138 protein-coding genes, 1 tRNA gene, 1 other RNA gene and 1 pseudogene are annotated in these 172,824 nt (G+C 33.8%); 69 read left to right on the top strand and 72 right to left on the bottom strand.

Annotated features, from left to right (window positions below):
- The first annotated feature begins 223 nt into the window (after positions 1–223).
- The 8 genes from NU08_RS13760 to NU08_RS13725 all read left to right on the top strand — a co-directional run bounded on the left by NU08_RS13760 (position 224) and on the right by NU08_RS13725 (position 8,560).
- Positions 224–538, top strand: a complete 315-nt coding sequence (locus NU08_RS13760) for a hypothetical protein (RefSeq protein ID WP_129747760.1) — start codon at positions 224–226, stop codon at positions 536–538.
- Between the two features lie 222 nt (positions 539–760).
- Positions 761–1,450 carry a hydrolase gene (locus NU08_RS13755; protein ID WP_008467690.1) on the top strand — a complete coding sequence of 230 codons (690 nt, stop codon included), beginning with the start codon at positions 761–763 and terminating at the stop codon, positions 1,448–1,450.
- 173 nt (positions 1,451–1,623) lie between these two features.
- Complete coding sequence (locus tag NU08_RS13750) at positions 1,624–3,411, top strand: amidohydrolase (RefSeq protein ID WP_129747759.1); 1,788 nt, start codon at positions 1,624–1,626, stop codon at positions 3,409–3,411.
- A 5-nt stretch (positions 3,412–3,416) separates the two neighbouring features.
- Complete coding sequence (locus NU08_RS13745) at positions 3,417–4,784, top strand: alginate export family protein (protein ID WP_129747758.1); 1,368 nt, start codon at positions 3,417–3,419, stop codon at positions 4,782–4,784.
- 25 nt (positions 4,785–4,809) lie between these two features.
- On the top strand, positions 4,810–5,370 hold the full coding sequence (locus NU08_RS13740; protein WP_129747757.1) for a 2'-5' RNA ligase family protein: 561 nt from the start codon (positions 4,810–4,812) through the stop codon (positions 5,368–5,370).
- Between the two features lie 191 nt (positions 5,371–5,561).
- On the top strand, positions 5,562–6,485 hold the full coding sequence (locus tag NU08_RS13735) for a helix-turn-helix domain-containing protein (protein WP_129747756.1): 924 nt from the start codon (positions 5,562–5,564) through the stop codon (positions 6,483–6,485).
- A 298-nt stretch (positions 6,486–6,783) separates the two neighbouring features.
- Positions 6,784–7,506 (top strand): SDR family oxidoreductase, encoded by a 723-nt coding sequence (locus NU08_RS13730; RefSeq protein WP_129747755.1) that lies wholly within the window; start codon positions 6,784–6,786, stop codon positions 7,504–7,506.
- Positions 7,507–7,795: 289 nt separating this feature from the next.
- Positions 7,796–8,560 (top strand): SDR family oxidoreductase, encoded by a 765-nt coding sequence (locus NU08_RS13725; protein WP_129747754.1) that lies wholly within the window; start codon positions 7,796–7,798, stop codon positions 8,558–8,560.
- A 116-nt stretch (positions 8,561–8,676) separates the two neighbouring features.
- On the opposite strand, the gene NU08_RS13720 is transcribed toward NU08_RS13725, so the two are convergent.
- The 3 genes from NU08_RS13720 to NU08_RS13710 all read right to left on the bottom strand — a co-directional run bounded on the left by NU08_RS13720 (position 8,677) and on the right by NU08_RS13710 (position 11,012).
- Positions 8,677–9,081 (bottom strand): hypothetical protein, encoded by a 405-nt coding sequence (locus NU08_RS13720; protein ID WP_242502559.1) that lies wholly within the window; start codon positions 9,079–9,081, stop codon positions 8,677–8,679.
- 192 nt (positions 9,082–9,273) lie between these two features.
- Positions 9,274–9,978 (bottom strand): LytR/AlgR family response regulator transcription factor, encoded by a 705-nt coding sequence (locus NU08_RS13715; protein WP_129747752.1) that lies wholly within the window; start codon positions 9,976–9,978, stop codon positions 9,274–9,276.
- A complete protein-coding gene (locus NU08_RS13710) occupies positions 9,975–11,012 on the bottom strand; it encodes a sensor histidine kinase (RefSeq protein WP_091493292.1) in 1,038 nt (345 codons plus the stop codon). The genes NU08_RS13715 and NU08_RS13710 overlap by 4 nt, the downstream gene beginning before the upstream one ends.
- A gap of 173 nt (positions 11,013–11,185) precedes the next feature.
- On the opposite strand from NU08_RS13710, the gene NU08_RS13705 reads away from it, so the two are divergent.
- The 4 genes from NU08_RS13705 (at position 11,186) to NU08_RS13690 (ending at position 19,271) form a co-directional block, all read left to right on the top strand.
- Positions 11,186–12,571: a TolC family protein gene (locus NU08_RS13705; RefSeq protein ID WP_008467700.1), complete on the top strand. Its 1,386-nt coding sequence runs from the start codon at positions 11,186–11,188 to the stop codon at positions 12,569–12,571.
- Between the two features lie 12 nt (positions 12,572–12,583).
- Positions 12,584–15,868, top strand: a complete 3,285-nt coding sequence (locus NU08_RS13700; protein WP_129747751.1) for an efflux RND transporter permease subunit — start codon at positions 12,584–12,586, stop codon at positions 15,866–15,868.
- Complete coding sequence (locus NU08_RS13695; RefSeq protein ID WP_129747750.1) at positions 15,858–16,946, top strand: efflux RND transporter periplasmic adaptor subunit; 1,089 nt, start codon at positions 15,858–15,860, stop codon at positions 16,944–16,946. The genes NU08_RS13700 and NU08_RS13695 overlap by 11 nt, the downstream gene beginning before the upstream one ends.
- Positions 16,947–17,333: 387 nt before the next feature.
- Positions 17,334–19,271: a hypothetical protein gene (locus tag NU08_RS13690; RefSeq protein WP_129747749.1), complete on the top strand. Its 1,938-nt coding sequence runs from the start codon at positions 17,334–17,336 to the stop codon at positions 19,269–19,271.
- A gap of 105 nt (positions 19,272–19,376) precedes the next feature.
- Here the strand turns inward: NU08_RS13690 and NU08_RS13685 are convergent, their stop codons facing one another.
- Complete coding sequence (locus NU08_RS13685; protein ID WP_129747748.1) at positions 19,377–19,610, bottom strand: hypothetical protein; 234 nt, start codon at positions 19,608–19,610, stop codon at positions 19,377–19,379.
- A 678-nt stretch (positions 19,611–20,288) separates the two neighbouring features.
- Positions 20,289–20,837, bottom strand: a complete 549-nt coding sequence (locus NU08_RS13680) for a type 1 glutamine amidotransferase domain-containing protein (RefSeq protein ID WP_129747747.1) — start codon at positions 20,835–20,837, stop codon at positions 20,289–20,291.
- A gap of 366 nt (positions 20,838–21,203) precedes the next feature.
- Here NU08_RS13680 and NU08_RS13675 point away from each other — a divergent pair, with 366 nt between their 5' ends.
- A complete protein-coding gene (locus NU08_RS13675; protein ID WP_091136181.1) occupies positions 21,204–21,539 on the top strand; it encodes a hypothetical protein in 336 nt (111 codons plus the stop codon).
- Positions 21,540–21,606: 67 nt separating this feature from the next.
- On the opposite strand, the gene NU08_RS13670 is transcribed toward NU08_RS13675, so the two are convergent.
- Positions 21,607–22,035, bottom strand: coding sequence for a cupin domain-containing protein (locus NU08_RS13670; RefSeq protein WP_129747746.1), 429 nt, complete (start codon positions 22,033–22,035; stop codon positions 21,607–21,609).
- A 130-nt stretch (positions 22,036–22,165) separates the two neighbouring features.
- Between NU08_RS13670 and NU08_RS13665 the strand changes: the two genes are divergently transcribed.
- The 6 genes from NU08_RS13665 (at position 22,166) to NU08_RS13640 (ending at position 30,098) form a co-directional block, all read left to right on the top strand.
- On the top strand, positions 22,166–22,393 hold the full coding sequence (locus tag NU08_RS13665) for a DUF2683 family protein (protein WP_129747745.1): 228 nt from the start codon (positions 22,166–22,168) through the stop codon (positions 22,391–22,393).
- A complete protein-coding gene (locus tag NU08_RS13660) occupies positions 22,383–22,682 on the top strand; it encodes a type II toxin-antitoxin system RelE/ParE family toxin (RefSeq protein ID WP_129747744.1) in 300 nt (99 codons plus the stop codon). The genes NU08_RS13665 and NU08_RS13660 overlap by 11 nt, the downstream gene beginning before the upstream one ends.
- Before the next feature lie 438 nt (positions 22,683–23,120).
- Positions 23,121–23,714, top strand: a complete 594-nt coding sequence (locus tag NU08_RS13655; RefSeq protein WP_008467721.1) for a TetR/AcrR family transcriptional regulator — start codon at positions 23,121–23,123, stop codon at positions 23,712–23,714.
- Between the two features lie 248 nt (positions 23,715–23,962).
- Entirely contained in the window at positions 23,963–25,180 is a 1,218-nt protein-coding gene (locus NU08_RS13650) for an efflux RND transporter periplasmic adaptor subunit (protein ID WP_129747743.1), read from the top strand.
- Positions 25,181–25,192: 12 nt separating this feature from the next.
- Entirely contained in the window at positions 25,193–28,357 is a 3,165-nt protein-coding gene (locus NU08_RS13645) for an efflux RND transporter permease subunit (protein WP_008467725.1), read from the top strand.
- Between the two features lie 322 nt (positions 28,358–28,679).
- Positions 28,680–30,098: a TolC family protein gene (locus NU08_RS13640; RefSeq protein ID WP_129747742.1), complete on the top strand. Its 1,419-nt coding sequence runs from the start codon at positions 28,680–28,682 to the stop codon at positions 30,096–30,098.
- A 186-nt stretch (positions 30,099–30,284) separates the two neighbouring features.
- On the opposite strand, the gene NU08_RS13635 is transcribed toward NU08_RS13640, so the two are convergent.
- Positions 30,285–32,795 carry a hypothetical protein gene (locus NU08_RS13635; RefSeq protein ID WP_129747741.1) on the bottom strand — a complete coding sequence of 837 codons (2,511 nt, stop codon included), beginning with the start codon at positions 32,793–32,795 and terminating at the stop codon, positions 30,285–30,287.
- 207 nt (positions 32,796–33,002) lie between these two features.
- Here NU08_RS13635 and NU08_RS13630 point away from each other — a divergent pair, with 207 nt between their 5' ends.
- The 6 genes from NU08_RS13630 to NU08_RS13605 all read left to right on the top strand — a co-directional run bounded on the left by NU08_RS13630 (position 33,003) and on the right by NU08_RS13605 (position 36,725).
- Complete coding sequence (locus tag NU08_RS13630) at positions 33,003–33,602, top strand: Crp/Fnr family transcriptional regulator (RefSeq protein WP_129747740.1); 600 nt, start codon at positions 33,003–33,005, stop codon at positions 33,600–33,602.
- A gap of 73 nt (positions 33,603–33,675) precedes the next feature.
- Positions 33,676–34,407: a GNAT family N-acetyltransferase gene (locus NU08_RS13625; RefSeq protein ID WP_129747739.1), complete on the top strand. Its 732-nt coding sequence runs from the start codon at positions 33,676–33,678 to the stop codon at positions 34,405–34,407.
- A gap of 529 nt (positions 34,408–34,936) precedes the next feature.
- A complete protein-coding gene (locus NU08_RS13620) occupies positions 34,937–35,317 on the top strand; it encodes a DoxX family protein (protein WP_129747738.1) in 381 nt (126 codons plus the stop codon).
- Positions 35,318–35,330: 13 nt separating this feature from the next.
- Positions 35,331–35,543, top strand: coding sequence for a hypothetical protein (locus tag NU08_RS13615; RefSeq protein WP_317126361.1), 213 nt, complete (start codon positions 35,331–35,333; stop codon positions 35,541–35,543).
- Positions 35,544–35,720: 177 nt separating this feature from the next.
- A complete protein-coding gene (locus tag NU08_RS13610) occupies positions 35,721–36,230 on the top strand; it encodes a DinB family protein (RefSeq protein ID WP_129747737.1) in 510 nt (169 codons plus the stop codon).
- A gap of 27 nt (positions 36,231–36,257) precedes the next feature.
- On the top strand, positions 36,258–36,725 hold the full coding sequence (locus tag NU08_RS13605) for a DUF1440 domain-containing protein (protein ID WP_129747736.1): 468 nt from the start codon (positions 36,258–36,260) through the stop codon (positions 36,723–36,725).
- Positions 36,726–36,816: 91 nt separating this feature from the next.
- On the opposite strand, the gene NU08_RS13600 is transcribed toward NU08_RS13605, so the two are convergent.
- Positions 36,817–36,978 carry a DUF1328 family protein gene (locus tag NU08_RS13600; protein WP_129747735.1) on the bottom strand — a complete coding sequence of 54 codons (162 nt, stop codon included), beginning with the start codon at positions 36,976–36,978 and terminating at the stop codon, positions 36,817–36,819.
- Positions 36,979–37,248: 270 nt separating this feature from the next.
- On the opposite strand from NU08_RS13600, the gene NU08_RS13595 reads away from it, so the two are divergent.
- From NU08_RS13595 to NU08_RS13550, 10 genes are all read left to right on the top strand, one after another.
- Positions 37,249–38,307, top strand: a complete 1,059-nt coding sequence (locus NU08_RS13595; protein WP_129747734.1) for a pesticidal protein Cry7Aa — start codon at positions 37,249–37,251, stop codon at positions 38,305–38,307.
- Positions 38,288–40,558, top strand: coding sequence for a glycosyltransferase (locus NU08_RS13590; RefSeq protein ID WP_129747733.1), 2,271 nt, complete (start codon positions 38,288–38,290; stop codon positions 40,556–40,558). Before NU08_RS13595 ends, NU08_RS13590 begins: the two co-directional genes overlap by 20 nt.
- A gap of 60 nt (positions 40,559–40,618) precedes the next feature.
- Positions 40,619–41,266, top strand: a complete 648-nt coding sequence (locus tag NU08_RS13585) for a TetR/AcrR family transcriptional regulator (protein ID WP_242502557.1) — start codon at positions 40,619–40,621, stop codon at positions 41,264–41,266.
- A complete protein-coding gene (gene fabF / locus NU08_RS13580; RefSeq protein ID WP_129747732.1) occupies positions 41,266–42,510 on the top strand; it encodes a beta-ketoacyl-ACP synthase II in 1,245 nt (414 codons plus the stop codon). The genes NU08_RS13585 and fabF overlap by 1 nt, the downstream gene beginning before the upstream one ends.
- Positions 42,511–42,752: 242 nt before the next feature.
- Entirely contained in the window at positions 42,753–43,511 is a 759-nt protein-coding gene (locus NU08_RS13575; RefSeq protein ID WP_129747731.1) for an MlaE family ABC transporter permease, read from the top strand.
- A gap of 4 nt (positions 43,512–43,515) precedes the next feature.
- A complete protein-coding gene (locus NU08_RS13570) occupies positions 43,516–44,292 on the top strand; it encodes an ABC transporter ATP-binding protein (RefSeq protein WP_410501066.1) in 777 nt (258 codons plus the stop codon).
- Positions 44,293–44,314: 22 nt separating this feature from the next.
- Entirely contained in the window at positions 44,315–45,145 is an 831-nt protein-coding gene (locus NU08_RS13565) for an MlaD family protein (protein WP_129747729.1), read from the top strand.
- 185 nt (positions 45,146–45,330) lie between these two features.
- Complete coding sequence (locus tag NU08_RS13560; protein WP_129747728.1) at positions 45,331–48,150, top strand: AsmA-like C-terminal region-containing protein; 2,820 nt, start codon at positions 45,331–45,333, stop codon at positions 48,148–48,150.
- Between the two features lie 2 nt (positions 48,151–48,152).
- Positions 48,153–48,668, top strand: a complete 516-nt coding sequence (locus NU08_RS13555) for a low affinity iron permease family protein (RefSeq protein WP_129747727.1) — start codon at positions 48,153–48,155, stop codon at positions 48,666–48,668.
- Complete coding sequence (locus NU08_RS13550) at positions 48,665–49,864, top strand: NAD(P)/FAD-dependent oxidoreductase (RefSeq protein ID WP_129747726.1); 1,200 nt, start codon at positions 48,665–48,667, stop codon at positions 49,862–49,864. Before NU08_RS13555 ends, NU08_RS13550 begins: the two co-directional genes overlap by 4 nt.
- A 77-nt stretch (positions 49,865–49,941) precedes the next feature.
- Here the strand turns inward: NU08_RS13550 and NU08_RS13545 are convergent, their stop codons facing one another.
- Positions 49,942–50,895, bottom strand: coding sequence for a bifunctional helix-turn-helix transcriptional regulator/GNAT family N-acetyltransferase (locus tag NU08_RS13545; RefSeq protein ID WP_129747725.1), 954 nt, complete (start codon positions 50,893–50,895; stop codon positions 49,942–49,944).
- A gap of 229 nt (positions 50,896–51,124) precedes the next feature.
- A complete protein-coding gene (locus NU08_RS13540; protein WP_129747724.1) occupies positions 51,125–52,150 on the bottom strand; it encodes a helix-turn-helix domain-containing protein in 1,026 nt (341 codons plus the stop codon).
- A gap of 171 nt (positions 52,151–52,321) precedes the next feature.
- Here NU08_RS13540 and NU08_RS13535 point away from each other — a divergent pair, with 171 nt between their 5' ends.
- Both NU08_RS13535 and NU08_RS13530 read left to right on the top strand, forming a co-directional pair.
- Positions 52,322–52,807: a DNA-deoxyinosine glycosylase gene (locus NU08_RS13535; RefSeq protein WP_129747723.1), complete on the top strand. Its 486-nt coding sequence runs from the start codon at positions 52,322–52,324 to the stop codon at positions 52,805–52,807.
- Between the two features lie 301 nt (positions 52,808–53,108).
- Complete coding sequence (locus tag NU08_RS13530; RefSeq protein ID WP_129747722.1) at positions 53,109–53,543, top strand: DUF6526 family protein; 435 nt, start codon at positions 53,109–53,111, stop codon at positions 53,541–53,543.
- A 100-nt stretch (positions 53,544–53,643) separates the two neighbouring features.
- Here the strand turns inward: NU08_RS13530 and NU08_RS13525 are convergent, their stop codons facing one another.
- The 3 genes from NU08_RS13525 to NU08_RS13515 all read right to left on the bottom strand — a co-directional run bounded on the left by NU08_RS13525 (position 53,644) and on the right by NU08_RS13515 (position 56,985).
- Positions 53,644–54,807 (bottom strand): hypothetical protein, encoded by a 1,164-nt coding sequence (locus NU08_RS13525; protein ID WP_129747721.1) that lies wholly within the window; start codon positions 54,805–54,807, stop codon positions 53,644–53,646.
- 220 nt (positions 54,808–55,027) lie between these two features.
- Entirely contained in the window at positions 55,028–56,449 is a 1,422-nt protein-coding gene (locus tag NU08_RS13520) for an MATE family efflux transporter (protein WP_129747720.1), read from the bottom strand.
- Between the two features lie 59 nt (positions 56,450–56,508).
- Positions 56,509–56,985, bottom strand: coding sequence for a MarR family winged helix-turn-helix transcriptional regulator (locus NU08_RS13515; RefSeq protein WP_129747719.1), 477 nt, complete (start codon positions 56,983–56,985; stop codon positions 56,509–56,511).
- A 174-nt stretch (positions 56,986–57,159) separates the two neighbouring features.
- On the opposite strand from NU08_RS13515, the gene NU08_RS13510 reads away from it, so the two are divergent.
- Entirely contained in the window at positions 57,160–58,071 is a 912-nt protein-coding gene (locus NU08_RS13510) for a hypothetical protein (protein WP_129747718.1), read from the top strand.
- Positions 58,072–58,328: 257 nt separating this feature from the next.
- On the opposite strand, the gene NU08_RS13505 is transcribed toward NU08_RS13510, so the two are convergent.
- From NU08_RS13505 to NU08_RS13480, 6 genes are all read right to left on the bottom strand, one after another.
- Positions 58,329–60,347 carry a glycoside hydrolase family 97 protein gene (locus NU08_RS13505; protein ID WP_129747717.1) on the bottom strand — a complete coding sequence of 673 codons (2,019 nt, stop codon included), beginning with the start codon at positions 60,345–60,347 and terminating at the stop codon, positions 58,329–58,331.
- Between the two features lie 25 nt (positions 60,348–60,372).
- A complete protein-coding gene (locus NU08_RS13500) occupies positions 60,373–61,617 on the bottom strand; it encodes a glycoside hydrolase family 71/99-like protein (RefSeq protein WP_129747716.1) in 1,245 nt (414 codons plus the stop codon).
- A 265-nt stretch (positions 61,618–61,882) separates the two neighbouring features.
- The gene (locus NU08_RS13495) at positions 61,883–63,394 is read right to left on the bottom strand and encodes a RagB/SusD family nutrient uptake outer membrane protein (RefSeq protein WP_129747715.1); all 1,512 of its coding nucleotides are present in this window, start codon (positions 63,392–63,394) and stop codon (positions 61,883–61,885) included.
- 28 nt (positions 63,395–63,422) lie between these two features.
- Positions 63,423–66,422 carry a SusC/RagA family TonB-linked outer membrane protein gene (locus NU08_RS13490; protein WP_242502556.1) on the bottom strand — a complete coding sequence of 1,000 codons (3,000 nt, stop codon included), beginning with the start codon at positions 66,420–66,422 and terminating at the stop codon, positions 63,423–63,425.
- 28 nt (positions 66,423–66,450) lie between these two features.
- The gene (locus tag NU08_RS13485) at positions 66,451–67,533 is read right to left on the bottom strand and encodes a hypothetical protein (protein ID WP_129747714.1); all 1,083 of its coding nucleotides are present in this window, start codon (positions 67,531–67,533) and stop codon (positions 66,451–66,453) included.
- Between the two features lie 8 nt (positions 67,534–67,541).
- Positions 67,542–68,063: a DUF5004 domain-containing protein gene (locus tag NU08_RS13480; RefSeq protein WP_129747713.1), complete on the bottom strand. Its 522-nt coding sequence runs from the start codon at positions 68,061–68,063 to the stop codon at positions 67,542–67,544.
- 482 nt (positions 68,064–68,545) lie between these two features.
- On the opposite strand from NU08_RS13480, the gene NU08_RS13475 reads away from it, so the two are divergent.
- Complete coding sequence (locus NU08_RS13475; RefSeq protein ID WP_129747712.1) at positions 68,546–70,144, top strand: DUF6377 domain-containing protein; 1,599 nt, start codon at positions 68,546–68,548, stop codon at positions 70,142–70,144.
- A gap of 153 nt (positions 70,145–70,297) precedes the next feature.
- Here NU08_RS13475 and NU08_RS13470 read toward each other — a convergent pair whose 3' ends face one another.
- From NU08_RS13470 to NU08_RS13460, 3 genes are all read right to left on the bottom strand, one after another.
- Positions 70,298–71,521 carry a sterol desaturase family protein gene (locus NU08_RS13470; protein WP_129747711.1) on the bottom strand — a complete coding sequence of 408 codons (1,224 nt, stop codon included), beginning with the start codon at positions 71,519–71,521 and terminating at the stop codon, positions 70,298–70,300.
- A gap of 130 nt (positions 71,522–71,651) precedes the next feature.
- Positions 71,652–72,938, bottom strand: coding sequence for a Glu/Leu/Phe/Val family dehydrogenase (locus NU08_RS13465; RefSeq protein ID WP_207214075.1), 1,287 nt, complete (start codon positions 72,936–72,938; stop codon positions 71,652–71,654).
- Positions 72,939–73,387: 449 nt separating this feature from the next.
- Positions 73,388–74,242, bottom strand: coding sequence for a DMT family transporter (locus NU08_RS13460; protein WP_129747710.1), 855 nt, complete (start codon positions 74,240–74,242; stop codon positions 73,388–73,390).
- 37 nt (positions 74,243–74,279) lie between these two features.
- On the opposite strand from NU08_RS13460, the gene NU08_RS13455 reads away from it, so the two are divergent.
- Positions 74,280–74,486 (top strand): hypothetical protein, encoded by a 207-nt coding sequence (locus tag NU08_RS13455; RefSeq protein WP_129747709.1) that lies wholly within the window; start codon positions 74,280–74,282, stop codon positions 74,484–74,486.
- A gap of 62 nt (positions 74,487–74,548) precedes the next feature.
- Here the strand turns inward: NU08_RS13455 and NU08_RS13450 are convergent, their stop codons facing one another.
- The 6 genes from NU08_RS13450 to NU08_RS13430 form a co-directional block, all read right to left on the bottom strand.
- Positions 74,549–76,012, bottom strand: coding sequence for a magnesium chelatase (locus NU08_RS13450; RefSeq protein WP_129747708.1), 1,464 nt, complete (start codon positions 76,010–76,012; stop codon positions 74,549–74,551).
- A gap of 167 nt (positions 76,013–76,179) precedes the next feature.
- On the bottom strand, positions 76,180–77,298 hold the full coding sequence (locus NU08_RS13445) for a vWA domain-containing protein (protein ID WP_111366997.1): 1,119 nt from the start codon (positions 77,296–77,298) through the stop codon (positions 76,180–76,182).
- 106 nt (positions 77,299–77,404) lie between these two features.
- Positions 77,405–77,803: a YchJ family protein gene (locus NU08_RS13440; protein ID WP_242502555.1), complete on the bottom strand. Its 399-nt coding sequence runs from the start codon at positions 77,801–77,803 to the stop codon at positions 77,405–77,407.
- Positions 77,775–78,008: a hypothetical protein gene (locus NU08_RS13435; RefSeq protein WP_008467808.1), complete on the bottom strand. Its 234-nt coding sequence runs from the start codon at positions 78,006–78,008 to the stop codon at positions 77,775–77,777. The genes NU08_RS13440 and NU08_RS13435 overlap by 29 nt, the downstream gene beginning before the upstream one ends.
- 114 nt (positions 78,009–78,122) lie before the next feature.
- The gene (locus NU08_RS22350) at positions 78,123–78,263 is read right to left on the bottom strand and encodes a hypothetical protein (RefSeq protein WP_165352456.1); all 141 of its coding nucleotides are present in this window, start codon (positions 78,261–78,263) and stop codon (positions 78,123–78,125) included.
- Positions 78,264–78,806: a hypothetical protein gene (locus NU08_RS13430; RefSeq protein WP_129747707.1), complete on the bottom strand. Its 543-nt coding sequence runs from the start codon at positions 78,804–78,806 to the stop codon at positions 78,264–78,266.
- 87 nt (positions 78,807–78,893) lie between these two features.
- Here NU08_RS13430 and NU08_RS13425 point away from each other — a divergent pair, with 87 nt between their 5' ends.
- From NU08_RS13425 to NU08_RS13410, 4 genes and pseudogenes are all read left to right on the top strand, one after another.
- Positions 78,894–79,139, top strand: coding sequence for a hypothetical protein (locus NU08_RS13425; protein WP_129747706.1), 246 nt, complete (start codon positions 78,894–78,896; stop codon positions 79,137–79,139).
- Between the two features lie 321 nt (positions 79,140–79,460).
- Positions 79,461–79,901: a KTSC domain-containing protein gene (locus NU08_RS13420; protein WP_129747705.1), complete on the top strand. Its 441-nt coding sequence runs from the start codon at positions 79,461–79,463 to the stop codon at positions 79,899–79,901.
- A gap of 262 nt (positions 79,902–80,163) precedes the next feature.
- Complete coding sequence (locus NU08_RS13415; RefSeq protein WP_129747704.1) at positions 80,164–80,925, top strand: DUF4369 domain-containing protein; 762 nt, start codon at positions 80,164–80,166, stop codon at positions 80,923–80,925.
- An 18-nt stretch (positions 80,926–80,943) separates the two neighbouring features.
- A pseudogene (locus tag NU08_RS13410) lies at positions 80,944–81,330 on the top strand (TlpA family protein disulfide reductase); the annotation flags it as partial.
- A 220-nt stretch (positions 81,331–81,550) separates the two neighbouring features.
- On the opposite strand, the gene NU08_RS13405 reads toward NU08_RS13410, so the two are convergent.
- From NU08_RS13405 to NU08_RS13390, 4 genes are all read right to left on the bottom strand, one after another.
- Positions 81,551–81,631: transfer RNA gene (locus NU08_RS13405), tRNA-Tyr, on the bottom strand.
- Positions 81,632–82,047: 416 nt separating this feature from the next.
- The gene (locus NU08_RS13400) at positions 82,048–83,052 is read right to left on the bottom strand and encodes a VOC family protein (protein ID WP_129747702.1); all 1,005 of its coding nucleotides are present in this window, start codon (positions 83,050–83,052) and stop codon (positions 82,048–82,050) included.
- Positions 83,053–83,098: 46 nt separating this feature from the next.
- Positions 83,099–83,956 (bottom strand): SDR family oxidoreductase, encoded by an 858-nt coding sequence (locus tag NU08_RS13395; RefSeq protein WP_129747701.1) that lies wholly within the window; start codon positions 83,954–83,956, stop codon positions 83,099–83,101.
- Positions 83,957–84,119: 163 nt separating this feature from the next.
- Positions 84,120–84,698: a Crp/Fnr family transcriptional regulator gene (locus NU08_RS13390; protein WP_129747700.1), complete on the bottom strand. Its 579-nt coding sequence runs from the start codon at positions 84,696–84,698 to the stop codon at positions 84,120–84,122.
- 176 nt (positions 84,699–84,874) lie between these two features.
- Between NU08_RS13390 and NU08_RS13385 the strand changes: the two genes are divergently transcribed.
- A complete protein-coding gene (locus tag NU08_RS13385; protein WP_129747699.1) occupies positions 84,875–85,264 on the top strand; it encodes an alpha/beta hydrolase in 390 nt (129 codons plus the stop codon).
- Positions 85,265–85,712: 448 nt separating this feature from the next.
- Here NU08_RS13385 and NU08_RS13380 read toward each other — a convergent pair whose 3' ends face one another.
- The 17 genes from NU08_RS13380 to NU08_RS13300 all read right to left on the bottom strand — a co-directional run bounded on the left by NU08_RS13380 (position 85,713) and on the right by NU08_RS13300 (position 118,016).
- Positions 85,713–90,407, bottom strand: coding sequence for a hypothetical protein (locus NU08_RS13380; protein ID WP_129747698.1), 4,695 nt, complete (start codon positions 90,405–90,407; stop codon positions 85,713–85,715).
- A gap of 89 nt (positions 90,408–90,496) precedes the next feature.
- Positions 90,497–92,953: a hypothetical protein gene (locus tag NU08_RS13375; protein WP_207214074.1), complete on the bottom strand. Its 2,457-nt coding sequence runs from the start codon at positions 92,951–92,953 to the stop codon at positions 90,497–90,499.
- Between the two features lie 7 nt (positions 92,954–92,960).
- Entirely contained in the window at positions 92,961–94,304 is a 1,344-nt protein-coding gene (locus tag NU08_RS13370; protein ID WP_129747697.1) for a PKD domain-containing protein, read from the bottom strand.
- Positions 94,305–94,364: 60 nt separating this feature from the next.
- On the bottom strand, positions 94,365–95,408 hold the full coding sequence (locus tag NU08_RS13365) for a hypothetical protein (RefSeq protein ID WP_129747696.1): 1,044 nt from the start codon (positions 95,406–95,408) through the stop codon (positions 94,365–94,367).
- A 30-nt stretch (positions 95,409–95,438) separates the two neighbouring features.
- Positions 95,439–96,281 carry a hypothetical protein gene (locus tag NU08_RS13360; RefSeq protein ID WP_129747695.1) on the bottom strand — a complete coding sequence of 281 codons (843 nt, stop codon included), beginning with the start codon at positions 96,279–96,281 and terminating at the stop codon, positions 95,439–95,441.
- Between the two features lie 131 nt (positions 96,282–96,412).
- Positions 96,413–97,453: a hypothetical protein gene (locus NU08_RS13355; RefSeq protein ID WP_129747694.1), complete on the bottom strand. Its 1,041-nt coding sequence runs from the start codon at positions 97,451–97,453 to the stop codon at positions 96,413–96,415.
- A 140-nt stretch (positions 97,454–97,593) separates the two neighbouring features.
- Positions 97,594–98,283, bottom strand: a complete 690-nt coding sequence (locus NU08_RS13350) for a hypothetical protein (RefSeq protein WP_129747693.1) — start codon at positions 98,281–98,283, stop codon at positions 97,594–97,596.
- A 4-nt stretch (positions 98,284–98,287) separates the two neighbouring features.
- The gene (locus NU08_RS13345) at positions 98,288–103,471 is read right to left on the bottom strand and encodes an AHH domain-containing protein (protein WP_129747692.1); all 5,184 of its coding nucleotides are present in this window, start codon (positions 103,469–103,471) and stop codon (positions 98,288–98,290) included.
- 3 nt (positions 103,472–103,474) lie between these two features.
- Positions 103,475–108,577 (bottom strand): T9SS type A sorting domain-containing protein, encoded by a 5,103-nt coding sequence (locus NU08_RS13340; protein WP_129747691.1) that lies wholly within the window; start codon positions 108,575–108,577, stop codon positions 103,475–103,477.
- A gap of 4 nt (positions 108,578–108,581) precedes the next feature.
- On the bottom strand, positions 108,582–110,648 hold the full coding sequence (locus NU08_RS13335; protein ID WP_129747690.1) for a fibronectin type III domain-containing protein: 2,067 nt from the start codon (positions 110,646–110,648) through the stop codon (positions 108,582–108,584).
- Between the two features lie 631 nt (positions 110,649–111,279).
- Positions 111,280–112,404: an ABC transporter permease gene (locus NU08_RS13330; protein ID WP_129747689.1), complete on the bottom strand. Its 1,125-nt coding sequence runs from the start codon at positions 112,402–112,404 to the stop codon at positions 111,280–111,282.
- Positions 112,401–113,507 carry an ABC transporter permease gene (locus NU08_RS13325; RefSeq protein WP_129747761.1) on the bottom strand — a complete coding sequence of 369 codons (1,107 nt, stop codon included), beginning with the start codon at positions 113,505–113,507 and terminating at the stop codon, positions 112,401–112,403. The genes NU08_RS13330 and NU08_RS13325 overlap by 4 nt, the downstream gene beginning before the upstream one ends.
- A 1-nt stretch (position 113,508) precedes the next feature.
- Positions 113,509–114,252, bottom strand: coding sequence for an ABC transporter ATP-binding protein (locus tag NU08_RS13320; protein WP_129747688.1), 744 nt, complete (start codon positions 114,250–114,252; stop codon positions 113,509–113,511).
- Positions 114,242–115,192 (bottom strand): ABC transporter ATP-binding protein, encoded by a 951-nt coding sequence (locus NU08_RS13315; RefSeq protein WP_129747687.1) that lies wholly within the window; start codon positions 115,190–115,192, stop codon positions 114,242–114,244. Before NU08_RS13315 ends, NU08_RS13320 begins: the two co-directional genes overlap by 11 nt.
- 11 nt (positions 115,193–115,203) lie before the next feature.
- The gene (locus NU08_RS13310) at positions 115,204–116,106 is read right to left on the bottom strand and encodes an HlyD family secretion protein (RefSeq protein ID WP_129747686.1); all 903 of its coding nucleotides are present in this window, start codon (positions 116,104–116,106) and stop codon (positions 115,204–115,206) included.
- An 11-nt stretch (positions 116,107–116,117) separates the two neighbouring features.
- A complete protein-coding gene (locus NU08_RS13305; RefSeq protein WP_129747685.1) occupies positions 116,118–117,359 on the bottom strand; it encodes a TolC family protein in 1,242 nt (413 codons plus the stop codon).
- A 30-nt stretch (positions 117,360–117,389) separates the two neighbouring features.
- Positions 117,390–118,016 carry a TetR/AcrR family transcriptional regulator gene (locus tag NU08_RS13300; RefSeq protein WP_129747684.1) on the bottom strand — a complete coding sequence of 209 codons (627 nt, stop codon included), beginning with the start codon at positions 118,014–118,016 and terminating at the stop codon, positions 117,390–117,392.
- A gap of 258 nt (positions 118,017–118,274) precedes the next feature.
- Between NU08_RS13300 and NU08_RS13295 the strand changes: the two genes are divergently transcribed.
- Positions 118,275–119,042, top strand: a complete 768-nt coding sequence (locus NU08_RS13295; protein ID WP_129747683.1) for a DUF2490 domain-containing protein — start codon at positions 118,275–118,277, stop codon at positions 119,040–119,042.
- 9 nt (positions 119,043–119,051) lie between these two features.
- Here NU08_RS13295 and NU08_RS13290 read toward each other — a convergent pair whose 3' ends face one another.
- On the bottom strand, positions 119,052–120,029 hold the full coding sequence (locus NU08_RS13290) for a YheT family hydrolase (protein ID WP_129747682.1): 978 nt from the start codon (positions 120,027–120,029) through the stop codon (positions 119,052–119,054).
- 250 nt (positions 120,030–120,279) lie between these two features.
- Between NU08_RS13290 and NU08_RS13285 the strand changes: the two genes are divergently transcribed.
- Positions 120,280–121,650 carry a sensor histidine kinase gene (locus tag NU08_RS13285; RefSeq protein ID WP_129747681.1) on the top strand — a complete coding sequence of 457 codons (1,371 nt, stop codon included), beginning with the start codon at positions 120,280–120,282 and terminating at the stop codon, positions 121,648–121,650.
- 228 nt (positions 121,651–121,878) lie between these two features.
- Here NU08_RS13285 and NU08_RS13280 read toward each other — a convergent pair whose 3' ends face one another.
- Both NU08_RS13280 and NU08_RS13275 read right to left on the bottom strand, forming a co-directional pair.
- Entirely contained in the window at positions 121,879–122,571 is a 693-nt protein-coding gene (locus tag NU08_RS13280) for an SIMPL domain-containing protein (protein WP_129747680.1), read from the bottom strand.
- A 51-nt stretch (positions 122,572–122,622) separates the two neighbouring features.
- Positions 122,623–123,261 carry a rhomboid family intramembrane serine protease gene (locus tag NU08_RS13275; protein ID WP_066034135.1) on the bottom strand — a complete coding sequence of 213 codons (639 nt, stop codon included), beginning with the start codon at positions 123,259–123,261 and terminating at the stop codon, positions 122,623–122,625.
- Between the two features lie 112 nt (positions 123,262–123,373).
- Here NU08_RS13275 and NU08_RS13270 point away from each other — a divergent pair, with 112 nt between their 5' ends.
- Positions 123,374–124,246 (top strand): lysophospholipid acyltransferase family protein, encoded by an 873-nt coding sequence (locus NU08_RS13270; RefSeq protein WP_129747679.1) that lies wholly within the window; start codon positions 123,374–123,376, stop codon positions 124,244–124,246.
- A gap of 210 nt (positions 124,247–124,456) precedes the next feature.
- On the top strand, positions 124,457–125,941 hold the full coding sequence (locus tag NU08_RS13265) for a glycosyl hydrolase (protein WP_129747678.1): 1,485 nt from the start codon (positions 124,457–124,459) through the stop codon (positions 125,939–125,941).
- 312 nt (positions 125,942–126,253) lie between these two features.
- Here the strand turns inward: NU08_RS13265 and glmM are convergent, their stop codons facing one another.
- Entirely contained in the window at positions 126,254–127,642 is a 1,389-nt protein-coding gene (gene glmM, locus NU08_RS13260; RefSeq protein WP_129747677.1) for a phosphoglucosamine mutase, read from the bottom strand.
- Between the two features lie 208 nt (positions 127,643–127,850).
- On the opposite strand from glmM, the gene NU08_RS13255 reads away from it, so the two are divergent.
- The 9 genes from NU08_RS13255 to NU08_RS13220 all read left to right on the top strand — a co-directional run bounded on the left by NU08_RS13255 (position 127,851) and on the right by NU08_RS13220 (position 142,765).
- Positions 127,851–128,435, top strand: a complete 585-nt coding sequence (locus NU08_RS13255; protein ID WP_129747676.1) for an ACP phosphodiesterase — start codon at positions 127,851–127,853, stop codon at positions 128,433–128,435.
- Positions 128,436–128,456: 21 nt separating this feature from the next.
- A complete protein-coding gene (gene ggt / locus NU08_RS13250; RefSeq protein ID WP_129747675.1) occupies positions 128,457–130,145 on the top strand; it encodes a gamma-glutamyltransferase in 1,689 nt (562 codons plus the stop codon).
- 72 nt (positions 130,146–130,217) lie between these two features.
- The gene (locus tag NU08_RS13245; protein ID WP_119791915.1) at positions 130,218–132,002 is read left to right on the top strand and encodes a chloride channel protein; all 1,785 of its coding nucleotides are present in this window, start codon (positions 130,218–130,220) and stop codon (positions 132,000–132,002) included.
- A gap of 64 nt (positions 132,003–132,066) precedes the next feature.
- Positions 132,067–133,020, top strand: coding sequence for a Fic family protein (locus NU08_RS13240; RefSeq protein WP_129747674.1), 954 nt, complete (start codon positions 132,067–132,069; stop codon positions 133,018–133,020).
- 101 nt (positions 133,021–133,121) lie between these two features.
- A complete protein-coding gene (gene uvrA, locus NU08_RS13235) occupies positions 133,122–135,953 on the top strand; it encodes an excinuclease ABC subunit UvrA (RefSeq protein WP_129747673.1) in 2,832 nt (943 codons plus the stop codon).
- A 251-nt stretch (positions 135,954–136,204) separates the two neighbouring features.
- Entirely contained in the window at positions 136,205–136,375 is a 171-nt protein-coding gene (locus NU08_RS22345; RefSeq protein WP_165352455.1) for a hypothetical protein, read from the top strand.
- Between the two features lie 10 nt (positions 136,376–136,385).
- Positions 136,386–137,114 (top strand): TIGR00730 family Rossman fold protein, encoded by a 729-nt coding sequence (locus NU08_RS13230; RefSeq protein ID WP_129747672.1) that lies wholly within the window; start codon positions 136,386–136,388, stop codon positions 137,112–137,114.
- Positions 137,115–137,412: 298 nt separating this feature from the next.
- A complete protein-coding gene (locus tag NU08_RS13225; RefSeq protein ID WP_129747671.1) occupies positions 137,413–140,160 on the top strand; it encodes an aminopeptidase in 2,748 nt (915 codons plus the stop codon).
- Positions 140,161–140,350: 190 nt separating this feature from the next.
- The gene (locus NU08_RS13220; protein WP_129747670.1) at positions 140,351–142,765 is read left to right on the top strand and encodes a thiamine pyrophosphate-dependent enzyme; all 2,415 of its coding nucleotides are present in this window, start codon (positions 140,351–140,353) and stop codon (positions 142,763–142,765) included.
- A 204-nt stretch (positions 142,766–142,969) separates the two neighbouring features.
- Here NU08_RS13220 and kdsB read toward each other — a convergent pair whose 3' ends face one another.
- Complete coding sequence (gene kdsB, locus NU08_RS13215; protein ID WP_129747669.1) at positions 142,970–143,704, bottom strand: 3-deoxy-manno-octulosonate cytidylyltransferase; 735 nt, start codon at positions 143,702–143,704, stop codon at positions 142,970–142,972.
- Positions 143,705–143,857: 153 nt separating this feature from the next.
- Positions 143,858–144,670, bottom strand: a complete 813-nt coding sequence (locus NU08_RS13210; RefSeq protein ID WP_129747668.1) for a class I SAM-dependent methyltransferase — start codon at positions 144,668–144,670, stop codon at positions 143,858–143,860.
- A 424-nt stretch (positions 144,671–145,094) separates the two neighbouring features.
- Between NU08_RS13210 and NU08_RS13205 the strand changes: the two genes are divergently transcribed.
- Positions 145,095–146,429: a PQQ-binding-like beta-propeller repeat protein gene (locus NU08_RS13205; RefSeq protein ID WP_129747667.1), complete on the top strand. Its 1,335-nt coding sequence runs from the start codon at positions 145,095–145,097 to the stop codon at positions 146,427–146,429.
- Position 146,430: 1 nt separating this feature from the next.
- On the opposite strand, the gene ygiD is transcribed toward NU08_RS13205, so the two are convergent.
- Together ygiD and NU08_RS13195 are read right to left on the bottom strand one after the other, a co-directional pair.
- Positions 146,431–147,261, bottom strand: coding sequence for a 4,5-DOPA dioxygenase extradiol (ygiD, locus tag NU08_RS13200; RefSeq protein ID WP_129747666.1), 831 nt, complete (start codon positions 147,259–147,261; stop codon positions 146,431–146,433).
- A gap of 99 nt (positions 147,262–147,360) precedes the next feature.
- Positions 147,361–148,770 (bottom strand): ATP-dependent RecD-like DNA helicase, encoded by a 1,410-nt coding sequence (locus NU08_RS13195; protein WP_129747665.1) that lies wholly within the window; start codon positions 148,768–148,770, stop codon positions 147,361–147,363.
- Positions 148,771–149,131: 361 nt separating this feature from the next.
- On the opposite strand from NU08_RS13195, the gene NU08_RS13190 reads away from it, so the two are divergent.
- From NU08_RS13190 to NU08_RS13180, 3 genes are all read left to right on the top strand, one after another.
- Positions 149,132–149,953, top strand: a complete 822-nt coding sequence (locus NU08_RS13190) for a DUF3822 family protein (protein ID WP_129747664.1) — start codon at positions 149,132–149,134, stop codon at positions 149,951–149,953.
- The gene (locus NU08_RS13185; protein WP_129747663.1) at positions 149,950–150,555 is read left to right on the top strand and encodes an RsmD family RNA methyltransferase; all 606 of its coding nucleotides are present in this window, start codon (positions 149,950–149,952) and stop codon (positions 150,553–150,555) included. Before NU08_RS13190 ends, NU08_RS13185 begins: the two co-directional genes overlap by 4 nt.
- 160 nt (positions 150,556–150,715) lie before the next feature.
- Positions 150,716–151,138 carry a hypothetical protein gene (locus NU08_RS13180; protein ID WP_129747662.1) on the top strand — a complete coding sequence of 141 codons (423 nt, stop codon included), beginning with the start codon at positions 150,716–150,718 and terminating at the stop codon, positions 151,136–151,138.
- A 45-nt stretch (positions 151,139–151,183) separates the two neighbouring features.
- Here the strand turns inward: NU08_RS13180 and NU08_RS13175 are convergent, their stop codons facing one another.
- From NU08_RS13175 to NU08_RS13165, 3 genes are all read right to left on the bottom strand, one after another.
- Positions 151,184–151,867, bottom strand: a complete 684-nt coding sequence (locus NU08_RS13175; RefSeq protein ID WP_129747661.1) for a hypothetical protein — start codon at positions 151,865–151,867, stop codon at positions 151,184–151,186.
- Positions 151,868–151,929: 62 nt separating this feature from the next.
- Complete coding sequence (locus NU08_RS13170; RefSeq protein ID WP_129747660.1) at positions 151,930–152,598, bottom strand: hypothetical protein; 669 nt, start codon at positions 152,596–152,598, stop codon at positions 151,930–151,932.
- A 72-nt stretch (positions 152,599–152,670) separates the two neighbouring features.
- Complete coding sequence (locus tag NU08_RS13165) at positions 152,671–154,785, bottom strand: outer membrane beta-barrel family protein (RefSeq protein ID WP_129747659.1); 2,115 nt, start codon at positions 154,783–154,785, stop codon at positions 152,671–152,673.
- A gap of 139 nt (positions 154,786–154,924) precedes the next feature.
- Here NU08_RS13165 and NU08_RS13160 point away from each other — a divergent pair, with 139 nt between their 5' ends.
- From NU08_RS13160 to NU08_RS13150, 3 genes are all read left to right on the top strand, one after another.
- Positions 154,925–156,283 (top strand): sensor histidine kinase, encoded by a 1,359-nt coding sequence (locus tag NU08_RS13160; RefSeq protein WP_129747658.1) that lies wholly within the window; start codon positions 154,925–154,927, stop codon positions 156,281–156,283.
- Positions 156,284–156,293: 10 nt separating this feature from the next.
- The gene (locus NU08_RS13155) at positions 156,294–156,980 is read left to right on the top strand and encodes a response regulator transcription factor (protein WP_129747657.1); all 687 of its coding nucleotides are present in this window, start codon (positions 156,294–156,296) and stop codon (positions 156,978–156,980) included.
- Between the two features lie 123 nt (positions 156,981–157,103).
- Complete coding sequence (locus NU08_RS13150; protein WP_242502554.1) at positions 157,104–157,271, top strand: hypothetical protein; 168 nt, start codon at positions 157,104–157,106, stop codon at positions 157,269–157,271.
- Between the two features lie 303 nt (positions 157,272–157,574).
- Here NU08_RS13150 and NU08_RS13145 read toward each other — a convergent pair whose 3' ends face one another.
- Both NU08_RS13145 and rnpB read right to left on the bottom strand, forming a co-directional pair.
- Positions 157,575–158,822, bottom strand: coding sequence for a cation:dicarboxylate symporter family transporter (locus NU08_RS13145; protein ID WP_129747655.1), 1,248 nt, complete (start codon positions 158,820–158,822; stop codon positions 157,575–157,577).
- Positions 158,823–158,852: 30 nt separating this feature from the next.
- Positions 158,853–159,207, bottom strand: an RNA gene (gene rnpB, locus NU08_RS13140) — RNase P RNA component class A.
- 125 nt (positions 159,208–159,332) lie between these two features.
- Here rnpB and NU08_RS13135 point away from each other — a divergent pair.
- Entirely contained in the window at positions 159,333–159,626 is a 294-nt protein-coding gene (locus tag NU08_RS13135) for a hypothetical protein (RefSeq protein ID WP_129747654.1), read from the top strand.
- 101 nt (positions 159,627–159,727) lie between these two features.
- On the opposite strand, the gene NU08_RS13130 is transcribed toward NU08_RS13135, so the two are convergent.
- The 4 genes from NU08_RS13130 to NU08_RS13115 form a co-directional block, all read right to left on the bottom strand.
- Positions 159,728–160,099, bottom strand: a complete 372-nt coding sequence (locus NU08_RS13130; RefSeq protein ID WP_129747653.1) for a LysM peptidoglycan-binding domain-containing protein — start codon at positions 160,097–160,099, stop codon at positions 159,728–159,730.
- Positions 160,100–160,106: 7 nt separating this feature from the next.
- Positions 160,107–160,583 (bottom strand): BON domain-containing protein, encoded by a 477-nt coding sequence (locus tag NU08_RS13125; protein ID WP_129747652.1) that lies wholly within the window; start codon positions 160,581–160,583, stop codon positions 160,107–160,109.
- A gap of 186 nt (positions 160,584–160,769) precedes the next feature.
- Positions 160,770–161,165: an NIPSNAP family protein gene (locus NU08_RS13120; RefSeq protein WP_129747651.1), complete on the bottom strand. Its 396-nt coding sequence runs from the start codon at positions 161,163–161,165 to the stop codon at positions 160,770–160,772.
- 14 nt (positions 161,166–161,179) lie between these two features.
- Positions 161,180–161,974 carry a peptidase gene (locus tag NU08_RS13115; RefSeq protein WP_129747650.1) on the bottom strand — a complete coding sequence of 265 codons (795 nt, stop codon included), beginning with the start codon at positions 161,972–161,974 and terminating at the stop codon, positions 161,180–161,182.
- A gap of 180 nt (positions 161,975–162,154) precedes the next feature.
- Here NU08_RS13115 and dnaX point away from each other — a divergent pair, with 180 nt between their 5' ends.
- Together dnaX and NU08_RS13105 are read left to right on the top strand one after the other, a co-directional pair.
- Complete coding sequence (dnaX, locus tag NU08_RS13110; protein ID WP_066034110.1) at positions 162,155–163,240, top strand: DNA polymerase III subunit gamma/tau; 1,086 nt, start codon at positions 162,155–162,157, stop codon at positions 163,238–163,240.
- Positions 163,241–163,497: 257 nt separating this feature from the next.
- The gene (locus NU08_RS13105; protein ID WP_129747649.1) at positions 163,498–163,914 is read left to right on the top strand and encodes a DNA polymerase III subunit gamma/tau; all 417 of its coding nucleotides are present in this window, start codon (positions 163,498–163,500) and stop codon (positions 163,912–163,914) included.
- Positions 163,915–163,993: 79 nt separating this feature from the next.
- Here the strand turns inward: NU08_RS13105 and NU08_RS13100 are convergent, their stop codons facing one another.
- The 6 genes from NU08_RS13100 to NU08_RS13075 all read right to left on the bottom strand — a co-directional run bounded on the left by NU08_RS13100 (position 163,994) and on the right by NU08_RS13075 (position 169,573).
- Positions 163,994–164,572, bottom strand: a complete 579-nt coding sequence (locus tag NU08_RS13100; protein WP_129747648.1) for an NAD(P)H-dependent oxidoreductase — start codon at positions 164,570–164,572, stop codon at positions 163,994–163,996.
- Positions 164,573–164,917: 345 nt separating this feature from the next.
- Complete coding sequence (locus NU08_RS13095) at positions 164,918–165,478, bottom strand: Crp/Fnr family transcriptional regulator (protein ID WP_129747647.1); 561 nt, start codon at positions 165,476–165,478, stop codon at positions 164,918–164,920.
- A 3-nt stretch (positions 165,479–165,481) separates the two neighbouring features.
- On the bottom strand, positions 165,482–166,063 hold the full coding sequence (locus tag NU08_RS13090; protein ID WP_129747646.1) for a TMEM175 family protein: 582 nt from the start codon (positions 166,061–166,063) through the stop codon (positions 165,482–165,484).
- A 14-nt stretch (positions 166,064–166,077) separates the two neighbouring features.
- Positions 166,078–166,968 (bottom strand): Ppx/GppA phosphatase family protein, encoded by an 891-nt coding sequence (locus NU08_RS13085; RefSeq protein WP_008467933.1) that lies wholly within the window; start codon positions 166,966–166,968, stop codon positions 166,078–166,080.
- Positions 166,969–167,003: 35 nt separating this feature from the next.
- The gene (ppk1, locus tag NU08_RS13080) at positions 167,004–169,082 is read right to left on the bottom strand and encodes a polyphosphate kinase 1 (RefSeq protein WP_165352454.1); all 2,079 of its coding nucleotides are present in this window, start codon (positions 169,080–169,082) and stop codon (positions 167,004–167,006) included.
- 5 nt (positions 169,083–169,087) lie between these two features.
- Entirely contained in the window at positions 169,088–169,573 is a 486-nt protein-coding gene (locus tag NU08_RS13075) for a SixA phosphatase family protein (RefSeq protein ID WP_129747644.1), read from the bottom strand.
- An 822-nt stretch (positions 169,574–170,395) separates the two neighbouring features.
- On the opposite strand from NU08_RS13075, the gene NU08_RS13070 reads away from it, so the two are divergent.
- A partial coding sequence (locus NU08_RS13070; protein ID WP_317126359.1) for an Ig-like domain-containing protein occupies positions 170,396–172,824 on the top strand: 2,429 nt, incomplete at its 3' end.

The raw sequence follows: 172,824 nt of genomic DNA, 5'->3' as shown, positions 1-172,824 counted from the left end.
AGTTCTGTCAAAAACTGAAATCAAAAACAAGAAGAAAACTTAGTATCTGAACATCTTAGCATCTTGGAAACTTAAAAAAATCTTTTCTTGTTCTAGATTAAGTTGAAGCAATAATGAAAGCAATAAATTTGTAAAGTAAAATCACAAGGTCTGTGAAACTGAAATTCTAAAATAAAAAAACTTAGAATCTTAGCACCTCAGAACCTCAGAAACTAAAAAGAAAATGAAAACACTTGAATTCTTATTACTCGGAAAAAACGAAGCGATTCTGGCCATTTTACTTCGCCTTGTAAATGCTTATGAAGACTGGAATGCAGTCGCATTTAGCAACGAAACAGAAGCTCAGGACTATTTTCAGAATCACAAAATCGACGTTGTGCTATTGAGCTCCGGAATCGAAGACCATGTCGAAAAAGAATTTACTTTATTTTGCTTACAACAACAGCCAGACGTAGAAGTAATTGAACATTTTGGCGGAGGAAGCGGATTATTAAAGTCCGAAATCCTTCACCGATTACATCTAAAAGGAAAAATTTAGGTACCGCATTTTTCTCTTTTCAAAATTCATTAAAAGCTTAACGAATCATTTAACGAATATCCAATTTTTAATAACGATATATCGCTAGGATCACTATTGCCTTTTCTGAAAAACCTTTTAAAATCAATACATTACAAACAAGGCATTTATTTTGAATGCAAGACACTGAAAATCAAATACAAAATATTTAAAACCTTTATTTAACAACAAAATCAAATTATCATGAAAAAATTAATCCTTACAGCAGTTTTATCTTTAGTAACTTTTATTGGATTCGCTCAAAAACCAAGTCCGTCACTTTTAGACCCTACAAATCACAGTCTAGTTTTAATAGATTACGAAAGCCAGATGGCATTTGCAGTAAGCAACATTCCAATCGACCAATTGCGCAACAACACGGCTCTAGTAGCTGGGGCTTCAAAAATATTCAAAGTACCGACTATCGTTACAACTGTTGCCGAAAAATCTTTTAGCGGACCTGTTTTTAGAGAAATTGAAGAATTCTACCCACAAAAAACTTCAAACTATATTGACCGTACCACAATGAATACTTGGGAAGACGCTCCTGCACGCAAAGCAATCATTGCAACTGGTAAAAAGAAAATCGTATTTGGCGGTTTATGGACAAGTGTTTGTATTGTTGGACCAGTTTTATCAGCTATCAACGAAGGATATGATGTTTATGTAATTACAGATGCAAGTGGTGACGTTTCTAAAGAAGCTCATGAAATGGCTGTAACTCGTATGGTTCAGGCTGGTGCACATCCTATAACCTCATTGCAATATTTATTAGAATTACAGCGTGACTGGGCTCGTCAGGAAACTTATGTACCTGTAACCGATTTAGTTAAAAAATACGGCGGAGCTTATGGTGTAGGTGTTCAATATGCGCACGAAATGTTGAAACACTAATAATTTTAGGAATTAAAAAATTGAGAATTAAAAATTAAAAAAATCTTATAGATCCGCTAAACCTGCGTGAAAAACTAAAAGTTTGAATCTCTTTTTTAAAGATATTTTACTTAACCTTTAATTTTTAATTCTCAATTTTTAATTAAATCTACCAAACCAAAAATACCACAATCATGAAACTCTCTTTCAAACTAATAGCTTTTCTTTTAATCATTTCCCTCCCTGTTTTTGGGCAAAATAAAAAAGCTACTCTCATTGTTCATAATGCCATAATTCATACTCTGGACAATAAAAATACAGTTGTTGAAGCCATGGCCGTGGCAGATGGAAAAATCCTAAAAACGGGCAAAAGCAGAGAAATCTTAAAATTAAAAGACAAAAAAACAACAATAATCGATGCCAAAGGAAGAACGATTATTCCTGGCATATTCGATTCTCATATGCATATTATCCGAGGCGGAAGGTTCTACAATACAGAATTGCGTTGGGATGGTGTTCGCTCTCTAAAAAGAGCTTTAGCTATGTTGAAAGAACAGGCACAAAGAACGCCAAAAGGGCAATGGGTGCGTGTTGTCGGCGGGTGGAATGCTTATCAATTTGAAGAAAAAAGACTTCCAACTTTAGCAGAAATCAATGATGCAACGGGCGAGGTTCCAACATTTATTCTTCATTTATATGGACATGCTTATTTGAACAAAGCAGGTTTAGAAGCTTTGAAAATTGATTCCAACACGCCAAATCCGAATGCAGGATTGATTGAAAAAGATCCAAACGGAAATCCAACAGGATTATTGGTGGCAGAACCAAATGCTTTCATTCTATATTCGACTCTTGCCAAACTTCCCGAATTGACGCAAGAAGAAAAATTCAATTCGACTAAACAATTTATGACCGAAATGAATCGTCTTGGCGTAACTGCAATTATGGATGCTGGAGGCGGATTTCAAAATTTTCCTGATGATTATGGTGTAACCAATGGTTTATGCAAAGACAGCGATTTAACTGTTAGAATGCCTTATTATTTGTTTGCGCAAAAAGCAGGTACAGAATTAAACGATTACACCAAATGGATGCAAACCGTTGAAATTGGCGAAGGCTGTGATGACGATCATCATTCGGATAAAGTAGAATATCACGTTCAGGGTGCTGGAGAAAATTTGGTAATGAGCGCAGGAGATTTTGAAAACTTCGACAAACCAAGACCAGAACTAAGTCCAGCGATGGAAGGACAATTAAAAGAAGTATTATCTTTATTAGTGAAAAATAGATGGCCGTTCAGAATTCACGCTACTTACAATGAAAGCATCACTAGATTTTTAAACGTAATAGAAGACATCAACAAAGAAACACCTTTAAACGGACTTTTATGGTTCTTTGATCATGCTGAAACGGTATCTACAGAAAATTTAAAACGAATTAAAGCTTTAAATGGCGGAATCGCAATCCAGCATAGGATGGCGTATCAAGGAGAAAGTTTCATTAAAAGATATGGAAAAACAGCTGCTTCAAACACAGTTCCATTAAAGAAAATGTTCGAGCTAGGAATTAAAGTCGGAATGGGAACTGACGGAACACGCGTAGCAAGCTACAATCCTTGGGTTGGTTTATATTGGCTCACAACAGGAAAAACTTTGGGCGGCTTAAAATATATGAATGATGAAAATATTGTTGACAGAAACACTGCTTTAAAACTATTCACGTACGGAAGCGCCCAATTAATCAATATTGAAAAAGATCGAGGAATGCTGGCATCTGGAAAATTGGCCGATTTCGCTATTCTTTCTGACGATTACTTCTCGACTTCTGAAGAAAAAATCTTAAATATCGAATCAAAACTTACAGTAGTAAACGGAAAAGTAGTTTACGCTGATAATGACTTTAGAACCTTTGCCAACGAAAAACCCAAAGCAATTCCAGACTGGAGTCCGGTAAATTACTTTGGAGGTTATCAAAAAAACTAATTCAAATGAAAAACACATTCTTCTTATTGTTGCTTTTGGGAATCATTTTTTCTGCAAATGCACAACAAAAACCAGTTTTCCAAAGGCTGCGATATGAGGATGATTTCACTTATCTAAAAGCAGATTCGACCAAAACTTTATACGAGAGAATCAAATATATTCCGTTAGGAAAAAACGATAGATATTATGCCTCAGTTGGCGGTGAAGTAAGGTTGCAATATACATATACAGTAAATAATAAATGGGGAGACGAAGCTGATGACGATGGGTACTTACTTTCCAGATATCTGTTTCATGCAAATGTTCAATTGGGAGCTTTCAGAACCTTTTTTGAATTGCAAAGCAGTTTAGCAAATGGCAAAACAGATCCCAGTCCAGTTGACGAAAATCAGCTAGACATTCATCAGGCATTTCTCGATATTGATTTTATTAAAGAAGAAAATGAGCAATTGACATTGCGTTCTGGAAGACAAGAAATGATGTACGGTTCACAGCGTTTAATTGCAGTGCGTGAAGGTCCAAACAGTCGACTTGCATTTGATGCAGTAAAACTATTTTATAAAAAAAATAACTGGCAGTCAGATGCATTTTTCACACATCCTATTGCCAATAAACAAGGAACTTTTAATGATAGTTTTAATGAAAACGCAAAATTTTGGGGAAGTTATACTGTAATTCACAAAGTGCCATTCATTCAAAAAATCGATCTGTATTATTTAGGCTTATGGAAAAGCCGATCTGTTTTTGATGATGCCATTGGGGAAGAAAACAGACAATCTGTTGGAACCCGAATCTGGAAAAATAAAGGAACTTGGAAATACGATTTTGAAGGCGTTTACCAATTTGGAAACATCAATCAAAAGACAATCTCAGGCTGGACACTTTCATCTTTTGCCTGTTATACTTTCGAAAACATAAAATATACGCCTGAAATCGGATTGAAAACAGAAATCATTTCTGGCGATAAAAGCTCGGGAGATACTCACTTACAAACTTTTAATCCGTTATATCCAAGAGGCGCTTATTTTGGATTAGTTGCCTTAATTGGCCCTTCTAATTTAATAGATGTTCATCCTTCAATTAATTTTAGTTTATCGGAAAAATGGACACTTGGAATTGATTACGATATTTTCTGGAGACAAACCTTGAGTGACGGTATATACGCCCCTAACATGCAGCTTTTATATTCTGGAAAAGACACAACGGAACGTTTTATTGGTTCGCAATTAATTTCGAATGTAAACTACGACATGAATAATCATTTAGGATTTACACTAGAAACGGGTTGGTTTAATGCGGGCAGTTTTTTAAAAGAAGTGGGGTCTGGAAAAGATTATTTTTACACCGCATTGACAGCACAATTTAAATTTTAAATTTGTGTAATTCAAAATCCTAAAAATGGAAAAAACATATTCGGTTGTATTTTATTCAAAAGATTTAGTTGAACCCGTTAAAAAGCTGAAAGATTTTTTAAGAAGTAAAATCGATTGGTACAACAGCTGCAATTCTGAAGCACATATCACGATTTGTGAATTTACAATCGACGAATCTGAGTTCGATTCAATTAAACAAAAGCTTTCTAAAATTTCAGATACTTTTTTCCCTTTCCCCGTATCATTAAATCATTTTGATGCTTTCCAAAATAGCGGCGCTTTTTTTATAGGTGTAACCGAAGATTCAAAAAATAATCTAGTGCCTATCATGAAAAAGATTCATGAAGCCTTTAAGTTTTTAAAACTCAAAAAAAGTGATAATCCGCACTTGTCAATCGGAAGAAGATTAACACCCGAAAACCTTAAAATAGCTTCTGAGCTTTTTACCGCAATTGATCTTGAATTTGAATGCAATGAAATTGTTTTAAGGGAATTCGATCCCAAAGTAAAACAGTTTTTTGTAATTGATGCTTTTCCTTTCGGAAGCAATCCTGAACCTGAATTTGTACAGGGAAGTCTGTTTTAATTTTTTTTAACTACAAAGACGCTAAGGCGCAAAGATTTTTTAAGTAATTTCTTAAAATGCGAAAAAACTTAGTAAAAGTTTGAAACGAAATACAAATAAAATTGCACAACAATATAAAAAACTTCGTGCCTTAGCGCCTTCGTGGCAAAAAACATTTTTTCGTATATTTGAATTTCGCAATTCATCACGATATGAAATCCCTAGATTCATTTTACAAAGAGATTACCGAAGGCTCAACTGTTGACCCAACTTCATTATTGCCAAACGACATTCAAAAAGAAATCGGACATTTTAATGTTTTTGATATCAAAGAACTTCTAGAGCGTATGAAAGGAAAACCTGGAATGCCTTATGACAGAAGAGCGTATTACAAAATAAGTTTAATAAGAGGCCACAACAAAGCGGAATATGCCGATAAAGTAATCGAAATCGAAAAACAGGGATTGTTATTTGCAACACCAAAAATCCCATACAATTATCTGCCACAAGACACCAATCAAGGGGGACAGTTTTGTGTTTTTACCAGTGAATTTTTATCGAAAAGCAAAAGCGGAATCGATCTGGATGAACTTCCAATTTTTGCTTCAGACGGTTATCCAATTTTTCAGCTTTCGGACGAAGAAGTAGAAGAAGTCTCTTTGATTTTCAATAAAATACAAAAAGAAATCAACTCCGATTATATTTATAAGTATGATTTAATTCGAAATTATGTCGCTGAGCTAATTCACTTTGGACAAAAATTACAGCCTATAACAGCTTTGTATTCTAAACACAATTCGGCAGCGAGAGTTTCTTCTTTATTTGCTGAATTGTTAGAAAGACAATTCCCAATAGAATCGCCAAATCAAAGATTAGAATTAAGAACAGCAAAAGATTTTGCCGCAAGATTATCAGTCCATGTCAATCATTTAAATAAAGTTTTAAAGGAAAATACCGGAAAAACCACAACAGAATTAATCAGTAACCGATTAACAAACGAAGCCAAAATCCTTTTAAAACAAACCGATTGGAATATTTCTGAAATCGCCTATTCGCTTGGTTTCGAAGAATTAGCGCATTTTTCTAATTTCTTTAAAAAACAAACTTCCTATACACCAATTGCTTTTAGGAGTTAAATATTTTAGATTGTAGATTTTAGATTTTAGATTTTAGATTGTTGCCAATAGTTATCTCAAAGCTTGTCCTCCTGAGCGGAGTCGAAGGATCGCATGCTAAATCCATACAGTATGTTTTACGGAGCGTGTCCTTCGACTCCGCTCAGGAAGACATAAACTGAGATTTTGGAATTTGGAATTTTAAAAATTGGAATTTCACTATCCTGATTTGAATTTCGCAAACATCGGTTTGATATTTACAACTCCCCAAGTCTACTTCGCTCCTACCTTTGTCTTATCAAATTAAAAGAACGAAAAGATGAATTTATCAGACAACAAAATTTTAATAACTGGCGGTGCAAGCGGTATCGGACTTGGACTTGCCGAACGATTTATTCAGGAAAACAATACCGTAATTATCTGCGGAAGAAGAGCTTCTCTTCTAGAAGAAGTAAAAGCTAAGTTTCCATCGATTATTACTAAAGTATGCGATTTGTCTATAGAAGAGGAACGCATTGCGCTTTATCAATGGATTGCAGCAAATCATCCTGATTTAAATGTTTTAGTCAATAATGCTGGAATTCAAAACTGGATGAACATAACAGATGCTGACTTTTACAATAACATGAAAAATGAGCTTGCCACAAACATCGAAGCTCCTTTGCATTTAACTTCGCTATTTATTCAGTTGTCCTCGCTAAAAACAGTGATGAATGTAACTTCTGGACTGGCATTTTCTCCTTTTGCAAAAGTCCCGGTTTATTCGGCTACAAAAGCATTTTTCAGATCATTTACACTTTCGCTTCGTCATTTATTAAGAGAAAAAAATATTGAAGTGGTAGAAATTATTCCACCCGCATTAAACACAGATTTGGGCGGAATCGGACTTCACGACGCACATCCAAGTGTAAGCAGTTTTATCGAATCTATTTTCGAACAATTGAAAGAAGGCAGACAAGAACTTACTTTCGGCACCAGCGAAACGAGATTAAACGCAAGCGCAGAAGAATTGAGAAATCATTTTAATGCAATGCATTCTTAATTTTAAATTAAACACATAGAAACATAGATTTTAGTAGTGAATAAAAGGCGTTTCACTTTTAATAAAACACACAGGCTATGTGTTAGAAACTAGTTTCTTTATATAATCTTCTAAAGAAAAACAAAATCTATGTTTCTATGTGTTAAAAAAATAAACACAACTATTTGTCTTCATGAGCGTAGCCAAAGGACATTCTAACTATAAAGGTCTTCGACTCCGCTCAGACTGACAACAAACAACAAACAACAAACAACAAACAACAAACAATAAACAATTAACACTATATAAGATGGCAGTAAATACAAAAATAGCTCTAGTTACAGGCGGTAGCAGAGGTTTAGGAAAAAACATGGCAATTGCGATTGCAAAAAAAGGATTGGATGTAATTATTACCTACAACAGCAAAAAAGACGAAGCTGATTTGGTCGTAAAAGAAATTGAAAATTTAGGTCAAAAAGCGGCTGCATTACAATTGAACGTTGCAGAATCAGGAACTTTTGATTCTTTTTTCGAAAATGTAAAAACAGTTTTGAAAGACACTTTTAAAACAGACAAATTTGACTTTTTAGTTAATAATGCTGGAATCGGAATTCACAATTCGTTCATTGGAACCACTGAAGCAGAATTTGATCAATTGACTAACATTCAGTTTAAAGGTCCGTTTTTCTTAACTCAAAAAGGACTTAATGTAATGAATGACGGTGGCGGAATTATAAATATTTCAACTGGTTTGGCAAGATTCTCTTTCCCAGGTTATGCAGCTTATGCTTCTATGAAAGGCGCAATGGAAACTTTGACAAAATATCAGGCAAAAGAGTTGGGTGCCAGAAAAATTAGAGCCAATATAGTGGCGCCAGGCGCTATTGAAACTGATTTCGGCGGCGGAGTTGTTCGCGACAATGAACAAATGAACCAACAAATTGCTTCTGTAACAGCTTTGGGAAGAGTTGGCCTTCCTGATGATATTGGCGGTGTAGTTGCCTTTTTATGTACTGAAGACGCCCGCTGGATAAATGCACAAAGAATTGAAGCTTCTGGCGGAATGATGCTATAATAGTAAACCTAACAGGTTTTAAAAACCTGTTAGGTTTGTTATAAAACAAAACCCGATAAGCATTAAAAACTCATCGGGTTTGTCATTTCAAATAATATTTGAATTAGTAAAGCGTTTTAATTTTTTTCTACAGAGACATCAAAACCTCCCTCTGCATCAAAAACAATATCATAAAATTTAGTGTCTTTTGTTACGCCTACTTCGTAGGTTGTTTTTTTCTTATCGTCTACCACCATTGCAATTTCTTGAATCGCTTTTGCTTTGTAATTCTTTTTTAGATAAGACTGTGCTTTTATTGGAAGCTGTTTAAACGGAATCTGCAACTCATACGCTTTCATGTTTCCCAGATTATCGTAAATCGCTACTGCTTTGGTTCTATCATCTACATTATATCGCGCCTCAAATCTAATTTCATCTGCATCGTCTCCAACATATTCTTCAGACCAGACTGGCACTTTTCCCGGATATTCTCTTTCAAAAGCAAATCGAACCTTTTCTGGAGGTGTAATTACCTTTTTCATATTCGTTCCCTCTTGGGCTATTAAAAAACTACTGCATAAAAAAATAAAAGATAAAAACACGTTTTTCATAGTTCCATTTTTTAAAATTAAACTTTAGCAACGTATTAAAATTAATAATTTTTCTCTTACGATAAGATGAAGAAATTAACATTTTTTATCCACTGAAAAAACTCTTTAAAATCAAGTATTCAATTATAATTCTAGTTTTTTTAATCGGTCGGTTAGCTCTCTTTTATACGTAATTCCAATTGGGATTCTTTCGTTTTTGATGACTACAAAATCTTTTTCTGTTGCATCAATTTTATCCAGAGCTACGATATATGATTTATGAATGCGCATAAAACTCTTTTCTGGAAGGCATTTTTCAAATTCTGTTGTAGTAATAGAAGCCAGATAAGTTCTTTTTGTGGTGTGAAGTTTTACATAATTGCCAAAACTCTGTGCGTATAAAAGCTGATCTAATTCGATATCCATCAAATAACCATCTACTTTTACGCTTACCGAATTTACGGTTTCTTCCGCTTTTTGTTTCACACTTTCTGTCGCAAAAAAACGGTCAATTGCTTTTAGAAATCTTGGAAAATAAATAGGTTTTAGCAAATAATCAATTACACCGTAATCGTAGCTTTCAAGAGCAAATTCAGAATACGCTGTAGTCAAAATGGTTTTAGGATGCGTTGGAAGAATTTTGAGCAGTTCCATTCCAGAAATCTCTGGCATATTAATATCTAGAAACATTAAATCGACTGGATTCTCTCTGAGATAATTCATCGCTTCAATACCATTATATCCCTGAAAAACCAGTTCTAACTGCGGATTCTGCTTTATATAATTAGCCAGAACATAATGCGCAGCGGGTTCATCATCTACAATAATGCATTTTTTTGTTTCTCTCATCCTACAAACTTTTTAAGCTGTATTTCCAAATCTACAATATAAGTCTGTCTATCGTCTTTTATATCTAATTTATAGTCTTTTCCATAGATTAAATTAAGACGTTCAATAGTATTTTTTAAACCAATTTTAGTAGAAACCACATCATTTTTCTTCGGAATTGAATTGGTTACATGAAGATGCAGCAATCCATTTTCTACTGAAATTGTAATTTTCACAAAACACTTTTCAATAGCACAGGTTCCGTGTTTAAATGCATTTTCAATAAATGCAATTAACAGCATTGGAGAAATTTTATACGTGTATTCGTTATCAACTTTATTTTCAAAAGTAATATCGCATCTATAGCCTACGCGCTCTTTTTCTAGCTGTACATAACTGTTTATAAACTCCAGTTCATCTTCTAAAGATACGCATTGTTTGCTGTTACTTTCCAATTGATAGCGCATTAATTGCGAAACCTTCATAATTAAATCGGGCGTTCTATCTGGAAACTGAAGGCTGATTCCGTAAAGGGTATTGAAAGTATTAAACAAAAAATGCGGATTTAATTGTCCTTTCAATGAATTTAATTGCATTTGATTGAACAATAAAGCCGCATCGGTTTGTTTTCTGTGAATACGATAAAACTTAAAAACAATAATCGGACTTAGAATGCAGACCAAAGTTCCTAAAACACTCGCCAATTGGTACAAATAGCTTCTCTGGTGTGAGTTTTGGTACAAATTCCAGTTGGCAAACATATCCAGCATTGTAATTTCATACAAAATGACCGAAAAAAGAAAAACACCAAAAAGCGTCAGGATAATATAAGTGAAAGGTTTATTAGCTTTGAATAAAATTGGAAGTAAAAAAAAGCGGTTAAACTGCGCATGCATGTATAAAATGCAATAAAAAAATATCCCCATCAAAATAGAAACGAAGGAGCTAAAAAGCATCCAGTCATTCTTAAGGGTATAAATTGTAAATGAAAAAAGGACAACAGCAACCTCCTGCCACCATTTGTTATCCAATATGTTATCAATTTTTTTGTTCATTCTTAATTGTGAAATAGTTTACAAAGTACGCACAAATATTTAATTATTTTTTTCAAAAAATGACCAATTCAATTCGTCATTTACTAGTGCAGTACATCACTTAACCTGACTTTTATCAGTGTAAGAGAAATAAATTTGTTGCATCAAAAATATTCTATATCACACTTGAGTTTATGTATTTCAAAAAAATTACCTTATTATTTTTATTGATTTTTGCCTCAGCCGGCTACGCTCAAACCCTGTCTTTAAAAGAAGCCATAAAGATAGGACTTGAAAACTACGGTTCTATCCGAGCAAAAAACAATTACACCAATGCATCAAAAGAGACTCTCAAACAATCTCGCCGTGATTATCTGCCAAACCTGAACTTATCGGCACAGCAGGATTACGGAACCGTAAACGGACAAAACGGACCGCTTTATGGTTTTGGAGGTTTAGGAGTTGCTTCATCAGGACTTCCGTTGCCAGAGCAAAACTGGAACTCGGCATTTGGTGCACTTTATTTAGTCAACATGAACTGGGATTTTTTCACTTTCGGAAAAACACAGGAAAAAATCAATTTATCTAAAATTGATGTTCAGGCTAAAGAAAAAGATTTAGAGCAGGAAAAATTCCAGCAGGAAATCAAAATCTCGGCGGCTTATTTAAATTTATTGGCGAGCCAAAGATTACTGATTTCGCAGCAAAAGAATTTAGACCGCGCAGAAATTTTCAAAAAGACCGCCGTTGCAAGAGTTAAAAACGGATTATTGGCTGGAGTTGACTCCACTTTGGCTACAGCCGAAGTTTCTAAAGCAAAAATGGCTTTAAACCTCGCTAAAAATTTCGTTAAGGAACAAAACAACAAATTAGTCGATTTAATGGGCGTTGCACCGCAGGATTTTGTTGCCGATACTCTTTTTGTAACTCAGATTCCGAAAGAATTGGTAACCAAAGAAACGGCTACAGATAGCCTTCACCCATTGTTACAATTCTATAAAACGAAAATCGATTACAGCAATCAGCAAGTTAAATTGTATAAGAGATTCTATTATCCAACCATGAGTGCTTTTGGCGTTTTACAGACCAGAGCCTCGGGATTTGATTCTTCTTATGCCACCAATCAAAACGCATTTACGAGAAATTATTGGGACGGCGTAAATCCAGATCGCACGAACTATTTAGTTGGTGTTGGAATTACGTGGAATTTAACCACACCTTTCCGTTCAAGCAAACAAGTAAGCGCTCAGAAATTTGTATCTCAAGCTCTGCAGGAAGAATACAATCAGGCTGATAGAGAGTTGAAATCTCAGCTGGCTTTCGCCGAAGATAAAATCAAAATCACTTTGGAAAATTATGCCGAAGCGCCGATTCAGGTTGATGCCGCACAAAGAGCTTACATTCAGAAATCGGCATTATATAAAAATGGTTTAACCGATCTAACCGATTTAACGCAAACCATTTACACGCTGAACCGTGCTGAAATCGATCGAGATATTGTCAATAATAATGTGTGGCAGTCGTACTTATTGAAAGTCGCTGCAACAGGAAATTTTGACTTATTTATAAATGAATTTTAATTATAAATCCTAATGAATTTAATACGTTTTGCACTCCGCAAACCCATTTCCATTTTAGTACTGGTTGCGGGTCTATTTTTCTTCGGAATTGGTGCCATCAAAGACATTAAGGTAGATATTTTACCAAAAATGAATTTGCCGGTTATCTACATTGCGCACCCGTTTGGAGGTTATACGCCAGACCAGATGGAAGCTTATTTTGCCAAAAACTACGTAAACGTTTTACCTTTCTCAAATGGTATCAAATCGGTAGAAACTAAAAATATTCAGGGGTTAATGATTATGAAATTAACCTATTATGAAGGAACCAATATGGCGCAGGCAGCTGCCGAGTTAAGTGCGCTTTCAAACAGAATCCAAGCGGTTTTCCCTCCAGGAACACAACCTCCGTTTATCATTCGTTTTGATGCTTCTTCACTGCCAATCGGACAATTGGTTTTGAGCAGTAAAATCAGATCAAATAATGAATTGCAGGATTTGGCCAACGTTTATGTTCGTGCTTCTTTTACTTCGATTCCCGGTTTGTTATCTCCAGCACCATTTGGAGGAAGCCCAAGAACTATCGAGATCAACGTAGATCCAGATTTATTGCGTTCGCACAATATGACGCCAGATCAAATCGTAGAAGCGATTCGTTTAAACAACCAAACGGCTCCATCAGGAAACGTTCGTATGGGCGACAAAAACTATATTACGCCAACCAATAATACGATTAAAGAAATTAAAGATTTTGAACAGATTCTGTTATTCAAAGGCGGTGTTCAAAACTTAAAACTAGGCGATGTTGCGTCTGTAAAAGACGGTGCCGACATTACAGCGGGTTATGCATTGGTAAACGGAAAACGTTCGGTTTACATTAGTATCGCAAAAGCGGGAGACGCTTCTACTTGGGATGTGGTTCAGAAATTAAAATCAGAATTGCCTAAAATTCAGAGCACACTTCCTGAAGATGTAAAATTATCATATGAATTTGACCAGTCGGTTTATGTAATCAACTCGGTAAAAAGTTTGATTACTGAGGGAATCATTGGTGCGGTTCTAACAGGATTAATGGTTTTATTATTCTTAGGTGACCGCCGTGCGGCTTTGATCGTAATTATGACGATTCCGATTTCGGTTATTTCGGGAGTTTTATTCCTAAAATTATTCGGACAGACGATTAACTTAATGTCTCTTTCAGGATTGGCTTTGGCAATTGGTATTTTGGTTGACGAAAGTACCGTTACGATCGAAAACATTCACCAGCATCTCGATATGGGGAAACCCAAAGCACTCGCCATTTGGGATGCCTGTAAAGAAATCGCTTTACCAAAATTATTGATCCTTCTTTGTATCCTTGCCGTATTTGCTCCAGCATTTACCATGGTGGGTATTCCAGGAGCGTTGTTCTTGCCTTTGGCTTTAGCAATTGGTTTCTCAATGGTTATTTCGTTCTTATTATCTCAAACTTTTGTGCCTGTAATGGCTAACTGGATGATGAAAGGGCATGAAAAACACGATCACGGACCAGAAATTACAGACGATGAAGCGGAGTTTAATGACTGCGGTTTAACACCAGAATCTGAACAAAATCTGATTACACAGAAAAAAGTATATGTAGAAAGAGAAGATACCAATAACAACGGAAAAATCAGCGCTTTCGAACGCTTCAAGATTCGTTTCATGCGAACATTAGACCGTTTGTTTGTTCACAAAAAAATAACCAGTATCACATATCTGATTTCTGCAACTGCGCTAGCTATTGTATTTATTACCTTTATCGGAAAAGACGTTTTCCCAAGAACCAATTCGAGCCAATTCCAATTAAGAATGCGCGCTGTTGACGGAACGCGTTTGGAAAGAACAGAAGAACAAGCCAGAATTGTTTTAAAAGAATTGGAGAAAATGGTCGGAAAAGAGCATATCGGAATTTCGTCTGTATATGTGGGTCAGCACCCTTCTCTATTCTCGATTAACCCAATTTATCTGTTCATGGCAGGTTCTCACGAAGCGGTTTTCCAAGTGAGTTTAAAAGATTATGAGGCAGATATGGATGACTTTAAAGATGAATTTAGAGCAAGACTTAAAAAATTGCTTCCAGATACTAAACTTTCTTTTGAGCCGATCGAATTGACGGATAAAGTTTTAAGTCAAGGTTCTCCTACTCCAATCGAGATACGAGTGGCTGGAAAAGACAAAAAGAAAAACGAATTGTACGCGACTCAAATCGTAGATAAACTAAAAGCGATTTCGTATTTCAGAGACGTTCAAATTGGTCAGCCAATTCATTATCCAGCAATGAATATTGATATTGACAGAACCCGTGCTGCCGAATTGGGAGTTGATATGAATGATATTTCGCGTTCGCTTGTGGCTTCAACCTCATCTTCTCGTTATACAGAAAAAAATAACTGGGTAGACGAAAAAGCAGGATTATCATATTCTGTTCAGGTTCAAGTGCCATTGAATAAAATGAAAAGCAAAACCGATATTGGAGAAATTCCGGTATTAAAAAATTCGCTTCGTCCGGTATTGAGTGACGTTGCCAAAATTACACCGGGATTTGTGAGCGGAGAAAATGACAATTTAGGGGCCATGCCATACATTACCGTTACGGCAAACATCTATAAAACCGATTTGGGGACGGCATCAAAAGATGTGAGCAAAACAATTAGTTCATTGGGCGAATTACCTCGTGGTTTGTTTATCACGCCAATCGGATTAAGTACTGTATTGACAGAGACATTAAGCAGTTTACAAACAGGATTATTGGTCGCTGTGTTTGTAATCTTCTTAATGCTGGCCGCTAATTTCCAATCGTTCAAAGTTTCGTTGGTAATCTTAACAACAGTTCCTGCCGTAGTTTTAGGATCTTTATTAATGCTGACTTTAACTGGTTCAACATTGAATTTACAATCGTATATGGGAATCATCATGTCGGTTGGGGTTTCTATTGCCAACGCCGTACTTTTGGTTACCAATGCCGAACAGCTTCGAAAAATAAACGGAAATGCCTTAGAATCGGCTCGTGAAGCTGCTGCGTTGCGTCTTCGTCCGATTATCATGACTTCTGTTGCGATGATTATGGGAATGCTGCCAATGGCAATTGGACACGGCGAAGGAGGCGATCAAGTTTCTCCGTTAGGAAGAGCGGTTATCGGTGGATTATTATTTTCTACTTTTGCCGTATTATTGATCCTTCCGCAGATATTTGCGTGGGCACAAGAAAAAACATCGACACAATCTGTTTCTTTAGATCCTGAAGACGAAGAAAGCATCCATTATATCTCATCTTTAAAACCAAAAAATGAACACTAAAATTACAAAATATAGCCCGCTGTTTCTAGCAGCAGTATTTTTCCTTAACAGCTGTAATTCTAAAAAAGAAGAACCTGTTAAAGCAGAAATTGAACCTAAAGTAGAAACTTTCCTTTTAGCGAAAGAAAAACTAACAACAGAATTGCGTTTGCCAGCCGAATTAACCGGTTTCCAACAAGTTGATTTGTATGCAAAAGTGAGCAGTTTCGTAAAAACCTTAAAAGTTGATATAGGTTCTAAAGTAAAAAAAGGACAGCTTTTAATTGTATTGGAAGCACCAGAAATCAGTTCACAATTGGCTGCTGCCGAATCGAGACTGAAATCTATGGAAGCGATTTATGCAACCAGCAAAAGCACTTACAACCGTTTGTACGAAACGAGCAAAGTAGAAGGAACGATTTCTAAAAACGATTTAGAAATGGCAAGCGGTAAAAAGAATTCTGATTATGCACAATATCAAGCAGCAATTGCAGCGCACAAAGAAATTTCTATTATGAGAGGTTATCTTGAAATTCGTGCTCCTTTTGATGGTGTTGTAGCAGCTAGAAATGTCAATTTAGGAACATTTGTTGGTCCAGCAGGAAAAGGTTCAGATTTACCTTTATTAACGATTCAGGAGCAAAGTAAATTACGTTTGGCAGTTTCTGTTCCAGAATTGTACACAGGATATTTACACCCAGGCGACGAAATGAGTTTTAATGTAAAATCGCTGCCAGAAACTTTTACAGCAAAAATTACCAGAATGTCTGGCGCTTTAGATTTAAAATTACGTTCTGAAAGAGTAGAAATGGACGTTCATAACACCAAAGGAAATTTATTACCTGGAATGGTTGCCGAAGTTTTGTTACCGCTTAACGCGAAAGACAGCACATTTGTAGTGCCAAAATCGGCAGTAGTAAATTCTGCGGAAGGTTTATATGTGGTAAAAGTAGTAAACCACAAAGCGACAAGAGTTGACATTAAAAAAGGAAGAGAAATCGAAGATAAAATCGAAATTTTCGGCGATTTGACTCCAAACGATAAACTGGTGAAAATTGCCAGCGAAGAAACTAAAGAAGGTGATGTCATAAACGAATAACCTGCGTTTTAGTCTTCTTTTTAGTAGATTACCCAAAAACTGTACGCATTCTTAGGAATGCAAATTTTTAAATTTGCCTTAACAGCCCTCCATTTATTTGGAGGGCTGTTTTTTTTATTTTCAAAAAGTAATGCGTTTCTTTTTAAACTTTAATCTATTTTCAAAATAAATATTTCAAAAAGCAAACGGGTATATATACCTATTAATTTTTAATTATTTATTACTACTCTTGTTTTCGAAGAATTTAATTAAAATTATGGTTTTCCATAAATGTATAATAAATCAAACATATAAATTTCGCACATTATTAAGTATAATACTTAATGACAAGTTTTTTAAACAAGAAATATAAAACTAAACTTAGCTTTTTTATAAACATTTAGAATTATGAGTAAAAACTTTACTTTGTTTAGATTGAATTGTATGATGGATGATAATAAATCTAAAAACTATAATTCAATTCTAGTATCAGTAATATCAGAAATATTATTTGAAAATGACAACGTGGAAATGGATCGAGAAAAATGCTATTCATATCTAGTCAACGATTTAAAAATTAAAGTACAAAAAGATATTTTCATCAGAATTATAGAAAAGAGCTCTTATTTCATTCATATACCAAATTCAACTTATGTTGGAATTAAGTTAACGGATCAAAAGTATGCGGAAATTAATGACAACGTAACCAAACATTCTATTAATAAACACATTAATGATTTTATTGATAAGAAAAGATTGCCTATAGTTTTAAGAACATCTATAGAATCTCTATTGTTTCATGCTATATATGAAAACATTAATTCATTCGCAATTCAAAGTATAGACTCAATAATTCCACTAAATGCTAAAGAAAAATTCAGAGTAGATGAAATTAATGCTTTCAACGATTTTTTAAACGATTCTAGCTTAGAAAAGAATATAGTATTATTCAATACCTTTCTTAAGGCTGTTGAATTCGCAATTTTAACTTCTGGAAAAGGAGTAAGCGAATTTACACAAAGTATATTTGCTGGAAAAGAATATTTCCTAGACACAAATATCATTTTCAGACTATTAGGAATAGGAGGAATTGAAAGACAAGCTACATTAACCAATTTAATAAAACAATGCAATCACCAAGGCATCAAGTTTTTTTATACTGGTGAAACATACCAAGAGTTCAAGAGAAAAGTAGATGCAAGTACATTGGAAATAAAAAGAGCTACAGAAAGTAGATCCATAGTTTTGTTAGAAGAAATGATTAAAGATAAAATAGAATTTAATCACGATTTTATTACTCATTACACACAGTACAAAATTGACAAAAAAGTTCGCACACCTGATCAGTACACAACAACCATAATGGCTGATTTCAGAACATTATGCGCAGAACAAAATATTACTCTTAAGTCATTTGAAAAAGAATTAAAGAAAAAAAATATTGAAAATTTACAAGAGGAATTATTTAGCAATAAAAAAACATTAAATCATTATTCAAAATATACTAAAACTGCTGCTAAAGTTGATGCTATAAATATTTTATCCGTAAATTTCATCCGAGGCCAAAATAACTACAATTATTCAGATATTAAATCTTTCTATTTATCGACAGATCGAACTTTAAACAAAATTTTAGCAAAAAAAGCTGAGGATAAAATAGCAGAAACAATTTTGCCATCACAATTATTTATCTTACATAATTCACTTTCAGAAACCGAAGATGAAAAAGATTATGAAGCATTTACCAAATTCTTAAAGAGAAGAACTACTGAATTTAAATATACGGGAAGACAAGTACTAACTTATATAGAAGATATAAGAACACATACAACTGAACCCCAAAATATTAAAGAGATATTAAAAGCTTACTCAGACCGAAAATACGAAACATCGCTTGATATTGATACTGAGCCCGAGTATATACCAATAAAAGAGTTTGCTGAAACTTATGCAGATAATAAATTTAGAGAAGCGGAAATAGGCGATGTAAAATATAAAAAAGCTTTAGAAAAAGCTCAGGCAGATTTTCCAATATTCCTTAAGTCTACAAAAAGAATCATGAAAATAATCGATGTAACTATTACAATTCTATTAATTCCAGCTTCTGTTATATTTCTTAAACAATTAGTTGACAACATTATAGTTATTTTTGCTGGAACCTTGTTTATTGAAGGTATAAAATTTCTTCTAACCTCAAGATTTGATTTGTATGCTGGGTTGTCAAATGGAATATTTATGATCAAAGTAAAAAAAGCAAACTTCCACAAAACATTCAAAGAAATAGATTCAACATATATTAATGATGCGACTGAATATATAAGTAAAGGAATAAAAATATGGTCCTAATGCTTCTTAATTAATTCATGACTGTTTAAAAAATTTATTTTAATCATAAGGTTTATAATAAAACCTCGACCTTAAAAAAATCGAGGTTTTTCCATTTTATAAACTCTACTCTTCACTCAAATAAGGATTCAAAATCTCCGCCAATTCATTGAGCCAATAATAATTGTCTTCAAAATTGGTTAGTCCAATTTGGAAGGTTTCGTGTTGTCGCATAACGCCGAGCGCTAAAATGCAATTTACTTGTCTTAAGATTTTAGCCATATCTTCGGGAGCTATAATATGGTCAAAAAAATCAATCAGCCTTGTTTCGGCTTCTTTGGAAAGGGTGTTTGAATTCATAATGTCGTAGTATTAGGAATATAAAAACCCTTGCATCTTAGTGTTCCTAACGCCTACGACAGCGTTTACGGTCGTTTCCGATACCGTACACATAATACAAGGGCAAGTCTTGTTCAAATCTAAAGTCGTAATTATAGGAACTTCAAATGTAAGAAAACTTTTTTAAAAAGAAAGATTTTTCTTTCAATATTGTTTCTATATTTATCAACTATATAATATACCAAATGTATAAAATCATTAGTAGAAATAATCATTTTTAAAATTATATGAATTGTCTTGAGAAAGTCCCAGCGGGACGAAATATTTATAGAAAATAATTTTTCCCATTTCAAAAGAGCCCCAGCGGGGTGAAATCTTGTCTACAATATGCCGCTCCGCTGGAGCTTTTGGTCGGTGCGTTTTTTGAATCTATAAATATTTCATTCCTCTGGAATTTTATTTTGCAGATTTAAAAACCACATTTTAATTAAAAGAATCAATTGCCTCCAGCTTTAGCTGGGGGGTTTAAATAAAAAACACAATAAGGCTTTATCCAAAATGTGTGTTTTGGCTAAAGCCTTATTACTATTCAATCTTTTATTCCCCTAGTTAAAACTAGGGGCTATCAATAAAAAAATGCAAGACCAAATTGATCTTGCATTTTCTATAATTTTTATAAATCTAAAAGAAAACAACTTTTTACGCTCTCTGACGTTCATGTATTCCCTCTTTAATTTCTTCCACCATTTTTTTATTAAAAGCGGGTAAATCATTCGGGTTTCGGCTGGTTACTAATCCATGGTCTACGACAACTTCTGAATCTTCCCATTGCGCTCCGGCATTTTTCAAATCGTTTTTAACAGAGAAAAATGATGTTACTTTTCGACCTTCTAAAACATCAGCATCAACCAGAATTTGAGGTCCATGACAAATAGCAGCTACTGGTTTTTTACTTTCAAAAAAAGAACGTACAAAATCTACTGCAGCTTCTTCTCTTCTTAATAAATCAGGATTTATTACTCCTCCTGGCAGAACCAAAGCATCGTAATCGGCTTCATTCGCCTGATCTAATACAACATCAACATTATATTCTTTGCTCCAATTTCCGTCTTTCCAAGATTTGATAGTTCCAGATTTCAAACTGACGATATCTGCATTCCAACCTTGCTCTTCCAGATAGGCTTTAGGCGATGCTAATTCTGATTCTTCGAAACCGTTTGTGGCTAATATGGCGATATTCTTTTTCATAATTTCAAATATTTAAAACGTTATTAATTTTGATTTACCTAAAATTAGTTATTTGAGAAAGCCAGAGAAAATAGACCGTGTTAAAGCTTTCTTTAATAAAAGTTAATTAATTGGCAATCAAATTTTTATTAAAAAATAAAATGAAATTATGTAAAATTTAGGTCAATTTGGTTTACTATTTTATAAGCATTTATGAATCAATCAAGATTTCATTTCTACGGATTTTTTTTCAGACTTAAAAACTCTAACGACGTAAAAAACTAAAAAAAACCTTATTTTAATACAAAAAAAACTTTTAGGGGTAATATCAATAAAATATGCCGTTTTAAATTTACTGACCTCGAGACAAACCAAATACCACTTCTTATGCCACTTACAAAAAAAATTGCGGAATTAATGTCCAAAAAATACAATACCAATATTACTATTTTGGGCGATTACGAGGGCAGCAATCATACTTCGATTCTTGATAATGACAACGGAACAATCTTAGTTGTTTCAGACCGGAATCAGTTTTATTTTAAAGATCGGCATCGCAATCTTTGGCTGTCGGTTCTAGATCCGTTTCAAATAGATGGAAAACAGCATTATCCCGAACTGGGAGATTCTTATACCCTCAATCACGGAGTGCAATACAGTTTTACAACACAAGAGGCAATCGTGGAAATGGCTTCTCTCTATTTTGCAAAACATGCAGATTGATGTTGCCCTCAATGCTAATTTATTTCGGATTGAAAATGACCAAAAATTCAAAAGACAAGAAAGCAACCTATCTCAAATCCTTTTTAATAACTAAATATTTCAAGTCTGTTTTTCCTGCATTACTGATTCCATGTTCGGCATTTGGCGGACAATAGAAACTGGTATTTGGACCCGCGGTAACGGTTTTTCCATCAAGGAAGAATTCAGCGGTTCCTTCTAAGATATAGAAAAATTCTTCTTCGGGATGATGATGTGGCGCGTGTGTCGATTTTCCAGGTTCTACAATACTCATTTTTAAAGTGTTTTCTTGAGTAAAATCTTTGTTGGCAAACCAATATTGATAACCAACTTTTGTTTTTGCGGCTTTGTTTATATCAAAATGATTGACACAGTTTTCGATGGTGTATTGCGGAGTCTCTTTTTTGGTTTCCTGAGAAAAAGTCTGTTGGAAAAATAAGACCGTAATTGTGGTTTTTAGGATAGTTAGGGTTTTCATTTTCTTTTTGTTGTAATGTTACGAAAAAATGCAATTCGCACTAACGAAGCAAACAAATAAATCATAGAGATTAACATGAAAATTAGACTTTTGTCTTAACTTTGTAAATCAACTTTAGTAAATTAATATCATGCAAGCAATTAACATCACGGCATATACAGAAGACGCTTCTCAAATAGAAGCTGTAAAAGCCTTTATGAAAGCACTAAAGATTAAATTTGAGATAGCAAATGTAAAACCATATGAGTTATCTGAAGAACAACAGCATATATTGAACGATCAAATTATTTCAGATAAAAGCCTATATACTGACGCAGACTCTGTTTATACCGATTTAAAAAAGAAGTATGAATTATAAGGTTATTGTTTCTCCAGTTGCATTAAAAAATATTGAAGAAGCTTTAGAATATTATATCTTAAAAGTCAGCAAAAAAGTAGCTTTAGACTTCCTTAATGATTATAAAAAAGTTTATAAAGCATTACAATTAAATCCTTTCTATCAAATTCACGATACTAATTATCGCTATCTTCCATTTAAAAAATTTCCATACGTAGCATTTTTCATAGTCGATGAATTATCAAAAACTGTATTTCTAAATGCTATTTTTCATACTTCTCAAAATCCAGAAAAATATCCTGTAAGATAAGAATCATCGATTATTATTATTGAGAACTTCGACTTCGTTTAGCCTGATAAGGATTTTGCAATTTCTTTTTATGCATTGTTTAGTTGCGAGATCTAATCTTTGTCGATTTGCGAGTGTAATCCTTCGTTCCTTAGGATGACAAACTTTGAGGTGAAATCTAATGAAAAAATATGCGTTCTCTCCTAGCCCCGATCGAAATGGCATCTTTTTGTGGTGGGGTTCACCACAAAAAATATAATGTAGAGCGGGACAAAACGTTCTTAAAAACGAAAAATCTTCTGCTCCTGAAAAAATTTAAAAACAAAAACATCAGTAAAATCAAGCCTTTTCAAACCATCTATAGTACGATAAGAAAATATTATGATAAAAATATTTTGAAATCCGAAAATCCGCCATACATTTGCCTAACAGTGTTAAACGATTTAATACTTGAATACAATGGCTAGCAAAGATCGAATTTTAAGACAAAAAGAAGAGACAAGAAATAATATTCTTGGCGCTGCTTATGATATCGTAAAAGATGAAGGCTGGAATGGTTTGAGTATGCGTAAAATTGCCGACAGAATCGAATATACTGCTCCTATTATTTATGAATATTTCTCGAATAAAGAAGCAATATTAGAAGAACTGACAGGCAAAGGTTTTATTAAACTGGCTAAAGAGTTGCAGACTGCAAAAGACAAGTTTGAAAAACCAGAAGATCAGTTAGAAGCCATGTGGATGACTTATTGGGATTTTGCTTTTACTAATACTGAAATGTATCAACTTATGTTTGGTGTTCAAATGACTTGCTGCGCACAGCGATGTTCGGCTCAGGAAGCACCTTACAAATTATTTACTGGTGTCATTGCTGAAATTATGAAGGACAGCAATCCTAGTGAAGATATCATAAAACAAAAATATTTTACTTTCTTTTCTGTTATTCATGGTTTAATCGCCATCAACATCATTAATAAAAGTGATATTTTAGAAACCATAAATGCTCAGATTTTGAAAGATGCTATTACTGGTATCATCAAATCTATACAATAAAAAAAATTTTCAATTTTACTTAACAGTGTAAAATAATTTAAACGGGATAACATAGAATCCTTTTTTTTATAACTTTCGCTTAACACTGTTAGAAAATTTAATAAAGGTAATAAAAGCTCTTTTTTTAGACTTTTACTTAACAACGTTAGATAATTTAATACTGATTTAAAATAGAATTGGAAAGGCTTACTGTATGGAAATTTGCGCACTTTTACTTAACAACGTTAGATAATTTAATTCAATTAAATATGAATCCCGAGAATGCCAGAATACCAAAGAATTTTATCCGAGAAAATGTTCAACCAATTAAAACCACTATGAAAATGAAAAATGTAATTATAACCAGTTTTATTCTGGCCTTAGTTTTAAGCAGCTGTGCCGACAAAAATCAGGCGCCTACTGCTCCACCCCCACCAGTTTTACCAGTATTAGCTATTACAAGTGCAAATACAACAACTGACTCTGAATATCCTGCTTCAATACAAGGAACTGTTGATGTTGAAATTCGCCCACAAGTGAGCGGAAACCTTGACAGAATTTATGTAGACGAAGGCGCATATGTAAACAAAGGACAAACTTTATTTAAAATCAATGAACGTCCGTATCGTGAGCAGTTAAACAATGCTTTGGCAAGTCTCCACGCAGCAGAAGCGGCTTTAATAAACGCTAATTTAGAAGTTGACAAATTGACTCCGTTAGTTCAGAACAAAGTAGTTTCTGATTATCAATTAAAAACAGCTAAAGCTTCTCAAAAAATTGCTGCTGCCAATATCGAACAAGCAAAAGCAATGGTAGGTTCTGCTAAAATTAATTTAGGATATACAAACGTAACTGCTCCAGTTAGCGGATACATTGGTAGACTGCCTAAAAAACAAGGAAGTCTAGTTTCTGCTACAGATATTGAACCGTTAACTACTTTATCAGACGTTCATGAAGTATTTGCTTATTTCTCTTTAGGTGAAACTGATTTCATCAACTTTAAAGAGCAATATGCAGGAAGTTCATTAGGCGATAAAATCAAAAAATTACCTCCAGTTACTTTGATTTTAGCTGATAACAATGCTTATCCTCAAACTGGAAAAATCGATATGGTTGACGGTCAGTTTGATAAAACTACTGGTGCAATCACTATTAGAGCAACTTTCCCTAACAAAGGCGGCGTGTTACGTTCTGGAAACACAGGGAGAATCCGTTTAGGATTACAGCACGCTGATGCAATTTTGGTTCCACAGTCAGCGACAGTAGAAATGCAGGACAAAGTATTTGTTTTCACTGTAGGGAAAGATAACAAAGTAACTAAAATGCCTATAACAGTTGTAGGTAAAAGCGGAACTAATTATTTAATTAAAGAAGGTGTAAAATCGGGTGACCAAATCGTGCTGAGCGGTATTGACAAACTTCAGGACGGACAGGCAATTCAGCCAGAGAAATCTACAAAAGTTGCCCAAGTAACTAATCAAAAATAATTCTAAAACACAATGTTCAAAATATTTATACAAAGACCTGTACTGGCAACCGTAATTTCCATTTTATTGGTAATTCTGGGGGTACTGGGTTTAACTAAACTGCCTTTACAACAGTTTCCTGATATTGCGCCTCCATCGGTTTTGGTAACGGCGGTTTATCCAGGAGCTAACGCAGAAACGGTTTTACGTTCTGTGGCTCCTTCTCTAGAAGAGTCTATAAATGGTGTAGAAAACATGACTTATATGAGTTCTACTGCCAGTAACGACGGTACTTTGGCTATTACGGTTTTCTTTAAACTGGGTACAGATGCTGATCAAGCTGCGGTAAACGTGCAAAACCGTGTGGCACAAGCAACAAGCCAATTACCAGCCGAGGTTGTTCAGCAAGGTATTATTACCGCTAAACAGCAAAACAGTTTCATCATGGCGATTGGTATGTACACTGATGATGAAGCAAAATACGATCAAACCTTTGTTGCCAACTATGCACAGATTAATATTATTCCGGAATTAAAACGTATTCCAGGTGTAGGTTCTGCCAGTATTTTTGGTGGTGTAAAAGATTACTCTATGCGTGTCTGGCTGAATCCAACACAGATGTCAGCTTATAAAGTAACGCCAAGCGAAGTTATGGGCGCTATTCAGGACAAAAGTTTGGAAGCGGCTCCAGGTAAATTTGGAGAGCGAAGCAAGGAGGTTTTTGAATACGTTATTAAATACAAAGGAAAATTAACTAAACCCGAAGATTATGAAAATATTGCTATACGTTCTAATGCAGATGGCTCAGTACTTCGCTTAAAAGATGTAGCGAGAGTTGAACTTGGAGCTTACTCTTACAACAGTTTAACTCGTTTAAATGGTAAAAAAGGAATTGTAATTGGAGTTATCCAGTTAGCTGGATCTAACTCAAATGATATTCAGATTGCCATTAACAAAATGATGGAAAAAGCTTCTAAAGATTTTCCAAAAGGCATTAAACACAATATTTTCTATAGTACAAAAGTATCTTTAGACCAATCTATCGAACAGGTTGAACATACCTTAATTGAAGCTTTCATTTTAGTATTCATTGTGGTATTTATCTTCTTGCAAGATTTTAGATCAACATTAATCCCGGCTATTGCTGTACCTGTAGCAATTTTAGGAACGTTCTTCTTCATGCAGTTATTCGGATTTTCGATCAACCTTTTAACACTTTTCGCATTAATTCTGGCGATTGGTATTGTGGTCGATGATGCCATTGTGGTAGTCGAAGCGGTGCATGCGAAAATGGAGCACAAACGTTTGTCTCCAAAAATCGCAACCCATGAAGCAATGCACGAAATAACGGGTGCTATTATCTCGATTACGCTGGTAATGGCTGCTGTATTCCTGCCGGTTGGTTTTATGGAAGGCTCAACAGGAGTTTTCTATCGTCAGTTTGCCTTTACAATGGCAATTGCAATTGTAATTTCGGCTGTAAATGCCTTAACATTGAGTCCAGCGCTTGCTGCATTATTCTTAAAAGATAATCACGGAGCACACGATCACAATGAACCTTATCAGAAAAAAGGATTTAAAGAAAAATTCTTCAGTGCTTTCAACAGCAGTTTTGAATCGCTTACCAATCGTTACGTTGGCGGAATTAAATTCTTAATCAGAAGAAAATGGTTGAGTTTAGGCGGATTAGCTTTAATCACTTTAGCAACAGTGGTGATGGTAAAAACAACTCCTTCTGGGTTTATTCCAACAGAAGATCAAGGATTTATTGCGATTGCAGTAAATACGCCATCTGGAACATCATTAGACGGAACTCAAAAGGTAATGACAGAAGCTGAGAATACTTTAAAAGCACTAGACGCTTCTCGATTTGTAACCGCAATTTCAGGTTTCAACTTGCTGACTAACTCTACGAGCCCATCTTCTGCAGTAGTTTTCGTATTGCTTAAACCAAACGAAGAACGTGGAGAAATAAAAAATATTGACGAAATCATGAATCAGGTTCGTGGTAAACTGGGATCTATTTCTGGAGGAAGTTTCTTCGTATTCAGTTTCCCAACCGTTCCAGGATTTAGCAACGTTGAAGCGTTGGATTTAGTGCTGCAAGATAAAACAGGAGGAAAACTGGATAAATTCAGTGGAGTTTCTCAGAATTTTATCGGAGAATTAATGAAACGTCCTGAGATTGCCGTTGCCTTTACCTCTTTCAAAGCCGATTATCCACAATTGCAATTGGAAGTTAACGACGAAAAAGCAAATCAATTGGGTGTTAATGTAAAAGACATTTTACAAACGATGCAAGCGTACTTTGGTAGCGCACAAGCATCTGACTTTAACCGATTTGGTAAATATTACCGTGTAGTGGTTCAGGCAGATATTGAAGACAGAGCCGATCCGACTTCGATTGACAGAGTTTTTGTAAAAAACAAAACAGGCGAAATGGTGCCGATAAATACTTTAGTAAAACTGACTCGTATTTATGGTTCTGAAACCGCTTCTAGATATAATTTGTTTAACTCAATTTCAATTAATGCGATTCCGAAACCAGGATTTAGTTCAGGAGATGCCATTAAAGCTATTGAAGAAGTAGCAGCACAACAATTGCCTGCAGGTTACGGGTTTGAATTCTCGGGCCAAACGCGTGAGGAGATTTCGTCAGGAGGACAATCGGCAACTATATTCTTACTGTGTTTGATATTCGTTTATTTCTTACTTGCTGCACAGTACGAAAGTTACATTTTGCCTTTGGCAGTAATCTTGTCAATTCCTGCAGGTATTTTTGGAGTATTCGCTGCTATTGGTTTAACAGGAATTCAAAACAACATTTACGTACAAGTTGCACTTGTCATGCTGATCGGGCTTCTCGCTAAAAATGCCATTTTGATTGTGGAATTTGCAGCACAGCGAAGAAGATCAGGACAAGGATTAGTAGCAGCTTCAATTATGGCAGCAAAATTACGTTTGCGACCAATTATCATGACGTCTCTTGCTTTTGTGGTGGGATTAATACCAATGATGAGCGCCAAAGGTCCATCAGCACAAGGTAACCACTCCATTAGTATCGGGGCAGCTGGAGGGATGCTATCAGGAGTAATTCTAGGTTTGTTCATCATCCCTGTTTTATTCATCATCTTCCAGCATTTACAAGAAAAAGTGAGCGGGAAACCAATCGCTGTAATTCATAACGAAGAAAAATAATAAATGGAAAACTATATCACAACCATTCTTGTCGCCATCATATTTGGCATCGGATATATATCGTACAGAATCTCAAGAGATCTTGAAACTAGAAAAGATACTTGTACAGAGTAATCTGTTGAGAAAAAAAATTAAACACATAGAAACATAGATTTTTTTTGCTGTTCGAAAGAATAGAGAAAGAAACTAGTTTCTAACACATAGATCTATGTGAATTTATGCAAGTGAAACGCCTTTTATCCGGTTTCAAAAGCTATGTTTCTATGTGTTTTAAAAAAAATTACACCCAAACAGGTTAAAGGAATTTTAATAAAAAAGACTAATGAAAAATCATATAACCAAAATCGTGACCTTCGCCATTCTGATCACGACTTTAATATCCTGTAAAGTCTCTAAGGATATTGAAACTCCAAAAGATGCATTTCCTGAGAATTTCAGGAATGCATCAGTTTCGAGTGATACAACCAGTATTGCCGATGTGGAGTGGAAAAACTTCTTTACAGAAAAAGATATTATCAAATTAATTGACAGTGCCGTTGCGAGAAACAACGACCTTCAGATTGCCGAAAAAAACATCGAAATTGCACAATACCGTTTTACACAGTCAAAATGGGGAAATGTGCCTCAGGTTAACTTATTTGTAAACGCAAGCACAAGTAATCCATCAGACAATAGTTTCACGGGATTAAACTTAAATCAGGCCATTGGTGCTAAACATATTGACGACTATTCTGCTGGAGCTTCTCTTTCTTGGGAAGCTGATATTTGGGGAAAGATCAGAAACCAAAAGAAAGGGGCTTACGCAGGATATCTTCAATCAGAAGAGGTAAAAAAAGCATTGCAAACGAATATCGTTGCTAATGTTTCTAGAGGATATTATAATCTTTTGATGTTAGACGCACAATTGGATATTGCCAGACAAAATTTACGTTTAAATGATAGTACAACAAATATTATCAAACTAAAATACGATGCTGGTCAGGTAACTAATTTAGCGATTCAACAGTCTGAAGCACAAAAATTAAACTCAGCACAATTGATTCCACTATTGGAACAAAATATTGCGATTCAGGAAAATGCTTTGAGTGTTTTAACAGGTTCTTTTCCGAATTCTAAAGAAAGATCTGTTCGTTTAAGCGCACTTGAAGTAAAACATAATACAGCAATCGGAGTTCCGTCTGCTTTAGTAAGCAGAAGGCCAGATGTAAAAAGTGCCGAATTGGCTCTTAAAGTGGCAAACGCAAATGTCGGTATCACGAAAGCGGATTTATACCCAGCTCTCAGAATTACGGCTCAAGGCGGCGTAAACTCTTTTGAAACTAGTAATTGGTTCAACATTCCGGCTTCTTTATTCGGAACTGTTGCAGGAGGTTTAACTCAGCCTCTTTTGAACAATAAAAGAGTGAGAACGCAATATAATATTGCTGTTGCGGAAAGAGAAAAAGCGGTTTTAGCTTTTAGACAATCGGTTTTGGTTGCGGTAAGCGAAGTTTCGGATGCTTTGGTTAAAGTTGAAAAATTACAGCAGCAGGAAACTTTCTTAAAAGAAAAAGTAAAAACATTACAGCAGGCTATTAAAAATGCAAACCTTTTATTCAAAAACGGTTTGGCAGAATATCTTGAAGTTTTAACAGCGCAGGCAAATCTTTTGCAAAGCGAATTGGAACTTGCTGATATTAAAAGACAACAGCTTACAGCCAATACAGATTTGTACCGCGCTCTTGGCGGAGGCTGGAAATAATACCCGTTACATTACCCGTTAATTATTTATTTTTTGAGATGAAAACGCTGTGAGACTTTTTGGGTTTCATGGCGTTTTTTAGTTACAGAGATTAAGGCACAAATTTTTTCGATACTTATTTAAATAAAAAGAGATTACTTGGAAAAGCAATCTCTTTTATTTTATTATTTTCTAGTTCGTTGTTAACTATTTATTATAAACCTTATATGATATATAATTGCCCGGTACTGGAGAATAATGTTCTGGTGCATAATTTTCTTGCGTATTAATTGGTGCAGAAAATGTAGGAAGTATATCAACGGAAAATGTATAAGTACCTGGCTCAACATCGACATTTGCTTCAAAAGACAGCCGTGTTGTTAAACAAAGATTTGGATCAATTTCACCAAGACCATTCATAATAGGATTAAATACAGAATATTTTAGTGAAGTTCCAAATCCTACTGCTTTAGTTCCGTTCTGCTTTATAATAATATCTCCAGTTCCCATAGTATTTGACTTTGCTGCAACTGTTAAAGACCCCGTTATAATTATTCGTGATGGTTTATCAACAGTAATAGTTCTATTGGAGTATAATAAATTCGTACTAACATTTAATGGGTAAGGTGTTTCAACGGCAGTAGCTAATGGACCAGTATATGATGAAATTAAAATCCCTTCCGCAGTAGCATTAGTCCAAACAAGATTACCAGAAGCATCAGAAACTGCTATTTTTCCTGTACCTGCTCCATTAGTAATTTGTACTGCTGGAGTAACTGTTTTTGTTGTAGCTGTAAGGTTCGTTCCTGTTACTGTGCCACTCGCTGTTACATTTGCCGCACCAGAAATATTCTTAGAACTCATTACTAAATCTTGAGTTGCAATATGATTTCCTAAGTTATCTCCTGCAACAGTAATAGCAGAAGGATCCGTCCAAGTAAGATTACCAGAAGCATCAGAAACTGCTATTTTTCCTGTACCTGCTCCATTAACGATTCTTAATGCTGGAGTAAATGTTTTTATTGTCGCAGTAAGATTAGTAGCTCTAACTTCTTCATTAGCTGTTATATTTTCTGCTGTTATATTTTCTGCTGTTATATTTTTAGCGTTAGAAATATTCTGATTGTTCATATCCAAATCTTTAGTTGCAATATGATTTCCTAAGTTATCTCCTGCAACAGTAATAGCAGAAGGATCCGTCCAAGTAAGATTACCAGAAGCATCAGAAACTGCTATTTTTCCTGTACTTGCTCCATTAGTAATCTTTACTGCTGGAGCAATTATTTTTGTTGCCGCAGTAAGATAATTAGCATTAATTACGTCATCAGCTGTTATGTTTCCTGCGTTAGAAATATCCCGATTGTTCATATCTAAATCTTTAGTTGCAATATGATTTCCTAAATTATCTCCTGCAATAGTAATAGCAGAAGAATCCGTCCAAGTAAGATTACCATCAGAATCAGAAACAGCAATTTTTCCTGCACCTGCACCAAAAGTAATCTGTGCTTGTGGAGCGATTATTTTTGTATCAGCAATAAGTTTTTTACCAGCAACAGTACCCAGAGCTTTTATATCCATAGCGTTATTAATATTCCTATTGCTCATCTCTAAATCTTGGGTTGCTGTATGATCACCCAAGTTATCTTTTGCAGCAAAAAGCACATCTTTTAAATCTGTTCTGCTTAACTTCTGACCTGTTCCAACCACAGTCACTAGATAAGGTAACCTATTTGCAGTTAATGCTGGGTCATCTAACTTTAATTCAGGCATTAAACCAATACTAAGACTTGAATTTTCAAATCCGGCATTATCTGAATTACTAAAAAGTAATCCCCCATCACTACTCCCATCACCATTAATAAGATAACTACCCATATTCAAGTTTTTCGTTGCTTTATGATCACCTAAGTTATCTCCTGCGTTTACAGGAATCCAAATTCCTCCAGAATTATAATAAATACCTATACCATTACCATTTTGCATATTAACATTTGTATTATATACAAATTGGCCATCATATGGAATTGTAAGTAAATCAGCTATAGCATTATCTACTACATTGTTAGCAAGATTAATTTTAGGCATGAAATATTGATTTTGAGCTACATCCATCATTTCTTTTAATGATGTGCTTCTTAAAATTCCACCATTATAATTTCGTGTAACAAAATCAAAACCATTTGGTGTAAATTCCAAAGGATCGTTTGGTTTCAAATTAGGTAATTCATCAACCTTAACATACATTTTTTCAAAAGTGGCATAATTAGATTTAAAATAATCGCTAGTAAATTGATCATTTAAACCTTTTTCAAATCTCAATCCCCACTGGCCACCTCCATTATTAATAGCATAATATTGCATATTTAAAGCCTGAGTCGCAGTATGGTTTCCTAAATTATCTCCAAGAGAAGCTCTTGTAACCCATTTTAAAACTCCGGTTGGATCTGCAACTAAAACGTTATCTGTGTTCGCTCCAACCTGCAATCCATCAATAGTTAATGTATTTTCTGAATTGGTTACAATTGTAGTAGGTTTTAGTAAAGCTCCTCCTAATTCAATGTTACCACTTTCAGCTTTTAATCCGTTATTTGCTGTAATAATAGGATTAGTATGCACTCTTACTTTTTTACCATTTGGCGTGACTAATGTTTCTGTTTGTGCCATCACAAATCCGCTTTGAGCTAATAAAAGCATACAGACAATCTTCTTTATTTTCATTGTTTATTTTATTTAATTGATTAATTCATAAAATGAGCACGAAAATAAAATTACAGCATGCAGGATTTTACCTCTAAAAGTTTTCTTTGTATTAAAATGAGCTATTTTTTTTACTTTTTTTATCCTAAATATATTTTTAATAGCTTAATAACAAAAAACACGAAACAGTTTTTTGCTACTTTTGATAAGCTTAAAAATACTACAATAATGCATCATCAAGAGTACCTCAACAATCTAAAACAAACCATCGAAAGCTACTACCCGCTTTCTGATCAGTCTTGGAAGCAGATAGAAAGCACTACGCATTTCCAAACTCTTAAAAAAGGAGAAACATTATTAGGAAATGGAGAAATTGCTAAAAATCTTCATTTTGTTGCCAAAGGAATTTTAAGGGCTTTTATTACAGATGAGCAGGGAAATTTCTATAACAAAAATCTTTTTCTTGAAAATTATTTTGCAGGTTCTAAAGTTTCGCTGATGCTGCAAACTCCCTCAAATTTTACAATTGAAGCTTTAGAAGATTGTATCGTCATCAACATCAATTATAAAAAATATATGGAGCTGATCTATAAAAATGACGATCTCAAAAACTTTTATATTGCCCATCTAGAAAAAAACTGGATCATCGAAAAAGAACAAAGAGAAGTCGCTTTAGTGATGCAAAACGCAACCGAAAGATATGTAAGCCTTTTAGAGAAACATCCAACTATTGCAGATCGTGTTCCATTATTGCATATTGCTTCGCATTTGGGCATTACGCCAACGCAGTTAAGCCGAATCAGAAAAAGTTTGGAAAAAGATTTGTAAATCAACATATGTAAAGGCTTTTCTGAAAAACTCAATTTACCTTTGTCAGTATAATTCAAACTCGTCATTTACAATGAACCATCTAGACCTCATCAAAGACAATATTGACAATCTTACCACTCTTTGGAAAACTGTTGCAACTCCTCTCCTTTCTTATCATAAAAATGATCCTTTTGAATTTTCTCAAATAAAAAACTCAGGCTGGCCAAATAGATTATGGTCTAGAGAAGATATTACCGAAGAAAACTTTCTGCAGATTCAGGAAACAATGGAGAAAAATCCAGGTTTGGTTATTCCTTATTGGGATATTTTTGGAAGTAATTCTAAAGAAATTTTCGAAAAAAATGGCTTTCATATTCGAATTCAGCTTGTGGCAATGGCTTTAAAACTGAGAGAAAAATTTCCGCTTCAATACAGCCTTACTTTCAAAAGAGTTTTAAATGAAGAAGATGCCAAAACTTGGTCAGATATTTATCCGCTTTCTTTTAGTTATGTAATCAGCAAAGAAACTTTGGTTGCTAATTACGAAAATGTGAAATTCTACTTAGTTCATTTTGAAGGAAAAGCGATTGGAACATTGACTCTTTTTCAAACTGGAGATATTATGGGAATTCACGGCGTCGGCGTTATTCCAGAAATGCGCAAAAGAGGTTTCGCCGAAGAAATCATGAAATTTGCCATTAATGAAGCCATTGATGCCGATTGTGAATATGCACAACTGCAAGCTTCTGCATTAGGAAAAGGCATTTATACGAGATTGGGCTTTGTGGATTTGTTTACGATTACGAATTACCAACTGACGTAAATTCCAAGTTTTAATATCCAAATTCCAATAAATCAACACTTAAATCTCTCGCAAAGACGCGAAGTCGCAAAGTTTTATTTTCAAGCCAAAGATTAAAAAAGATTAAAGGATTTGTTTCCCACAGATTTGGCAGATTAAGCAGATTAGATTTTTAAGCAAGAAAATAAATAATCTGCTCAATCTGCCAAATTTGCGAGAGCTAAAAAAAACTTTGCGACTTCGCGTCTTTGCGAGAACTACTTTCATTAAAACTTTGACAAAGTTTTTTTTGTTCAAATTTTCCATATGTTATGCTGAGCGAAGTCGAAGCACTTTCATAACGTAAAAGGTCTTCGACTCCGCTCAGACTGACAATCGTTTTTAAATACCGCTAGAAAAAATCTAAAATCTAAAATCTACATTCTAAAATCTAAAATCAGATTCTTGTCCCAAATGCCCCCAAAATAGTCATAAATAGGTATTTCATGAAAAAATAAGAATAGTACATTTGTAATACATTAACTAATAACTATTTAAAAACAAATACCCAATGAAGACAACCAAAATCATTTTCTGGACTACTACTATTTTAATCTTTTTATTTGAAGGTGTTATGCCTGCATTAACTTCTCAGTCAGAAATGGCAAAAGAAGGAATCAGACATCTTGGCTATCCAGAATATTTCGGAAATGCATTAGTCGTGTTTAAAATCCTTGGCGTTTTAGCTTTGATTATTCCACAAGTGCCTGGAAGAATCAAAGAATGGGCTTATGCCGGATTTGCATTCGATTTCATTTTTGCATCCATAAGTCATTTTGCAGTTGATGGAGTAGATTTTCAATCTTTCTTTCCTTTAATTGTTTTTGCCGTTTTAATTGTATCGTATGTAACATATCACAGAATACAGCGTTATAAAAACATAGCACTCTAAAAATCAAAACTTTATGATTATTGAAGTTTTTAAAACAAATGTTCAGGAAGAATCTCAATGTCAAGTTATCATTGAGAAGCTTCTTGAGCATTTTCCAAATAGCTCGATCAACTTCGATTTAGAAGATTGCGACAAAATCCTCCGTATTCATGCACCCACTATTTCGAATACAAAAATCATCGACATTTTAAATTCGCACGGTTACTTCTGCGAAGTGCTTCCTTAAAAAATTAACACTCCTCAAATACCTGACTTATAGTATTTTAATATTTTTTATTGTATATTTGAGGGAGTATCATTTCCCCTAATTCTATAAATTTAATTTCACAGATAATGTACTGAGGTTTTTTAACCAATCGGTAAACATGTACTGTTGAATTTTTAATTTCTAAAATTAAAAAAAATGAAAAGCGCTATTCAAAATACCATACTGGAAACCTACAGTAAATTGGGCGACTTACTTTCTTCTTTTTCAAAAGAAGAAATCAATATTGTTCCGTTTGAAGGAAGCTGGACAGCTGGACAAACCGTACAGCATAGTATTCTAGCCTGCTCAGGTCTTACCATGCTATTTGCTGGAAAAACCGAAAAAACCAATAGAGAACCTGACGAAAATGTAAAAGGACTCGACTCCATCTTTTTAGATTATACTACTAAATACCAATCTCCCGAAAATATAAAACCTCCTGCTATTGAGTATGAAAAAAGCACTCTGCTGGCTTCTGTCAAAAAAATACAAAATGATTTATTTGAAACTGCAGAAACTTACGATTTGACACTGACATGCATGGATGCTAAAGTACCCGGATTTGATTATTTCACTATATACGAATGGCTTCATTTTGCCATTGTGCATACGCAGAGACATAATCGCCAGTTAAAATCGATTTACGAACATATCAAAAAACATTAGAGCAGTATTTAACTCAAAACAAATTTTATGAGATCAAAAGTTAAGACCATTGTTTCATCTGGTTTAGTAGCGGGAACATTAGACATTACAGCCGCTATTTTGATTTATGCAGGAATATTACATAAAACAACAGCAGAAAAAATTTTGCAATCTATTGCAAGCGGAATTTTTAAAAAAGAAGCGTATACAGCAGGAACAGAAATGACTTTTGTGGGTTTGGGACTTCATTTCTTAATTGCTTTTATTTTTGCTTGGTTTTATTTTAAAATTTTTCCCTATATCCCATTTTTTAAAATAAATACTTTGCTCTCAGGAATTTCTTATGGCTTTTTTATTTGGATTGTAATGAATCTTGTCGTGCTGCCAATTGTTTTTCCAGTTCTACCCGAGAAAAATTTAGATTTCGCGCTTTTACTGTCTATCCTTATTGTGATTTGCTGTGTAGGAATTCCGATTGCTTTTATAACTCGGAAATATTATGCAAAATGGTACTAAAATAAGGTGCAAAGAAACAAAGGTTCAGAGTTACAAAGGCTAAAAACTTTGAACCTTTGTAACTCTGAACCTTTTAACCTTAAAAAAGAAACTAAACTTTTCTTCTTCCTGTAATTAAAGAAATGATAAACAGGACTAAAAAGATAAAGAATAAAATTTTTGCAATGCTCGCGGCTCCGGCAGCGATTCCGCCAAAACCAAAAATTCCGGCTATAATGGCCAAAATGATAAATATAACTGTCCAACGTAACATAATATTTGATTTTTAAGTTCTTAATATGACTGTTTTATAAGCCTTTTTCTGTCTATCTCAAAGTTCCTTTATTCCTACAAATCGTATTAACTCTATGCGCTTTATTATTATCGCAATAAATTAAATCAATGCTAGAGTATAAGCCACTTTCACTATTATTTGAAAGCCTTACAGAATTACCATGTTTGTGCTTTTGAGTTAATTTTTTGATCGATTGGATTAATTGTCGCTTCTGTCTCAAAGTAATTTTAGATAAAATTTAGAAGGGTAATGAAAGAAGCTAAAAAACATGGTGTCATTTTAGAAAAAACAGATCGGACTTTTGAGGAATTAGGTGTTTTAAATCCTGCTATTTATCAAGACGGAAATACTGTTCACATGTTTTACAGAGCTGCCAAAAAAGGAAATTTTTCAACCATCGGTTATTGCCGTTTTGAAGGTCCAACCACTTTAGTTGAAAGAAATACGCAGCCCGTTTTTGTTCCCGATTATATTTATGAAATTCATGGTGTCGAAGACCCAAGAATTACTAAAATAGACGACAGTTTTTATATGACTTATGTCACTTACGACGGAATTAATGCTTGTGGCGCTTTGGCTGTTTCTAAAGATTTAAAAGTTTTTAAGAAGAAAGGAATTATAACGCCAAAATTTATTCTTAACGAATTTACAAATCTTATTAGAAAGCATTTACAAAATCCGAGCATTGCAAAGATTCTGGCTTTTAATACTGAAAGAAATTATCCGCTGACGGAGACTATTAAAGAGAATCTGTTTGTTTGGGATAAAAATGTGGTTCTTTTTCCGAAGAAATTCAATGGGAAATTTGTTGCTCTGCACCGCTTATTTCCATCCATTCAAATTTTTTCGTTTGAAAAGAAATCAGAACTGACAGAAGATTTTTGGAAAAATTACCTGAAGAATCTTCCCGATCATATTGTAATGGAACCAAAATTTGATCATGAAACAAGTCATATTGGTCCTGGAGCCCCGCCAATAGAAACAGCAGACGGCTGGCTTTTAATTTATCATGCTGCTGAAAGAAGAGAGAAAGGTTTGGTTTATCATGCTGCCGCTATCTTACTGGATTTAGAAGATCCATCAAAAGTGATCGCAAGACTGCCAAAACCCATTATTACTCCTTCAGAATATTACGAAAGACATGGTTATGTCAATTATGTGGTTTTCCCAACAGGAACCGCCATCTTTGATGACCAACTATATATTTATTATGGCGCTGCCGATGATAAGATTGCGGTGGCATCTCTGAACCTAAACGAGTTATTAACCGAACTAAAAATGAATCCTCATGAAAGCAATATCAAATAAATCAAAAATCGTTTTTTTATCTACTTTTCCGCCTACGCAATGTGGCATAGCAACCTATACTCAAGATACCATTAAAGGGATTACAGATGTTTATGGTAAATCTATCAAATGCGAAATATGTGAACTTGTTAATAAACCCAAAGATCAGCCAACTCAAGCATTTACCTTAAATACCAAAAATCGTGAAGAGTATACAAAAGTAGCAGAGGAAATTAATCAGGATGAAACTGTGAAATTGGTTCATATTCAGCATGAATTTGGTTTGTTTTCAGGAAATTACGGAGATCATCTTTTAGATTTTTTAAACACTATAAAAGCACCTGTTACTTTTACGTTTCACAGTGTAATTCCGAATCCGAATGAAGAATTGAGAACTTTCGTTAAGCTATTATTAAGCTATAGCAATTCGGTTTTTGTAATGACTAATAAATCTAAAGAAATTCTAATTAACGACTACGACATCAATGAAGAAATAATTACTTGCGTGCCTCACGGAACTCATATTGTGATATATGAAACACCAGAACAGGCAAAAGAAAAATTAGGAATTCAAGACCGATTAGTTTTGGCTACTTTCGGACTATTGGGCGAAGGTAAAAATATAGAAACAGGTTTACAGGCCTTACCAAAAATTATAGAAAAAGCGCCAAATGCTTTGTATTTAATTATTGGAAAAACGCATCCAAACTTAATCAGAGATGGCATTGATACTTATCGAGATAAACTGGAAGGTTTGGTTAAAGAATTAAATCTTCAAGATAATGTTCGTTTTATAAACAAATATTTGGATACAGATGAGCTTTTAGAGTATTTGAAAGCAACCGATATTTATATGTTTACATCAAAAGACCCGAACCAGGCAGTGAGCGGCACTTTTGCTTATGCTATGAGCTGCGCATGTCCGATTGTGGCATCTAAAATTCCGCATACGAGAGAAGTTTTAACTGCAGATTCTGGAATTCTGTGCGATATTGGAGATTCTGACCAATTTGCAGCGGCTGCAATTAAATTGATCGAAAATGAAAATTTAAGACATGAAATGGGAATCAATTCATTTACCAAAATGAGAGCTTCATCATGGGAAAATGTTGCCATCACACAAATGAATACTTATAAAAATCTCATAAAAAATCCATCAGAAATCAAATATAGCTATCCTCCTATTCAATTAAAACATATCAAAAAACTAACTACCGAATTAGGAATTATTCAATTTAGTAAAATTTCTATTCCAGATTTAGATTCAGGATATACTTTAGACGATAATGCGAGAGCTTTAATCGCGTTTGGTATGCATTACAAACTGACTCAGGATAAAGATGATCTGGCTTATATCTTGATTTATTTAGATTTCATTCAGCGTTGTCAGAAACCAAAAGGAGATTTTATCAATTATGTCGACCAGGAAAACCGCGAACATGTAGAACAAAATGCCGAAGTAAATTTAGAAGATTCTAATGCAAGAGCTATTTGGGCGTTAGGAACTGTTGTTTCTATGTCGGATATTCTTCCGGAAGCAATTACCAAAAAGGCAACAAAATGTTTATTGAATACACTGAAATGGGCCGAAAACATTCAGTCGCCTCGTTCAATTGGTTTTGCGACAAAAGGTCTGTATTTGTACCATTCTACAATTCCAAATTTATATGTAGCGGCAATCATCAACAAACTAAATGCTAAACTGCTTGCAAACTACGAAGACACTGCAACAGAAGATTGGCAATGGTTTGAAAATTATCTGACTTACGGAAACAGCATTTTACCAGAATCAATGCTTTACGCTTATTTGATTACCAATAAACCGGTTTACAAAAAAGTTGCGCTTGACTCGTTAGATTTCTTGATTTCTAAAACGTTTATAAAAGGAACATTTAAAGCTATCTCAAACCAAAGCTGGCATCATAAAGGCTCAGAGCCAAGCCAGTATGGCGAGCAGCCAATAGATGTAACCTACACGATTCAAACTTTAAATGCATTTTATAATGCTTTTAAAACTCCAGAATACAAAAAGAAAATGAAAGCTGCTTTTAACTGGTTTTTAGGCAAAAATCATTTAAATCAAATTATGTATAATCCCGTAAGCGGTGGCGGTTACGATGGATTAGAAAAACATAATGTCAATTTAAATCAAGGTGCAGAATCTACAGTTTGTTATTTAACCGCAAGACTGTTAATGGAAAAACTGGCCATCTCACAATCTCGTGTAATTCCGTTAATGAAATCTCGCAGCGGCATTGCCATAAATTTATAAGAAAAGAAACTGAAGCTAACCAAATACTTCATTTTTTAAACCCTGAAAATCCCTTTCTTAATGAAAGGGATTTTTTGTTTTGTTAAAAATAAACAAAATAAATTTGCCTATCTACTAATAGGTAGTATATTTGTTGAAAAAATTATTGCTATGACTACAAGAGAAAATATTATAGATAAAGCAGATCAATTTATTCGGGATAAAGGTTACAATGCCTTTAGCTTTAAAGATATTTCTAATGATATAGGAATAAAAACCGCTTCTATTCATTACCACTTTCCAACAAAATCAGATCTTGGTGTGGCGACAATTAAAGAACATATTGCAAGATTTGAAGATTTAAAAAGAAAAGTTGCCAATGAATCTCCATTGGTAAAACTTGAAGCCTTCTTAGAAGTCCAGACTCAAATTAAAAGAGAAAATAAAGTCTGCATAGTAGGATCATTAGCGACAGACTTAAATACATTGGATAACTCCATAAAAGTAGAACTGCAGACATTTGCCCAAATTGTAATTAATTGGTTAACTGAAATTTTAATTGAGGGAAAAGAACTTAACCAATTTGCTTATGAAATGTTACCAAGAACAAAAGCTATAATGATCATTACTAATATGGTCGCTATTGTTCAGCTTTCAAGACTTACAAGTGATGATGATTTTGAATTGGTAAAAGAAATAATATTAACAGAATTAAGACCTAAGAAATAATGAAAAGAGTTGTAATAACTGGATTAGGAGCCGTGACTCCAATTGGAAATAGTGTTGAGGAATATTGGAACTCATTAATAAATGGAGTAAGCGGCGCTGCTCCCATAACAAGATTTGATACAACACATTTCAAAACTAAATTTGCCTGTGAGGTTAAAAACTTTGATGCCCAGCATATTTTTGAAAAAAATGAAATTAGAAAATACGATCTTTTTACACAATATGCTCTGCATGCAGCAGACGAAGCTGTAAAAAATGCCAATATCGATTTTGAAACCTTGAACAAAAACAGAATTGGTGTGATATGGGGTTGCGGAGACGGAGGCATTTCGACTTTTGAAGAACAATTTGGAGAATATAAATTAGGAAATGGATCGCCTAGGTTTAGTCCATTTTTTATTCCAAAAAGAATTGTGAATATAGCTTCAGGAGTTATTTCTATTAAATATGGACTTCGAGGAATCAACTATACTACAGCTGCGGCTTGTTCTGCCAGTAATACTTCTATTATAGATGCATTTAATTACATTCGCTGGGGCAAAGCCGACATGATCATCAGCGGAGGTTCTGAAGCATCTGTTTCAGAATCTTCAATTGGAGGCTTTAATGCTTCAAAAGCATTATCTACTTTAAATGATGATTACACAAAAGCTTCACGCCCATTTGATATTACAAGAGATGGATTTGTTTTGGGCGAAGGAGCCGGTGTTGTTATTTTAGAAAGCTATGAACATGCTGTAAAACGAAATGCAGTAATTCTAGCCGAGATTGTTGGAGGCGGATTAGCCGCTGATGCTTATCACTTAACAGGAACTCATCCTGAGGGAGAAGGTGCTGTTCTAGGAATGGAACTTGCTCTGGAAGAAGCTGGAATTACACCAGATAAAATTGATTACATCAATGCTCATGCAACTTCTACTCCTACTGGCGATTTAAGCGAACTAAAAGCTGTTGAAAAAGTATTTGGGATAAATCCGAATGCAAATATCAGCGCAACAAAATCAATGACAGGTCATTTACTTGGTGGTGCGGGAGCAATTGAAGCAATTGCCTGCATAAAATCTGTTCAAGAGAATATTGTGCCGCCAACCATAAACACCGAAAATGTAGAACTGGATTTTGCAAATAAATTTAATCTGACTCTTGGAAAAGCACAATCACGAGAAGTGAATTATGCTATGAGCAATACTTTTGGATTTGGTGGCCATGTAGCCAGTTCTATTTTTAAAAAGTTTAAGGAATAGCATTATATAATTACTATCAATTAAAAATCCCTTTCATCTATGAAAGGGATTTTTTGTTTGTGCTCATAACGCCAATACACTTTAATTATTGTGAGTTTATGAAAATTATATAAGGGTGAAAAAAAGTTTTGTAATACATTTTAACAAGTATTGATCTAACTTTCATATATAATTTAACGAGTTGCTAAAAACTGTTAAATAATTGATTTTCATTTTATATCATTCACATAAAACGAACCATTTTGATTCTAAATATTAAAAATACATTCGCCGAAATTGGAGAGACCACGATATTCGCCAAAAGGTTTTTTAAGGAGGTCTTTATTCCGCCTTATGAGACCAGAGAATTTCTGAAGCAATGTTATGTCATCGGATATAGATCTCTTCCGCTGGTTGCCATTACAGGTTTTATCATGGGATTGGTACTTACACTTCAATCACGTCCAACGTTGGTAAAATTTGGTGCTGAATCGTGGCTTCCAGGAATGGTTGCACTTTCGCTGATAAGAGAAATTGCCCCCGTAATTACAGCTTTAATCTGTGCAGGAAAAATTTCGTCAGGAATTGGAGCTGAATTAGGATCAATGAAAGTAACGGAACAAATTGATGCTATGGAAGTTTCAGCCGTTAATCCGTATAACTATTTGGTGGTGACTAGAGTTCTAGCATGTACGCTGATGGTTCCTATTCTTGTCTTTTTTGCAGATGCTATAGGAATTATTGGAGGTTATGTTGGAATTAATATTCATGGAGATGTTAATTTTTACAGATTTCTAACCCAGATTGTTCAATCCTTAGAATATTTAGATCTGCTTCCTGCAACGCTAAAAACATTCTTTTTTGGCTTTTTCATCGGAATCATTGGCTGCTACAAGGGATTCAATGCTTCTAACGGAACAGAAAGTGTGGGACAAGCTGCCAATTCTGCTGTGGTAACGGCCTCGCTAAGCATTTTCATTATTGATATGGTCGCTGTACAAATAACCGATTTATTCTTTTAAAATGATGAAGGAAAAATTACATAAAGAACCCAAAACAAAAGAGAAAGATCAGACTCCAATTATAGAGATTAAAGATCTTCATAAAACTTTTGGTAAAGATAATGCCGTTTTAAAAGGCGTAAATCTCACATTGAACAAAGGTGAAGACTTAGTGGTTTTAGGACGTTCAGGATCTGGAAAGTCTGTCACCATAAAATGTATTGTCGGATTGATTGAACCTGATAAAGGCGAAATTACAGTTTTTGATCAAAACGTTCTTAATATATCAAAAAGCGAGCTGAATGAAATTAGAGTCCGAATCGGATTTTTGTTCCAAAGCGGTGCACTTTACGATTCGATGTCCGTTAGAGAAAATCTCGCTTTTACATTGACAAAACACAAACGTGATTTGAACAGGCAAGAAGTCGAAAATGAAGTAATGGAAGCACTAGAAAATGTGGGCTTAGCCGATGCGATTGACAAAATGCCTTCTGAACTTTCAGGTGGTATGAGAAAAAGAATTGGTCTGGCACGCACACTAATCTTAAAACCAGAAATCATTTTATACGATGAACCCACAACGGGTTTGGATACGATAACATCAAGAGAAATCAGTGAATTGATTCTTGATATTAAACATAAACAAAAGACTTCTTCAATCATTATTACACACGATATGGCTTGCGCAAAATTGACTGCTGACCGAATTGTGGTTTTAAAAGATGGTGTAATTCACGCCGAAGGAACATACGAAGAATTAGAAAAAGACGAAGATGAATGGGTACGCTCATTTTTTGAATAAAGCAAAATAAATAATAGAAATCATGGAAAAGCAATCTGGATATACTTGGAAATTAGGAATGTTTGTAACGATAGGCTTGCTGCTTTTTATAATGGCGGTGTATTTTATCGGAAAACAGCAAAATCTCTTCGGATCCACCTTTCATATTACTTCTCAATTTAAAACAGTAAGCGGTTTAGAGGTCGGAAACAATGTTCGTTTCTCAGGAATTAATGTGGGAACCGTAGAACAAATTCAGCTCAAAAATGACTCAACCGTAGTCGTGGTTTTAGTAATGAAAGAAGAAGTTCGAAAATTCATTAAAACGGATGCTACAGCCAGCATTGGTTCAGATGGTTTAATGGGAGACAAAGTGCTAACCATTTCACCAGGAGCAAAATCCAAAAAAGTCATTGAAGATAACGGACAGATTGCTTCTGTTGACGGAATTGAAATGCATGATATTATGAAAAGCGTGAAGAAAAGCGTTGATAATATTGGCGTGATTTCAGACGAGATAGCCATTTTCAGTCACAGCATGAACAACGGAAACGGTGCTTTGGCAAGATTAGTTAAAGATGATAAAATGGCCAATAGCGTTTCGAATACGCTTTCAAATCTAGAAAGCGGAACCAAAGGGTTCAGCGAAAACATGGAAGCGGCAAAAAGTAATTTCTTATTTAGAGGTTACTTCAAGAAAAAAGAGAAGGAGAAAAAGGAAAAACAAGAGGAAAGAAAAGAGAAACAAGAGGAAGCTAAAAAAGAGAAGCTTGAGAAGCAAGAAGCAAGACAAGAGAAACAAGAAGAGGCTAAAAAAGCAGAAGAAAAGCAAAAACAGGAAGAGGCTAAAAAAGCAGAAGCCGAGAAAAAATAACAAAAATTTCAAATTCTCATTTTATGTCTTCCTGAGCGAAGTCGAAGGATACGCACTGTAAAACACAAAGAATAGATTAAGCATGCGATCCTTCGACTTCGCTCAGGAAAACAAATATTATGAAAAATTAAAAATCCAGTATATCATCATTCACAATTCATAATTCACAATTTACAATTAAGTATATGCCTAGTTCAATCAAACATACCGCCTTAAAAGTTTTAAAAATTACTGGAATTACGATTGCGGTGATTTTGTTTTTGCTGTTTATTATTCCGTTGCTTTTTCCTGGAAAAATCGCTTCGGAAGTGAAGAAAATTGCGAACGAACGTCTGGATACCAAATTGGAATTTACCAAATCTAAGCTTTCATTTTTTACACATTTCCCTTCATTGACTGTTGCTCTTGATGATTTGTCTCTAACGGGTTCTAAACCATTTAGCAATGATACATTATTAAAGGCGGATCAAGTTGCTTTTGGCATTGATATCAAAAGACTGCTTTTTGACAATGAAGTAAAAATCAATAAACTTTATGTTTCTGATGCTTTAATAAATGTAATGGTTAACGAAAAAGGTCAGGCCAATTATAATATTTATGTTGCCCCAGAAGACAGAAATAAAAAAGAAGATCCGAATGCTCCAGAAGAAGGAACAGCTATCCGACTAGAGCGTATTGATTTACAAAACTGCCATGTAAAATATAACGATCGTTCTGCGAAGATTTTGGTTGATGCAAAAGGTTTTAATTATGTTGGAAAAGGAAATCTGAGCGAAGACATTTTTGACCTTGCAACCGATGCCAAAATTGATAATCTAGATTTCTTTTATGATCGAACTGGCTATTTGAGAAGAAAAAAAGTGAGTGCCGATTTAATTACCAGAATCAATACGCATGCGCTTACCTTTATTCTTCAAAAAAATGAACTTCATATCAATAAATTGCCTTTAAAATTTACTGGTTTATTTTCCATTTTAAGAGACGGATATAAAATCAATATAAAAGCGGCATCAGAAAATACAACCGTAAAAGATTTACTTTCTGTAATGCCTCCCGAATATTTAACGTGGCTTGAAAAAACAGAAATTTCAGGAAGAAGTGATTTGCTTCTTAGTTTTAAAGGAAATTACAATGTTCAGAAAAAACAAAAACCAAACTTGGCTTTTAATTTAAAAATCAACGAAGGCTCGGTAAATTATAAAAATGCTCCCGTTCCTTTAACCGATTTCCAAATGGATTTGAATGCCTTGCTTCCGTCTTTGGATATCGAACAATTGATGGTTAATCTGAGAACATTGAAATTTAAAGTTGGCGAAAAAGATTATTTTAATGCTTATCTGCACAGCAAAGGTTTAAGCGAAATGTCGATAAATGCAAGCATAAAGGGCGCATTAGACCTTGCTGCAGTAGATGCAGCTTTAGGATTGGAAAATATTGATCTGAAAGGAATATTAAAAACCGATATTCAGGCTCGCGGGCTTTTTAGCACTTCAAAAAAATTATTCCCAAAAACTATTGGCGGTATTTCTTTGCGAGACGGGTGGCTAAAAACAAAGTATTATCCAAATCCAATTACCAATATCACTTTCATAGCCAATATGTTGAATAAAGCGGGAACCTATCAAGATTTGATCGTTGCTGTGGCACCTTTCTCTTTTGTTTTTGAAGGAAATCCAGTTTATGTCAATGCTACATTATCCGATTTTAGCGATTTGGCTTATAATGCCAAAATTAAAGGCGAACTGAATGTGGGCAGAATTTATCAGGTTTTCTCGCAAAAAGGCCTTGATTTGACTGGTTACGCCAAAGCTGATCTTTCATTAAAAGGAAAACAAAGTTACGCTACAACCGGTCAGTACGATAAACTCGACAATAAAGGAACATTGCTGCTAAAAAACATAAAAGCTACATCCGAATTGTTTCCGAAAGCATTCTTTATCAAACAGGGGAATTTCCGTTTTCAAAACGAAAAAATGTGGTTTGAAAAATTCAATGCTTCGTATGGAAAATCAGATTTTGATATTAATGGTTATCTGCTCAACACTATTAATTACTTTTTAGAATCTAAAGGGACTTTGAGCGGTAATTTCAACTTAAAATCAAAACTGATTAATATAGACGAATTTATGGCACTTGAAGAAGGCGAAAACAAAGATCGCAATATTGAAGTGGAATATGCCAAAGAAGATCACCCAAAAATGAGCGGTGTGGTCATTATTCCGAAAAACTTAAATGTCAGTTTAAATGCCAATGCCGATAAAATAGAATTCAACAAATTGGTTTTTAACAAATTAAACGGAAAAATAGGCGTAAAAAAAGAAGGATTTTACTTAGAAAATATTACCTTTAGTATTATTGACTGTGTTTTAGGAATTAATGCGTTGTATAAAGACGAGTCTCCAACCTCTGCACATTATGATGCTCATTTTACGGCAAAAGACTTTGATGTCCAGAGAGCTTACAAAGAAATTCCGATGTTTCATGATATGGTTACAGCTGCCGAAAAAGCGCACGGAATAATCTCTGTTGATTATAAAGTTAAAGGAGATTTGAACGGAAATATGGGACCAATTTATGAATCGATGCAAGGTGGCGGAACGATTAATTTACGTGATGTAAAAATAAAAGGACTGAAACTTTTTGACGGAATTAGTTCTAAAACAGGACAAAGCGGTTTGAATAATCCTGATATGAAAGGAATTGAAATTAAATCGACTATAGATAAAAACCTTATAAATATTGAGCCATTTACCTTTAGTGTTGCCAGTTTCAGGCCAACGATAAAAGGAACTACAAGCTTTGACGGACTTTTGGATCTAAGAATGCGTTTAGGTCTTCCGCTTTTCGGAATCATTGGTTTTCCAATTGTCATTACTGGAACGCATGAAGCTCCAAAAATTAAAATATTCAGCAAAACAGGTCAAGAAATTAACCCTGCTGTTTATGATGAAAAAAACAATAAAGTTATTCGAAAAGAAAAAGTCAGTAAACCCAAAACCAAATAGAAATGAATTCAAAATCTCAACATAAAAGTAACGCATTCGAAAAATTTGCTACAAAAGTTTCAAAGGCCGCTGGAAGCACTCCAGCTTTTATAGGTGCATTTACTCTCGTTGTTGCTTGGGCAGCTTCGGGACCAATTTTCGATTATTCCGAAACTTGGCAATTGGTCATTAATACGGGCACAACCATTATTACCTTTTTGATGGTTTTCTTAATTCAAAAAGCCCAAAACAAGGATTCGCTTGCCATTCAGTTAAAACTAAACGAACTCGTAGCATCAAACGATCTGTCAAGCAATAGTCTTGTTGATATTGAAAATATGACTGAAGACGAAATGATTATTATTCAGAAATACTATCATCATTTAAGCCAATTGGCCAAAAAAGATCGAAGCATAAGAACTTCTCATTCAATTGCTGAGGCAAACGAACTCCATAATCGAAAAAAAGAAAAAAATATAAAACCAGATAACACCAAAAAAACTACCAAAAGCACCTCTAAAAAAATAACCAAAAAATGAAATTAAGCTCTACTGAAACCTATTGGCCTTTAAAAAATGCCATAAAACAAAGTTATCCTTCAATAGATTCCGATATTACTACCGACATTTTAATAATTGGCGGCGGTATTACAGGAGCTTTAATCGCTTATAAATTATTAAATGAAGGAAAAAAAATTGTTCTTGTTGACCGTCGTGATGTCTGTGGGGGAAGCACCTCAGGAAGCACTGCTTTACTGCAATATGAGATTGACGTTCCTTTGCATCAGCTCATCAAACTTCGAGGCACCAGATGTGCTGTAGACAGTTACCAAAATGGGAAAAAAGCCATTTTTGACCTCCGAAATATTATTGACGAAATAGGCAGTGACTGCGGTTTCGAATTTAAAAAAAGCGTTTATTTCACCATTTTAAAAAAAGATGTCCCTTATTTAAAAAATGAGTATAAAGCCAGAAAACAGCATGGCTTTGAAATCAGCTGGCTTGGCAGGTCAGAATTGCAAAAAATGGGACTGAATGCCATTGCAGGAATAGAATCTAAAACTGCAGCAGTTATGGATCCTTTTAAACTTGCGAGCGACCTTTTGTTTCATTGCCATGAAAAAGGTATGCAGATTTTTGATCGAACCAATATCGCTACAATTCAGCATCAGAAAGGTAAAATTATTGCCACAACCGATTCTAAACACGTTATTACAGCCGATCACATTATACATTGTACAGGTTACGAAAGTACAGAAACACTAAAAGAAAAAGTAGTCGATTTAAAAAGCACTTATGTGATTGCATCAGAAAGCCACTCCGATCTTCCTGAAAACTTCAAAAATACAATCTTTTGGGATACAGGATCGCCTTATCATTATATTAGAACAACAGATGATAATCGTATTATAATGGGCGGCGGAGACGAAGATTTTAAAGATACCACTAAACGTGATAAATTGCTTCCTAAAAAAGAACAATACCTTTTAAAACAGTTTTACAAACGATTTCCTGATCTCGATTTTAAAATTGATTATTCCTGGGCAGGTACTTTTGGAGAAACTAAAGATGGACTTCCCTACTTCGGAAAACCAAATCCAAGAAAAAATGAACACTATATTCTGGGTTTTGGAGGAAATGGAATAACCTTCAGCGTATTAGGAATGAATTCTATCTTAGATTCGCTTTACAACAAAAAAAATACAGATTTGGATTATTATCGATTTGGACGTTAGAAAGATGCTAAGATACTGAGGTTCTAAGATACTGAGAAAAAAAACTTAGAACCTCAGTATCTTAGAACCTTAGCAACTTAACGAAGCACCAACTCCATCTGAATATTACATCTTTTATAAGGCGTTTCAAGTCCAAAAACTTTTTCGAAACCTAATTTGTAATACAGATTTATGGCTGGTTTTAAGATCGTATTACTTTCTAAATATATTTTCTTGGCACCGAGTTCTTTTGCTTTTTCTGCAATTGCTTTTCCTAAAAGCCATCCTATACTTTTTCCTTGTGCTTTGGGCGAAACAGCCATTTTTGCCATTTCAAAATCATACTCAGAATTATTCATTTTAATCAACGCACAAACTCCAACAGGTTCGTTTTCATAAAGAGCCACAAGAATTTTTCCTCCTTTTTTTAAAATATAATCTTCAGGATTGTCCAGCGCTTTATAATCAGCCTCTTCCATTTCGAAATAAGTTGAAATCCATTCTACATTCAGTGCTCTAAAAGCTTCCTGATATTCTGGTTTGTAATCTACTATTTTTACGTCTTTACTTTCTCTTTTTTTCTTTTGTTCCCTCACTCTATTAATCAAGGATTTTTGCTCCAACAAAAATTCCCATTCTTCCAATGCTGCCCACAAATTATGTTTGCTTTCTGCAATGATTTCTTCAATTGCAACATCAATATCTTCTAGTTGCTGTTTGATTTTCTTAGAAATCAAAACACCTTTTTCAGTCAGAAGAACATTACTTTTACGTTTATCATCTGTTTTCGCACTTTCCTCAATTAATCCTGCCATAATCATTTCTTGAATAATTTTACTGACAGAAGGCTGGGAATGTCCTATTTCATTAGCAATTTCGGTAATTGTAATTTCACGTTCCTCAGCCAAAGTATAAAATACTGGAAACCATTTCGGTACAAAATCAACTCCGTACAATTCATATATTTTTGCAGCATCATCCGTTACTGTAGCTGTCATCAAACGTAAACGGCTTCCAAGCGCCGATTTTCCAACTTTATCAAAAAATTCCATAACAATAATTAATTATATAACTAGTTATGCAAATGTATAGTTTTTTTAGATACTAAGAAACTAAGGTTCTAAGATTCTAAGTTTTTTTTGAAAACTATAGAATCTTAGAACCTTATTGTGTATATAATGTGCTTTAGAGCTAGCGACTTTATTTTTTGAGATTTTGATACATTCAGTATAAGAAAAAGCTTAGAATCTTAGCATCTTAGAACCTTAGAAACTTCGGCCGTTAGGCCGTAATAGCTAGAGAATTCAAATTAAATTTATATTCTTTAGGACTGCAGTTGAATTTTTGTTTGAATATTTTAGAGAAATAACTTCTGCTAGTGAAACCAATGCAGTATACGATTTCTGAAATATTTAAGTCAGATGTTCTTATTAAAATCTCGGCTTTTAGCACTCTCATGTGAGTAATATAATCATTGACCGTACGGTTGTGAATCATTTTAAATCCTTCCTGAAGTTTGTTTGGAGAAAGACCCGATTTTTTGCTTAAAGATTTTATTGAAAAAGCTTCTTCTGGATTTGATTTTATAAATTCAGAAAGTTCTTTTACTTCTTCAAGTTCTCTTAACGTCAATCCGTTTGAATCAGTCGCAAAAGCATGCAAATCGTCTGAATGCTGCTGAATTTCCATTGCCAGAATGATTCTCATAATTCCTTCTTTCAACAGATTTCTAACAATTCCTCTTTGCGTAATCGAATTAAGCTGTTCGATCTTCTCTGCAATCTGTAAATTATAAGAGCCTATATAAAAGAAATCTGTAGTTTGACTATTTTCAAAAAAGGTATCTTTTACCTGTTGGTTTAGAGAGTTTATCTGATTTTCTGCATCAATTTGTGTTCCTACAATAATTAATGTGAGTTTTGTTTTCTTGCCTTTTTCGAACAACAAAACATTATCCTGATTTTGCTTAGATGTTACAATTGCCGTCTGAAAGGTTTTTAATTTTCGTTCTTCGCCATCCAATCCAAAACTATGCGAAAGATTTCCTTTAGAACAATAAGCAAAATAAACTGGTGATGATTTTACATTTAGAATATCCAGTCTGACATCTGTCGAAAATGTCATATCAAACTGAACATACGAAATGTTATCGTTAAAAGAAGCTCCAATTATAGAACCTTCTGCAAAACTATTTTCTACTTCGAGTGTATATTCATCTATGTCAAATGTCACTTTTCCGCCAAAACTAGTTTGAAGTTCATCAAATATATTTTGAGTTTTTTCTGTATTTATAGTAACAATTTTCATGGTTCGCCGGATTTAAAATTATAATTTGCCAAACAGATTATTTCTTAGAATCTGAAAGTCAAAGTTCGCTTAAAGACAGACCAAAAATGTTATATAATTTTTCAGTTTTGTTTTATAATTCCTTATAAATGTTTATTTTAACCTATATCTCAATTCATTAAAGAAAGAAATATGAAAAGCTTTTCGTTTGCTCCTATTAGTTCTCCAACTTCTAAAATTCTGATTTTAGGTACGATGCCTGGAACAAAATCTTTAGAACTCAATCAATATTATGGCCACAATCAGAATAACTTTTGGAAATTTATGTTTCAAATTTTGGGAGAAGACTTTTCTAAAGATTATGAAATACGAAAAAGCTTATTAATAAAAAACGACATTGCTCTTTGGGATGTCTTACAATTTTGCGAACGCGTTGGAAGCTTGGACAGCGCCATAAAAAATGAAATTGCAAATGATTTTGAAAATTTCCTAGAAACACATACTCAAATACAAAGCATTATTTTTAATGGACAAAAAGCAGCGGCGTTTTTTAAAAAATATGTTCATTTAACAAAAGAATATAAAACATTTACACTCCCGTCAACAAGTCCGGCCAATGCTAGCAAGGCTTTGCAAGATAAATTGAATGAATGGAGTATTATTAAAACTCTATTATAAGAGCACAAATTTTATGTAATTAAAATGCAAATATTGAAATCATGTAACTTTTTCCGTTTAAAGTATAACAAAAAACAACTGCTCTCGATCTAATTTTACATCAAAGAAAAATAAGCCATATTGACGGTTTGATTAATGAAATGAAAAAGGCTTTATTCTTATTAAAATTTACAAAGCAAACTGTAAAAAGTTTAGTCTATAAAGAGAACATTGGTTATGTTAGTTTATTTTTGGGAAAAAGCTACTCTATAGAAATATAGAGTAGTTTTGTTTTTATAGGCTGTCATTTAAAGTTGAAAACATGAAAATTCAGACATATTATAATCATATACGGTTTTATACCCCACACCATTTTATATATTATCCTGTTTTAATTTTATTCCTAATTGCTAGCATTTATTTAGGAATTACAACAGAAGATCATTTAATATGGGCATTTATCAGTGTTGCTTTTATATTTCTATTTGTACTGGCTTATATGCTTCGCCAGCACTATGCGTTAACGTTGCAAAATAGGATTGTTCGTTTAGAAATGCGTTACCGTTATTTTACTTTAACAGGTAAAAGATTCGAAGAATTTGAATACAAACTTACAGATGACCAGATATTTGCATTGCGCTTTGCACCAGACGACGAATTGATTCCGCTTGTAGAAGATGTTCTAAAAAACAACTTAACCGGCGATGCAATCAAAAAAGCAATCGTACACTGGAAAGCAGATTATCATAGGGTTTAAAATGGTAATTACAATGACAAAATTCAATAACAATATCAATTTTTAATTTTTAGTTTTTTTAATTAATTATTGATTTTTGCCATTGTCATTGATATTTACATTAATTTTTCTTTCTATTAAAAACAAGGTAAAACAGAAATAGTACAATCCAAACCGCAACAATTACAGCAAAATAAATCGCAATAATGTTCGGATGCAGATAATTAGGTTCGTAAAACAACTTATCTAAAGTCTTAAATTTTTCTGCTAAAGCTTTTCTATCAAAAGTGTTTCTAATTCCGTTAAGAGGTTCGTCACGGTTATCCTTGTAACGATAGACATCTTGAGTTAATTGTTTTGGAACTAAACTCGTTTCTATATTGTATTTTCTAAAAAGCGTATCCAATCTTTGGAAAGTATAGGTTAGCGAATCCTTCTTAAAATTGTACAGCAATTTATAACGATCTACAGCTACTTGATAGATTTGTTTATTTATAGAATCACCTTGAACGGGATTAAACAAAGACTTGTTTTCCAGAAAAATACAAATATCACTATCATGTTCTGGATGCACTTGAACACTCTTAAAAACAATTTCTGTACTATCGCCTACAACCGTTTTTGAGATAACTCTTTTGTATAATTCCTCTTTGTCAAAACCAAGAATATTAAAAATACTATCTGCTTTATTTGTTGTTTTATCAAAAGTGCTTGTCAGCGCCTTTAAGGTATCAATACTATAATAACTAGTTTCTGTAATAGGATATTCGCCAGGCGAAATAGTATCTTCTTGCTTAATTACAGGATAAGGTTTTGGATATAAAATGTTCTCGTAATTGAATAATTTCTCAGAACTATAAGAAGTGTATCCATACAAAAACGGATTTAAAACATTCAAGAGTTTTTTGTCATTATTAAAATCATTTTCAGACAATTCTGTTTTCAGTTTAGCGTTCATTCCGAAACTGTAACTAACAAAAAACGAAAAAGTCAAAAATGAGATCAGCAGCAAACAAAAGGCAACTTTAAAAAGATTCCCGCCTTTATAGTTTTCTCTCGAATGATTACGAACCAGAAAAATCAAAAAGATAAGCAAAAACAATCCGCTTACGAAAAAATGAGAAATCGAAACGTCATCATAAAATTTAAATCGGTAGAATTCGGTATAGATATTAATATTCTTGAGCCCCTTAAAAGTAAAATAACCGTATAAAAAGTAAGCTAGGTGAATTAAGGCTAATACAATAATAGATTTTATGAAATAACGCTTTAGATTTTTTGTCATTTTTAAAGGTGCTAAGATTCTGAGATGCTAAGATACTAAGGTTCTAATATACTTAAAATTTATTTTGTCTTTCATAAAAATACATTTAGAAAATTAAAATTACGCACATTGTTCATCTAATATTTAAAATATCAGCAATCTGCCAATCTTACGTTAGATGCACTGCAGTGCATCTCTACAAAAAAACTCAGAACCTTAGCATCTTAGAATCTCAGAACCTTTATTTAGAAATATCAAATCCTTCCTTCACAATTTCGCTTTCAACCTTATCAATCAATTTATTGGTTTTACCGGTTAATCTTTCTTTCTTCCAATCGCCTTTAGCATATATGACAACTGTAATTAAAGCCGTTACAACAGAAGCAATCGGAAAAGCCCACCAGATTCCAATTTTTCCTAAAGAAGTATTGTGAGACAAAATATAAGCCAGCGGAAACTGTATTACCCATTGCGAAACCAAAGTTAGAATCATTGGCAATTTGGTATTTCCAACAGCACGAAATACTCCTGTCAAGCAAAGCTGCAAACCAAGAAATCCCCAAGAAAGACAAGTGATTCTTAGCAATTCTGTTCCACCTTCAATAACTGCTTGATCATTTGGTACGAAAAAAGCAATTAAATAAGGGGCAAAAATAAAAGCAATGATTCCGAGACCTGATAATAATCCGAAACCTAAATAGGCTCCTAATTTTGATATTTCAGCGGCACGCGTAACATTTCCTGCTCCAATATTTTGTCCGACAAGAGTAGCAATCGCCATGGACAAACCTAAAGCTGGAATCAAAATCAGCTGAATCAAATTGGAACCTGCTCCATAAGAAGCAACGGTCAATGTACCAAAACGAACAATTAAAAACGTAATGGCCATCATTCCCAAAGCACGCATAGACTGCTCGATTGAAGAGGGAAAACCAATTTCAAAAGCTCTTTTAATGTGTTTGTAATCAGGTTTAAAATCGGCAATACGAAGATGGATTCCGTGTTTTCCTCTAAATAGAATCGCAAATCCAATTATAATTGCCAAAAGCTGTGTAGATAAAGTGGCCAAAGCTGCGCCTTTTACGCCCAAAGCCGGAATAAAATTCCATCCGTAAATAAATAACGGATCTAAAGCAAAATTCAAAATAACAGTTCCTAGAACAATATAAACTGGCAACGTCACACGCCCAACACCACGCATAATCGATTGGAAAATCATAAATCCGAAACTAAACACGAGACCAACAAATGCCACACGCATAAATCCTAACGCATCTACATAAACCGTAGGCTCTACCTTTAGCAGATATAAAAAATAGGGACTCAAAATATATCCAATAATCGACAAGAAAACAGAAACTATAATTACCATCGACAAAGTTTGCGCCGCAACGTGATTGACCATTTTCTGATTTCCCGCACCAAAATATTGTGCAATTAAAATAGAACCCGCAATAGCCAATCCGGTTCCTAAAGCTATGGTTAAAAATATCACAGGCGTACTTATAGAAACCGCCGCAACAGCGTCTCCACCCAAACGTCCCACCCAAAAAGCATCTACCAACTGATATGCGGCTTGTAATAAATTAGCAATCATAATTGGGACCGCCAATTTTAATAATGAAGAAAGGATTGGCCCTTCTAACAATTCATTTTTTTTCATTTATTCAAAAAATTATTTAAAAATCAGTTGACATATCAACTTTTAAAGTTCAAAAAAAATTAAAGCGTTTCAAGCTTATCTGCATACGATCTTACAGCATTTAGCGCTTCGATTCTTTCTTTTGGAGAGAAAACGGACATTACCTCCTCTTCCGCTCTTTTCATCAGAGAACGAATATTCTTAGCCAATGCAGTTCCTTCATCTGTAAGACTCACAATGTTTTTACGCTTATCCATTTTGTCTTTTACCACCTCAACAAGATTCTTTTTTTCTAATGCCGAAATGCTTCTTAAAATAGAAGATTTGTCGCGCATTGTTTTGTCTGACAATTCTCTCTGCGAAAGACTTTTGTGGTGCAGAATCATCAGCAATGGCAATTGTTCCAGCTGTAATGTAATTCCTGCTTCATTCATTAACGCATTTGCACGTCTAAAAATTGCTCGTTTGATACGATGAATCTGAAAGAAGAAACTATCTGATATTTCTTCTTTCCAAAAATTTGAAAAACTGTCTTTATCGGTATGTTTAATTTCCATAACGCAAAATTACAAAAAAGAGTGATATGTCAACTATTTTTCAAACAAATTCTTATTTTACTGATAACCAGATTTTTCATAAAAATAATTCGACATTAAAATCAAAAATGAACGATTATTTTTACTAACTTTAAATGTTAAATATTACCTAATAAAAACTTAAAAACTATTCTGATGAAACAATTATTTATTTTTTTGGTAATGATGCTCCTTTGGATTCCTCTAAACGCTCAAACTCTTGCTCAAAACAGTAATGATGAAGGCTTAACAACTGTAAAAACCGAAACCGATGATTATCAAGATAATAGTGTAGATGATCTGCCCTGGCACAATAGACGTTTTAAAGTTACTGCTGGCGGTTTTTTTCCCGTAAACAACACTCAAGTTAAAGTTGAAGGTAATAACGGAAATATAGGAACTGAAATTGATCTTGAAAGTGATTTGGGATTTTCTAAATCAACTGCATCTTTTTTGGGAACGTTTGATTGGCGTATATCCAAAAGATCGCGACTAGGTTTTGAGTATTTTGTGTTAGACCGAACTGCAACAAAAACATTACAAAGAGATATTAATTTCGGAGACCATACTTATCCTGTAGACGGAAGCGTTCGAGGTACGTTTAATGTACAAATTGCTAGAATTGCTTATGGCTACGCCATTCTGTCTAAACCTAAATATCAAGCTGGTTTACTAATTGGGGCGCATGTCCTTTTTGCAGATTTAGGCCTAAAATTAAATGCTAATACACAAAGTGTAGAATATCGTGATACTTTTAACTTTACGGCTCCACTGCCAGATATTGGAATTTGGGGAGAATTTGTTCTTGGAAAACGCTGGGGTTTATATGCCAACGTAAATTATCTAGCAGTAAAAATTAATGATACAGATGGCCGAATTATAAGCTACAATTTGGCGGTTTTATACAATGTTGTCCAAAACTTTAGTCTTACCGCAGGTTATACTGGATTAAACTTTAGAATAGACACTATTCAGGATAGATTAAACGGTTTCTTAAAATGGGGCTATAACGGACCAACGATAACTGCAGTGTACACTTTTGGAAAGCATGTTAAAGTTACGAAATAAGGTTCTGAGGTACTAAGATACTGAGGTTCTAAGTTTTTTTTAACCGCAAAGTTCGCAAAGGTTTTATTTTAAAGCTTTGCGAACTTTGCGAAAAATCCTAGTGCTCTTTGCGGTAAAATTATACTCAAAGTTACTCAAACCTGAAACTTTAAACTTTAAACAAATAAAAAAAACAAACCCGACAACTCTCCAGCTATCGGGTTTATTACCAAACTTAAACTTACTTAACTTAACTCAAAATAAAACTTAACTAATATTTATTTTTCGATTGGAGAAAATTTTACTGCTGTTCCTCCACCAGCTGCCAATTTGATATCTAAAACAGTTTTGCTGTTTACTTTTTGTTTAGAGATTGTAACTGGATATGGATTAGTTTTATAATTTGCTCCAGGTCCATCAGCGTAGATTTCTGCTTCGTATTCTTTATTCTTATCTAAAAATGACAATGCAACTTTTAAGTCTCTTGCATTTCTGTTTGTGATTGATCCTAAATACCAATTTTTCTCATCCCAATCTTTGCGGGCAATTGTAGTATATTCTCCAATTTTAGAATCTAAAACTTTAGTATCCGACCAAGTGCAAGGAACATCTTTTACAAACTGAAATTCTGGCTTTCCTTCATAATTTTCAGGCAAATCGGATGCCATTTGCAGCGGACTGAAAATAATCACATACAATGCCAATTGATTTGCTAAAGTAGTTTGCACTTTTGCTCCAGATGGCGTTTTGTAATCAAAATTGAAATTACCTGGCGTGTAATCAAATGGTCCAGAAAGCATTCTTGTAAAAGGCAAAGTTGTTAAATGCTCTGGTGTATTTCCTCCATCTACAGACCATGCATTATATTCTTGTCCACGACCGCCTTCTTGCGACATAAAGTTTGGATAGGTACGTTGCAAACCAGTTCCTTTCATTGGTTCGTGATTATCAATCATGATATGATATTTAGCCGCAGTTTCTATTACTTTTCTGTAATGACGCGCTCCGTATTGGCTGTCATGCCATTCTTTTTTGTCTAAAAATTTGTTTACGTAACCCGTTTTAACCGAATTCACTCCCATTTTCTGATACAGTTTAAAAGCATCTTCCAATTGGTTTTCATAATTTTTGGTTGCTCCTGCAGTTTCATGATGTCCAATTAATCGAACATTTTTCATTGCTGCATATTTTGTAATTTCTTCCAAATTAAAATCTGGATAGGCTTTTACAAAACTAAATGTATTGCCGTCAGCTGTCCAGTCGCCGTCCCAGCCTTCATTCCAGCCTTCTACTAGAACTCCGTCAAAACCATTTTTCGCAGCAAAATCGATGTACTCTTTTGTGTTTTTTGTTGTCGCACCATGTTTTGGACCTTGTCCCCAAGTATATTTTTCTAAATGCATTCCCCACCAAATTCCGATGTATTTTGATGGCGTGATCCAAGATAAGTCTTCAATTTTTGAAGGCTCGTTCAGATTTAGCATAATCGTAGAAGTTGCTACTTCTCCAGGATTTTTTCCAACAACAATAGTTCTCCAAGGCGTTTTAAAAGGCGTTTCAGCATATACTTTTACACCATCTGCCCACGGCACTAAATCACTTTTGTATTGTTTGTCTGTAGTTTTTAAAAGCGTCATTGAAGCAAAATCTGTTAAGTTAGCTTCGTGAATGGCTACATACAATTTGTCTTTGGTTTCAAAAGTGGCTGGCGTATTAATCGTATCCGTTTTACTCATTAACGTTTTACGGTATTCACTTTCGTAATAACTGTTTTCGCGATGAACTGGAATCCACCAAACTTCGTTATTGTCTTTAAAAGTAAATTGCGTTACTTCGTTAGAGATTTTGACTTTTCCTAAATGAGGCTGTTTTGGGAATTCATAACGAAATCCGACACCATCATCAAAAACCCTAAAGATGATATCAACCAAACGCTCCTCGCCTTTTGCTTCTTTTAAATGGACAATCAGTTCGTTATGATGATCTCTTACTTTTTTGAATTCGCCCCAAGGCTGTTCCCAAGTTTCATCTGCCGATTTTTCTTCTGTCGAAACGACTTCGAAACCATCTGTCATTTTTGCTAATCCTTGAAATTCAAATCCCATCAAAGAAGGTTCAATAACCGATTTTCCATTAGAAGAAAAACTATATTGAGGCTGTCCAGAAGGTGTTAATTCAAAAATTAATTCAGAGACTTTTTCCGGAGAACTGATTTTATACGTTTTTTTAGTACTGCAGGCCATAATCAGCATCGATGCAAAAGCCACAAGACAGTATCTATATTTTCTGTTTTTCATTATTTAAATTGTATTAATTACAGCTCTATTTTATTTCGCTTATTACTTGTTTTGCTTTTGCTGGCTGCATCGAAACAAAATAATTAAACGCTTGGTCGAGTTTTTTCTGGATTTCGACATTTCCTTTTTTCTGTACGCGTAAATCATACAATTTGCTGATGTCTGGAAATATGCTTTCTGTGTTTTTTACGCCAGAGAAAGTTTTTATTTTTTCGATAAAAGAATAGCCAAATTCAACTGTTGGTTCAATCATGGTTCCTTCTCCGAAATCATTCCAAGTAATCAGCTGCAGGTAATTCACATTGGCATTTTTAGCTAAAGCAAGCGTTTCATCAAGCGTCGCTCCGTTATTATGTTCGATAGTCCAACCAATCGCTGCTCCACCTCCGCCAGCAGCATAAAAATCTTTAAAACCTGGATAAGCACTTCCCATTGCCTCGCCCAATTTTGGTTTTGTATTGGTATAAAAATTCGTCAAATAGCTGTTATCTTTATATACCCATGCATATTCGCCAGAAGCATTTTCTCCTGCCATCGATGAATGATCCCAAAGTGTTAGGAAAGTCGGTTTTGTAGTCAAGGCATTAAAGACATTTGTCCATTCTGCTGGAGTCTGTAACACGATTGGTCCAAAATTCATTAACAGCGGTTTCCCATTAATCTTGATATAATTAGCATCAGGGAAATAATTCTTTTCTACATAAGCCAAATCTGTTTTTGCTGCACCGGTTACCGAAATTGCTTTTCCTGCATTGACAACATTCGTCAAGAATCGATCTTCGTATACAATGGCATATTCTAAACCTACTTTGTCAAGCATTTCAATAAGCTGATCTGTATTTTCTTTGACCATTCTATAATCGTTTACATCGTAAGTTCCATACCAGTCGATCAGAATTCCATCAATTCCTGAATATTTCATCAATAGCAAATGATTTTCAATCACATTTTTATCGCCTGAGTGATAAGGTCCAATCAGCGGATAATAATACGATGCGATTTCTCTTCGGCCGTTTGCTCCTACGTTGTTCGGATTTTTGTTTGCCATTGTCCAATGATATCCCCATTTTTTATCGGCACTGCTTTCGTTGGTTTCAAACCACGGCATATAATGCATATAAATCTTGGTGCTGTTGGTTTTCTCAATCGCAACAGGCGCTGTTTTTTCTGGTTCTACAGGTTTATCTGAGCCTTTGTCATCGCTACTGCATCCAGCAACCATCACAATGCTTATCAAACCCAAAACCAACGATGTGATATATCTTTTCATATTGAGATACTATTTTATTTATACTTAATAATTTAAACACATAGAAACATAGCTTTTTGAAACTTAGAAAAAGGCGTTTCACTCACATAAATACACATAGCTATGTGTTAGAAACTAGTTCCTTTCCTTTTCTTTATTACACATAAAAACCTATGTTTCTATGTGTTAAATATATTTTAAGCACTGTCGATCTATTTAATGCAACGTTTAAAAACATGTCAGCCTTCCACGACTAACCAACATGGAAGACTGACATTCTAGTAACCTAATTTGGATACCCAGGATTTTGTTTTAGATTTTTATTGGTAGTTAAAACAGTACTCGGAATTGGGAAAATTGCTCTGTATTTCTCAGTCGTACCTTTTGACCACCATGGCTGGAAGAACGTTCCGAAACGGATATTGTCTGTTCTTCTTCTTCCTTCAAATGTGAATTCTTTCAGTAATTCTTGATCTATAAACGCCAAGTCAATAGTTGCTGGGACTTCTTCACCTGCACGAGACGCAACTTGCTGTACAAATGGTCTAGCTAAGTCTGGCGAACCCAAACGAACGTAACATTCTGCCTGCATCATTAAGATTTCTGCATAACGAATTAATACAAAATCGTGATCGCGTTCCCATTGTTCTCCTGCTTTCATTTCGTATTTATGCAAACGAACTCCTTCATTCTCTTTCGCATCTTCTAAACTTGTTAGATTCTCAGTATAGGTTAATGGTTCTCCGTTGTCCATCATAATTACAGATCCTGTCGCAAGATTGATCTGATCTCCTTCAAGCATACATTTCTTTCTTTTGTCTGTATCTGCAAAAGCTGAGTAAACTCCAGGCTGCGCACACATTCCGTTTGCACTCCAAGGATAATTGTTTGGTATTGCAGAAATTGCAAGTTTTTGATTGTAGTGGCAAGACATTGAGTTCATATAATTTCCAACTGTTCCTGCTTTTGAATCGTAAGGAATAGCAAAAATAATTTCTGGAGAAGTCTGGTTTTCTGTCACAAAATTATCGAAGAAATCTGGCGTTAAGCTATATCCTGTTACCTTTTGGCACATATTGATACAATCTTGCCAACGTGGCTGACCTATAAATGCCTCTGAATTAAGATATAATCTAGCTAAAACAGAGTATGCTACGTTTCTAGTAAATTTAGAATACACCACATTTGGATTTAAATACGGAATAGCATCTGTTAATTCCTTTTCAACGAAATCATACACTTGTTTTCTTGTTGAATTTGTCGGAAGATCTGTGTCTTCAAAATTGGTTACAATTGGCACATTTCCGAACAAATCTAAAAGATTGTAGTAGTAATAGGCTCTAAGCGCTTTTAATTCGGCAAAAATCGGCGTTTTTGCTTTATCTGACAAAGATGATTTATTGATCTGATAAATAATCGCGTTGATTTTAGCAATTCCAGTATAGTTATATCGCCAAGCCGAAAGAATCATTCTATTATCTGATTTCCAAGTATGTTTTTGAGCTTCTTGATATTGCCCTCCGTCGTACCAGTTTGTACCTCTTGTCGGAATTGTAGCTTCGTCTGAAACTACCTCATTCAAAAAGAAAACATATTCGCAAGTTGGAAAATTATTTGAGATTGCATCGGAGAATCCTCTTAACGAAGAATAAGCTCCACCTACCAGCGCATCAATTTCTTTGGTTGTATTTCCAAAATTTCCGTCTTCTACCTGATCATACAACTGCTCGTTCAAATCAGTACATGATACCGTAAAAAGCATGCTTAAAAGTATGGCTGCTGTTATTTTGATTTTCATTTTTAATATTTTATGGTTATCAATTCGCTTAGTTATTCAGCGTAAAATTTAGTCCAACAGAAATTGTAGTTGGTCGAGGATAATTGTTGTATTTATCGATACCAGGAGCTGCCAATCCAGTTTGATCCACACCATCCTGAGCATTTAAACCAATCTCTGGATCTACACCTTTGTAACCTGTAATTACAAATAAGTTTTCTCCCATTACATACATTCTAAATTTAGATTTTTTGTATTTCAATGGTAAAGTATAACCAAATGTCAAAGTCTGAAGTCTAAAGAAAGATGCGTCTTCAATCCAATAATCAGAATACTTAGGAGCAGAAGTAATACCGCTACTTAAGAAAGAATCTGGCACATTAAAAGCTGGTAATCTGTTCGGGTCGTTTAACATCATGTTTGTAGCATTTAAAGCTTTTTGCCCAAACATTCCGTATCCAGAAAATCCAAGATCAAAATTTCCATAAGTAAAATTCATTCCGATACCTAAAGTCAAATCTGGCTGAATGTTACCTAAATCTGTTTTGTCTGCATCAACCAAAGCACTTTCATCCACAACTTGTCCTGCTGCATTGTAATACTGAATTTTTCCATTAGCATCCAAACCTGCATTTTTGAATCCCCAGAAAGTTCCAACAGGATATCCCTCTGCAATAATTTGAGAATATTGTCCAGACATACCTGCTAAACCATGAAGAGATCCGCTGTAGATAACATCTGTTTTATAAGTTGGGTTAGAAAGCTTTTCGATTTTCTGAACGTTGTGTCCAAGAGTTAAATTAGCATTCCAATTGAATTTATCTCCTCTGATAATGTCAGCATTCAAAGTTAATTCTACCCCTTTGTTTGACATTTCACCAACGTTTGCCAACATTGTTCCTACTAAATACGGTGGCTGAGGCACTTCGTAAGTATATAATAAATCTTTTGTTGTTTTAGAATACCATTCGAAAGATCCTGTAATTCTGTTGAAAAGTCCAAAATCGAAACCAATATTAACTTGTTCTGTAGATTCCCATTTCAAGTCAGGATTCGGATTTTGTTTTGGAGAATAAGCCAAACTCCAAGTTTTTGTAACTGGATCGTAGTAACTATCGTTTCCAACTCCCAAAATAGAAAGCGATTTGTACTCACCAATTCCGTCCTGATTTCCTGTAACTCCGTAACCTACTCTAAGTTTTAAATTATCCAACCATCCTTTTGAAGATTCCATAAATTCTTCATTAGAAATTCTCCACGCAGCAGAAGCAGATGGAAAAGTTCCCCATTTATTGTTTTCACCAAAACGGCTAGATCCGTCACGTCTTACAGTTGCTGTCAATAAATATTTGCCATCGTAACCATAGTTAGCACGAGCATAGAAAGAAACTAAATTTGATTTTCCTTTGTATGAATACACATCACTCAAACGGTAATTGTAACCAGCTCCTAAATTGTTATAGCTGAAAGCATCTGTTACAAATCCGCCTCTTTGCGCTCCAAAACCTTCGTAGATATTTTCAAGGTAAGAATAACCGGCTAGAGCACTAATGTTATGTTTGTCTATCACTTTGCTGTAGTTTACATAAAGTTCACCTTGTGCATTAGTATATTCTGCGTAAGTTCTTTGAGCAAAACCACCTTCAGTCTGTCCTTCCATAACCGCATAAGATGGTTTGTAAGTGCCTCCTTTTACAGCATTATGTTCTAACGAAATATTCGCTGTAGCAGTAAAGTCATTCAAGAATTTTACATCTGTTTTAAAGTAACCTAAAAGTCTGTGTCTTTCGTTGTCAAAAGTTCTGTTGGTTAAAATCTCAACTGGATTATCGTAGATATTTCCTGTTACCAAACTAAAATTTCCATTTGCATCATAAACTGGAATTGTTGGGTTTAAATTATAAGCTCTTTCAAAAATTCTGTAATCAATTGGGTGCCATTTGTCAATGTTTGCAAATAATCCCATATCAAATTTCACTTCTTTGTTGTCGCCAAGAAATTGATAAGCGCTAACATTTCCGCTTAATCTTTCTAAACCAGATTTTTTAATAACCCCTTCATTATTTAAATAAGAAAGCGAAGTTCTAAAACCGCTATCCGCTTTTCCAGAGTTGATACTTAAAGTATGTGACTGAGAAATTGCAGTCTGCTCTATTGCCTTTTGCCAGTTTGTATTTGCTCCATAATCTACGGCATCTGCAATTTGATTCTGACGAACATATCCTCTCCATTGATTTGCCGATAATAAATCTAAGTTATCATTTACATAACCTACCCCAGTTTGTCCGTTGTATACAACAGAAACCCCTTTTGTTCCAGATTTTGTGGTAATCATGATTACCCCATTTGCTCCACGAGAACCGTAAATTGCCGTTGCCGAAGCATCTTTAAGAACATCAATCGATTTAATATCTGAAGGTTGAACCACGTTAATATCAACTCCAGCAATTCCATCCACAACGATTAACGGACTATTGCTTGCAGTTAGGGAAGTTCCTCCACGAAGACGGATTGTAGAACCCGCTGCAGGATCTCCAGAAGGACGAATAATATTTAATCCCGCTACTTTTCCTTGTAAAACCTGTTCTGTAGAACCGATAGTTCCTTTTACTAAATCATCTGCTCCAACAGTTGAAATTGCTCCCGTTAAATCTGATTTTTTTACTTTTCCGTAACCTACAGAAACAACTTGCACTTCGGCTAAAGTATAGCCATCATTTTGCAGACGCACTTCAAGATTTGAAGTGTTTCCTGTAATTTGAATTTTTTGTGTTGTCGATCCGATAAACGAAACTTCGATTGCACCTCCTACGGCTACCTGAAGGCTGAATTTACCATCAAAATCTGTAGTAGTTCCGTTTTTTGTTCCTACTTCAATGATAGAAGCTCCCGGCAATACCGTACCTGTATTGTCATAAACGGTTCCTGAGATTTGTTTTTTCGTCTGCGCGAAAGTGCTAACAGAAAGAAAAAGCATAAAAATCATCAATACCGCTGCTTTAGCAGTCCACATTTGATGCAGGACGCTTTTTGTATTTTTACTATTCATTAGAATTGGTGTTTTAATTTAATAGTGATTATTTATCTAAAGTTTTAAGCGGAATTGTCGTATCCGAAATCGTTTTGTCCTTGTTGTCTTTTACCAAAACGTGGATTTCACTTAAATTTGGAACTCCGTTTAGTTCTGAAACTAAATTGACAAAACCTTTAATTTCTGCAGTTCCTCCAGTAAACTCACCAGAAATTGTTTTTGGTCCAGCTGTAATCGTGTAGATCAATTTGTTTACACCTACCTCATTATTTTTTCTTGACATTCCAAGAAAATCTTTTTGGCTGATTTGCGATGGAAAAAAAGCAAAACTTGGCGGCGGCGGCGGAATAAATTCTCCTGCATAAATAACCTGATCGCCAGAATTTGCTGTCCAATTCTCTGCAACCATTAGAAAATTTATCTTTTCCATTACAAAATCATCTGGAGCATTGAAGTACTGCTTCGGAACAAAATCCATTTTATAAAAACCGTTGCCTAGATCTTTCAATTTTGTTTTTTCGGCAATTTCTGGTTTAGCAGCTTCGTACATCTGCTGAATAGCCCAGTCATTCAAACCACCATGCATGTGCACACTTGGAGTACCAGCAAATGCAGGATTAAGATTTGCATTAAATACGATACTTACTGGTTTATCAATTAATGGTTTTGATGGATATGATCTAAATAATTCACCAGAAGTGTAAAAAGATGAAAAATCAGTATATGGCACATTGGCAACATCACTTTGTTTAGATCCATTTTTATTTTTTAAACGAAACCAAAATCCGGCACTTGCAGCAATTTCGTCTGGAGTTTTAGAAAAATAAGCTGTCGGAGTCAGCGTAAAGCTCCAAATTTTGTTTCCTTCATATTTCAATTTTGCAAAGTCAGAAGAGTTTTCCCAGTGTCCAGCGTCTGGCTCAGATGGAGACCAAATCCAGATATATAAATCTTCCGTTTCTGCAAATGTCGATGCCGACATATCAAAGTACCATGTAACTTTTTCATCATATTTGTATACAACAGGAAATGATGATATTGGCCCTACAGCTCCAGCGGCTTCTTGTGCCTGAATAAAATTAGGAGCCATCAATAAGGCAAGTAAAACTGTATATATAAACTTTTTCATATTACTTTTTAATTAATAGCATTTAATTTAAACACATAAGACACAAAATCTACACCTCCAGAAGCATGTGTCAATTGGATCTGCATTTCTTTGGTTTTACCAGGAACCGAAACCAATCTCAATTCATCTGTTTTCTGCGTTTTTTGAGCATCGCTGTACAAATAGATTTTTGTTCCAACTCCATTGGTTTGCTGAAAATCTGAGCTTAGCGCCCAATATCCTTTAGGAGCAAATAACGGAGGCACATCTCCAGTTACTTCATAACTTGTTGGATTGTTCTTTTCATCTACGTTAAATTTGATTTTAAAATCTTCGTAGTTAAAGTAAGTACTCAAGTTTTCTTCGTTTGGTTCGATCTTATTTGCTTTCGCAACTTCATCAACCATTTTCAGATTTGTTAATCCCCAATTTCCATTTACTTTTTCATAAAGGGTAATCGGATCTACGTAGCTTCCGTCATCTGTGTTATCGCATCCTATCGCAAAAAAACACATCATAAAAGCTAGCCAATAAAGACTTTTACATTTCATAAATTTTTGGTTTTCGTTAGTTTGTTATCCCCTTCAAAAGGATACAGCGAAACTAGCCGTTAAATAAATCCTAAAAAAAAAATCTGAGAAAAATCAAGATAAAATTCGAACAATGCAAAACATAAAGCACTGATAATAAACAAATTAAATTTTTCAACATAAGTAAAAAATCAAGACGCTGTTTAGATGAAAATCAGGTGTTTTTTAATGGTAAAAATGACAATATGTAAAATAATAAGCATATTTTTTTCACTATGCATATATATAACTGGTTTTTATTGTATAATTGCAAATAATTTACCTGTTTTTAACATATATAGCTTATTTTCAGTCAGAAAATCCCCTTCTAAAGCAATGTTTTTAAACAACTTACAAGATTCTAGAAAAACAGGTTTAGCTTAATCTCAAACTTATTCTTAATTTTAAAACGAATTAACTAACCATATCTATCAACCAACTTTTCCCTAAACCAAAACAAAATCATGCAAAGAATATTGATGCTGCTTTTCTTCCTGGCAGGTTTTTCTCTTACTGCGAAAGAGACAAATCCTTATTTGGAAGAATTAGATCAGGTGCTCTTGAAAAAAGATATCTACCTGAAACAGAAATATCGAAAAATCGAATCTTTAAAGAAAAATGTATCTAAGTTTACCCTTAGTCAGAATAATGAAGAACTGTACAACTGTTATATGTCTTTGTTTGATGAATACAAATCTTTTAAATATGACTCTGCGTATTACTATTTAGAGCAATCCAAAATCAAAGCTAAAATTCTAAAAGATCCAAAGTATTTGTCTAAAAGCCGAATAAAAGAAGGTTTTGTGCTTCTGTCTTCTGGCCTTTTTAAAGAAGCCATTGATACCCTAAATGTGATTGATGATACCAAATTGGATCTCAAAAACAAATTTGAGTATTACAACATCAAAGCTCGTGCTTATTATGATTTAGCCGATTACAACCGTGATCAGCGTTTTAATATTCATTATGTACAGCAAGGAAATCATTTCTTAAAAAAAGCTTTAGAATTAATCGGAACCAATACCAATGAATATTGGGCGGCCGAAAGTTTAAAACGTCTGAAACAGCAAGATTGGCGAGGCGCTGAATTTGCGTTCAGCTATTGGATTAACAACTATAATCTGCCTCCAGATTATTACGGAATTGCCACTTCGAGTCTCGGTTACATTTATTCTGAACGCGGATATACTAAAAAAGCCATCCAATATTTGGCTCTTGCTGCCATTGCCGATGTTAAAAATGCTACGAAAGAAACCGTTGCGCTTCGAAATTTAGCCAATGAACTTTTTAAAATGGGTTATTTGGATAAAGCAAACGAATACATCAATATTGCAATGGATGATGCTACTTTTTATAATGCAAGACATCGAAAAATTGAGATTTCGTCGATTTTGCCGATTATAGAAAAAGCACAGTTGAATAATGTAAAAGACAAGAATGATAAACTGGAAAAGATTATTATTCTTCTAACGATTCTTACAGTTATCATTTTTGTTTTCCTCGGCATCATTTTCAAACAATTAAAAGAGAAAAATAAAGCCAGAAAAATCATGGCCGATTCTTATTTGCAATTGCAGGAAATGAATGTGAGTTTGAGTGAAGCCAATGCCATTAAAGAAGAATATATTACGTATTTTATCAAAGCAACTTCGGCTTTCATCAATAAAATAGATCATATTCAGAAAAGCACACTGCATAAAATCATCACCAAAAAAACAGATGAAGTTATTGCGAGTTTAAAGCGCTATAATGTAAAAGAAGAGCGCGAAAATCTGTTTCATCAATTTGACGAAATCTTCTTGAAACTGTTCCCAACATTTGTAATCGATTTCAATAATTTATTCCCAAACGATCATAAATGTATTGTCAAAAAAGGTGAATTGCTGAATACTGAATTACGAATTTTTGCTTTGTATAGATTAGGAATTCAAGACAGTAGTCAAATGGCAGAATTTCTAGAACTTTCTGTAGCTACCATTTATACATACAAAACCAGAATTAAAAGTAAATCTGATTTTAAAGACACTTTTGAACAGAAGATTATGGAAATTAAGACAATCTAAGTTGCTAAGGTTCTAAGATGCTGAGATGCTAAGTTTTTTTTAGCCACGAATTCACGAATTTTTATTTAAAATGATACGTGAAATTTGTACGCAACAATTACGCGAATAGATATTAAAAAATAATTTGTGAATTCGTGGCGGAAAAAAAAAAAATTACTCCGCAGGTTCCAACTGCAAAATGGTATTTTGATAAATCTTACTTAGCGAAAATAACTGCTCAGCAAAAATCATTACAGCAATCGGAACAAAGAAAAATGCGATTAAATCTTCTTCATATAGAAAATAAGTCGAAATCATAGCTAAACGGGTATATTCGAGATAATAAATCCATTTGCGCTGTTCTAATAAAGCACCGCAATTGATTAAAGTGATGATTACCAAAGAAAGCACAAACACTTTGTCATACAATTCCAAATAATCAAAATAATAGGTAAAAACCGTTAGAATCAAAGTACAGATTCCTAATTGTATATAAAGGTAATTTTTAAATCGAAGCCTCTGATTTGGAGCTGCTTTATCTTGCAGAAAACGTTTCTCTAGAATCGGACGAATATCTTGATCCATATCGGCTGGACTTCCAAAAACAGCATTCCATCTGGCTTTAAATCCACTGGAGCGTTTCCATAATTCGTAGATTTCGAAATAATAATGAAAATGCTGCCACAAGAAACTATAGCTTTTTAGCGGATGCGTTAATCCGTATTTTGGTTTTTCTTCTTCGGTTTGAAAAGTTCCAAAAAGACGGTCCCAAAAAGTGAACATGTCTCCATAATTTTTATCTAGATATTTTTCGTCAGAAGCATGATGCACTCCGTGAACAGAAGGCGTTACAAAAACATATTCTAGCCATTTTATTTTACCAATAAGCTGTGTATGTGTGAAGAAAGAATAAGCTCCATGAACAATCAGCATCGTGATTACCATACTTGGATGGAAACCAATTAAAGGCAAAACACACCAAAATCCTGTCCTAATAATCGCTTGAAAAGTAGTAATTCTGGCCGCAGCCGTAAAATTAAATTCTTCGCTATGATGATGCACAATATGCGCAGCCCAAAAAAAATTGACTTCATGCCCTAATCTATGATACCAATACCAAACGAAATCTGTAGCAAGAATTAAGGCGAACCAAACTAAGGCATTACTCGGAATCTCAAATATTCTATAATCGTCATAAATCAAATAATACAGCTGATAAAAGCTGGCCGCAACAAATAGGTTAATCAAACGTTCTGCAATTCCGATTGAGATATTGGAAACGGAACTTTCATAGTTAAAAATTTCAGGCTTTTTTCTGCGTTGGGCAAGCTTATATTCTAAAAACAAAAAAAGAAAAAAGGCCGGCATAGCAAATGCTAGAAAATTGATGTTTTTCATTTAATATGATACTTTTCGATTCTAAAAATTATATTTAACAGCTCAAACGAAAAAGACACTTCCATCAATTGCGTTTTAGCAGACAAAAAACGCAATCAACGAAAATGATCTTTTACGAAGTAAACCTGATTTAATTCTGCTTAAACAAAGGAGCTTCCAAAGCGACTTCTTTAACTGATTGTGTTTCGGCTACTTTTTTCAAAGCAATAATATAAGCAGCAATACGAGGCGTTACATTGTGTTTTACTGCCACTCTAAAAACAGTTTCAAAACCTTTCTCTAATATGTCCTCCAGACGTTTATTTATCTGATGGATTCTCCAAGACTCCAAAAGCGAATTCTGAAGCCATTCGAAATAAGAAACGGTAACACCGCCTGCATTGGCTAAAATATCAGGAACAACTAATATATTTTTATCATGCAAAATCTGATCTGCATCTGAAGCAATTGGACCATTGGCGCCTTCAACAATAATTCTGGCTTGAATATCGCCTGCATTTTTCTGTGTAATAACATCTTCTTTCGCAGCTGGTATTAACACATCAACATCTAAAAGCAACAAATCTTCGTGTTTTATAGCAACTGAATTTGGATATCCTTTTATGGTTTTGTTATTCAAATTGTAATACAAAATCAGTTCTGGAATATTAATCCCGTTCGGATTATAAAATGCTTCTGAAACGTCGCTCACAGCTACAATTTTTACGCCTTTTTCATGCAGAAATAAAGCAGAATGCAAACCAACATTTCCAAATCCTTGAATCGCTGCTGTAGCTCTTGCCGGTCTGATTTTTAATTTTTGAAGCGCCAAAATCGTAATAATACTAACGCCTCTTCCCGTTGCTTCTACTCTACCTAAAGATCCTCCCGAATGAAGATGTTTTCCTGTTACAACTGCATGAATTGGTCTTCCGTGCAGTATTGAAAACTCATCCATCAGCCATCCCATTTCGTCTGGACCTGTTCCCATATCTGGTGCGGGAACATCTTTTTCTGGTCCGAAAATATCAGCTAAAGCTTTGGTATAAGCTCTTGTAATTTTTTCTAATTCAGTTTTAGAATGGTTTCTAGGATCGCAAATAATGCCGCCTTTTGCTCCACCAAATGGAATTCCGGTTACAGCAGATTTCCAGGTCATCCAGGCGGCAAGTGCTTTTACTTCGTCCAAATTAACAGCAGTATCATAACGAATTCCGCCTTTTGAAGGGCCTAAAGCCGTATTGTGAATTACACGGTATCCTTCAAAGTTTTGAACGTTTCCGTTATCTAATGTAATGGAAAAGTTTACCGTAATTTGTTTTTCAGGGCGCTGTAGTTTTTGTTTAATTGAATCATCTAAATTCAAAATATCTGCAGCGATATTAAAGCGATCAATCATAGATTGAAACGGATTCTGTTTTATAATTTCTGAGCTCATACTATATAGTTTTTAGGTTTGGGTTATTTTTTATGTTTATCAACCTTCTCTCTGAAGATTGTATCTATTTTATGCTGTCCATTTAGATGCAACACGGAATCTTGATTAAGCAACGGCGCATCAAAATTTTCATATTTCTGTTGGTTCTCATATCTTGATTTTTTAACGATTCAAAAAAAAGCCTTTCATGGTGCAATGAAAGGCTAAAAAAAAAATAACTAACAAGTACTTTCTCTATTAACGCCATTTCAAAACGTGATTCATCATGCAGCACATCGCAAAGCAGCATGGAAAAGACGTTCTTATATTTTGACTATAGTTTTTCATTGTTGAGACAAAGCTACAAAAATATATTTATAAATTCTATAGAATTAGTAGAGTTAATTTAAATCAATTTCAATTTACTTACAAAAACAACTGTAAACTAAAGGGTTATGAACTAAAAAAAATTACTGCAATTGCGATAAAAATATGAAAACAACTGCTATAAGAGCCAAAAACAATCCCAAAATATTGATTTTGGATAGCTTTTCTTTGAAGAAAAAAGCGCCAATAAGAGTTCCTAAAATAATTACTCCCATATTCATTCCCGCAAAAACAGTTGATGGATTTTCTGCAAATGCTTTATGTGCTTTTAAGTAGAATAATATATTTCCGAAGTTGAAAATTCCAACCAATATTCCGAAAGGAATGCTTTTTAAAACAAAACTTTCTTTTGTTATAAACAGTTTATACAGCACTATTAAAATAGAAACGGCAAAAGCAATTAAGAAAACAAAAAATAAAGACGTTGTATAAGGAACAACAGTATATAAAGCTATTTTCTTAAAAAGAATATCTATAATTCCAAAACCAAGTAAAACCGTTGCTGGATAAATCCATTTGTTTTCTGCGTTGTCTGATGGCTTTTTTAAGATGAATAAAAGTGCTGCAAAACCAACTAAAACTCCAATAACTTTATAAGTATTAAATCCTTCATTAAACAATAGCCAAGCTGCCAAAATCGGAATAAACAATGATAATCGTTGTGCAGCATCTGTCTTTGCAATTCCCATAAATTTTATTGAAAGTGCCAGAAACAGAAATAATATTGGAAGCAAAACCCCAACAGAAGTATAAATTTCTAATGGTGCATTATCATCTAACTCTTTAAGATTTGGACTAAAAGTAAAATAGCAAAGTGCAATTGCAGCTACATAATTGAATGAAATTATTTGAGAAGGATTAGCATTATACTTTCTTGAAATTTTGAATATAACGCCAACTGTAACGCTGCAAAGAATGCTTAAAATAAGAAATAACATAAATTAATATTTGGATTGTAAAAATACAGCATTAGTAATGAAAAAGATTCAGCCGGTTTTGAAAAACACGATAGACCAGATTAAAATTATTCTTCAAACACATAGAGTCACTCCTACTTGTCTTCCTGAGCGAAGTCGAAGGACGCAAGTAGCTCCTTACAACATTTCGCCAATCTTTGTTGAGTTTCTAGCGTATCCTTCGACTTCGATCAGGAAGACAAACAGCAATGAAGATATGTGTTAAAAAAAACAAACCCAACAGACTTCATATATCTGTCGGGTTTAACTTTATTCTTAAATATCGTTTTAGAATTTACTAATATAACTTCCGTAAATATCTCTAAACTGATTGCCTTTTGCAAAACGGTCTTTACTCAGCTTTCTGTATTCTACCAATCCCCAAAGAATGAATTCTTTCATAAAATAAACATCTTCTTTTGCCAATTGAGGCTGATATTTTTTTAATAATTCATCTAACGGCGCTACTTCATCCAAAATGCTTTTATATTCCTTGTCTGAAGCATCATCCAATAATTCGAAACCGCTTTCGGCGAAAAACCATTCTACCACATCAGAGTATGGCGTTTTTTCGTCTGGTTTTTCCAATTTTTCGATTTTAGGAAAATATTCAGGGAATAATGTTCGAATAGCAGAACCAATTAGGCTTTCTGCCACAACATTGGCTCCCTCCTGCTCTCCTTCGTAAACCAATTCTACTTTTCCTGTAATTGCTGGAATGATTCCGATAAAATCTGATAAACGCAAAGTTGTCTTATCAACACCCGAAATCAAAGCACGACGTTCTGCAGTACTTATTAAATTCTCGAAAGCCGTAATGCTCATTCGCGCACTAACTCCACTTTTATTGTCAATGTATTCGCTTTCGCGTGCTTCAAAACTAATTTGCTCTAAAATATCTCTAGCCAAACTCGGAACGTAAACAACATCTGTTTGGTTTTTATCTAATTTGGATTCTTGTTCTGTAATTGTTCTAGCAATTTCGATACTTTCTGGATAATGCGTCAGAATTTGTGAACCAATTCTATCTTTTAGAGGCGTTACAATGCTTCCTCTATTGGTATAATCTTCTGGATTCGCAGTGAAAACGAATTGCATATCTAGAGGCATTCTCAATTTAAATCCTCTAATCTGAATATCGCCTTCCTGCAGAATATTAAATAATGCTACTTGAATTCTGGCTTGCAAATCTGGCAATTCGTTAATTACAAAAATACAGCGATTCGCTCTCGGAATCATTCCGAAGTGTATTACGCGATCGTCTGCATACGATAATTTTAAATTTGCCGCTTTTATCGGATCGACATCTCCAATTAAATCAGCAACAGTTACATCTGGAGTTGCTAGTTTTTCAAAAAAACGTTCACTTCTGTGCAACCATGAAATTGGCGTTTCATCTCCTTTTTCTCCAATTAAATCCTTTGCAAAACGAGAAATCGGATTTAATGGATCGTCATTAATTTCTGAACCTTCCACAAACGGAATATATTCATCTAATAATTCGACCATTTTACGAGCCAAACGCGTTTTTGCCTGTCCGCGAAGTCCCAGTAAATTGATGTTATGGCGAGATAGAATTGCTCTTTCCAATTCTGGAATTACGGTATTTTCGAATCCGTGAACACCTTCAAAAACAGGTTTTCCCGATTTGATTTTGTCGCGTAGATTATTTCGCAATTCATCTTTAATGCTTGTACTTTTATATCCAGCGGCTTTTAATTGACCTAATGTCTTTATAGTTTTTATTTCCATTGTGTTGAAATATAGATTTTGTTATTTATTGATTTGGTGCGCTTCGACTCCGCTCAGCGTGACAATTGTTGTGTTAGGTACACTGCGTTGCGTCTCTACAATATACGCAACGTATATTCAGGCGCAAAGAAACCTTAGTATCTTAGCATCTTAGAACCTTAGCAACTCTATTTAATCCTCTTCTTCCTATTCGCTTCATAATCCTCAAAAATCATTTCACCCAAACCTTTAATTCCGGTATAAAATGCTTTTCCTTGATTGGCTTCTGTAAACTGATTCACAAAACGCTGCAAATACGGATCTCTCGCAATCATAAAAGTAGTAATCGGAATGTGTAATTTTCTTGCCTGTTGCGCCTGAGTATAACATTTATCGACAATGTATTCATCCAAACCATTACTATTCATATAATAAGAACCATCACGTTCGCGAACGCAACTTGGTTTTCCGTCTGTGATCATAAAAATCTGTTTGTTGGTATTTCGCTTTCTTCGCAAAATATCCATCGCCAATTGCAAACCAGCAACTGTATTAGTATGATAAGGTCCAACTTGCAAATACGGTAAATCTTTAATTGGAATTGTCCACGCATCATTGCCAAAAACCAAAATATCCAATGTATCTTTTGGATATCTTGTTGTGATTAACTCAGCCAACGCCATGGCAACTTTTTTCGCAGGAGTAATTCGGTCTTCGCCATACAAAATCATACTGTGGCTAATATCGATCATTAGAACCGTACTCATTTGCGCTTTGTACTGCGCATCTTCTACGATCAAATCGTTTTCGGTAAGCATAAAACTTTCGACACCGTTATTTACCTGAGCATTTCGAAGACTTTCCGTTAATGAGATTCTCTCTAAACTGTCTCCAAAATTATATTCGCGGAATTCCCCTGTGTGCTCATCGCCACTCCCAGCATATTTTGTTTTATGATTTCCGTTTCCAGACTTTTTCAAGTTTCCAAAAATCTGATCCAAAGCTTGCTGTCTAATCGCTCTTTCGGTTTTTGCCGTAATGCCAAAACCGGAACTTCCATCGCCTTTTACTTCATCTTTTATGTACCCTTTTTTCTTAAGGTCTTCGATAAAATCATCAATAGTATAGTTCTCGTCGGTAAGTTTGTATTCTTTGTCCAGTTCCCGAAGCCAGTTTATAGCTTCATCAAAATCACCCGAAGTATGAGTGATCAACTCTTTAAAAATCGTAAAAAGTTTGTCAAACGGAGACTGAAAAGGAGCTTCGTAAGTCTTAAAATAAAAGCCTTTTTTAAATTCGTTTTTCATAAATCTAAAATTACATCTTTTTGGAATTATGAAAAACGAATCGTTTATTAATTTTTAGTTAAAATATTTAACCAAAAATCTCAACTAACAGTGTTAGATATAATAATTATTCAAACTTTCCGTCCAAATAATACCAAGCGCCATTTTCAAATTTAAAAGTAGAAAATTCATAATGCACTTGCGGTTTATTATCTGAATCTAAAAAATAAGCTTTGAATTCTACAGTGTTTTCTGTAAAGCTCAGAATTTCTAATTTCTGCCATTTATTAGAAACTGCCCATCTTAAAATTTCGGGCTTTGAATAATACTTTCTTTCCGAAACATAAGTGGTTTCCATTAAATAATCGGCATTGTGAGTCGCATATGCCGAATATCTGGAACGCATCAAAGCTAATGCTGAAGGTACTTTTTGGCTGCCATTCAAATATAGTCCGCAGCATTCATCAAAAGCCAGTCCTGTATCGCAAAAACATTTTTTATTCTCCATCGACTGGTTCTTCTCCATTAATTTTTACATGAAGCTGATTTAATAAAACCTGATAACGAGTGATCTCTCTAACTTCTTCATCTTCTTCAGCAAAATCAATCATTTCGTCCAGAGTTTCACTTACTTCCAATAATTTGTTGTTTGCTTCTCTATCGTTTTTCGCAGCGATCAAATCAATGATTTCCTGTACGTTTGCTTTTAGGTTTTCGAATTTTGAATTCATTTGTTTTTTGTTTTTAGCCACGAATTACACAAATTAGCACGAATTTAAATATGCATTGAACACAGATTTTAAATAAAATTCGTGCTAATTTGTGAAATTCGTGGCAACTTATATTTACTCTTTGCTTTCGTTGAATTTCTTTATGATTTCCTTTAATTTTTCTTTTCTGGAAATTTCAGCCTGTTTTGCTTTTGCCTGAGCTTTGTGCAATTTATCGTTGTGTTTTTTAATGTTTCTTTCGTTATTACGTCCCATTTACACTTCTCTTTTAATTTGTTCTAACGTTTTTTCAGTAAAAATCAATTCGTTGATAAGCTGTTTTCGCAAATCATCAATATCATCATAATCAAAATGTTTTGCCCAATTGGTCAACTGCTGTAGGTTTCTAATCTGTTTTAATCTTTTTGCAGTTTCAGCACTTGTTCTTAAAATCGCTTTTCCATCATACTGAGGATTATTTTTATGCTGATAATTGGCTAGATTTTTTTCGAAATCGGCTTCAATATAATACAGTTTATCCGTTGCATTGTCTGGATAAAATTCTGTCCATTTTGCAAAACCAATTTTTGTCTTTGATTCTGTTTCTGGATCACGGCCAACTAAGCGCCATTTACTATTGGCCAATCTTCCCCAATGATTAGAAACGCGGTACATTCCTTCTTCAGTATAATAATAGGAACTTCCTGCTTTACTTTCAAATTGTTTCTTTAAACCTTTAATGGCTTCAGGAAGCACTTCATTGAATGCACAAAAAGTATTTTTAAAAGAATTAGGATGTGGCTTAAAATTTTTCTGCATGCTGCAAATATACTTAGATTACGGCGAACTCCCTAAAACAAACCTAAATTGCTTATCTTTGCCCTTTTAATTCAAAACAAAAAAATCATGTCTAAAGATACAGAACAAAAAATGCCACAAAAAGGAGTTTTTACCGGCATTATCGAAAAAGATGAAAATAATAATTATTTCTGCGGAGAATATCTTTTAGACTATAAAATGGTTCAAGCCAAATTTAAAGAGGGCGATTGGATTACTATAAAATCGGTTATCGAAAATCCAAGTGACATGAGCTATGATAAATATCCTAAAAAATCAAGAAACTTTGACAAGGCCAATCATAAGCCAGAATAAATTTATAGTTTCAAGTTTTTGTTGGAACGTGTAATTTTTAACGCAAAGTACGCTAAGTTTATGTTTTTCTGAGTGTTATGAATTGAGAATATTTAAGTTCGCAAAGCTTTGTGTAGACATAGCTTTGCGAACTTTTCATTTTAATGAATCTCAAAAAAATCTCGCGTACTTTGCTGTTAAATAAACTTACCGTTAACTTTTTTCAATATTTTTTCGATCAAAACTAAAAAGTTAAAAAAAAGTGTACCTTTGCAAAAAATTTGTCGATTTGAACTAAAAAAGAACGATTTCAAACTAATAGACAAGTAGTTACCTTTATTTATGAAAAAAATAGTTGAATACCGCAAGTTACTAAACGTAGACAAAACTGCAGAATTAAAAGATTTAAAAACAATTTATCGTAATGCGATGAAAGAATCTCATCCTGATAAATTTGTTGGAAATGAAGCTGGTTTAAAAGAAGCAGAAGAAAAAAGTAAAACGATTATCGAAGCTTACCACTTTTTAGTAAGTATTCACCCTGATACTATCAAACTTAATTTACCTGAATATACAGAAACAATTTCTACTTGTTCTATCACAGATTTTAAATTTGTTGAGGGACGTTTAATTATTGATTTTTCTAACGGAAGTGTTTACGAATACATCAGTGTTCCTAAAGCAACTTACGTGAAAATGGTAAATGCTGATTCTCCTGCAAGATTTGCAAAAAGACATATTTTAAATGCTTTTACTTGGAGAAAGAAAACAAATCAAGAATAGTTTTACAATACTATATTTTACTAAAAAGCACTCTATTAAACGAGTGCTTTTTTTGTGTCTAAAATTTAAAAAATTGAATAGAGATCTCTCAAATATGTTCCACATTAATAGTTTTTCATCAAATCAAGCCAACAAACACGCTGATTTCATGTGTTTTAGACTCAAAAAAACTATAACAAAATTTTAGGTTACAAAATTCTGTATGTTTTATATTTTTAGATACTTTTGTCACACAAATCAATTAACTAATTAATTTTTTATAATGAAAAAAATACTTTTTGTACTTACAGCTTCTGCGGCTATCATTTCTTGCAGCAAAGTTAAAGATGGAGAATACCTTATTACAGGTACTGCTACAGGAATTGAAAACGGAAAAACTATCATCTTACAAGGTCAGGACCCTGCTACGAGAATGCCAGTTTCTCTTGATACAGTAAAAGTTGAAAACGGAAAATTTGAAATTAAAGGAAAAGTTACTGAACCAGCTTTCCATACATTAATATTACAAGGTGCTAATGGTCCTATCCCATTCATCTTAGAAACTGGAGAAATTAAAGTTGCTATTGATAAAGATAGTATCCACAAATCTAAAATCTCTGGAACTTACAACAATGATGAGTACGTAACTTTCATGGAAGATATGAACAAAACTCAAAAAAGTTTAATTGATTTCCAGAAAAAGAACAACGATAAAATGAAGCAAGCTCAACAAGCTCAAGATACAGCAACTATCAATGGCTTGATGAAACAATACATGGAAATCCAGAAAGAAGTTCAAGAAGGAAGCAAAAAGAAATATTTAGCTTACGCTGAAAATCACCCAAAATCTTTCATTACAGCTTTAATTATCCAAAGTTTATTGAATGATCCAACTGCTGATATGAAAAAATTAGAAGGACTTTACAATGGTTTGGATGAGTCTCTAAAAAATACTGCACCTGGAAAAGAAATCAAAACTAGATTTGGACAAGCAAAAATGCCATCTGTTGGAGCTACAGCTGCACCAGTAGGCAGCGCTAAATGAAGAGCAGATTTTTCGGCTCCAAATCCAGAAGGAAAAGTAGTTTCGCTTAAAGAAAGTTTAGGTAAAGTAACTATCGTAGATTTCTGGGCTTCATGGTGCGGACCATGCAGACAAGAAAATCCTCATGTTGTGGCGCTATATAAAGAGTTCCATTCAAAAGGATTAAATATTGTTGGAGTGTCTTTAGACAAAGATGCTGCAAAATGGAAAGAAGCTATAGCAAAAGATGGTTTAACTTGGACTCATGTTTCTAACTTAAAATTTTGGGAAGAGCCAATTGCTAAACAATACAATGTTGAAGCTATTCCAGCAACTTTTATACTTGATGCATCAGGAAAAGTTGTAGCTCAGGACTTAAGAGGTGCTGAACTTAAAGCAAAAATCCAAGAATTGCTAGCTAAATAATTCTACATTTAAAATAAGACAAAAAAATCTCCCTAGTGGAGATTTTTTTTGTCTTATGACAATGGCAATTTAGTAGTAAGATTTCATTACAAGGAAAGATAACTCGTCCTAAAAGAATGATAAAATTGAAACGAATGATATTTCAATTTTAATAAATCAGATTCTACATATCATTAAAAATATGGCATAAAAAAAGTCCTAATCAAAGATTAGGACCTTGTGGGGAGAGCAGGATTCGAACCTGCGAAGTTTTCACAGCAGATTTACAGTCTGCCCTCGTTGGCCGCTTGAGTATCTCCCCGACTCTCTAGCGTTGCGCTTAGTTGTTCTAAGCGGTTGCAAAGATAGGAACGTTTTCTACATTTCCAAACAAAAAAACTACTTAATTTTAAGTTATTTTAAAGTTGCTTTTTAATTCATTGGAATTGAATAAAATAAAAAAAATCTAAATTACATTTTTTTAAATTCAATTTAAAAACAAAGATTATTCCCACATATACTAATAGTTTTTATTTTCCCTTGACAAAGCTGTTAGTTATTGTTTTTATTGATGTGCCAAAATAAATACTCAAGATAAATTAATTATTAGAAATTGCTTTCAAATTGACTTACTCAATATTTTCAAATATCTGCAATAGAAGTCAAAACTATTATATATAATTTAAAAAGCCAGAAAAATAATTTCTGGCTTTTGTAATTTTTAAAAACGAGTCAGCATTATTCCTTTTGATCTAAAAAGACATATAGCTTTTGAACTTTATTGTTTTCAATCACAAACAAATCCATGCCGCTAACCACTGATGGTTTTGATTTTGAACCAAATTGCCAATATAATCGCACAATATTATGATTGGTTTCAATAGATTTGGCTGAAAACCTAAAATCAGAATTTTTAGTCTGAAGCTCTACAATAAATTTACTGATATCTTCAAATCCTTCAGCAATAAAATGACGATCTACCATTTCTACATCAGTAGCGTAAACTTGATTCAATAAAACTTTACGTTTTGCTTCGTCTTTTTCATTCCAGATTTTTAGATGATTTTCTACTATCAATGTGTTCTTTTTAGGATCGAAATCATCTGCAGTTTTTTTGATCGCTTTATTTTTCGGAGACCATAAGACTGTTTTGGGGTGTGTTTTCTCATATCCTTTTCCGTTTGGATACGAAACCAACTCCATTTTAGAACCCCAAGGTGTTTCAAAATAAACCCAAGACTCGCCTGCTGTGTCGCCAGAAGGCGTTGTAAAAGGTTCTCCTAATATTTTTACGCCTTTACTTTTTAAATATTCGACCGCTACATGAATATCATTTACATAAAAAGCAATGTGAGATGCTCCAATGTCATCTGTATTTGGATATGTTTTACTTCCTTTATTGTCGGCATATTCAAACACTTCAATACTTGCTCCATTTCCTGCATTGATCATTTTTATGGTAACGTCTCCTGTATTAGGATTAATATGGTTTAGTTTTTTCCAATCAGCGTCAAGCGGAATTGGACCCAATTGCGTTACGGGTGTAAAACCAAGCACATCACTAAAAAATGTAACGGCTTTATTAAGATCGGGAACATTGATTCCGACATGATCAATTCCCACAATTCCTGCATTGTTTTGTGCTGCTGTTTTATCTGAAGCGGAAAATAGTATTAGAAAATTAAGCATCGCTGCCGCAGAAGTTTGTACTTTTTTATTTGATTTTTTATGATTTGTTTTCATGACTGTATGTATGTTTATTATTCTTAATTTCATTTAAAATGGGGAATTAATTAGTGTAAGCTGCTACCCATTTTGCTTTAATATTGGCGCGGGCTTCTATAAATTCTTTGTCGGTTCCTTGAGCAATGGCATCAAGAGGAAAACGAAGCGGTCTCTCCCCTTTTTTCATGTTTACCAATTCCAGAATACCATCCGCTATTGTTTGTGGATTCATATCAAACTGAGCCATTTTACCAAATAGTGCTGTACCTAATGCATTGAATTTTTCAGTTGCTGCATCACCGTATTCTTCAATAATTGCTATTTTATCAGCATGAATACCAGCTTTCGATCCGTTATTCATTTCAGTTGGATAAACTCCAGGCTGAATACTCACATTTTCAATTCCGTAATCTGCAAGTTCATCTTGCAATCCTTCTGTAAAGCTTTCTACTACCAATTTTGATGCGATGTACGGAATCATAAAAGGAAGTGTATGTCCGCTTGCTCCAGTTGTAATATTAATAACCAGACCGTTTTTTTCTTTTCTCATAGAAGGAAGCACTGCCTGATACATACGAAGCACGCTATAGACGTTTACATCGAACATTTTACGAACTTGATCAACAGAATAGCCTTCAAGCAGACCAAAACCGCTTACTGCCGCGTTATTGATTAGAACATCAATTTTTCCGTATTTAATGATTACTTTTTCGACTGCATTTCTAACTGATGCATCATCTGTAACATCAATATCTACTACTTCAATATTTTCTATTGCTTGAAGTTCTTTCGCGGCAGCGGTATTTTTATCATTTGTGTTACGCATTCCTGCAATTACTGAATGACCTGCATTTGCCAATGTTACAGCTGTTAATTTTCCAAAGCCTGTACTTGTTCCTGTAATGAAAATTGTTTTTGACATGATTTCTATTTTTTAAATGTTTATAATGTTTGTTTCTTTTGAACATTACAAAGTTGCGTCTAAAGCAAATCCTGTACATTGATTAGAAATAAGTAAAAACTTGATATAGATCAAGAGTTTGAAAGTGGACATAAAAAAAGGAGCTTTTAAAGCTCCTTATGTATTATTTCTTTGCCGTCTGTTTCCGAATACGGCTTAGTGTTTCTGGTGTCATGCCCAAATATGAGGCTATCATAGTTTGCGGAATCCTTGAAGCAAAACTTGGATATTTATTTACGAAGTTTAAATATTTCTCTTCAGCAGTTAGCGCCAGTGAAGCCTGAATTCTGTTTTGAGCAGCAATAAAACTTCTTTGCAGAATAGCATTGACCATATTATTAAACCCTGGAATTTCTTTGCACAGCATCTCGAAATTTTCATGGGTAAAAAGTATTAGCTCAGTATCTTCAATAGCATCAATATTAAAACGAGACGGCTGCTGTAACATTAAACTTTCACGATCGCCTGTCCACCAATTTTCAATACTAAAACTATTTACATGTTCACCACCTTTTTCATCAACAGTATAGGTTCTTACGCAGCCTTGCGTTATAAACGCATCGTATTTCCAGACATCTCCCTCTTGGAGTAAATACTGTCTTTTGCGAAGTTTTTTAATAATAGCAAATGATTGTATACGTTCTGATTCGGCCTGGGTCAGTTCAGCTTTTTCGTCAAGATATTTTTGGAATATTTCATACATAGCATGTAAAATTATGCAAAAGGCTTTTGACCAACAAATTCAAAACGAAATTGGATCAAAAGAATTAAAGAAATCTTTAATGCAGTGCTTCAGAAGTTCCCCAAAAAATCAAAAAACTAATTTATGTCACTGGTTTTATTCCGCAAAGCGGAAAAAGCGTTTTAGATTATTCTCAAATGGATACGGCTTCACTTTTACCTCCATCATTAAAATTATCCGATGATCAGACTTTAGCAGGAATTGTAAATCCAGAAGTTAATCTTCCAAAAATATTTGCGCAAGATGCCACAGATGCCCAAAAGCAATTTCTTGCTTCAAAATACAAAGCAGAGCCGACAATTCCGCTTGGAACGCCTTTAAACTATAGAACAGAAAATTATAATGCAGGAGGAAAAAAATATTACATCTTTACGACAGCAGACAATATGATAACTTATAATTTTCAGCAGAAAATGGCTAAAGATGCAGGCATTACAAATATTTATACCATCAATTCTGGGCATAGTCCGTTTATATCAAAATCTGATGAGCTGACTAAACTTATAAAAGACATTTTGTTGAAGTAATTTTTAAATGAAAAAAGATTCCTGATATTTTAAGGAATCTTTTTCTTTTTTTTATTGTTTTATCGATCGTTAGCGCGGACTTGCAATCCGTGCCCGCAACAGTAAGACACAAAAACAAATCATTAAGACAAAAATTTACAAAATAATATGCTTTTTTATATTTACAAAGAGAACTAAACTAACCAACTGGAAGACCAATATTTTCAAGATGATGAAACCCGAAATGAATCGACATTGACGCTGCGCCAGCATATCATTACATAATCGATAATGCAGAACCTGATTATGGCGAAGAATTTGAAGATAAAGATGAATTTAATCGTAAAAATTTTGGAGAAGGTTAATCTGGAACCGATCTGAATCGGAATATTTAAAAAGATTAAACCCCATTTGAGAATCTCAAATGGGGTTTAAATTATACTAGATTTTGTATATATTCTAAATATTTTTATCTGAAATTATTATTGTTTTTGTACTTATAAACAAACTCATTTGACTGTTTATTTCCAGGCAAATTGTATTTCATTAGTATTTCATAATTCCCATATCGCATGAATTGGAAATTGCTATTTATAAACTTTTGCGCAAGTGCTTCAACGCCTGGTTCGCCATTAATATATGAATTGACAATCTGGTTACTTAAATCAACCCAATCCTGCTTATAAATTAACGGCATATTATACTTGAATGGAAAATTACCTTTTGTCCATGATTGATTAACATCATTTTCAATACTAGTCATATAATACGCGTTAAGCGGTATTGCTTTGGCAGGAACAACTCCCAACTCGCTGGTATCTCTATTGTTTATCGAGAAAGTTCCGTTTAAAGGATAATCCTTGTATAAATAAGGATAGATATCTGTTGTGTAATATTGATCGTTCAATTTAGATTCTGCTGATATTATGGCCTTACTATCGCTATATACTACTCCACTAAGCTCAACTATATCAAAAGCTTCTTGGCTAGAAATAGTATTGGTCAAATAAATCACATCTGAATATAGAACTCCAAAGTTATAGCTTTGGGTACTGATTGCATTCATCTTAGATGCAAAAGTCTTATACTTACTAGTGTTGAACGAATAGCTTAAACGATTAATGCTTCCCTCTGCTTTAGATAAGGCATCGGCTTGATTTTCTCTTATTTGTATATCATTACCTTGATCGTTAATTGTATTGCTTTTTTCAGCTGTAGTCCCTCTGGTAGATGCATTCTGCTTCAAATTACTCACAATTGAAAAATTATATTTCTTTTCCTGATCGATATTTGGCAAATTATAATACACTTCGTTTGAACTTGTATCATAATTAAATGCTACAGCTTTTGAATTTGAAGTTCCATCCTGATCCATTTTTATACTGGTTTCCCAGTTTGAATCTTCGAACAGATAATCCTGACCACGTTTAAGTTGTATATATCCTTTTGGATATTCTTCTTCAAGGAAATATTTCTGATCTACAATCGGATATGAATATTTTATATTGGTAAGCGGAATATGGTTTGGAGCTCCTCCCGTTGTAAATATTCTCTCTTCAAATTCTGTGGCTACTTTTCCGTCCACTTTTATAGGTTGGAAATAACCATTTACCATTTTCTGGAAACTAACCTCAACTTGAACCTTTAATTCTTTATGTGGAGGAAGGATATCTGTTGAAACAAAATTAACACGGTCTTTCATCGTACTCCACTCAAAGGTTCCTGGAATTTCTTTTGTTCCATCAAATACTTTAAACTTTTCTAAAATTACTTTGTAAGTAACATCTCCCGTGTCTTCAGGTATTACGAAGGCTTCATTAACTTTCATAGAAAATGCGGCTTGCGGAATGGCAAAGACATCTACATCTGTTGAACTTTGTTTTGGTGTTACATCCGTTATCAGCTTGATGCCTCCAAGCGGCGATGCATTTTCAAATTGACATTCTTCTCCCAGCTCAAATTTAAAGCGGAATTTTCCTTTTATCAATCCTCCCAGTATGTTCATATTTCCTGCCATATATCCTCGCATCCAAACTGGGTTTGGCAATTTTGCCTGTAATAAAACTGCGGCTCCTCCAGAAACAATTGGGACTTTAAATTTTAAGAATGACAATTTAACTCTAATTCCAAGTTCTCCTTGCAAATAGGCATAAGATTGTCCATTAGCATACCAACCGTTTATACCTACACGATCTCCAGTATTAGAACATCTTGCTTCTTGATAATCTTTAAGCATAATATCGAATCCCATTCCAGCCTGAAAACGTGCATAGAAAAGTAGGAAGCTTAAGTCTCCTGTATCAAAATCTAAACTTGCTCCAAAGGCAAGACCTCCTCCATTTGCTAATGCATTCTCGTCACGCATATAATCAAGTTCTTTATAATCGACACCTAGAATACTAGCAACCTGAGGCGGCGGTGGCGGGCTCCCCGGAAGCACCGTTCCTGCCATAAAATAACTTGTAGTTTTTAAGAACATTCCTGCTACTCCGATTTTCACTCCACATCGGTCATCCGGTGTCCCCATATACATGTACCAATCTTTAGGGTCTTTGTGGAAAACTCCCCAAACAGCTCTTCCTCCTGGCCCTGTTCCTGAAAGGAAATTTCCAGGCGTATTAATATAAACATCTGTTGTAGCATGCATGGAATTGTTTTCAAAATCAAATTCTATAGCAGCTGCCATTTTAATTCCAACTGCAGCCGATAAGTCACCTGGAATTGCTTCTTTTGCTTCTGGAATATATTTGCTCGCAAAAGAACCTTTAAGATCGCTATCTGTAATTCCTAAAAAGCTTTTCTTAGCAGTAACGTTTGATGCTACTTTTCCCATTAAATCGGTAACATTTTTAAGCCCCGGTATTTTCGCCATAACATTAGCTTTACCAAAAATGGCCAGTCTATTTATTCCTCCTTTTGAGTTAAATGCCATTTCGAATCCAGCTTCACCATCGCATATTGTTTCTGATCCTACGTGAAAATAAATTAGAGCTTTAATTCCTAAACTTATTTTTTCGTCTGGTGTATAACTTAATCCTGAAGGAGAAAATTCACCAATAGCTATATCTTGATTTCTATGCATTTTATAATACGCTCCACCACCAAAGCCTGTAATCATAAAAGGAACACCAGGTGTTGGAGGAAACTTCACAGCTCCATCAAAATACCAGTATCTAAAAGTAGTACGCCCAAAAATTGCTTTTGCTTTTACATTGACAATATTAACAACGTCGACTTCAACATCTGCATTAAAACCATCTCCATAAACAGGATCTTTTTCCATTAGAATAAGGCCTCCTTTTATAGTTAATCCGCTAAACTTACAATCTATATTAATGGCAGAAAGGTCTAGACCAGCATATCGACTTCTTTGCCTATATCCATCGTCGTACATTTTGCCTTTTATCCCAATTCTCGCAGTCGCTCCTGCTCCAATACTTTCCATCAAATTTATTCCTAAATCAAAATCAATTCGGGAATCATCTCCATTAATAGCAACATTTATATTACCGATAGAAACAGGGAAATTAGCAAAACCAACTGTGCCTTTGTAACCCATATTTCGAACAGAAATAATAGGAGAAACGGTTTGCAACTGAAGATTCTCAAAAGTAATTCCTTTAAAATCTACGGTACGTTTTCCTTCTACATCTTTATCATCTGTAGCTCCTTTATTTGTTCCAAAAGAAACCGAACCGTTAAGATTTGCTTTGGGTAAAAATCGTCCGTTGACCAATTTTAATTCTACAGAACTATTTGGCAACAGTAATGCTTTTGCTTTCCATATATCAAAAGCAATAGAATCTTTTGTAATAACAACTAATTGCTGTTCTTCCATCGAAATAAATCCGTTGTACTCCAAACCAGCTCGATTAGTCTGTTTCGGTTTAGACGGAACATTTCCTGAAGTATTTGATGCAGGATCTGCTGGCGTGTTTGCTGCTGGACTAGAAGCCGTTTCTTTTTTCTCTGGCGAAGCTTTACTAATTGGCAAAAGGATTTGTCCTTTTAAATTCGCTTTTACAAAAGTGTTGGCCGCAATGGTAACATCAATATGATCTAACGAGTAGGCCCATGATTTTTCCTGACTCGTTATTCCTCGATCTAAAGGAAAAACATTATCTGCATAAAAGGTTCCCGAAACACCAAATTTATCTATAATAAGGTTTTGCGCTCCTACATGAAGCCTTTCTTTACTCGATGCAGTATCTGTGGTTTGAAATTCTTTTGGTAGGCCAACATCAAATGTCTGAACAAAAACTCCTTTCCAAGCTTCCTGACTTGGAACCAAAAGTGCATTTTTTGCATAATATTCTGGAAAAACAACTACTGGATCGTTTTTCAAGTCGCTCAAATCTAAAACAGCATTATTTACCAGAAACTGAAAATTACCGTCAAAATCTTTTCCATTTCGTTTATCTTTCAATACAAATGGCTGTAAGCTTACATTCAGCAGAATATCATTCCAGCTTCCTGCTGTAAAACTAAATTCTCCTCTAACTCTATTTGGAATTTGAACGGTCTTTCCATTATAATACGTTTTAGGGATTGTTGTTTTTGCTTCATCCACAGTCTTTGTCAATGGATCTATTGGCAAAATTAGATTCCTCGAAAACTCAACTGCTCCAGAAATTTTCATCTCTTTAAAGCCGTCACAATCAATCTTTACATAGGTCAAATCATTTACATTTCCGGTTGCCATATCGAAACCGCCATATAAAGATAGCTGCCATTTATTTTCATTAAAAGGAATATCGACATTACCAAGCAATACTAATTTCGCCTCACCAATAATACCTCCTTGATGTGATAATTTTACATTATCAGCACCAAAGAAAAGTTGCATAGGTTGTCCATTTTTATCTTTCTGAGGAATATCAACCCTGCAAAAAACAGTCAGCGTAGTAAATTCTGGCGCAAAAGTAGCCTTTGTAATCCCTATAGAATATTGAATATTGTTTACTGTATTACGAATACCTATTGGCAGTTCTACCAAATCCTGATTTGAGAATTTATCTACCCAACGATCAGAGGCTTCAATTTTTTCGATAGAACTCGAAGCGGCGCTTAGTTCTTTTGGAGGCGCAATGTCCTGTCCATAAGAAAACACAACCGAAAGCATAGTCAGTAAGGTGGCAAAATATATCTTGTAATTCTTTTTCATAAGCAAATTATTCTGTTTTTTTGAAAAATAAAGCATGCTAATTTCTTTTATATTAATGCGCTTCTTTAAAGCTTATTTAGTTTTGACAATTAATTATTCTTTAAAAACTTAAAATCAACTTCATCACCTTTTACATTTTTAAGCGCTAAATCATGGTAGAATCGAATTAATTTGATCTTTATTTCTTCAATTACTGCCGCATCAGTTTTCTTCTCTTTCATCATCTTAAAGAAATCTCCCAGTTCTTCTTTATTAAAAGCAGAAAGATTTTCATTTTTAGAAATCTGATCTACTGGTGTATTTGAGAGTATTGCAATTTCATTATACATCCATCGATGCACCAATAAAGGTTGCAACTTTTTGTTTTTTCGATCAACAAGTTTTAAATAAGAATTATAACTCACCTTATCTGTTACATCTTGCTCACTTACACCATGCATTTTATGTTTGTTTACCCTTCCCAAAGCCATTACATAATCATTCTCATATCCTTCATCTTTTCTGATCATTTCTTCTTTTAAACTTTTGGCTGTTTCAAGAATGTAACTATCGTATTTATTTAAGATATCATTATTTGCATCATACGCTTTAAGATAGTTTAAAGCTTTTTCTTTGAAGCTATCGTCATCAGGAGTCAAAGTGGTAAGTGTCAGCAAATGCTGCAGCTCGTCAACATCTTCTTTAGGCATTGGGCGAAGTGCCAACTGCATGTCTTGAAGTTGCTTTATAATTTCATCCCTCGTTCCTTCGTAAGTCTTGTCTTTATGATTTATTTTTAAGATAGGATTCAAAACCTCTTCTTTTTCTTTTTTAGGCTCTTTTTTAGCTGGCAGTTTAATCTTGTCAAGTGAGCAAGAGTAATTTAAAGTTGCTGTTAAATCGTTAAATTTCTGAGTATTTGTACTGCTTCTAAACATCGAAATAATGTTCAAACTGAAATTATGCCTTTCGAGCATTACGTAACTGTTATTGAATTTAACTCCAAAGACAGAACTTGAATTCATATTTCCTTGCGAATTATTATACAAAAAACCAAGATTGGTATTTAACTTGTCTTTAAATAATTTTTTCGAAGCCCCGACTGAAGCTCCCATTGAAGAATTATTATTTCGACTAACTTGGTTATTTGTATAATTAAGCGAACTGTTTAAAGCAACTTTTGTGGCAAGAAAACTAACCGTATGCGCTAAGTTATAATTCTGAACAGTGCTAGCCTGTCCTTTGCGTATTATTCCGCCTTGCTCATTTGCCTGACCCGCAATGCTATAATTGAAATTTAAATTTTGATTTCTTTTCTTTCCGAAAGCATAGGACATATTTACATTGGCATTCTGCGATAATTGCTTATAATCCAGAGTATCTGCTTGAACAACGTTAGGATTGTTTATAAGCTCAAACTGGTCTAATTTTTTGTTTGTATAAGTAGAAAAATTAGAATAACTACCTGTAATGTTTATTTGGTCTGTAACTCTATAATTCATGTTAATAGAACCAACCACGCGTTTTGTATCTTGCTTTTTTACTTTATCCAAATCATCTTTTTGAAATCCTAAACTGGTTGAAACCGTAATTTTGTCATGATAAAAAGGTCTTGCGAAACGCAATGCGATATTTTCTAAATCATTATTAAAATATAATGCCCCAAGAGTACTATAATTGGGATCAATACGTTCGTAGGTTAGTCCAACAGTACTTTTTTGAATATTATAATCAAAATTAACGTTGAAGGCGTTCATATAACTTGTACTTTCTTTGCTAGAAAATATTTTATCTCTAAAACCTCCGCCAGAAATTCTTTCACTTCTCGTATCATCTGTCAACACAGACAAAGCGTACTCGACATTTAAATTTAAGTTTTTAACTACCGAAGTACTAAAAATCAAACTGTTTACAAAGTTTTCTTTTGGCGTAACTCCTTTATCAGTCGTTATATTTAATGAGTTGGCATCGTCTTTGGCATAAAAACCAATCCAGCCCAATTTATACTGTGTTTTCTCAAAACCCACTTTTGCGCCGTAACCAAAACGCTGATATACAGGAATTCCTCCTGAAGCGTTTTCTTCTGAAACGGCTTTGAGCAACTGTCCGCCCATTAAGGCAATTTTAAACGGACTATTGGGCGTGAGTTCTAATCCAACACCTTTAAAAGGATAACCGCTTAACGTGTAAGGCGAAAATATCATATTTACATTTCCGATATAAGCTTTTACCCATTTGTATTTAGGCATAATGCTCAATCTATTAAAATCAAATGGTGCTGTGTAGCCCAAATTATTTCCTTGATTGGTGAAGCTATAAAATAACGGAACATTAAAATTGAAAGCGCTGATGTTCAAACTACCAGAAAATAGGTACGTGAAAGGTTCACGCGAATTTTCCATATTAGAGTTGTAATACATCATATTGGCATTAATATTACCCGTTACCTTAAAATTAGGTTTATAAAAATTCTCCAAATCTACATCCTGTGCATATCCTTTCCTGCAAAAACAACAGGCAAAAACAATACATAACCAAAATAAGATTTTACTATTTTCTATCTTCATTTACTGGTTATTGTTTTTGAACTTTGATATCGCATAAAATATAAGAACTCGTACCGTTCTTTACCATTTCTTTAATTTTAATAGCTCCTTTTCTGCCGTCTTGCGTTTTAAACAAAATGATTCTAGGGTAGATAAAACCAAATTCCTGTGCTCCTCCTGCCGTATAATTTATATTTAACGATTTTATTGGTATGTCATTTACCATACTGTCAAATTGTGCTTCGGTAAAATTTAAACCGCAATTACACAAATTTTGAGAATTGACAAAAATGGTGCTCTGTGCATTTTTCAATGTTAAAAATCCATAGTTATTGGCCTGATCTGGAGAGATAAATCTGTTATAGGTAAAATTGCTGTTTAAGCCTTGAAATACAATATCAATTTGACCGCTGTTCTGGTCATCGATTTCGTTTGCTTTATAAACTTTACGCGTAATGGTCGAAAACATTGCACCAAAATTATTGCCATTATGTGCCGAGTTAATTCCTAATTTAACATTAGTAAAAGTCCTCAAGTTTGTATCAGGAAGAACTGTAATTGTTGATTTAAAAATCTGGCTTGTTTTATCGTTAATTGCTTCTAAAGTCACTTCGTGAGTGCCTGCATTTGCAAAAACAACTGTTGGATTTTCTTCTGTCGAAATAGCTGGATTTCCGCCTTCAAAACTCCATTTATAACTTGTCGCACTAACTGATTTATTAGTAAAATTAATGCTTACTGGAGCTTCGTAATCATCATCTTCAAATTTTGGCTCATATGTAAATGAACTTACTAAGTAAGGAGCGACAGTTATGGTTTTAGTCTGTTTATCAGATTCAAAACCATTTGAAACGGTCAATGTAATAGTGTGTTCTCCAGGAGTTGTGAACACTACATTTGACGGAGTTTTTCCTGTAAAAGAAGCTGGTGACCCGTCCTGAAATTCCCATTTGAAAGTTAAACCTTCTCCAATAGTAGAATTCTTTAAGATGATCTCAACTGGAGAGTAATTGCTCTTTATGATTTCATGCGTAAACTCAATATTGATACCATCTTTTATTTCAACCGTTTTAGTAAATTCTCTACTCTCTCCGTCTACATTTTTTGCTATTAGCTTAATAGTGTAAGTTCCCTGCTTACTGTATAAAATCTCTCCTGGATTTTTAGAATTTGAAACAGAAGGATTCCCTCCTTCAAATGTCCATTCATACGTATCTGCACCCGTTATTTTATTATCAATTTTAATAATAACGGGGATAGATTCATCCTGATCAACATACGAAGTTGTAAATTCACCTTCTATAGCTATAGCAGTTTCTTGATAGCAAGAAGCAAGAACAATAAGTAGGAATAAGAGTAAAGTTTTTTTCATTTAGAGCACTTTAAAACACTGCGGTTATTTAAAACACCTGCAGTGTTTTTTTTAAATCTATTATTTTTCTGCAGCAGCAAATTTTGTTTGGAAGTCCGAAATCTTGATTAAGTTTCCAGAAACAAGTAAATAAATATCGTTCCCTTTAAACTTAAGCATTTCAGTGTATTTGAAAGAAGAGAAAACCCCTCTACCAGATGCCGCTCTTACTTTTAAATCTCCATCTTTAAAAAGAGACAGACTATTATCTTGAAGATTTAATTTAAAGATTCCTTTTCCTGCATTTACAACATATAACTCATTTTTTGTATCAAAAGTAATATCAGAAAAATGATCACCGTTTGTTGCTGAAACTAGAGTTGTTACCTTCCACTCATTATTCACATATTCTAACTTTCTAATTGCAGAGTTTTTGTAAATTCCTGTACTCGGATCTTGAACATGATCAATTAAATATAAAATACTATTCAAGCTAATGATTTTTGTTACAGCAGCAAAACTTGCATCTAGCCCCGCTCCATCTTTTATTTCATTTTTACCTGAGCCAGCAACAAAAACATCACCATTTAATTCTGGTAAAACACGTTTTATGTTTCTTGCATTCAAGTCAAAAACAAAATATGTATTATCGTTATTATTGCAGATGCTAAAAAGATTGATCTTACTGGCAAATGGAGAACTTATTGGTTTCATGATATAAAATGGGTTCAATTCTGAAAAGTTATTTTCGAAACGCATTATTTTATCCTGATCTGGACTATCATTCCCTTTTGCAACCATTAGAACATCTCCGTTTTCTGTTAAAGCAAGTTTTGCATATGTATACGTTGCGAGATCAAGATTTTTAAGTGTGGTTTCTTTTCCATCTAGATCAGTCTTTTTTAAACTTATAGCATACCCCTTTTCGTCTTGCGTTTGTCCTATCGTATATAGCGTATTATCAGTACCAACAACAAAATCATTGATAAAGAAACTTGTAATATAGTCTGCTTTTATTTCTCCTTTTTCTTCGGGAGTCCCTCCAGGCTGACTGTCTGATCCTGAACAGCTATTTAAAATCAACAAAAACTGTAATGCTGTAGCTACTAAAATACTTTTCTTCATTATTATCATTTTATATCTTAATTCATTGTTTTATTTTCCATTAAACTGACTACCTAAAGTATAGCCATTACCAACCAATACTCTAACAATATTCATTGCCGTTATATCCTGGCTCATTTTATATCCTACTGGATTTCCTCTATTTTCAAAACTAGCCTTAAACACTTTCCCGTTGAATGTGATTACTTCTTGGTTTAATAATTTATCATAACCTGAGAACATTCCTCCTCTGGCAAACCATGTTCCTATTAAATTATTATCAAGATCTAAAACCTCATATTTTAAATCTCCATTTGAAGAGGGTGAAGTCATTCTAACAAACCCAATTCTTTTATCGTCTATATTTTGATTTTGTGCTTTAATGCTAAAAATAGTACCATAATCATCAATTGCTAACTGATAGGTATCTGCAATTTTATTCGCATTATCTACTTCATCTTGAATTCCTAAACGTTTTGCGGCTATACCTGCCGATGCGCCATTTATAAAACTTTCAATTGCTTCTTTGTTTAAACCCTCTGTTCCGACCATTCCTCTGTCCAATAATTCGTAGACAACACTGCGGTCGTAATTAAAGGCACTGAATTTTCTGCTTTTATTCTTAAATTCTATTTCGTTAGTTTTTCCTGTCGCTAGATCTTTAAGTTCAATCCATGGCAATACTAAAGATTCTTCGCTTGGAGCTTTCTTTAGTTCTGCAGTAATTGAATAATTTTTATCTAAACTAAAAATAGTAAAAAGCGGTTTTTTACCCTCTACAAAACCTATTGTCTTATCGTCTAGTTTTATTTCTCCTTTATCAATTTTTAACTTTTGTGCAAAACTGCATGTGCTAATTAATATTACTATTAGGGCTAAAATATTTTTTTTCATATGCAAGTTTTCATTTTTAATTAATGTTGTATAATCTGCTTTTTCTATTCGCCAATAGAAGCTTTTATAATTTACATATCAATATCTGTTTGCTTTCATGAGCAAGATGCTTGAGCTAATAGAAAACAGATTTAATTTCTTTCGTAAACCCTTAAATTATTTTCACTATCCATAACCCCTAGTACTTCATTGTTGACCTGTGGCACATCTGTGAAGAACAAAAGCTTTCTTTCTTCTAATGGCGCTTTAAACCATATAACTTCAAATTTTTCTGTATCAAAAACACCAACTGCCCTATTAACAACTTCTCCTTTATTGGTACCGATAAAATAAAGATTTCTATCTCCAGAATAATATTTGCTTCTATTTATTCGCCACGATTCTTTAGAATTTTCTCCAAAATCTTTTTTGATTTGGATTTTCAAAGTGTCTAAATTTAACTCCCAATAATATCTATATGATAAACTTTTAATAATTCCTTTTTCATTATCTATATGAATATCTTTAACAGAAAAACTAAAATCTTCATTTGAATTAGGTGCTAATCCTAATTCTTTGCTCAAATCTAATTCATGTAATAATGCCCCATTCTCTACGTCTAGTCCAATAATTTTACGATGTGTGACTAGTATCCAAAGCACCTTTTTATAAACTCCTATTACTGATACAACTTCTACATTTGTTTCTTCATCATTAACGTCAGTTACTAGTTTTGAAAATAAAAATTCAAATAGTTTTATTCCTTTCTTTAATTCATACAACACCAACTTCAATTTATCCCAACTTACGAATATCGTTTGAAAGAGTTTAAACCCAAAGGGATCAACAATACTTTCAATAATTTTTTCGCCATCAAATTTCACAACATTTAAGATTGTATTAAATGATGAATCATATGATAATTCGATGACTACATTATTTTCTATTTCTTTTAAAAATTTTTTCTCCTCTTTTATTTTTTTTAATTTGAAATCTTCGCAGACTTCAAATTCGCAAAGCATTTCCAAACCATCTTCATTTGAAAAATAATTAACAACAATTAAATTATCTTTTTTAAACGCCTGAAAAATATTACCATTAACATTAGCCAATAAATCATTATGCTTTATATGGTATAGTCCTCCACCTTTCCAATACAATCTAAACTGATTATCTAAAAAGAAATTTGACACTTTTTCTATTTTAATTGTACTCTTTATCACTTATTCTGCTTACCACTGAAATTTCAGAGAACTTTAAATCATTAACTAATTCATCTAAAAATATCTCTGTTTACCATATCACTACAAAAAAGAATTCAAAAGTTTGTGGTTTAAGATTTTTTAACTACAACTTCATAATTCAACTCCGAAAACTCAAAACCAGTAATAAACTCATTTTCAATCACTTCTTTCAACCTCTCCGAAACGAGATTATCTTTAAAAAAACTCTGCATGGGAAAAAAATCTAGGTCATCTTTTAATACTATTTTCTTTTTCACAAAATCAATATCTTTCTCAAAATAAAGCTCTTCACTTTCTTCTATAAAATGGTCTATATTTAAAAAAAAACGCAACTCTTGTGTTGAAGGATTTATGAATTCTGATTTTGAAAAATCGATATATGACGTTAACTCCCTATAAATACTTTTACCCGAAAATTGAAAGATAAAATACTTATATATTACATTTTGATATAGCAACTGACTAGAATATAAATAATGAGGTTGAGAAATTTTAAAACCTGAAAATATTTTTTTTAATTTCTTAGAAATTAACCAGCCGGTCACCACTTTTGCCTTTCCAATAAATGAGTGTATATCATTCAATTGATATTCCCAATATTCTTTATCATCAAAACTCTCCAAATAAAAAGGATCTTTAATTGAAAAATCTTTTACGTGTTTACCATATCTAATTTTTTCAAATTCACTTTCTATCATGCTCAAATTGTCGACACTTGCACTACTTGATATCCGTCCATTATCATTATTCAGCGTTGGAATTATTTTATAGTATTTCATTCTATTATAGATTAATTATTTGATTAACATCCTTGGTTCCCAATAAAACTTCATTTTCTAATTTTTGTTTGGTACTGTTTATTAATTTTTGCACTTCAGTGAATTTTCTTAATTCAGAGTATGTTTCATTATCTAATATCTCATCTAACTTTTCTTGAATTGCTTTATCATAAGCTGGATGGTTTGTATGTCCGTTCAATTCAATTTTAGCTTTCTTTTTTTGTATCGGAATAGCATTATCTAAACCATTAAACTCAAACTTCTTTCCATTATTTTCTGCCCAAAACAGTAACTCTTTCAATTTAGGATTTTTTTCTAAAACCTTAATAGGAATAACATGATGTATCTCAAAATTAAGATCATCAGCTACATTATACTTTTTAGCATAAGTCCACCATTCTTCAAAAGTCTGTCCCGTAACATTTTTATTAAAGTATTTTAAAGCATAAGCTCTTGCTTCTTCTGTATCTATTACATCACGTACTGTAGCCCTATAGTATTCTATTTTTTTATATAAATCTTCTGGAGTGTTTAATACAAATTCCTTTCGTTTTCCCATCTCCACACCATCAGCTCCATAACACTCAGGGCACTCTTTTACCGGTGGATCGACTTTTGTTGCGTTTCCATTTGGTTCTATTCTATGCCAATCTGTTCCTTCGGCACGTTTAATTCCCTTTTCAAAAACAGTAATACTTCCTTCAGTAGTATATACGACTTTACCCGTAGCCTCGGACAATGCTTTAGCACTTGCTAAATCATTACAAGACAATAAAACGATCTCTTGATCCTTACCTAATTTCTTACTTAGTAACTCACCTAGCTCTTCAGGACTTAACTCAAGCCCATCTACTAAAAATTTACCAGCATCAGTTGCATGTAAATTAACTAAGACCTGTTTCTCTGATTTTTTAATTATTTTACTTAAACCCTCTGTAAAATAGCGTCTTAATTTAATGCTAATTTCTGGTTCTAATTTTATAAGCGGAGTAATTAGAAATTTTCCTGTTTTACTTAATGCAGCTTTGGCATACGGACTTGCAAATTTGGCAAACTTACCTATTGCCTGTCCAACAACATCTAATTTTTCTATTGTTTGAAAAAATGCAGATGCTCCTTTTATTTCACCTGCTCCTATAAAACATGAAGCTATAACAAAAACAACTTGACCACTACTGTAGTGTACCATACAAGGATTAGCAGTAGCTTCATGCCATTCATCAGTTATCATTTTCCCTATACCTTCCCAACTAAGTTTAGCTATTTTTTCCTTAAATTTTGTTCTAGCACCATCTTCATTAACTATTAAACTAAAAATACCTCCAGGTATTTTAATTATCATTGAAGCACCAGCTGGTAAAGCTTCAACAACACCAATAAATCCATTCCATACACCACAAGTGAAAGCAAAATCTGCTCTGCTTGCAGAATACTTTTCTGTGTAAATCGGATTGCCAATTACAGCATTAATTTTATCCTTTGCTATAGATAAAGAAACATATGAATACACTTCAGCTGGAAATGAATTATAATTATCTGCATCTGGATTAAAAAAACGATCTGGGATTTTTAACTTACCTATAAGTCCAGCTAAACCATCCAACATCGCTGTTAAGGGGTTAAAGGCAGTGTATTTACCTTCAAATTTAGGCAATACTTCTGCTAAAAGTGAAAGGTACTTATTCATCTCCGCACTACCTTTACCCTCAATTTTATCTCCTAAAACAGTCTTTATTGTTGCTTTTCCAGCTTTATCAAAATCTATCCAAAGCGCAATTTCTAATCCTTTTAAAGTAGCCAAGTAGTCTGACACTTCTTTTCGTTTAGTTTGAGGCGTTTGGGTATCTGTTAAAAATATTTTTGTTGTAATGCCAGAATCTGTTTTGATTCCTGCCATTTCAGAAAGAATTTTATTCTTTTCTTTCTCTGTTATAACTACTGAATAGTCATACACATGGCTATCAGCAGCATTTACATCTACTGGATCGTTTTTATAACCCTTATTTGCTTCTTTTCCTAAACCAGCTAAATAATCTGTATAACTAATATCCGTTCCATTACCCGAACCCTCATAGTTACAACCTATACAAGCTACATATCCCCAAAAAGTATTTCGATCTTCTTTTTCACGTTTAAAGTTTTCTTTAGTAGCATATTTATCTATAAAGGCACTTAGTTTGGCAGGATCCTTACTCTCAAGTTTTTCTTTTAATTCCTCGGTATAAATAGTTCTTAAATATTTATGCTGAGTAATTGATTTATCATTATCAAAAAACAAATAAATTTTACTCTCATTAATTTTTGGTTTAATTTCTTGCGGTTTAATAAAATCTTTTGGGTTGCTGTCATTAACATAAATTTCATTTGTTGCATCCCATTTGTATTTTTTATTGTCTTTTTTAAATCCACCAATAAACCCTTTTTTAGCCACCTCAAGATAAGCTACAGTGGTTTCGCTTCCATTACTAACAAAACGCCAATTAGGTGCAATACCAAGACCTCCCGCTAATTCCCCACTACTCTGACTCTGAAATGCATACAATTTAAATGCAGGATCATTAATCTGTTTCCAATCCATATGGTTTAAAACAGTGCCTGAACTATAATCCATTAAAAAATCAGTGCTTCCTTCTGCAGTTTTATATTGCTCAAAAGGATGTTCCAATTTAAAGATTCCGTGTCCTAGCTCGTGAGCCGCTGTATTTGGGTTTTCCTGACCATTGGCTTTAGTAAATACATACCCAAACTGGCCATTTAAGCGCATATAACCCTCTTGCCCTGTACTTGACGTTTTATTGGTTACGAATAGAACATAATTACCGTCGCCACCTTTATAAAGTGCATTTATATCTTGTTGCTGTGTACTATAAGTTGATGTAATGGTATTCTTTTCTGTCTGAATTACACTTATATCTTTTGAAACAACATTATCAAAATCTTTTAATTTTTCCTCTTTCTTAAAATTGATTTTAATACCAATTTTATTGTAAATTTCCTGTGTTTTGGCAATAATTTCATTAAGTCTACTATCTGAATTGTCATATGTAGGAACCAAAGCCACATTAACATCTTTTGGCGAAATATGCACTAGCATAAATGCACCAATAACCTGCCATTTCTTGCCCTGTTTTATGGTCGCTAAGATTTGTTCTTCGGCATAACTTAGATTTCCTTTTACAGTAAGAACAAATACTTTATCAGTTCTCTTAAAGTCAACTTTTGCTCCATTCTGGGTTTTAAAAACTACGCTATCTAATTTTATGTTAGAATCACTCAGATTTACTGTAGCAACAACTGTATCTGTATCGCCATTCAAAACTGCTTTATAAGGCAATACATTATCTCCTGCTTTGGCATACATTTTTTTCAACGCGGAAGATGCATTCTCAGGCATCACGTCAAAAGCATATTTGCTTCCGTTTCCAGAAAAAACAATCGAAATTCCTTTGGCAGTAAAAGCTGTCGCTTGGCCATTTTTATCTACACCATCGGTATTCTCTGGTGTTGGTTTTCCTCCCGCGGCGGCTATCACAGGCTCATTACTGCCGTTTCCGTCTTTATCTACAGTATAGGTGTTTCCTTTGCTATCTATAATTACAGTATCTTTTCCTCCTGGAATTGTGATTTGTTCACCATCTTTACCGTTAACAATAATATCACCATTAGGATTGATTACAATGTCTTTTACTTCAAACGGAACTTTTTCTTCAATTTGTCCGCCTTGACCTTCGCCTGTGAAATCTTCAATATCAGTAACATTTTTCCAATCTGGATTATAGCTTGTTTCCACAATACCGCTTATCAATTGATAATCGGTATTCACAACAATATCTTTAAACTCTACCGCTATTTTAGTATCAGCTAAATAAGGTACAATGATGTATCCACGTCCTGAATATGGACTGTTTTCTCCTTGCAGTTCTAAAATAGTTACAGGAAAATCGCCAGCTCTAAACGTTTCGCTTTGAATTAAATTAGTAAGCGGTTTTTGATTTTGGATATTGATCTGAGGCACAATACCGCAATTATAAGCAGGAACACCGCTGGTTTCTGTAGGTGTAGTAAAAGTGCTTATATTAGAGTAAGTAAACGACTGCACGCCATCCTCGGCAGGATCACAGCTGGAGCCTACTCTAAACTGATAGGTAACACCTGGCTCTAAATTGGTAATTAAACTTTGTCGGTTTAAACTATTTGTAGAAAACCATTGCGCATTACGAACATCTTGTTTTTTATACTGGACTTGATAGCGTGTATGTTCAGGTACGCCTTCCCAAGTAATTTTTACGCTTTTAGAACTTTGGGCTTCGCTTAACAAAAAAGTTGGCGCGGCACAAGACGCAGTGTATTTAAACGAATATATTTCGCTATAGCCGTCATTTTTGAAAACAGCATTTTCTGAAAGTCCCGTTGTCGAAATCGCTCGTACTCTCCATGCGTAGCGCAAACCTGGAGTAAGTATCGGCATACTCAAATTGTACAAAACCGCAGTGCCAAACAACGTTTCTTCGTATAAAGTCGGTGACATTTGAAACCCAATCTGAGGATCTAATGTTGGATCCAAAAGTTGTTTCAGCTCAAATTTATACGATATGTTTGTTGCGTTAATCTGACGTGGAGTCCAAGTAAATAAAATATTAGGAAACTCCGTTGAAGCGATTTGTTCGTTTTTCTGCGGCGTGTTTAATATTGGAGGATCATTTAATATCAGGTACAAATTAGCGCAACTTTTCTGCGATATTTTTTGATTGGTTATAAAATCGTATAGCTCAAAACAGAAATTGTACATTCCCTCCGGCAGTGGATTGGCATATTGCGCTGGAGAAATTCCTTGCAGGTTTTCTAATCTGAAAAGTGATGCAATATCAACATTGGTTAAAGTCTGAAGTTCTCCTCCATTTATGTATATTGGTCTTTGTTCCTGTGCATAATCAGAGGTTTGGATATTTAATCCGTTGCCTTGTATATAAAGTTTTAAGCGTACTCTTCTCTGCGATATCGTGATATCTGTCGGATTAATCAACAATTGCATTTTAGTATCCATGCTTGTAGCATAATCGGATATTTTGACACTATACGGACTATTGAATACCGGTGTTAATTGAACTGGATATAATTGTGCATATCCAATTGCATTAACAAACAGAAATAGAACAAAGAAATATATATTATGGAAAAGGTTCTTCATTTTTTAATTGATGATAATTTTTTTAACCAAGGTTTGCTGTTCTGTCTCTAATACTATAATATACATACCAGACTGTAATGAAGTATTAAAATCTACTTCATACTTTTTCTTTCCTGATTCTTGTTTTTGAATCATGGTGTTTTGTCCAGAAGATGAGAACAATCTTAAATTTATGGCACTATTGTTTTCTAAATTTACAATTGCTTTAAAATTACCATTGCTCGGATTTGGGGTTACAATAAAATCTGTAATAAACTTTGATGCAGTGCCTTCATTTGGCATTGCACTACGCTGTTCGACTGTAATATTTTTGGTGTAAACGGCATAACATTCGCCTTGTGTCTGTTTTAATCCGATAGAATATACTCCCGTTGCATTAAACTTTACTGTGATGTATTTTTCTTTTTGCTCGACCACTTTTACTCCGTTTGGAATAACCCAGTCTGTGCTTTCTCCAAAAGGATTGCTGGTATTAACCAAAATTACCTCTTCATCCAAATAAGCTTGCGAACTCAATAAAAATTCTGCGCTAATAGCTATTTGACTCGTTTTTATTACAATTTCATCTTCACCAATACAACCTAGAGCCGAAGTTACTTTAACGTGATAAGTCCCTGCTTTTGATATGTTGATTCTAGATTCACTTGAAGTGAATCCATTAGTAGAAGTCCAGCTGTATTTTGCCTGAGGGTCCTTAATCGTAGCATCTAAATCTAAACTTTGGTCAAGGCATAATGTTCTATCTGGTCCAATATTTACAATAACTTGTTCTGGATCTTTTAAAACAAATCTTTTCTTATAAACACAGCAATCTGGGCAAGTAATCGTAACTTCATAATTGCCAGCGGTAAGATTATTCAAATCTTTGGTAATTGCACCTGTATTCCATAAATATGTATAAGGTAAATTTCCGCCAGTAACATTAAGTTCAATCGACCCGTCATTTCCTTGATAACAAGTTGGATTTTTAACTGTTTCTGTAGTAAATATTCCGTTAGGATCTCCCACAAAAATACTTCCCTGTACAGTGCATCCTTTAGCATCTTTTACTATTACAAAATAGTTGTTTGAAGTAATGTTTACTATTTTGGGAGTTGTCTCTCCATTTGTCCATTCATAAGTATAAGGTAATGTTCCTCCTGTTACATGTGCCTCTGCCCAGCCGTCATCCCCTGTTGTACAACCGACATCAAATTTAGTAAAGGTTAATTTCAACTGCTCAGGTTGTGAAATATACTTTTCGGCATCAATCTCTTTAACTAAAATATTATCTACATAAGTTCCTAGTTTTATTCCGTTAGCATCTTCAACGTTCAGAGAGTAGGTTCCTTCTGAAAGATATTCAGCCGTATCACCTGTATTGTTCCATAGTGCCCATGAACCATCTTTTTGTTTTTTCTTCCAAGTGTAAAAATATGGTAATCCATTATTTTTATCTGTTCCAAGCTGGATTCCTCCCGTCACGTGAGCTTTCAAAATACCGTCTTGCGATTCATCTCTTAGATTGTCTAGCGGATTAGCATCGGTCTCATTTCCAAATTCATTGCCAGAATTACAAGAAATAGTACGAATAACTTCAAAAGTGACTTCAAGCGGATCAGGATCTTCTAATTCCGTAAGAGAATTAACTACTGTACAACTTGTTTTATTTGTTGCCTCATCATAATTAGCATCATGAACTGTTAAACTATAAATTTCTTCTGGAAGTCCGCTCAAGTATATTGTATAAATACCATTACTAAAACTTGTTGTAAAACTGGTTTGCACTACTCCTTTACTATTTTTCCATTCAAACCAATAGGTATTATCTGCTGCTATTGTTCCACCTGTTACTTCAACAACTATTTTTCCGTTTGTTGCTTTATAGAAGCTCGGATTTAAAACCTCAGTATATTTAATCGAAAGTGGCGCTTTAGGTTCATCAATAAAAACCTCAGCATAAGCTGTACAGCCTTTTTTATCTGTGGCAATTACCCAATAATTTCCTGTTTTTAAAATGGTATTTTTATCCGACTTAAATTCATTAGACCATTCGTAAGTATACCCCCCGCTTCCGCCTTCAGCAATTGCAGTTGCCCATCCGTCATTACCTCCATTACAAAAGACATTTCCTTTTTCAATTTTTACTGACAATACTGGAGGCTGATCCATAAATTGGATAGAATCTTTTGCTATCCAATTTCCAGCTACATAATCACCCAAAATAACCCCATTTCTGTCTTCAACATTAAGGGCATAATTTCCATAAGAGAGGTTTGAGATGATAGAATCTTGTATAGCTAAATCTTTCCAAGTCCCGTCATCTTGCTGTTTTTTCCAACGGAAGTAATAGGGATGTCCATTATTCTTGTTTAATGCAAGAGTAGTTCCTCCAGTTACATGCGCCTTCAAAATTCCATCCTGAGATTCGTCACGCTGCCCGTCATTTGGATTTGTGTCAGTCTTGTCTCCATATTCATTTTTGGCATTACAAGAAATAGTCTGAATGATTTCAAAAACCACTTTTAAAGGATCAGGTTCTGTCAATTTAATTTCAGATTCTACTACAGAGCAATTAACAGTCTGACCTGTAGCTTCATTGTAATTACTGTCTTTAATTGTTAAAAAATACGAGTCTGCAGGCAGATTATCTAAAGTGATGGTATAAACTCCGTTTACTATTTCTGCAGATGGACTTTGGATGTCTCCCGCAAGATTTTTCCATTCGTAATTATACAATTTGCCATTATTATTTGTTGGGTCAAATGTCGTTCCTCCCGTAATCTGAGCTACGATCTTTCCGTTACTTGCTCCTGAAAAAGTAGGAGTTGAAATTGTTGAATAATTAATTGTTACAGGAAAATCTGGATCTTTTATTTCAAAACTTCCAGTAATAAAACAGCCTTTTCCATCAGTAACTTCAACAGTGTAAGTACCTGCTGTCAAATTTGATATTTCTTTTGTTCCAACTATTTTCTTTCCCTCAAAATACCAAACATACCCATACTCCTTAATCCCATCTTTTTCAATAGGACTTCCCCCTGTTACATTCGCTGCTAACCACCCATTATTACCCTGATAGCAAGACACATTAACAAAATCAAATGACAGTTCAAGTTTTTCTGGTTCAAAAATTTCTATTTCGGTAGGAACTTCTTTTATTAAATCTGTTGTACTATATTCTCCTTGTTTTATCTTGTTAGCATCCTCAATATTTAGTGCGTAGGTCCCCTTTGGGAGATTTCTTGCAACTGAATCTTTAACTTCTGTCATTACTTCCCATGAGCCATCTCCTAGTTTCTTTGACCAAGTATATATATACGGCAAACCGCCATTTTTTGTTTTTTCAAATCGAATTCCCCCCGTGACAATTGCTGTTAAAATTCCATCCGAAAACTGAGCTCCGTCTGTCTCGGAATTTTCCGTATTACAGGAAATAGACTGTGTTTCTACTAAGGTTATCTTTATCTTTTTTGGCTGTGTCAAACTTTCAGAGGATTTAATAATAGAACAGCCTTCTTTACTGGAAGCGATTTTATAATTTTTATCTGTTACAGTCAGTTTATATTCGTCTTCAGGAATATTTTCCAATGTAATAGTATATGTTTTATCTGCAGAATTGAATTCTCCTGTTGCTGGCAACTTATCCCCTTTGCTATTTTCCCATACAAAGTCATAAGAGTTATCATCTTTTATTGTTCCTCCTGATACTGCAGCTGCCAGTATACCATTTTCGGCTCCAAAAAAAGTTGGATTTTTCTTAAAAGTATATTTTAAAGTTAACGGTGATAAAGGTTCTGAGATAGTTTCTGTCAAAACTTTTGCATTAGTACCTTGCTTTGCCACACAGCCATGCTCGTCTTTAACCATTATACTGTAAGCAATTGAAGGTTTTACTACAGGAAATAAACCTGTTAAAACTTCTTTTGTACTTTTTGGATCTGTAAAAGGAATCCAAGAACTACCACCATCTAGTGAATATTGATACCCTTCTTTGGTGCCGCCAGAGGCATTGATTGTTAGCGTTCCGTCTTTTCCATCAAAACAATTAACATTAGTTGGAGTCAGAGTAAAATCTACAGGTTCAGGTCGAGTAATATCAAAGGTTTTAAGTGCAAATAAATCTGGATCCATGCCAGGAGATACATCAGTATTTAATCCGTCTTTGAATCCTATTAACTGTAATGTGTAAGTTCCTGCTGACAAATCCTTTATAGTAAAAGTTTTATTTGCATCTATTGCCAAAACACCATTATAACCGGCAGGAGTCTGCGCAATTTCATCAAATAATGTATAATTTAATTGCTCACCTTTTAGTAAAGTTCTATCAAAGACAAGTTGTACAGAACCATCATCAGAATCACTACAAGAAGGTTGGATTCGTGTTAGAGAATTAACTTTTGGTGCAGACAAACGTATAGAATAAGAAGTAGATTCGCTTAAGCCAGGTGTTGCACTACATGGTTTAATTCTAAAGTAAATATTTTTCCCTATATACAATCCTGCATTTTCATTTAAAATATCTACAGCGTCAACAGTAATGCTTGGTAAATTATTAAATTGAGGTAAATCTGTCCAAACAGTTGAATTACCATTTGGCAATAAGGTATACTGCCATCTATAATAATAAGAATCATAGCCTGGCGTGGCAGTCATTGTTTTTTTTGAATGGGTTGGTAAAATATCGTCTCCTGTTCTAGTAATGTAAAATTTAGGTTCAATTTTATAGCTAAATGTTACTGGCGACATTCTAGGAGAATAACTTCCGCTAAAATTGCCATTAGGACAAAATGCGTCAACACTTTTCGTTACTGTGCCATCTGCATCTGTTCCCGTTCTGAAGTTTACAAAAGCAAAACACTCAATAGAAACTGGCTTCGAAACATACTCAATAGCTCCAATATCCAAATTAACTTCCCTATCTCCATTATTACGAATATCTCTATAATAAAGTTGCCTACTTGCTCCATCTTTAAAACGAACTGTTATTATAATTCTAGAGCTTGTACTGTTTTTAACCCCTGCATTAATTGAATAATTAAGGTTAGAAATTTTTACAACATAATTGGTTTGAGCATACCCTAATCCGCAAACCAATAAAAACATTAATACGTAAAACTTCCTCATAGGCTTAATAAATAACTGTTAAGGTTTCTGCTTTGGCTGGACTATCATTTTCTAGATTTGGAACCAGATGATACTCGTATTCTTTATTAATTTTTAAACTTTTATCTTCTAACGTAAAAATATCTCCGTTTAATTCCTTCCATAAAGTTGGCGGAAAACCTTTTTCATTTTTATAAATGCTAAGGCCTAAAACCTTGCCTTTGTTTTTTACATAATTCCAAGAAAGAAGAATTTTTTTATTTTCCCGATCAGCTGTTCCCTGCAAAAATGTAATGACTTTTACAGGAGTAAAATCTAGTACGCTAACAGTTACTACTGAATGTTCTAGTGATGACCAGAGATTACTTTTATCTTTGGCTAAAATCGCATACTGATAGGTCTTTCTGTTTTCTACCCTATCATCTGTAAATTCCTGAATCGTGTCATTGATCTGTTTAATTTCAAGCCATTTTTCCTGACCTTTTTCTCTTCTTCTTAAACTATGAGCAACAACATCTTCACTATAACTTCGTATCCATTTCAAATGCACTTTGCCATCTTTATTCTCATAATCTTTAAAAATAGGTGCTGCTGGCGGAATTTTATCTGGTTTATCTAATACTAAAATATCAGAAGGATCAGAGATATTGTAACGCATATCTTCAGCAGCAATTCTGTAATAGACTTTACTGTTTGTCATTTTCAAACTCACACTGTCCTTATACTCTGTACCGATATAAGATTGATGGTAAATATCTACAAACTCCTCGCCTGTCGTATTGGCTCTTAATATTCTATACCCTCTTAAATCTTTTTCCAGATTTGGCTTCCATTTAAGTCTTACCGTTCCGAGACTATCAATAACACCTTCAAGTCCAATTGGTTTGGCTGGCGGTATAGAGTCAACTGGCTGTACCAACATACTTTGCGAGGTTAGTCTTTGATTATTTTTTCCAACTACAGAAATCGTAAAATAGTTAGATGGATACAGATTATCTTTAAAATTAAGTTTTCTTTCAGATGGCGGAATAAGTTTAGATACAACCTTATAAGGTCCTTTATCATTATTGGCTAAATTAATTTCATAACCTTGAATAAAACCTTCTGATTCTTTTGGATAATCCCATTCAAGATTAACTTCATTTGAATTTATAATATTGTAGTCTACAAGCCTTGCAGGAGTTACAATAGCCGCAACACCCTTGGCTGTAATTGGTTTTGTAAATTCTCCTTTTTCTCCAAATGATGTTATACCGTATAATCTATAATGATACACCTTATCATTTACACTTAGAGTATCTACAAAATACATGTTTTTAGAAGGATGCTCGTCTTTGTCATTTAAATTAACAATAGCCGTATTTGAGATTGGTGTGTAATTGATTCCATCTGCAGATTTCTCTACCATGAACGAAGTATAGATTCTTTTGAAGGTTTCATAATCCCAAGAAAGCAATACTTTTTTATCATCGGGAACCGCAATAAAATCTGTTGGAGCAGGCAGAACAGAGTAGTCTTTTAAACCAATCATATAAGATGATTCTTTTACCTGTGGACTTTCAAAAACGCTTATCTGATAGGCATAAACTTCATTAGACTTAATATTTGTATCAATATAACCCCAGCCTGCTTTTACTGCTCCTTCAAAACTCATATCTGCAGCATATAAAGCAAAAGTATAGCGTTGATCAAGTTCATCTGCCATGTTAACAATTCTTGACAAAGCACCTTCTTTGGAGTCGGTTACTTCAAAACTTTCACCATAAATAGATTGAGCAATAATAGCGGCATTATTGTCTTTCTGGACAAAGTCAATCCAAGAATCTAAGGGTTCGGGAGTTAATGGTTTTAGAGTTAGGCGGACTTTTTCTGGTTTAGATAGAACATTTCCGTCACGTAAAACTGTAGTTCTGGTAATTACAAAACCTTTTTTATTTGCTTTTTGCCATTCAATTGGAGAATTGACAGCCCAACGAATTAAGATTTTATCCTTTTGCGCTCTGGCATTTACCACAACAGCAGCACGTTTGGTCTGTGAATAAGATAACGATACAAACAATAAAAAGAAAAAAAAATACTTATTTGGGGACATAAGATGTAATTATTTCCATGTTAAAAAAAGCAAAAGTAGTCTTTTTAATTATGATTTAAATACGGTTTTCCGTACTACAATATAACAACACTTAAACACAAAAACATAACACACTAAAAAACAGCAATATACACTAAAATTTACCGCTTTTTCATTACAAATTAAAATCAAAAAAATATTATTTCAATATTTTTTATCATAATACTTTTTATTGCATTTCCTATAACACTTTATATAACAACACTTTACTTTTTTTTTTTAGATCTTAAAAATAAAACACGAGAAATTAAGTCAAAGTATATTAGCGAAGAAAATAAGCTTTTAATGTCGTTTATTTAAATTTCAAAAGGAAACAGAAGCCCCTTCTCATTCTACTATTTTGTGGATTAAATATAATAAATAGGGATATACCAGCATAGCCAAACTAAAACTATTAGTGCCGTTAGCACGGACTCGCAATCCGTGTACGTGCCCGCAACAATAAGAAACAAAAACAAATCATTAAGGCAAAAATTCACAAAATAATACACTTTTTTATATTTACAAAGAGACTAAACTAACCAATCTTTGTGGGCACGGATTGCAAATCCGCGCTATCATTGCCTATCATTGCGTAATCGGCATCTTTCTATTAACTTGTTTTTCTATAATTATAAATCGCCAACGAATTCAAAACAATAGCAAAAATAAATAAGTATAAAAGCTCTCTTCCAACTTCTTGCAGACCGCTTCCTTTTAGAACAATAAGCCGAACCACTTTTATAAAATGCGTTACAGGTGTAAATTCTGAAATGGTTCTTGCCCAATTCGGCATGCTGTCGGTACTGGTAAAGAAACCGCTCATCAGCATAAAAATCATCATAAAGAAAAAAGCAATAAACATAGCTTGCAATTGTGTATCGGCAAATGTCGAAATCAAAAGCCCTAATCCTAATAAAGCAGTCAGATAAACTCCTGCAAAAAGATACAACACTAAGAAACTGCCTTGTGGAAATATTCCATAAATCAAGTACATTACAATAAGGCCAACTGTAAATACAATCATTCCGACAATCCAAAAAGGAATAAGTTTTCCTAAAATAAATTGCCATTTCTGAATTGGCGTTACATTAATCTGTTCAATTGTACCAATTTCTTTTTCTTTTACAATATTTAATGCCGTAATAAATCCACCAATTAAAGTGAGTAATAAAACTAGAATTCCTGGAACCATATAATATTTATATTCCGATCTCGGATTGTACCAATTTGTGCTATTTAAAGTAATTAAGGATGGCGAAACAGAAGCCGATTGTGGCGGCATTTTAAACCTTATATCCAAATCATTACTAAAATCTGCCAGCACAACATTCAAATAAGCATTTCCAATATTTGATTTGGTTCCGTTAATGGCGTCTGCAGCCATATTTACTTTCTGGCTGCCTTCTCTTACCAAGTTTCGTTCAAATCCAGAAGGAACTTCTAAAATTAAATCGGCATCTCCCGTTTCAATGAACTTCATGCCTTCCCAATACGATGCTGGAGCTCCTACAATATGAAAGTATCCCGAAGAGCCTATTTTATTGATTAATTTTTGTGAATACGAACTGTGATCGTGATCTACATAAACAATGTTTACACTTTTTACTTCAAAATTAGCGGCAAGCGGTAAAATGATGAGCTGTATTGTCGGCACAAAAAACATCATGGCCAATATGGTTTTATCTCTAAAGATTTGTCGAAATTCTTTCTGTAATATAAAACGCAGCACTTTCATGACAATCTAATTTTAAATTTTTTCAAAGAGATCGTAAGCAATAAAACGGTCATTACTGCCAATATTAGAGTTTCTTTCCAGATGTATGAAAACCCCAAACCTTTGAGCATTACAGCTTTTACAATGATGTAATAATAATGCGACGGAATTAAATGAGAAATCGCTTGAAATATCCAAGGCATATTTTCGATTGGAAACATAAAACCAGTCAGAATCAAAGTCGGCACCATCATTCCCATCATCGATATAAGCATCGCAGTTTGTTGCGAATTGGTAACATTTGAAATCAACAAACCAAGAGAAAGACAAGTGATAATGAACAAAATACTTTCTGCAAAAAGAAGCAGAAAACTCCCTTTAATCTCAACATCAAGCAGATATACTGAAAGAAATATAATAATGATAAAGTTGATTATGGAAAGCACTAAAAACGGAATTGCTTTTGCAATTAAAACCATGATGGGCTTGAAAGGCGATACAAGCAAAATTTCCATGGTTCCGAGCTCTTTTTCGCGCACAACAGAAACAGAAGTCAAAGCTGTACTGACAATCATAAAAATCAAGGCAATTACGCCTGGAATAAAATTGAGCGAACCGTTTTGCTCTTCATTATAAAGCTGTCTTAATTCTGGAATTATTTGATAATTTAACTTCGCAGACGGATTTAATTCCTGCTGATAATCTCTAACAATTGCGTTTAAATAATTGGTCACAATTGTTGCCGTATTAGGATCTGATGCATCTGCAATTACCTGAATTTTTGCCCCTCCGAGACGTTGCACATCAGAACCAAAATTAGACGGAAAAATAACGGCACATTTAATACTTCCATCTTTAAATCTGTTTTCAATATCATGGTAATTCAAAATCGGATTTTCAACATGAAAATAAGAACTAGACTGTATCTGTTGTATCATTTTCTCGGTATGAATATCGTGCGAATTATCCTGAATGGCAATTCCGATATTTTTGACCTCGCTGCTCAATGCAAAACCAAAAAGAACAATCTGCGCAACAGGAAGTCCAAAGAGAATCAATAACGTTCTTTTGTCTCTGAAAACATGATAAAATTCTTTCCGAATAAAAGCCAGTAATCTTTTCATACTAATCTGATGTTCTTTTGGCATTTCGCGCCAGTTCATAAAAAACCTCATCCATAGAAACGGCATTGAAGCGTTTTTTTAATGCCGAAGGAGAATCTATTGCAGCCATGCGTCCATCAACCATAATACTGATTCGGTCGCAATATTCGGCTTCGTCCATATAATGTGTGGTGACAAAAACCGTAATTCCGTCTGCTGCTGCCTGATAAATCATTTCCCAAAATTGGCGTCTCGTTATTGGGTCAACACCGCCTGTAGGTTCGTCTAGAAAAACAATTTTAGGCCGATGAAATACGGCAACAGAAAAAGCCAATTTCTGTTTCCATCCTAATGGCAATCCTCCAACCAGTTTTTTAGCTTCTTTTTCTAAACCTAAAGTCAAAATCAAATCCTTACTTCTTTCTTTAATTTCGGGTCTTGAAACGCCATAAACACCTGCAAAAAACTCAATATTTTCCAAAATGGTCAGATTATCATACAACGAAAACTTCTGACTCATATAACCAATATTCTTCTTGATTTTTTCCTGCTGTCGATACACATCAAAACCGGCTACGCTAGCTTCTCCCGAAGTAGGTAAAGAAAGTCCGCAGAGAATTCGCATTGCTGTTGTTTTTCCAGCTCCATTAGCGCCCAAAAAGCCAAAAATCTCGCCTTCGCTCACTTCAAAGCTAATTTTATCAACCGCTTTGAAATCGCCAAACTGTTTGGTTAGATCTTTACAAATTATAGCTTTATTTTCCATCCAGCATTTCTTTTGGTTCTCTAGAATCGTTTTGTTCTCGCATTAGGTGAATAAAACTGTCTTCAATTGTTGGTTCTATTTTTTTTACTTCTAAATCTTCGGGATTGTATTTTTGAGCGATAGTTCTAACTTTCTCTTCATCCGCAAGTTCTGAAGTCAATGTAAGATGAAGAAATTCTCCAAATGCATCACAGTTTTCAACTTCTTTTTCAGTTCTTAGATTTTGCAGAAGCTTATAAATATTCTTTGCTTTTACAGCAAAAAGCGGTTTAGGAAAACTGTTTATAATTTGCTGTGGCTCGTCAACTGTCATTATTTTTCCGTTTTGGATAAGCGCAATCCGATCGCATAATTTTGCTTCATCCATGTAAGGAGTCGAAACTACGATTGTGATATTTTGCTTTTTAAGTTTTGCCAGCATTTCCCAAAATTCGCTTCGAGAAACCACATCTACACCAGTAGTAGGCTCGTCCAAAAATAAAATCTCAGGTTTATGAATCAATGCGCAGCACAAAGCCAATTTTTGCTTCATTCCACCCGAAAGTTTTCCGGCACGTCTGTCGTTAAAAGGTTTTATCTGATCGTAAATATCTTTAATCAAATCATAATTTTCTTCAATTGTAGTTCCGAAAATAGTAGCAAAAAACTCGAGATTTTCTTTTACTGTCAAATCCTGATACAAGGAGAATTTTCCAGGCATATAGCCTACTTTATTTCTAATTTCCTGAAACTCTTTTGCAACATCATGTCCTTCAACAGTTGCAATTCCTCCTTCCGCCAAAAGCAATGTCGTTAAGATTCTAAAAATCGACGTTTTTCCAGCACCATCGGGACCAATTAATCCAAAAAGCTCTCCTTTCTGAACCTCAAAAGACACCTCATCTACAGCGACAAAATCACCATATTTTTTAGTAATATTTTTTAATGCAACTGCAGGCATAAACTATTGTTTTATTTTGACCAAAGCACTTCTCCGTACATTCCAATTTTTAGATAACCATCATTTTTCACTCTTACTTTTATGGCGTAAACTAAATTAGCTCGTTCGTCTTTGGTCGGAATTGTTTTTGGCGAAAACTCAGATTTGTTTGAAATCCATGCAATTGTACCTTGATATTCTTTGTATTTCTTTTCTCCTTTATCAATTCGCACTTTAACTTGCTGTCCAATTTTAATTTGTGGCAATTGGGTTCCCGTAATATATGCTCTCAAGTCGAGTGTTTCCAAATTGGCAATTTTGTATAACGGTTTTCCAATTACAGCCATTTCATACTGCTCCGCATATTTTGCCAAAACGGTTCCTTTTATCGGATTTACAATTACGCTTTTGCTCAATTGATCTTCAATTCCTTTTAGCTGAACTCCAACCGTATTTCCTTGCTGAGTCAAATTTTCATTTGTAGTTTCGAGAGAACTTTTCTGCGCGTTTATTTGCGCTTGCAAAGCGGCTACTTTAGAGTTTATATCATCCAATTGCTTTTGAGAAGCTACTCCGCCTTTCACCAATTTTTCAGTTCTGTTACGGTCTAAAATGGCATTGTCAAGCTGTCTTTTTAAACTTTCAGTCTGAATTTGTATTTGTGGTCTTCCGCTTAAAATTGCTTTTTCATTCTGGCGCAATTGCATTTTATTTATAGCAAGCTGTGTACTGTCTATAAAACCCACTTTTTGTCCTGCTTCTAATTGCTGGCCTTCTTCTACATTCAATTGCAAAATCTGACCGTTTGCTTCTGCTGACAAAATGGTTTCAACAGCTTCAAAAGATCCCGAAGCATCAAAATCATTTTCTTTATTATTGCATGAAAACATGAATATTGCTGGAATAAAAAAATATAAAAGCTTTATCTTTTTCATAGTGTTTAGTATTAATTTCCTTTGATTGTTTGATACTCGTATTCTGCCATAAGCAATTGAATTTCGTGCAGAGCTTTTTCCGCTCGTGCATTTCCTTCTTTTTCTGTCGCATTCAATAAATCGATTAGCGGGCCAGCGCCAGTGTCGTATTTCAGCTGATATCCTTCGCGAATAGTCTGACGAAGTTTTACAATTTCATCATCATCTTTCAAAATGGCTTTCTGTCGTTCTATATCAGCCGTTTTTTGATTCATTTGAAATCTGGTATTAAATAAAAATGTCTCTTCCTGAACATCTATTTTTTTCAAATTCTGCTGAGTCAGATGTTTTTCGTTTGAATTTTTATATAATCCCTTTATATCCCATCCAACACTTACTCCAGCAACTCCAACGGTAGAAATTTTATTAGTTCCTAAATTAATTCCTGGTGCCAAAACTACGCCTGCGCCCAGTAAGCCAACTTTAGGCATAAGACTGACTTTTTGCATTTCGGATTGTGCATTTACCAAATTCCGCTGACTGGCAAAAAGCTGTTGTTCGGGACGTTTGATAATGGTGTCGAGACTAGAAGAATTGAAAGGTTTACCAAATTTTTCTTGACTGACGTTTTTGCCTATCAAATAAGAAAGCATCGTTTGGTAACCTGCTTTAGTATACTCAAAGTCTTTTTTCTGTCTGCTAAGATTCAGCTGTTCGGCTTTCATTTCGTCAACATCCGTTTTATAGGCCAAACCATTTTCATGAAGTTTTTTAACCTTATCAATATTATTGGCAATAATGGCATTTTGTATCTGAAGCTGTTTCAATTGCTCGTCAATAAGCAATACTCCAAAATAAAGCTGATTTACACGAGAACGTAAATCGTAAAGCGAGACTTCTACAGAAGCCTTATCTGCGTTTGAAGATGCTTCAATAATCTTTTTCTGCGTTTTGGTAGCGCCTCCATCCCAAATAGTCTGATTGACTTGCCCGAGACCAATAAATTTAAATTTGCTGTCGCTTCCTGAACTTCCCAAAGTTGGAAAATCTCCAAAAACGTATCCTTCAATTGCGGTTATGCTTATTTGAGGCAGATAAGCTTTATTGGCGTTACTCAAAGTATATTCTTTGCTTTTTTCAATAAGTTCATATTGTTTGATTAAAGGATAATTCTCAACAGCCAACTGATAACTTTGATCAATTGTCAAGATTTGTGCCTGTGCTGTTATAAAGGACAAGATTCCAATATATTTAAAGTATAATTTCCTTTTCATTACAGTATAAATTAAAACTTCTGGTTACTATTAGGCTTTAAACATCATATTAATCCATATCGGAATTTTTTTCTTACGCTCTTGCATTAGCGCATGAAACTGTTCTGTTTCCAAATTTCTGCTTCCCATAATAATGGGTTTGACTATAAATGGAAAAACGACCAATCCCAACAGATTCATCAAAAAATGCAACGGATTAGGTTCTGTTATTTCTTTATTTTGAACTGCTTCTTGAAATTGTTTAATAAAAACAGAATCATTTACGATTTCTTTAATCGGCAGTCTTTTTAAAAGTTCTTCTGGATTATTACGGATTTCAGTTAAAATAAAGGTTGGAATTTCTGGTTCTACGCTGATAAAATCAATATATCGCTCGGCAATAGTTATTACTTTTTGTTCCAAAGAAGTTTTCTCATCATCCAAAATCACTTTCATACTTCCTATAAAACCAGCAAAAGTTTCTGCCATTATGATCTCAAAAAGTTTAGCCTTGCTTCTAAAATAATAATTAAGCAAAGCAAGATTCAAACCTGCTTCCTCAGCAATATCTCTCGTTCGCGTTGCGGCAAAACCTTTTTTATAAAAAACAGTTTTAGCTGCTGTTTTTATCTTTTCTTCTGTAGAAGAATCTTTTTTCTCAGATGCTGAAGTACTCATATTAAATAATTTAAAGGCAAAGTTAAGTTTTTTGCAAATATCTTAAACAAGTTTTTTAATCAAATGATTAAAAAACTTGTTTAATTGTTTAAATATTCTCTTTAAAAAACATTTAAACACTTGATATAAAACAAATTAAAACTTAAATATACGATATAATTTCTCGTTAAAAAAGAATATCTTTACGCTAATAATTGATTCTTTATTACCGATTTTAAAGAAATTTACTTTTTTAATTAATTTCTATCGTGCTTTTTTATGAAGACTTATTTTATAGGAATCCTGATTTTCTTGCTTTATTTAAATGCATTTGGACAAACTCAAAAAAAAGAAATTAACCAGCAGCTTCAAACTTGGGTTTCTATAAACACGGTTACCAAATTTGCAGACCATTGGGGCGTGATTGGTGACTTTCATATTAGACGAAATGATTTTGTATCTGATCCCAGTTTTTACTTTATAAGAGGTGGAATCAGCTATATTCCAAATTCAAATATTTCCTTAAATCTAGGATATGCGCACATGTGGCTTGCTCCGTCAAATCCTGACTGGAGTACTTTTTCAGATGAAAATAGAATTTATCAGCAGGCCCAATTAAATACGAAATTTGGAAATGTAAGCATTTTGCAGCGCTTGCGAAATGAACAGCGCTGGCAGGAAAAAATCGTCAATGATAGATCCAGTGGCGATTGGCGTTTCACCAATAGAATTCGTTACCTGATGAGTTTTACTTTCCGGATTTCTGATAAAAAATCTTGGCCTCAAATGGTTCTTTCAGATGAAATTTTACTGCATTTTGGGGAAGAAGTTATCTATAATACTTTTGATCAAAACCGCTTTTTTATCGGAATCAGAAAAAATATTAATCCGAAATGGAGTTACGATTTTGGCTATATGAATGTCTATCAGCAAAAATATTCCGGATATCAATATGATATGAATCACACGATACGATTGTTTTTTTATCTGAATACCAGCATTAGAAAAAAATCGCCATCTGAAATTGAGAATTCTGGCGATGAATAAAATTTATTTCTAGACCAAAGTATTGTTAGACCTGAAAGATTCGAAAAACTCAAAAGCTCTTTTCTCAGCATATGAATATTCAGAATCACGTAGCGGAAAAGCACAATGTCCGCCATATTTAGGCGTTTCCAGATACACGTAGGCGCTGTCTTTGGCAATTGTTCTCGGGTAACATCTTTCGCCCAGAAATGGATCGTCTAGCGAATTAATAATTAAAACCGGAGTTGTAATGTTTTTCAGAGAAAACTCAGGAGAAACGCGTTCGTAATAATCATCGCGACTCGCAAATCCATGAAGCGGTGCCGTAAAATACTGATCGACTTCATCAAAAGTCGAGATATTATCAATTTGATCACTATTAATAAAATCAGGAAATTGAGCTGCTTTATATTTCAATTTCTTTTTAATATCAATGGTAAAATTCTTTAGATACACTCTATTAAAACCTTGCTTAAGCACTTTTGCACTAGTAGCAATATGAGTAGGAACCGAAATTGAAACTGCAGCTTTTATACGCTGATCAATTTTTGTCCAACCCAAATAATTAAGCAACTGAATGCCTCCCATCGAATATCCTATCAAATAGATATCTTCAATTCCTTTTTTCAAAGCAAACTGAACCACTTCATCAAGATCGTCAACTGCTCCATGATGGTACAATCTTGGAAGTCGGTTCATTTCTCCACCGCAAGTGCGATTGTTCCAAGCAAAAACCGAAAAACCTTTCTGCAGAAAATAGGCCGCACAGCTATTATTATATGTTCTGCGCGAATCGCCTTCTAAGCCATGGCATAAAATGACTGCTTTTTTTGAGTCGCTTAAAATATAATCGATGTTGATAAAATCTCCGTCATTCAATTCATGCTTTTCTCTTGTATATTGAGGCACTTCGAACTTTTTTATCAAGGCAGCATAAATGGTAGAAATATGCCTGTTGCGATGAATAATCGAAGGAGCATTATATTCTGATTGTTCAATTAGTGGCATAACAAGAAGTTTTGTGGTACTTTTTACAAAGCTAAGAAATCAATCAACATGTAATTTAATTCTTTCTTTTAATTTGTTTCCCTTTTTAATAATTTAACTATATGTAAATTTAAAAAAAACAGTAAAGATTCTAAAGAAAACTAATTGTTAAATATGCAAGAGCACAGCTCATGAACCGCCAACTCAGGTCTGAATGTTTACTTTATTTGTATATTTGTAAAATCGATTTCCAAAAAGCAAAACCCTTTTAATGTTTGAACTTTTACCAGTAGATCCAAAAACCATTTTTCTGCTTTATTTCTGGGGTAATTTTTTTACCTGCATCCTTATATTCAGTTTTTCTTTTTCGTACGCTACTAGCGATAATAGAAAAATATTAAAATGGTTCGGTTTAGGTAAATTAATACTGACTCTTGCTTGGATATTGGCTCTTTTACGAAATATTATTCCAGATTTTGCTTCTATAAATATTGCCAATTCGATGATTTTTGGCGCCTGCTGTTTCGAAACACTTGCCATGTTATCGCTCATTAAAGCTCGTGCAAAAAGACAGTTTCAAATTCAGATAGCCATTACAGCAATAGCGATATTGCTTTTTAATATTTCAACACTTTTTTATGCTTCAATGAATACTCGTGTTATCATTGGCGGCATTGGTGTTTTTACTATCTATTTATTGCCTACAATTATTTATTTCACAGAAAAAGAAAAAAGCTTTTTCAAGACTTTTTATGTTTTGTGCTATACAGGATTTGAAATTCTAATTGCAATACGAATAGTCCACAGATACTTGCATCCGCAAGATCTTATTATTTCTAACGATACTTTTGATAGCTTTTACAGCATCTGTTTGTTTCTTCTAACTTTAATCGGAATTGTTGGCTTTTTGCTTTTGGTAAAAGAAAGACAAGATCATAAAATCAAAAAGCTTTTGGATGACAAAAACCAGTTTTTCTCTATTATTTCACATGATTTAAGAGGACCTTTAGGATCATCGGTTTCCCTTTCTGAAATTTTGCTGGAAAATATAGAACAGTACAGCCGTGAAGAAATAAAAGAAATATCGGAACTGCTGCATGACTCAAATAAAAACATTTATAAGCTGCTCGAAAATCTTTTGGAATGGTCTAAAGTCCAAACGGGAATGATTACTTTTCATCCTAAAAATATATTGCTAAATGCTTTAATTGAGGAAAATATTGAACTAAGCAGAAATGTCGCTTTAAGTAAAAATATAGACATCACATTTGAATCGGCTTTTTTGCTTGAGGCAGAAGTTGATAAAAATATGATTAGCACCATTTTGCGCAATTTACTGAGCAATGCTATTAAATTTACAGGTAAAAATGGAGAAGTTAAACTAAAACTGATTAAAACCAATCAGAAAGCAGAAATCTCTATTACGGATAATGGAATTGGAGTTCCTGATTACATCAAAGAAAAGTTATTTAAAATTAACGGAAAAGTGCTTCAGAAAGGCACCGAAAACGAACTCGGAAGCGGACTCGGATTGCTGCTCTGCAAAGAGTTCGTAAACATTCATAAAGGAGAAATCTCGGTAGAAAGCGAACAAGGAAAAGGAAGTACGTTTAGGTTTACGCTTCCGCTAAAGACTGTTTAAATTCCAAAACTGAAATTCCAAATTCCAATTCTCATTTTATGTCTTCCTGAGCGGAGTCGAAGGACACATATCGATGAGCACACAATAATGATTTTGCACAAAATCCTTCGACTCCGCTCAGGACAACAAACTATACGTGAATCCTTAGGAAAAATCCAAAATAAAAAATCCAAATCCCAGTATAAATTGGAATTTGGATTTTAAAATATTTTGGAATTTTAGAAACGTTTAGTCTAACACAAAACTTACGCTAACATTTGCTGTAATTTCGATTTCGCCAATTGCTAGAGTTTCGTTTGAAGCTCCTCCCATTGCATCTGCTTCTTTCATTCTCATAGCAGCATACATTGGCTGTGGACGGTAAACTTGAGAGTTATCAGAGATTGTAAACGCTTTACCCACTTTTTGTCCTAAAACAGAAACGTATTCTTCAGCTTTTACTTTAGCATCTTTCATCGCTAATTTTCTTGCTTCAGACTCGTACTGCGCTAATTTAGATGATTCAAAAGAAACTCTGTCAATTCTATTGATTCCTTGCTGAACCAATCCTTCCATTAATTCATCATACTTAGACAAATCTTTTACTACGATTTCTACAGTTTGTGTAGCGTTATAAGAAGTTTTCTTTTTCTCATAATCGTACTGCGGATTAAGAGCTACTTGTTTTGTTTTGAAATCTGCTGTGGGGATATTCATTTTTTTGATGAATTTTAAAACAGCATCCATCTTTTCATCATTTTGTTTTTTAACATCCTTAGCATTATTCCCTTTTGTTTCAACAGAAGCTGAAATACAAACCTGATCAGGTGCTACTTTTACTTTTCCTTCTCCATTAACATTAATTAGAGGTATTTGTTTGATTTCTTGGCCGTAAGACATAGTCATAAACATGATTGTTAAAAATAATACTAGTTTTTTCATTTTTGTTAAATTTTAATGTTTGACAAGAGCATTCCAAAAGTTGTGCCAAGCTTACAGTTTTCCCAATTTTGCCATTCCAAAAAGTATCAAAATCGGAATTGCAAGCAGAATTACCATCAACGTATGGTCTGTAAATAATGATGGCATTTTTATCAAAGTAATTAAATAACCGCCTATAGCACCTCCAAAGTGTGCTGTATGCCCAATATTGTCATTTTTGGCCTTCATTCCATAAATTGAGTACAATAAGTACAAAATTCCGAAAAGATAAGCCGGCATCGGAATGACATAAAATATTCCGAGCATCATGTCAGGCTGCAGCAATATGGCCGAATATAAAACTCCAGTTACGGCGCCAGAGGCTCCAACAGCTCTATAACTATAATCATTTTTATGAAAGAGCATGGTAAGAAGGCTTCCGAAAATTAAACTTCCAAAATACACCAAGATGAAAGAAAAATTACCAAGCCAACCTAAAACTACAGGTGCAAAAAAATACAAAGTCAGCATATTAAAAATCAAATGCATCATATCAACATGCAGAAAACCAGAAGACAGCATTCTGATTTGCTCTCCTGAACGAATGCTTCCTACATGAAATTCGTATTTTCTAAAAAAATAAAGATCGTTAAAACCTTTGTAACTAATAACAACGTTCGCAACGATAATCGCTATTAAAATAATATTCATAAATAATAATTATTGTGAATTGTAAATATAATCATTCTTAAAGATAAGTTAGCAAGAAAGCAAAATATCAATCGCTAATCATTTTTAATTTATCTTTGTAAAAAAAAATTACATGCAATTTCTTGTTTATATTTTAGCCTACCCGTTACTTTGGCTTATCTCTATACTTCCCTTTCCTGTATTTTACCTATTCTCAGATTTTGTATATTTTTTAGTGTACAGAGTTATCGGGTATCGTAAAAAAGTAGTGCGCGAAAATCTAGCGCTTACTTTGCCTCATTTGAGCAATGCAGAAAGAAAAGTTGTAGAAAAGAAATTCTACAAACATATGTGTGACCTGTTTTTAGAAATGGTAAAAACCATGAGCATGTCTCCAGAGGAAATGGAAAGAAGATTTCATGTAACCAATATAGATCTTGTTCGCGATTATGCTAAAAAGGGAAAAAGCGTGATTTTGGTAGCTTCACATTATGCAAGTTACGAGTGGCTTTTAACGATAAATCCTAAACTTGGATTTCAAGGAGTTGCTGTTTACAAAAGGCTAGCTAATCCTTATTTTGACAAATTAATTCGAAAAATCCGTTCTAAATACAATACCGAGATGATCGAAACCCGAAAAGCAATTCCAACAATGGCAAAGAACCAACGTGAGGGTATTTTAAGTCTGTATGGTTTAGCAAGCGACCAATCGCCAAAGATGGAAAGGATTTTTCATTCGATGAAATTTATGGGAGTTGAAGTTCCTGTGCATACAGGCGCCGAAACATTAGCAAAAAAATATGATTTAGCAGTTCTATTTGTAGAGGTTAAAAAAGTTAGAAGAGGCTATTATGAGGCTACATTTATTCCGCTTGCTGATAATCCGAAAGAAGTAGAAAACTTTAAAATTACTGAAATGTATCTTAAAGAAGTAGAAAAACAAATTCTAGAAGCTCCCGAGTTTTATTTATGGACGCACAAAAGATGGAAACACCGTATAGAATAATATTTCGAAAATAATTTAACCGAAAATCCGAAAAAACAGATGCTGCTTTTCGGACTTTTTTCTTTTAAAACCGAGTAATACTACATAAATGGGCTTTGTATATCAGATTTGATGTGTTTTTGTAATGATTTTTTTGAATGGATAAAAAAAGGAAACAATTTAAATTTGGCTCTTCTCTAATTATCTAAAAGAACCTAAAATCATTAACCCATGATCCAAAAACTATTTTTTTCATTTTTCGTATCGGTGCTCTTTTTTTCTGTCTTCGCCCAAAGTCCGAAACGAGGAATTGCTTACGGATACCACTCCCAAGCCGATATGCAGGTTTTAAAACCAGGCCTTTCTTGGTGGTACAACTGGTCCCCAGAACCTGATGCCGATTTGCGAGCTACTTATGAATCTCTCGGCGTTGAGTTTGTTCCAATGGCATGGGGAAAAGTCAACGATAATGACGTACAAACTTTCATAAATAAAATAAAACCTGGAGCCAAATATCTTCTGGCGTTTAATGAACCTAATTTTACCGACGGCGCAAGATTAACACCACAAGAAGCAGTAAATGCATGGGCAAATATTGAAAAAATCGCTGCTGCAAAAAATCTAGAAATTGTAAGCGCCTCACCAGCTTATAATGGCCCCAATAATTACGGAGGAATTTCTGACCCTGTTGTTTGGCACAATCAGTTTTTTCAATTATGCCCGAACTGTAAAGTTGATTATATCGCTTTTCATACTTATGATGCCACTGCTGGATCTGTGATTGGAGTAACAGGAATTTTAAAACAATTCAATCGCCCGCTTTGGATTACGGAGTTTGCCAATAGAGTTATACAGACCGCTGATGAAAAAACAGCTTTCATGAAACAAATTTTAACCAGCTATGAAAATGATCCAGATATTTTTCGTTATTCATGGTTTTCTGGAAGAGTAAATCCAACTTGGACTGATATGTTAGAAGGACAATTGTTAAGTGCTACAAGTGGTGTCTTAAGACCAATTGGAACTGAATATATCAATGTTCCTTATACAACAAAAAAAATGAATGTACCTGGACGTGTCATTGCCAATAAACATTACAGAAGAAAAGGAACTGGTTTACAAGCAACAACAGATTCTGGAACGGGGCAAAATGTTTGTTTCATCAATGAAGGAGACTGGAACGAATTTATGCTGAATGTTGCCAATGCTGGAACCTACAACTTAACTTTTAGAGTGGCATCTCCCGTATTGACAGGCAAATTTGACATTCTAGTAAATGACGTTGTGGTAAAAGCCGATGAAACATTTCCACCAACAGGTGACTGGCAGACTTTTGCTAATAAAACGGTAAATGATGTTTTTTTACCAAAAGGCGAGGTGTATTTAAAAATCAAATTCAAATCAAATGACTTCAATTTTAATTTCATCGATTTTGCTGTTGCCAATCTTGGCGTTAAAGATAATGAGCTAGAAAAAGAGAGCTTTACTATTTATCCAAATCCTGTAAAAACGCAAGCCACTTTGCATATTAAATCAAACACTACTGAACCTTTAACGATCAAAATAATTGATATGAAAGGAGATGTCTGTTTTTCTTCTGCAGATTATTTTACGAATCAAGATATTAAAATTGGAGACAAGCTTCCAAAAGGAGTTTACATTGTAAACGCTTCGTATGGAAATATTAAAAAATCGATTAAAATAATTAAGAACTAATTCATTCCGTTAGGAATAAATTAGTTTTTGAATAAACAAAAGAATCTTTAGAATTTCTAAACAGGTTTTTATGTAAAATTCATTCCGTTAGGAATGTCTCATCGGTAGATATCAGATTTTAAGTAAGAGTTACACGTTCCGTAGGAACGTCTGATTAATCGGAAATGCATTCAATTCGAAAAAAATCACGTGTCCCTACAGGACACAAATATAAACAACGCCATTTTTTTTCTACCAATGAGACATTCCTAACGGAATGTTTTTTAAATAAAAAAAGCTCCGAAGAGCTTTTTTATTTTAAAAACTGAAATCTTAAATTCCAGCAATTACTTTAATCTCATCAATAATTCGAAGTGCCAATTGATCTGCAGCTGCTTGAGAAGGTGCCTCAGTATAAATACGAATAATTGGTTCTGTATTTGATTTTCTTAAATGAACCCATTCTGTAGCAAAATCAATTTTCACACCGTCAATTGTCGAAATATCTTCGTTTTTGTATTTCTCAGTCATTTGAGTTAAAATCGCATCAACATCAATTTGTGGCGTCAATTCAATTTTGTTTTTGCTCATGTAGTATTCTGGATAAGAAGCTCTCAAAGCAGAAACCGACATTTTTTTGTTTGCCAAATGCGTCAGGAACAAAGCAACTCCAACCAAACTGTCTCTTCCGTAGTGCAATTCAGGATAGATAATTCCTCCGTTTCCTTCACCACCGATGATAGCATTGTTTTTCTTCATCAACTCTACCACGTTCACCTCACCTACAGCACTTGCTTCATAGCTTCCGCCGTGCGCTTTGGTAACATCTCTTAAAGCACGAGAAGATGACATGTTAGAAACTGTATTTCCTGGAGTTTTGCTTAAAACATAATCTGCAACAGCAACCAAAGTATATTCTTCTCCAAACATTTCACCGTCTTCACTGATAAAAGCCAAACGATCTACATCTGGATCTACGACGATACCAAAATCTGCTTTTTCTTTTACAACAAGCTCAGAAATATCAGTTAAATGCTCTTTTAAAGGCTCTGGATTATGCGGGAAATGTCCGTTTGGCTCACAGTACAATTCAACCACTTCCACTCCCATTAATTTTAGAAGCTTCGGAATAATAATTCCTCCTGATGAATTTACACCATCAACAACAACCTTGAATTTAGCTTCTTTTACTACTTCGATATCTACCAATGGCAAGTTTAAAACTTCATCGATATGAATATCCATATAAGCATCATTTGAAATAACTTCGCCTAAACTATCCACATCCGAAAAATCAAAAGCTTCGGCTTCAGCAATTTCAAGAATTTTTGCTCCGTCTGCACCGCTTAAAAATTCACCTTTAGCATTTAATAATTTTAAAGCATTCCATTGTTTTGGATTATGAGAAGCTGTTAAAATAATTCCACCGTCAGCTTTTTCCAAAGGAACAGCCACTTCAACAGTTGGCGTTGTAGAAAGTCCAAGATCGATAACATCGATACCTAAACCAATTAAAGTATTCACAACTAAATTATGAATCATTGGTCCCGAGATTCTTGCATCACGGCCAATTACAACTGTCAATTTATCTTTAGAAATATTGTTTTTTAAGAAAGTTCCGTAAGCCGACGCAAATTTTACTGCATCAACAGGAGTTAAATTGTCTCCTACTTTTCCTCCGATCGTTCCGCGGATTCCAGAAATAGATTTTATTAGAGTCATTTTTGTGAGTTAGGGTTATTTTTTTACAAATATAAAAAAGTTACCGAGTTACTAAGGTGCTAAGTTTCTAAGATTTTAATTTTAACCTATTAGGAAACTACTTGTATCTCGTTATTTTTATAACAAAATGATTTAAAAAAGTTTTTATACATTTACTAAAATAACTCAGAATCTTAAAAAACTTCGATTCTTAGAAACTTATAAAAAAATGAATTTCTTAGCCCATATATATCTTTCTGGAGACAATGATTTAATTAAAATCGGGAATTTTATGGCAGACGGAATTCGCGGAAAACAATTTGAGCATTTTCCTGAAGATGTTCAAAAAGGAATTTTACTGCATCGATTCATAGATACCTATACCGATTCTCACGATATTTTTAGAACCAGCACCAAACGCCTGCATGACCGATACCATCATTATGCTGGTGTAATTGTAGATATTGTTTATGATCATTTTCTAGCCAAAAACTGGGAAAAATATTCGGATGAAAAATTAGAACTTTTTGTGAAACGATTTTACCATTCTTTACATGATAATTATGACATTTTAACCGAAAAAACTCAAGGTTTAATGCCTTACATGATTGAAAGAAACTGGCTTTTGAGTTATCGTACAACCGAAGGAATCCAACATATATTAACCCAAATGGATAGAAGATCCAAAAATGTTTCTCAAATGCAGTTTGCTGTAGAAGAACTTACGGAATTTTATGATGAATTTGAAGAAGAATTTACATTGTTTTTTGAAGAAATGAGAGCACAAGCCAAAGAAAAACTGCTTTCTCTTTAAGCCAATTTAATTTTATTGAACATGAAAAAAATTACATTTTTAATAGCACTTTTATATATAAGCAGCAGCAATGCACAACAGACAGATCCAAATCCGACAGGATTAGTTGTTACAAGAGCCATGGTGGTTTCTGCACGCGAGGAAGCTTCAAAAATCGGTTCTGATATTATGAAAAATGGCGGAAACGCTTTTGACGCCATGGTCGGAACAGAATTAGCGCTTGCAGTTGCTTTTCCGTTTGCTGGAAATATCGGCGGCGGCGGTTTTATGGTTTACAGAAAAGCAAATGGCGAAGTAGGTTCTATAGATTATCGTGAAAAAGCTCCTCTGGCTGCTACAAAAGATATGTTTTTGGATAGCGAAGGAAATGTAATAAAAGGAAAAAGTACTCAAACAGCACTTGCCATTGGCGTTCCAGGAACAATTGCAGGCGTTTTTGCGGTTCATAAAAAATATGGTACAATGCCTATTTCTAAAATCCTTGAACCTGTAATTGCTTTAGCAGAAAGAGGTGTTGTAGTAACAAAAAAACAAGAGAAAAGCTTAAAAGATTATCATGAAAGCATTGTAAAAGTAAATGGAGAAAATTCGCTTTTATCTGGCAGTTTCAAAGAAAACGATACGATCAAATATCCAGCATTGGCCAAAACTTTAAGAAGAATTCAGAAAAAAGGAAGAAATGAATTTTATAAAGGTGAAACTGCTAAAATCCTAGTTAATTATTTAAAGGAAAAAGGCGGTATTATCACGATGCAGGATTTAGCGAAATATGAAGCGAAATGGAGAAAACCATTACAGTTTACTTATAAAGGTTTAAAGATTACTTCAATGGCTCCACCAAGCAGTGGCGGAATCTGTTTGGCTCAAATTTTAAAGATGCTCGAGCCTTATGATTTAGCCAAAATGGGACATAATTCACCAGATGCCATTCAGGTTATTGTTGAGGCTGAAAGAAGAGCGTATGCAGACAGAAGCTACTTTTTAGGCGATCCAGATTTTGTCAAGATTCCGCTGAAAGAACTATTAGATGAAAGTTACCTTCGTGAAAGAATGGCTAGCTTTAATCCTGAAAAAGCAACTTTATCTAGCGAAATAAAAGAAGGAAAAGTGAATTATGCCGAAAGCACAGAAACAACACACTATTCAATTGTAGATCAATTCGGGAATGCTATTGCTGCTACAACAACTTTAAATGATGGTTATGGTTCAAAATATTATTGTGACGAATTAGGTTTCTTTTTAAATAACGAAATGGACGATTTTAGTGCCAAACCAGGTTCTCCAAACATGTTTGGTTTGGTTGGAAATGAAGCCAACAGTATCGCTCCGCAAAAAAGAATGTTAAGTTCTATGACGCCAACCATTGTAGAAAAAGACGGAAAATTATTTATGGTTGTAGGAACTCCGGGAGGTTCAACGATTATTACTTCTGTTTTACAGACAATTCTAAATGTTTACGAATACAATCTAAGCATGCAAGAAGCCGTTAATGCTCCACGTTTCCACCATCAATGGCTGCCAGATTTAATTACTTTCGAACCCAATACTTTTGAAACAAAAACAATTGATCAGCTTAAAGCAAAAAGCTACATCATCAACGAAAAACCAACTCCAATTATCGGAAAAGTAGATGCTATTTTGGTTTTGCCAAACAAAAATCTAGAAGGCGGAGCTGACTTTAGAGGCGATGATAAAGCCGTTGGTTTTTAATAGTCTTAAGTTTTTATTTTTTTAATCTAACATTATAAACTAATTTTGTAAGAACGATAATTTTAAAACAGAATGCTAAAAAAATATTTCAGAAGACTCGAAAGCATCATTGCTTTGGCACAATCCTTAATGACTCCAAAGCAGTTTCTTTTTTTGTCAAGCGTTCTTATCGGAATATCTTGTTCACTTGCGGTTATCGTACTTAAAACTTTCGCGCATAGTGTATTCTCATTTGCAACATACATTAATGGAATCTTGAAATTGAGTTTCATTAACAGTATCCTGCCAATAATTGGTATTACATTAACCGTTTTTGTTGTAAATAAAGTGCTTAACGGAAGCATTCAAAAAGGAACTTCGCAAATACTTTATGCAGTGGCGAAAAAAGCCAGTATTATTCCGAGAAAGCAGATGTATGCCCAAATTGTGACAAGTTCATTAACAGTTGGTTTAGGAGGTTCTGCAGGTTTAGAAAGTCCGATTGTAATTACTGGTGCAGCTTTTGGCTCAAATTATGCCCAAAATTATAAGATGCAGTATAAGGATCGAACTTTGCTGATTGGATGTGGTGTAGCTGCTGGAATTGCGGCGGCTTTTAACGCTCCAATTGCAGGTGTTCTTTTTGCTATTGAGGTTTTATTGGTAGATGTCAGCATTTCTGCTTTTACGCCTATTATGATTTCTGCGGCAACGGGCGCTTTGGTTTCTGCAATTGTTTTGGACGAAAGCATTCTTTTGAGCTTTAAAAAACAAGAATCTTTTGATTATCATAATATTCCGTTTTATGTTATTTTGGGAGTTCTAACTGGACTGGTTGCTATCTATTACTCAAGAAACTTTCAAAGAGTCGAGCATTATTTTGCCAAACAGCAAATCAATCCTTATAAAAAAGCTTTAATTGGCTCATCGTTATTGGCGTTATTAATTTTTATTTTTCCAACCCTATTTGGTGAGGGATACGAAAGCATTAAAACCTTATCTGACGCCGATCCAGGGCATTTATTAGACAATACTTTATTTGCTGATTTTAGAAACAATCAATGGGTTTTGCTTTTATTTATTGGCGCTACTATGATGGTTAAAGTTTTTGCTTCTGGATTAACGCTTGGAAGCGGAGGAAATGGAGGAAACTTTGCTCCTTCTCTATTCTTAGGATCTTATCTAGGATATTTCTTTTCTAAACTTGTTACTATGATAGGTTTATCTAAACTTCCTATCAGTAATTTCACAATGGTTGGAATGGCTGGGATTCTTAGCGGTTTATTTCATGCGCCTCTAACAGCAATCTTCTTAATTGCAGAAATTACAGGAGGCTACGGATTGATGATTCCGCTTATGATCGTTTCTTCCATTAGTTTTGCCATTTCTAAACGTTTCGAAAAATATTCGCTTGACGTAAAAGGATTAGCCAAAAAAGGACATGCGTTTACAAGCAATAAAGATTCTAATATCCTATCGACTTTAGACATTGACTCAATTATTCAATGCGATTATTTGACAGTTCACCCAGACGAAAATCTAAGTAAATTAGTAGATCTTATTTCGCATTCCAATCAAGTAGTTTTTGCAGTTGTCAATCAAGACAAAGATTTGGTTGGAGTAGTTCATTTTAATGATATTCGAGAAATCATTTTTAATTCTTACCGAGTTAAATACACTTTTATTAGAGACGTAATGAAAGCGCCTGCTGCGACAATTTCTACACTCGACAGCATGGAAATTGTAATGCGAAAATTTGAAACTACAAAATCTGCTTTCCTTCCTGTTTTAAGAGATGGAAAATACCACGGATTTATTTCCAAATCGATAGCACTCGAAGCTTATAGAACAAAACTCCGTTCTATGACGATTGAATAAACGTTAATATCGGATACGTTAAAAATTTTATTTATCCGATATTAAGAAGTATCTTTGTAGGATTATGTTTAATATTGACCTAACATACAGAGAAGAATTTCAATCAACCTTTGATAGATTGTACCAAAAAAGGCAAGAACTACAAAACAGCAGACCATTGCCCAATATTGCGTTGAATAAAATACGAGAAAGCCTTTCTTTAGAATGGACTTATAACTCTAATAGTATTGAAGGAAATACATTAAGTCTGAGAGAAACCCAAATGGTTATCCAAGAAGGAATTACCATTAAAGGGAAATCGCTTCGCGAACATTTTGAAACTCATAATCACGACAAAGCTATTGATTATCTTTATTCAATTGTAGATGAAGAATATAAGCTAAGAAGCATCGATATTCTTTCTATACATGGATTAGTAATGCGTTCTATCGAAGAAGATTTCGCGGGCAGAATTCGTAATGGAGGCGTCCGAATTTCTGGTGCTAATTTTATGCCACCAAATGCAAATAAAGTTTCAGATTATTTAGACGAATTAATCGAGTTTATCAATAAAAATCCGTTAGGTTTAAACGATATAGAATTGGCAACAATCTATCATCATAAACTGGTCTGGATTCATCCTTTTTTTGATGGAAATGGTCGTACCGTTCGTTTAAGCATGAATTTATTATTGATTCGATGCGGTTTTCCTCCTGCCATTATTTTAAAAAATGATCGCAAGAAATACTACGAAGCGCTCAATCAAGCTAATAATGGAAATTACCAAAAATTGACACTTTTGATGTGTCAGGCACTCGAAAGAACGCTTAATATATATTTAGGTGCAATGCCAGGAAGCAATTATGATTATCAATCTATTCAAAACATTGTTAGTGAGCCTGATACTCCGTACGGCCAAGAATATGTAAGTTTATTGGCCAGAACAGGAAAAATAGATGCTTACAAAGAAGGCAGAAACTGGTATACCACCAAAGAAGCAATTGAAAACTATATGGCAACCCGAAAAAGAAAACGCTGATTTTAAATCAGCGTTTTTTGTTATTAATTGTAACATAAACTTTTGCTATCGAGCACTAAAAGAACAAATCAAAGTGGTAACTTTGCGTTTTGCTCAAAATTATGTTAGATAAAGACAATACTATTGAAGTTCTTGGTGCAAGAGTTCATAATCTAAAAAATATCGATATATCTATTCCGCGTGAAAAACTGGTTGTCATTACTGGTTTATCAGGTTCGGGAAAATCCTCTTTGGCATTTGATACCATTTATGCTGAAGGTCAGCGTCGTTATGTTGAAACGTTTTCAGCTTACGCAAGACAATTCCTTGGCGGATTAGAACGTCCAGATGTTGATAAAATCGACGGACTTTCTCCCGTAATCGCAATTGAACAAAAAACTACCAGTAAAAGTCCGCGCTCTACGGTTGGAACAATTACTGAAATTTACGATTTTCTTAGACTTCTATACGCGCGTGGCGCAGATGCATACAGTTACAACACAGGCGAAAAAATGGTTTCGTATTCTGATGAACAGATTAAAGATCTGATTATTCAGGACTATAAAGGAAAACGAATCAATATTCTGGCTCCAGTTATTAAAGCCAGAAAAGGACATTATGCAGAATTATTTCAGCAGATTACCAAACAAGGATTCTTGAAAGTTCGTGTAAATGGTGAAGTTCAAGATTTGGTTGCCGGAATGAAATTGGATCGTTACAAAACTCATGATATTGAGATTGTTGTAGACAGAATGGTGATTGAAGATAATCCTGATACGCAAAAAAGATTATCGGAAAGCATCAATACAGCTATGCATCACGGTGAAGATGTTTTGATGATTTTGGATCAGGATTCTAATGAAGTGCGTTATTTCAGTAGAAACTTAATGTGTCCTTCAACAGGAATATCGTATCAAAATCCAGAACCGAATTTATTTTCATTTAACTCTCCAAAAGGAGCTTGTCCGCATTGTAACGGATTGGGAACTGTACACGAAATAAACGTCAAGAAGATCATTCCAAATCCGAAATTATCTATAAAAGCAGGTGGTTTTGCGCCTCTTGGCGAATACAAATCTTCATGGATATTCAAGCAATTGGAAACCATTGGAGAAAAATTCGGATTTAAAATAACTGATCCGATTGAAAAAATTCCGGAAGAAGCCATGCAAATGATTTTGTACGGCGGAAAGGATAAATTTTCTATCAACTCAAAAGATCTTGGTGTTACAAGAGAATATAAAATCGATTTTGAAGGAATTTCTAATTTTATCAAAAACCAATATGACGAAAGTGCTACAACGAGCATAAAGCGTTGGGCAAAAGATTTTATGGACGAAATCAATTGCCCTGTTTGCGATGGTTCTCGTCTTAAAAAAGAAGCATTATTTTTTAGAGTAAATGAAAAAAATATCACCGAATTGTGTGATATGGATATCTCAGATTTGACAGCGTGGTTTCATGATCTAAATAGCCATTTAACTGACAAGCAGCTTTTAATCGCTTCTGAAGTCGTAAAAGAAATCAAAGACCGCTTGAATTTCTTGATGAATGTTGGTTTGAATTATCTAGCTTTAAGCCGAAGCTCAAAATCGCTTTCTGGTGGTGAAGCACAGCGTATTCGTCTGGCAACACAAATTGGTTCTCAGCTCGTTGGAGTTCTTTATATTTTGGATGAACCAAGTATTGGTCTGCACCAAAGAGATAACGAAAAACTGATTCATTCTCTGGAACAATTACGCGATATCGGAAATTCGGTTATTGTTGTTGAACACGACAAAGACATGATCGAAACGGCTGATTATGTAATTGATATTGGTCCTAAAGCTGGAAAATACGGAGGAGAAATTATTAGTATAGGAACTCCAAAAGAGACTTTAGCTTCAGACACTATTACCGCTCAATATTTGAATGGTAAAATGAAATTTGATATTCCGAAGAAAAGAAGAAAAGGAAATGGCAAATTCTTAAAACTGACTGGAGCAACTGGAAATAACTTAAAAAATGTTTCTATTGAAATTCCGTTAGGACAATTAGCCTGTGTTACTGGAGTTTCTGGAAGCGGTAAATCAACTTTGATTAATGAGACGCTTTATCCGATTCTGAATGCGTATTATTTTAATGGCGTAAAAAAACCGCAACCTTATAAAAAGATTGAAGGTTTAGAACATATTGACAAAGTAATTGATATTGACCAAAGTCCGATTGGAAGAACACCACGTTCGAATCCAGCGACATATACAGAGGTTTTCACAGAAATCAGAAATCTATTTACGATGACTTCTGAAAGTATGATTCGTGGTTACAAAGCGGGACGTTTTAGTTTTAACGTAAAAGGTGGGCGTTGTGAAACCTGCGAAGGTTCTGGTGTAAGAACAATCGAAATGAACTTTTTACCAGATGTTTACGTAGAATGTGAAACGTGTCAGGGAAAACGTTTTAATAGAGAAACTTTAGAAATTAGATACAAAGGAAAATCTATCTCCGATGTTTTGGATATGACGGTTGATGAAGCAGTTCCATTTTTTGAAAATATTCCGAAGATTCATAGAAAAATTAAAACCATTCAAGATGTTGGATTAGGTTATATTACACTTGGTCAACAAAGCACAACACTTTCTGGTGGTGAAGCGCAACGTATAAAACTAGCGGGAGAATTATCTAAAAAAGATACTGGAAATACATTTTATATTCTCGACGAACCTACAACAGGATTACACTTTGAAGACATTCGCGTTTTAATGGAAGTAATCAATAAATTGGTTGACAAAGGAAATACAATTCTTGTCATCGAACATAATATGGATGTTATTAAACTTGCCGATTATATTATTGATATTGGTCCAGAAGGCGGAAAAGGCGGTGGACAATTGGTTGCTAAAGGAACTCCAGAAGAAGTGGCTCAGAATAAAAAGAGTTATACGGCTAAGTTTTTGAAAAAAGAACTAGAGTAGAAACAACATCTTTGTCAAAGTTTTTAAACTTTGACAAAGATTAAATCTAAAAAACTTTCAGTTTTACAGATACTATACACCTGATAATGAATCAAAAAACCGAATTTGATTATTATCATAACATTACTTTTGGATTATAATTCCTGTTTTTTATAACAATTCTAGAAAAAAGCGTTAATTTAGTGTCCGCTTTTTTTGAAAAATCCATGCTTTTTTAAAGAAAACATGTTTCAATTAAAACCAATGTTTATTTGAAACCAACTGCCCTAGCCCTGATGGGAGCGGCATCTCCCGATTTAGAAAAACAAGGCTTTTTAGCCGTAGTTTTTGTTTATCGGGAATATAGTGGACAGCAGGAACTAGCTCCTTCCTTCGACTACGCTCAGGATGACAAAAAAGACATAAATAAAATAATAAATTAAAATACCTAAAATGAGATTAGAAGATTTTGATAATGATGAAGATAAAGTAATTCAGGATCGTTTAAAGCAAAAAACGTGGAATGAAATTAAAACCAATGACAGCTGGGCAATTTTTAAAATTATGTCTGAGTTTGTAAATGGTTACGAAGCAATGGGACGTATTGGTCCTTGTGTTTCTATTTTTGGATCGGCAAGAACAAAACCAGATGACAAGTACTATCAGCTGGCTGAAAAAATCGCTTATAAAATCAGTAAAGCAGGTTACGGTGTGATTACAGGAGGTGGTCCCGGAATTATGGAAGCTGGAAATAAAGGTGCGCATTTAGGAGGAGGAACTTCGGTTGGTTTAAATATCGAACTTCCGTTTGAGCAGCATTTTAACCCATATATTGATCACGATAAAAACTTGAATTTCGACTATTTCTTTGTGAGAAAAGTAATGTTCGTAAAATATTCGCAAGGTTTTGTGGTTATGCCAGGAGGTTTTGGAACTTTAGACGAAATGTTTGAAGCGATCACTTTGATTCAGACTAAGAAAATTGGAAAGTTCCCGATTATTTTGGTTGGAGTTGAGTTCTGGTCTGGCTTGATTGAATGGGTCAAAACTGTTTTGGTTGAAAAAATGCATACCGTAAGCCCTGAAGATTTGAATTTATTTAAAATTGTAGATACTGAAGACGAAGTTGTTGAGGCATTGGATAAATTCTACAAAAAGTACGATTTAAGTCCGAATTTCTAATTTTCAAAACCATATAAGTGATATAAGTTCATTTAAAAGTATGTTTTTAAGCTTTGCGTTAAAAACACTTTTATCACTTATATGGTTAAATTATATTGCAAATACGTAAAAATTGAGAGCTGTTTTTTTAAACAGCTTTTTTTATACTATTTTTACAAAAATCCGTAACTTCATTATGTCCGTACATAAGTATGTCTGATAATTTTTAAGCCATTATTTGAAAGCACTTTATAAAATTATTTGCCTCATTATAGTTTTATCATTTTCGATAAAACTAACTGCACAACATCAATCTAAGATGGAAGTGGCGGTAAATCTTGAGCTTAAGACACTGAATATAAAACAGGATATTACGTATCATAATACTACAAACGACACTTTGGTTTCGATTGTTTTGAATGATTGGAATAATGCTTTTGCTGACAAAAATACGCCTTTGGCAAAACGTTTTTCTGATGAGTTTTACAGAGGTTTTCATTTAGCTAAGGCAGTAGATCGAGGAAAAACAACCATTATAAATCTAACCGAAACCAATTTTTCGGCTTTGGAATGGGAAAGAAGCGCCGAAGATCCTGATTATATTACCGTAAGATTAAATCGCAAGCTTCTTCCTAATGAAAAAATCGTTTTACATCTCAATTACATTGTAAAAATACCGAACGACAAATTCACTCATTTTGGATTTACTCAAAATGGCGGTATGGCATTAAAAAATTGGTTTTTAAGTCCTGCGCGATTTGAAAATGGCTTTTTTGTAAAGTACAATAATTTCAATCTAGATGATATTGCTAATGCGGTGAGTGATTACGAAGTGGAAATTAAAATTCCGAATCAGTATTCTATCACTACCGATTTAAATTCGGTTTCAAAAGATTCAACCAATCAGAGCTACAATATTTATTCTTTCTCTGGAAAAAACAGAACCGATTTTAGTCTTTATATCGAAAAGAAAAACAGTTTTAGAAGCTACGATAATGGCTCTTTACAGGTTCTGACAAATTTAAAAAACAAAAAAATAGACGAATTCCAGAAAGCCATTATTATTAATCGAGTAGTTTCTTACGCTGAAAAATTTATTGGCAAATATCCACACGAGAGAATTACGGTTTCTCAGATAGATTATGACCGAAATCCGTTTTATGGCTTAAATCAGCTGCCTTCGTTTATTAGTCCGTTTGAAGATGATTTTATGTTTGAGATTCAATTTTTAAAGACTTTTTTAAACAATTACCTCAAAAACAGTCTGCGCTTAGATCCAAGAAAAGACAATTGGGTTTATGATGGAATCCAGATATATACGATGATGAAATATATGGAAGAGCATCATCAAGATGAAAAAATGCTGGGAAAACTTTCAGATATGAAGCTTTTTAAAAGTTATAACATTACGAACCTAACTTTTAATGAACAATACAGCTATTACTATATGTTAATGGCTCGTAAAAATCTGGATCAGCCTTTAGGAGACCCAAAAAACACACTGATAAAATTTAATGAACAGATTGCCAGTAAATATCGCGCTGGCTTAAGTTTAAGCTATTTAGACGATTATCTTAATCATGATATTGTACCTAAAAGCGTAAAAGAGTTTTACAATCTTAACCAATTTGGACAATCAAACCGTTATGATTTTGAAAAAATCTTAACTCAAAAAAGTCCAAAAAATATCGATTGGTTCTTTAAAACCATTATTGATTCGAGAGATATTATAGATTATAAATTTTCGGATGTTTCAAGAACTACAGACAGCGTAAAATTTTCGGTTAAAAGCAAAACTGGAATCTACGCTCCTATTCCTATTTATGGAATTAAAAAGAAAGAAGTCGTTTTTAAAGAATGGATTGAGCCTACCAAAAAAGATTCTGTTTATGAATTCAGCCGAAAAAATGCGGAAAAAATTGTCATTAATTACGATAATGAAGTTCCTGAGTATAATCAAAGAAACAACTGGAGATCTTTAAAAAGTGTTTCACTGAATCGTCCTGTAAAATTTAATTTTACTAAAGATTTGGAAGATCCAGATTACAATCAGATTTTATACATTCCGACATTAAATTATAATTATTATGATGGTTTCACCCCAGGAATCCGTTTTCATAATAAAACTATTTTAGACAAACCTTTTAATTTTGATATTAATCCGGCTTATTCAATCAAAGCAGGTACAATTTCTGGTTCATCTGCCTTTTCTTGGAATCAGTATTATAGAAACAGCACTTTATTTAATGTTCGATATTCTATCAGTCAGAATTATTTTCATTATGCACCAGATGCAACTTATTTAAGATTAAATCCGATGGTAGTATTTCGCATTCGCGAAAAAGATTTCAGAGACAACAGAAAGCAAATGTTTATGTTCCGCCAGGTTATCGTAAATCGTGAAGCAAGCGATTACATTACAGACAATTCAGAACCAAATTATTCCATATTTAATGCCCGTTATTCTAATACTAAAACTGAATTAATTGATCATTTTAACTTTATGACCGATTTGCAGTTTTCTAGTGGATTCGGAAAGGTTGCAGGAGAAGTAGAATACAGAAGATTATTTGAAAACAACAAGAAGTTAAATTTAAGATTATACGCTGGAAGTTTTGTTTATAACACAACAAACTCAGATTATTTTAGTTTTGGTTTAGACCGTCCAACAGATTATTTATTTGATTACAATTTGTTTGGGAGATCAGAAAGTACAGGATTTTTTAGTCAGCAATATGTAATTGCCGAAGGAGGTTTCAAGTCACAATTAGAGCCTTCATACGCTAACCAATGGATGACAACTCTAAACGCAAGTTATGCGATATGGAACTGGGTAGAACTTTATGGAGACATTGGTTTTTTGAAAAATAAACATCAAAGTGAGTTCTTTGCTTACGACTCTGGAGTACGTTTAAACCTTGTTCCTGATTACTTTGAACTCTATTTTCCTGTTTATTCTAATAACGGATGGGAAATATCACAACCTAAATACAATGAAAAAATACGATTTATCATCACATTTTCGCCAAAAACGTTAGTTACTCTTTTTACCCGAAAATGGTTTTAATCAAATGAAAATTAAATAAAAACTTGCGAAATTATCAATAAAATTAAATTTTACATAAAAATCACATAAATAAAATACGTAGTTTCTAGATTTGAATACAAATAATTAAATTATATTTAGTTTAAAGAATTATGATTATTGATTGTTTTTAAGTAATTTCGCGACATAAACAACATGACCCTACAAGATTATGATAAAAGAAAAAAACAATACTACACTGACATTTGAAGATTTCAAAACTGAGGTATTGAATGACTATAGAATTGCGGTAACAAGCCGTGAATGTAGTCTTTTAGGTCGAAAAGAAGTATTAACAGGAAAAGCTAAATTTGGTATTTTCGGAGACGGAAAAGAAGTTCCGCAGCTGGCAATGGCAAAAGCTTTTAAAAACGGAGATTTCCGTTCTGGATACTATCGCGACCAAACTTTTATGATGGCTATCGGCGAATTGGACGCTAAACAGTTTTTTGCTGGTTTATATGGTCATACCGATTTAGCTTTTGATCCAATGTCTGCAGGAAGACAAATGGGCGGACACTTTGTAACGCACAGTTTAAACGAAGATGGTTCTTGGAAAGATTTAACAAAACAAAAAAATTCAAGTTCAGATATATCTCCAACAGCAGGACAAATGCCAAGATTGCTTGGTTTGGCTCAAGCATCAAAAATCTACAGAAACGTTGACGGAATCACTATCAAAGATAAATTTTCAGTTAACGGAAATGAAGTAGCTTGGGGAACAATTGGTAATGCAAGTACTTCTGAAGGTTTATTTTTTGAAACTATAAATGCTGCAGGAGTTCTACAAGTTCCGATGGTAATGAGTGTTTGGGATGACGAATACGGAATTTCTGTTCATGCTAAACATCAGACTACTAAAGAAAATATTTCTGAAATATTAAAAGGATATCAGCGCGATGAAGATTCTAAAGGTTATGAAATCTTTAGAGTTAAAGGCTGGGATTATGCCGAATTGGTTTCGACTTATGAAAGAGCCGGAGCAATTGCGCGCGAAGAACACATTCCTGTTTTAATTCACGTAAACGAATTGACACAACCGCAAGGCCACTCTACTTCTGGTTCTCACGAACGTTACAAAAGTGCAGAAAGACTGGCTTGGGAAAGAGATTTTGACTGTATTCGTCAAATGCGTCTTTGGATGATTGCCATTAATATTGCTTCTCCAGAGGAATTGGCAGAACTTGATTTCGAATTAAAGAAAGAAGTTTTAGAAGCTAAAAAAGAAGCTTGGAATAACTTCATTAATCCTATTATTGACGAACAAAAGAATCTCTTAGCTTTATTGGAACAAATTGCTGAAGCAAGCATCAATCATAAAGAAAGAATCAAAAAATTAATTTCTGAATTGGCTGCAATTAAAGCGCCTTTAAAAAAGGAATTATTGGTTTATGCTAGAAAGATTCTTCGCTTTATTGAAGTGCCAAACAGCAAAGTTCTTTTATCTAACTGGATTACAAAATTCTTGAATGAAACTCAGGAAAAATTCAGCAGCAATCAGCATTCAGAATCGGCTCAGAATGTATTTTCTGTACAAAAAGTTCTTCCTAAATATGCAGAAAATGCAAAACCAGATTTGGATGGAAGAATGATTCTTCGTGATAACTTTGATGCCCTGTTTGCAAAATATCCAGAAACTTTAATTTTCGGTGAAGATGTTGGAAACATCGGAGACGTAAATCAAGGTCTTGAAGGAATGCAGGAAAAATACGGAGAACTTCGTGTTGCCGATGTCGGAATTCGTGAAGCGACTATTATTGGTCAGGGAATCGGAATGGCATTGAGAGGATTACGTCCGATTGCTGAAATTCAGTATTTAGATTATTTATTGTACGCTATTCAGATCATGAGTGACGATTTAGCTACTTTACAATATAGAACTGTTGGAAAACAGAAAGCGCCATTAATTATTAGAACTCGTGGACACCGTTTGGAAGGAATTTGGCATTCTGGTTCTCCAATGGGAATGATTATCAATGCGATTCGCGGAATTCACGTTTTGGTTCCAAGAGACATGACGCAAGCAGCTGGTTTCTACAACACTTTGTTAGAATGTGACGAACCTGCTTTGGTTATCGAATGTTTGAACGGATATCGTTTAAAAGAAAAAACTCCTTTGAACTTTGGTGAATTCAAAACGCCAATTGGAGTTGTAGAGACTTTAAGAGAAGGTTCAGATATTACTTTAGTTTCTTACGGATCAACTTTAAGATTGGTTATGCAAGCCGCTAATGAATTAGCAGAAAAAGGAATTGAATGCGAAGTGATCGATATTCAATCTTTACTTCCGTTTGATGTTAGCAAAGACATTGTAAAAAGTATTGCAAAAACAAACCGTCTTTTAGTAATTGACGAGGATGTTCCTGGAGGAGCTTCAGCATTCATTTTACAACAGATTTTAGAAGAACAAGATTCATACAAACATCTGGATAGCAAACCTCAAACTTTAGCTGCAAAAGCACATAGACCTGCTTACGGAACTGATGGAGATTATTTCTCTAAACCTTCAGCAGAAGACATTTATGAAAAAGTTTATGATATGATGCACGAAGTTAATCCTTCTAAGTATCCTACTTTATACCAGTAAAATACGATTTTTAGATATTAAAAAAGCTCCAAGAATTTGGAGTTTTTTTTGTTTTTACCCAAAGTGTCACACAGTTTTGTCATTTCGACGAAGGAGAAATCTCCATAAGTAGCTCGACAAAGATTGATCAGCATTGTGGAGTTTCTCGCGGAGATTTCTCCTTCGTCGAAATGACAAGATTGTGGATAATGTTATTCAAATTAATTAAAGATCCTTCAGCATCGCACGAGCTCTTTCCAAATCCTCAGCCGTATCAATTCCAATTCCAACATGAGTGGTTTCAACCATTTTAATACGCTTTCCGAACTCTAAATAACGTAATTGCTCCAACTTCTCAGAAGCTTCTAAAGATTTCATTGGAAGACTATAAAAGTCTAATAAAGCTTGTTTTCTAAAAGCATAAATTCCGATGTGCTGAAAATATCGTACTCCAACATTTTTCTCTCTCGGATACGGAATTACAGAACGTGAAAAATATAATGCAAACTGTGACTGATCTACCACCACTTTCACATTATTCGGATTGTTGATTTCCTCTTCATCTGTAATTTCACGCATTAACGAAGCCAAGTCAATTTTCTTATCAGGATCATTTTTAAAGACCGATAAAACCTGTGCTAAAGGTTCTGCTTCTGTAAAAGGTTCATCACCTTGCACATTTACCACAATATCAACATCAAGATCGGCAATAGCTTCAGCAATTCTATCACTTCCTGATTCATGTTCTTTGATGCTCATAATTGCTTTTCCGCCATTAGAAACAATTTCACCAAAAATCAAATCAGAATCGGTTACAACAAAAACATCATCAAATAATTTTGTTGAAACTGTTGCTTCGTAGGTTCTTAGAATTACTGTTTTACCTCCTAAATCCTGCATTAGTTTTGCAGGAAAACGTGTTGAAGCATATCTGGCTGGAATTACCGCTATTATTTTCATTCTTATATTTTACTGAGTTTAAAACTCAAAATTTAGTAATTTAATTTTCACCAATCTTAAGTGTTTGCAAATATGCAAAAATTACTTTTAAATTTCTGTTTTTCTATTTCTGTAAAGGACGAAAATCATCTTCAGGAATACTAAGCCAAAAAATTAAACCAAAACTGTGACACGAAGATAAGTTGCTGGAATTAATGTAGAATTTTGATCATTACTTTGGTTTTGGCTATTAACTAATCCTTCAAGTTTAGCATACAAATCCGAAGTTTTTCCATTTTGTTCTGCAGCTTCAAAAGCATTCATAGTTGGGCCATAGTACGTTTTTAATCGATTTAGCCACTCCGAAGGCGGGAATGCAGCTTTAAATGTAAAGGTATCTCTCTCAAAAGAAATATTTTCTTTAGGAACATCCGCATTTGTGAATCTTTCGATTACGTTATCCTCAATACCCCAAAGCATTGGGCTTACAAAACCCTCAGGAGGCGGAGGAGTAAATTCTGCACTAATTTTTAGGATTTGAGCAATCAACGTTGGATCTCCCGGTATCCAATTACCCATAATAATTTTACCTCCAGGTTTTGTGACACGAACCATTTCTTTGGCAACATCAAAAGGTTTTGGTGCAAACATTGCTCCGAAAATACTCATCGTAACATCGAAAGATTGATTTTTCAATTCATTCAAATCAGTTGCGTCACCTTCTTTAAATACAATATTATCTAATCCTTCCTTTTTTGCTCGAAGATTGCCAGCTTCAACTAAATTTCTTGCTATATCAACACCTAAAACATTGGCTCCTACTTTTGCCGAAGGTATTGCAGTAGTACCATCGCCGCAGCCGAGATCTAAAACGTCACTATTTTCTTTAATTCCAATTTTGGCAACCAATTCCGCACCGCTTTCTCTCATAGATTCTGCAACACGTGTAAAATCGCCTTTTTCCCATAATGCTTTGTTTGGATTCATCTTATTTTTATCAGTGATTATAGTGCTGATGCCGCACTCTTACTTCATTTGTAAACATCTTCTATCATTTTTTAAATTTATCACCAGTTAATCACAAAAGGCATTTAAAAAACTACTTAAAAAGAAGATAAAAACAAAATAATCAACTGACAAACAATTACTTACACAAAAATAAACAAATTTAGACAAAACATTTTGCTGTCGCACCAAATTTATTATTTAAACAAATTATAAGATTATAAACTTATAGACCAATATTACATAAATGGAAACGATTGGAAAACTTTGACGAGTTCATTCGTTATTTTTATATAAAGACAAATATTCCATTATCAAGGAGCTTTCTAAAATATATTTATAACATATTTCTCAAAGCATTGTATTTTAATATCTTATAAATATTTTTACTTTTATAAGAAAAAACATGAAAAGAAACTTTACTTCTCTCCTGCTCTATTTCTTTTTAATTCTAAATTTAAATGCTTTCTCACAAAATGGCAAGTCAAATATCTTAAATCCGTTTTCTAATCGAATTTTTTCAGGAAAAGGATATCAGCCTTTACAAGATTTAAAATGGAAATTTAAAACAGATGGTAAAATCTTTTCTTCTCCAATCGTTCAAAACGGAATCGCCTATATTGGCAGTGAAGATGGCTATTTTTATGCTGTCGATGAAAAATCTGGAAACTTAAAATGGAAATTTAAAACCAATGGAGCCGTTCACAGTTCTGCGAGTATTTACCATAACATTGTTTATTTCGGAAGTTTTGATGGGCATTATTATGCTGTAAATGCTAAAACAGGAAAAGAAATTTGGCGTTTTACAACCAAAGGCGAACACTGGTATAGCGAAATCGGAATGTGGGGCATGAAACCAAGCGATTTGCTTATGGCCGATTTATGGGATTTTTATCTTTCGACACCAGTAATTTATGTAGACCATAATTCTGCATTGGCAATTTTCGGAAGCAGTGATGGAAACATGTATGCCGTTGATGCTAAAAATGGAACTCTAAAATGGAATTTCCAGACAAAAGCAGCCATACACAGCACTCCAGTTTTAGACAAAAGTACCGTTTATTTTGGCGGATGGGATGGCGTTTTTTATGCTTTGGATTGTAAAACAGGAAAAGAAAAATGGAAGTTTTCTACTGAAATTAAAACGGGTTTTACAGGAATTCAGGCTTCTGCAACAGTTTATGATGGTGTCGTTTATTTTGGCGCAAGAGACCCTTATTTGTTCGCGCTTGATGCTGAAACAGGAAAATTAATCTGGAAATACAATGCTGAAAACTCTTGGATTCTAAGTTCAGCTGTTATTAAAGATAATACGGTTTATGTTGGAACTTCAGATACTTATGCGCTTCTGGCTTTAGATGCAAAAATAGGAAAAGAAAAATACCGATTTAAAGGAAACGGATATGTTTATTCTTCACCTGCAATTGCTGGAAATACAATTTATTTTGGAGATTTTTCGGGGAATTTCTTTAGCTTAAACTTGCTTTCTGACGGAAAAGAATCGAATACCATTTCTACCGAAAACAGAAATAAATATGCGGCAAGCACTCTCAATAACAATCTTTTAGATTTTGGATTTGCAGCCAAAAAAGCTGACTTGTCCATTTATGCCGAAAATCAAAAGGTTATGGATGAGTTTTACAAATTAGGTTCCATTGTTTCTTCTCCATTCATCAGCAATAATGTTATTTTTTACGGAAGTGCCGATGGTTATCTTTATGCTTACAACTTGAGAAAATAAATTATACAATTTTTACAGAAGTCATACTTAGAGAACCTGCTAATAGTTTATCATTAAACAAATCCAATTCATCAGTTTTATCTTTTAAACCTAAAGTATACAACAACGGAAGATAATGTTCTGGTGTTGGAACTGCCAATTGAACGGCCTTATTTAATTTTTCGAAATCTATTAAAGGCTGGAAATTTCCATCCAACAAATAGTTATTTACAGTTTCTCTTGCTTCAATTGCCCAATCGTAACCGTAATTGTCTTTATCAAAATTTCTAAAATCGACCATTCTAAGATTATGGACAATATTACCGCTTCCGATAATTAAAACGCCTTTATAGCGAAGTGCCTGCAGTTTTTGAGCCAATTCAAAATGATATTGTCCTGATTTTGTATAATCGATGCTTAGCTGAATTACGGGAACATCTGCGTTTGGATACAAATGTTTAATCACGCTCCAAGCGCCATGATCTAGTCCCCAATGCTCATCTAGTTCAACCATAACAGGATCTAAGAGTTTTTGAGTTTCGATAGCTAATTCTGGACTTCCTTTTGCTGGATACTGCACATCAAAAAGCGCTTGCGGAAAACCTCCAAAATCGTGAATGGTTCTTGGCATTTCCATCGAAGTTACTTTTGTTCCCTTTGTAAACCAATGTGCCGAAACACATAAAATAGCGTTGGGTTGTGGCAATGTTTTTGCCAAATCACGGAAACCAGTCACAAACTGATTTTCTTCAATAGCATTCATTGGGCTGCCGTGTCCTAAAAACAGAACGGGCATTTTATCTGTATTCGAAAACGTCGACGAAATCGAATGTAAGTCGTTTAATGTTGTCATTTGGTAAAACTTTTTTTTGCCACGAATTTCACGAATTACACTAATTTACATAACTTTAAAAAAAATAATTCGTGCTAATTCGTAATTCGTGGCAAACAATTATTCTTCAAAACTCTCGTCCTTAAATCCTATCAAATATAGCTTATTTTTAGCACGTGTCATAGCGGTGTAAAGCCATCTAATATAATCAGTATCAATTCCGTTTGGCAGGAAAGGCTGCTCGATAAACACCGTATTCCATTGTCCACCTTGCGATTTATGACAGGTTATTGCGTATGAAAATTTAACTTGAAGTCCGTTGAAATATTCGTTTTCTTTTACCTTTTGAAATCTCTTGTATTTGGTTGGCTCGTCTTCATAATCTTTCATCACTTCTTCGTATAGACGATTTGATTCTTCGTACGTTAAAGAAGGCGATTCGCTGGTTAAAGTATCTAAAATTAAAACCGTTTCAAAAGGCTTTTGTTCTGGATAATCGACCATTCTGATTTTTACTTTTGCAAACTTAAATCCGTACAATTCTTTAATACCAAAAAGTTCCAGAACTTCAATAATATCACCGTTGGCAATAAATCCAGCTTCATCGGTTTCTTTCAGCCAGAAATAATTATTTTTTACGACCATTAAAAAATCACCAACCGAAAGTTCGCTTTCTTTAAATAAAATACGGCTTCTAATCTGTTCATTGTACTGATTTGCTCTTTTATTAGAACGAACAATAAAAGCAGTGTCCTCAATACTATAATTGCTGTAAGCCGAATTTATCGCATCTTGAATATCATAACCATCCGTCAAGCGAACAATATCTTTAAACTTCTTTACATTAAACTTGAACTCAGTTATAAAGCTTTCTTTAAGCAATTCTCGCAATTCTGTCGCATTATATAGAATCCCAGAACTTTCTTCCTGACGCATTACTTCGTCCAATTCTATATGTTCAATTTCTTTACTATAATGGAAACCTAAAGTATCAATATCCAAAGCTGGACTTACATCCAGATTGACTGGCGGAAGCTGCGCCGTATCTCCCAAAAGAATCATTTTACAGTTTTGCCCAGAATACACATAATTAATCAAATCGTCTAGAAGCGAACCACTGTCTAAAGTACTGTCTGAAATCATCGAAGCCTCGTCGACGATAAAAATGGTGTTTTTATGTTTGTTGACTTGTTTGGTAAATGCTACTCCGCCTCCAGAAGATTTCTTCGGAAAATATATTTTTTTATGAATCGTAAAAGCTGGATTATTAGAATAATTGGCAATTACTTTTGCTGCACGTCCCGTTGGCGCTAATAAAACGTACTTTTTATTAATATCGCCTAAATTATTGACAATAGTAGAAATAACAGTTGTTTTTCCCGTTCCGGCATATCCTTTCAAAACAAAAATAGTGTCGTTTTGAGGTTCAGTCAGGAAAATGGCAATTTTCTGAAAAAAAATATCCTGTTTATAGGTTGGAGGAAAAGGAAATCGCTTTTGTAAAATACCGTAAAACTGTGCAGAATTCATAAAATAATATTTAAATACAAAGGTCGTCTTTTTAAATTTTAAATTCCAAATTCCAAACTTTAAACTCAAATAAATTAAACCATATAAGTCATATAAGTCAATTTAAGCTCGCATTTTATTTTTATAAATTGACTTATATGATTTTTTAAATCATATAAGTCAATTTAGTTTGAGATTTATTTTAAATGAACTTATATAACTTATATGGTTCAAAAAATTAATGGTAATGTAACGTATTACTAACTTTACTCTTAAATTGTTTTTTGAAATTGCAATTATAATTGTTCCTTTTTAATTTGTAAGTTTGTGGTCGCTTAAATTCTTTCTTGATTTAAAACAGGTAACGAATTGTAAATCAACTATGTCATTACAAAATACTAACATTACTTCAAAAAATTACAGAAAACTTTCTATTCAGGTTTCACTGACTGGATTTTCATATTGCTGTTTTGATACTTTAAACAATATTATAATTTCTTTCAAAGAAATAAAATTTGACACGTCAACTAAAACTGCAAAAATTGAAGATTTATTCAACGAAGCATTCAAGAATAATCCTGAATTGAAAGAGACTTACGACGAAGTAATGGTTATTCATAATAACAATCTTTCGACTTTTGTACCAACTGCTTTGTTTGATGAAAACTATTTAGGAAGTTATCTGCAATACACTACAAAAGTATTTGAAACAGATCACTTTACTTTTGATCAAATCCCTAATTATCAGATGAATTCAGTTTATATTCCGTATGTGAATATCAACAATTTCCTGATTGACAATGTAGGATCTTTTGATTCTAAACACGCTAATACCATTTTGGTCGAAAAAATCCTGGACAATTCACGAAACAATGACGACAAGAAAATGATTGTGAATTTTAATCCTGGTAATTTTGAAATTATCGTGGTGCAGAATCAAAAACTTTTATTGTTTAATACGTTCGAATACAATACTCCAGAAGATTTTATCTACTACATTTTATTTACGGCTGAGCAAATGAGCATGAATCCTGAAAGTTTCAAATTAGAATTATTAGGAACCATTTCAGAAAACGATCCATTTTATGCTATAGCTTACAAATATGTGCGCCATATTTCTTTTATGGATGTCTCAAACCTAAAAGAAAGAAACAGCTTTACTACCGCTCAAAATCAAAAACATTATATCTTATTTCAATCATGAGAATCATTTCAGGAAAATACAAAGGACGCCGTATTAATCCGCCAAAAAATCTACCTGTAAGACCAACGACTGATATGAGTAAAGAAGCATTGTTTAATGTTTTGAATAATCATTTTCATTTTGACAGCTTAAAGGTTTTAGATCTTTTTTCGGGAACGGGAAACATTAGTTACGAATTCGCTTCACGCGGAAGCGCACCAATTACCTCTGTTGATGGCGATTTTGGATGCGTTAAATTCATTAAACAAGTTTCATCAGAATACGATTTTGATATTGCTGCAACTAAAAGCGATGTTTTTAAATTCTTAGAAAATTCTAAAACGACTTACGATATTATTTTCGCAGATCCGCCTTACGGATTAGATCAGGCAACTTTTGAAAAAATTGTTTCGACCGTTTTTGAAAGAGGTTTACTTGAAGATGATGGAATGATGATTATTGAGCATTCAAAATATACAAAACTTGAGCATATGAGTAATTTTTCTTTTCAGAAAAGTTACGGCGGCTCTTTCTTTAGTTTTTTTGAATTGAATTCTACAGACGATGATGAAGAATTACCTCACGATCTTTCTATAAAAGAATCTGAAGAAGACGAAGGATAGTTTTTTCATTTTTTAATATATTGCCCTCTTGTTATGAATTTTACAAGGGGTTTCTTTTGACTAATTTTTAAAATCAAAAATGTCTTAATATATTATAAAAAAGTCCTAAACGGTTATTTCTGTATAGATTTTCTACATTTTTTTGTATAAAATTCAAATCATGAAAAAATTCCTTTTATCACTTGCTTTCATTTCCTTAATCTCTTGTTCGAAAGATGATGATTATAAAGAAAAAAATTACAACGGACCACGATATATGGATCCGCCAGTTTGGATTCAGGGAACTTGGAAAGACAACAAAGACAGAATGATTCAATTTACTGAAGACGATTTGTTATACAAATATCCTATGCAAAAATATACTTCTGCTACTACTGAAATATTTGATTATGAGAGATATTACTTAAAAGAGTATGGTAATTATCAAACTCCAAATGTTCAGGAAGTTGAATTAATAGATTATTATAGCATAAAGTATAATTGCCTAAATGATGCACCTAGCAAAAAATTTAGCTTTATACGAATATCAGAATCTGAAATTGAATCTACAGGTTTAATGCCTGGAATATATATAAAACAATAACTTAAAAAGAAGAGAAAACTCTTAAAATTAATAGTTTTTCTCTTCTTAATTTTTCTTTGATGGCTTTTTTACTCCTAGATAAAAAGAAAGTCCCACTCCATAGCTATCATGTCTTCCATATTGAAAATTTTCATGAGAAATCTTGCTTAAGCCTTTCGTTAGATTTATTCGATTATAAGAAGCACAAACTGCAATCGAATTTGAATTATTCTCAGAAAGAAAAAATTCATAGCCAATTTCTATTCCAAAATAAACTTGCCAGCTTGAAATACTTCGTTCTTCATCAAAAGAATGGGAAGGGTAAAAATAATCAGTGCTACTGAAATTTTCTGTTGCTCGTATTCGCGCTAGATTCAATTTTGGCATTATATAATAAATAAAGGTCTTTTCTTCATCCTGATCTAAAAAAACATTATAAACTTTTAAACCTAAACTAGAATTTATAGCAGAACCTTTTGTAGATAGTTTTTCCAAAACATAATTATCATAATCATAATGTTCTTTGTCTTTATTATCAGAGTTTAAATAACTTGCTGAAAGCTGAAAAGCTACTGATGGAAAATCTCCGTAATCTATTCCTGCCTCTACACTTCTTATTGTTCCAGTATTTTTATTCCCAAAATACATAGAATAATTACCAAAAGCTCTCATTTCTTGAGCTTTGACATTAAAAAAACACAATAAAAATAGTAGGCATAAAACAGCATTTCTTAGATTATAAAATTTCATCATTCAAATATTTAATTTAAAATTAAATATTCAAAAATCATTCCAAAAAAGAAAGAATTAACTTACTTTTTAATTCCAAAATAATAACTAATTCCTGCTCCAGCTAATAAAGTGCCATAATCTGTATTGTTGTAAGGAAGTCTATTTAAAGTTTTTCCCATATTAATTTTATTTACTGTAACACTTAGAGCTATAGCATCTGAATTAAATATTGGAAATTCCATTCCAAGAGTTAAACCAAAAGAATGCTGCCAATCTGCTCTGTGTCCTTTTTGAATTAAATTATTCTGTGGATCGTCATAATCTATAAATTGATAATTCCCATTCGCAACAATTCTTGACATGTTTAATTTTGGGATTATGTAATATGAGCAGGCAGCGGTATCAAAAGTTTCTCCGCTGTACCAAAAGTATATTTTAGGCCCTACAGTAAAGTTTAGCATATAAACATCTCCATATAGTTTTTCTAAAGTATTAGTGTCAAAATCATAAAACTCTTGATCGTTGAGTCCCATAAGAGAATAACTAAGGCTTACTTCTGGTTTAAATAAAGGATGGAACTCAAATTCTGCTCCTCCACCAATATCGACAATTGCACCTTTTTTAAAATCATTGTTAACACTATAAGCTGTAACATTTCCAAATCCTCTAATAGCTTGCGCGTTTACAATTGAAAATGACAACATTACTAAAACTGAAAAAATCTCCTTTTTAAATTTATAAAACTTCATTATTTGTGTATTTAATTTTTAAAATTAAGCACACAAATACTATTCCGAAAAAGAAAGAATTAACCTACTTTTTTATTTGATTCTATTTTCACTTTCATTAACGCTTTTTTCTTTAAACTCAGAATCCTTTACTTTCCCAAAAGAATAACGAATTGCAATTGAAATCTCACTTGCATCGACCCAATATTTAAACTTCGCATTTATATCGTTCACTGTAAAACCATCGGTGTAACTCGTGGTTTTAAAAATATCATTATAATTTAAAGTACAATTCCAGTTTTTGCCAAATGCTTTTACCATCGACAAATCGACTATAAAATTGGCTTTTCGTTCAAAAATTCCATCATTTTGTTTGGTCAATCCCCAAAAAGATAAAACGAAAGTAAAATCTTTAGGCAGTTTGAATGTATTGTTAGAGTAATAATATAAATATGGTTTCGAAGGATGCAAAACCGCTGTGTCGTCTTCAACCTTACTTTTTACAAAAACAAAATTATTGGTTGTTGTCCAGAATTTATAGGTAAATGGAAGTGCTAAATCTATTGTAAAACCAGTTTCTCGTTTAAAATTTACATCGTTAATAGTTAGCACATGTGTTTCTTCATTAAAGATAAAACTTGGATTGGTCACGTTTTTGGTTTGAAAATAACTCAATTTTAAAGTTTTGTCGCGGTATTGAAATGAACTCGAAACTTCATCGACAAATGCTGGACCTAAATTTAAACTGCTTCCGTACAAAAAATACGGATTGATATAAGTTGCAATTTGGCTTAATGAAGAATATTTTGGCCTCACAATGCTTTTCGCATAATTTACATTGATGCTTTTTATACTGTCTATAGAAAATGTAAGATCGGCTTTAGGAAATAAATTAGTGTAATTCTTATCGATTGAAGGTGAAACTTCTGTTCTAAACTTTGAATAGACATCGGTATTCTCTGTCCTTAATCCCAATGAGAAGTCTATTTTTTTGAGTTTTCCCGAAAACTGAATATATGCTGCCAAGTTTTCTTCTTTAAAATCATAATTTGAAACTTCATTTTTCTTTTTTTCAAAATCCAAAATCGTTGCATCAGATTTTGATTTCGCTTTCAAATACAATCCGCCGTATTCCAGATTCATTTCATTTTTAAACTTTTTCTCCAAATCAATTCTTCCCGAAAAGACATCAACATTAAATTTCTGATCACGGTTTTGCGATAATTCAAAATTGGTTTCATTATAATTATTGGAAACTAAACTTTCTAAGTGCTGATTAAAATTTGAATATTGAAAACCAGTAAAAAACTGTGTATCAATCGATTTAATCTTTTTAGAATAATTCATAAAAGCATTTACAAAATTCTTTTTACTTGCATTATCACTTAGAGTAAAAACATTGTTTTCCTGATTTTGATTTTTATTATAAGTAAAAGTATTGATGTCGAAAGTATCATTTTGCAGTTTTCCATTTACATTAATTGAAAAATAATCTTCCTCTTTTATTTTGTAAAATACGCCACCTCCAAAAACATATTGATTGCGTTTTGTAATTGCCATTACATTATAATTAGAAACAATTAAAGCTTTTGGAATCTCATATTCTAAAGTATGATTTTCCCAAGGATTCAATTTATTATAATTGAAATTGGCTTTCCACTCTAATTTACCTTTTTTAAAACTGGAATTGAAACCTAAATAATTATTATAGTTTCTTTTAAAAGATGCTACTTCAGAAATTTCAGTTTTAAAACTGTCTTTTTTGCTTAATTTTCTTGTGATTAAAATCACTGCACGGCCTTCAGCTTCATATTTTGAAGACGGATTTTTAATAATTTCGACTGTTTTAATATCGCTCACAGACAGCGCGTTCAGTTCGTTCATTCCTACTCTCTGATTATCAATATAAATCAACGGCGTTCCTTTTCCAACTATAGATATATTTTCACGATCTGAGTTTACTAGAACATTTGGCAGTTTTGAAAGCAAGTCGACGGGATTTGGAATTGAATTGTAAACCGAATTGGCAACGTCAACTTTTATATTTCCTTTTGAGTTTGTAAACGTCTTTTTCTCCTGACTGATTACAATTTCATCTAATTGATTTGAAATTGAATCTTTTGGTGTTTCGTTTTGGGCATTTGCAATACATGAAAGGCAAAAAAGTAAAAGTGTAATTAGATTTTTTAAGGGCTGGTAAATGTTCATTTTAAAATTGAAATTGATTTATGTTGCCACAAAAGTGCTTTTAAAACCTAGTTCCGAAAGTTAATCATAGGTTAATGCAGAGTTAATCTGCCATTTGTATGGTAAAATCTGTATTTTTGAAACAGAATTCCGAAAGAGTATGAAACAAAGAATCAATTTACTAATCGCATTTTCTGTCGTTGCACTAGTTGTGCTTATGACCGTGCAGTGTTATCTGGTAAAAACAGCCTACGAATATAAAGTGGCGCAGTTTCATACACAGATTAAAAATGAAATTGCTCAGATTTCAAACAATTACAGCGATATTGATTCGGCTTTTGTTGCCAGAAAGGAAGCACTTTACAAAAGTCTTTCAGAAAAATATATAAAAGGAAAAAACACCAAACTGGATATCAAAATTGGTGTTTTACAAAATGAATATCAGAGTGCCGTAACACAAGAAATTCAGCGAAAATTTGAAAGGGATTTACCTAATTTCAAGATTGATTTTGCTATTGTCCTCAACAAATTTATTTTGTACAAAAACGCTCAAAAAGCTGATACTATTTTTTCCGAAAAGCCTTTTATTCAAAACAAACTATACGGAAATCTTGCTTCTTTAAATCATGCTTTTTTAGTGAGAAATTATGTTGGAACAACCAACGGAACATTTGAGAATCAGGAATATCAATTATTAACAGAAGATTCAATGTATGTATCTGTTATTGATTGGGAAATGATTATTCTGAGACGAATGACTTTTATTTTGATTCTATCTCTATTTTCAATTCTGACTTTAATCACGCTTTTTGTCATTGCCTTAAAAGCTTTGATTAAACAGAAAAAAGTCAGCGACGTTAAAACCGATTTTATCAATAATATCACACACGAACTTAAAACGCCTCTGGCAACTTTAGGAATTTCGACAAAGATTCTAGCTCAGAAAAATATTCGTGACAACGACGAAAATTTCAATTCGATTGTAAATACCATTTCGCGCCAGAATAATCGTCTTCAGAATCTGATTGACCAGGTTATGGCTAATTCATTGGCTGAAAACGAAATTGAATTGCAGAAAGAAAAAATAGAAGCAGAAGATTTTCTCCTTTCTATTGTAAATGATTTTAAGATTGCTTTCCCTAAAATTATTTTGAAAACCGATTTTCAGACGGAAAAAACAATTCTAGTTTTAGATAAATTTCATTTAACGACTGCTTTCTTGAATGTTCTGGAAAATGCTGTAAAATACGGTTCGAACACAATTACAGTAAAAACCAAAATTGTAGAAAAACAATTTTCAATTAGTTTTGAAGATGACGGAATTGGAATTGCCAAAAACAAACAAGCATTTCTTTTTGAAAAATTTTATCGTGTCGAACAAGGAAACCTGCACAATACAAAAGGCTTAGGTTTAGGATTGTACTATGTTGACCAAATCGTAAAAGCACATCAGGGTTCTGTTAATGTTATTAGCGAATTAGGAAAAGGCGCTCAGTTTACTATTTTATTAAAAGTTTAATTCCCTTATTTTGAAAAGATTACTTTTAGCCGAAGACGATTTTGACTTTGCGGCGATTTTAAAACAATACCTTGAATTGCATCAATTTGAAGTAATCTGGGCAGAAAACGGCGAGATCGCTTTAGACTATTTTAAAAACCAGGTTTTTGATATTTGCATTTTTGATGTCATGATGCCCAAGATGGATGGGTTTTCATTGGCAGAAAAAATCATTACCATCAATCCAGAAATTCCTTTTATTTTTCTAACGGCGAGAAAGCTCAAAGAAGACAAAATCATCGGTCTAAAACTTGGCGCAGACGACTATATCGCAAAACCTTTTGAAGTTGACGAACTGGTTCTTCGTTTACAGAACATCCTAAAAAGAATTGAACAAAAAAGAACTTTAGACGGAAATAATATCATCGAAATTGGTTCGTATATTTTTGATAACGAACGTTTAACTCTAAATAATAAAAACCACGTTCAGCAGCTTACTGAAATGGAAGCTTCTCTTATTGAATATTTATATTTGAATCATAATCAACTCTTAAAAAGAGATCAGATTTTAATGTCGATCTGGAAAAAAGACGATTATTTCTCAGGAAGAAGCATGGATGTTTTTATCAGCAGACTTAGAAAATATTTTAATTCAGATCCTAAAATCAAGATTGAAAGTGTTCGAAATATCGGATTGGAATTTAAAATAGAAAAATAAGTTCTGAAAATCATATAATTTTTCATAAGCAATTGTATAACAGCAATTAACTTATCGAAATTTAACTTTGTTAGAGAACTTTAAAATCTAACAATCATGAACCTAAAAAGATTTTTCGGCGGGTTGCTTACAATCCTCGGAATAGTAGGACTTATTTATACTGCCGTTATTTTTGCCGGCACATCTGGAGAAACCAGAGATATAAAATCGCTTATCATTTACGGAATATTAGGAATCGTCTTTTTCACCTCAGGCATTAGCTTGGTGCGAACAACTAAAGACGAATCGTAGTTTTTTTTGCCACGAAGGCGCTAGGGCACGAAGTTTTTTTAATCTCGCAAAGTCTCACGGAGTCGCAAAGTTTATTTATAAAATTTAATTTGAATAGCGTCCAGCTAAAGCTGGACGCTATTCAAATTAATGAAGGACAAGGGCTTTAGCCAAACTAGAAGCTGTTTGGCTAAAGCCTTTTGAATTTAATTCACCATAACCTCCAGCTAAAGCTGGAGTCAACTCAAAAAAACTTTGCGACTTTGCGAGCAATTTTAAACTCAAAGAAAAAAAACTTTGCGCCCTAGCGCCTTTGTGGCAAAATCATTCCGAGACAGGATCAAGATTCAATTCTGTAAAATCTCTTTCTGTTTTAGAAATGATTATCGTTGCGACTGTGTTTCCTATTAAATTGGTAATTGCTCTGGCTTCGCTCATAAATTTATCTACGCCCAATAAAAATGCTAAACCTTCAACTGGAATTTTATGCAATGCGGTTAAAGTTGATGCTAAAACAATAAACCCGCTTCCGGTTACTCCTGCTGCGCCTTTCGAAGTAATCATCAGAATTCCGATAACGGTCAGGATTTCGAAAAAACTCAAATGCACATCATACAATTGCGCAATAAAAAGCACCGACATCGAAAGGTAAATTGAAGTTCCATCAAGATTAAAAGAATAACCAGTCGGAATCACCAATCCCACAACCGATTTACTGCATCCCATTCTTTCTAGTTTTACCATAATACTTGGCAACGCTGCTTCCGAAGATGAAGTTCCGAGAACGAGTAAAAGTTCTTCTTTTATATATTTTAAAATCGAAAGAATACTGATTTTATAATATCTCAATATGCTTCCCAAAACCAAAAAGACAAACAATGCCATAGTTAGATAAACGCAAAGCATCAATTTTCCTAGCGGAATCAAAGTTGCCAAACCAAATTTCCCGATTGTATATGCCATTCCGCCAAAAGCGCCAATTGGAGCTAGATACATTACATATTTTAATCCGAAGAAAACCACTTTAGAAAATCGCTCAAGAACCAAAATAGTCTGCTCCCTTTTTTGATAAAAGTTTAGTGCGATTCCACAGATAATAGCTGCCAGCAAAACTTGCAATGTAAAATTGGACAAGAAAAACTGCAACCACGAAAAATCCTTTGCTGCTCCATTTGTATATTGGCTTGCGTCGCCAAAAGTCAATCCCGATTTATCAATTTTTCCAGGTTTAAATAAATAAGCGACTGCTACACCAATTGCAAGAGCAACGGTCGAAACCACTTCAAAGTAAGTTAAAGCTTTAACCCCGATACGTCCTACTTTTTTTAAATTTCCCATTCCCGAAATTCCCAAAACAATAGTCAAAAATATAATCGGACCAATAAAAAGTGAAATAAGCTGAATAAATCTCTTGCCTAGAAATTCCATCTTCACACCATTTTCTGGAGAAAAATGTCCGAGTAAAACACCCGAAATAATAGCGATTAAAACCCAAAAAGTAAGATTGGTTACGACAGTTCTAAAAAGACTTTTTTTAGCTTTTGAAGAAGAATTTGGAGTGGTAATATTCATGAAAATAAGTTAGATAGTTCACAAATATATAAAAAATGCAGACCTGTAAGCCGGATTCTGTTCTTGTCTTATTTTACAACAAGACAATACCTTATCATTTATCTAGATCCACCATTACTGATGGACTCAATCTACCTACCCTTCGGCAACGAACGAGAAGCCCTTAAATGCCGATATACTTGGTATTTCACCGCATAGAGTTTACCTGGTTTCACTACAGCATTACCTGTACATACTTTCTGCTGCACTTGTCCTAATCCTCTCGTTCCAAAAAACGAGAGAACCGACGGGCGTTACCCGCTATGCCTCTCTATGGTGTCCGGACTTTCCTCCCTCCCGATCCCGATAGCTATCGGAACGGAACGACGATAAGGCGGTCTGCGCTGCAAAAGTAGCGATTTAAGAACTAACAATAATGATTTTAAATTTCAGATTTTATGAATTTTATCATAACATTTTAATTTTAAAATAGTTATCTTTAGAATTCTATAATTTTAAATTCAGTTTATCATGAAAAGAATGTATCATTACGCAACTGTTTCAAAGGCTTTAGATCAATTGAATGAGAAAGGATTTACGTGCGATTTTAATCGAAATGCAGACGCGATTAAAAAGAATCCTGAGAAATTTGAAATTGTTCATGTGTATCGATACGAGGGTGAGTCAGACCCAGCAGATGAGGCAGTTGTATACGGAATTAAGTCGACTTCAGGTAAAAAGGGAGTTTATGTTGCTGGTTTTTCAGCCGATTCAGATCAGGAAACCGCAAAGTTTTTATTTAATTTAAGCATTAGGGGAAGGTAATTTTAAAAATCCAATCCAGAGCTTTAAAATAAAAAATCCAAATTCCAATTGTATTAATACAAAACTGGAATTTGGATTTTTTTTATTGGTATTTGCCAATTTTAGGTTATCGGAATTTTCAATTTCCAACCTGGCTGAATTAAATCAGGATTTGAAATAATATCTTTATTGGCTTCAAAAATATCTTGCCAAGAAACTCCATACGCTTTTCCAATCTTAGAAAGAGAATCTCCTATTTCTACTGTATATTCTCTAGAAACACCTTCTTCAACTTCTATATTCATCACTACATCAGCCGATCTATATTCTGGATCGAGTTTTTCATAAGCATTCCAAAGCTTATTTTTATCTGCAGCAGATTTTGCTGTTCCGTCAATATAAAGCACATTATTTTGCTCTCTTACCTGTAAATTTTCGATTCCTAATTCAGATGCCAAATTGGTCACTTCTCTGTATTTATCTTGCACACTCATAACATCCTTATTTAATAGTTAATTTATTGTCTACTTTTTTCGGACGCAATTCCTGTATGCTTTGCATTAAAGGCTGCAATTTGTCTTTTTTAATTTCACCCGAAAGCGTGACAATACCGCCAACAACTGTAGCACTAACGCCATCATAAGCATCTACAACTTTACCAACCGATTTTTCTAAATCAGCATCCGAATTTATAATTACAGTAGCTGCAGCTGGTTCTTGATTCGCTCGCGCCAATTCGCAAGTGTTTACCACAGATTTAACGCCTTTGGTTGCTCTTACGCTTTTTTCAATATTTTTTTTGAAAATTTCATCATCGCAAACACCAGTAATTGTAGCTACGCCTTCATGCACTGTAACTTGGATATCTGGATCATTTAATTTTTCATTGATTACTTTTTCAACATCGGCGTCGCTCGGTTTGCATGACAACAAAGCAATACTAAGGCTCATTCCTAATAAAATGGATCTCATTTTCATAATACTCTCTTTTAATATTTTACGTTTTTAAAATTAAAAAGATTAAGTATCAAAAGGTTATATGATGTTGCGGTGAGTTTTATAAGTTTTTCAGTTAATTGAATTTTGCTGTTTTCTTAAAAGATGTGCATAAAAAAACCTCAAATTTTTCAATTTAAGGTTTAAATAAATTCGATCTATAAAACTTTAATTAGGCGAATAATCAAGTTTAGTCAAAACCCGATCTTCGATATTGCCTACAACATCGCCATATTTTTCGGTATAAAGTTTTTTGATATCAATCCATTCCTGATCTTTTCTAAAATCTTCCCAAGCTTTTTTCATCGTTGCTTCATTTGGCCATTCCAGAAAATAAACAAACTCGGTTTTCTTATCTGATTTTGATTCGTAAATAGAAATAATCTTAAAGTTGTATTTCTTCATGATACGCATGGCATGATCGCGAAAACGTTCGTGAAATTCTTTTTTATTGCTTTCAAAAATCTCATAGATTCGCAATTGATAAATTGGACTCGTTCGAGTTTTTTGCGCTTTTACAGTAAATGCCGCAAGCAAAACTAGTAGTAGAAAATACTTCTTCATACCTTATAAATTTATCAGCTTCCTAATTTACCATAACGTTGCTGTTCTGAAAAATACAAAACAATTCTTTTTCCATTCTTTTTGTATGGATAAAATAGTTCATAATTTCCGTCGTACGAGCTATATCTTAATTCGTTACTATTTTTATCAAAAATACTGTTAAGATATTCCCTTTCTTCTTTCGTTGTTTCATAAAGATACCCAGTTTTTGCAGGTTTGATTGTATCATTCGAATGTATAGACTGATATGCCTGAAAGCCTAGAAACACAGGAGTTTCTTTTATTGTATCTTTTACCAAAACAACAACATTTGGAAAATTTTTATCCGTTTTAGATAAGATTTCCAAAACATTTGCTGTTTCATTTATATACTTTTTTGAAAAATTATAATCCAACAATTTATCACTGTTTGTTTTATTCGCTTCAAGTATGGACTTTGCAGATTCTACAAGCATTTTTTCTTTTTTAATAGAAGTGAGATAATTTCCCCCAAATAGAACTACTAAAATGATAGGAAAACCTAAAACCATAGCCACAATTCTAAATTTGCCAGCTTTCTTCTGCAAAACCTCTTCTTTATCTTTTTCAGCAATCCTCGTTAGATTAAACATTATATTCACAATCAAAGAGCCCGACATTAGAGCTAAGATTCCTAACACGCTTAGGTAGAAAGTTTCGGTCATGTTTTTTCGAAATACTTTCAATCCAAAAACTTCAATAGTTATAAACGTAAATACCCAATAAACCAATAGAAGAATTGAAATAATTCCGATAATATTACTGAGCCTGACGATTTTTTTTGCATTCATTTTTTCTAATTAATAATAAATAAGCTGTTAAATGTTTTGAAGTAAAAGTATTACTTTTTATTGAAACGCAAGAGATAATATTTTTTTCTTTCTACAATTCAATCACTTAAAAATCTTTCAATTTTTAAATTTTTAAATCATTAAATTATACTCTATATTTGCTATCCAATAAAAGAGAATATGGAACAATTTGTAGTATCGGCACGTAAATATCGTCCGCAGACCTTTAAGGATGTTGTGGGGCAAAAAGCCATTACCAACACTTTGTTGAATGCTATTGAAACCAATCACTTAGCGTCTGCTCTTTTATTTACAGGACCGCGTGGAGTTGGTAAAACTACTTGCGCTCGTATCTTGGCTCGAAAGATAAATCAGCCTGGATATGATGATCCTACCGAAGATTTTGCTTTTAACGTTTTTGAGTTAGATGCTGCTTCAAACAACTCGGTTGATGATATTCGTAACCTTATCGATCAGGTTAGAATCCCGCCACAAACTGGACAGTATAAAGTATATATTATTGACGAGGTTCACATGTTGTCTTCGGCTGCTTTTAATGCTTTTCTTAAAACATTAGAAGAACCGCCAAAACATGCTATTTTCATTTTAGCAACAACAGAAAAACACAAAATTCTTCCAACGATTTTATCTCGCTGTCAAATTTTTGATTTCAAAAGAATTACGGTAAAAGATGCTAAAGAACATTTGGCAGATGTTGCTGAAAGTCAAGGAATCGTTTTTGAAGATGATGCACTGCACATTATTGCTCAAAAAGCAGATGGTGCAATGCGTGATGCTTTGTCTATTTTTGACCGTGTAGTTTCGTACTGCGGAACAAACTTGACGCGTCAGGCAGTAACCGAAAACCTAAACGTTTTAGATTACGAAACTTATATTTCGATTACTGATTTACTTTTGGAAAATGAGATTCCAAAACTTTTACTAGCATACAATGATATCTTGGCCAAAGGTTTTGACGGACATCATTTTATTGCTGGTTTGGCTTCACATTTCAGAGATTTATTGGTAAGCAAAACACCTTCAACTATTGCTTTATTAGAAGTTGGTGAACAGGCGCAACAAATGTATGCGGTTCAATCTCAAAAATGTTCTCAAGAGTTTTTACTTAAAGGAATTGATATTGCAAATGACTGCGATTTAAAATACAAATTAAGTCAGAATCAACGACTTTTAGTTGAATTATGCTTGATGCAATTGGCCTCTATCAACTTTGATGGAGAAAAAAAAAAGTTGAGCAATTCATAATTCCGCCCGTTTACTTTAAAAACGGAGGCTATTCTATAGTTGAAGTTCAAAGTCCAAGTAAGGAAGATTCAAATACAAAATCCCAAATTCCAAATTCGGAAGAAAAAAATAATGCCGCATCTGTAAATACCCAAAATACAGTTCAAGTTCCTGCCGAAAGTCCAAAAGTTCAGGCTCCTGAAACTCCGAAAACAGATACAAACGGTGCTCCAAAAGTTTCTGCCTTTTCTCTTGCCAGTATTCGGAAGAAAAAAGAAATGGAGGAAAGCAGCAAATCGTACGTTAAACCTTCTTCTGTTTTACCTACCGAAGAATTTAATGAAACCGATATGCGTCTTCATTGGAACAAATATGCAGAACGTTTAGGTCAAAAGGGATTAAAGATCATGGAATCTATCTTGTTGATCAACGATCCTATTTTGGATGGAACAAGAATTACGTATGAGTTGCCAAACGAAGGTTCTAAACTGGAATTTGAAAGCCAAATGAATGGTTTATTGGGACATTTAAAAGGACATTTACATAATCACGACATTACTATCGAAGTAATTGTAAATGAAAAAGTAGAAATGAAACGAAGCTATAACAATCAGGATCGCTATAATCGTTTCTTGGAAATCAACCCAAATATTGAACTTTTACGAACAACATTTGGATTGGACTTGAAGGATTAATCTTTTAATAGCCACGAATTTTTCTTTTTAAATTCTATTATTTTTTTGTGTTTCATGTTATTAAAAATAATCATTCAAATTATTTGTTTCTAACTCCGAAATTATAGACTTTTTCTAGCCATTTTTTTCTTTGTTCTTCATTAGAACCTTTTATAATTCCGATATAACTTACTTTGACGGGTTTTACCCCACAAAATTCTAAAGTAGATTTTTTTAGCTGATTGACACTTGGTCTTCCGAAAAACAATCTATAATACCAGCTTGGCTGATCTAGGGTTGTTATGATGTGAGCTGTTTTGCCTTTGAGCAATTTATCCCACCAAACTGAATTTTCTCGATATTGGAAAGCCATTCCAGGCAAAAACAAGCGATCTATAAATCCTTTCGTTATCGCTGGGAGTCCACCCCACCAAACGGGATGAATCCAAACTAAATGATCGGCTCTTTTTATTTTTTCCCACGATTCTAATAAATCTGGCTCAAGATCTGTTCTTTTTTGGTAACCAAATTTGAGATTTGGATTGAAATTTAAATTGGCAATTGTAATGGTTTCTACTGTTGCTCCAGAAGCTACAGCACCTTTTTGATACGATTCTGCAATTCCAAAATTGAAGCTTTCTGAATTCGGGTGTCCGTTTATAATTAGTATTTTTTTCATGCTTATGTTTTTTTTCAAAAATACTATTAGTACATTTTCTTTTACTGGACAAATGTCCTGAAAAGTTTTTTTTTGCCACAGATTACAGAGATTAAAAGTTTTTTTTTCAATCTCAGCCTAAAAGAAATATAGATTTTAGTCTCATATAAAAGAGCAAGAAAACAAATCTTGATTTGAACACGTAGTCTTTTGGTAAACTTAAAAAAACACTTTTTCACGCAGATTGAGCAGAATTATGCAGATATTTTGATCTGTGATAGATTTACGCAGATTTCTGTTTAAAACGAATAAAGAATCAGATAAAAATCTGCTCAAATCATTTTAAATCTGCGTGAAACAAAAATATCAAATCACTGCTTTTCTAATTCGGCTTAAATGTCTTGGGGTAATTCCTAGATAAGAAGCTAAATATTGCAACGGAATTAGCTGAATATACTTTTGATGATTTTTACAAAGTTCTTCGTAACGTTGCGCACCCGATAGTTTTTGAAAAGCAACCATTCTTTTATGCAGATTTACAAATTCTAATTCGGTCAATTTTCTACCAGTTTCCTGCCAATTAAAACCGGATTGGTATAATTTCTCTAAAGCTTTTCTATCTAGAATCTGCAATTTTGTATCGGTAAGGGCTTGAATATTTTCTTCTGCTATTTCTTTTGTAATAAAACTTGCAAAAGAAGCCATAAATTCATTTTCAAAAGCAAAACAATTGGTGATTTCGTCGCCCTTATGATTGACAAAAAAAGAACGGAGAATTCCTTTTTCGATAAAAACTATTTCGTTGCAAACCTGATTTTCAGTCAATAAAAGCTCTCCTTTTTTTAATGTCCGAAATGTAATCAAACTGTCTAAAAGACTTAATTCATCGGCAGAAAAATCTTGAATGGACTGAAATACAGATTTCATATGTTATTCGTTTGAAGAAAAAATCCTTCCGATTCTTTTGTCTGGAATAAGCCATAACATTGCAACTGTAAAATAAGCTGCTCCAGAAACCCACTGGTTAAAGAATGCCGTAACAATTCCGATAACATATAAAACTAAAGAGATTTTACCTTTATAATCTTTGTTAAGCGCTTTTCTCAAAGCAGAATTCTTTCCTTCGCTACACATAATTGTGTACTGCAAAACAATATAAGAGATTGCTGAAAGAAGCAACACAACACCATACATTGTCATTGCCGCTTTTTCAAAATTATGCTCTCCCATCCAAGCGGTAGAAACGGGAATTAAAGACAGCCAAAACAAAAAGTGCAGGTTACTCCACAACACTTTTCCGTTAACTCTCGATAAACTGTGAAGCAAATAATGGTGATTATTCCAGTATATCCCGACGTAAATAAAACTCAAAATATAACTTAAAAATTTTGGGATAAGCGGTTTTAAATCTGCAAATTCATGTCCACCTGGCGCTTTAATTTCCAAAATCATAATCGTTATAATGATAGCCAAAACACCATCACTGAAAGCTTCAAGTCTGCCTTTATTCATTTAAAAAATAGGTATTAAATTTTACCGTAATACATTGCTTTTACGATACCATCAGAAAGTCCGATTTTAGGAACATAAATCTGGCGCGCACCACTCCATTTCATCGCATTCAGATAAATACGAGTTGCATGGATAATTACGTCGGCACGGTCGGAATTCAAACCTAATTCAGCAATTCTCTGTTCGTAAGTCAATGAATTTAAGAATGCATATTGCGAGTTAACATAAATGTACGAAAGCGGTTTTTCCTGCTGTTTTCCAGACATTTTAAACAACTTATTGATGTTACCTCCAGAACCTATCAGCGTTACCTCATCGTAATCTGCCGTGTTGGTTTTAATCCATTTTTCAATTTCATCCCAAACGACATCATGCACCATGTTATTCAATAAACGAACGGTTCCTGCTTTGAAAGATCTTGAAGTAATCATTTTTCCGTCAGAGAATAAGGTGAACTCGGTGCTTCCACCTCCAACATCCACAAAAAGATAGGTTTCGTCAGATTTAATTAAGTGATGCAAATCTGTAGAAGCAATAATTGCTGCTTCTTTTTTACCATCGATAATCTCGATTTTTATGTCGGCCTTTTTCTTAATTAAAGCCACAACTTCTTTTGCATTATAGGCTTCGCGCATTGCGGAAGTTGCAAATGCCATATAACGCTCTACTTTATGTACTTTCATCAAAAGGTTGAATGCTTTCATGGCATCTACCATTCGATCTATATTTTCTGGTGAAATTTCTCCAACTGTGAAGGCGTCTTGCCCTAAACGGATTGGCACACGAACAAGGGAACTTTTGTTAAACTGCGGTTCTTTGCCTTCTTGTTCCACAACGTTAGCGATCAAAAGCCTCATGGCATTTGAACCGATATCTATCGCTGCAAACTTCCTAATATTAATCATGCTCACTTTATGATTTTGAAAATTGGTATTTATTATTAATTTACTTTTTGAGCAACCTCTTCAAGTATGGCTACTTTGTTCTGATAATATTTATAGGTTTCAAATTGTGCTCTAAATGGGGCATGATGATTTTTAGGCTTATATTTATTATCTAATTTATAAGAATGATATCTCACTTTTACATTTCCTTTCCATGCAATATTGAAATTATCAATCAGTTCTTTTTTAATTTCAAGGTCGTAAATCGGGCAGGTTACTTCGACTCTTCCGTCTAAATTTCTGGTCATAAAATCGGCAGACGAAATGTAAACTTCGGTCAAGCCAGCATTTCCGAAAATATACACTCTTGAATGTTCCAAGTAATTGTCTACGATACTTATGGCTTCGATGTTTTCGCTCATTCCTGGAATTCCTGGAATTAAGGAGCAAATTCCTCTTACCTGAAGCTGGATTTTTACTCCCGCATTACTTGCTTCGTATAATTTATCGATCATTTTAAAATCGGATAAACTATTCATTTTTAATTTAATGTGAGTTTTTCTTCCAGCAAGCGCATGAAGAATTTCACGATCAATCAATTTAATGAATTTAGTTCTGGTATAATGAGGTGACACAATTAAATGTTTGTATCTGTGTACTCGATAATTAATATCAAAAAACTCAAATATTTTGGATGTGTCTTTTAGAATTCCTTGATGGCAAGTGAAAAGCGTTACATCGGTATAAATTTTTGCTGTTGATTCGTTGAAATTTCCGGTTGAAATAAATCCATAACGACGGTTTTTGCCCTCTTCCAATCTCTCGATTACACAAATTTTACTGTGCACTTTCAGTCCTTTGATACCAAAAATAAGTTCGATTCCCTCGGTCTGCATTTGTTCTGCATACGAAATGTTCGAAGCTTCATCAAAACGTGCCTGAAGTTCGATTTGCACCACCACTCTTTTGCCATTTTTGGCGGCGTTTATCAACGAACTGATAATTTGAGAGTTCTTAGCTAAACGATATAAGGTGATTTTAATACTCGTTACTTTTGGATCTAACGCTGCTTCACGCAAGAATTTTGTCAGATATGAAAATGACTGATAGGGCGCATGCACCAAATAATCTTTTTTAGAAATTTTTTCTAGAATACTTCCCTCCAAACTCAAACCCGGAACTGGTAGTGGCTCATTTGGCTTATACAACAAATCGTATCTACCAAGGTTTGGAAAACTCATATAATCACGACGATTATGATACCTTCCTCCTGGAATTATACTGTCTGTTTCTACAATTTTCATTTTATCTAAGAAAAATTGCAGGGTATCTTCTTCAATTAAGTTATCGTAAATAAAACGAACTGGCTCTCCTATTCGGCGATCTTTTACAGAATTTGAAATTTTTTCGAGCATACTTTTACTCAAATCGCTGTCTATATCCAATTGCGCATCACGAGTAATTTTGATCATGTGAGCAGAAACGCTCTTATAATCAAATATATTAAAGATGTTTTTTAGCTTAAAGCGAATCACATCATCGATTAAAATGACATATTGTTTTTCGTCTTCAGAAGGAAGAACAACAAATCTGTTAATGTTTTTTGGAATTTCAATTAAAGCATAACGAACCTCATCGTTTGCTAATTCTAAACGAACTGCCAAATATCCTAAAGTATCTTTTAGAATTGGAAAAACCGCTAAATCATTTAAAATGATGGTTACCAATTCAGGACTTAACTTTTGGGTATAAAAGTCCTTTAAGAAACACTCTTGTTTTGGTGTAATCTGTGTTTCGTTGATAATAAAAATATTCTCTGATTCTAGCTCTGCTTCAATATTTCCAAGAATACGCAAACTTTCAGATTGCTGCTGAATTACTATTTCAGTAATATCTTTAATTAATTGGTGAGCAGAAATACCTCCTAAATATTTTTCGCCAGAAATACCCGAGAGACTTAGTCGTCGAATGGCTGCGTACCGAACTCTAAAAAATTCGTCTAAGTTGTTTGAAAAAATTCCAACAAAACGCAGTCTGTCTAAAAGTGGCACTGTATTGTCTGCTGCTTCTTGAAGTACTCTTGCATTAAACGCTAACCAGCTTTTTTCTCTATCGATATATTTCTGTTCGTACACTGTAATTATTTTAAATCTTTGGGGAAAATAGTTTTATGTGTTTTGCCCTTATGGATCGTGTCCCAACTTTCGACATCAAACTGTAACGATACAAAGCCTGAAGTTGGTACATTTTCTATAAAAACATCCCCAAATTTATTAACAAAATTTGTAATAGCCTCGTTATGTCCAAAAAGAATAACGCTTTCAAAACTATTATCACATGATTTAATAACTTTTTCGAGTTGCTTTTCGTCAAAAGTGTATAAATCATCTCTAAAAATGATGCTTTCTAATGGATAAGATATGTTTTGCGCAAAAATTAAAGCAGTTTCTGTAGCTCTCGCGGCAGTGCTGCTCCAAATAATATACGTTTTTGGAAGATACTCTGAAATATTTAATGAAACATCATGCGCATCTAAAATTCCTCTTTTCATTAATGGACGATCGAAATCTTTCAATGGTGCTTCCCAGCTAGATTTGGCATGACGTATTAATATAAGATTTTTCATAAGTAGCAAATTTAAAAACCTGAATTGCAGGTCATTTTTTAATTAAGTTCTAATTTACAAAAGAAATTTTAAACCTTTTCTTTTTTTTATTTCTGTTAACATTATAACAAAATTTTAACAAGAATAAATTAGCGATAAACCTTTTGGACTACAAAAATTAGAAAACTCACTTTTTGCCATTTTATGTACTTCATCTACAAAATTAGTATTTAGTCGATATTCTGCAATATTCCAATATTTTAACTAAATACCTGATTATTAATTATTTAATCCACATCAAAGAAACTCAATATCATGAATAAAGCAAAAAAAGTAAGGAAAAATTTTACTTTTTCGAGTTAAAAAAAAGTGTTTTTAAGTCAATTTTTGATAAAAAAACAACACTTCAACGAGTTTTTAGGTTAGTTACAGATAAAAAAATCATATTAGAAAAACTCTAATATAACTTTGATTCTGTTAAAAAATTAAATATATCACAAAACAGAGAAACAATTTATGAGAAATAAAAAAGTGTCACTTCAACGGTCCTAAAAAGTGTCAAAATTGTAAGTTATTTTTTTGTTAGAAATGCACGATGTGATTAATAACCTATTTGTCCCATTACAAAAATAAATAGAACAGTTTTTCCATCTTCTTGAGATTTTTACTGAACATTAACCTAAAACTAAAAAAACAAAAACACTCATTTTTTCTACAACCCAATTCTTTAAGTCACTACTATAATTTTTATTAAGAACGCCTCGGCAATTTATAATCAATTAAGACGGATTATAACTCAAGAATCTCAAAATAAAATTACTAAAGATTAAAAAATTAGAGATTATGAAAAACATTACTTTAATTAATTTGAATATTAAATACGTTTACATTACGTTGCTTTTAATATTTGTTACAAGTGGCTATTCTCAAAATACATATGATGGCAATTACTGCCCTGGTCCGGGTGCAGTTGGTGATGAATATGCAACTGGAACGGTTTACAGCACAGTACTATTAGCTAACCCTTCTTCAACATGTAACATTGGAACGATTCGTGCTAAAGTTGATACCCAAAATCAAGTTTTAAGGTTAGGTATGGACATTGGTAATGGTGGTTCGGCACTTTTTAGATTATACTTAGATACCGATAATAGCCCATCAACAGGATTAACCTCAGATTCATTTGGAGGAACCATTAGTGTAGCTGGTGCTGAGTATATCTTAGAAATTAATTCTAACGGAAATGGCTTTACTTTATATACGGGAAATGGCAGTGTTAAAACTCAAACTAATGTTATTCCTGCAGGTCTTGGTGCTAAGTCAGGTAATGCCAATTGTAATTCTGGCGCCACATTTTTAGAGTTTAATATTCCTTTTGGAAGTTTGGGAATTAACATTTGTGATCCCAATAATCCTGGTGTAATTAACGTTACAAAATTAGCTTCTGTTAGTGGTAACTCACCTAATTCAAGTCTATGTACTAATACTCCACTTACTTTTGGAATTCCATTAAAAGGAACAGTTGGACCAAACACAACTATATGTTCAGGGGCTAGCGCTGCTTTAACCATAACAGGTCTCAATGCTGGTTCTACCGTAATTAAATGGCAATCATCTGTTGCTCCATTTTCAGTGTGGGTAGATATTGCTAATACTGCAGGTTTAACAGCTTACAATACAGGTAATTTAACAGAAACCACAAAATTTAGAGCAATATTTTCTAATTCAGGTTTATGCTCTGGAAGTAATATTGCGACAAGTGAAGCAACCGTAACGGTAAATACTCCAACTGCTTGTTCTATTACTGGTACTGCCGGTCCTGTATGTTTATCTTCTTCTAATGTTTATTCTGCTCCAGCCAGTATGACCACCTATTCTTGGTCTTTGCCTCCTGCGACTGCAAATGGTGCTACAATCACATCAGCGACAAATTTACAGAACGTGACTGTTCAAGCTGGTTCTACTTGTAATACAACGTTTAAATTAGTCTTAACTACTACTTTAAATGGATGTAGTTCTACTTGTGAAAAAATAGTAACTGTTAACGACACAACAGCACCAATTTGGACAACTCAAGCTAATTCATTAAACGTTACGCTTCAATGCAGTGACTCTGCAGGATTGACAGCTGCACAGAATCAGGCTCCCGTTGCTACAGACAACTGCGGTGGAACTGTAACCTATACAAAAGTGAGCGGACCTTTCTCCGCTGGAACTTGTGCCAATTCTGGAACTTACACTAACACTTGGACTGCTAAAGATGCCTGCCTTAATACTTCAACAGTTTTCACTCAGGTAATCACTATTCAAGACACTACTGCTCCAACTTGGACAACTCCAGCAGGCAATCTAAATGTAACTTTACAATGCAGCGATACGGCAGGATTGACAACAGCCCAAAATCAGGCTCCCGTTGCTACAGACAATTGCGGTGGAACTGTAACCTATACAAAGGTAAGCGGAACTTTCGTTGCTGGAACTTGTACCAATTCTGGAACATACACCAACACTTGGACCGCTAAAGACGTCTGCAATAATACTTCAGCAGTTTTCACTCAGGTGATCACCATTCAGGATACTACAGCACCGACTTGGACAACTGCTCCAACAGCTTTGAATGTTACTTTAGAATGCAATGATGCCGCAGGATTGACAGCAGCACAAAATCAGGCTCCTGTTGCCACAGACAATTGCGGCGGAACTGTAACCTATACAAAAGTTAGCGGAACTTTCGCCGCTGGAACTTGTGCCAATTCTGGAATTTACACCAACACTTGGACTGCTAAAGACATCTGCAATAATACTTCAACAGTTTTCACTCAGGTCATCACTATTCAAGACACGACTGCGCCAACATGGACAACTTCTGCTGGTTCGCTGAATGCAACTGTAGAATGCAGCAATACTGCAGGACTTGCAGCTGCTCAGGCTTTATTCCCAACAGCTTCTGACTTTTGCGATGCTGATGTTTCTAACATCACTAAAGTAAGCGGTCAGTTCGTAGCTTCTCAAGGATGCGGAAACGCTGGAACTTACACCAACACATGGACTGTAAAAGATGACTGCGGAAACACTTCTGGAACTTTCACTCAGGTAATCACCATTCGGGATACAACAGCGCCTACATGGACAACTGCTCCAACAGCTTTAAATGTAACTTTAGAATGCAGCGATACTGCGGGTCTAGCCACAGCTCAGGCTCAGTTCCCAACAGCTTCTGACTTATGCGATACAGATGTTCTAAACATCGAAAAAGCAAGCGGACAGTTCGT

The organism is Flavobacterium anhuiense, from assembly GCF_004151235.1.
GTDB classification, from domain to species: Bacteria; Bacteroidota; Bacteroidia; order Flavobacteriales; family Flavobacteriaceae; genus Flavobacterium; species Flavobacterium anhuiense_A.
Note: the sequence above shows the minus strand (reverse complement) of the source record. Positions and strands in the feature narration are given on the sequence as shown.

What these genes read in the sequence shown, in the direction of transcription:
- NU08_RS13230 (WP_129747672.1), top strand. Translation starts at nt 136,386, where the DNA reads ATGAGATTAGAAGATTTTGATAATGATGAAGATAAAGTAATTCAGGAT.
- NU08_RS13170 (WP_129747660.1), bottom strand. Translation starts at nt 152,598, where the DNA reads ATGAAGTTTTATAAATTTAAAAAGGAGATTTTTTCAGTTTTAGTAATG.
- NU08_RS13165 (WP_129747659.1), bottom strand. Translation starts at nt 154,785, where the DNA reads ATGAACATTTACCAGCCCTTAAAAAATCTAATTACACTTTTACTTTTT.
- NU08_RS13690 (WP_129747749.1), top strand. Translation starts at nt 17,334, where the DNA reads ATGAGTAAAAACTTTACTTTGTTTAGATTGAATTGTATGATGGATGAT.
- glmM (WP_129747677.1), bottom strand. Translation starts at nt 127,642, where the DNA reads ATGACTCTAATAAAATCTATTTCTGGAATCCGCGGAACGATCGGAGGA.
- NU08_RS13700 (WP_129747751.1), top strand. Translation starts at nt 12,584, where the DNA reads ATGAATTTAATACGTTTTGCACTCCGCAAACCCATTTCCATTTTAGTA.
- NU08_RS13490 (WP_242502556.1), bottom strand. Translation starts at nt 66,422, where the DNA reads ATGAATAGTAAAAATACAAAAAGCGTCCTGCATCAAATGTGGACTGCT.
- NU08_RS13745 (WP_129747758.1), top strand. Translation starts at nt 3,417, where the DNA reads ATGAAAAACACATTCTTCTTATTGTTGCTTTTGGGAATCATTTTTTCT.
- NU08_RS13255 (WP_129747676.1), top strand. Translation starts at nt 127,851, where the DNA reads ATGAATTTCTTAGCCCATATATATCTTTCTGGAGACAATGATTTAATT.
- NU08_RS13645 (WP_008467725.1), top strand. Translation starts at nt 25,193, where the DNA reads ATGTTCAAAATATTTATACAAAGACCTGTACTGGCAACCGTAATTTCC.
- NU08_RS13245 (WP_119791915.1), top strand. Translation starts at nt 130,218, where the DNA reads ATGCTAAAAAAATATTTCAGAAGACTCGAAAGCATCATTGCTTTGGCA.
- NU08_RS13280 (WP_129747680.1), bottom strand. Translation starts at nt 122,571, where the DNA reads ATGAAAAAACTAGTATTATTTTTAACAATCATGTTTATGACTATGTCT.
- NU08_RS13525 (WP_129747721.1), bottom strand. Translation starts at nt 54,807, where the DNA reads ATGACAAAAAATCTAAAGCGTTATTTCATAAAATCTATTATTGTATTA.
- NU08_RS13275 (WP_066034135.1), bottom strand. Translation starts at nt 123,261, where the DNA reads ATGAATATTATTTTAATAGCGATTATCGTTGCGAACGTTGTTATTAGT.
- NU08_RS13440 (WP_242502555.1), bottom strand. Translation starts at nt 77,803, where the DNA reads ATGGAGAAGAACCAGTCGATGGAGAATAAAAAATGTTTTTGCGATACA.
- NU08_RS13610 (WP_129747737.1), top strand. Translation starts at nt 35,721, where the DNA reads ATGAAAAGCGCTATTCAAAATACCATACTGGAAACCTACAGTAAATTG.
- NU08_RS13540 (WP_129747724.1), bottom strand. Translation starts at nt 52,150, where the DNA reads ATGAAAATTGTTACTATAAATACAGAAAAAACTCAAAATATATTTGAT.
- NU08_RS13185 (WP_129747663.1), top strand. Translation starts at nt 149,950, where the DNA reads ATGAGAATCATTTCAGGAAAATACAAAGGACGCCGTATTAATCCGCCA.
- NU08_RS13330 (WP_129747689.1), bottom strand. Translation starts at nt 112,404, where the DNA reads ATGAAAGTGCTGCGTTTTATATTACAGAAAGAATTTCGACAAATCTTT.
- NU08_RS13340 (WP_129747691.1), bottom strand. Translation starts at nt 108,577, where the DNA reads ATGAGGAAGTTTTACGTATTAATGTTTTTATTGGTTTGCGGATTAGGG.
- NU08_RS13730 (WP_129747755.1), top strand. Translation starts at nt 6,784, where the DNA reads ATGAATTTATCAGACAACAAAATTTTAATAACTGGCGGTGCAAGCGGT.
- NU08_RS13720 (WP_242502559.1), bottom strand. Translation starts at nt 9,081, where the DNA reads ATGAAAAAGGTAATTACACCTCCAGAAAAGGTTCGATTTGCTTTTGAA.
- NU08_RS13560 (WP_129747728.1), top strand. Translation starts at nt 45,331, where the DNA reads ATGCCTAGTTCAATCAAACATACCGCCTTAAAAGTTTTAAAAATTACT.
- NU08_RS13615 (WP_317126361.1), top strand. Translation starts at nt 35,331, where the DNA reads ATGATTATTGAAGTTTTTAAAACAAATGTTCAGGAAGAATCTCAATGT.
- NU08_RS13670 (WP_129747746.1), bottom strand. Translation starts at nt 22,035, where the DNA reads ATGAAAACCCTAACTATCCTAAAAACCACAATTACGGTCTTATTTTTC.
- NU08_RS13205 (WP_129747667.1), top strand. Translation starts at nt 145,095, where the DNA reads ATGAAAAGAAACTTTACTTCTCTCCTGCTCTATTTCTTTTTAATTCTA.
- NU08_RS13315 (WP_129747687.1), bottom strand. Translation starts at nt 115,192, where the DNA reads ATGCCTGCAGTTGCATTAAAAAATATTACTAAAAAATATGGTGATTTT.
- NU08_RS13475 (WP_129747712.1), top strand. Translation starts at nt 68,546, where the DNA reads ATGCAAAGAATATTGATGCTGCTTTTCTTCCTGGCAGGTTTTTCTCTT.
- NU08_RS13640 (WP_129747742.1), top strand. Translation starts at nt 28,680, where the DNA reads ATGAAAAATCATATAACCAAAATCGTGACCTTCGCCATTCTGATCACG.
- NU08_RS13265 (WP_129747678.1), top strand. Translation starts at nt 124,457, where the DNA reads ATGATCCAAAAACTATTTTTTTCATTTTTCGTATCGGTGCTCTTTTTT.
- NU08_RS13680 (WP_129747747.1), bottom strand. Translation starts at nt 20,837, where the DNA reads ATGAAAAAGAATATCGCCATATTAGCCACAAACGGTTTCGAAGAATCA.
- NU08_RS13325 (WP_129747761.1), bottom strand. Translation starts at nt 113,507, where the DNA reads ATGAAAAGATTACTGGCTTTTATTCGGAAAGAATTTTATCATGTTTTC.
- NU08_RS13225 (WP_129747671.1), top strand. Translation starts at nt 137,413, where the DNA reads ATGGAAGTGGCGGTAAATCTTGAGCTTAAGACACTGAATATAAAACAG.
- NU08_RS13195 (WP_129747665.1), bottom strand. Translation starts at nt 148,770, where the DNA reads ATGAATTCTGCACAGTTTTACGGTATTTTACAAAAGCGATTTCCTTTT.
- NU08_RS13620 (WP_129747738.1), top strand. Translation starts at nt 34,937, where the DNA reads ATGAAGACAACCAAAATCATTTTCTGGACTACTACTATTTTAATCTTT.
- NU08_RS13715 (WP_129747752.1), bottom strand. Translation starts at nt 9,978, where the DNA reads ATGAGAGAAACAAAAAAATGCATTATTGTAGATGATGAACCCGCTGCG.
- dnaX (WP_066034110.1), top strand. Translation starts at nt 162,155, where the DNA reads ATGGAACAATTTGTAGTATCGGCACGTAAATATCGTCCGCAGACCTTT.
- NU08_RS13075 (WP_129747644.1), bottom strand. Translation starts at nt 169,573, where the DNA reads ATGAAAAATCTTATATTAATACGTCATGCCAAATCTAGCTGGGAAGCA.
- NU08_RS13565 (WP_129747729.1), top strand. Translation starts at nt 44,315, where the DNA reads ATGGAAAAGCAATCTGGATATACTTGGAAATTAGGAATGTTTGTAACG.
- NU08_RS13740 (WP_129747757.1), top strand. Translation starts at nt 4,810, where the DNA reads ATGGAAAAAACATATTCGGTTGTATTTTATTCAAAAGATTTAGTTGAA.
- NU08_RS13090 (WP_129747646.1), bottom strand. Translation starts at nt 166,063, where the DNA reads ATGAATAAAGGCAGACTTGAAGCTTTCAGTGATGGTGTTTTGGCTATC.
- NU08_RS13460 (WP_129747710.1), bottom strand. Translation starts at nt 74,242, where the DNA reads ATGTTATTTCTTATTTTAAGCATTCTTTGCAGCGTTACAGTTGGCGTT.
- NU08_RS13725 (WP_129747754.1), top strand. Translation starts at nt 7,796, where the DNA reads ATGGCAGTAAATACAAAAATAGCTCTAGTTACAGGCGGTAGCAGAGGT.
- NU08_RS13270 (WP_129747679.1), top strand. Translation starts at nt 123,374, where the DNA reads ATGCAATTTCTTGTTTATATTTTAGCCTACCCGTTACTTTGGCTTATC.
- NU08_RS13360 (WP_129747695.1), bottom strand. Translation starts at nt 96,281, where the DNA reads ATGAAAAAAAATATTTTAGCCCTAATAGTAATATTAATTAGCACATGC.
- NU08_RS13095 (WP_129747647.1), bottom strand. Translation starts at nt 165,478, where the DNA reads ATGAAATCTGTATTTCAGTCCATTCAAGATTTTTCTGCCGATGAATTA.
- NU08_RS13375 (WP_207214074.1), bottom strand. Translation starts at nt 92,953, where the DNA reads ATGAAGATAGAAAATAGTAAAATCTTATTTTGGTTATGTATTGTTTTT.
- NU08_RS13665 (WP_129747745.1), top strand. Translation starts at nt 22,166, where the DNA reads ATGCAAGCAATTAACATCACGGCATATACAGAAGACGCTTCTCAAATA.
- NU08_RS13630 (WP_129747740.1), top strand. Translation starts at nt 33,003, where the DNA reads ATGCATCATCAAGAGTACCTCAACAATCTAAAACAAACCATCGAAAGC.
- NU08_RS13425 (WP_129747706.1), top strand. Translation starts at nt 78,894, where the DNA reads ATGTCTAAAGATACAGAACAAAAAATGCCACAAAAAGGAGTTTTTACC.
- NU08_RS13125 (WP_129747652.1), bottom strand. Translation starts at nt 160,583, where the DNA reads ATGAAAATGAGATCCATTTTATTAGGAATGAGCCTTAGTATTGCTTTG.
- NU08_RS13400 (WP_129747702.1), bottom strand. Translation starts at nt 83,052, where the DNA reads ATGAAAACAAATCATAAAAAATCAAATAAAAAAGTACAAACTTCTGCG.
- NU08_RS13760 (WP_129747760.1), top strand. Translation starts at nt 224, where the DNA reads ATGAAAACACTTGAATTCTTATTACTCGGAAAAAACGAAGCGATTCTG.
- NU08_RS13535 (WP_129747723.1), top strand. Translation starts at nt 52,322, where the DNA reads ATGAAAAGCTTTTCGTTTGCTCCTATTAGTTCTCCAACTTCTAAAATT.
- NU08_RS13655 (WP_008467721.1), top strand. Translation starts at nt 23,121, where the DNA reads ATGGCTAGCAAAGATCGAATTTTAAGACAAAAAGAAGAGACAAGAAAT.
- NU08_RS13455 (WP_129747709.1), top strand. Translation starts at nt 74,280, where the DNA reads ATGAAAAAGATTCAGCCGGTTTTGAAAAACACGATAGACCAGATTAAA.
- NU08_RS13385 (WP_129747699.1), top strand. Translation starts at nt 84,875, where the DNA reads ATGGATACGGCTTCACTTTTACCTCCATCATTAAAATTATCCGATGAT.
- NU08_RS13380 (WP_129747698.1), bottom strand. Translation starts at nt 90,407, where the DNA reads ATGAAAAAGAATTACAAGATATATTTTGCCACCTTACTGACTATGCTT.
- NU08_RS13605 (WP_129747736.1), top strand. Translation starts at nt 36,258, where the DNA reads ATGAGATCAAAAGTTAAGACCATTGTTTCATCTGGTTTAGTAGCGGGA.
- NU08_RS13480 (WP_129747713.1), bottom strand. Translation starts at nt 68,063, where the DNA reads ATGAAATGTAAAAGTCTTTATTGGCTAGCTTTTATGATGTGTTTTTTT.
- NU08_RS13320 (WP_129747688.1), bottom strand. Translation starts at nt 114,252, where the DNA reads ATGGAAAATAAAGCTATAATTTGTAAAGATCTAACCAAACAGTTTGGC.
- NU08_RS13470 (WP_129747711.1), bottom strand. Translation starts at nt 71,521, where the DNA reads ATGAAAAACATCAATTTTCTAGCATTTGCTATGCCGGCCTTTTTTCTT.
- NU08_RS13300 (WP_129747684.1), bottom strand. Translation starts at nt 118,016, where the DNA reads ATGAGTACTTCAGCATCTGAGAAAAAAGATTCTTCTACAGAAGAAAAG.
- NU08_RS13220 (WP_129747670.1), top strand. Translation starts at nt 140,351, where the DNA reads ATGATAAAAGAAAAAAACAATACTACACTGACATTTGAAGATTTCAAA.
- NU08_RS13445 (WP_111366997.1), bottom strand. Translation starts at nt 77,298, where the DNA reads ATGAAAAACGAATTTAAAAAAGGCTTTTATTTTAAGACTTACGAAGCT.
- NU08_RS13295 (WP_129747683.1), top strand. Translation starts at nt 118,275, where the DNA reads ATGAAGACTTATTTTATAGGAATCCTGATTTTCTTGCTTTATTTAAAT.
- NU08_RS13555 (WP_129747727.1), top strand. Translation starts at nt 48,153, where the DNA reads ATGAATTCAAAATCTCAACATAAAAGTAACGCATTCGAAAAATTTGCT.
- NU08_RS13290 (WP_129747682.1), bottom strand. Translation starts at nt 120,029, where the DNA reads ATGCCACTAATTGAACAATCAGAATATAATGCTCCTTCGATTATTCAT.
- NU08_RS13285 (WP_129747681.1), top strand. Translation starts at nt 120,280, where the DNA reads ATGTTTGAACTTTTACCAGTAGATCCAAAAACCATTTTTCTGCTTTAT.
- NU08_RS13520 (WP_129747720.1), bottom strand. Translation starts at nt 56,449, where the DNA reads ATGAAAAAAAATGAATTGTTAGAAGGGCCAATCCTTTCTTCATTATTA.
- NU08_RS13105 (WP_129747649.1), top strand. Translation starts at nt 163,498, where the DNA reads ATGGAGGAAAGCAGCAAATCGTACGTTAAACCTTCTTCTGTTTTACCT.
- NU08_RS13240 (WP_129747674.1), top strand. Translation starts at nt 132,067, where the DNA reads ATGTTTAATATTGACCTAACATACAGAGAAGAATTTCAATCAACCTTT.
- fabF (WP_129747732.1), top strand. Translation starts at nt 41,266, where the DNA reads ATGAAAAGAGTTGTAATAACTGGATTAGGAGCCGTGACTCCAATTGGA.
- NU08_RS13545 (WP_129747725.1), bottom strand. Translation starts at nt 50,895, where the DNA reads ATGGAATTTTTTGATAAAGTTGGAAAATCGGCGCTTGGAAGCCGTTTA.
- NU08_RS13415 (WP_129747704.1), top strand. Translation starts at nt 80,164, where the DNA reads ATGAAAAAAATACTTTTTGTACTTACAGCTTCTGCGGCTATCATTTCT.
- NU08_RS13130 (WP_129747653.1), bottom strand. Translation starts at nt 160,099, where the DNA reads ATGAGTGTGCAAGATAAATACAGAGAAGTGACCAATTTGGCATCTGAA.
- NU08_RS13135 (WP_129747654.1), top strand. Translation starts at nt 159,333, where the DNA reads ATGAAAAGAATGTATCATTACGCAACTGTTTCAAAGGCTTTAGATCAA.
- NU08_RS13345 (WP_129747692.1), bottom strand. Translation starts at nt 103,471, where the DNA reads ATGAAGAACCTTTTCCATAATATATATTTCTTTGTTCTATTTCTGTTT.
- NU08_RS13530 (WP_129747722.1), top strand. Translation starts at nt 53,109, where the DNA reads ATGAAAATTCAGACATATTATAATCATATACGGTTTTATACCCCACAC.
- uvrA (WP_129747673.1), top strand. Translation starts at nt 133,122, where the DNA reads ATGTTAGATAAAGACAATACTATTGAAGTTCTTGGTGCAAGAGTTCAT.
- NU08_RS13305 (WP_129747685.1), bottom strand. Translation starts at nt 117,359, where the DNA reads ATGAAAAGGAAATTATACTTTAAATATATTGGAATCTTGTCCTTTATA.
- NU08_RS13365 (WP_129747696.1), bottom strand. Translation starts at nt 95,408, where the DNA reads ATGAAGAAAAGTATTTTAGTAGCTACAGCATTACAGTTTTTGTTGATT.
- NU08_RS13120 (WP_129747651.1), bottom strand. Translation starts at nt 161,165, where the DNA reads ATGAAGAAGTATTTTCTACTACTAGTTTTGCTTGCGGCATTTACTGTA.
- NU08_RS13735 (WP_129747756.1), top strand. Translation starts at nt 5,562, where the DNA reads ATGAAATCCCTAGATTCATTTTACAAAGAGATTACCGAAGGCTCAACT.
- NU08_RS13190 (WP_129747664.1), top strand. Translation starts at nt 149,132, where the DNA reads ATGTCATTACAAAATACTAACATTACTTCAAAAAATTACAGAAAACTT.
- NU08_RS13100 (WP_129747648.1), bottom strand. Translation starts at nt 164,572, where the DNA reads ATGAAAAAAATACTAATTATAAACGGACACCCGAATTCAGAAAGCTTC.
- NU08_RS13310 (WP_129747686.1), bottom strand. Translation starts at nt 116,106, where the DNA reads ATGAAAAAGATAAAGCTTTTATATTTTTTTATTCCAGCAATATTCATG.
- NU08_RS13465 (WP_207214075.1), bottom strand. Translation starts at nt 72,938, where the DNA reads ATGAGCTCAGAAATTATAAAACAGAATCCGTTTCAATCTATGATTGAT.
- NU08_RS13335 (WP_129747690.1), bottom strand. Translation starts at nt 110,648, where the DNA reads ATGTCCCCAAATAAGTATTTTTTTTTCTTTTTATTGTTTGTATCGTTA.
- NU08_RS13650 (WP_129747743.1), top strand. Translation starts at nt 23,963, where the DNA reads ATGAATCCCGAGAATGCCAGAATACCAAAGAATTTTATCCGAGAAAAT.
- NU08_RS13625 (WP_129747739.1), top strand. Translation starts at nt 33,676, where the DNA reads ATGAACCATCTAGACCTCATCAAAGACAATATTGACAATCTTACCACT.
- NU08_RS13510 (WP_129747718.1), top strand. Translation starts at nt 57,160, where the DNA reads ATGAAACAATTATTTATTTTTTTGGTAATGATGCTCCTTTGGATTCCT.
- NU08_RS13595 (WP_129747734.1), top strand. Translation starts at nt 37,249, where the DNA reads ATGAAAGAAGCTAAAAAACATGGTGTCATTTTAGAAAAAACAGATCGG.
- NU08_RS13450 (WP_129747708.1), bottom strand. Translation starts at nt 76,012, where the DNA reads ATGGAAATAAAAACTATAAAGACATTAGGTCAATTAAAAGCCGCTGGA.
- NU08_RS13600 (WP_129747735.1), bottom strand. Translation starts at nt 36,978, where the DNA reads ATGTTACGTTGGACAGTTATATTTATCATTTTGGCCATTATAGCCGGA.
- NU08_RS13485 (WP_129747714.1), bottom strand. Translation starts at nt 67,533, where the DNA reads ATGAAAAAGTTTATATATACAGTTTTACTTGCCTTATTGATGGCTCCT.
- NU08_RS13695 (WP_129747750.1), top strand. Translation starts at nt 15,858, where the DNA reads ATGAACACTAAAATTACAAAATATAGCCCGCTGTTTCTAGCAGCAGTA.
- NU08_RS13675 (WP_091136181.1), top strand. Translation starts at nt 21,204, where the DNA reads ATGCCACTTACAAAAAAAATTGCGGAATTAATGTCCAAAAAATACAAT.
- NU08_RS13570 (WP_410501066.1), top strand. Translation starts at nt 43,516, where the DNA reads ATGAAGGAAAAATTACATAAAGAACCCAAAACAAAAGAGAAAGATCAG.
- NU08_RS13210 (WP_129747668.1), bottom strand. Translation starts at nt 144,670, where the DNA reads ATGAATCCAAACAAAGCATTATGGGAAAAAGGCGATTTTACACGTGTT.
- NU08_RS13495 (WP_129747715.1), bottom strand. Translation starts at nt 63,394, where the DNA reads ATGAAAATCAAAATAACAGCAGCCATACTTTTAAGCATGCTTTTTACG.
- NU08_RS13505 (WP_129747717.1), bottom strand. Translation starts at nt 60,347, where the DNA reads ATGAAAAACAGAAAATATAGATACTGTCTTGTGGCTTTTGCATCGATG.
- NU08_RS13705 (WP_008467700.1), top strand. Translation starts at nt 11,186, where the DNA reads ATGTATTTCAAAAAAATTACCTTATTATTTTTATTGATTTTTGCCTCA.
- NU08_RS13160 (WP_129747658.1), top strand. Translation starts at nt 154,925, where the DNA reads ATGAAACAAAGAATCAATTTACTAATCGCATTTTCTGTCGTTGCACTA.
- kdsB (WP_129747669.1), bottom strand. Translation starts at nt 143,704, where the DNA reads ATGAAAATAATAGCGGTAATTCCAGCCAGATATGCTTCAACACGTTTT.
- NU08_RS13115 (WP_129747650.1), bottom strand. Translation starts at nt 161,974, where the DNA reads ATGAATGCAAAAAAAATCGTCAGGCTCAGTAATATTATCGGAATTATT.
- NU08_RS13755 (WP_008467690.1), top strand. Translation starts at nt 761, where the DNA reads ATGAAAAAATTAATCCTTACAGCAGTTTTATCTTTAGTAACTTTTATT.
- ggt (WP_129747675.1), top strand. Translation starts at nt 128,457, where the DNA reads ATGAAAAAAATTACATTTTTAATAGCACTTTTATATATAAGCAGCAGC.
- NU08_RS13390 (WP_129747700.1), bottom strand. Translation starts at nt 84,698, where the DNA reads ATGTATGAAATATTCCAAAAATATCTTGACGAAAAAGCTGAACTGACC.
- NU08_RS13435 (WP_008467808.1), bottom strand. Translation starts at nt 78,008, where the DNA reads ATGAATTCAAAATTCGAAAACCTAAAAGCAAACGTACAGGAAATCATT.
- NU08_RS13350 (WP_129747693.1), bottom strand. Translation starts at nt 98,283, where the DNA reads ATGAAATACTATAAAATAATTCCAACGCTGAATAATGATAATGGACGG.
- NU08_RS13585 (WP_242502557.1), top strand. Translation starts at nt 40,619, where the DNA reads ATGAAAGGGATTTTTTGTTTTGTTAAAAATAAACAAAATAAATTTGCC.
- NU08_RS13370 (WP_129747697.1), bottom strand. Translation starts at nt 94,304, where the DNA reads ATGAAAAAAACTTTACTCTTATTCCTACTTATTGTTCTTGCTTCTTGC.
- NU08_RS13750 (WP_129747759.1), top strand. Translation starts at nt 1,624, where the DNA reads ATGAAACTCTCTTTCAAACTAATAGCTTTTCTTTTAATCATTTCCCTC.
- NU08_RS13175 (WP_129747661.1), bottom strand. Translation starts at nt 151,867, where the DNA reads ATGAAATTTTATAATCTAAGAAATGCTGTTTTATGCCTACTATTTTTA.
- NU08_RS13430 (WP_129747707.1), bottom strand. Translation starts at nt 78,806, where the DNA reads ATGCAGAAAAATTTTAAGCCACATCCTAATTCTTTTAAAAATACTTTT.
- NU08_RS13420 (WP_129747705.1), top strand. Translation starts at nt 79,461, where the DNA reads ATGAAAAAAATAGTTGAATACCGCAAGTTACTAAACGTAGACAAAACT.
- NU08_RS13660 (WP_129747744.1), top strand. Translation starts at nt 22,383, where the DNA reads ATGAATTATAAGGTTATTGTTTCTCCAGTTGCATTAAAAAATATTGAA.
- NU08_RS13085 (WP_008467933.1), bottom strand. Translation starts at nt 166,968, where the DNA reads ATGATTAATATTAGGAAGTTTGCAGCGATAGATATCGGTTCAAATGCC.
- NU08_RS13145 (WP_129747655.1), bottom strand. Translation starts at nt 158,822, where the DNA reads ATGAATATTACCACTCCAAATTCTTCTTCAAAAGCTAAAAAAAGTCTT.
- NU08_RS13395 (WP_129747701.1), bottom strand. Translation starts at nt 83,956, where the DNA reads ATGTCAAAAACAATTTTCATTACAGGAACAAGTACAGGCTTTGGAAAA.
- NU08_RS13550 (WP_129747726.1), top strand. Translation starts at nt 48,665, where the DNA reads ATGAAATTAAGCTCTACTGAAACCTATTGGCCTTTAAAAAATGCCATA.
- NU08_RS13635 (WP_129747741.1), bottom strand. Translation starts at nt 32,795, where the DNA reads ATGAAAATAAAGAAGATTGTCTGTATGCTTTTATTAGCTCAAAGCGGA.
- ygiD (WP_129747666.1), bottom strand. Translation starts at nt 147,261, where the DNA reads ATGACAACATTAAACGACTTACATTCGATTTCGTCGACGTTTTCGAAT.
- NU08_RS13590 (WP_129747733.1), top strand. Translation starts at nt 38,288, where the DNA reads ATGAAAGCAATATCAAATAAATCAAAAATCGTTTTTTTATCTACTTTT.
- NU08_RS13515 (WP_129747719.1), bottom strand. Translation starts at nt 56,985, where the DNA reads ATGGAAATTAAACATACCGATAAAGACAGTTTTTCAAATTTTTGGAAA.
- NU08_RS13685 (WP_129747748.1), bottom strand. Translation starts at nt 19,610, where the DNA reads ATGAATTCAAACACCCTTTCCAAAGAAGCCGAAACAAGGCTGATTGAT.
- NU08_RS22350 (WP_165352456.1), bottom strand. Translation starts at nt 78,263, where the DNA reads ATGGGACGTAATAACGAAAGAAACATTAAAAAACACAACGATAAATTG.
- NU08_RS13180 (WP_129747662.1), top strand. Translation starts at nt 150,716, where the DNA reads ATGAAAAAATTCCTTTTATCACTTGCTTTCATTTCCTTAATCTCTTGT.
- NU08_RS13710 (WP_091493292.1), bottom strand. Translation starts at nt 11,012, where the DNA reads ATGAACAAAAAAATTGATAACATATTGGATAACAAATGGTGGCAGGAG.
- NU08_RS13500 (WP_129747716.1), bottom strand. Translation starts at nt 61,617, where the DNA reads ATGAAAAGATATATCACATCGTTGGTTTTGGGTTTGATAAGCATTGTG.